Consider the following 225673-nt stretch of genomic DNA (forward strand, 5'->3'; position numbering starts at 1 on the left):
GCATTGCAGCGCATGCTCGCGCGCAAAGGCCGTGCGCAGCTCGGCTGCGATCTCATCCTCATCCAGGCCTTCGATGGTCGTGACCGCAGCACCATCGCAGGCCACCGCGAGCGTGATGCAGGAGCGGGCCGGAGCGCCGTCGAGCAGCAGTGTGCAGGCGCCGCAGACGCCATGCTCGCAGCCGAGATGCGTCCCGGTCAGGTCGAGCCGATCACGCAGGACGTCGGCAAGATGGGTCCGCGGTTCGACCGTGGCCTCGGTCGCGCTGCCGTTGACGGTGAGCTGGAGCTTCATCACGCCGCGGCCTCCGCGATCGCCCGCGCGAGCACGCTCAGGTGGATGTGCCGGGCGGCCGGATCGGTCACGCCGGCCTGCATCAGCAGGCGGTCGGCGAGGTCGCGATCGAACTGCTGCCCGAGCCTGGTGTTCGCTCCGCCAAACAGCGATGAATCGTCGACGACGATCGGCGTCCTGTCGATGGCGCCGATCACAACCCGGCTGCAGGCCTTGTCCGGCTCGATCAGGACGGCGGCCATCGCATGCGCGAATTCGCCGGGCTTGCGGCAGGCCTTGGCGTAGCCGAAGCGCGTCGTGGGCGACAGGGAGGGAAGGCGGATCGCGGCGACGAACTCGCCGGGACGCAGCGCCGTCTGCAGCGCGCCCTGGATGAACTCCGTCACGGCGAGGTCGCGTCGGCCGGCGGAGCTCGCCAGCCGTACGCCGGCGCCGAGGGCTGCGAGCGTCGTCACCCAGTCGGCGGCCGGATCGGCATGACCTAGCGAGCCTCCGATCGTGCCGCGGTTGCGTACGGCGCGGTAGGCAATGCCGCGCGCGATCCGCCGCAGCACGCCATGAGTCACGTCAGGAAGCCGGCCGTCCTCGATGTCGGCATGGGTGACGCAGGCGCCGATGACAAGATCATCGCCGTCACGCTCGGCCGTACGAAGCTCGGCGAGCCCCGCGATGTCGACGATCAGTGGCGGCTGCACCAGGCGCAGATTGAGCATCGGCCCGAGCGACTGGCCACCGGCCATGATCCTTGCGCCGCCATTGGCGTCCGCGAGCAGGGCGAGCGCGGCGCCGACGCTGTTGGGACGCTCATAGGCGAAGGATGCAGCCTTCACGGCGAGCTCGCTTGCGCCTGTTTCGCTGCCAGCACTGTCGCGACGATGCGGCGTGGCGACAGCGGTGACTGCATCAGCTCCGCACCAAGCGGCCGCAGCGCGTCGTTGACGGCATTGGCGATCGCCGCCGGTGGCGCGATCGCACCGCCCTCACCGATGCCCTTGACGCCGAACATCGTGTAGGGCGACGGCGTCTCCATGTGGAACAGGCGGGGCTCGGGGACTTCGGTCGGACCCGGCAGCAGGTAGTCGGCCAGCGTCGTCGCCAGCGGCTGCGCGGCGTCGTCGAACGGCATCTCCTCGTACAACGCGGTGCCGATGCCCTGCGCCAGGCCACCGAGAATCTGGCCGTCGACGATCATCGGATTGACGAGGACACCGCCATCCTCGACGATGACGTAGTCGAGCAGCTCGACCTCGCCGAGATCCGGATCGACCGCGACCGTGACGGCATGGGCCGCGTAGGAGAAGGTGCCGCTGTCGCGCACCGGCTTGTAGCCGCTGGTGACCTCGAGGCCGGCCGGGTCAACGTCGGCGGGAAGGTCCTGCGGCCGGCGGTACCAGGTGTGGGCGATCTCGGCGAGGCTGACGCTGCCGTTCGGTCCGCAGGCGCGTCCCTCGCGCCACACGATCGCCTCCGGCGCGAGCTGCAGCAGCTTGGCGCCGATGCGCGTGGCGCGCGCGACGAGCTGCGCGCAGGCGGTGCCTACGGCTCCGCCGGCCATCACCATCGAGCGCGAGCCCCAGGTGCCGGTGGAATAGGGCGTCATCGCGGTGTCGCCGAGCACGACGCGGATGTTGCCGGGATCGACGCCGAGCACTTCGGAGGCGACCTGAGCCAGCGTGGTCTCGAGTCCCTGGCCGTGCGAATGAACGCCGACGCGCAGCTCAAGCCCGCCGTCGGGCGTCAGGCGCGCCGTGGCCTGCTCATGGCCGGGTACCATCGGGATGCCCCAGCCGGCATAGACCGAGGTGCCATGCGCGGCCTGCTCGCAATAGATCGAGACGCCGGTCCCGATCAGCCGGCCGTCCGCCTCGCCGCGCTGTTGCCGGGCGCGGATCGCGGGGACGTCGATCGACGCCAGCGCCCGCTGCAACGCGCCGGGATAGTCGCCGCTATCGAAATGCTTGTTGGTGATGTTGTCGAACGGCATGTCCTGCGGTTGCACCAGATTGCGCAGCCGGACCTCGCCGGGCTCGAGCCCGGCTTCGGCCGCGACGGCATCGAGCAGCAGCTCGAGCGCGAAGCAGACGCCGGTGCGCGCCACGCCGCGATAGGGCAGGATCGGGCATTTGTTGGTTGCGACCGAGTAGGTGCGGCAGCGATAGGCCGGCATCCGATACGGCCCCGGCAGGATGCTCGCGATCTGCGCCGCTTCGAGGCAGGCCGAGAACGGATAGGACGAGTAGGCGCCGGAATCGACGATCGCCTCGCAGTCGATGCCGCGCAGGCGGCCGTCGCGATCGGCATAGACCGTGATGTGATAGGCGTGCTCGCGGCAATTCGCGCTCGCACTCAAATGCTCGCGCCGGTCCTCGAGCCAGCGCACCGTCCAGCCCTTTTCCATGGCGAGCCAGCTCAGGCACACTTCCTCGGGCAGCAGGATGCCCTTGTGGCCGAAGCCGCCGCCGATGTCGGGTGCGATGATGCGGATGCGGCCCTGGTCCATGCCGAGGCAGTCGGACAGGCCGTTGCGCACGATGTGTGGCATCTGCGAGCCCGTGTGCAGCGTGAGCTGATCGAGCCGGTGATCGAAGGTCGCGACGACGCCGCGGCCCTCCAGCGGCGCCATGCACTGGCGCGCCGTCGAGATCTCGCGCGTCACCTTGATCGGCGCGTCAAGCGCCGCAGTGATGTCGACCTCGAAATTCGTTTCCAGGAAGACGTTGTCGCCCCAATGCTCGTGCACGAGCGCGCCGCCGGCCGCGCGCGCCAGCCGCATGTCGTGCACCGCCGGCAGCGGCTCCAGGTCGAGCTCGACGGAAGCGGCGATGTCCTCGGCCTCGGCGCGGTTGCGCGCGACGCACATCGCCACGAGTTCGCCGACATGGCGCACCTTGCCCGTCGCCAGCACCGGCTGCTCGGAAATCTTGAAGCCGGGCAGGCCTGAGACGGCGCGGATCGGCTTGATGCCGGCGAGGTCGGCGGCCGTGAAGACGACGTCGCGGTACACCGTGGGAATATGGATCGCCTTGATTCTGGCGTGCGCCATCGGGCTGCGCACGAAGGCGACGTCCTTCATCCCCGGCAGCCTGATGTCGGCGACATATTGGCCGCGGCCGCGCAGGAAGCGATCGTCCTCCTTGCGCAGCAGCCGCGCGCCGACGCCGCGCGGCGCGCGCTTGTCCGAGACGGTCGGCGCCGCGCCGGCCACGTCAGGCCGCGACCGCTGCAGGCAGGATCGGCGCCGTTGCGTCGTGGCGGATGCCGGCGCGCAGGCAGAACACCGGCTGCAGCAGCCGATCGGCAATCACCTCGGTCTTCTCGTTGTCGCGCAGCACGAAGCGGCCCTGCTTCTCGCGGAGCACGCTGACATCGGCCGCCATGCCCGGACGCAGCGCGCCGATCCGATCGGACAGGCCGAGCATGGCAGCGGGATTCGACGTCACCATCGGCACGACCTGCTCCAGCGTCAGCCCGAGTGCGACCAGCGAGCTCATCGCCTGCACGAGGCTGAACTTGGCCTGGCCCGCGAACGGATGGTTCTCGTCGTCGGCATGTTCGTCCGGCGTGCCGGCCGGTGCTGGCACATGCGTGTTGTAGCCGTGGATGTCGGCGCCGAGCGTATGCGGCACGATGCCGGCGTCGATCGCCTTGCGCGCCAGCCGGTAGGAGAAATGGCTGCCATGGCCGACGTCGACCTTGAGCCCGCGGTCGAGCGCGGCCTGGATCACCGGATGTACATCGCCCTTGGTGTTGACGAAGCCGCCGGGATGCCGCGTGAACGGGTGCGCCAGCACGTCGCCCGGACGCAGCAGCGGGATCACCCGCTCCAGGATGGTGTCGACATCCTCGCCGTTGGTGCCGCTCGCCGGCAGGCCCCAGAGCTGGCCGAAATGGACATAGACGGGGAGCTCAGCGCGGCGGCCGATCTCCGCGGCCATCTCGATGACCCGGATGCCCCAGCGCGCGAAGCCGCCGATCTCGGCATGCGCCTTGATGCCGCGGACGAGGTCGCGGTTGGCGACAGCTGACTTCACCGTCGCGTCGATGTCGACGCAGTCGGGCCGATAGAGATCAGGGTAGTAATGGCCCTCGAGGCCGCCGACCAGATAGGCCGACAGGAACGCATAGACACGCGACTGCGCCTGCTCGGCGACGAAGTGCCGGAAGCCGGGCAGGGTCATGCAGGACGGACCGCCCTGGTCGATCAGGCTGGTGACGCCCGACTGTACGCCGACCATGTCCGCATTCATGCCGAAGCGGCCGGTGACGTACTGATAGACATGGGCGTGGGTGTCGATCAGTCCGGGAAGCACGAGCTGGCCGGTGACGTCGACGACATCCCTGGCGCTGGTCGGCAGGATATCGGACTGGACAGCGGCGATGCGGCTATTGCGGATGGCGACATCCTTCAGTCCATCGATGCCGGAGGCGGGGTCAATGACACGACCGCCGCGCAGCAGCAGGTCGAACGAGGCGCTCACGGACATGCAAGGTCTCCTTTCCGGGCAGCGTGCTCGTCCCGGTCAAAGCCTTCCTCGATGAGCCGGCACCGATGATGTGCCGACCGATTTACGAAGCATACTTCGCATTACATCAAGATCCGTGCCATAGACAGCTTCAAATTGATGCAGCGTGATCAGCGCTTATGCGGGAGCCGTTCGATGGCCGGAAGGACTAAGCCGAAAGCAGATCCGTCATGGCCGCTCGAGGCGCGCCCGGGCTATCTGATCCGGCGGCTGCACCAGATCCACGTCGCGCTGTTCCAGCAGAAATGCGCCGCCTATGAGATCACGCCGTTGCAGTACAGCCTGTTGACGGCGCTGGCGAAACGGGGGACGGCGGATCAGACGGCGCTGGCCCAGGACATCGCGCTCGACCGGACCACGACGACCGGCGCATTGAAGCGGCTGCAGGCGCGCGGCTTCGTCGATCGCAGCGTCGGACCGCACGACCGGCGGTCGCGGACCTGCCGCCTGACCCGTTCCGGCGCGGCATTGCTGCGCAAGATCGAGCGGCCGGCACGGGCGGCGCATCTCGCGACGGTCGCGGATCTCACCAAGGCCGATCAAAAACGGTTCATTGCCATGATGCAGGCGATCGTCAAGGCGCAGGGCGAACGGCTCGATGCGACACGATCGCCGGACTGAGCGCGCCCGACCGCGATGAGTTCCGATTAGATAATGGGCATGGTGCTGCCCGAAAAGCAGCGCGTCGCCGGAGTGCAGTATCCGGTCGGGGCGCCGTCGCCGCAAATACGAAGCATGCTCCGCATTCAGGTGTGCTGCGGCGTTTTGTCCGCAACCGGCGCATTTGGCTGCTCATTTCCGGTGAAGATCGTCGCAGGAGCGGTCGCGCTGCGCCAGGCCCCGCGACGTCTGGCATGTCCCTTGCTCACATCTCGAATAATAGCTGCGCGGAAGCTGCGGCGAAATCGATCCGGGGCGGCGACACCGATGTCGCAGCGCGTGGGGTGAGCAATGCGACGTCTGCCGCTGCGGGATCCGCCGATCATGGCTCAGGCCAATGGCGTTCGTTCGACCTGGCGCGTCGCGCGCGATGCGATAGGGGCGCTGTGATGTCCGAGCATGCCGATGCCCTCGCCACACGCTTCGGAGACGGCGGACCGGATGGCGGCGATGTCGAGGCCAATGCGTTCCTGCGCGGCGTGCTGTCGCGCAAGACGGTGCGCCGCTATAGCGACCGGATGCCGGAGGAGGGGCTGCTCGACCTGCTCGTCGCCTGCGCGCTGAGCGCCTCGGCCAAGTCGGATTTCCAGCAAGCCTCGGTCATGCGCGTGCGCAATGCCGACAAGCGGGTGGCGATCGGCCGGCTGTTTCCGAGCATGCCCTGGATCGGTGCGTCGCCGGTGTTCTTCGTTTTCCTCGGTGATGCGCGGCGGCTGCAGCGCATCGGCGAGCTGCGCGGCAAGCCGGTCAGGAACGGCACCCTGGAAGGCTTTTTCAACGCCTCGGTCGATGCGGCGCTGGCGCTGCAGACCATGATCCTGTGCGCGGAGTCCGCTGGCCTCGGCACCTGTCCGATCAGCGTCATCCGCAACGAGATCGACACGGTCTCCAATGTGCTGGAACTGCCCGACATGGTGTTTCCCGTCGCTGGGCTGTGTCTCGGCTATCCCGCCGCAGAAGGCCATGTCAGCCTGCGGCTGCCGCGCAGCATTACCACGCATGTCGACCGCTACGGCGACGATGCGCTGCCCGTGACGCTCGACGATTACGACCGGCGACGCCATGCGCGGCACGCGATTCCGAAAGAGCAGCAGCGCGGCAACGCCGAGTTCGGCGAGGCCGATTTCTACGGCTGGTCGGAGGATAAGGCGCGGCAGGCCGCCAAGGCCGAGGGGGCTTCCTTCCCACCTTATCTGCGCGCGCACGGCTTCAGCTTCGACTGATCAGTTCATGTAAGGAGATACGAGATGACCAAGCCTTCGTTTCCCCGCCTGTCGGCACCGTCGCGGCGAGCAGCGCTTGCGCTGCTGGCCGCCGCGCTGACGCTGCCGGCCGCGTTCAGCGCCAAGGCCGGCAGCCTCGACGAGATCAAGAAGCGCGGTCTCATCGTCGCGACCGAGGACGATTTCCGTCCCTTCGAGTTCGTCAAGGACGGCAAGCCGACCGGCTTCGACAACGAACTGATCGAGGATCTGCGCAAATACGCGCCGTTCGAGATCAAGCAGCAGATCCTGCCGTGGACAGGCATCCTGGCCGGCGTCTCCACCGGCAAGTACGATGTCGCCATCACCGCGGCGATCATCACCAAGGAGCGCAAGAAGTCGCTCGACTTCACCAGCCCGATCGCCGACGCGACGCACTATTACGTGAAGCGCAAGGACGACAAGAGCATCTCCGCGATCAAGGATCTCAGCGGCAAGACCGTCGGCGTGCAGGCCGGCAGCGCGCTGCTGGGGCGGCTGCCAGAGCTCCAGGCTATGCTGGAAAAGGAGGGCGGCAAGCTCGGCAAGGTGGTCGAATACACCTCTTATCCCGAAGCCTATCAGGATCTCGCGCTCGGCCGCGTCGACTACGTGGTCAACACGATCATCAACATCAAGGCGCTGATCGCCGAGAAGCCGAACGTGTTCGCGGTCGGCCAGCCCGTCTCCGGCAAATCCTATCCGGCCTGGGCGGTCGCCAAGGGAAACACGGAGCTGGTCGAATTCCTGAACGGCTTCATCGCCAAGGAGAAGGAAAGCGGCCGGTTCGCCGAATTGCAAAAGAAGTGGTTCGGCGAGGCCTTCCCGGATCTGCCGGTCACGTTCGAGCCGGAATTCTGACGCCGCGGTTGGGGTGCAGCTGATGTGCGGGTGGCGATCGCTGCGCGCCGGTCCGCTCGACGGCGAGTTGACCCTCGACGGGACGCGGCTGCTCGGCGACGCCACGGGTGGACGGCGATGAGCGCGGCCGACGTGCTGGCCATCCTGCAGGGCGCGGTGGTCACGGTGACGCTGTCCTTGGTCGGCATCCTGATCGGGCTGCCGATCGGCCTTGGCCTGGCGCTGCTGCGCTGGGCCAACGTTCCGATCGTCGCCCGCGTGGTCGCGGTCTATGTCTCGGTGCTGCGCGCGACCCCGCTCGTGACGTTGCTGCTGCTGCTGTTCTTCGCGCTGCCCAATGTCGGGATCGCAATCGGGCCGGTGTCGGCGGCGATCCTGGCGCTGGTGATGAACACCTCGGCGTTCAATTGCGAGGTCTGGCGCGCCGCGCTGATGAACTTCCCGAAGGAGCAGTACGAGGCCGCGCAGTCGGTCGGCATGCATGCGAGCCTGCGCTTCCGCCGCATCGTCCTGCCGCAGATCGTGCGGGTCAGTCTGCCCGGGCTCGTCAACGAGATGTCGCTGCTGATCAAGGTCACGCCCGTGCTGGCGGTCGTTGGCGTCGTCGACATCACCCGCGCGGCGGTGCGCATCGGCGCCGAGACCTATGAGCCGCTGCCGCCGTTCCTGGTCGCCATCGCGATGTATGCGCCGATCGTGTTCGCGCTGGTCTCGCTGCAGCGCTTCATCGAGCGGCGCCAGCTCGCAGCCGAGGCCGCATGATCCGGGATTTCGCCATCGTCTGGAGCGAGCGGGGTCTGCTGCTGAGCGGTCTCGGCAACACCACGATCCTCTCGGTGCTGTCGGCGATCGCCGGGCTCGTGATCGCCTTCGTGCTGACGCCGGCCCTGATGTCGAAGCGGCGCTGGCTGGCGCTCACCGTGCGCGTGTTCGTCGACGGCATGCGCTGCGTGCCGTTCCTGCTGTTCGCCTACATCGTCTACTACGGTTTGCCCTCGTTTGGCATTAGGCTCGACAATTGGAGCTCGGGGCTGGTGGCGCTGACCGTCTATCACGCCGCCTATCTCGCCGAGATCCTGCGCGGCGCCTGGGCGGCGCAGCCGCGCGAGCCGATCGAAGCCGGCGTCGCCTTCGGCTTCTCCGGGGCGCGATTGTTCCGCCGCATCATCCTGCCGCCGCTGCTGCTCGCCGCAGGTCCTGTCATCGGCAACCAGATGATCCAGATCGTCAAGGACAGCGCTTTTCTAACTATCATCGCACTGCCCGAGCTGACGCATGCCGCGAGCTCGATCCAGTCGCGCCACTACGTGCCGTTCGCCGCCTTCATCACCGCCGTGATCCTGTATTGGGGGCTCTGCCTCGTGATCGAGGCGGGTGTCAGCGGCATCGACCGGCTGGCCGCGGCGCGGCGCTGAGAAGGAGCCCGGGATGACCGACGACATGGCCGTGCTCGACGTCGCCGGCATTTCCAAGCGGTTCGGCGAGCTCGAGGTGCTCTCCGATATCAGCTTCACGGTGACGCGCGGCGAGACGGTCTGCGTGCTCGGCCCGTCCGGCTCCGGCAAGTCGACCCTCCTTCGCTGCATCAACTGGCTGGAGCGGCCGGATGCCGGCCAGATCTATCTCAACGGAGACCGCATCGGCATCAACAATGGTGGCGTCGTTATGTCCGACCGTGAGCTGTCGCGGGTCCGCACGCGGATCGGCATGGTGTTCCAGCATTTCGCGCTGTGGCCACATCTGACGGTCCTTCAGAATCTCATGGAGGCGCCGGTGCAAGTGCAGAAGCGTCCCGTGGCCGAGGTGCGCGAGGAGGCGATGGCGCTCCTCGCCAAGGTCGGGCTCTCCGACAAATGCGATGTGTTCCCGGCGCGGCTGTCCGGTGGGCAGAAGCAGCGCGTCGGCATTGCGCGTGCGCTGGCGATGAAGCCGGACGTCCTCTTGTTCGACGAGCCGACCAGCGCGCTCGATCCGGAGCTGGTCGGCGAGGTGCTGGTGGTGATGCGCGAGCTTGCGCGTGAGGGCCGCACGATGGTGATCGTGACCCACGAGATGGGCTTTGCTCGCGAAGCCGCCACCCGCATTCTGTTTCTCGATCGCGGCCGCGTAGTCGAGACCGGGCCTCCGGAGCGCTTCTTCGTCAACCCGGAAACCGAACGCGCGCGCCAGTTCATCCAGCGCTACGCCGCCGGATGAATCAGAACGCAGCGAGGGAACACGCCATGGATCCGATCTATCATCTTCTTCCCGATGCGCCGAAGCCGGTCACGCCCTACAGCCATGCGGTGCAGGCCGGTCCGTTCCTGTTCGTCACCGGCCAGCTCGCGACCGATCCCGATGACGACGCGCTGCCGCTTCCCGACGGCATCGAGGCGCAAACCCGCAAGGTGATGGACAATCTCGCGCGTGTGCTGAAGGGCTGCGGCATGAGCTTCGCGAACGTCGTGTTCGCCCGCATCTACCTGACCGATTTCAAGCGCGACTACGCCGCGATGAACGCGATCTTCTCCAGCCATTTCGACGATGCGCAGCGGCCTGGCCGGACCACGATCGGCGTCTGCGATCTGGCGCGCGGCGGCATCGTCGAGATCGACATGATCGCCTACAAGCCCTGAAGGAGAGAGCGATGGATCCGATCGAGATTCCGGCGCGGCGCGGCAAGGCGGCGCTCGTCACGGCCGGCCAGGTGGTCACCGTGATCAATACCCATGGCGAGCAGGTGGTCGACACCTGGGCGTTCAATCGCGCTGACCTCTCCGAGTTCATGTCGAACGAGCACACGCGGGCGCATTCGCTGCATCTGGTGCCGCGGCGGGGCGACGTGCTCCGGACCAACAGGCGCCGGCCGATCCTGACCCTGATCGAGGACACCTCGGGCGGCATCCACGATACGCTGATCGCGGCGTGCGACCGCTACCGCTATACGTTTCTCGGACACGAGGGCCATCACGACAATTGCGCGGATAACCTGTTCGCCGGCATGGCCGAACTCGGCCTGACGCCGCCGGAGGTGCCAAGCCCGCTCAACCTGTTCATGAACATTCCCTGGGAGGCCGACGGCACGCTCGGCTTTGCCGCGCCGCCGCGCCCCGTTCCCGGCGGCCAAGTGCGCTTGCGCGCGGAGATGGATCTGGTGATCGCGTTCTCCGCCTGTCCGCAGGATATCCTGCCGATCAACGGCAAGGCCGGACGGCCGGTCGAGGCGCATTTCACGGTGACGGACGCATGAGCGGAGAGACCAAGGCGGAGCGGGCCGCCGCCAACCGCCGCCGCTACGAGGAGCTGCGCGCGGCGGGGCAGGAGTTGAAGCAGCTGCCGCCGCCGACCGCGCGCGACGGTGCGCCGATCACAGCGAACGCGATCATCCAGACCGAGCAGGTGCCGCCCGGCTGGCACGCGACGATGCGGCTGTCGCGCGGCGAGGCGCTGCGCATCAGCGATGATCTTGGCCGCTCCAGCGTCTCGCTGCTGGCGTGGCGCAGCGAGGATCCGTGCGAGCGGATCAACTGCGCCGACACCGTGAAGGTGCAATGGAGCGCGGCGCTGTCGAAGGGCCGGATGATCCTGTCGGACATGGGACGGGTGCTGCTCTCGGTGATCGAGGATACCTCCGGCGCGCATGATCTGCTGGTCGGCGGCTCGACCGCGGACTCGACGTTGGCGGCCTATGGCGAGGTGACGCGCAACACGCAGGCGAACTTCATCTCGGCCGCCGCCAAGATCGGACTGGGCCTGCGCGACATCCCGCCTTGCGTGACCTTCTTTGCGCCGGTGACGACGGACGCAAACGGGCGCTTCGTCTGGCAAGCTGCGCGCAAGCGCGCCGGCGACTTCGTCGATCTGCGCGCCGAGATGAACCTGATCGTCGCAGTCTCCAACTGCGCCCATCCGCTCGATCCGGCGCGGCCGGCAGCGACCACGCCGATCACGCTGATCCGGCGCCGGCTGCCGCCGCCTGCTGATGACGATGTCTGCCGCAGGGCCTCGCCAGAAGCCGTGCGCGCCTACGCCTTCACCGATCAGCTGTTCGCCTGAGGAGCGTGATCATGTCATCGACCGATCCCGGCCATCTCGTCTACAGCTTCGACATTCCCGCCGAGCAGCCCTGGTCGCGGGTGCTGAAGAGGGGCCAGACGCTGCGCATCATCGACAGCGAGGGCGAGCAGGCGGTGGACGCGCTGATCTACGTCGCCGCTGACACCGCCGAGCGCTACAGCGCGCAGGACACCTTGCGCGTCCAGGGCTCGGCCTATCTCGAGCTTGGGACGCGGCTGATCTCCAACCGCGGACGGGGGATGGCGCGGATCACCGCCGACACCTGCGGCCGCCACGATACCTCGGCCGGCTGCTGCTCCTGCGAGAGCAATGCCGTGCGCTTCGGCGAGGCGACGCGCTACCTGCATGCCTGCCGGGAGAATTTCATCCTGGAGCTGTCGCGCTACGGCCTGACCAAGCGCGACATCGTCTCCAACCTGAACTTCTTCATGAACGTGCCGATCGAGCCCTCCGGCAATTTCACCGTGCTCGACGGCCCGTCCGCGCCGGGCAACTACGTCGACGTGACCGCGGAGATGGACGTGCTGTTCGTGATCTCGAACTGTCCGCAGGTGAACAATCCATGCAACGGTTTCGATCCGACTCCGATCCGTGTGGAGATCAGGGAAGCGACGGCATGAACCCCTGCTGCTGCAGGCGCACGCTCGTCGGACCGACCTGCGGCGAGAGGCGCCTCAACTCGCCTCGTCGCGCAAGTGATACCAGCGATAGAGCAGGCGCTGGCCGATGCGGCGGAACGGCGCGAAGGGCTGCGTCGGCAGCGCCGAGGTGAAGATCGGCAGATCCTGCCCCTTGAAGGCTTGGCCCGCGAGCATCTGCGCCATCCGGCGGCCGGCCTGCGCCGAATAGGAGACGCCGTCGCCGCCATAGCCGAGCGCATAGACCAGCTTCGCCTGGGCATCGGGACGCACGATGCGCGGCATCATGTCGTGGCTGACATCGACCCAGCCCCACCACGAATAATCGATCTCGATGCCTGTGAGCGCGGGAAACTTGCGATGCAGGCCGTCGATCAGGAGCTGGAGGTGCCGGTCATGCGTAGCGTCGGCGCCGGTGGTGGCGCTCCGGCTGTCGATCTGGACGCGGTCGTCCGGCAGCAGCCGGTAGTAGAAGCGCAAGGTGCGCGTGTCGGAGATCACCTGCCGGGTCTTGAAGCCGGTCGCCGCGAGCTCGGCCGCAGTGAGCGGGCGCGTCACCAGCGAGTTCGACAGGATCGGCATGCAGCGGCCGGACAATTCCGGGCGTCAGCCCCAGCGAGGTATAGGCGCCTGTGGCGATGCCGACGCCGTTCGCGGTCACATTGCCGCCGGGGGGACTGTAGACCCGATATTTGTGATCAAGCTATGCGATCTTGGGCCAAGTGAGGTCGAGGCAGAGGCGATTGCCGGCAGACATCTCGTTATGCCTGCCCAGAGACATGAATCGAGCCGTAGCGGGTCGAAGAGGCGCAGGAAATGCGGAAATGGAGCGCGAGGCCGAAGCCCTGCCTGGGCTGACCTCAACGCTGGCTGTGCAACCAATTCCCGCCAATTGGCTAAGTGGCTACCAGCTTCCTTGCGGTGCTCCAAAGACTCTCAGCGGCATGGATCATCCGCGCCCGTGCGCGGATGAGGCATATGTTGATCTTGATGTCCCAGTCCTTCGGGCCGGCTCTCACCAATCGGCCGCTCTGGAGATCGAGCTCGACCAGGCTGCGTGGAGCCCAGGTGATCCCGCGGCCTTCCCGGGCCATGTTGATGAGCAGCATCACCGGTGCTGAGAAGCTGGGGAGCAGCATGGCGCTCGGCTGCTTCGTCGCGAGGAAGGCGGTCACGATGCGGCCCACGCCGGAACCTGGATGATAGGCGAGATAGGGCAGCGGCTTGTCCGCAGAGCCAGGCAGCGCAAACCGCGGCATCGATTGCCGCCGGCGACCGCTGCGCGTGACGGCCCTGTAACCGGTCGCGCTGATCGGGACCAGGACGTCGTCGGCGAGATCGATGCGCTGAAAGCGATCGTTGTCCAGGCGGCTGGCGAGCGATGGATGGTAATGCGCCAGCATGAAATGCGCATGGGCCTCGAGCAGGAGCTTCTCACACCCGGCGAAGTTCGACGCCACGAGCTGAACGGCGGAACCGGACCGCGCGCGGTCGACCCGGCGGATCCAGTCCGGAAAGAACGTCTGCGACAGTGCGTGGGTGGCGACGAATTGAACGGTCTCGGCCTTGAGGCGAGCCGCTTCCAGGGCCTCCTCGCGGCCGTTTGACAGCCTGCGAATGACGTCCTCCGCCACCGGACGAAAACTCTCCCCTGCCGGCGTCAGCTTCACGACATGGGTGCTGCGCTCGAACAGAGGCGCTCCAAGCCACGCTTCCAGCGACTTGATCCGCCGGCTCAAGGCCGGCTGCGTCACGTGCCGGCGCAGCGCTGCGCGGGAGAAGCCGCCGTCCTCCGCAATAGCGAGGAAATCCTCGATCCAGCTCAGGTCCATGATGCCAATTCGTTATTGAATTATTCCAATCTGGCATTAGCACCGCGGCACCGGCTGGTCCAATGTCAGGCCAAAGATAAGGGCCGCGGAGACGCTGTTTGCAGCGCCGAAGAGCACGAGGCGGGAGGACACGGAATTGACGATCACAACGACTCCTTTGTCCGAGGCGCTCCCGACGCAGGCTGCTGCGCCTCGTGCCGGCTCGCTTTGGCGGGAGCCTTATGTCCTGATCGTGGCGGGCGCCGTGCTCGGCGCACTCGTCGGCGCGCTGTTTCCCGCTGCGGCACTCGAATTCAAACCGCTCGCCGACGGCTTCATCTCGCTCATCAAGGTCACGATCGCGCCGCTGGTATTCCTGGTTGTGGTGACGGGCATCGCGCAGGTCGGCGACATGAAGGCGGTCGGACGCATCGGACTCAAGGCCTTCCTGTATTTCGAAATCGTCACGACGCTCTGCCTGATGTTCAGCTTCGTCGTGGTGCGATGGGTCCAGCCCGGCGCGGGGGTGGCGCACGCCACCCCGCAACAGGCCGAAGCCGTTGCCCGCTATGCGCAGACCCATGTCGGCTCGTTGTCGGCCTATATCCAGCACATGATCCCCGAAAGCTTCTTCGGCGCGTTTGCCAGCGGCGACGTGCTTCAGGTTCTCGTGCTCGCGCTGCTGTGCGGTATCGGCCTCTTGATGCTCGGCGAAAAGGCGCTGCCGCTGCGCTCGGGCATGGAGCGGTTGACCGAGCTCGTGTTCAGCGTGGTCCATGTCGTCGTCATGCTGGCACCGATCGGGGCCTTCGGCGCCATGGCTTTCACGGTCGGCAAGTTCGGCGCCGCCACATTGTACGCCCTCGCGCTCCTGGTCGGGACGGCCTGGGGGATGATGGCGTTCTTCATCTTCGTCGTCCTGGGAATGATCTGCCGTCTGGTCGGCATCCGGCTGATGGACCTACTCCGGCTGTTGCGCCCCGAGCTTCTCGTCGTGCTCGGAACGTCGTCGTCGGAGACGGCGATTCCCGGAATGATGGAGAAGCTGCCAAGGGCGGGGGTGGGACGTGCCGTGACCGGTCTCGTCATTCCGTCCGGCTACTCCTTCAATCTCGACGGCGTGGCGCTGACATTGCCGCTGAGCACGATCTTCGTGGCGCAGGTCTACGGCATCGAGCTGAGCACGGCGCAGCAGTTGAGCCTGTTTGTCGTGATGCTGTTCACCAGCAAGGGCGCAGCCGGTGTCACGGGCGGGGCGTTCGCCGCGTTGGCGGCGACCATCGTTGCGGCCGGGCTGCCTGTCGAAGGCCTCGCGCTATTGCTCGGAGTAGACCGCTTCATGTCGCTGGCGCGCGCCATCACCAACACGATCGGCAACGCAGTGGCCGCGATCGTGGTGGCGAAATGGGATGGTGAATTCGACCGCGACGATTGGGGGCGGGTCGTCCAGATGAAAGCAGCAAAGTAGGATCCATGGTTCTCTGTGAAGACTTGCCGATCGTGGCGCTGGTTCCCGGTGATTGCACCGGTATCGGTCCTGAGCAGACGGCGCGAATCCTCTCCGATCACCGGCTGGCCGATGCGGCGCGCCTCGTCGTGGTGGGCGATGCCCGCGTGCTGGAGATGGGAATGGCGCATGCCGGCGTGAGCTTCGATATCGAGCGGATCGGCTCCCCCAGCGAGGCTTCCTGGGCTTCTGGCAAGATACAGCTAATCGATCTCGGCAACACCGACCCGTCGAGGCACCCGATCGGAAAGGCCAGCGCCGAGTCCGGGCGGCTCACCGGAGAGACGCTGTCGCGGGCGATCGATCTTGCCAAGGACGGCGCGATCAATGCCATCACCTTCGCGCCCTTGAACAAGCGGGCGATGTTCGACGGCGGCTGGAGGTACCCGGACGAGCACAAGATGTTCGCGGACCTGCTCGGGCACCGTACCTATTTTTCTGAAATGAATGTGCTGGATGGTCAATGGATGTCGCGCGTCACCGGGCACCAGTCCCTGCGCGAGGCGCTGAACGACATCAGCCCGGCGCGGATCGCCGATGCGGTGGTCCTCGTCGACAGGATGATGCGGAGATCCGGAGTCGCCGCGCCGCGGATCGCCGTGGCCGCGCTGAATCCGCATGCCGGCGAGGGCGGCTTGTTCGGTCGCGACGAGATCGAGATGATCAAGCCGACGGTCGAGGCGATTGCGAAAAAGGGCATTGTCTGCAGCGGTCCGTATCCAGCGGATACGGTTTACATTCGCGCCTTTGCCGGCGAGTTCGACAGCGTCGTCGCGATGTATCATGACCAGGGGCAGATCGCGACGAAGCTGCGCGGCTTCAATCGCGGAGTGACCGTGACGGCCGGCCTCGAGACGGTCTTCACCACGCCCTCGCACGGCACGGCGTTCGACATCGTCGGCAAGGGCGTCGCAAACACCGGCGCGCTCGAAAGCGCGGTCCGGCTCGCCGCGCAATTGGCCTCGTTCAAAGCCCGGGAGACGTTACATGCACACTGATCGCAGGACCCTGCTTCAGGCCGCCGCCGCTCTTCCCTTGTACGCGGTCGGCGCGAATGCGGCTTTTGCACAGGCTGAGGCACCGGCGGCGCCCGCCGCGGCGCCGCCCAAGGAGGTCACGCGTACGCTTGCGCGGTACATCGTCTCGGCGGGATACGATGATCTGCCGGTCAAGGTCCGCAAGGAAGGCGTGAGGACGCTGCTGAACTGGGTCGGCGTCGCGATCGGCGGGTCGCGACATGAAACGGTTGATATTGCGGTCGCGGCGCTGGCGCCGTTCTCCGGCCCGCAGCAGGCGTCGCTGTTCGGCCGGCGCGAGCGGTTCGACATCATGAACGCCGCCTTCATCAACGGCGTGTCCAGCCACATCTTCGATTTCGACGACACCCATCTGAAGACGATCATCCATCCGGCCGGCCCGGTGGTTTCGGCGATCATTGCGCTCTCGGAAATGCAGCCGGTCTCCGGAAAGGAGTTCTTGAATGCGCTCGTCCTCGGTGTCGAGACCGAGTGCAGGATCGGGAACGCCGTCTATCCGAACCACTACGATGTCGGCTGGCACATCACCGGGACCGCAGGGGTGTTCGGCTCGGCGGCAGCTGCAGGCAAGCTGTTGAAGCTCAACGAGCAGCAAATGACCTGGGCGCTGGGCCTCGCCGCGTCGCAGCCGGTCGGCCTGCGCGAATCGTTCGGGTCCATGAACAAGAGCTTCAACCCCGGCCGTGCGGCGTCAAACGGCATATTTGCCGCCCTTCTGGCGTCGAAGAATTTCACGTCGTCGGACGGGATGATCGAGGCGAAGCGCGGCTGGGCCAATACGATCAGCACCAAGCAGGACTATGGCGAGATCGTCGGCGATCTCGGCAAGCGTTACGAAGCCGCGCTCAACACCTACAAGCCGTTCGCCTGCGGCATCGTGCTGCATCCAGCAATCGACGCCGCGGTCCAGCTGCGCAACGAGAACAGGCTGACGGCCGATCAGATCGACCATGTCGATCTCAAGGTCAACCCGCTCGTGCTCGAGCTGACGGGCAAGAAGACGCCGCAGCAGGGGCTCGAGGGCAAGTTCAGCATCTATCACGCGGTGGCCGTGGCGATCGTGGAAGGCGCGGGCGGAGAGAAGCAGTTCAGCGATCGCGCGGTAACCGATCCGACGGTGCTGTCGCTGCGTAGCAAGGTCATTCCGGTCATCGCGCCCGAGATCAAGCCGGAGCAGGTCGAGATGACGATCGTGCTGAAGGATGGGCGGAAGCTCAGCCGCCGCATCGAGCACGCCGTCGGCAGCGTTGAAGTGCCGATGACCGACCAGCAGCTCGAGGCGAAGTTCTCCGATCTCGCCGACGGCATCGTTCCTGCCGCATCGATCCGGCGGATCATGGACGCCTGCTGGAATGTCGAGGGCCTGTCGAGCGCAGCCGACATCGCGAAGATGTCGGCGTCGGCGTGACCATGGAGAACGGGGCCCAGCTGTCACGTCGCCGGCTCCTGCAATCGGCGGGGGCGTTTGCTGCGATCTCGGCGATGCCGATCCGTTTCTCCCGTGCCGCCGGCTCGGGCGTAACCGAACGCTTGGCGCGCTACATGGTCGCGGCGCGCGACCAGGAGCTGCCGGAGCAGGTGGTGCTCGCATGCAAGCACCGCATGTTCGACACGCTCGGCGCCATGGTGTCCGGCGCTCGGATGCATCCGGGCGAGATGGCGCTGAAATACGTGCGCAGCCTCGGCGGCGCGCCGCAGGCGTCCGTCGTCGGCTCCGACTTCCGGACGACGGCCGTCAATGCGGCGATGGCAAACGCCATGTGCGCCCACGCCGACGAGACCGACGATTTCGAGCCAGTCACCAAGGCACACCCGGGCTGCGCCGTCCTTCCCGCCGCGCTTGCGATGGCTGAACGGGAGCATCGCAGCGGGCGCGACGTGATCCGCGCCGTTGCGCTCGGCTATGACCTGACCTGCCGCCTTCTGATGGCGCTCGGGCCGGACCTGGTGCGCGGCTCGCATCGCAGCGCCGAGGGCACGTCCTCGACATTCGGTGCGCTCGGCGCGGCGGCCTCGCTGGCCCGGCTGGACGAGCGGGGCATGCGTCACGCCATTTCCTATTCGGCGCAGCAGGTCTCAGGGCTGTGGAGTTGGGTGAAGGACAAGGACCACATCGAGAAGGCATTCGATTTCGCCGGCATGGGCGCGCGCAACGGCGTCATGGCCGTCGACATGGTGATGGCGGGGCTCACCGGCGTCGATGACGTGCTCGATGGCACCCACAACCTGTTCATCGCGCTGTCGAGCGATCCGAAGCCGGAGGAGATGGTCAAGGATCTCGGCAGCCGCTTCTACGTCACGGAAACCGCCATCAAGACCTTTTCGGTCGGCTATCCGATCCAGTCGCCGCTGGATGCGCTGCTCACGCTGCGCCGACAGCACGGGCTCACTCCAGACAACGTCCGCAGCATCCTGGTCAAGCTTCCGACCGACGCGATGGGCATCGTCGGCGACAGCGCCATGCCCGACGTGAACTGTCAGCATCTCGTCGCACTCGCCTTGGTCAAGGGGGCCGTCTCATTCGCCGACAGCCATGATGTCGCGCTGATGCGCGACCCGATGATCCTGGAGCAGCGTGGGAAGGTGACGCTTGTAGGCGACAAGAGTCTGATGGATCCGGCCGCGCCACGCGGTGCGATCGTCGAGGTGACTCTGGTCGATGGCCGCAAGGTCGATCATTTCACTAGGCATCCGCCGGGCACCAGGGAGAATCCGCTGAGCACGGAGGCCGTCAACGCCAAGACCAGGGATCTGATGACGCCCGTTCTGGGGCGTGAGAAGACGGAGAAGCTGATCGACATGGTCGGGCGGCTCGAAGAAATCGACGACATCGGCCGGTTGCGCGCACTATTCGCGGCGTGATCGGCTGTCATGGCGATGAGAAGCGATATCGACGATCCCGACACCGGCTGGAAGGGACGAGGTCTGTGGACCACGACCGGCACGCACGCGAGCTTTCACGGCGAGGGCGGCAAGGAGGCGTCGCCGAAGGTCTACAAGGTGCAGATGAGGCCTGATCCGCTGGCCCACTGAAGCAAAACGCCACGGGGAGCCTTCACGGGTCGTCCCGTTCTGGGACTGAGAGACATGAAGACGACATCACGACGCGAACGGACGTGTCGATCAGGATCGTCTGAGGTCCCGCGCCGCGTTCAATTTCATCGTCGTTGGATCGACCAGAAGGAGGGGCACGTGATCAATCTCAACCGTCGTCAGTTGTTGGCCGGCGCAGCCTTGGCAGGGACTGCGGCCGCTACTCGCCTCGGCACGGCGCCCGCCGGAGCGGCTATGAATCCGGCCGGCGCGCAGGCAGCCGGCTTCTACCGCTACAAGGTGGGATCGTTCGAGTGCATGTCCATCAATGACGGTGCGCGCACGTTTCCGGTTCCGGACAAGTTCGTCACCAACGCGTCCAGGGAGGAGGCGGTCGCCGCCGCCGACGCCGCCTACATGCCAAAAGGGATGGTGACCATCCCCTTCAACCCCCAAATCATCAATACCGGCAGCAAGCTCGTGCTGATCGACACCGGGAACGGTGTGGCCAATCTCGAGCCCAGCAAGGGCGCGGTCGGCCGAACCCTGCAGAACCTTGCTGCGGCAGGCGTCGATCTGAAGGCCATCGATGTCGTGCTGCTGTCGCATCTGCACCCCGACCATACCAACGGCATCCGCGCAGCCGACGGATCGATAGCGTTCCCGAATGCCGAGATCATGGTGCCTGCGAAGGACTGGGACTTCTGGACCAGCGAGGACAACGCGGCCAAGGCGCAGTCCAGCGAGATGATGAAGAACTACTTCGCCAATGTGAGGAAAACCTTCGCCGGTATCGAGTCGAAGGTGACGAAATATGACTGGGACAAGGAGGTCGCTCCGGGGATCACGTCGATCGCGACCCCCGGCCACACGCCAGGTCACACCTCGTTCGCGGTCGCGTCGGGCAACGCGAAGGTTCTGATCCAATCCGATGTCACCAACATCCCGGAATTCTTCCTGCGACATCCGGATTGGCACGTCGTCTTCGACACCGACCCCGATCTTGCGCAGCAGACCCGCCACAAGTTCTACGACATGGCGGCGGCGGAGAAGGCGATCGTGATCGGATTCCACTTCGCGTTCCCGTCGGTCGGACACGTCGAGAAAGACGGCGCCGGCTATCGGCTGATCCCATCATCGTGGAATCCGACGCTATGAAAGACCGGCACATTGTCAGCACGGCGGTACCCATGTCGGATCGCGCCAGACCACGCATGAAATCGACCGGTCCGCTTGCATCGCTTGGCTTTGCCATCGCAAGCCTTTGCTTGGGCTTCTCGGCCATGATGGCGGGAGCAGCTGCGCAGGATGCGCGCGAGATCGCTCCGACCGGCGTGTTGCGCGTCGCTGTTGCGGTCGGGCCGGCCGCCTCGGCGTTCTGGACGACACGCGATCCGGCGACAGGCAGGCCTGTCGGCGTGACAGTCGAACTTGCCCAAGCGGCCGCAGGCAAGCTCAATGTGCCACTCGAGCTCGTAGAATATCAGAGCTCGGACGAAATCGCGGCCGCCGGCAGCAAAGGCGCGTGGGATCTGTCCTTCATGCCTGCGGATCGGAAGCGAGAGCAGTTCGTCGATCAGGGACCCGCTTATGTCGCCTACATGAGCGGGTATCTCATTCGCGCCGGCTCAGACATCACCTCCGTTGCCGAGATCGACCGTCCGGGAATCCGGGTTGGCTGCATCGAAGGCACCTCGACGTCCAGAACGGTCGAGGCGAGCATGAAAAGTGCCAGCGTGACGAAATTCGTCAAACCCGAAGAGGCCGCTGACTTGATCGGTCAGAGTCGGCTCGACGCCCTCGCCATGGGCATGGAAGCATTGGAGGAGCTATCGCGGCGCCTGCCGGGCAGCCGGGTCTTGAACGAGGTCATCCAATCAACGGGCGTCGTCGTGGTCGTCCCGAAGGGCAAAGTGACGGCGCGGGAGTGGGCGGCCGGATTTCTTGCAGATGCCAAGGCGAATGGCACAGTACGCCGAGCGCTCAATCAAAGTGGATATGTCACCGCCAAGGTCGCCCCGTGATGCCGCGGTGAGCTCCGGCCAAGCCATATCTTTCGCTTATGAGCGCCAACGCCAAATCGTATTTTGGCTGTCCTGGAATTCCGTCTATCTCCAATCGGCGGGCGATGAAGCTGTCGGCAATCATAATGGACACGACCGGCAGGCACGCGCAGAAAGTGCGCCTGCAGGGTCCATGCGGCCACCCGATTGTACTGCACTCGCGCTTGTTCTCCCGGCCAACGAAGAAGCGCATCTGGTTCGAGTCCTGGCCTGAAAGTGAACGATCATGAAACTGGGCTGGTATTCCGAACTCGACGAGGTCGAACGCCGGACGTATTGGGCTTGCTTCGCGGGCTTTGGTCTCGATTCGTTGGATTCGACGATCTATGCGCTGGTCATCCCGGCGCTGATTGCAACAATCGGACTGACGCGCCCTGAAGCCGGCTATCTCGCGACCGCAGCCCTCGTCGGTGCAGCCGTCGGTGGCTGGGGCGGAGGGATCCTTGCCGATCGCATCGGCCGCATCAAAGTCCTGCAACTGACGATCCTCTGGGTTGCCCTGTTCACGCTCGCATCGGCTTTCGCGACCGGCTTCAACTTCTTGCTGATCGTGCGTTTTCTCCAGGGCCTTGGCTACGGCGGTGAGGCGGCCGTGGGTGGCGTCCTGATCAGCGAGGTCGTCAGGCCCGCGCTGCGCGGCCGGGTGGCCGCGTCGGTGCAGAGCAGCTACGCGGTGGGTTATGCGATTTCCGTCGCGCTGCTCCCCGTCATTTCATCGCTGTTTCCTGAAGAGCTCGGCTGGCGCGTGTTCTTTGCGGTCGGGATCGCGCCGGCCTTTCTCGTGTTCTTCATTCGCCGCCTTGTGCCGGAGTCCGGGCTTTATCGTCAAAGCCGCGCGGACAAGACAGCCGGACTGCCCGCCTGGACGATCTTCACCAGGGCCCATGTGCGGCGTACCGTGGCGGCGGTCACGATGGCCACCGGCATTTTCGGCGGTGCCTATGTGATGATCACGTGGCTGCCGACCTATCTGCGCACCGTCCTCAACCTGACGGTGGGGAGCAGTGCAGGTTATCTTGCCATGAACATCCTGGGTTCGTTGGTCGGACCGTTGCTCTATGGCTGGCTTTCGGATCGCACGGGCCGACGTCCCGCGTTCATGATCTTCCTGCTATGCCAGGCCGTGAACGCGAGCATCTACCTGCTTGCTCCGATCGGCGCCAACACGACGATCTTGCTCAGCTTCTTTCTGGGCGCGTTCCAGGGTGGGTTGGCATCAGGAATGTTGCCGACCTTTGCCGAATTGTTTCCGACCGAGATTCGTGCGAGCGGGCAGGGCTTCTGCCTCGGCGGCGGGCGTGGGTTTGGCTCGGTCGTGCCTGCGACCGTGGGCGTGCTTGCTGCGTCGCATCCTCTTGGCTTGTCGATGGGCCTTTGCGCGCTCGCCGCCTATGGACTTGCTTTCATCGCCGCGATGGCTTTGCCCGAGACCAGCGGCGCTGACCTGCAGCGTATGACTCCGTTGGGGATGCAAACAGGGCACCCCGAAGATCTCGGCAGCTTGGAAGCGCGGCGGTCGGAATGAAGCGTGGAGACGCGCCGGGTGCCGCCGGCGCGGAGCGCGCGCCAACGGAGGCAGAGAACGACACGCCTCGTCGAGTGAAACAAGGCGGCCAGGCTGGCCGACGAGCACGAGAAGGCAACAGGGTCGGGAGGAAGACATGCACTATCGGGCCATTTTGAGCATCATCGCATGCGTCGCAGCTTTGCACTTATCGAGCAGCCTCGCCCAGACATCGAACACCGACAACCCCAACGACGCGGTCGCGGATGCACTGAATCCGCCGCCTTATGGCGAGCCGATCAGCCTGGAGATGGCCAAGAAGGTGGCTGCTGCGGCCGTTGCCGAGACGACGAAGCGCAACTGGAACGCCTTCTGCATCTCCGTGGTCAATCCGAGCGGCGATCTGGTCTATTTCGAAAAGCAGGACAATTGCCAATATGCGTCGGTCGGCCTGTCTCAGCACAAGGCGCGCACGGCGGCACGTTATCGACGCCCCACGCTGGTGTTCGAGACGCTGCTCGGCAAAGGCGCGTATTTCGCCTATCTCGCCACGCTCGATGACGTGATCGCATCGCGGGGCGGCAATCTGCTGATGGTGGACGGCAAGATCATCGGTGCCGTCGGTGTGAGTGGTGGGTCGGGCGCCCAGGACAACGTCGTATCTCTGGCCGGGCAGGCGGCGCTGAAGTAGACGAGACCGGGCCGGGGGCGGATCGCGATGCCGTCGCGATCCGCCGGTCAGACGGTCGGCGCGTGCGCTAGGCCGCCGGCGGGATCGCGGAAGACATGGAGTCGTCGACCAGGCTGACGCCGCGCCATTGTCCGGATGTGACGAGCGTTCGCGCCGTATCCTGGAGCTCCTTGGCGACGGCGAGGGCTGCAGGCGCCAGCAGGTCTGGCTTGATTGAATAGACATAGTTGCGTCGCGTGATCCGGGCGTCCGAGATGGGCAGGGCGCGCCAGTCCTCGCTGCTTCGTCCTCCTGCCTGCAGCGCCGACATCGGCTTGATGGTGACTCCGATGCCCTCACCGACGCAGCTCATCACCAGCGAGAGCGAATCGATCTCGGCGACCACATTCGGCGTGATGTTGCGCCGCTCGAACTCTGCAGCTACACGCCGGCGCAGGCCATGAGTTCCCGTCGGCAGGATCAGGGGCAACTTTGCAACTTCTGCAACTGTGATGCTGCAACGGTGGCGCGGCACCAGCGGGCTGTCGGCAGGGAGAAGCACGAACAGTTCCTCGTCGAGCAGCGGAATCGCGTCGAGCTTGGACGACACGTCGTTGTTGAACAGGATGGCCAGGTCGAGCTGGCCAAGCCGCATCATGTGAGCGATGTGGCCGCTCATTCCCTCGACGACATTGAGCAGGATACCGGGATATTTGGCGCGGATGCACTTGGTGAGTGGCAGCCCGATCGCGAGCACGGTCGTTGCGGGTAAGCCGACCGACACCATGCCGCTCACCTCTGCCGAATCCTGGCGGGCAATCGACAGCGCATGGTCGAGCTGCCGCAGCATGAAACGGGCGTGATGGTAGAGCGCAAGGCCGTTCTCGGTCGGGATCACGCCGCGCGAGGAGCGCTGCAGCAAGGGCCTGCCCACTTCCTCCTCGAGCTTTGCGATCTGCTGGCTCAAGGCGGGCTGCGCAACGAACAGGCAGCGCGACGCCTTCGACAAACTGCCGCTCTCGACGATCTGGGCGAAATAGCGCAACTGACGCAAATCCATGGGCGGGCACCGCACTGCCGGGGAAGAACGAGACGTTTCCGCCGAGCTATATGCTCAGCTTATAGCAACTAATCCAAAACAGTATTTTTGCTAATGTCAATTTCTCTCTAAGGACGAGGGTAACAGGCGTAAGACCCCTTTGGGAGGAACCAGACGATGGCGGACGCTGCGGTTCAGAGACAGGCGTCGGCCGAACTGCCATCGTGCCGCCTCTTGATCGCCGGGGAATGGGTGAAGGGTACGCACACCGTAGCCGTGCTCGACAAATATCGCCTACAGCCAGCCATGTCCGCGCATCTGCCGTCGCGCGAGCAGGTCCGCAGCTGCATGATCGCCGCGGAGCGGGCGTTCCAAGCCAATGTGCTGACGCCCTATGATCGCGGCCTCATCCTCGATCGCGCTGCGGTCGAACTAGAGAAGCGTGCGTCGGAACTGGTGGAGGTGCTGCGCCAGGAGGCGGGCTTTCCACGCCGCGATGCAATGGGCGAACTCCAGCGCTGTGCGACGACATTCAGGCTCTCCGCCGAAGAGGCGCGGCGGCTTGCCGGCGAGATGGTGCCGATGGAGGGAGCAGCTGGCCAGAAAGGCCGTATCGGTTTCACCATCCGTGTGCCGCTCGGCGTCGTAGCCGCGATTACGCCGTTCAATGCTCCGCTCAATACGGTGGCGCACAAGGTTGCGCCTGCACTGGCGGCTGGTAACGCCGTGGTGCTGAAACCGTCGCTGCATACGCCGATGACGTCCTGCATCATGGCCGAGTGCCTGATCGCAGCCGGTCTGCCATCGGGCCTGATGTCGGTAGTCCATGGCGATAGCGAGGTTGCCGATTGGATGATGAGCGAAGCTGCCGTGAAGTTCTTCGCTTTCACCGGCAGCACAGAAATTGGCCGCATCATCCAAAGCAAGGCGGGACTACGCCGAACCCAGATGGAGCTCGGCTCGATCTCGCACTGCCTGATCTGCGAGGACGCCGACCTCGATATTGCACTGCCGAAGGTCGTCAACGCCGGCTTCCGCAAGGCCGGCCAGGTCTGCACATCGATCCAGGTGCTGCTGGTGCAGCGTTCGCTGATAGGGCAGGTCGAGCAGAGACTTTCAGAACTCGTCGCCGGGCTACCCTACGGCGATCCCGGAGAGGACGACACCGTGGTGGGTCCCGTCGTCAGCGAGGCCGCGGCTCAGCGCATCGAGGCCTGGATCGCGCTGGCTGAGCAGAACGGCGCGCGGCGTCTGGTCGGTGGCGCGCGGGCGGGCGCCGTGGTTCCTCCAACGCTGCTCACGAATGTCGACAAGGCGACGCCGCTCGGCTGCCAAGAAGTGTTCGGACCCGTGATGTGCATCGCGCCCTTCGATGTGCTGGACGAGGCAATCGCGCGCGTCAACGATACACCCTATGGGCTTGCCACGGGCATTTTCACAAAGCGCTTGGACGAAGCTCTGCAGGCCGCGCGGCAATTGCAAGTCGGTGGCGTTCACATCAACGAGACGCCGAGCTCCCGCGTGGACCTCATGCCGTATGGCGGCTCCAAGGATTCCGGGTTCGGCCGCGAAGGGCCGCATTACGCCATCCGCGAAATGAGCGAAGAGCGCATCGTGACGATCCTCGCATGACGCGGACCGCTACCTGACAAGGATCTGACCATGACCAAGATGAAGGGCGGCGAAGTCATCGCCGAATATCTCGTCAAGCAGAAGGTGCCTTTCGTGATCGGCATCTGCGGCCACGGCAACGTCGGCATCCTTGACGCGCTCTACCAGGTCCGTGATCGCGTCAAGCTGGTGTCGCCCCGCCACGAGCAATGCGCCGGTCACATGGCCGACGCCTATTTCCGCGTCAAGCACAGTCCGGTCGCGACCCTGACGTCGACCGGGCCGGGCTCGGCCAACATGGTGATGTCGCTCGCGACTGCGTTGTCGGACTCCTCGAGCTTCCTCGCTATCACCGCCAATGTTCCGACGTCGCAGGCCAATCGCGCACCGTTCCAGGAATTGTACGCGCACAACCAGGCTGATTTTGCCCAGGTGCTGCGCCCGGTGGTGAAGCGTTCGTTCCAGCCAAGCCGCGTCGACATGCTGCCGCTGGCGCTGCGCCAAGCCTTCGACACCATGGTCACGGGACGTCCCGGCCCGGTCAATCTCGATATTCCGTACAATGTTTTTCAGGAGGAGGCCGACGTCGTGCTGCCGCCGCTGTCGCATGTTCACGGCAGTCACCGGCCGAGCGCGAGCGAGGCCGACGTCACCAAGGCGCTCGATCTGATCGAAGCCGCCAGGCGGCCGGTGTTCTTCATCGGGCAGGGCACGACCCTCTCGGAAGCCGGCCCTGAGATCAGTGCGTTGCAGAGCCGCTACGGCATTCCGGTCATCACCTCGCCCAATGGCATGGGCTGCGTGCCGTCGGATGATCCACTGACGCTCGGCTTCATCGGCCGCAACGGCGCTTATCCCGCCAACCAGGCCGGCCGTCATGCCGATCTCGTGCTCTGCATCGGAACGCGTTTCGACGATCGCTCGTCGTCGAGCTGGCACCAGGGCTATTCCTGGAATTTCCCGTCGACCAGGCTGCTGCAGGTCGACATCGATCCGGCGGAGCTCGGCCGCAACTATCCGCCGACGCTCGGCATCATCGCCGACGCCAAGACCTTCGCCGGGCAACTGCTCGCGGCGCTGGAGCGTCGCCCCGCGATCCGCCGCGAAAATTTCGCGGCGTGGCGCGACCAGATCGGGACCTGGAAGGCGGAGTGGGAGGCGTTCGTGCGGCCGCACTTCAGCGCCGACACCACGCCGATCCGGCCGGAATATGTCGTCGGCGCGCTGCAGGACGTGCTGCCGGACGACGTCATCCTGTCGCTCGACTCCGGCGTGCATCACAACTGGTTCATGCAGTTCTGGCAGCCGAAGCGGCCGCAGAGCATGATGAACAGCTGGGGTTTTTCGTCGATGGGGTTCGGCGTCTGCGGCGTGCTCGGCGCGCAGCTGGCCGCGCCCGACCGTCCATGCGTCGCGGTGGTCGGCGACGGCGGCTTCATGATGGCGCCATATGTCGTCGCCACTGCCGTCGAATATGACCTGCCGTGCGTCTGGATCGTCTGGAACAACTTCGCCTGGAGCGCGATCCGCGATTTGCAGTATGGCCTGTTCGAGGGCCGCGAGCTCGGCACCGCGTTCTATCGTGGCAATCAGGGGCCCGGCGGGGATCGCTACAACCCCGACTTTGCCGCCTGGGCGCGCGCCTGCGGCGCTGACGGCGTGACGGTGACCCGCAGCGCCGACCTGCGCGGTGCAGTCGAGACCGCGATCAAGAACCGCCGCCCCTGCGTGATCGATCTGCATGTCGACGCCGAGGTGCGCCCGCCATCGACGGGCACCTGGGAGCTGCCGCCGATCCCATTCAAGGAGCCGGTGTTCGGCAAGCCTTACAAACGCGACTGACGATACAAAACAAAGATAACAACATCGAGAGGGAGGAGCACCATGTTGAAGCGTGATCTGAACCGGCGATCTTTCATGCGCGCGTCGGCCGGCGTGGCTGCCGCATCCGTGCTCGGCGTCGGCGGTCCCGCGCGAGCCCAGTCCGATGGGCCCGTCCGCATCGGCATGATCTATGCCAAGCAGGGGCCGGGCGCCTCGATCGGTGAGTACCTGCAACGCGGCAGCGCGCTTGCGGTCGAGCAGGCCGGCGGCAAGGTGCTGGGCCGCCCGATCGAGCTGGTCTGGCTCGACGAGCCCAATCCCCAGGTGTCGCAGCAGAACATGCAGCGGCTTGTCGACGAGAGCAAGGTGGTCGCCGTGGTCGGCGGCAACTACTCGTCCTCGGCGCTCGCCATGATGAGCGTTGCCAATCGCGAGAAGGTGCCGCTGATCCTGACCGGCGCCGCGGCCAGCGAGATCACCGGCAAGAGCTGCAGCAAGTACACGTTCCGCACCCAGGCGACCGTGCCGGTTCAGATGGCCGGCCTGATGCCCTACGTCTCCAGCATCGGCAAGAAGGTCTATTTCATCACGGCGTCATATGCCTTCGGCCAGGACATCCTGCGCGCCTCGCGCGCGATGCTGAAGCAGGTCGGCGCCACCGAGGTCGGGGTCGACGAGGTGCCGATCAACACCGCGGACTACAGCTCCTACATCCTCAAGATCCGCCAGGCCAAACCGGACGTGATCGTCGGCGGCCTGGTGGGCGGCGACTTCTCCAACTTCCTGAAGCAGTGGAACGAGATGGGGATGAAGGACAAGATCCCCTATGCGGCGGTCGCCGTCACGGACACCGACTTCTGGGACGTCGGGCCGCAGGCCTCGACCGGCATCTACATCAAGCCGTGGTACTACAACAATCCGAAGAATACCGCCGCCGAGCAGAAGCTGATCGAGGATTTCAAGAAGAAGTACAATCAGCCACCATCGGACAAGACGTGGTCGGGCTGGATCGGCATGCGGGCGCTGTTGGAATCGATCGAGGCGGCGAGATCGACCGAGGCCGCTCAGCTCGTGGCGCATCTCGAGCAGTGGAAGAACACCGAAGGCGAGTTTCCATTCTTCTTCCGCGACTGGGATCACCAGCTGGTGCGCCCGGCCGTCATCGTCCAGATCAAGAAGCAGATCACCGACAAGTTCGACTATTTCGAGGTGCTGAAGAACACCTCGGCGACCGCCGAGGAGACGGCGAAGGCGTTCGGTACCAAGGAGGATATCGGCTGTAGCCTGCCGTCGCTGTGAGGCGGGGCGACCCCGGTTCCTGCAGCGCACCGACAGGCTCGAACGATGCTCGACACTCTCGTCTCCCAGGCGGCCAATGGACTCGTGCTCGGCTTCATCTACGTGCTGATCGCCGTAGGTCTGTCGATCACCTTCGGCCTGCTCGGCGTCATCAACTTCGCGCATGGCGCCTTCTTCGCGCTGGGGGCCTACGTGGCCTGGCAGCTGTTCCAGCTATTTGGCTGGAGCGCCGTGATCCTGGCGCCTCCGGTGGTCGGGCTGATCGGCATGGCTGTGGAGGTGACGATCATCCGCCGCCTCTACGGCAAGGAGCCGTTGCTCAGCCTGATCGTGACCTTTGCGCTGGCGCTGCTGATCGAAGCGGTGATCCGCTATGCATGGGGCGCCGACGGCAAGCCGTTCAATCCGCCGCCGGCCTTTGCAGGGATCGTTGAAGTTGGTCCTCTCCTGATCACCAAATATCGCGTGGCCGTGCTCGGCGCGACAACCGCGACCTTGCTCGGCCTATGGGGCTTCCTGGCGTTCACACCCTATGGCCGGATCCTGCGTGCCGGCAGCCGGGACCCGGAGATGGTGGAGTTGCTCGGCATCAATCTGCCGCGGGTGCTCACCGCGGTGTTCGGGCTCGGCTGCATGCTGGCGGCGATCGCTGGGGTGCTGGCCGCGCCGCTGTGGACGGTGTCGCCGTCTATGGCTGCCAATGCGGTGATGCCCGCGTTCGTGATCGTGGCTATCGGCGGCCTTGGCTCCTTTCGGGGCGCAGTGGTCGCCGGACTCGCGGTTGGAATCGTCACCTCGCTGACCATTCAGTTCTGGCCAGAGGCGGCCGCCGCATCGATGTATGCCTTGATGTTCGCGATCATGCTGCTGCGGCCGCGCGGACTATTCGGCGAGCGCTGGGAGCGTTTCGAATGACGACGGCCAAGCCCGTGCTGCAGCGGCTCGCAAGTCACCCGGTGCTCGTGGCGGTCGCGATACTGGCGCTCGCCTCCGGCATCGCGCTCGCTGTGGGCATGCCGATCCATCGCGTGACCCAGATCGCGATCTACACGCTCTACGGCGCGGAGGTAAACTTTCTGATCGGCTATCTCGGCCTGGTGCCGTTCGGCGCCTCGTTTTTCTTCGGCTGTGCGAGCTATGCGCTGGCAATCGGCCTGGGCTTCATGCCGGCCGCCAATGAAATCACCGGCCTGGCGATCGCGGTGGCATTTTCGCTGCTGCTGGCGCTGATCGTCGGCGCCATCATCCTTCGCCGGCGCGGACTCTACTTTTCGCTGCTGACGCTGGCGTGCTCCCAGATCGCGTTCGAGATTGCGTTCAAATGGACCTCGGTGACCGGAGGCGAGAACGGCCTGCAGAACGTCGCGCGTCCGCTGTTTCGCTCCGCGCTTGCCTTCCACGGGTTCACGCTCGTCGTGGTGATCGGGTCGTTGTGGATGATGTGGCGGCTGGCGCATGCGCCGTTCGGCCGACTGATGCAGGCGTTGCGCGACAATGAGCAGCGGGTCGCAAGCCTGGGTTTCGACACCTACCGCACCAAGCTGATTGCGCTCGTCATTGCCGGCGGCGGCATCGGCGTCGCCGGAGGTTTGATGGCGCTGCTGCTGCAGGGCGTCTACGCCAACAATCTGAACTGGGAGCATGCCGGCGATCCGGTGCTGATGGCGGCGCTGGGCGGCGTACATCATTTCCTGGGGCCGTTGTGGGGCGCCATCGTCTTCATCGTTTTGGAGGACCGGCTCAGCGCCATCACGGAGAATTGGTGGCTGGTCTTCGCCCCCATCATCATCGCCTTCGCGCTGCTGTCAGATGAGGGCATTCACGGCATCTTCCAGCGTATCGCCGGCCGCAGCCGCTGGACCCTGACGCGCAATGTCATTCCATCGCGGCCGCGCGACATCGTTCCTTACGCGCCGGATCGTGCACGCCAGGCTGCGGCGACGGCCTCAGAGGTGCCAATTCTTGCGATCCGCAACCTGTCCAAGCATTTCGGCTCGATCGTGACCCAGAACGACGTGTCCTTCGAGATGAGCCGGACCGGACTGCACAGCCTGATCGGCCCCAACGGCGCCGGCAAGACCACGTTGTTCAATCTGCTGACCGGTGTGCTCCGGGCCAACGCCGGCACCATCCTGTTCGAGGGCATGCCCATCGATCAGCTGTCGCCGTACAAGCGCGCGCGGCTCGGCATCGCCCGCTCGTTCCAGATCCTGAGCGTCTTTCCCAACCTCACCGCGTTCGAGAACGTGCGTATCGCGGTGCAGGCTGCCAACCGGCAATGGACGGGTCTTTGGCGCGATGCCTATGACGATGCGGCTGCAAACGCGAAGGTGTGGTCGCTGCTCGATGCCGTAGGCCTCGCCGATCGAGCCGCCGAGCTTTGCTCCGCGCTGGCGCATGGTGAGAAGCGGCTCTTGGAGATCGCGGTGTCGCTCGCGATCGACGCCAAGCTCCTTCTGCTCGACGAGCCGCTGGCTGGTCTGGCGGAGTCGGACCGCAAGATCGTAGGCGAGTTGATCATGCGGCTGGCGAAGTCCCACGCCGTGCTGCTGATCGAGCATGACATCGACCGCGTGCTGGCCATGTCCGACCGCATCACGGTGTTGCATCAGGGGCGGCTGATCGCCGACGGCGAGCCGGCGGAGGTGGCTGCCCATCCCGAAGTTGTCACGGCCTATCTCGGCACCGCCCATGGCCAAGTCGCGGCGGCTCCGTCGCGGGCGACCAATGTGACGCCGCTTCCGGGCAGCGCCGCCGCCGAGCCGCTGCTCAGGCTCGAGGGCGTGCGCGCCGGCTACGGCGGTGGCACCGTGCTCGACGGGCTCGACCTGGCCGTGCGGCCTGGCGAAGTGGTGGCGCTGCTAGGGCGCAACGGCGTCGGCAAGACCACCGCGCTGCGGGCCATCACAGGCACGGTGCCGGCGAGCGGCGGTCGCATCACGTTCGACGGCAGGCAGCTCAACCGGCTACGGCCGGACGAGATCAACCGGCTTGGCATCTCGCTGGTGCCGGAAGGACGCCGGCTGTTTCCGAACCTGACCGTGCAGGAGAATCTCAAGCTCGCGAGCCGCGCCGGCGGCGCGTCGCTCGACGACGTGTTCGATCTGTTCCCGAAGCTGCGCATCCTGCACAAGGCGCGTGCCGAAAATCTCTCCGGCGGCGAGCGGCAGATGGTGGCGATCGCGCGCGCGTTGATGGTGCCGAGCCGGTTGATTCTGCTCGACGAGCCGTTCGAGGGCTTGGCGCCCGCCGTGGTGCAGGAGGTCCGCGACGCCGTGTCCAAATTGAGGTCGCGCGCGAGCCTCGTCATCGTGGAGCATCATGCCGAGAGCGTGCTGGCGATGGCGGACCGCGCCTATGTGCTGGTGAATGGGCGCGTGGCCCATGTCGGCGATGCTGCCGCGCTCGCGGCCGATCACGAGCTGCAAGGGCGTTTGCTTGGCATCACTCAGACCGCTGATGCAGTGCAACGCGCGGCAAACGGGTCATGAGCAGCTGCGAGTTCGTGACCATCGGCATCTGCTGGCCGGCCCAATCTGAACCTTCCTGAGGAGATGAGACATGACCATCGTCGTTCCCGGACCGAACGCCTACGCGAATGCGGCGACAGAGAAGAAGGCGGTGACGCGCAATCTCGCCGAGATCTTCTGGACCCAGTATCCAGGCCACTACAATCAGGCGCTGTCCAAGGCGATCGTGACACCGGATACCACAGGCAGCCGCTTCTTCGACTATCGCATCTCCTCCTACGAACCCGGCGCGCATGTCGAGAGCCATTCCCACAAGGTGCAGGAGCAGATCTATCACGTGCTGTCGGGCGAGGGCATCCTGATCCTCGATGGCGAGCGCCGGCTGGTCCGTGCCAACGACGTCACCTACATTCCGCCGGGCGTGGTGCACGAATTCCACTGCACCGGCAACGACCCGCTGCTGTTCCTCGTGATCACCAGCCCGCCGACCGACGAGGAGCCGGCGCCGCGGTGAGGGGCCGGGCATGACCACGAGCAAGACCATTCTGGTCACCGGCGCCTGCGGCTGGCTCGGCGCGGCCATCGCGCAGGCGCTGCTCGCGCGCGGCGATCGCGTCGTCGCCATCGACCTGGTGGTCTCGCCGGCCATGGCCGCACTCGCCTCGCAACAACAGCTACTCGTCAACGCTGCGATCGATCTCGGCGAATGGCATGAAGTGCTGCGAGCGTTCCAGACATTCCGTCCCGATGCAGTCATTCATGCCGCTGCGGTGGTCGGTGTGGTTCAGGCCGCTGACATTCCGTTGAAGGCGCTGCGGGTCAATGTCGAGGGCGCGATCAACCTGTTCGAGGCGATGCGGCTCTCCGGCGTCAGGCGCGTCGTGCAGATCTCGACCGAGGAGACCTATGGCGACTTCCAATCCGCCGTGATCGACGAGGAGCACCCGCAGAAGCCGGCCAGCGTCTACGGCGTGACCAAGCTCGCAGCCGAGCACTATGGTCGCGTCTATTCGCGCGATCACGGTCTCGAATGCATCAATGTGCGGACCTGCTGGGTCTACGGACCGCATCTGCCGCGCCTGCGCATGCCTCGCACCTTCATCGAAGCCGCATTGCGCGGCGAGCCATTCCATCAGGAGGACGGCGGCAATCTCGCGGTTGATCAGGTTTATATCGACGATACCGTGGCTGGCGTGCTGCTCGCGCTCGACAAGCCGCATCACAGCTTCGACGCCTATAATGTCGCGACCGGTGTGGCACCGACGCTGCGCGACACGGCCGACGCCGTCAATCGCGCCATTCCCGGTGCGAGAATCACGGTCGGCGACACCGGTTCCTATCATCATGGCGGCCGCGTGCTGAGCGCCGTCAAGGGCGCGCTCGATATCGGCCGCGCCAAAGCGGAGCTCGGCTACCAGCCGCGCTACGATCTGCAAAAAGGCATCGAGGCGACGATCGAAGCGACGCGGGCCGCGATGGCGAAGACACCATCTCCATCAAGGAATCGAAAATGACCACTTCTTCTCCGATCGTTCTCATCTTCGGCGGCTCCCGCGGCATCGGCGCCGCCTGCGCGCGGGCGTTTGCCGTCGCCGGCTGGCAGGTGGCCTCGACCTACGCCACCCATCACCCGTCGGACGGAGGGTCCGGCAGACAATACAAGGTCGACATTCGCGATGCCGCGTCGGTCGCGCAGGTCTTCGCTCAAGTTGCCGCCGACCTCGGTGCTGCGCCGCAGGCCGTCATTGCCAACGCCGGCATCAACGTGCCGGCAGGCCCGCTCGCGAGCTTCAGGCCGGAGGACTTTCGGCTGCTGATGGAGGTCAACGTCCTGGGTGCCTTCAACGTGCTGGCGGAGGCAGCGCGGCGCGTGCGCGACGGCGGCGCCATCGTCGCGATCACGACATCGCTGGTCCGCCACGCGGTGCCGGGCACCGGGCCCTATGCGGCGACCAAGGCAGCGGTCGAAAGCCTGGTGCGGTCGATGGCGAAGGAGCTCTCGGCGCGCGGTGTTCGCGTCAATGCGGTGGCGCCCGGTCCCGTCGACACCGATCTTTTCAATGCCGGCAAGACCGAGGAGGCCAAGCAGCGCATGGCGGCGTTGAGCCCGTTCAATCGCATCGGCAAGCCGGGCGAGATTGCGGAGGTGGTGCGCTTCCTGGCCTCCGGCGAGGCCTCCTGGATCCAGGGCCAGATCGTGCAGCCCAATGGCGGCATGGTGTGAGCATGACGGCGGCGCTGCACGCCGGCGAGACGTTCGATGTCGTCGTCGTCGGAGCCGGCGCGGGCGGCATGACGGCGGCAACCATCGCCGCGGCTGACGGCTGCTCGGTGCTGCTGCTGGAGCAGGCCGAATTCGTCGGCGGCACCACCGCCATCTCCGGCGGCATGGTCTGGATTCCTGCCAATCACAAGGCGGCCGCGGAGGGGCGGGCGGATACGCTGGAGGCGGCGCGCACGTATTTGGACCGGACCGTGCCGGGGCAGGACCGCACGCGGCTCGAGACATTCCTTGCATTTGGCGACGAAGCCTTGCGCGATCTCGAGGTCCGCACTGCGCTGCGGCTGCAGCCGGTGCCGACCTATCCGGATTATTATCCCGACCTGCCCGGTGCCACCGCGGGAGGCAGGGTGCTGGAGCCGCTGCCATTCGATGCGCGCGGCCTCGGCGACGCCTTTGCGCTGCTGCGCGATCCGCTGCCGGAGTTCATGCTGTTCGGCGGCATGATGATCAGCCGCCAGGATATCCCGCATCTGCGCCGTGCCGGCCGATCGTTGCGCTCGACCCTGCATGCGGCCAGGTTGATCGTGCGCTATGGCCTGCAGCGGCTCACGGCGCGGCGCGGCACGACGCTTTATCTCGGCAACGCGCTGGCGGCGCGGTTACTGCGCTCGGCACTCGATCGTGGCGTCGTGATACGCACCGGCACCTCCGTCCAGCAGCTTGAGGCCGACGCGCAGGGCAGGGTCTCGAGGCTCGAAATTATCGATCGCTCCGGCCGCTCCTGGATCACCGCAAGGCGCGGCGTGGTGCTCGCGACCGGCGGGCTGTCGCATGATGCCGAGCTGCGCCGCTGCTATGTGCCTGAGGCCGCCGGCCTGCTGTCGGCCACCGTCGACCCCGGCGCCGCACCACGCGGTGCGCGGCTGGCCATGGCCCTGGGCGCGTGCCTGTCGGCGCCGACGAAAGCGGGCGCGTTCTGGGTGCCGGCGTCGACCTTCACACGGGCCGACGGCAGCCGTGGCGTCTTCCCGCACACGGTCACCGACCGCGCCAAGCCCGGCCTGATCGCGGTCGATGGCACCGGCCGCCGCTTCGTCAACGAGGCGGTGTCCTACCACGAGTTCGTGCGCGCGCAGCTCAGGCACGCGACGGCTGTTCCTGCCTGGCTGATCTGCGATCGCCGCTTCCTGTGGAGATACGGCCTCGGCAAGATCAAGCCGTTCACGCGCTCTGTCGCGCGTGATGTCGCTGCCGGCTATCTCAAGCGTGCCGACAGTCTGGACGCGCTCGCGGAGACGATCGGCGTCCCGGCGCAGGCGCTGACTGCAACCGTCTACCAGTTCAACGCCGGTGCGGTGCGCGGCGAGGATCCCGCCTTCGGCCGCGGCGGCAACATCTATCAGCGTGCGCTCGGCGACGCCGATCAGCATCCCAATCCCTGCGTCGCGCCGATCCTGGAGCCGCCTTTCCATGCCGTCGCGGTTTATCCGGCCGATCTCGGCATGTCTGCGGGCCTCGTCACCGATGCGCGCGGGCGGGTGTTGCGCGCGGATGGCTCATCCATTCCTGGCCTGTTCGCCTGTGGCAACGACATGGCCTCGATCATGGAAGGGGCCTATCCCGGGCCCGGAATCACGTTGGGTCCGGCGCTGGTCTTCGGCTGGCTCGTGGGCAGGAATGTCGCCGGCGGGAATGTTTGAGGGCTCTCATGCTCTTGAGCTCGCTCCAGGCATGGCTCGATGTGACCTCTCGAAGCCTGGAGGCATGAGAACGACTTGGTCACACTTCGCGGCTTGTGAAAGTCGGCCACGGGTTGTTGCCTGAAGTGGGGACGCGGCAGTGGTTAGGAGGACTGTTGTCGTTGTCCAGGGTGGGGTGGCCTTCCCCACCCGCCGCCCGGCCAACGCACGTAACTGGCTCGCTGGCGTAGTCGCGCCGCTTCGGATCCCCGCCGGCTCGCTGCTATATCGCGTGCAACACGGGATCAACTTGGGAAGTTTGCAATTGACGAACGACTCGGGGCTGCTCGAGTAGTGGACAGTGCTCGTATTTGGGCAACTCGAGATGATATGGTTGCACGTCCCCGTAACGAGGCGACTTGAGCATCATGCGCCTCTGCAGCCTTTTCCTGATATCGCCTGGCCGACGCGCTGCTTTCGGAGTTGAATTGTCGTTCCCGCTCAGCTCTCATTCATGAGCGGCTGGCACCAAGGTTAGAAGTTGCTCATTGCCGTGTAGGCAATAGCAGCCGATAGTTGCCGAACGGGCGCTCGGCATGAGCGCACAAGATATTCCTGTGGAATCAAGATCAAACCAAATCGTCGGTCTCGCGATCGGCACCCTGAAACGATGCCTGCGCAAAAGCCTTCAAGATCAATGCCTTAATCTAGCGCGAGACAATCGAGTGGGAGTAGGGGGCGGCAGCGGGTCGTTAGACCCGCCAGAATGTGTCGGCTCCGGCGTTGATGGATTCCCATTCGCTGCCGTCGGGAACAGCTTTCGTCATCTGCCATAGTGTCACCAGCCGCGGCCCGTCCTGGTCTTCAATATGCTGCCCGACCCACGACGTGATCGAGTCTAGTCCGTTCCAATTCACGGAGAAGGCCACAAGCTTGCCGCTCACCCAGCCGACCAAGGGACCTTCCGCCGCAATCTGGCCGGCGTCGTTCTTATAACTCTTGTAGTGCCCCGTGAGAGTTGCCCCATTCTGATCTAGGTGCATCTCTGACCGGAGCTCATTTTTCCAGTCGCCGCCGATGTTCAGTGGTTCTGTTGCGGGCATTGAACGCGAGAGTGCTGGCTCAAGGCGCATAGAGTGTGTCCTCCTGGTTGTTTTATGCTAACTTGGCACGTCTTGGGTCACTTGGGAAGACTGATCGAGCGCCGAGCAGCAGCCGAACGTGTGACCACTGCGTTGGCCCACGCGCAGCGACCCCCGACCGATAGCACGACCGTGGACTTCTATCCGTTCGACATGACGTTTCTGGGTAGCGTCGCGACGCGCATCATCAATGAGGTGAAGGGCATGAACCCGGTGGTTTATGACGTGACGAGCAAGCCGCCGGGAACGATCGGGTAGGAGTGAGGGCGTAGGCAGCCTTGAGATCATGGGTCTCGAGAAGCGCAAGTATTTCGCGCCCTCACTGAAGTTGGCTGCGGCCTGATCAAAGCTGGCGCCAATCTAGACCTGCACTCAAACAAAATGGGAATAGCTCCGCGCTAAAGAAAGCAGAACGACCAGACGTATCGTCAGCATAGGCTCCACTTCAGCCTAAAATAACGCGGATAGGCCGCAATCAGACGATTGGTGCTCCGTCGATGATTTCGTACCAGATCAATCTTCAGCCCGGCGTCCTGCTCAGCGCGCGCCGACAGCTTGGTCGGATCGCGCCGCTTGGCCTCATGGGCGTGGTAGGTCGAAGGGGCGATCGGCAAGACCTTGCAGATCGGCTCGACCCCATATGTCCCACGGTGATCGTCGATGAAGGCGATCATGGCTTGGACCGGCGGTCGAGCTCCGCCGTCGCAAAATAGGCGCTTGCCTTGCGCAGGATCTCATTGGCCTGCCGAAGCTCACGGTTCTCCCGTTCCAGGGCCTTCAGCCTCTCGGCCATGTCGGTCGGAACGGTTCAGTGGCGCGATCAGGGTGCAGGCTCTCAATGAAATTGCCAATGCCGCGCCAAAAAATGGGCACGGGACTTCGGCCGATGTCGCACGCCGAGATTTGGACGAGCTCTTGCGTTGTCTGCCTGACTTGCGCCCAGTTTCTCGGCTGTCAAAGCAGGCATTCCTCATCGTCCCAAGTGGTTAGGGTGAGGCGATCAATCGTTCAATCCGGCCCGGAGAGCCGTCGTCATGAAGAAGTTCATAATGTTCATCTGTCTCGCTCTGCCGAGTGTGTCCGCCGCCGCTGAAGTCGGATCGAAGGATCTGATCGTCGCAAGCATCAACGACTGCCTGAAAGAAGCCGTGAGCGCCGGGGGCCTGGAAGACGGCGGTGACGCCATCATTCTTGCCTGCAAAGGCGATAAGGCACACGTCCTGTTCAACATGCTGGGCGGGAAGATCCGAGCCGAGATCGTGCAGGACAAGAATGGTAAATTTGAGAACAGGCCGTTCGGCAACAACACCTGCTACCACCGGATTGAAGATGCAGGCGGCAAGACCTCTGACGAGTTCCGATGTGATCTGGTCCTCGTCACAGGGGATGTCTTCAAGAATTAGCGAGATCAGCCGAGCGATCTGGGCTTGATCAACCCGGGTGGATTACGGTGACACCCATTAGCCGGCCGTTCGTCAAGTGCCGCAGAGCTTTTTTTGGCAGTGCCATCTGCCAATCCATTCTCGTCGTCGCATCCAGCTGCGTCGTTTTGAACCGCGCCCGTTTCTTCGGTCGATGGCTGCGCCCGCATCGCGGATCGCGCCAGACACCCATGAGGATCAAGCATCGGCCCAATCGAGGCCTTGCCCTGGCGGCATAGCCGCCCCAGAAGAACGTTGGTGCCGTCCCGCATCCAAAAGAGTTTCACAGAACCATGGCTGTCGGCGTGCCGGCGCCAATCTCCGGATGGCTTGCAGTTCGGGCGATCCGCTATCGTGCAGTTGGTGACGGCGATCCGGCGTCCAATTCAGTGCAGCTGGTTGCAGCTCCAGTCACCGTACGCGGCTCACCGGATCGTCGTCGTCCTTCAGGCAAAGCAGCGCGTTATATCGAACGGCTTGCCCTCCTTCAGGATGTGGTAGCAGGCCCGGGCCAGCTTATGCGCCAGCGCTTTGGTCGCAACGATGTTGTTGGTCCTGGCCTTCTTGCGTTCATGGAATCGGCTGGCCTCGGGGCAAAAGCGCCTGGCGAAGTTCGCCGCCTCGACGAATGCCCAGGCAAGATATTTGTTGCCGTTCTTGACGTTGCCTTCGCCTTTCTTCTTGCGATTGCTGGTGTGCACACTGTCGACGCAGCGCGCGTATGATGCAAAATGCCGACGTCAGCGAACCGTTCGATTGGACCGGTTTCCAGGAGAATGACGGTCGCTAGCGTCTGACCGATCCCTGGCACACTGGTTAGCAGGCGATATTGCGGTTGGCGTTTGACGCATTCCTGCAGGCGTATCTCGAGAACCTCGATTTGCGCCTGCAGTGTCGCAATGACGGCGACGTTCGCCTTGATTGCCAAGCCCACATCGGCGACCAACGGCAAGCTGTCGATCGTGTCGTTGGTCAGTCGCTTGATCTGGTTGCTGGTCATTCGTCTGCCCAACTGTCGGGTCAGGATGTTTTCCACCGCGAGGACATGCGCCGTGCACGAATGCACCAGCTGCATGCGCTTGCGCTCCAGATCTCGCACGACGCGGTGCTCCTTCGGCAGGATCGTTCCCGTCGGCAGGATAGCCAGCCGAAGCAAGTGAGCGAGATGTTGCGCGTCGGCCTCGTCGCCGCTGTGCTTCAGTCCTTCATATTGTTTGATAGCGGATGTGTTGGCGAGATGCACGTGGAAGCCAGCTTCCTGCAGGCCATCGACCAGCCAATACCAGTTGTAGGTCGACTCGACGACGACACCCTTCATCTCGCTTTGCCAGGGCTTCAGAAAGAGGATGATCTTGGATATCTCATTCGGCAAGCGCTTCTGTCCCACGAACGCGATCCGCCTCGTCGATCACCACGATCACGCTGTTGTTGGAATGCAGATCGATCCCGCCGTACATCATCTTCGCCTCCTCGTGGTCAAAAGTGATTCGATCATTACGAACTCACTCTAGCTCCACCACCCCCGCGGTTGCGGAGGCCGGCTAGATGATCTTCAGTGCACAAAACTCGTGAGCTTCGCTCGCTATCGAGACCGCCCTCGCTGCCCCGTTCAGCGCGGGGCCCGCGACGAAGGCCCGGGCATCCACGTCTTTCTTCGTGATGACCACGACGTGGATGGCTGTGACCGAGCATGGCCATGACGATGGGGGAGGGGCGAGGCGACTCACGGACGCCCGGTCGTCGTGCGATGGATCATCTGCCCGACGAGCAATCCACGCATGCCCTACATGCGCCAACTGCCCGTCGTGCCAGTTTGTCGCGGACTCCTCACTTGCGTTGTCGGGCAAATCACCTCCACATTCTCGCGCATCCCGGCTCGCTGAAGAGGGACGTTTCGCGATCGTCACGAGCGTCGAGCTGGGGAGGCGATGGGCGCGTTGCTCCGCAGCCGGGTGTCAAAGCCCGCGCCGACGAACGGAGCGATGCGACGGCGAAGTGGTGTGGTCCTGGCATCGCGGTGCTGATGCCAAGCCGGCGGTGATGATGATCCGCCGGCGACGGGGGCAAGACAGCCGATCCCCGGGGAGAGCGCCTATAACCCGTTCAAACCGTCGCGCAGGGAAGGCCGGATATTGGGCTGAACCTGTGGTTCTGCCGCGTGCTTTTCTGCTGCACGCGGACCGCGGGTATCAGCCGATACCCGGTCTTCCCTGCGCCTCTTCTTCAAAGGAGAGGTCGAACGAATGCAAAGCTCGGGCGCATGCGGCCGCGAGATCCCCGAGCCATGCCTGCTGTTTGAAACGTGGAGAAAGCTTTTGTCGTACGATGTCCCACGCCGCGTCATCTGCAAGTCCGTCTCAATCCCAGCTTCCGGATAAGCGAGCGACTATTTGCGTCGAGATGTGTCGTTCTGAAATAAACGATGCGCTGGTTTGCAATCTTTGAAGTTCCATTTCATTGACCGCATAGCGCCTCGCGCCGATATTCCCTGTCGTCATCGCTCAACCACGGAACGCCAGATGAGAACCCGAACCGCAGCCGATCGCCTGGTGCGCAAGCGCCTTGCCGGCCGCTGTTTCTCCGCGGCGACCGGGGCCTGTTGCTGATCGCTGCAGCCGAATTCAACGCCTTCAACCATCTGCAGATCAGACAGGAGCGCCGCACGCACGCGGCGAACGACCGGTCATGTCCAAAGCCTATGTCATCGAGGTTCTCAACCGCACCGCCGGCATCGTCACGGCCGACGAGCGCGGCTTCAGCTTTTTCTCATCCGAACGCGCATTCGACAGCCTGGAGGGACAGCACTTTGCCTCCGCGCGCGAGGCCGAACGCGCGGCCCGTGCGCTCGTCGCGACCGGCGGAGGACGCCTGCGCCGCGCGGTCATCTGATCTCCCACATCGCAACTTTCGAGAAGGACAAGTCATGAGCTTCTACAGGGACTTCAACGACAAGCTGGCCATCCAGGCATGGAACAGCGCCCGGCGCGAGCCGTATCGCACGATTAAGGTGCGGCAGCTCAGTCCGACGGTCGGCGCCGAGATCGGCGGCGTCGATCTCACCAAGGATCTGCCGGACGAGCAGTTCGCGGAAATCCACCGCGCGCTCGATGAGAATCTTGCGATCGTGTTCCGCGATCAGGAGATCTCGAAAGACGACCACAAGCGCTTTGCGCGCCGCTTCGGCAAGTCGCTGCACCGGCACGAGCTGGCCGCGACCCGCTTCCGGCACGACGGGCCGTTCGATCCGGAATTCCTGTCGTGGAAGACCGATGCGAATTCGCGCTTCACCGCCGGTGACGGCTGGCATCCGGACGTGTCCTGCGATCCCAGCCCGATTGCGGTCTCGCTGCTTCGTGTGACCAAGACGCCGCCGCTCGGCGGCGACACGGCCTTCGCCAACATGTATCTGGCCCATGAATTCCTGTCGGATCCGATCAAGCAGCTGCTGGATGGCCTCACGGCCATCCATGATGGATCATTGGCCTGGACCGCCGGCTATGGCGCCAAGCCCGATCCCGGCAAGACCTATCCGCTATCCGAGCATCCGGTGGTCGTGACTCATCCGCGTACCGGCCGCAAGTTCCTGTACGTCAATGCGTCCTTTACCTCGCACATCGTGCAGCTGACCCGGCGCGAGAGCGATGCGCTGCTGCAGCTCCTGTTCCGTCACATCGAAGGCCGGCTTGCATTGCAGACGCGGGTGCAGTGGCGGCCGAACTCGCTGCTGGTTTGGGACAATTGGGCGAGCCAGCATCATGCGGTGTGGGACTACTATCCCGAAGAGCGCTGGGGCGAGCGTGTGTCGGTGGTGACCGGCGAGGTGCCGCGGGCGCGGCTTGGGCTCAGCGAGGCCGCGGAGTAGGTCGGTCGCGCTGCACAGGCGCGGGCCCGAACGGGCCTGCGCTCCCTGCGGTGTCAGTCCGGACTGATATGAACCAAGAGAAGGCGGGAGATCGCCGCGTCGGCAAGCTCGTCGGCGCGGTCGCGATAGACGGCGGCCTCGTCGTCGGTTGCTCCGCGGAGCGCAAGCCGTTCGGCCTGGGCAGGACGCCTCAGCCGGCAGAAAGCGTCGATCGCGTGGAGCAATCGCGGTGACCGCACCAGGCTCTGCGCCATGTCGTGATCATTCGCGGCGAACACGAAGGCCGGGCGCCGGCCAAGATCGATGGCGAAGACCTGCGGAGGTGCGGCTGACATGCGGTGGCGTCGGATCGTGTCTGTTCGGCGCGGGGCGCGTTGGTGCTCTGATGCTGAGTGTAGAAGGACGCCGCATGCCGTCAATAAAATGGGTCGCGCGATTTTCAGGCTGATCGAGCAAGAATTGTTCTGCGCGGGCGGCGTGACCCGAATGCAAGGGACCCGATGGCGCCGAGTCTGGCTGCGGTGATGTCATGCCAGCCATGTCCTGGCGCAGGACGCGACACACAGAAGAAAACTTCGGTCTAGCACTGTGTTCGACGAGCAATTCCTTGCTACGCCGGGCCGCAGCGAAAGCAGGAGCGTTGCTATTTCGGGCGCCGGCTTGTTCTGACCGCCGGCACCGATCAAGCTACATGCAATCGCATGAAACTGCCCGGAGACATCCATGAGCCTGGTCGAGAGAAAGATCGAAGCGTTGCCCTTCGTTCTCGCCGAGCTGAACTATCTGGCGCCCACCGCGGGCAAGCCGCGCACCTATGCGTTCGACCCGCCGCCGGGCGAGCCGAAATCGACCGCGCTGCCGGAGCCCCGTCAGGTGCCGGTGTTCAACGGCCGCCCGATCGCGCAATCATTCTCGCTCGACCGTGAGGGCTTTGCGCTGGTGCGACACCCCACATTCGTGCGTGACTTCACCAACGAGAAGGAAATCCGTAGCATCTATTATCCGGCGGCGGAGGCCTTCATTCGTGCGACCTTGCGCGCCGATCGCGTCGTGATCTTCGACCACACCCTGCGCAAGCGTGTGGCCGGTGCTCCCGACGTCCGTGACGGCGGGCCGCGCCAGCCGGCGACGCGCGTGCATGTGGACCAGACCGCGACGTCGGGTGCCAACCGGGTGCGTGAGCATCTCGGCGCCGAGGCGGAGGACCTGCTGCGCGGGCGGGTTCAGGTGATCAACCTGTGGCGGCCAATCATCGGGCCGTTGCGCGACACGCCGCTGGCGATGTGCGACGGGACCACGGTCGCGCCGGATGATCTGGTCGCGTCCGACCTGATCTATCCCAACCGCAACGGCGAGATCTACTCCGTCACGTACAATCCCGCTCATCGCTGGTTCTATTTCCCGGACATGACACCCGACGAGGCGCTGCTGCTGAAGTGCTACGATTCGGCGACCGACGGGCGCACGCGGTTCGGACCGCATACCGCCTTCGTCGACCCGACGACGCCGACCGATGCGCCACCGCGCGAGAGCATCGAATTGCGGATGCTGGTGTTCCACTTCGATTGAACGTGAGCAGGAGGATGACGTTTCACGGACGGTGACGCCGTGAGAACCTTCGTCCAACTTGGGGGCATTTTCTGAAATTGCCTCTGGACTGATCGCAGGCGATGGTGAGCGCAATTCGAGTGCGCTGCAGCATCTGAAGCCAAGGTCAGTCCAAGGTCAGTCCATGAATGCCCACCCAACCCTGGGGATCGCCGAGCCGGTCGTGCCGGCCTGTCTCGTCCCTTCGTCTCTCGTCGCCGAGCCGATGGTTCGCTTCGAGGGACTGTCGAAGATCTATCCCGCCTATCGCGACAAGCCGGATGTCGAGGCGCTCAAGGATATTGACTTCGCGATCGCGCGGGGCTCCATCACCGGCGTGATCGGACGGTCCGGCGCCGGCAAGTCGAGCCTCGTCAGGCTGATCAACGGGCTGGAGAAGCCGACGGCGGGACGGGTGGTCGTCGATGGACGCGACATCTCGGCTCTGCGCGGCCAGGCGCTCCGGCTGGCGCAGCGTTCGATCGGCATGATCTTCCAGCACTTCAACCTGCTGTCGTCGCGCACGGCCTCCGACAACATCGCACTCCCGCTCGAGATCGCCGGCTGGTCGAAGGCCGACATCAGGACGCGGGTCGCCGAGCTGCTGGAGCTGGTCGACATCGCCGACAAGCATGATCGCTACCCGGCGGAGCTGTCCGGCGGTCAGAAGCAGCGCATCGGCATTGCGCGCGCGCTGGCGACGCGGCCGAACGTGCTGCTGTCCGATGAGGCGACGTCGGCGCTCGATCCGCAGACGACGCGGGCGATTCTCGACCTGCTCGCCAACATCAATCGCGAGCTCGGCGTCACCATCATCCTGATCACCCACGAGATGTCCGTGGTCCGCCAGCTCGCCAAGGAAGTCGTCGTGATCGATGATGGGCGTGTCGTCGAGCGCGGCCATGTCGCCGACATCTTCACCCATCCGAAGCATCCGACCACGCAGACCTTCCTGGCCGAGGTGCTCGGCGATGCCGTGCCGGTGTCGCTGGCGAGCCGGCTCGTGCAGGAGCTTGTGCCGATCGGACAGACGGTGCTCCGCGTCCAGGTGCGCGGCTCGGATGCCGGCGACACGCTGGTGGCGCGGCTGGCACGCGAGCTGTCGATCGACGTCGCGCTGCTGTCGGCGCGGATCGACGAGATCGGCGGCCAGCATGTCGGCTCGCTGATCCTCGGCATTCCCGGCGGGGAAGCGGCGGCACGGCAGACGCTGGCCTATCTCTCACAGCATCGCTTCGCAGCGGAGCGTCTCGGCTATGTCTCCTGAGCTCATCAACCTGATCATCCAGGCCACCGGCGAGAGCCTGTTCATGGTCTCGACCGCGGCGTTGGTCGCGACCTCGCTCGGGTTGCCGCTCGGCGTCTTCCTTGCGACGAGCCGCGCGGGGGAGTTGTTCGCAGCGCCCGCGGCCAACGCGATCCTTGGCGTCGTCGTCAACGCCACGCGCTCGACGCCCTTCATCATCCTGGTCGTCGCCATCATCCCGTTCACGCGCCTCGTCGCCGGCACGTCGATCGGCTCGGGGGCTGCGATCGTGCCGCTGACGGTGGCGGCGACGCCGTTCATCGCGCGGCTGGTCGAGGCGGCGATCCGCGAGGTCGATGGCGGCCTGATCGAGACCGCGTCCTCGTTCGGCGCGACGCCGCTGCAGATCGTGTTCAAGGTGCTGATCCCGGAAGCCCTGCCGGGCCTCGTGCTGGCGCTGACGCTCGCTGTGGTCAGCCTGCTCGGCTATTCCGCGATGGTCGGCGCGGTCGGCGGCGGCGGTCTCGGCGACCTCGGCATTCGCTACGGCTATCAGCGCTTCATGCCGGAGATGATGCTGGCCGTGGTCGTCGTCCTGATCGCGCTGGTGCAGACGGTGCAGACCGTCGGTGATCATCTCGCGCGCCGGCTCAATCGGAGGCTGCGGCAGCGCTGAGCAGAGATTGCGCTGCGACGGCGCGGCGGAGATGTTTTCGGTTGACGTGGGAAACGAGGGCTCGCCGGCATTTCCGGTGAACCGCGATCTTTGAAAAGATCGTCTCGCGCGGTTCGTTCTACCATCAGCCTAACGAGTTGACCGCGCGATGGACGCGCGCGCTCGAGGCAAGAGGTCAACGGACATGAATACGCTCGTCGAAAAACCCAGGAAGTTTGCGCTCGTCGAGCGCCAGCCCGCCGCCACGTTCGCGGAGGAGCGGCTTCATCGCAAGCAGCGCCTTGCGGCGACCTTCCGCCTGTTTGCCCGCTACGGTTTCGACCAGGGCCTGGCCGGCCACGTGACCGTGCGCGATCCGGAATTCCCCGACCGGTTCTGGATCAATCCGCTGTCGGCGCATTTCAGCCAGATCAAGGTGTCCGACCTGCAACTCGTCGATCACGATGGCAACATCCTGATCGGCGACAGGCCGATCAACCAGGCCGGCTTCGTCATTCACTCCGCGATCCATGCGGCGCATCCGCATGTGATCGCCGCCGCGCATACGCATTCGACCTATGGCAAGGCGTGGTCCACGCTCGGCCGACTGCTCGATCCCCTGACGCAGGATTCCTGCGCCTTCTACGGGGATCACGTGCTGTTCGACCCGTTCACCGGCGTCGTGCTCGATGCCGATGAGGGCAGAAAAATCGCCCAGGCGTTGGGGACGAAGAAGGCCGCGATCCTGCAAAATCACGGGTTGCTGACTGTCGGCCCGACCATCGAGGCTGTAGCGTGGTGGTACATCGCGATGGACAATGCCGCGCGCACGCAATTGTTGGCCGAGGCCGCCGGTCCCACCAAGCCGATCCCGCACGAGATCGCCAAGCTGACGGCGGGGCAGGTCGGCACCCACAAGGGTGGCTATTTCAGCTTCCAGCCGCTGTGGGACTGGATCACGGCGCAGGAGCCGGATCTGTTCAACTGAAGAACATCAGTAGCCCGCATGAGCGCCAGCGACATGCGGGTTCTTCTCCACGCCTCGTGTGAGCCCGGATGTCGCTTCGCTCATCCGGGCTACAGGTTGAGAGAATGAATCGATCAGAATGGCTGAGAAGAAAGAACATTTGCACGCAATGATCAGCCGCGAGAGCGCGTCCATTGCTTTGTTCGCACCTGCGATTGCGGCCCGGCTGTTGCGGCGCTAGTGAGCAACGAAACTAGGTTGTTTCGTTGGAGACTTGAATGCGCCTTCCCATTGTTGCCATTGCCGCCCTTGTGTCGTTGATCCTTCCCGCACAAGCGGAAGCCATCCGCGTCGGCGTGACCGCCGGGCCGCATGCCGAAATCATCGACGTCGTGAAGAAGGTCGCTGCCGAGCGCGGGCTCGACATCAAGGTCGTCGAGTTCACCGACTACGTGATTCCAAACCAGGCGCTGGCGTTGAAGGATCTCGAGGCGAACTCGTTCCAGCACGAGCCCTATCTGAAGAACCAGATCTCCAAGACCGGATGGAAGATCGTCAAGGTCGCGACCACCATCGCCTCGCCGCAGGGCGTGTATTCGCAGAAATACAAGACGCTGGCCGAGCTTCCGGAAGGCGCCAAGGTCGCGATCGCCAATGATCCGTCGAACGGCGCGCGCGGGTTGATGATCCTTGCGCTGCACGGTGTCATCAAGCTGAAGGATCCGAGCAATGTCGCCTCGACAGTGGTCGACATCACCGACAATCCGAAGAAGCTGAAATTCGTCGAGCTCGACGCGGCGCAGCTGCCGCGCGCGCTGGCCGATGTCGATCTCGTCTCGATCAACAACAACTACGCCGTCCAGGCCGGGCTCAATCCCGCCAAAGATGCGATCGCGCGCGAGAATGCCGAGGGGCCCTGGGTCAACATCCTCGCGGTGCGCGAGGAGGACAAGGACAAGCCCTGGGTCAAGCAGCTGATCGAGGCCTACCACTCCGAGCCGGTCAAGGCGTTCCTGGAGACGCGCTTCAAGGGCACCTACATCGCGACCTGGTGATCGGCAACCGCCGCCAACGCCGGCGCATCGCGCGGCGACCCGACGATCGGGCGGGCCTGCAATAGCCGGTCCGCCAGATCGGCGCACTGGCTTCGGATGTCCGGGATCGCGATGATCTCCCAGAAGGCGGCGCGAGTCAGCGGGCCGATCGCGAACAGGCGCTGTGACGGCGTGCCATCGGCACCGACGATGGCGCAATCCGCCGTGACCTCGATGCCGATCCGCAGCGGATCGCAACGCGCCAGCCCCTGATCGAACAGGCTGCGGACCGCAGGATTGGCGGTGGCGCGGGGGTCCCTGACGATCCCCGTGCAGTCGATCACGGCACCGACCTCGAGCGTCTCGATCTCGCTGCGGCCACGCCGGCGATAATGCGCGCGGGCGCCTTGCGTCCCACCGTCGATCTTGACGAGCTTGGCGGCGGCGACCCGAAGCTGGCCGTCCGCGATCGCCTGCGCGATGCGCTTCTCCACCTCGGGCGCCATGCGGTGCCGATGCACATCCCACCATGCCCGCGCATGCTCCAGGAAGCTGCGCTTGGACGCCAGCGGCAAGTCCTGCCACAGCCGATGGCTGAACGGCCTGACGGCGTCGATGACGCCGCGCCAGTCGCCACCCTCGGCGATGTGGGCGGCGATCCGCTGCCGGAACCAGCGCAGCAGAACGCTGCCGCGCGCACCGAACGGAACCTCATCCTCGCTGATCTTGCAGGGAGTGATACGCCGATGTCCCTTGGCCATCAGGCCGCGGCGCGAGATCGCGAGGATCGGGCCGCGATGGCCCTCGCGCAGCAGCGACAGCACGTAGTCCGTCATGGTCAGGCCAGCGCCGAGGATGAGCACCGGCGAATCCTGGCTGAAGCCGGGAACGGACGGCGAGATCCAGGGATCGGCATGCCAGGCCGAGCGCGGGATGGCGGCGTCATGGCCGGTGGCGAACACCGCGACGTCGCCGACTTGTCGCGTTCCGTCGGCGAGGCTCACGGTGACGGTGTGGGCGCCCTCGCTCACCGCGGTGCATTCGCCACGGATAATGCTGAGACGCCGGGCGCCGTCCTCGGTCTCCAGGAACGGCGCGATCAGGCTGGCGATGTAGTCGCCATAAAGGCGGCGAGGCACGAAGCAGAACGGATCGGGACAAAGCCGCAGGCCATGCTCGTGCGCCGACAGCCAGCGCCAGAAATGGTCGGGATCATCGGGCAGCGCACTCATGTTGGCAGCGCGCACGTTGAGCAGGTGATCAGCATTGCCGGTGTGATAGGCCAGCCCGCGACCGACCTCCGAACGCTTCTCGATCAAGGTGACCCGGATATCGGACTTCGGGCGTTGCAGCAGCTGATAGGCCAGAAGGACGCCGGATGCGCCGCCGCCGACGATGATCACGTGTCGTTCTGGAAAACGGCCCATGCAAAGATGCCTTTTCTCTCGCGCGCGGACGATGTGCTACGTTTGTAGTCTAGCACGTAAAACATCGGCCGGATTCGGAAAGACGAATATTCTACTTGTTGGCGCGTTCCGATCGATGGTGTTCCAAGAACATACAGATTGTTGTCGCAGGTGTGTCGTCATGAGCGACGCTGCGATAGAAATATTATTTGCAGCCGGCTGGCGCGCCGGGCGGCGATGGAAGCCTGGAACACTCGACCGAAATCTTCTCCGATCATGGATCGCGGCGAGAACAGAGCGTTTGAAAATCGCGCAACTCTGAAATTGCCAGCGACGCCGCACTGGATGACCATGACGGCGCGCGTGCGTCGTTTGCGCACGGCTGCGGAGTTCGGAACATGGTTGCGCAGGCCACGCCGGCAGAACGAACGAGGGCGCGCGCCTTGCGGATGACACATCCGGTGTCGCCGTGACTGCTTCAGGGCCAGATCCACTATCGCTCACCGCCGACGTGCTCGTCATCGGCGGCGGCATGGCCGGTGCCTGGGCTGCGGTCTCGGCCGCGCGCGCCGGTGCGCGGGTGATCCTCGTCGACAAGGGCTATTGCGGCACCAGCGGCGTCACGGCCGCGACCGGCCCCGGTCACTGGTGGGTGCCGCCGCAGGCGCGCGAGCAGGCCGTCAGCCAGCGTGTCATCGCGGGTCTCGGTCTCGGCGAAGCCGCATGGATGCATGGGATCATCGCGGAGACTTGGCGGACATTGCCAACGCTCGCGAGCCACTACGCGTTCGGCATCGACGATGACGGGCAGACCAATTATCGCGCGGTTCGCGGTCCCGAATACATGCGGGCGCTGCGTGCCTTTGCGCGTGATCATGGCGTCACGATCCTTGACCATTCGCCAGTGCTGGAACTGCTGGCGCGCAGTGACGGCACGATCGGCGGTGCACGAGGCCTTCGCCGTCAGGATGGGGCGCGGCCTTACCAGATCGCCGCAGGTGCGACTGTGCTCGCTGCCGGCGGCACCAGCTTCCTGTCGCATCTCTTGGGATCGCGCACCAATACCGGCGATGGCTATCTGCTGGCGGCGGAAGCCGGCGCCGATCTCTCAGGGATGGAATTCACCGCGGCCTACACGATCGCGCCGGCGCATTCGACGATGACGCGCAGCATGGCCTATGCGTTCGCGACTTATTACGACGCCGACGGGCGCGAACTCGATCCGCCGTTCGGGCCGCAGCAGACGGTCGGGTTGGCCAAGGCTATGCTTGCTGGACCGGTGTTTTGCTCGCTCCATCTTCTGCCCGACGACATCAAGGCCCGCCTGCATACGATCTCGCCGAACGTGCCGCTGGTGTTCGATCGCTGGGGCGTCGATCCCTGGCGCGATCGCTTCGAGGTCACGCTGCACAATGACGGTACCATCCGTGGTCTCGGCGGCGTCAGGGTCGACGATCTCGACGGGCGTACTGCCGTGCCGGGGCTGTTCGTCGCCGGCGACAACGCCTCGCGCGAGAAGGTTGCCGGTGCGATCTCCGGCGGCGGCAGCATCAATTCGGCCTGGGCGCTGTCGTCGGGCGTCCGTGCCGGGCAGGCCGCCGCGCGACTGGCGCGCAGCATCGGGTCGAAAGCCTCGTCCTTGATTCCGCTCGGACAGGCCGGCCTGCGGCCGAGGGTGCGGAGCAGAGCGGGCGATCTCGACGCGATCAGGGCCGGCGTCCGCGCCGAGATGCATCCATTCGACAAGAACCTGTTCCGCAAGGAATCGACGCTGGCTGCGTCGCTCCGGTCGCTCGACGGGCTCTGGCGCGAGATCGCCGACCATGCGGGCGGCGATCCGCTGCGGTCGCGCGAGACGGCGGCGCTGGTCGCAACGGCGCGCTGGTCGGTCGCGACCGCGCGACAGCGGACCGAAAGCAGGGGGATGCATCGCAGGCTCGATCATCCCGGCGTCGATCCGGACCTCGCAGTGCGCCTGGTGAGCCGCGGCCTCGATCGCGTCGACATCGCAGCCGACACGCGCCGTGTGCCGGCAGCTCCAATCGCCCTGGAAGCCGCGTCATGATCGAGCTCATCGTTGCCGATCGCTGCACGGACTGTGGCGCCTGCGTCGAGGCGTGCCCGACCAACGTGCTCGACCGCGCGTCGTCGGGGCCGCCGCTGCTGGCGCGGGTCGAGGATTGCCAGACCTGCTTCATGTGCGAGCTGTATTGCCGCGCGGATGCGATCTACGTCGCGCCCGATTGCGACCGCCGCGTCACGATCACGCCGGGCGAGGCGGTGGCCTCGGGACGCCTCGGTCAATATCGCAAGCATTCCGGCTGGGACGAATGGGCCCGGCAGTTTCCTAACGAGCAATGGCTGATGGAAACGGTGTTTCGCCGCGCCGGCGAAACCGTGCGTGCAGCCGCCGCAGACGACAGGAGGACGGCATGACCATCATCACCCACCGGCCAGGAGCCCTTGTCGGCCTCGACGGCTTTCCGGGACCGGCCGACCGGCCGGACAGCCCGTTGTCGCAGGCGCTGCAGCAGCCGCTGCTGCTCGGCCTGTTCCTGCCGATCCAGGCCGGCGGCTGGAGCGCGTCGACCTTGCCGCGGACGACGTCCTGGCATTTCGACTACAACCGCGACCTGGTGCTGGCTGCGGAGAATCTCGGCTTCGATCTGGTGTTCGCGCTGTCGCAATGGCTGCCCAAGGGCGGCTATGGCGGCGTCTTCACCGGCGAGGCGCTCGACTCGTTTATGACCACGGCGGCGCTGACCAGCGTGACCCGGCGCATCATCCTGGTCTCGACCATCCACGTGCTCTACGGTCCCTTGCATCCGCTGCATCTCGCCAAATATGGCGCCACGCTCGATCACATCTCCAACGGGCGCTGGGGCATCAATGTCGTGACCGGCCATCGCGCCGCCGAGCACGAGGCGTTCGGCTGGAGCCGGATCGATCACGACCGCCGCTACGAACTCGCCGCCGAGTTTCTTGAAGTGCTGCAGCGGCTGTGGGGCGACACTGAGAACTACTCATTCTCCGGCCAGTCGTCCTGGAAGCTCAACGGCGCCTTCGTGACGCCGAAGCCGCGCTACGGCCGGCCGGTGCTGGTCAACGCCACCGGCTCGGACGCCGGCATCGCCTTTGCCGCGCGCTATTCCGACATCGTCTTCATCACCAGCCCGACAGGCTCGAGCTTCGAGAGCGCCATTCCTGCGCTGCCGGCGCATACGGCGAGGGTCAAGCAGGCGGCGCGCGATCTCGGCCGCGAGGTGCGGACGCTGCTCAATCCGATGGTGATCTGCCGCGAGACCGAGCGCGAGACCTGGACCTATCACGATGCCATCGTCGCCCATGCCGATCCGGTCGGCGACTTCAACCGGCTCGACAGCGACGCTCATGCCTGGCGCGGCCGTGTCGGCGTCGATGCGCCCAAGCGCCGGGCGATCGGCGGCAACATCGAGGTGATCGGCACCCCCGAGCAGGTGGTCGAGCAGTTCGTCCAGCTCAAGAAGGCCGGCGTCGATGGCCTGCAGCTGTCGTTGTACGATTTCAAGCCCGACCTCGACTTCTTCGGCCGCCGCGTGCTGCCGCTGATGGAGCAGGCGGGCTTGCGTAAACCCGTGATTGAGACAGTGGCTCATCCTGCTGCTGCGGAGGCCGCCGAGTAGCCGTGAGCGCCGACCGACGCGGGCGATATGGGGATTGCCGTCGTCCGCGAGGTCGGCTTTGCTGCGGATCGAAGTGCGAGCTGGACGAGATGACTGCCGGCGCGAAAAGCGCACGGCATGACGTGAGGGACTGGAATGACGATTGTTGAAACGAGGACATCGCGCGCGGCGGAAGACGATGTCACGGCGGCGCTGCGCAAGCGTTATGGCGCGCATATCCCTGCGGTCGCCGCCGGCGCCGAGGACATCCTCGGCCAGTTGCTGGCGCATCGCTCGATCCGCAGCTATCGGCCTGATCCGGTGCCGCCGCACACCGTGGAGACGTTGGTAGCCGCCGCGCAGTCGGCCGCGTCGTCCTCTAACCTGCAGACCTGGAGCGTCGTCGCGGTCGAGGATCCCGCGCGCAAGCAGCGGCTGTCGGAGTTCGCCGGCAACCAGAAGCATATCCGCGAGGCGCCGTTGTTCCTGGTCTGGCTTGCCGACCTGTCGCGGGCCGAACGGCTGGCACGGCGCGAAGGGCGCTCCGACGACGGCATCCATTTCCTGGAGACGCTGTTCGTCGCGATCATCGATGCCGCGCTCGCAGCCCAGAACGCCGTGGTGGCGCTGGAGGCGCTCGGGCTCGGCTCGGTCTATATCGGCGCGATCCGCAACCGCCCGCAGGCGGTGGCCGAGGAGCTCGGCCTGCCGCCGAACGTGCTTGCCGTGTTCGGCCTGTGTGTCGGCTATGCGGATCGGGCCGCCGGCGAGGACGTCAAGCCGCGGCTGCGCCAGAGCGTGATCCTGCATCGCGAGCGCTACGCGCCGACGGACGAGATCCACGGCATCGCCGCCTATGACGAGACGCTGCGGGACTTCCAGACCAGCCAGGGCGTGGCACCAGTCGGCTGGCGTGAAACGGTGCTCAACCGGCTGGGCTCGGCGAAGGCGCTCAACGGCCGCGACAAGCTGACCGAGGCGCTGCGCGCGCTGGGCTTCGGATTGAAGTAGAGCTGGCGTCGACCGAGATCAACGGCGGCCCGTGACGAGCGCGGGCCGCCGCCGTTGGTCACTTCATGTAATCGGGCAGCGTGAAGCCGTCATAGAAGCGATCGGCGAGGATCGCGGCCTTGAAGCCTGGCGACTTGTAGCCCGCCACGATGTCCTTCGCCCAGGCGGTCTCGGCGTTGTCGCGCTTGACCGCGACCACGTTGATGTAGGGCGTCGTCATCTTTTCCAGCGCGAAGGCGTTGGTCAGCTTCAGGCCGCTGAAGATCGCGAAGTTGCCCTGGACGGCGGCGAAGTCGACGTCGTCGAGCGCGCGCGGCGCCTGCGCGGCCTCCAGCGGGACGATCTTGATGCCGCCGGGATTCTTGATGACGTCGAGCTCGGTGACGTCGACCGGCTTGGAGTCGCGGATCTCGATCAGGCCGAGATCGCGCAGGATCCACAGCGCGCGCTGCAGGTTGACCGGATCGTTCGGCACCGCGATCTTGGCGCCGGCGCCGATCTTGGTGCCGAGCGGGTGCTTCTTGGAATAGATCCCCATCGGCGGCGTCGGCACGTGCACGATGCCGGTGAGATCGGTCTTCTGCCGCTCATTGTAGGAGTTCAGGAACACCGTGTGCTGCATGACATTGGCGTCGATCTCGCTCTTGAACACGGAATTGTTGGCCTCGAGGCCGGTCGAGAACTCGACATAGCGGATCTGATAGCCTTTCTTCGCAAGCTCGGGCGCAACGCCGATCTTGAACTCGTCGATATAGGGGCCGGGCACGAAGCCGACCTTGAGCTCCTTCTTCTCGGCCGACTGCGCCGACGCGCTGGTGACGGTGAACAGGGAGAGCGTCGAGGCGGCGAGCAGGCGGAGGACTTGCGATCGTGTCAATGCAGGCATGGGACTTCCAAAGCTTCGACAAACGAAGAGCGGCGCGGATGCCTTGCAAGGCGTCCGCGCCGCTCGGGAACGGATCTCAGGCAATCGCCTGGACCTGGTGACTGAAGGCGCTGTCCGGACGGTCGAGCCCGTAATGCTCGCGCAGGGTCTTGCCGGTGTAGTCCTCGCGGAACAGGCCGCGCTTGCGCAGGATCGGAACGACGTGCTCGGCGAACAGGTCGAAGCCGCCGGGCAGCCAGGGCGGCATCACGTTGAAGCCGTCGGCGGCGCCGTTCTCGAACCAGGTCTGGATGTTGTCGGCGATCTTTTCCGGCGTGCCGGCGATCACCCAATGGCCGCGTGCGCCGGCGAGGCGCTGGATCAGCTGCCGGATCGTCGGCTTCTCGCGGTCGACGATGTCGACCACGAGCTTGAAGCGGCTGGCGACGCCGCGCGCGCCGTCGGTCTCGATCAGATGACGCGGGAACGGGCCGTCGAGATCGAAGCCCTGGAGGTCGAGACCGAGCATCTGGCGCAGCTGCACCAGCGAATAGTCCGGCTGGATCAGGTCGTTGAATTCCTCCTGCAGGCGGTCGGCTTCGGCCTGCGTCGAGCCGACGAACGGGCTGATGCCGGGCAGGATCTTGACGTGATCCGGATTGCGATCGAGCGAGCGCGCCTGGCGCTTGATGTCGGCATAGAACTCCTGCGCGCTCCCAAGCGTCTGGTGCGCGGTGAAGATGGCTTCCGCGAAGCGCGCGGCGAAGGCGCGGCCATCCTCGGACGAGCCGGCCTGGACGTAGACCGGCCGCCCCTGCGGCGAGCGCGGCACGTTGAGCGGACCGCGCACGCGAAAATACTTGCCGACATGGTTCAGCGCATGGACCTTGTCGGTGTCGGCGAAGATGCCGGAGGCGGGATCGTTGACGACCGCGTCGTCCTCCCAGCTGTCCCACAGCGCGGTCACGACATCGAGGAATTCCTTGGCGCGCTCGTAGCGTTCATGATGCGGCGGATGCTCCGGCAGGCCGAAGTTCTGCGCCGCCTGTGGCGCGCTTGTGGTGACGATGTTCCAGCCGGCGCGGCCGCCGCTGAGATGATCGAGCGAGGCGTACAGGCGCGCCAGATTATACGGCTCGTGATAGGTGGTCGAAGCCGTGCCGATCAGGCCGATGCGGCTGGTCGCGGCGGCGATCGCCGACAGCCAGGTGATCGGCTCGAAGCGGAAGCGTTGCGCGTAGCGGACGTTGTCGGCGAGCGCCGGACCGTCAGCGAAGAAGATCGCATCGAACTTGGAGTGCTCCGCCGTCCTTGCCAGCTGCTGATAGTAGGTGATGTCGAGCGCGCGGCTGGTCGCCGAGCCCTTGTAGCGCCAGGCCGCCTCGTGATGGCCGCCGGGATAGATGAAGAGGTTGAGGTTCAGTTGGCGACGCTGGCTCATGGGGCGCTCGTGTTGTGGCGTGCTGATGTGCGTGTATCGGCAACCGACCGATATCGGCTAGTGCGGATCGCGGGCGGATGCGTAGCTCAAGTCGTGAGCCGATCGCAGGCGCCGGGCGATTTGATCGGCCAGCCAGTTGATGCCGGCGCGGAGGTCGAGACCTGCTTTGTGGCCCTCCAGGCAGCGCTTGCCGGAATGGTCCTGGATGCCGCCGGGCGGCTCACCGGTACCGGCAAGCCCGGGCGTATTCTGCTGAAGACTGATCACGGCGAGAGGGTCGAACATCGCAGCTTCCGTTGAAACGCTGCAGCCATCGGAGCGACTGGCGCCGGCTGCGGGAGGTCAAAATCTAGTGGCCCTGTCCCGATGCTGTCGATGAAATGGATTTGCATTGTTGATCGGGGCACGAGCATGAATGCGTCGTCCTCATCAGGAACGGGGGAGCGACATTTCGAGCGGCTGCCTTCCTGCACAGCGGATCGTCGATCGACCGTGTGCTCGGTCGCGGCGACTGTCGCCGTCACCGCAAAATGAGTCGATCATGACTTCTGCAGCGCAGGTCCACCGACCTTGTTGCGCAGGGAGGCCTGGGTCACGACGCTGTTCGCGGGCACGTCGTGGGTCAGCCAGACGTTGCCGCCGATCGTCGAGCCCCGTCCGATCGTGATGCGGCCGAGGATCGTGGCGCCGGCATAGATGACGACGTCGTCCTCGACGATCGGATGGCGGGCGTCACCCTTGATCAGCGTGCCGTCCTCCTCGGTCGGGAAGTGGCGCGCGCCGAGCGTCACGGCCTGGTAGATCCGGACGTGGTCGCCGATCACGGCGGTCTCGCCGATCACCACTCCGGTGCCGTGATCGATGAAGAAACCGGAGCCGATCTGGGCGCCCGGATGAATGTCGATGCCGGTGCTGTTATGGGCGATCTCGGCGATCAGCCGCGACACGAGGCGAGCGTCGAGGCCATAGAGCAGATGGGCGAGCCGGTGATGGATGATCGCCGTCATCCCGGGATAGCCGATCAGGATCTCCGGGAAGCTCTTGGCGGCGGGGTCACCGACGAAGGCGGCGCGCAGATCGCTGATCAGGACACCGCGCAGGGTTGGCAGCCCAGCCGCGAAGCGGCGGGTCAGCTCCACAGCCTCGGGCTGGCGGAAGCCGGGGATCAGCTCATCGCCGACGAACAAAGCGGAGCGGTGGATCTGATCCGACAGCAGATCGAGCCCGATGCTGAGCCGGTGGCCGACGAAATAGTCGATGTTCTCGCCGTCGAGATCGTATTGGCCATAGTGGCGCGGGAACATCGCTTCGGTGAGCGCGGAGACGATCTGCGCCAGCTTGTCGCGCGATGGCGGCCGGTGGATGACGCCGTCCTTGCGGATGCTGTGCGTCTCCTCGCGTGACACGCGCAGCTCCGCAACGAGCCGGTCGAGACCCCAGCGTTCGCCTGCAGAGGTGGCGTTGTCCGGACCCGATCCCGTGGTGGGGCGAGAGCTCATGCCGTTTCCTCCGTGCGCATGCGCGTCATCACCGGACATGGGTCAAGGGCACGCTGACCTCGGCGAGCAGGTCGAGATCCGCATTGCGGTCGACCTCGACATACTGGTCGTTCCAATACAGCAGGCTCGACAATTTGGGCGCAAGCTCGACGCTGTCGGGGCGACCGACGATGATCGCATGCGCGTAGCGCTCGATGATCTCGTCGACCTCGCACGCGATCGCGGCCTGGGCGTGCTGCAGCAGCGGGACGCCGGCCGGGCCGCGCGACCAGTCGATGCCCTCGAACTTCTGCTGTCCCGACAGATGCGGCGTGCTGAAGCGATCAGCGAGCGCGAGCTGGTCCGAGCTGAGGATGTTGATGCCGAACCAGCCGTCGCGAGCGATCAGCGGGAACGCTGACGACCGGCTGCCGAGACTGATCATGAGCCGCGGCGGCTCTGATGACAGCGAGATCAGCGAGGCGATCGTCACCCCGGTGATCTCCTCGCCGCGGCCCGCGGTCACGACGCTGACGCCGGCCGCGACACGGCGCAGGGCCGAGTGGAAGTGCTGGGGATCGAACGCGGTCTCAGATACGAGATGAAGGTCACGCTTGCTCATCCGTCGCCTCCCTCGGGCACGCGCCGTATTGGCCGTGTCCCTCGTCGCGGCAGCGCCGTCGGTCAGAAGAAGCCCTTGGCCGGAAGCGGCGTGCCGTTGATCAGATACTGCCCGATCGCCCGCTCCTTGTAGGTGACCGGGTTGTGCGACGACAGGGTGCGGGCGTTGCGCCAGTGCCGGTCGAAATTGGTGGCCTTCTTGGTCGACGAGGCGCCGCCGACGTCGAAGATGTGTCCGCCATTTTTGATGGCCGCATCATCCGCGATGATCTTGGCCTGCGCCGACAGCAGTGCAGCCCGGTGGGCCAGCTCCTCGGCATCGGCGCGTCCGGCATCGAACGCCTCCGTGGCCGCGTCGAGCGCTTCGGCCGCGACAAGGACGACCGTCTCCGCGGCATGCGCCGCGCTCGCGATCTTGCCGATGGTCTCCTGCAGCAGCGGGTCCTCGGTCGGCTTTTCATGCGGCGCATAATAGAACGTGCGCTTGCGCGAGCGGACCAGCGCGATTGCGTCGCGCAGGGCGGCGCGGCTGATGCCGGCGACGGCGGCGGTCAGGAACAGCTGCGCGAACGTGTTCGAATAGGGCACGCCGTAGCCGATGTCCGGAGCGTCGAACACGATCTCCTGCTGCTTGACCCTGACGTTGCGGAAATGGGTGGTGCCGGTCGCCGTCAGCCGTTGCCCCATGCCGTCCCAGTCGTCGATCAGCTCGATGCCGTCGCGGTTGACCGGGATGATCGTGGCGCCGGGACGCCCGCTCGGATCGGCCGCACGCACCAGTACGAGGTCGGAATACAGGGTGCCGGTGCTGTAATATTTGGTGCCGTTCAGCAGATAGTCGTCGCGGTCGGGCGTGAAGGTCGTGTTCGGCGTGATGTTGCCGACCTGGGGACTGTCGAGCTCGGTGGTGGCAAGCCCGATGATCGCGCCGCCGGCCACCGACTTCTGCCATTCGCGCGCCTGGTCGTCGCGGGGATTGCGGACCAGCCGCTCGACGACGCTGAAATGATTGCGCAGGATGTGCGCCACATTGGCATCGGCCTCGGCGAGCCGGATCACGATCTGGAACAGATCGCGGATCGAGCCGCCGGCGCCGCCTGCGGCGACAGGCAGCCGCAGCGCGCCAAGCCGCGCCTGCTTGATCAGCGCAATCTGCTGGTGCGGCAGGATGCGCTCGCGCTCGCGGTCCGACTCGCCTTCGGCGATTGCGGCCAGCAGGGTCTCGAGTGCGCCAGGAGCGAGCGGAAGGGGCGGCTCGGTGGTGAAGGATTTGGTGGGCAGCGGCTTGTTCATGACGGATCCGGACGATAGCGAGACAAGAGGAAGCGAGCTGCTCAGCGTTGCGGCGTCGGCTCGTCGATCTGGGCGAGGTGGTCGGCGACATTGACGGGCTCCGGCAGCACCTTGCGCTCGACCAGCCAATCGGCGGCCTTCTGCAGGTCAGTGACGAACTGCTTGTCGTTGACGGAGAAATAGCGGTATTTGCGGTTCAGCGCGATGAACTGGTCGCGGATCTGATCGCTGTATTTGCCGGCCTTCTGCGCGATGTATTCGGCGTCCTTGCTGTTCTCCGAGATCCATTTGCCCTCGGCGCGAAACGCCTCGTTGACGGCGCGTACCAGGGCCGGATTCTCGGTCGCGAACTTGCGGGTGGTCAGATAGGACGTGTAGTCGATCTGGAACTCGAGATCGCGGCCTTCCAGGAAGATGTCGTGCGCCTTGTAGTCGAGCCGGGCGATATCGACGCCCGGGCTCCACATCGACCAGGCGTCGACCTTGCCCGAAGCCAGCGCCGGCGCCGCGTCCGGCGGATTGAGGTAGACGAACTTGACCTTGGAGCGGTCGACCTTGTGCTTCTCCAGCGCGGCGACCAGTAGGAATTCGCCGAGGCCGGAGCGGTTGACGGCGACCGACTTGCCGACGAGATCCTCGACCTTGTTGATGCCGGAATCGTCGCGGGCGATGATCGCTGTCGTGCGGGGCTCGTAGACGACGAATTGCGTGAACACCAGTGGCGAGCCGGCAATGATCGCGGCCAGCGCCGGCGTGGTCGAGCCGCCGAAGCTGAAATCCGCGGTGCCGCCGGTGACGGCCTGCAAGGTCGGGGCGTGGTTCGGGAACGGGCCGAGCCATTCGACCTTGATGCCGTCCTTGGCGAGCAGCTTCTCGAACTCGCCGCGCTCCTTGGCGATCAGGTTGAGGCCCGAGAGACCCCAGGTGAGACGCACCGTGTCCGTGACGCGGCCGGGCGCGGACCATGCGTCATCCGTCAGGGTGAAGCCGGCGAGCGCGCCGATGCCGAAGGCGGCGGTGCCGAGGAACTGGCGGCGGGAGAAGTCATCCGAAGACATGTCGATCCTTCCGAAAATCAATCGTGAGCGTGTGAACCGAGCACACCGAGTTCAGCCAGCAGGTCGCCGCGGGCGACCGTGCCGCTGCGATCCGCGCGGTGCTCGAAGGCGATCCGGCCGTCGCGCATCACCAGGATGCGATCGGCGAGCGCGATCGCTTCGTCGACGTCGTGCGTGACGAGCAGCACGCCGGGACGATGGTTGGCGACGAGCTCGCGTACCAGCGCGTGCATGCGGATGCGGGTCAGCGCGTCGAGCGCGGCGAACGGTTCGTCGAGCAGCAGCAGCTCCGGCTGCTGCACCAGCGCACGAGCGAGCGCGACGCGCTGCGCCTGGCCGCCCGAGAGATTGCGCGGCCAGTCGTCGAGGCGGTCGCCCAAGCCGACCTCTGCCAGCGCCGCGGCGGCGCGGGCGCGCGCGTCGGGCACATCGAGACCGAGCGCGACGTTGCGCCACAGGCTGTCCCAGGGCAACAGGCGATGTTCCTGGAACACGACGGCGGGCCGGCGCGGCCCGATGATGCGGCCAGCCTGGATCGGATCGAGCCCGGCCAGCGCGCGCAGCAAGGTCGTCTTGCCGCAGCCGCTCTCGCCGAGCAGCGCCACGAACTCACCGCGTTCGATGCGAAGATCGAGGCCTTCGATGACGGTACGCTCGCCATAGGCGCGGCGCAGACCATTGACGATCACCGCAGGCGCGGTGGCGCCCTGCAGCGGCGGCGCGAACTGGACCGTCATCGCGCCGCTCCGTAGTTCGGGTGCCATGCGAGCAGCCGCCGTTCCAGCCAGCGCGCGATCAGGTCGGCGCCGACGCCGATCAGGGCGTAGATCACGATGGTCAGCACGATGACATCGGTGCGCAGGAATTCGCGGGCGTCCATCGCGAGGAAGCCGAGGCCGGACTGCGCGCCGATCGTCTCAGCGACGACCAGCGCGAGCCACGCGGTCGCCAACGCATAGCGGACGCCGGTGAGAATGGAGGGCAGGGCGCCGGGCAGGATGATGCGGCGGATCAGCTGCAGCGTCGACAGCGCCTGGACCCGGCCGAGCTCGAGCAGTTTCGGATCCACCTGGCGGATGCCGAGCGTGGTGTTGATGTAGATCGGGAAGGTCACGCCGAGTGCGACCAGAAACACCTTCTCGGCCTCGCCGACGCCGAGCCAGACGATCACGAGCGGCAGCATGGCGAGGAAAGGGATCGCGCGGATCATCTGGACGCTGCGGTCGATCAGCGCTTCGGCGATCCGCGAGAAGCCGACGAGAATGCCGAGCACAAAGCCGATGGCACCGCCGATCGCAAAGCCGGCAGCAGCGCGCAGCAGGCTGACGCCGAGATCGTTCAGCAGGGTGCCCTGCGTCGTCAGCTTGAAGGCCGTGCGCATGATCTTGCTTGGCGCCGGCAGGACTTGCGGCGACAGATAGCCGCCCTGCGCCGCCGCTTCCCAGATCACGATGAGGAGGGCGGGCGCGAGCCAAGACAGGGCCTGCAGCGTCGCCGGGCTCAGCGCGCGACGCCTGTCCGCGCTGGGGCGCGCGGCGTCACGATTGGTCTGCGGCAGCTCGATCGTCCCGGCAGCTTGTTCGAGATTGCTCAAGAGTGCGTCGTCCTCGCGATGTCATGCCTCTGCCGATAGAGATCACTCGACAGATCTGTAGATCGGATGCGCGCAGGCAGCCGTGTCGTGCCGCCTCGTTGCGCGCCGGCAAACTGTCCCACGAAACTTGGCTGATCGAAATAGAGCCGTTTTCCAATTGTCGTCAGGCCTGGAGGTTTTCGATTTCCCGCGCGGGCCAAAAGCGGCAAGAACTTCTTTTCCGAATTTGTTAGTACCGGTGAAGAGGATCGCGCTTCGTCGAGATGACGATGCGAGAGACGTGCAGATCGTGAGGGTCGACCATGACAAGTCCGCTTCGTTTCGGCATTTGGGCCTCGGTACATGGCCCGCGCGCGGCGCATCAGGATCCGGAAGAGCCTTATGATGCCTCCTGGGAGCGCAATCGCGATCTCGTGCTGAAGGCCGAGGCGCTGGGGTATGATTCGACGCTGGTGGCCCAGCACACGATCAATCCGCACCAGGAGGATCTCGATCAGCTCGAGGCCTGGAGCGCAGCAGCGGCGCTCGCAGCGCTCACCAGCCGGATCGAGATCATCACCGCGATCAAGCCGTATCTGTATCATCCCGTGGTGCTCGCCAAGATGGCGCTCGGCATCGAGAACATCAGCCGCGGGCGTTTCGCCATCAATCTCGTGAATGCCTGGAACAAGCCCGAATTGGAGCGCGCCGGCATCGGCTTCGCCGAGCATGACGAGCGCTACGCCTATGGACGAGAATGGATCTCGGTGGTGTCGCGGCTGCTGCAGGGCGAGCGCCTCACGCACAAGGGCCGCTATTTCGACGTGCAGGACTACGCGCTGCGGCCGAAGGATCTCTACCAGGTCCGGCCGCGGATCTATGTCGGCGGCGAATCCGAGCCGGCGCGGTCGTTGGTCGCCGATCACGGTGACGTCTGGTTCATCAACGGCCAGCCGCTCGCCGACGTCTCCGGCCTGATCCGCGACGTTGCGGCGCGGCCGAGAGGTGCGGCGCCGCCGCTTCGCTTTGGCCTATCGGCCTTTGTGATCGCACGTCCGACCGCGGCGGAGGCGGAAGCTGCGCATCAGCGGCTGCTGCTTCTCGCCGAGAAGGACGCGCCGATGAAGGCGATCCAGAAGCAGAACACCGACCCCAAGGTGGTGATGATGCAGACCATGCAAAAGAGCGCGCGCGTCGGCAGCAATGGCGGTACGGCCGCCGGGCTGGTCGGCAGCTATGAGGAGGTCGCCGACCGCGCCATCGACTTCCACGCCGCCGGCATCGAGCTGTTCATGCTGCAGTTCCAGCCGTTCGAGTCCGAGATGAAGCACTTCGCGGACGAGATCATTCCGCGCGTGCGGCAGCGACAGCGCGATCTTGGTCTCGCGACGGCCGATTCCGGCCGACGTGTGGGGTGATCTCGCCTGCGAAGCGCGCGGAAGAACTGATTGCTTTGTGAAGTTCGTTGCGCGGGGAGATATTCGCTCACCGTCGCGCCACATTCGAAAATCCATTTCATTGACGATGTGGACGGGCGAACGCATCATCCATTCATCATTGGGGCGCTGACGACAGCGCACGGTCAACGAGACATCGAGGCATTCCGCGGATGGAGTGCGGGCGCCATGCGCCTGCGCATAGGCGGAGCGTTGTCGGCAGGAGAGGGTGATGGATAACACGGAGACGACAAGCGCTTTGAGCCGGCGTCGGCTGCTGCAGGCAGGCGCCGGAGCCGCGTTGGTGGCGCCGTTCGGCGGCCTTGCCGCGCAGGCTCTGTCCTTGCGAGCAGCGCCGGAGATCGACTTTCAGCAGTTTCCGATCTGCCGGACGGCGGCTGAAGTGCCAGCTCTCACCGGCGCGCCGCGCAAGCTGAAACTGTCGTGGAATGCCGGCGCAGTGTGCCTGACGCCGGTTCCGGTGGCGATCGACCAGGGCCTCTTCAAGAAGTACAATCTCGATGTCGAGCTGATCAACTACTCGGGCTCGACCGATCAGCTGCTGGAAGCCATCGCGACCGGCAAGAGCGATGCGGGCCTCGGCATGGCGCTGCGTTGGCTGAAGCCGCTGGAGCAGGGGTTCGACGTGAAGATCGCCGCCGGCACCCATGGCGGCTGCATGCGGGTGCTGGCGCGCAGCGATTCCGGCATCACCAAGCTGGCGGACCTCAAGGGCAAGGCGGTCGCCGTCGGCGATCTCGGTGGTCCCGACAAGAACTTCTTCTCGATCCAGCTCGCGCGGCTCGGCATCGATCCGGTGAAGGATGTCGATTGGCGCGTCTATCCAGGCGCCGTCGTCAACGTCGCCGCCGACAAGGGCGAGACGCAGGCGTTCCTGGCGTCCGATCCGCTCGCTTATCTCTGGCTGAAGGACCCGGCCTACAAGGAGGTCGCCTCCAATCTCGACGGCGAGTATCAGAACCGCGTCTGCTGCATCCTCGGCCTGCGTGGCAGCCTCGTGCGCGAGGAGCCGCAGGTTGGCCGCGCTATCACGCAAGCGCTGCTCGATGCCGCGATGTTCACGGCGCAGAACCCGGTCGAGGCGGCGAAGTCGTTCCAGCCTTACGCGCCGAAGCAGGCGACGCTCGCCGATCTCGAAGGCATGGTGCGCTATCACACCCATCATCATCATCCGCATGGTGCTCCGCTGAAGCAGGAGCTGAAGGCCTATGCCGACGACCTGAAGGTCGTCTCCGTCTTCAAGCCCAGCACCGACACCAGCAAATTCGCCGAGCGCATCTATGTCGACATTTTCTCTGTCTGACGTCGCCGCCGGCGAGCTCGCGCGGAGCAGCTTGCTTTCCGACAAGCTCCGCGAGGTGGCGCCCGGCATTGCCGCGGCGCTCGCTTGGGCCGCCTTCGGCGCATCCTGCCTCGTCCGCGAGGACATCGGTGACTGGTCGCGCACGACCGATCTCGCGGGCGCCGGATTTGTCATCGCGGCAATCCTATTGTTGGCCAGTCTTGCCGCGCACCTGCTCGGACGTGCGGGTGTCGGCGTGCGCAAGCGAAGTCCCTGGTTCATCGCGCTCGGCGTGTTCCTGACGCTGTGGGAGCTTGGCACCGCGAAATACGCCTGGCTGCCGCTGCCGTTCTTTCCGCCGCCGCAGGCCATCATCGAGGTCTACACCGACGATCTGCCGAAGCTGCTCGACAGCGTCTTCGCGTCGATCAAGCTGCAGCTCGGCGGCTACCTCATCGGTGCCACCATCGGCTTCGTCACGGGTGTCTCGATCGGCTGGTCGACGCGGATCGGCTACTGGGTGCATCCGGTGCTGCGCTTCATCGGACCGCTGCCGGCCACGGCATGGCTGCCGATCGCCTTCTTCAGCTTCCCGACCAGCTGGAGCGCGTCGACGTTCCTGATCGCACTCGCCACCGGCTTCCCCGTAACAGTGCTGACATGGTCCGGCGTCGCCAGCGTGCCAACCGCGTACTACGACGTCGCGCGGACGCTCGGCGCCAAGCCGTCGTTCCTGGTGCTGAAGGTCGCAATCCCTGCGGCGCTGCCGCATGTGTTCGTCGGCCTGTTCATGGGCCTCGGGGCCTCCTTTGCGGTGCTGGTCGTCGCGGAGATGATCGGCGTCAAGGCCGGTCTCGGCTGGTACCTGCAATGGGCGCAGGGCTGGGCGGCGTACGCCAACATGTATGCAGCGCTGCTGGTGATGTCGCTGCTCTGCTCTGGCGCGATCACGCTGCTGTTCAAGACCCGTGACCGCGTGCTGGTCTGGCAGAAGGGTGTCGTGAAATGGTAGCCGTTTCGGAAGCTCGACGGGCGGCGTTCCCGGGTGCCGCGATCGACATCGCCCATGTCGACCATGCCTTCGACATCGACGGCGCCGAGCTGAAGGTGCTCGACGATGTCAGCCTGATCGTCGAGCCCGGCGAGTTCGTCGCGTTGCTCGGGCCCTCGGGCTGCGGCAAGTCGACCTTGTTGCGTCTCATCGCCGGCCTCGACAAGCCGCGCAGCGGCGTGCTGCGCGAGGACGAGATCAGCATCAGGGGACCGCATCCCTCGCGCGTCGTCGTGTTCCAGGACCCGACGCTGTTTCCATGGCGCACGGTGCGGGACAACGTTGCGCTGGGACTGGAGGCGCAGGGCATCCTCAAGAAGCAGCGCCATCGTGTCGATGCGGCGCTCGACCTGGTCGGGCTGTCCGACTTCCGCAACGCCTTTCCGCATCAGCTCTCCGGCGGCATGGCGCAGCGCGTCGCGCTGGCGCGGGCGCTGGTCAACGATCCCAAGGTGCTGGTGCTGGACGAGCCGCTCGGCAAGCTCGATTCGCTAACCCGCATCGCGATGCAGGCGGAGCTCGTGGCGCTGTGGCAGCGCAAGGGTTTCACGACGCTGCTGGTCACCCACGACGTCGAGGAGGCGCTGGTGCTCGCCAATCGCGTCATCGTGCTCAGCGACCGCCCCGCGCGCATCAAGGCCGACATCGTCGTGGACAGACCCTATCCGCGGCATCGCGGTGATCCGCATCTTGCCGATCTGCGCCGGCAGATCCTTGGGCTCCTCGGCTTGGAGGCAACATGGTAGCCGCCATCGAAAGCATCGCGCCGCGCCCGGCCGGTGCAGTGGACGACGAAGAGCTGATCGCACGAGCCCTGCGGCTCGTGCCTGTCTTCGCCGAGCGTGCGCCGGCGCATGACCGTGACCGCAGCTTCCCGTTCCAGAATTTTCAAGACCTGTTCGACGCGGGCCTGCTGTCGCTGACCGTGCCGACCGCGCTTGGCGGGCAGGGCGCCGGCGCACGTCTCACCGCGCGCGTGCTCGGGATCATTGCCGAAGCCGATCCGTCGACGGCACTGGTGCTGGCGATGCACTATATCCAGCATTTCGTGATGGCGCGGCACCAGGAGTATCCGCCGCGGCTTGCGCGCAAGCTCGCGCGGGATTCGGTCGAGCGGGGCGCGCTGATCAACACGTTCCGCGTCGAACCCGCGCTGGGCTCGCCGTCGCGCGGCGGCCTGCCGGAAACGATTGCGCGGCGCACCGACACCGGCTGGCGGCTGAGCGGCCGCAAGATCTACTCGACGGGTGCGCCGATCCTGAGCTGGTACTCGGTGTGGGCCAAGACCGACGAGGCCGAGCCCCGGCTTGGACTCTTCCTGGTCCAGGCCGGACTGCCCGGCATCAGCATTTTGGAGACCTGGGATCATCTCGGCCTGCGCGCGAGCGGCAGCCATGACGTCGTGTTCGATGACGTCGTGATCCCGCTGGACCATGAGATCGAGCTGCGCAAGCCGGAGGGCTGGCGGGTGCAGAACCCGACGCAGGCGCTGGTTCATGCCGCTTTCGTCGGCGCGATCTATGACGGCGTCGCGCGCGCCGCACGTAACTGGATCGTCGACTTCCTGAGGACGCGGACGCCGTCGAGCCTCGGCGCACCGCTCGCGACCTTGCCCCGGGCGCAGGAGGTGCTCGGCGCGATCGAGGCGCGGCTACAGGTCAATGCGCGGCTGATCGATAGCGTGGCGCGCGATTTCGACGAGGGCAGGGTCGTCAGCCCGGTCGAAGGCAACGTCATCAAGCTGACCGTCACCAACAATGCGGTGGCGGCCGTCGAGGACGCGCTGTCGCTGTCGAGCAATCACGGCCTCAGCCGCGCCAACCCGCTCGAGCGGCACTATCGCGACGTGCTGTGCGGCCGCGTGCATACCCCGCAGGACGACGCCACGCGGATCGCCGCCGGCCGTCTGGCGCTTGGACTCTGAGAACCTGAGGAGAGAGGACACATGTCCGAGATCGAATTCATCGGCTTCATTTCCAACAACAACTCGTCCGAGACCATCGTCCGCAAGGGACCGGTGCTCGACCCCGTCCACATCGAGACGGTGGCGAAGGCGCATGAGAATGCCGGCTTCGACCGCGCGCTGCTCGCGTTCCACTCGACCTCGCCGGACAGCCTGCAGGTCGCCCAGCATGTGCTCGGCGTCACCTCGAGGCTCAACGTGCTGATCGCGCAGCGACCGGGGTTCACGTCACCGACCCTGCTGGCGCGGCAGTTCGCGGTGCTCGACCAGTTCTCCAGGGGCCGCGTTGCGCTGCATGTGATCACCGGCGGCAATTCAACCGAGTTGCGACAGGACGGCAACACGCTCGACGACAAGGAGGCGCGCTATGCGCGGACAGCTGAGTTCCTCGACATCGTCCGCGCCGAGTGGACCAGCGAGAAGCCGTTCAGCTATGCCGGCAAGCACTATCAGGTCGAGAATGCATTCGCGCAGGTGAAGCCGTATCGGAAAGAGGGCATCCGGATCTATTTCGGCGGCGCCTCCGATGCCGCGATCGATGTTGCGGGCCGTCACGCCGACACCTATGCGCTGTGGGGCGAGTCCTATGCGCAGGTGCGTGAGCAGGTCGCCCGCGTCAGCGCGGCCGCCGCCAGGCACGGCCGGCCGGCGCCGCGCTTCTCGCTGTCGGTTCGGCCGATCCTCGCCGAGACCGAGGAGAAGGCCTGGGCCAAGGCGCAGGAGATTTTGGAGCGCGCCACCGCGCTGCAGGATCAGACCGGCTACCGCAAGCCGGCCGACGGACATGCCACGGATGGCGCCAAGCGGCTGCTGGCGATCGCCGAGCAGGGCAAGCGGGTCGACAAGCGGCTGTGGACCGAGATTGCCAAGCTTACCGGCGCCAACAGCAACACCACCGCGCTGGTCGGCACGCCGGAGCAGGTCGCCGACGTATTCGGCGATTACTACGATCTCGGCATCAGCCATTTCCTGATCCGTGGCTTCGATCCGCTGATCGATGCCATCGAGTACGGCCGCGAGCTGATCCCCGCGACGCGCGAGCTGATCGCGCGGCGGCAGGGCGCGAAGGGAGTGGCCGCGGAATGAAGCGCGTTCTGCTTGCCGCGGGTGTTCTGCTCGCGTTCACGGCTTCCGCCTTCGCGCAGGCGACCCTGCGCGTCGGCGACCAGAAGGGTAATGCGCGCGCCGTCATGGAGGCAGCGGGCGTGCTCAAGGACGTGCCCTACAGCATCGAGTGGAAGGAGTTCGTCGCCGCTGCGCCCTTGCTGGAAGCGCTGAGCGCGGGCGCCATCGAGACCGGGCTCGTCGGCGACGCGCCCTTTACCTTCGCTGCCGCCTCGGGCGTGCCGGTCAAGGCGATCGCCGCCATTCGCCAGACCCAGGAGGGTCTTGCGATGCTTGTGCCCGAAAGCTCGGCCATCAAGAGCTTCGACGACCTCAAGGGCAAGAAGATCGCAACCGGCCGCGGCTCGATCGGACATCAACTGGTGCTGGCGGCACTGGAGTCACGCGGCTGGACCACCAGCGACATCCAGCTCGTGTTCCTGCCGCCCTCCGATGCCAAGGTCGCCTATACGCAGGGCTCGGTCGATGCGTGGTCGACCTGGGAGCCGTATGTGAGCCAGGAGGAGGTGCTGTTCAAGTCGCGCCGCATCATCACCGGCGAAGGACTGACGCCCGGCCTGAGCTTCCAGGTCGCGACCCCCACCGCCATCAGGGACAAGCGCGCGGCGCTCGAGGACTTCGTCCAACGGCTTGCGGCGGCGCGTGCGTGGTCGCTCGGCAATGTCGAGAGCTATGCCGAGACCTGGGGCCGGCTGATGAACATTCCGTCCTCCGTACCACTGAACTGGCTCAAGCGTGCGAAGGTGCGCATCGTGCCGGTCGACGATGCCGTCGTCGCCGACGAGCAGAAGACGATCGACCTCTACAGGCGCACCGGCCTGATCAAGGAGCGGCTCGACGCGGCCGGCATCCTCGACCGTTCGTTCACTGCGGCGATCGCGAAGGGGGCGGGGCTTTGAGCTGTCAGCGCGTCACGTGATCTCACCGAACACACGTGACTCTCGGCGGCGTCGGCCGCTGAAAACCATAGCACCCTTCAGCGGTGATCCCACCGTCAGCCTCCACGCTATCAGGCTGACCTTCCCGTAACCGTCCCGGCCCGCGCCGGTGAACTTGGTGCCACACCAGCTACGCCACGTCACGCGGCACGATCGCGGCGCCTCCGCGAACCCGGGAGAAAAGGAGCCCGCTCCGATCCTCGAATGTGCCTCCCCTCTCAGCCTCTTCGCTGCGTTTGACTGGCGGGCGTCTTGCTTGCAAGTGTGCTTCAGGATCGCCGAGACGTAGTTGCGGCGCGAATCTCAGTTGCGCTGCCAACCGATCAGGACATGAGGCTGACCATCGTCTGGCGATTTTCCATCGCCGTCCTGGCGATAGCAGGCGATGGATGATGAAGGGCGCTCGGCGCGCCCGGCTTGTCTGGGCGTTCAAGTGTCCCAGAGGTTGCTGTGATTGAGCGAGAAGCCGCAGCGTACCGGATCACCGCATTCGCCGGCGATGACGCGCGAGTGCCTATGAGTACCGCAGGTTCCTGTGAGCGAACCTAATATATAAGGTCGCATCGCGATCTGAGGTATTAATACCTTCTAGTAGGTGGGTTGTGAATTGGGCGTCGTTGACCTCTCTGATTGGGCTTCATGGCTTCAGTGTGTGACGACGAGGCGCTCCAGCACCGGACGGATGACGACGCCGAACATCCAGCCGCCCGCGGTCTTCTATTCATGGCAATCGGGCCTTCCGTCGAGGGGAAATCGCGGCTTCATCAGCGATGCGCTCGAACGAGCTATTTGATCTGTCCCGCTGACCAAGGTCGATGCCTCACGGCTGCAAACCATCTCTTGGATTGTCCAGTCATTGGCCGTACGTTGGTGGGCGGTGACGGAATAATGCCCAAAGCAAACACCATGGAGAACAGTTGGTCTGATGGATGAAGACGACCCGAGCGATCAAATCTCCCGGATCGAGGCGCGGATCGAAGAGCTTGCCGAGATGGCCGAGCGGTGTCGAAAGATCATCCTGGCCTCGAGGGTCGTGATCTATGTCGGTGCAGGATTGCTGCTCGGCGCGGTGCTGGGCCTGCTGGGATCCAATGCGGTCGTCGCCCTCGGGGCGATTGCTGCGGTGCTGGGCGGCATCGTGTCGCTCGGATCGAACGTCAGCACATTGCGACAGACCATGGCGGCAATGGCCGCCGCCGAGACGTTTCGCGCCGACCTGATCGGCAGGATCGATCTTCGTCTGGTTGGTGACGCGCGCCGAAGCGGATTGCAGCCTCGGTGACTCGCGCCGCCGGGTGGTTGAAATCATCCGCGTCATCGACGGCGACGACGTCTGACCGACGGCAAATCCGCCCTCATGGCTTTGCGGGTTCGAGTCCTGCATCACCCATCATCCGGCCGCGGCCGGCCCCATGACGTCTGGGCGATGGGCAACATAGCCGCCGCCTGAAGGCTCAGCCAGCGCTGTGGTGTCGGCTTTTCGATCGATGTTGATATGGCCGTAGAAGGGCACTGGCGAGTATCGAGCAGATATTGACGGTCTGCGCGCCATCGCAGTCGCCGTCGTCGTCTTGCTTCATCTCAGGGTGAGTGGCTTCAGTGGCGCGGCGTTGCCGCCTCTATTTGCTCTCGGATGGCGTCCGGCTGTAGACCGTCTTGGCCGGATAGGTCGAGTTCGTGATCGTCAGCGTACTACCATCGAGATTATAGATGCTGGCGCCGTCGCGCGCCTTGTTCTTGACGAATGCCGACTTGCTGACGCCGACGACTGTCGCTTCCAATTGCGAGGCCCGGCTGATCTCATAGATGGCGCCGCCCTGATGGCGCGCGCTATTGGCCGTAAACCGGGCTTGCTCATAGCTCACATGCGAGCCGTAATCCTCGTAGGTTGCGCCGCCATCCTGCGATGCCCGATTGCCGGTGAACGAGCACTTCTGACATGTGACGACGACGCCCTCGCGGTTGACGTTGGCGCCGCCATAGACGGCCCGATTGCCTTCAAAGACGGTATCGGAGATCGTGAGATTGGCCTTGCCGTAGGCATAAATCGCTCCGCCTTCGAGTGCTTCGTTGTGCTCGAAGCGGCAATTGTGCAGCGTCATCTTGAATCCGATCGCGGCCTCGCGCGGCAGAAATTTCTTGCCGGCATGATAGGCAAGCAACCCGCCGCCCTTGCCGTTGTAAGTCCGGCCGACCGCGCGACCGTCACGCAGCGTCAATCCGTCGAGCAGCGCGTCATCGGCGCCATAGAGGACGTGCGCATATCGATAGCCGCCTTTGGCGGCCCTCGCGCTCAGAATTGTCCGCGCGCCGGCGGCGCGACGCTGCTCTAAGGCAGTTTCAGTGCCGGCAAACCCGCCGTACAGCTTCACGCCGTCGTAGAGAATGAAGGCCGCGATACGGCCGTCCTTCTTGGCAGGCCTGTACGTGCCGGCTTTGATCCAAACCGCCGCCTTCGAGGCCGAGGCGAGGTCGATGGCCGCCTGTAAGTCGGAGAACCCGGTTGCCCAGGAAAGTCCGTCCTGTGCCTTGGCCGGGTTGTCCGGGACGACATAGATGACCGGCGCGGATACGGCCTTGGCGCTGACCGCTGGCCGGATGTACTCGCCCTGATATTCGACCGCGCCGCTGTTCTTCACGTAAATCTGGACGAGTTTCTCGACCAAGCCGTTCTTCAGCAGGAGCGCGCCGTCCAAGCCGGGCTGGTAACCGCGCGCATAAGCGGGCGCGGATTTAAGGGCAACGGGTTCCAACTCCCCCTTGAGGTTGCTGATGGGGATGAAGTCGGCCAGCGGCAGCGTGCTTCCCGCAGGAGCGAGCGAGCCGACCTCCGACACAATGTCCTCATGCCAATTATAGACCTTACCGACAACGCTGCGGATGAGGATCGGATTGCTGTTCGCACCTGTCCCCTGATAAAGGTCCGGGCCCAACGCGCTGCTGGCCTTGTTGCCCACGATTGTCACGTTGACGAGCAGTGGTGCCGAGCCGCCGTCGTTGCCGACGCCGCCGGCGCTCACGGCCGAGTTGCCTGTGAACAGCGTGTTGAAGACAAGCGGCGACGCGGCAAAGTCGTTGTAAAGGCCACCGCCTTTGTCGTTGCTGCGGTTGCCGATGAAGCGGCAGTTGATGAAGCGCGGCATAGCGCCGAGATCGTTGCTTACGCCGCCGCCGCGCAGCTCGGCTACATTGTCGATGAAATCGACATTGATGAAGGCGGCCTGGTCCGCGCCCGCCTTGTGCACATTGTAAACGGCGCCGCCCTTGGGCGAGTAGTTGTTCTTGAAGACGACGTTGCGCACAATGGGGCTGGTCATGAAGTTTCTCATGCCGCCGCCAACGACCATGTCGTTCTTGAGAATGTCGGCCGGCACGAGATGCATGCGGGGCTTGTCCGTCCCGTAAGAATCCGAGACCGTGAAGCCATCCAGAATGGCTCGGTTAGCGCCCATAATAATGGTCTTTGTGTTTTTCGTCTTGTCGCCCTTGCCGATATTGCCGCTGAGTATGGTTACATTCCTTCGAAAATCCCTTTGCTGCCGCGCCGTTTCGTTGCCTGAGAAGCCCCCATAGACGGCGATGTCCTCCTTGAGGACAAATGACTTGGTCTGATCGGTCGCATCGGGATAATACGTGCCACGCGCCACCCAGATTTCGTCGTTCTTAGAGGCCGCTGATAGTGCATCCTGCAGGGATTGGAACGGGGCATTCCAGGCGTGCCCGTCCCCCGCACTCTTACTTGCCTGATTCACGTACCAAGTTTTTCCGGAATCGGCTTGCGAGACGCCCGAAGCTAAGGTGACGATTGCAGCCGCAAAAAGTGCCGTGAAAAGGTGCTTCATCTTCATTCCTAATCGGGGATTGATCCGCGGCGCGTCGGCTGGCTCCGTAGGCGTTCCAGCGAGCAGGGGTCTCTATCGAGCAGAGCGCAGTTCTATGGTGGGTCACAACAGCATGCTCTCGACGTCAATCGTTTGTGTTGATCTGAGTCAATCCGGCGCGAGCTCGGGGCCTTCGCTGCGATTTGGCTCTTTCTGACCTCTATGGGTTGGCTCGCCAGCCTGCGTTGCCATCAGCAGCGAACGGTTCTCGTTGTGGTGAATATGAAGCGGTACGCTGTCGCCAAATATCCGCGGTAAGGCATCTCAAAAATGCCGAGAACATCGCCGGACTGTTAGCAGGTCCGCTTACGCAAATGATGGTCAAAGCCATGATGTGCCTGTCCTCCGCTCGACTCAGGGTAGATCGTAGCAGAAATGAGGCGCGGCGAGATTGCGGGTGACAGTGCACTAAATCGTGCTGGGCCATCCGATGAAGTTGTTTCGTTCGATGGCCGATATTCGTCGTCTGTTCGATGAAGGATGACCAGCTCGCTCTCGGTGCGTTCGCGCCAGCGATTGCGGGATTGCGCTGACAGTGCACTTGACTATCTCGCTGACCAAGGTCGATGCCTCACGGCTGCAAACCATCTCTTGGATTGTCCAGTCATTGGCCGTACGTTGGCTGGCGGAGAGGGAATAGTGCTCAAAGCAAACACCATGGAGAACAGCTGGTCTGATGAACGAGGACGACCCGAGCGATCAAATCTCCCGGATCGAGGCGCAGATCGAGGAGCTTGCCGAGATGGCCGAGCGGTGTCGCAAGATCATCCTGGCCTCGAGGGTCGTGATCTATGTCGGTGCAGGATTGCTGCTCGGCGCGGTGCTGGGCCTGCTGGGATCCAATGCGGTCGTCGCCCTCGGGGCGATTGCTGCGGTGCTGGGCGGCATCGTGTCGCTCGGATCGAACGTCAGCACATTGCGACAGACCATGGCGGCAATGGCCGCCGCCGAGACGTTTCGCGCCGACCTGATCGGCAGGATCGATCTTCATCTGGTGGGTGACGCGCGCTGAAGCGGATGGCAGCTTCGGTCGCTCGCGCCGCTGGGTGTCGCCCTTCGAGCGATCCGTTTGCGGGGGGTGACAGCGCGCGAAACTGACTTCGCCGGCTCAACGCGACGAGGCTCAACGGGCTTCGGGGAAGCGACGCCGGGGAGAGACCTGTCCCGCATGTCGCTGCGCTCGTGGCGGGCTACGGGACTGGTCACGGGGCAGAGAAGGGAGTCCAGCGCCGGGCGAGCGCCGCGAGACCTCGCCCGGTGCCACGCCGCGGTTTCAATCAGAAGCGGCTCAGCGGCAATTCCAGGTCGTTCCTTGCGCGCAAACCGCGTTCGGGCTGTCGCCACCATAGATCTGATAGGGGTATTCGCCTTTGCGGTAATAGCCATAGGCGTGGGGGTTCACTCCGTAGTAGGCGGGCGCCTCGTAATACGCCGGGCCGCCGTAGACCGGACCATCATAGTAATCATAGGCGTCGCGGCTCGCGGCGATCGCAAGACCGGTGCCGATGGCACCCGCCGCAAGCGCCGCGCCGACCGCAGCGCCGCCGCCGCCGTGCCAGCGCCCATTTCGCGCGTCGGCACTGGTCGGGGCCAGGGCGCCGATCGCGAGTACAGTCAATGAAGCAATTGCGGCCGTGCGGCCGAGCAGAGCTGTTTTGGTCGACATATCAGGTCTCCAGTGAAGTGCGCCGTGATCGGCGGATGTCTCCGGTGTCCGGCTCTGCCAAGAACGGTTGACGAATGTCAGAGCCGAACAAGGCCGGCAAACGGATGATCGATTGCGGTTCTTGATCCGACCTCGCTCGAGGAGCTGGCGACAGTCCAAAGCGAATGTCAGGTCCACCACACTAGAACCGCTGCTGCGCTTCGGAGTTCCGGCCCCGCCCGAACTTCCATGCGATCGGACCGATGCCGCTGGGCACGCGGAGGAGGGGAATGGCTCGTGCTTTGCCGACCCGGCAGCCCGGAGCCAACTCATCACCGTGACGGTGCATTCCAACAACTGAAGACGTTTGAAGGGCGTCGATGATGCTGGCCGCTATGACCCGATGAGCTCACGCCATCCCGAGTTGCACGACGGGCAATCTCTGCATGGCGCGCATGCGCCAACTGCCCGTCGAGCCAGTTTGTCGCGGACTCGTCACTTGCCACGTCGGGCAAATCACCTCCACATTTCCGCGCATCCCGGCTCGCTGAAGAGGGACGTTTCGCGATCGTCACGAGCGTCGAGCCGGAAGATGCGATGGGCGCGTTGCTCTGCAGCCGGGTGTCACAGCCGGGCCGACGAACGGAGCGATGCGACGGCGAAATGGTGTGGTCCTGGCATCGCGGTGCTGATGCCAAGTCGGCGGTGATGATGATCCGCCGGCGACGGGGGCAAGACAGCCGATCCCCGGGGAGAGCGCCTATAACCCGTTCAAACCGTCGCGCAGGGAAGGCCGGATATTGGGCTGAACCTGTGGTTCTGCCGCGTGCTTTCTGCTGCACGCGGACCGCGGGTATCAGCCGATACCCGGTCTTCCCTGCGCCTCTTCTTCGAGGAGAAGAGGACCAAAGGACGCAAAGCCCGGGTGCCATCCGCCGCGGGAGCGCGACGTCATGGCCTCGCTGTTCGACCTGTTCGGAACATGCGCGTTTGCCGGCAAGCCCGTCATCACGACGCCGCGCGGGAGCAAGGAGGTTGCAGCCATTCCGCTTGGGTGTTCGGACGGCGTCGTCTCACCCCATCGTGGCCAGCCGAACCGCCAGCGCACACGCCCGGTCGTATTCGTCCAGGTTGATCCATTCGTCGATCGTGTGCGGCTCGTTCTGGCCGGTGCCGAAGGTCACGGTGGGGATGCCGTGGCGGACCATCCAGTTGGCGTCGAGGCCGCCATTGCCGGCGCGCAGGGTCGGCGCGGCGCCGATGTCGGAGACGGCAGCCGTGGCGCGCTTGACGACGGGAAGGGTCTCCTTCATCCGGAACGGATGATAGTCGGTCTCGGCCTTGAACTTGACGCGGCCGGATTTGCCGTCGCTGTTGGTGACGCGCTTGGCGGCGGTCTCGAAAGCGGTCCTGTAGGCCTTGGTGATCTCGCGGACGAACTTGGCATCGTGGCTGCGGCATTCGCCGCGGACATGGATGTAGTCGGTGACGACGTTGGTGGCGTCGCCCGCGGGGCGGCCTTCGCCGCCGGTGACCGGGCCGACATTGCTGGTGCCCTGTTTGGCGTCCTTGCCCTTGCCTTTCACCACCTTGCCGAACCAGCCGCCGGCTTTGACCTCGGCGAGCGCGAGCGCCAGGATCATGGTGGCGCTGATGCCGCGCTCCGGCGCGACGCCGGCATGCGAGGCACGGCCGAAGATCTCGACCTCCCAGCGGTCGGCGCCGACGGCACCGATGGTGACGCTGGAGGCCGAGCTGCCGTCGAAATTGAAGGCCATCTCGGGCGCGCCGAGGTCATCCGTGTTGACGTGGCGCGCGCCATGGAGCCCGCTCTCCTCGCGCACGCAGAACAGCAGGGTTATCGGCGGATGATCGAGCTTTTGCCTGACAAGCTCGGCGGCGAGCGTGACGAGGATGCCGCAGCCGCAGCGATTGTCGCCGCCGAGCGCGGTCTTGGCCTGATTGACGATCTTGCGACCAGCGATCTTCGGCTGCGCGCCGGCGCACAGCGGCACCGTGTCCATATGGGTCATGAACATGATCCGCGGCTGATTGTGCTGGCTGCCGCGGCCGGGCAGCTCGACAATCAGGTTGCCGGTCTCGGTCGGCAGCGGAATGCGCGTATTGGCATCGTCGAGCCGCATCGCCTTGGCCGGCACGCCGGCCTGCTTCAGCGCCGCCATGATCTCGCGCCCGATCGCCTTCTCCTGTCCGGTCACGCCCTGGACGGCCAGAAAACGCATCAGACGATCGGTGGCGGCGGCGGTGTCGACGGACATGAAGCGATTCCCATGATGAACGATGTGCCCGGAGCATCCAGCCCAGCGCTCCGTTGCGCAAGGGGGGCACCGGTGGTTTCGCCGCCTGACTCTTTTCCGATGCCTCGATCGTCTTCATGTCATCTCGACATTGGAGCATCATCATGAGCCTGAAAGACAAGACGATCGTCGTGACCGGCGGAAGCCGCGGCCTTGGCCTGGGAGTCGTGGAGGCCCTCGTCGATCGCGGCGCCAAGGTGACCGTCGTCGCGCGCGGAACCGAGGCGCTGAACGCGATTGCTGCGCGCCTGGGTGTGGCCACGATCGCGGCCGACGTCACCGACGAGGCCGCTGCGCATCGCATCGTCGGCGATATCAGCCCCGACATCCTGATCTTGAACGCCGGCACAACGCCGCTCATGGGCCGGCTGGATCGGCTGGACCTGGAGGGATTTCTCGGCTGCCTGGGAAACGGACGTCAAGGCGGGCTTGTACTGGATCCAGGCGGCGCTCAAGCTCCCGCTCAAGCCAGGAAGCCGCGTGCTGGTCGGATCGAGCGGCGCGGCGGTGGGTGGTTCACAGATGTCAGGCGGCTACGGCGGCGCCAAGCGCATGCTCTGGTTCATGGCGAAATATGCCAACGGCGTGTCGCAGGACGACAGACTCGGCATCCGCTTCCAGGCGATCGTGCCGCGCATGATGATCCTCGGCACGGGAGTGGGGGATACGGCCGCGGGCGCTTATGCCGGGTCCATGGGCATCACGCCGGAAGCGTTCGTCGCCCGTTTCGGTGCGCCGATGCCGCCGCGCGCGTTCGGCGATCGCGTCGTCTCCGTGCTGGAGGACCCGCGATTCGCCGATGGTGTCGTGTTCGGTCTGAATGGCGACGACGGTGTGACGGTGATGGAAGGAGCGGCAGCTTGAGTGACGGACCACAGGATCAGCAAGACGCGCGCAGGGCCGAGCTCATGGCCCTGGCAGAGAAGTTGCGGCCCGAGCTGCATCGCTATTGCGCGCGGCTGATGGGGTCGGTGATCGACGGCGAGGACGTCGTGCAGGACACCCTGACGAAGGCGCTCGTCGCCGTGGGCGAGATGCGGGACCTCGCGATGCTGCGCGCCTGGCTGTTCCGGGTCGCGCATAACCGGGCGCTGGACCTGCTGCGCAGCCGTGCGATCCGGGCGGTCGAACCGATCGAGGCCGCTGACGACGTCGCCGATGACGCCGCACCGGATGCCGTGGAGGTGATGATGCGCGACGAGGCGATCAGGACGGCGGTGTCGCGCTTCACGGAGCTTCCGATCCCTCAGCGCAGCGTCCTCGTTCTGAAGGACGTGCTCGACGAGCCGCTCGCCGACATCGCGGCTCTGCTCGGCCTGACGGTGGACTCGGTGAAGGCGCATCTCGCCCGCGCCCGGGCGCGGCTCTCCGAGATCAACGCCGTGGCCGAGGCGCGGCCGGCGGCGAGACCGGCCTCCGATGCGGTGGCGCGCTATGTGAGCCTGTTCAACCGGCGTGATTGGGACGGCCTGCGCGCGCTGCTGGCGCACGACGTCAAACTGCACCAGTCCACTCATCCCATCCGTGTCGGCCCGGCCGATGTCGGGATGTTCTTCAGCATCTACGCCGGGATGGACGGCGTCTGGCTGGCGCCCGCCTGGCTCGAGGGCCGGGAAGTGATCGCCGTGTTCGAACGCCACGGCGATCCGCAGCCCAGCTACTTCATGTGGCTGAGCTGGCGCGACGGCAAGATCAGCTTCATCCGCGACTACCGCTACGTCCGCTATGTCATCGCCGATGCAGAGCTGGCACTCGTTCCGCCAGTCTGAGCACCCAGGCCGGCAAGGGCTTGATCCACGTCAACGAGGGACGGTCGCGCCAGGACCATATTCTGGCGAGAGAGGTCCGAGATGCAGCTCTTCAACTCGACGCGAAGCTACGGCGCAATTCCGCAGACGTTGCATTGGCTGACGGTCGTGCTCGTGGCCGTCGCCTGGGCGCTTGGTGTCTTCGGTGACGTGCTGCCCAAGGGCGCACCGCGCGAATCCGGCCTGTTCATCCACGTGACGGCTGGGATCGCGATCCTCGCGCTTCTGGCCGTGCGTCTGGCCTGGCGGCTGGCCGATCCATCTCCGCCGCCCGAGACGACCGAATTCGCCACATGGATGGGAAAGTGGCAGGATCCGGCCGCGCGTTTCGCGCACTACGCCCTCTATGCGCTGCTCCTTGCCGTGCCTGTCGTTGGAATCGTGTTGCAGTTTGCACGCGGTGATGCCTTGCCGCTGTTTGGCATCGCCGAGATCGCGTCGCCCTGGCCCAAGGACCGCGCGTTTGCTCACAACGTCAAGGAAGTGCACGAAATTCTCGCCCACGCCCTCGTCATCGTGGCCGCAATGCATGCGGCCGCCGCGCTGATCCATCACTGGATCTTCCGGGATCGGACGCTCCTGCGCATGCTGCCTCATTCGGACGACTAGGGGAGGCGACAGGCCTGTCGGGAATGACGGATTGCGTCGTCGCTTCAGGCGCCGTGACCGAACGGTCGCGATCCGATCGATCACTCCGCTCATGGTTCGGATTGCCAATCCCCCAGGAAACACGGCCGGGAGACTCGCCAATGCTGGAGTATCGCGTCAACGCCCGACGGATCGATGCGCATGAAAGCGTCGCAGACTGCAAGGATGCGACCGTGGTGCTCGATACCGACGTCAAGGGACGGCGGGATGCATTCAACCCGGCCGAGCTTCTTCTCGCCGCGGTTGCCGCCTGCATGATCAAGGGAATCGAACGCGTGACGCCGATGCTCAAGTTCCATGTTCGTGGCGTCGAGGTGCGACTGATCGGCGTCCGTCAGGACAGCCCGCCGATGATGGCGTCGATCGATTACGAGCTGATCGTCGACACCGATGAAGATGACCGCCGGCTCGAGCTGCTTCATCAGAATGTCAGGAAGTATGGAACGATTTCCAACACCGTGGCCGCCGCGACGAGGTTGCAAGGCGTGATCAGGAGAAAGACATGAGCCGTCTTCACGTCCACCCTGAAAGCCACCTGGTGGCGCGGATCGGATGGCTCAGGGCGGCCGTTCTGGGAGCCAATGACGGCATCATTTCGACTGCAAGTCTGATCGTCGGTGTTGCTGCGGCAGCAGCGACACGAAACGACGTCCTGATCGCGGGTGTCGCGGGATTGGTCGCGGGAGCGATGTCGATGGCCGCCGGTGAATATGTCTCCGTCAGTTCGCAGTCGGATACGGAGCAGGCCGACCTTGCACGGGAGCGCAAGGAGCTGAGCGACAACCCCGCATTTGAACGCGACGAGCTTGCCGATATCTACGTCAAGCGAGGTGTGGATCAATCCCTTGCGCGGCAGGTGGCCGAGCAGTTGATGGCGAAAGACGCGTTGACGGCTCATGCGCGCGACGAATTGGGAATCTCGGAGATCACCGCAGCGCGGCCCATCCAGGCCGCCGTGACCTCGGCCATGATGTTTTCGGTCGGAGCCGCCATGCCCTTGCTGATGGTCGTCGTGTCGCCCGCCAACTTGCTGGTCCCGATCGTCTCCGCGGCTTCTCTCGCCTTTCTCGCGGTGCTGGGAGCGATCGGCGCAAAGGCAGGCGGGGCCAACATTCCGCGTGCCACCTTTCGCGTGACGTTCTGGGGGGCCTTCGCCCTGGGTCTCACCGCAGGCATCGGAAAGTTGTTTGGGGCCGTCGTTTGAAGCGCGGGCAAAGCTTGCGTGACGATCAACGGCGTTACCGCCGTCTCGTGTCGAGGTTGCGGCGGTGTCGCGCTGTCGTCGACGCCGGCATTGTTTCGAGAAATTGAAGACCCAATTCGGTCCAGGCGCCATTATCAACCGGCCCGCGAGCCGCCACATCGGCGTCACGAGCATTCGATGGGCGCGACCCTCACGTCACGAGGACGCCGCCGAGGCGGCAATGCGCCCGATGCCGTGGTCGTGAGGAGCGAGCGGTGGACGGACAGCAAGCGCCGGGCGGATCCCGGCTGACGATTCTGCATGAGGAGCGTCCCCCGGCGGACCCGCGCGCCACATCCAGGGCGTCCGTGGGACGTGCGCTGTGGTCGCTCGTCGCGCTCAGCCTGATGTTCGGAATGCTGGTCGCGGTGCCGTGGATGGTCGAGTATGTGACCGTCGGCCAATATCTGGTTCACACCGATGACGCCTATGTCAGGATGAACGAAGTCCCAGTCAGGTCGGCGGTGTCCGGCCTGGTCAGGGACCTGCTCGTGACCGACAATCAGGAGATTGTTGCGGGACAGGTTCTGGCGCGGATCGAGCACCGGGACGAGCGCGCCGCGACGGTCGCGCTGAACGACGTCATTGCTCCCGTCGCCGGCGTCGTGGCCGCAAGCGGTCTCCATGTCGGGGACGCCGTGACGGCAGATCGGTCGTTGATGGCGGTGGTCACGCCGGGCGAGCCCCACGTCATCGCAGCCCTCGCGGTTTCCGAGATCACCTATGTCGCGATCGGACAGGCGGTCACGATCGACGTGCCGGGCCTGCCCGTCCGGCTCTATGGACATGTCGCGGATGCTGAGTGGATCGGCGCGGCGTCCGGCTCGCCAACCGGCGAAAGCCGGATTGCGCTGAAGATCAGCCTGCTGAAGGCGGCCATGCCCGCCGGATTGCGATCCGGCATGGCTGTCGGCGCGACGATCCTGACCGGCCTGACCGGGACGGAGCGGATGGTCTCGCAGATCCTGCAGAAGAGAGCGCAGAGGACCTGCCGCTGCGAGCAGGATCTCCAACCCGCGTCGGTGCAGCGGCGCATCTGACCACGGCATCCCCACGCGACGCGCGGCGGCTGCGATCAGCCGCGGCTGAGCTCCTGCACGCCGTCGTGAACCTGGTAGACGACCTTGCCCTCGCGCCAGGCGAACGCGCCGCCGGGCTCGCGGCAGACGATGCCGGCTTCCGGAATCAGCTTGTCGCAGAGCATGACGATGATGTCCTCCAGCGGTGCGCTGGTGTCGTTCTCCTCGGTCATCCGGTCGATCGAGATCTCGCCGCCCTCGACGCCGTCGTCGATGTGGACGATGAAGATCTCCTCATGGCCATGGATGCCATGCGCCGTCACCCGAAACACTTCCCCCTTGTACTCGAATTCCCGAACCATCGCGTCCGCCCATATGAGTTTGTTGATTGCCGTTTCAAGCGGGGACGGAAACTAAGAGCGCGCCGCGCGAGGGTCAAGAAAAGTCGGTGTCGGGAATCCGACAAAATTCAACGGGTGCGAACGCATGCCACGGGTGTGCGCGCATGTTCGCTGCACGACGGGCAATCCGTGCATGCCGCTCATGCACGAACTGCCCGTGGAGCCGGTTTGTCGTAAACTAATCAATTGCACTCGGGCAAATCACCGTCACATTTCCGCGCATCCGGCTTCGCCGAAGAGGGACGTTTCGCGATCGTCACGAGCGTCCGGCCGGGATCGCGAGCCCATGTGTGAGGCCATGTGTGCCGTCTGATAGTCGAGCGAAGGAGTCGCGGTGCTGCGGGACGATGCGGGCTCAGGCGCCCGCATCATGCGCTTTGATGACCGCCACGAATGCCTCGCCGTAGCGCGCGAGCTTGACCGTACCGGCGCCGGGGATGCTCGCAAGCTCCGCGACGGAGCGCGGATGGCGGGCCGCCATTTCGGCCAGCGTCTTGTCGTGGAAGATGACGTAGGGCGGCACGTTCTGGGCCTTGGCGAGCTCCATCCGCCGGACGCGCAGCTTCTCGAACAAGTCGCGGTCGAGGTCAGGAAATGTCGTCGTGGTCTGCCGCTCCCGAGCCTTGCGGTCGCGCCTGGTCTTCTTCAGCACGCGCAGGCTGAGTTGCGGCTTGTCGCGCAGGAACTGGCGGCCCTCGGGCGAGATCGACAGGCCGCCATGGCCGGCGACGTCGACGCTGATCAGCCCATGCGCGACGAGCTGGCGGACGATGGAGCGCCAGGCGTTGCGGTCGTGCTCCTTGCCGATGCCGAAGGTGGAGAGCTTGTCATGGCCGAGCCGTTCGATGCGCTCGTCCGTCTCGCCGAGCAGCACCGCGACGACGTGGGCCTGGCCGAAGCGCTCGCCGGTGCGGTGGATGCAGGACAGCAGCTTCTGCGCCGCGATGGTGCCGTCGAAGGTCTCGGGCGGGTCGAGGCAGATGTCGCAATTGCCGCACGGCGCGCAATCGTCGCCGAAATAGCGCAGCAGCACCTGGCGCCGGCATTGGCAGGTCTCGGCGAAGCCGAGCAGCGCATCGAGCTTGCGGCGCTCGGTGCGCTTGCGCGCATCGGGCGCGTCCGACTCATCGATGAAGCGGCGGCGCAGCGCGATGTCCTCGGCGCCGTACAGCATCAGGGTTTCCGATGGCAGGCCGTCGCGGCCGGCGCGGCCGGTCTCCTGATAGTAGGCCTCGATGCTGGACGGCAGATCGGCATGCAGCACGAAGCGCACGTCGGGCTTGTCGATGCCCATGCCGAAAGCGATGGTGGCGACCATGATCAGCCCCTGCTCGAGCTGGAAGCGACGCTGGTTCTTCTCCCGCGCCTTCATCTCCATGCCGGCATGATAGGGCAGCGCCGGAAAGCCGTGGTCGCTGAGCGAGGCGGCGACCTCCTCGGTCTTGCGCTTGGACAGGCAATAGACGATGCCGCTCTCGCCCTCGCGGGATTTCAGGAAGGCTAGCATCTGCTGCATCGTGCTGGTCTTCTCCGCCGCGCCGTAGCGGATGTTCGGCCGGTCGAAGCCGGCGATGAAGCTGTTGCCGTCGCCGATCGAGAGATGCTCGACGATCTCGGCCCGCGTCGGCGCATCGGCGGTGGCGGTGAGCGCGATGCGCGGGATCGTCGGGAACAGCCCGGCGAGACAGTCGAGGGCGCGGTATTCGGGCCGGAAATCATGGCCCCATTGCGAGACGCAGTGCGCCTCGTCGATGGCGATCAGCGACAGTTGCGCGGCCTTGAGACGCTCCAGGTTCTCCGGCCTGAGCAGCGTCTCGGGCGCCATGTAGAGCAGGTCGAGCTCGCCGCGTTCGATGTCCTGCCACAGCAGGTCCTTCTCGGCGCCCCAGAGCCGCGAGTTCAGCGCCGCGGCCTTCACGCCGGCCTGCCGGAGCGCGGTGACCTGGTCCTCCATCAGCGCGATCAGCGGCGAGATGATCAGCCCGAGGCCGGGACGCGCCAGCGCCGGGATCTGGTAGCACAGCGATTTGCCGCCGCCGGTCGGCATCAGCACGAAGGCATTGTGTCCGGCGATCACGTGCTCGACGATGTCGCGCTGCCGCCCGCGAAAGCTGTCATAGCCGAACACGGCCTTGAGGATCGAGAGCGGATCGGCGGTCATGGGAACGCACTTCTTCGGCAGACGGAGGGACTGGATAAGTCCCGTTGCGGGACGCCGCCGTCAAGCGAAAGCTGCCCGGTGACGCGCATTTCAGCGGCGCGGAGAAGCATGGCGGGGACAGTGGCAGGGGCGCGTTGGACAAGCCGACGAGTTATGGCAGAATCGACTTGCATCGCATTATGTTCCGATCCTGATACGAGCATGGGCTGCCGGGGCGAGCTGGGTGCCTTGGCACCTCGCCGGGCGCAAGGTGGTGCTGGTCGATGCCGATCCGCAGTGGTCGGTGGTGCGGCTCGCCGAGCGGCAGCGTGCGCTCGCCATGCAAAGCTCGGGCGCGTGGCGCCGCGAGATCGCGAAACATGTTGAACCGTTGGAATTCGCTTCGACGTCGCCGTGTCGTATACGGTGGCGGTCGGTCGAGGCCGGTCCGCAAAGAGACGCGCGCGCAGAGTTGGTGACGAGGGTGCTTGCAGATCTGTTTGAAGGCCCGGTCGTGGTCGTGGCCTCCAGCCTCTCGCTGGCGGACGACGAGCTGTTTGCCGAGGAGCGCGCTCATATTCAAGCCGCGGTCGCCAAGCGGCGGGCCGAGTTCGCGACCGCGCGGGTCCTGGCGCGCAGGGCGCTGGCCGCGCTCGGAGCTCCGCCGGTGGCGCTCGTCCCGGCGCCGGATCGCGCGCCGGTGTGGCCGCCGGGCTATGTGGGAAGCATCTCACATTGTGCCGATCATTGCGCCGTGGCCGTAGCCCGAAGCAGGGATGTCTCGTCGCTCGGACTGGATGTCGAGGACCTGCGCGAGCTCGATCCGTCGATGCGCGACCTGGTGCTCACGCCGGCCGAGCGGCGATGGCTTCGCGCGCAGCCGGACGCCTTGCAGCCGATGCTGCCGATCGTGATCTTCAGCGCGAAGGAAGCCTACTACAAATGCCAATATCCGATCACGCACGGCTTCCTGGATTTCCAGGACGTCGAGCTCACGATCGCATGGGCGGCAGGCACGTTCGAGGCGCGCGTCGTGAGAGAGGGATGGCCGGCTGCCATTGCTCGCCTCGCCGGACGCTTCCTCATCGCTGACGGCCGGGTCAGTTGCGGCGTGACGTTGGCGAAGGGCTGATCGCGCGGATGCAGCCTGGAGCTGGGCCGAGCCTGCGTCCTGGCGGCTGCGCCGGAGAGCCGCGCCATCGCCATCCCGGCAAACCTCCGGACGACGAGCAGCTTACCGCAGTCGCTAAACATGATGCGCTGCAAACGTCGCGAAAACGCGCTTGACATGTTTAGTCATTCACAATCTACTAAACAAAATACTTAACTCGGACGGATGATCCGGGGCCATGGGGAAACGCTTGCGGCTCGCGCTGTCGTTGTGACGGCGCCGCTCGCCGCAGGCCATGCATCGCCGTCACCCACGCGAAGCGGGGACGGCGCCAACAGGGAGGGAGTGCCAGATGAAGTTGCTGCAGACATTTGCACTGACGGCGACGGTCGCCGCTGCGACCGTGCTCGGCGCATCCGCGCCGGCACGCGCCGAAGGAAAGACCATCACCTTGTGCTGGGCCGCCTGGGACCCGGCCAATGCGCTGGTCGAGCTGTCCAAGGACTTCACCGCCAAGACCGGCGTCAGCATGAAGTTCGAGTTCGTGCCGTGGCCGAACTTCGCCGACCGCATGCTCAACGAGCTGAACTCCAAGGGCAAGCTGTGCGACCTGATGATCGGCGACTCCCAGTGGATCGGCGGCGCCGCCGAGAACGGTCAATATGTCAAGCTCAACGAGTTCTTCGATAAGGAAGGCATCAAGATCTCCGACTTCATGCCCGCCACCGTGGCCGGCTACGCCGAATGGCCGAAGGGCACGCCGAACTACTGGGCGCTGCCGGCGATGGGCGACGCCAACGGCTGGACCTATCGCAAGGACTGGTTCTCACGGTCCGAAATCCGCGAGGAGTTCAAGAAGAAGTTCGGCCGCGAGCTCGACGTGCCCAAGACGCAAGCCGAGCTGAAGGACATCGCCGAGTTCTTCCAGAAGCGGGTGATCGACGGCAAGACCGTCTACGGCGCGGCGATCTTCACCGAGCGCGGCTCGGAAGGCATCACCATGGGCGTCACCAACGCGCTCTATCCGTTCGGCTTCAAGTATCAGAACCCGAAGAAGCCGTATGACATGCAGGGCTTTGTCAATTCCGACGACGCCGTGAAGGGCCTCGAATTCTACAAGGCGCTGTACAAGTGCTGCACGCCGCCCGGCTATTCGAATGGCTACATGCAGGAAGGGCTCGACGCCTTCAAGTCCGGCCAGGTCGCGCTGCAGATGAACTGGTTCGCCTTTTTCCCGGGCCTCTACAAGGACCCCAATGTCGGCGGCGACAAGATCGGCTTCTTCGTCAACCCGGCGCAGAAGGAGAAGGGCTCGCAGCTCGGCGGGCAGGGCATCTCGGTGGTGGCCTATTCGCCGAACCGTGCCGAGGCGCTGGCCTACATCAAATGGTTTGCCTCGCTCGACACCCAGAAGAAATGGTGGGCGCTCGGCGGCTATAGCTGCCACAAGGGCGTGCTCAACGACCCCAACTTCAAGAACACCGCGCCGTTCGCCGCCGACTTTCTGGTGGCGATGGACCAGGTGGTCGATTTCTGGGCCGAGCCGTCCTACGCGCAGCTCCTGCTCGCCATGCAGAAGCGCGTCCACGACTATGTCGTCGCCGACCAGGGCACCGCCAAGGGCGCGCTCGACGGGCTGATCGTCGACTGGACCAAGGTCTTCAAGGAGGACGGCAAGCTCTGACGGCCGCGGCACCTCGCGCACACGCGGGCTGTGCCACGACAATCCCTCCGGCGAGCTTCGGCTTGCCGGGCGGACCAACCAGTCTCACCGCCAGCCAGAAGCAGCCAGTGAAGCAGTCCCTCGCATGACCGACCAAACCGGACTGAGCAGCCTCGTCGACCGCGCCGCCCTCGTGACGCCGCCGGTCGTGGCGGGGCGCGTGCGCGGCCTGTCCGAGCGCGCCATCGCCTGGCTGTTCATCACGCCGACCATGCTGCTGCTGCTCGCGATCAACATCTTCCCGTTGATCTGGACCATCCGGCTGTCCTTCACCAATTATCGCGCGAACCGTCCGAACGCCACCGTGCTCGATGTCGGGCTCGCCAACTACCAGTCGATCCTGACCGATCCGGACGTCTGGGCGGCGATGACGGTGACCGCGCGCTTCGTGTTCTGGACCATCCTGATCCAGACCGTGCTGGGCTTCACCCTGGCCTGGCTGATCGACAAGAAATTCCGTGGCCACGGCCTTTGGACCACGTTGATCCTGCTGCCGATGATGCTGTCGCCAGCCGTGGTCGGCAATTTCTGGACCTTCCTGTACCAGCCGCAGATCGGCCTGTTCAATTACGTCATCGCCGCCGTGACCGGCATGCCGGCGTCGTCGTTCCAGATGCTGGCGCAGGTGCCGCTGGCGCCTTGGGCCATCGTCGTCGTCGACACCTGGATGTGGACGCCCTATGTGATGCTGATCTGCCTCGCAGGCCTGCGCTCGATTCCCGACTACATCTATGAGGCGGCCGAGGTCGACCGCGCCTCGCCGTGGCGGCAGTTCTGGTCGATCACGCTGCCGATGGCGCTGCCCTTCATCATGCTCGCGGTGTTGTTCCGCGGCATCGAGAACTTCAAGATGTTCGACATGGTCAACCTGCTGACCGGCGGCGGTCCAGGCTCGACGACCGAGGTCGCCTCGATCACCTTGAAGCGCGAGGCGTTCGAAAAGTGGCGGACCGGCTATTCCTCGGCGTTCGCCATCATCCTGTTCGTCACCGTGTTCGGTCTCGCCAACATCTACGTCAAGGCGCTCAACCGGGTGAAAAGCCGATGACCGGTCTCGCAACCGCTCATTCCGTCGTCGATCCGTCGCCGCTGACCAAGCGGATCGCGGCAACCGTGGTGATCGCCTATGCCCTGATCACTTTGGTGCCGCTGCTGTGGATCTTCATGACCGGATTCAAGTCGCCATCGGACGCGATCGCCTATCCGCCGAAGCTCGTCGCCGAGCCGAGCCTGGAGGGCTACTGCAATCTGTTCACGACCCGGACCCGGCAGGCCCCGGATTACATGGCCAAGCTGCCGCCGGCTGCCAGTCTGTGCGACCGCATCTCGCGCGGCCGCAACATGGTGGTCGCGGGTCCATCGAACTACATCCCACGCTACGTGAATTCGCTGGTGATCGCGTTCGGCTCGACCGCGCTGTCGGTCGTGCTCGGCACGCTTGCGGCCTACGCCTTCTCGCGCTTCAAGGTGCCGCTGAAGGATGACCTCTTGTTCTTCATCCTGTCGACGCGGATGATGCCGCCGATCGCGGTCGCGATCCCGATCTACCTGATGTATCGCGAGCTCGGCCTGTCCGACACGCGGCTCGGCATGATCCTGCTCTATACGTCCGTCAACATCTCGCTCGCGGTCTGGCTGCTCAAGGGCTTCATGGACGAAATCCCGCGCGAATACGAGGAGGCGGCGATGGTCGACGGCTACACCCGCCTGCAAGCCTTCTTCAAGGTCGTGTTGCCGCAGGCCACCACCGGCATCGTCGCCACCGCGATCTTCTGCCTGATCTTCGCCTGGAACGAATATGCCTTCGCGGTGCTTCTGACCTCGGGCACGGCGCAGACTGCGCCGCCCTTCATTCCGATTATCATCGGCGAGGGCGGCCAGGACTGGCCGGCGGTTGCGGCGGGCACCACGCTGTTCCTGATCCCGATCGTCGTGTTCACCGTGCTGCTGAGGAAACACCTGTTGCGCGGCATCACCTTCGGAGCGGTGCGCAAATGAGCGAGTCGATCCGGAACATGCCTGCCGATGTGGCCACCACGCGCTGGCCACGGGCGCTGCGGCGCGGCCCGATGGAGACGCTGGCGACGATCCTCATTGCGGCGGGCGTGCTGATGCTGCTGCAGCCGTTCGCGCTGGTGCTCTACACCTATTCCTTCATCACCACGCTCGCTGGTGTCGTGATGTTCACCATCGTCTCCAAGTTCCCGGACTGACGCCATGGCCGAGATCCGGATCGAGAACCTGTTCAAGGAGTTCGGCGGCTTTGCCGCCGTGCGCGGCCCAAGCTTCACGATCGCCGACGGCGAGTTCTTCTGCCTGCTCGGTCCGTCCGGCTGCGGCAAGACCACCACGTTGCGCATGATTGCAGGCCTGGAGCTGCCGACGTCGGGGACGATCAACCTCGGCGGCGAGGACGTCACCGTCCGGCGCGCGCGTGAGCGCGACATCGCCATGGTGTTCCAGCTGTTCGCGCTCTACCCGCACATGAACGTGCGCAGGAATATCGCCTTTCCGCTGGTCTCGATGGGGGTGCCCAAGGCGGAGATCAGGCGGCGGGTCGAGGAGGCGGCGCGCATCCTGCGCATCGACCATCTGATCGACCGTCCGGTGAGCGGGCTCTCAAGCGGCGATCGCCAGCGCGTCGCGCTCGGCCGCGCCATTGTCCGCGAGCCCAAAGCGTTCTTGATGGACGAGCCGCTCGGCGCGCTCGATGCCGAGTTCCGTCACATCATGTGCGGCGAGCTGCGCGCGCTACACGACCGGCTCAAGGCGACCACTGTGTTCGTGACTCACGACCAGCTCGAGGCGATGTCGATGGCCGACACGATCGCGGTGATGAATCGCGGCGTCGTGGAGCAGCTCGGAACGCCCCAGGAGATCTACGACCGTCCCGCCACCATGTTCGTCGCGGACTTCATCGGCTCGCCGGCGATGAACTTCATCCGCTTCGAGGGCAGGCTAGGCGCCGGCACGAACTGCGTGCGCATCGACGACGCCGAGATCGGCGTGCCCGAGCTGCGCGAGGATGCCGGGAGCGACGAGCTGGTTCTCGGCGTGCGGCCGGAGCAGGTGGCGCTCAGCGCGGAAGGCGGGCTGCGCGGCGAGGTGTTTGGCACCGAATATCTCGGCACCACCCAGATCATCACCGTCATGACGGCTCGCGGCACCGTCAAGGCGCGCGCGCCCGCGGCGGTCCGGATTGAGCGCGCCGAGCCGGTCGGACTCAGCTTCCGCGCCGACCGGCTATCGCTGTTCAACGCCGCCACGGGCCGTGCAATCCGCACGGCGCTGTATGAGCAGCCGGTGAGAGGAGGGCGCCATCATGGCTGAGACGCGTCTCAACGCCGTCAGCAAGTCGTTCGGTTCCAAGCCGGCGGTTCGGGATTTGTCGCTGATCATCCGCGATGGCGAGCTCGTGGTGCTGCTCGGGCCGACCGGCGCCGGCAAGACCACGACCTTGCGCCTGGTGGCAGGCCTCGACATGCCGGATGGCGGCAGCATCACCATCGGCGGCGTCGATCAGACGAAAGCGACGCCGGCCGCGCGTGACGTCACGTTCGTGTTTCAGCAATATTCGCTCTATCCGCATCTTTCGGTGTACGACAATCTCGCCTTTCCGCTGCGCTCGCCGGTGCGCAAGATTCCTGAGGCTGAGATCAAGCGCATCGTCGGAGACGTCGCGGGGATGCTGCGAATCGAGGACAAGCTCGGCAACCGCGCTACTCAGCTCTCGGGCGGTCAGATGCAGCGCGTGGCGATCGGCCGCGCGCTGGTGCGCAGGCCTGCGATCGCATTGCTCGACGAGCCCCTGTCCTCGCTCGACGCCAAGCTGCGTTCCGAGCTGCGCATCGAGCTCAAGCGCATCCAGCAGGATCTCGGCGCCACCATGCTCTACGTCACCCACGACCAGATCGAGGCGATGACGCTTGCCAACCGCATCGGCGTGATCGAGCAGGGCCGGCTGGTGCAGGTCGGCAGCCCGCGGGAGGTCTATGAGGATCCGGCCAATACCTATGTGGCGACCCGGCTCGGCAGTCCCGGCATCAATCTGCTGCCGCGTGGGCTGTTCCCGGATCTCGCAGTGCCGGGCGACGTCGCGACGATCGGCGCGCGCACCGAGCACATGACGGTCCGGCGCGCCGAGACCCGTGCGGACGCACGGGTGAAATGGATAGAGCATCTCGGCGATCAGAATCATCTGCATATCACGCTGCAGGACCAGACCATCGTCAGCCTGGTCGAGCCGGATACGGAATTGAAAGTCGGCGACGCCGTCGCTATCGAGTTCACCCGGCCGCTGCTGTTCGACCGGGCGGGCCAGCGGGTGAGATAGACAATGGACCAGGCGTTCAAGCGCAGGCTGATCATGGCGATGGCCGATGCCATCATCGCGCATGCCGAGGAACTGACCGCGCTCGATTCGGCGATCGGCGACGGCGATCACGGACTCAACATGAAGCGCGGCTTCGAGGCCGTTCTCGCCGATGTCGAGAACATTTCAGCCAAGCCTCTTCCCGAGGCGCTGAAGGCGGTCGGCATGGCGCTGGTGATGAAGGTCGGCGGTGCGTCCGGTCCGCTCTACGGCACGCTGGCGATGGGACTTGGCAAGGTGCTGCCATCAGCGCCATCTGCCGCTGAAGCGGCGGCGGCGCTGGGGCGTGCCATTGCGGACGTGAAAGCCCGCGGCAAGTCGGAAGCAGGCCAGAAGACCATGCTCGACGTCTTGATCCCGGTGCAGGCAGCTTTTGCGGCCGGTGGCGACGATCTCGCCGCCCGGCTGCCCGCGATCGCTGGCGAAGCTGCCGACGCGACCGTGCCGATGCTGGCGATCCGCGGCCGTGCTTCGTTTCTCGGCGAGCGTTCGATCGGACACATGGATCCCGGCGCGCGCTCCTCCAGCCTGCTCGTGCAGGCGATCTGCAGCGTATTCAATGAGGCCTGATCATGAGTGAGCAGAAGAATGTCGGCATCGTCATCGTGTCGCATTCCGCCAAGGTGGCGGAAGGCGCGGCCGACATGGTCAGGCAGATGGTCGGCGACAGCGTGCCGCTCGCGGCGGTCGGCGGCAATGCCGATGGCGGACTCGGCACCGACGTTGGCGCCATCATGGGCGCGATCGACAAGGCATGGTCGGAGTCAGGTGTTGCGATCCTGGTCGATCTCGGCGGCGCTGAGACCAACAGCGAGATGGCGGTGGAGATGATGCCGGAGGAGCGGCGCGAGCGCATCGTGATCTGTAACGCGCCGCTGGTCGAAGGCGCGGTGATGGCGGCGACGGAAGCCTCCGGCGGCTCGCCGCTCGATGCGGTGCGCGCAACCGCCGAAGAGCTGATGGGCGGATGAGCAGGAACGAGAATGGCTGACGGTGGAGAGATCGGCATGCAGGAAGCGAAGGCGCATGCGCTGCTGACCAACGAGGTCGGGCTGCATGCGCGGCCCTCGGTCAAGCTGACCCAGCTCGCCAAGCGCTTTGCGTCGACCATCGAAGTCGCGATCGCGGCCGACGGGCCCTGGACCGATGCCAAGAGCCCGGTGAAGATCATGCGCGTCAAGGCCGCCAAGGGCGAGACGCTGTTTCTGCGCGCCAATGGAACCGATGCCGAGGCCGCCATCGCCGCGCTGGTCGATCTGGTGAACCGCAAGTTCGACGAGGAGTGACGATGGAGCGGCGTATCTTCGGGCGGGCGGCGTCGGACGGGCTGGCCATCGGGCCCGCGGCGATCCTGCATGCGCTGGAGGGCGCCAGCCGGAGGAAAGGGGCGATCGCCGAGGAGCATGAAGCGCTCGCCGTAGCGGTCGCGCATGCGCGCGAGGCCGTGGCCGAGCTGATCGGCAGGCTCGAGGGAGACGCCGCCGAACTGATCGGCTTTCAGCTCGCGCTGCTCGAAGACGATGCGCTGACGGAGGCGGCTTACGTCCAGATCGAGGGCGGCGTCGCTGCGGATGCGGCCTGGCGCGCGGCGATGGCGGAGGAGATGGCGGGGTATGAGTCCGCCGAGGACGAATATTTCCGCGCCCGCGCCGGCGACCTCGCCGACATCCGGGATCGCGTGCTGCGACACTTGTTCGGCTTGCAGCAGAACGGCAAGTTGCCGAAGGGGGCGATCGTCGTTGCGCGTGATCTGGCGCCATCCGCTTTCCTCGCCATCGAGTGGACGAATGGAGGGGGTATCGCGCTCGGCGAGGGCAGCCCGACCAGCCATGTCGCGATGTTGGCGCGCAGCCGCGGCGTGCCGATGGTGGTTGGGCTCGGTCACGATTGGGACAAGCTGACAGGGGATTTGCTGGTCGATGGCGGTCGCGGTGTCGTCATCGCCGATCCCAGCGCGCACTCTGTCGCCGCCGCGCGGGCGGAGGACGAGACGGTCTCGCGCCGCAGGGCGGAGGCAAGGGCGCGGCAGCACGAACCGGCACTGACGCGCGACGGCACCTTCGTTTCCGTGCTCGTCAACATCTCCGGTCCTGGTGATATGACGGCGCTGCCAGCCGCAGCGTGCGATGGCGTCGGTCTGGCGCGCACGGAGTTTCTCACCGGCAACCTGCTTCACGACGAGGAGGCGCAATATCACGCCTATGCCGAGCTCGTGCGCTGGGCCGAAGGCCGGCCGGTCACGATCCGCACGCTCGACGCGGGCGGCGACAAGCCGATTCCGGGCTACACGATCGACGGTGAGAGTAACCCGTTTCTTGGCCTGCGTGGCCTCCGTCTGTCGTTGCGTCATCCCGAGATCTTCCGTGTTCAACTGCGCGCGCTGGCGCGCGCGGCTGCGCTCGGACCGCTCAAGGTGATGCTGCCGATGGTGACCAATGCAGCGGAGCTGGACGTCGCGCGTCGTCATCTCCGCGCCGTGCTCGCCGAATTGGCCGCCGGCAACGTCGCGTTCGCCGCGCCGGCCTTCGGAATGATGGTCGAGGTGCCGGCTGCTGCGTTGGCAGCGCATGACTTCGCTGCGGACTTCTTCTCGATCGGCACCAACGACCTGACCCAATACGCGACCGCTGCTTCGCGTGACGGCGCCGAGGTCGCCGACTATGCCGACGTGCTGCATCCCGGGGTGTTGGCGATGATTGCCCATGTGGTGCGCGCTGGTCGTGCGCGGGGCGTGGAAGTCTCGATCTGCGGCGACGCCGCCGGGGATGTCAGAGCCATTCCGGCGCTGCTTGGGGTCGGCGTGCGCGCGCTGTCAGTTGCGCCAGGCCTGCTGCCGCTGGTGAAGTCGGCGATCCGCGAGCTTGACCTCGCCAAGGGCACGGAAAAGGCCGCGGGAGAGGGCGCATGAGTGACCAGGATGCATCGGGGGGCGCAAGCCCGCTCGCCGAATACAAGGCGATCCTGCGCGCGGTGATCGACAGCCGTCCCTCCGGCACACGGCAGCGGTTGGCGGAGGCGATCGGCAAGAATCGCAGCTTCATCTCGCAGATCGTCAATCCGGCCTATGCGACGCCGATCCCGCTGCAGCATCTCGAGACCATCTTCCACATCTGTCACTTCTCGCCGCATGAGCAGCAGGCGTTTCTGACCGCCTACCGCGCCGCGCATCCGGGCCGGCTGGACGAGGCCGAGGCGCAGCGGCCGATGCGGCGCCTCGTGGTCGAGCTGCCGGACTTCGGCGACCCCGCGCTCAACGCCCATGCCGACCGCATCATCACCGGCGTCGCGCGCGGCATCACCGCGCTGATCTCAGCCAACGAAAACAACGACGACGCCGAACCGGGAGGGAAGCCATGAAGAAGCTGATCAACGCCGTTTCCGACGTCCTGACCGAGAGCCTGCAGGGTTTTGCCGCCGTGCATGGCGACATCGTCACGCTGGGCGAGGACAACAAGTTCGTTCGCCGCAAGAGCCCCAAACCGGGCAAGGTCGCGCTGATCTCCGGCGGCGGCTCCGGCCATGAGCCGCTCCATGCCGGCTTCGTCGGGCCGGGCATGCTCGATGCCGCCTGTCCGGGCCAGGTGTTTACATCGCCAACGCCGGACCAGATGCTCGCGGCCGCGCAGGCCGTGGACACAGGCGCGGGCGCGCTGCTCATCGTCAAGAACTACGAAGGCGACGTGATGAATTTCGCGATGGCCGCGGAGATGATGGAGGGCAAGGTCGCGACCGTCATCACCGACGACGACGTCGCCGTCGAGACCTCGACCTATTCGACCGGCCGCCGCGGCGTTGCCGGCACGCTGGTCGTGGAGAAGATGCTGGGTGCTGCGGCCGAGCAGGGCCGCGATCTCGACGCGCTGAAGGCGCTTGGTGACGACGTCAACAGGCGCACGCGGTCGATGGGCGTGGCGCTGACCTCTTGCACCGTGCCGGCCGCCGGCAAGCCGACCTTCACGCTCGGTGACGACGAGATGGAGATGGGCGTCGGCATCCATGGCGAGCCCGGCCGCCGCCGGGTCAAGCTGGCCTCGGCCGATGCGATCGCCGAGGAGATGATGGGCGCGATCCTGGCCGATCTCGCGCCCAAGTCCGGCACGCCGTGCTTGCTGCTGGTCAACGGCTTCGGCGCAACGCCGGCGATGGAATTGTACGTGATGGCCAATGCGGCGCGGCGCATCCTGGAAGGCCGCGGGCTCGCCATCGCGCGCGGGCTGGTCGGCTCCTACGTCACCTCGCTCGACATGGCCGGCTGCTCGCTCACGGTCACCGCGCTCGATGAGTCGACGATGGCGCTGTGGGACGCGCCGGTGCACACGGCCGCCCTGCGCTGGGGCTGCTGAACCGAGGTCCGCTCAGCGGATCTCGTTGGAGTAGTAGTGCTGCGCCGTCGTGGCGCGGTGCTGGCTGAGGATCGCCAGCGCGCCGGTCTGGTCATAGGCTTCCTCGTCGATGACGAGCACGGCGGCCGGCGCGGAGAGGCCGAGCAGCTTGCGGTCCTCCTTGGTGGCGACCTCGGCCGTCACCTTCTCGCGCACCGCGGCGATCCGGAGGCCATAGGCCTCGAGCAGATGGCGGTAGATCAGGGCAGGGACCTTCTTCGGCTCGCGCGGAAATCCCGCCACGCGGCTCGCGACCATCGAGATCCGCGAATGCAGCACCGGCGCGCCGGCGACGCGGCGGATGCGATGAAGATGCAGCAGCGGCTCGCCGTCGGCCACGCCGAACAGCGCCGCTTCGGCCGGCTCGGCGGTGCGGGTCGTCACCGACAGCACCTCGGCTTGCGACTGCAGCAGGCAGCCGTCGGCGCCGAGCAGGCGGAAGTACTGGAAGAAGAAGCTGAGCCCATGCTGCGACGCGCGGCCCGTCACCACCGTGCCGGTCTTGCGCCGCCGCATCAGCATGCCGCCCGCAGTGAGGTCGGCCAGCGCCCGGCGGATGGTGCCGACGGCGACGCCATATTGATTGGCGAGCGCGACCTCGCCGGGCAGCACCGTCCCCGGCGGCATGTCGCCGATCAGGATCGCCTCGGCGATCTGGCGCTTGACATGCTCGTAGAGCGGCACCGGCAGCGCGCCTGGACCCGCACCCACTCCGTCTGCCGCTTTGCTGGCCACAGCTGCCTTTTTCATGGAATTGACAAATGCCGCGTCGTGAATTCTATTTCTATATAGAATATAGGATTGAGCAGACGGCAAATGATTTCTCAGGGCATTCCAGTAGATCGGAGCCAGCCCGGCCTGGCCGGCGCCTTCGCTGCGATCGACGGCATGGCCGAGACTGCCGTCGAGGAACTGCGGAAGCTGGTGGCGGTCGATACCAGCTTTCCGCCGGGCGCCGGCTACGATGCCTTTGCCGGTGTGATGGAGCAGCTCGCTAGGCCGCTGGCGCTGGATTGCGAGCGCGTGATTGTCCCGGAGGATCTATGGCGCGCACCGGGGGCGCGCGGACCGCGTACGAATCTGATCGCACGGCGCCGCTCCGGCAGACCGGTGCTCGGGCTCTATTTCCATGTGGACACAGTACCGGCGGCGCCCGGCTGGGCGACCGATCCGCTGCAACTGAGCCGCGACGGTGACCGTCTGACCGGACTCGGCGCAGCCGACATGAAGGGATCCGTCGCGGCAGCGCTGCTCGCGCTCCGCGCCGCGCAGCAGACTGGATTGTCGCTGGCCTATGATCCGATGCTGCTGCTGTGCACGGACGAGGAGGCGGGGCTTTATCCCGGCGTGCGCTACCTTGCCGAACAGGGGCGCCTCGAAGGGCATATTCTGAATTTCAACGGCAGCGCCATGCCGCGGATCTGGGCCGGCTGCTTCGGCCTGTTCACGCTCACGGTGCGCGTTCGCGGCACGGCGGCCCATGCCGGCGAGCAGCGCCGTGCCGGCGCCAACGCGATCGAGGCGGCCCTGCCGATCCTCAATGCGCTCTCCGCTTTGAAGCCGCTCGTCGCGCAGCGGACATCGGCGTTGCCGCCACCGCCGCAGGCGGCTGGACCGCTCACCGCGAGCCTCGACATCTCGGCTATTCATGGCGGCCAATGTGGCGGACAGATCCCCTCGCTGGTCGAGATTCTCCTGTGCCGCCGCTATGCGCCCGAGGAGGACTTCGCCGCCGCGCGCCGCGAGATCGAAACGGCGATCCGGCAGGCGGCCGGCATGCTCGACGTCGAGATCATCCTCACCGGTCATCTGATGCCGACATCCGATCCCGGCGGGCCGCATTGGCCGCGCTGGCAGCAGGCGCTGTCGGCCGGTTTCGGCTACGCGGCCGAGGACTTCGCCCGATGGGGGGCGTCCGGCTGCTCCGATTTCGGCTGGGTGCAGCAGGCCACGGGCCTGCAGGAGGTGCTGCTCACGGGTCTCGGCAGGCCCGATAGCCGCATCCATGCGCCGGGCGAATCGACGACGCTCACCGACATCGTCGCATTGGCGAAGTCGGTGCTGGCCTATCTTGCAGCCGAGTTCTGTCCCGAGCTCTCTCCCGAAGCCATCACGCCCGAAAAGGACTTCGCCCGATGCCGTCCGTGACTCGTCGTCATTTCCTTGCCGGCTCCGCGCTCGCGCTTGGTGCCCTGCCGCAAGTCTCTCTCTCCGCCGAGGCGCCCAAGCGCGGCGGCGTTTTGCGGATCTCGGTCGATCAGGGCGCGGCCGTCATTCACCCGCTGCTCGCGCGCGTCAATCCGGAATACCTTATCACCGAGCTGCTCTATTCCAACTTGACCCGGTTGAAGCCGGACATGTCGGTCGAGCCGGACCTCGCGTTGTCGTGGCAGGCCGGCGCGGGGCTCACCGAGTGGACGTTCAAGCTGCGGCCCAATCTCAGCTTCCACGACGGCTCGCCGCTGACGGCGGAGGATGTCGTCGCGACCTTCAAGGCGATCCTCGATCCGAAGACCGCGTCACCGGCGCGTACCAATGTCGGCCCGATCAAGGATGTCGCCGCCGTAGATGCGTCGACCGTGCGGTTCACGTTATCGGTTGCCTTCGCCGATTTTCCGGTCGCGCTCGCCTACAACAATGCGCGCATCGTGCCTGCGAAAGTCGTTGCCGCCGATCTCGCCAGCCTCGCCACAAAGGCGAATGGTTCAGGGCCGTTCAAGCTCGTGTCCTATGAGCCGGACCGCAAGATCGTCGTCGAGCGCAACCCGGTCTATTACGATCCCGCGCGGCCTTCACTCGATCGCGTCGAGATCCTCGTCTATCCCGACCGCACCGCCGAGGCATCGGCTCTGATTTCGGGCGACATCGATCTCATGTTGTCGACCACGCCCGGCGAATATGAGCGGCTCGGCAAGGCCAGCGGCGTCAAGGCGGTGCGGATCCCCTCGGGGCAGTTTCTGAACGTCAACATGGGCTGCGACCAGAAGCCGTTCAACGACGTTCGCGTGCGCCAGGCGCTGGCGCTGACCATCGATCGCGAGGCCATGGCCGGCTTCGTGGCCGGCGGCTATGGCACGCCCGGCAACGACACGCCGCTGAGCCCCGCCTACCGGTTCTATCAGGACAGCAAACTGAAGAAGCCCGACATCGCCAGAGCCGGGCAATTGCTCGCCGATGCCGGCTATCCCTCCGGCATCGACCTGACGATGGTGGCATCCGACAAGCCGGACACGCGCACGCAGCTCGGCGTTGCGATCCGTGAGATGGCGGCGCCCGCCGGCTTCCGCATCAACGTTCAGACGATGCCGCACGCAACCTATCTCGATCAGGTCTGGAAGAAAGGCAATTTCTACGTCGGCTTCTACAACATGCAGTCGACCGCCGACGCGATCTTCAAGCTGCTCTATACCTCGGATGCGGCCTGGAACGAGACGCGCTGGAACAATGCGCGCTTCGACGAGATCGTCAATGCGGCGCGTAGCGAGACCGACGATGCCAATCGTGCCGCGCTCTATGCGCGGGCCCAGACGATGATGAGCGAGGAGGTGCCGTCGGTCATTCCGGTCTTCTTCGACATCCTGGCGGCGCAGCGCGCCTATGTGGAAGGCTACCAGCTGCATCCGCGTGGGTCGGTGTTCCGGCTCGATCTCGTCTCGCTCGGCGCCGGCGCGCCCAAGCGCAGCTGAGGCAGGATCCGAGCGGTGTCATTCGCTTGGCTGCTACGGCGGCTGCTCCTGATGGTCTACACGGTCGTCATCGTCAGCGTGCTGGTGTTCGCCATCACGCAGGCGCTGCCGGCTGATGCCGCGCAAACGCTGCTTGGCGAGAACGCCTCGCCAGAGGCGCTGGCAGCCGTTCGCAGCCGGCTCGGGCTCGACGATCCGGTCTGGCTGCAATTCGCGCATTGGGTCGCGCACGCGGCCACGGGCAATTTCGGCGTCTCCATGCGCACCGGCCTGTCGGTCGCGCCGGAGATGCTGACGGCGCTGTCGCGCTCTCTGCTGCTGGCAGCTGGCGCGCTCGTCGTCACTCTTCTGATCGCAGTCCCGCTCGGAATCTTCGCGGCGCTCCGCAAGGGCCGGCCGACGGATACGACGACCAGCGTGATCGCATATCTCGGGGTCTCGCTGCCGGAATTCGTCACCGCAACCGTGCTGGCGCTGCTGCTGACCGACATCCTGCCATGGCTGCCGGCGACCGGCTACGTGTCGCCGCTGGAGGATGCCGGGCTGGCGCTACGCCATCTGATCCTTCCGGTCCTGACGGTCTCGGTGATTCTCGTCGCGCATGTCATGCGCATGATGCGCTCGGAGACGCTGGACGTGCTGCAGTCCGACTACGTTCGCGCGGCGCGGCTGAAGGGCCTGCCCGAGCGGACGGTGCTGGTGCGGCACGTGATGCGCAACGCGCTGCTGCCGGTCATCACCATCGTCGCGCTCGACGTCGGCTATCTCCTGGGGGGCATCATCGTCATCGAGGAGATTTTCGCCATCCCCGGCATCGGCCGCGCATTGATGATCGCCATCACCACCCGCGATCTGCCGTCGATCCAGGCCGGCGCGATGATCATGGCGGTCACCTACGCGATCACCAACACGCTGGCGGATGTCGTCTACGCGCTGCTCGATAAACGGATCAGCTATGACTGAGCTGTTCGGCAGGATGATCCGCAAGCCGCAGGGGGCGATCAGCGTGATGCTGCTCGTTGCCCTCGCCATCGTCTGCATCCTCGGCCCGTGGCTCGCGCCCTATGGGCCGGAGAAGATGGATTTTCTCGGCCGTTTCCGCCCGCCGGGATGGCAGAACTGGCTGGGCGCCGACCAGTTCGGCCGCGACGTGCTGAGCCGCCTGCTGTCCGGCGCGCGCGCCACCGTTCCGATGGCGCTCGCGGCGACGCTCGCCGGCAGCGCGATGGGCGCGGTGATAGGCGTCGCATCGGCCTATCTCGGCGGCAAGGCCGACGAATTCATCATGCGCACCAACGATGCTGTGATGGCCATTCCCGGTCTCCTCACGGCGCTGCTGCTGGTCAGCACGCTCGGCAATGGGGCTGTCAACGCGGTGATCGCGATTGGCTTTGCGTTTGCGCCTGGCATGGCGCGGGTCACGCGCTCCGTAGCCCTTGCGGTGCGCAATCAGGACTACGTCAAGGCCGCCATCGCGCGCGGCGAGGCGGCATCGCAGATCATCTTTCGCGAAATGCTTCCCAACGTGATGGGCCCGATCATCATCGAGGCCACGATCCGGGTGTCGTTTGCGGTGATGCTGTTCGCTACGCTGAGCTTCCTTGGCCTGGGAGCGCAGCCGCCGGCATCCGAATGGGGGCTGATGGTGGCCGATGCGCGGCAATACATGCACCAGGCGCCGTGGATCCTGATCGCGCCCTCGGCGGCGATCGCGCTGTCGGCGATCGCCTTCAATCTCGTCGGCGATGCGCTGCGCGACGCGCTGCATCCGCGGGACGATCGATGAAGCCGGCGCTCGCCATCACCAATTACGGGCTGGACTACGTCACATCGGCGGGCGCCGTCGAGGTGCTGCGCGACGTGTCACTCGAGATCGCGCCGGGCGAGGTGCTCGGCCTCGTCGGCGAATCCGGCTCCGGCAAGAGTTCGCTGGCCTGGGCGCTGATGCGGCATCTGCCGGCCAATGCCCGCGAGATCTCGGGATCGCTGCGCCTCGGCGATATCGACCTGCGGTCTCTGAGCCCGAAGCAACTCACCGAGGTGCGGGGCCGCCGGATCGGCATGGTGTTCCAGGACCCGTCGACCGCGTTGAATCCGACACTGACCATCGGCCATCAGATCACCGAGACGCTGATGCGTCATCGCGGTCTGAACGCGCGGGCCGCCAGGGATCTCGCGATCGAGCTGCTCGGCCATGTCGAGCTGCGTGACCCCGCGGCGGTGCTGCGGCGCTATCCGCACGAGATCTCCGGCGGCGAGAAGCAGCGGGTGATCATCGCGACGGCCTTCGGCTGCCGGCCCGATGTCATCCTGTTCGATGAGCCCACGACAGCGCTCGATGTCATCACCGGTGCCCGTATCATCGAGCTGTTCGCGCGCCTGCGCGCGGAAACGGGCGTCGCTGCGCTCTACATCTCGCACGATCTCGCGATGATGACCCGCGTCGCCGATCGTGTCGCGGTGATCCGGCACGGCCGCGTCGTCGAGCAGGCGGGGGCATCTGATATATTTCGGACGCCGCAGCACGACTATACCAAGGCACTCATCGCCGCGGTGCCGCGTCCGGAGCGGCGGCTCGTGAATGATCAGCCGGGCGCTGCCGTGGTGCTTGAGGCGCGTGGCATCGAGGTGCATTACGGCCGGGCCAGCCTGTTCCGCGCGTCGCCGCCACCGGCAACCAAGGCCGTCGATGTCGACATCCGCGCAGGCGAAATCGTCGGCCTCGTCGGCGAATCCGGCTCGGGGAAATCGTCCATGGCGCGCGCCCTGACCGGGCTCGCCCGCTTCGACGGTACCATCAGTTTCGACGGCCGGATGCTGCGCGGGGCCCGCGACATGAATTCCGCCTATCGTCGCGATGTTCAGATCGTGTTCCAGCACCCGGATTCCTCGCTCAATCCGCGTCACCGCATCGGCGAGATCCTGTCGCGTCCCTTGAGGCTCTACGGCGGTGATGTCGCCTCAGTGCCGCGCCTTCTCGATCAGGTCCGGCTGCCAGCGTCCTATGCGATGCGCTGGCCGCACCAGCTATCCGGCGGCGAGAAGCAGCGCGTCGCGATCGCGCGGGCTTTTGCGGCGCGACCGCGCCTGGTGATCTGCGACGAGATCACGGCGCCTCTCGATGTCTCCGTCCAGGCCCAGATCATCGAGCTGCTGCTGGCTTTGCGCGCCGAGACCGGCGCGGCCTATCTCTTCATCACCCACGATCTCAACCTCATCAGGCAGATCGCGCACCGCATCGTCGTGATGCGCCACGGCCGGCTGGTCGACAGCCGTGCCGTCGATGCCTTCGGCGCAGACGACGTTCACCCTTACACCCGCGAGCTGATGGCGGCCTCGCCAGCGCCCGTTGGCTGACCGCAAGGATTGCCCCCATGGATCGCAACGACCTGCTCGCCCGTATCTCCGTCCCGGAGTCGCTCGCGCTGCTGTCGCGCATGGTACAGCATAAGAGCTATTCGAAGACCGAAGGCGAGAGGCAGCTCGCGACGTTCATGGCCGAGCAGATGAGCGAGATCGGCCTGGATGCGGCCGTCGCGCCGTTCGGTGCCGAAGGCCGCGTCAACGCCGTCGGCCGCTGGAACGGCACCGGCGGCGGCAAGAGCCTGCTGTTCAACGGCCATGTCGATACCAATCCGGTGACGGAAGGCTGGACCGTCGACCCCTGGGCAGGGAAGGTGGACGACGACTTCGTCTACGGAATCGGCGTGTCAAACATGAAGGCCGGCGACGCCGCCTATTTCTGTGCGGTCAAGACGCTGATCGAGGCCGGCGTCAAGCTGAGGGGCGACGTCATCCTGACCTATGTGGTCGGCGAGCTGCAGGGTGGGGTCGGCACCTACTCGTTGCTGAAGCAGGGGCTGCGCGCGGACTATTTCATCAATTCTGAGCCAACCGACCTCAAGGCGATGACGATGCATGCCGCGGCATTCATGTTCATCATCGAGCTCGTCGGCAACACGCGGCATCTGTCGAAGCGGGAGGAGGCGGTTGACGCCATCACTGCCGCCTGCGATCTCATTCCGCGTCTCAATGCGATGCGATTCTCCGGCGCGCGTTCGCCGGCACATGAGGCTATCAACCGCGTTCATGTCGGCGTCGTGCACGGCGCGCTCGGTCGCGAGCTGCACGAGTGGCGGACGCCGCAGGTCGCGGATTTCGTCCGCATCAAGGGTTCCGGCCGTTATGCACCAGGGCAGACCGAGCAAGGCGCGCTGGCGGACATGCGGCGCGAGCTCGATGCGCTGGAGGCGCGTTTTCCCGGCCTGAAGGCTCATCTGATGTCGGAGGATCGCGCCGGCGTACCGACCATGCCGCCGTTCGAGGTCGCGCCCGAGAGCGCGATCGTCCGTGCCGTCAACAATGCCTATCGCGTCGTGCGCGGCGCCGCCCAGCCGACGGGCCCGGTGGCGCCCAGCTGCTTCTATGGCACCGATGCCGGCCATCTTTATACCTATGGCGGTATGGAGGGCATCGTCTGCGGGCCGGGCGGCCGCTACAACACGATGCCTGACGAGCGCGTCGACATTCTCGACTATCTCGACATGATCCGCATCTACATGCTGGCGATTCTCGACATCTGCGGCTGATGCCGCGTCAGGCGGCGGCTGTCGCTTGTTCCTGGAACTGTTCGAAGGCCGCGATCGCATCGGCGGCATACATGAGCGACGGTCCGCCGCCCATGTAGATGGCCATGCCGAGCGTTTCCTCGACCTCCTGGCGGGTCGCGCCGAGACGCACAAGCGCGTCGGCATGGAAGCCGATGCAGCCGTCGCAGCGGACGGCAACGCCGATCGCCAGCGCGATCAGCTCCTTGGTCTTCTTGTCGAGGGCGCCGTCGCGACTCGCGGCCTGAGCCAGTGCAGAGAAGCCCTGCATGACCTCAGGGATGTCCTTGCGCAGCGTTCGCAGATTGCCGGAAATGTCCTTGCAGAGCTCGGGGTAGTTCTTGTCCATCATCATCTCCTAGGACATCTTCGTGGTGGGTTTGCCGGGCTCGCGCAGCGCGATGTAGATCGCGGGGATCACGAGCACGGTGAGCAGGGTGGATGAGGCCAGGCCGAACAGCAGCGAGATCGCCAGCCCCTGGAAGATCGGGTCGAGCAGGATCGTCGCCGCACCGATCATCGCCGCGAGCGCCGTCAGCAGGATCGGCTTGAAGCGCACGGCGCCGGCCTCCAGCACGACGTCGCGCAACGTCTTGCCCTCGCCGCCGCTGTGCCGGATGAAGTCGACCAGCAGGATCGAGTTGCGGACGATGATGCCGGCCAGCGCGATGAAGCCGATCATCGACGTCGCCGTGAACGGCGCGCCCAGTAACCAGTGGCCGAGCAGGATGCCGATCAGGGTCAGCGGGATCGGCGTCAGGATCACCAGCGGCAGCCGGAAGCTCTTGAACTGCGCCACGACCAGAACGTAGATGCCGAGGATGGCGGCGCCGAATGCGGCGCCCATGTCGCGGAAGGTCACGTAGGTGATCTCCCATTCGCCATCCCACAGCAGCGTCGGACGGGACTCGTCCTTGGGCTGGCCGTGGAAGCCGATCACGGGCTTCGGCAGCTTGCCCCAGTCATGGGCGTCGATCCGGTCGGCGACCGCGAGCATGCCGTAGAGCGGAGCCTCGAAGCGGCCGGCGAGTTCGGCCATCACCATGTCGGCAAAGCGGCCGTCACGGCGGAAGATCGTCGGCGACCCCTCTTCCATGGTGGCCTTCACGACCTGGCCGAGTTCGACGACGGTCTTGCTGCCAGGCACCGTGTTGGCGGGCACCGGCGTCGATGCCAGGGCCTGGCTCCAGCTCTTGTCGTGCTTCGGCAGACGCACGGCGATCTCGATCGGATTGCGGTCTTCGCCGCGATGCGAGTAGCCGACCGAGACGCCGCCGAACAGCGTCTGGATCGTGTCGTAGACGTCGCGCTGCTCGACACCGAAGAACTCGAGACTGTCCTGGTCGATCGACAGTCGCAGCCGCGGTCGTCGCTGACCGATGGAATCGTCGATGTCGACGATGAAGGGAAGGTCGGCGAAGACCTTCTTGAGTTCGGTGGTGACGGCGCGCCGGGTCGCCGCGTCCGGACCGTAGATCTCCGCCAGCAGGGTGGCGAGCACCGGAGGCCCGGGCGGCACTTCGACCACCTTGATGCTGGTGCCGGCCGGCACAGGGATGCTCTTCAGCCGCTGGCGCAGCTCGAGCGCGATGTCGTGGCTCGCGCGCTTGCGGTCGCCGCGCGCGGCGAGATTGACCTGGAGCTCGCCGAGCTCGGGCCGCTCCCGCAGATAATAGTGCCTCACGAGACCGTTGAAGTTGAACGGCGCCGCCGTGCCGGCATAGCTCTGCACGGTCGTGATCTCCGGCAGCCCATGCGCGATGTCGGCGGCCGCGAACAGCGTGCGCTCGGTATCCTCCAGGCTCGCGCCTTCGGGCAGATCGACCATCACGGCGATCTCCGACTTGTTGTCGAACGGCAGCAGCTTGACGGTGACGGACTTGGTGGCGAACAGGGTCATCGACAGCAAGGTGGCGATACCGACGCCGAGCAGGAAGATCCAGGCGGAGCGCTTGCTGGCGACGATCGGGCGCGCGACGCTTCGGTAGATGCGTCCGAGACGGCCTTCGCCATGCGCGTCATGAGAGCCTGCCGAGGCGCTGGTCGACCTCGGAGCCAGCCGCAGCATCAGCCACGGCGCCACCACCATGGCGACGAAGAACGAGAACAGCATCGCCGCCGAGGCGTTGGCCGGGATCGGCGCCATGTAGGGGCCCATCAGTCCCGACACGAACAGCATCGGCAGCAGGGCGGCGACCACGGTCAAGGTCGCGACAACGGTGGGGTTGCCGACTTCGGCGACCGCCTCGATGGTGGCCTGCAGGCGCGGCCGGCCGTCATGCATGCCCCAATGGCGCGCGATATTCTCGACCACGACGATGGCGTCGTCGACCAGGATGCCGATCGAGAAGATCAGGGCAAACAGGCTGACCCGGTTGATCGTGTAGCCCATCAGATTGGCGGCGAACATCGTCAGCAGGATCGTGGTCGGAATCACCACGAAGGTGACGAGGGCTTCGCGCCAGCCAATGGCGACCGCAATCAGCACGACGATCGAGATCGTGGCGAGGCCGAGATGGAACAGCAGCTCGTTGGCCTTCTCGTTGGCGGTCTCGCCGTAGTCGCGCGTCACCGTGACTGCGACGTCGCTCGGAATGAGACTGGCCTTCAGCCCTTCGAGGCGCTGCGCGATGTCGTGAGACACCACCACGGCATTGGCGCCGGCGCGCTTGGCGAGCGCGAGGCTCACCGCCGGCACCCGGTGCCAGTCGCCCTTGTCGGTGCGGGCGTCATCCCAGACGCGATGCTCTGCGAGGTTGGGGCCGATGACGACGGTGGCGACGTCGCGCACATAGACGGGACGGCCGTCGCGCGTCGAGATCAGCAGCAGGCCGATGTCCGGGATGCCCGTGAGCGTCTGGCCCGCGGCGACGTTGCGCACGACACCGCCGTCGCGAACGTCTCCGGCCAGGAACGAGCGGTTCGCGTCCTTCACCTTGGCGACGAGCTGCTGCAGAGTCACGCCGAACAGCGACAGCTTTTCCGGATCGGGCTCGACCCGGATCTGCTGGGCGCCGCCGCCGGAGATATAGGTCAGGCCGATATTGTCGACCTTGGTCAGCTCCGCACGCAGCTTGTCGGCGAGCTCGTAGAGGTCCTTGTCCGACCAGCGCCCGGCGGCTTCCGGCTTCGGCGACAGCGTCAGCACGGTGACGGCGACGTCGTTGATGCCGCGGCCGACGATCAGCGGCTCGGGAATGCCGACGGGGATGCGGTCGAGGTTGGCGCGTAGCTTCTCGTGGACGCGCAGGATCGCGTCCTCGAACTTGGTCCCCACCAGGAACCGCGCGGTGACCATGACACGGTCGTCCTCGGTCTGGCTGTAGACGTGTTCGACGCCATCGATCGCCTTGACGATGGTCTCCAGCGGCTTGGTCACGAGCTCGACGCCGTCAGGCGCACGCAGGCCGTCGGCGTTGACGCGGATGTCGACCATCGGCACGCTGATCTGCGGCTCTTCCTCGCGCGGGATCACGACGACGGCGATGAGGCCGACCACGAGCGCCGCGAGCAGAAACAGCGGCGTCAGCGGCGAGGCGATGGTCGCCTGGGTAAGCTTGCCTGAGAGTCCGAGTTTCACGGCTGCACCAACTGGTCGCCAGCGCGCAGGCCGGACAGGATTTCAAGTCCATCGGGGAGATCGGCGCTCGGCAGAGCGCGGCCGCGCTGCACCGGAACGCTCACCTTCTGCGTCCCTTGCTGCAACTGGACATAATCGATGCCGAACCGTGTTGTGACGTAGCGCTGCGGGATCACGTAGGCATCGCGTTGGCCGCCGGAGATCCAGACCCGGAGCCGGTCGCCGACGAAATACTGGCCGAGACCGGAGACGATCGCGTCGGCCACGACACGGCCTTCCTCGATCTGCGGATAGACCAGGTCGATCACACCCCATTTGTCGGCGCTGTCACCGAACTCGGCGCCGTCGACCCGCACCCTGTCGCCCGCCTTGAGAAAGAGAGCGTGCCGCTCGGGCACGCGCAGTCGCAGCTTGAAGTTCTGCTGCGCCACGGTCACCACGGGATCGCCCGGCAGAACGACCGATCCGACGGCAACGAGCTTTTTCAGCACGCGGCCGTCGTCGGGCGCCAGCACTTGGCCTTCGCTCATCTGCTGGTTGACCACGGCACGCTCGGCGGTCTTGGCCCGCAGCCCGTTCTCGGCGACGTTGAGCGCCGTGCGCGTCTCGTCGAGCTTGATGCGGGGCAGGGTGCCGCGCTCGACGAGGCCCTCGGTGCGCGTGAAGTCGATCTGCGCCTGGTTGGCTTGCGCCTGCAGCGCTTCGATCTGGGCGTCGAGCGATTTGATCTGCAGGGCCAGCTTTTCATCGCCGATCAAGGCGATGGGCTGGCCGCGCTTGACCGGGTCGCCTTCGCGCACCGAAAGCTGCACGATGGTGCCGCCGATGCGGCCGCGGGCAGGGACCACGCTGATGCTCTCCACCGTCGCGAACACCGCCTTCTCGTCGGCGACCTGCCGTGGCGCCACCGTCAGCGTCTCCGCAAGGGCCGGCGCCGCCTGCCACGCCATCGCGGCGACCAAGCTCAGGACCGATAATCTGCGCATCAGCCTATTCCTGTCTCTTCTATTGACCTAAATCGGGTAAAGCGAAACATCCGTGGGCGGTACAGACATCCCACCGGGATGCGGGTTCCCACTTGATGCTAGTCAAGTCGGCGGGATCGCGCCGTCATAGTCTCGGCGCAGGTTTCGGCGGCCGCGTTGCGCAATAGACCTGATAGAGGGTCTTCAGGACCTCGCGAGCCGGCTCGCTGGTGATCGAATAGTAGATCGTCTGCCCCTCGCGCCGCGCTGTGACCAGGCCGTCCTTGCGCAGCAGTGCGAGGTGCTGCGAGACGGTCGAGTCACGCAGGCCGAGGAATGCAGCAAGCTCGCCGACAGACCGTTCGTTGTCGACCAGCTGGCAGATGATCAGGAGCCGGTGCCGGTTCGACAGCGCCTTCAAGAGGTCACTGGCCTGGTCGGCCGCCGCTTCCATGATGTCAGCATTAAATTTCATAGTTGCGTATATACAGATATTCGAATATATAGTCAAGGCCAGCTCGTAAGGTCGCTGCTGGCGAAACAATAACGAAGCAAGGCGATGGAGGACCCAATGGCGGATGTTGTCGTGATCGGAGCGGGGCTGAGCGGCTCCCTGATGGCTTATGAATTGTTGCCCCAGCTGAGAAAGGAGGATCGCGTGACCGTCATCTCGCAGGGGTCCTCCTATCATTTCGTGCCGTCCAACCCGTGGGTCGCCGTCGGTTGGCGCAAGCGCGACGAGATCGAGATCGATCTGGTCGACGTCATGCAGCGCAAGGGCATCCGGCTGTTGACGCAGGGCGCCAAGAGGGTGCACGCCGCCGAGAACCAGGTCGAGCTCACGGACGGCGCCATGGTGGCTTACGACTATCTCGTCGTCGCGACCGGTCCCGAACTCGCCTTCGATGAGATTCCAGGGCTCGGACCGGATGGACATACGCAGTCCGTGTGCCATGTCGACCACGCCGCCCATGCGAAGGCGGCATTCGACAGGCTGGCCGAGAAGCCTGGCCCGGTGATCGTCGGCGCGGTGCAGGGCGCGTCCTGCTTCGGACCGGCCTACGAATTCCTGTTCATCTTGGAGACCGAGCTGCGCCGCCGCAAGCTGCGCGACCAGGTGCCGATGACCTTCGTGACATCCGAACCCTATATCGGTCATCTCGGCCTTGACGGTGTCGGTGACACCAAAGGCTTGCTGGAGAGCGAGATGCGCGAGAAGCACATCAAGTGGATCACCAGCGCGCGCGTCACCAAGGTCGAGGACGGCCGCATGTTCGTGGAGGAGATCGCCGACGACGGCTCCGTCCGCAAGATGCATGAGCTGCCGTTCGCCTATTCGATGATGCTGCCGGCATTCCGCGGCGTCGGAGCCGTCAGAGGCATCGACAAGCTGACCAATCCGCGCGGCTTCGTCGTCGTCGACAAGCATCAGCGCAATCCGACCTTCCCCAACGTGTTTGCCATCGGCGTCTGCGTTGCGATCCCGCCGATCGGGCCGACGCCGGTGCCGGTCGGGGTGCCCAAGACCGGTTTCATGATCGAATCGATGGTGACGGCGACGGCCTTGAACATCGGGGCGCTGCTGCGCGGCCAGGAGCCAAAAGCCGAGCCGACCTGGAACGCGATCTGTCTTGCCGATTTCGGCGATTCCGGCGTGGCCTTCCTGGCTCAGCCGCAGATCCCGCCGCGCAACGTCAACTGGTCGTCGAAGGGGGAGTGGGTGCACTACGCCAAGGTCGCCTTCGAGAAGTACTTCCTGCGCAAGATGAGGCGCGGGACGCCCGAGCCGTTCTACGAGAAGTTCCTGCTCGACCGGCTCAACATCGCCAAGATCAAGGAAGTCAGGACCGGGACATGAGCAACGGCTTGCAGATCGTGTGCGGCCATTGCGGGCAGATCAACCGTCTGCCCGCGGACCGGGCGCCGGCGCAGGGGAAATGCGGCAAGTGTCATACGCCGCTGTTCAGCGGCCATCCGATCGAGGTCGACCAGCCCGCGTTCGAGCGTCATGTCGCGCATAGCAGTTTGCCGCTGCTCGTCGACGTCTGGGCGCCGTGGTGCGGCCCATGCCGTGCGATGGCGCCAATGTTCGCACGTGCGGCCCAGGAGCTGGAGCCGCGTGTGCAACTCCTTAAGCTGAACTCGGACGAGGCGCCGGAAGTTTCGGCACGGCTCGGCATCTCCGGAATTCCGACCATGCTGCTGCTGCAGCAGGGTCGGGAGCTGGCGCGGATTTCGGGTGCGATGGACTCGCAACGAATCGTCGCCTGGACACTGTCCGGCCTGCGGCAATAGCCGTACGGCCGGACCGACACTTGCTTGATTACGCTCAAATGCAACCATGAGGGAGTATGTCATGAACGTCGACAAAGCAGTTCTCACCTTCGCAGGGATCGTCGTCCTGCTCAGTCTGGCCCTGGGCTGGTACGTCAGTCCCTATTGGTTCTTGCTGGCGGCCTTTGCTGGCGTGAACATGATCCAGGCCTCGTTCACGGGCTTCTGTCCGGCAGCGATCGTCTTCAAGAAGCTGGGGCTCAAGAGCGGCAACGCGTTCTCCTGAATCGGTCGGAAGGACGGCAAGATGAAGCGAGGATATCATGGCTGACTCGGACGAAACCTATATCGTCGGGCCGCTCTACAAGGCGCGCGAAAAGGTCTATCCGGCGGCCGTGCACGGCCGCTTCCGTCGCATCAAGTGGACGATCCTGTGCATCACGCTCGGCATCTACTACCTGCTGCCCTTCGTCCGCTGGGATCGCGGTCCCGGCATGCCGAACCAGGCGGTGCTGGTCGACTTCCCGCATCGCCGGTTCTACTTCTTCTTCATCGAGTTGTGGCCGCAGGAGGTCTACTACTTCACGGGGCTGTTGATCATCGCGGCGGTCGCCCTGTTCCTGATGAATGCAGTGGCCGGCCGGTTGTGGTGCGGCTACCTCTGTCCGCAGACGGTGTGGACCGACCTGTTCTACGCCGTCGAGCGCTGGGCCGAGGGCGACCGCCGTGAGCGCATGCTCAGCGACAAGCGCGGCTGGACCTTCACCCATATTCGCCAGGCCGCGCTCAAGCACTTCCTCTGGATCATGATCGGCTGGTGGACCGGCGGCGCCTGGGTGCTGTATTTCGACGATGCGCCGACGCTAGTGAAGGATCTGGCCACCCTCCAGGCGCCGTTCATCGCCTATCTCTGGATCGGCATCCTGACGGCGACGACCTACGTGTTCGCTGGCCACGCCCGCGAGCAGGTCTGCATCTACATGTGCCCGTGGCCGCGCATCCAGGCCGCGCTGACCGACGAATGGGCGCTCAACGTCACCTACAAGGGCGACCGCGGCGAGCCGCGCATGTCGGTCAAGAAGGCGGAAGCCGCACGGCTGCAGGGCGCACCCGCCGGCGACTGCATCGACTGCCACCAATGCGTCAACGTCTGCCCGACCGGCGTCGACATCCGCCACGGCATCCAGCTCGGCTGCATCCAGTGCAGCCTATGCATCGACGCCTGCGACAGCGTGATGACCCAGATCGGCCGTCCGACCGGCCTGATTGGTTACGACACCGACATCAACGTGCAGCGCCGCAAGGAAGGCAAGCCCGAGATCTACCGGATCATCCGGCCGCGCACGGTCATCTATGCGAGCTTCATCGCGATCGTCGGCGGGATCATGCTGTACTCGCTGGCGACGCGCGGCACGATGGGCATCAACGTGCTGCATGAACGTAACCCGCTGTTCGTGCAGTTGTCGGATGGCGGCGTCCGTAACGACTACACAGTCCGTCTGCTCAACAAGCGCGGCGCGCGCGACTTCGTGCTGGACGTCGTGGGGCTTCCGAACGCCAAGGTGACGGTGGCCGGCGAGACGCGCGAGCAGGACGGTCGCATGGTGATCGATGTCGGCCAGGACCAGACCCGCGAGATCCGCATGTCGATCGAGGCCAAGGGAGCCGACCTTCCCTCCGCGCCGGTGGACATCGAGATCAAGATCACGGATCCGGCGACTGGTACTTCGGTCAGCAAGCGAGATCACTTCGTTCCAGCGACACGATAGAGCAGTGTCGTTCGATCGCCGATCATGAGGCGTCCGCGGCATTCCGTGGGCTTATCGGGACTGATCGAGGGAGGAGCAGTCGCTCCTCCCTCGATTGCTGAGTCCGGTTGTTCCAAATCAATGCCGGCTCGAAGTCGCAAGCAGAGCATTCTCGCGTCAAGGGATCGAAAGCTTTCCTACTGGCGGAGAAAGACAGATGTTCAAGGTCGCAATTCTCATCTGGGTCATGCTGGGCACCGTGCTTGCAGGCAGTGCGGTTACGGCATTGTTGACGGTGCAGGGGCTGGTTGCGAGCCCGATGAAGGACCTCCCGTTGGCGGCGTTGGTCGGATTCGTCGTCGCCATGCCGCTATCCTATCTCGTCGCCGCGAAGATCAGCCGCAATGGTGGGCGTAGCCGAACGGCGTGAGGGCCGCAGCCGGCAGGCATGTGCAGTATCCTCGGAGAGCCTGCTCAAGATCGCCGCCGACGACGGGCCGGATCATCGTGCTGTTCCGGCCTGATCGTCGTGCACGAGCCGCGGGAGCGCCAGTCTGGCGCCGTCCATGAAGAGGTCGATCGCATCACGCACGGTTTGCTCGAGGTCGGATGGAACGGGTGTCTCGTAGATGAACTTTCGGATCGCGAGATAGAAGATGCGTCCGTGCAGTCCCCAGAACATCTCCGTCTCGCGGCTGCCGAGAGGGCAGGTGGCGGCGTCTGGGAGCTGCAATTCATGCCGCAGCTCGATCGCGGCAGGCTCGATGATCTCGCGTCGGACGAGGTCGAGATAGCGACCGGTGATGCCGAACGACTTCATGCCCGAGAACACGAAGATCCGCACCCAATTATATTCGAACACGCGCGCCACATAGTCGAGATAGAATCCGGTTAGCCGTGCCTTCAGCGGATGGCTGCGATCGCGGATCAGCGGGCCCCAATCCTGCGACCAGCGGCTCAGATAGACCTCCTGATAGACGCGCTCGATGAGGGCTTCCTTGCTGGGGAAGTGCCGGTAGATCACCGAATGCGCGATACCCATGCGCTTCGCGAGTTCCCGCGTCTGGCCTTCGAAGCCGCGCTCGGCGAAAAAGCGGATGGCTTCATCCACGATCACGCGCTCGCGGTCGGCGGCGCGCATGTTGCGGCGCCTCGCGCGAGGGCGGCCGTCGGTTCTTCGCGGGCCTCCACCAACGCGGCCGTTTGTCTCAGCGTTCGCTGTCTTTGAGGTCTTAGCCATGGTCTCATCGATTGCGGCGACAGCCTGCTTGATACCCGAAAGCAGATTTGTGACCAATCGTTCGTTTCTGGTTGACCGCGCTGCCGCCGCGTGCAACTCTTTTAAGACCAGATGGTCACAAATCTGGGACTCCGGGCTGGCGAGCCCTGGCGGCGAGGAACGGATGAAAGCGAGGGCTTTCAGCTATTTTCGTGCATACACGATCGGCGAGGCGCTCGAAGCTCATGCGGGCGCCGGCGACGATGCACGCTTCATTGCCGGTGGCCAGAGTCTGGTTCCGGCGCTGGCGTTGCGTCTTCAGGCGCCGCGTATTCTGATCGATATCAATCACATTGCAGAGCTGCGCGGCGTCACGCGGGACGGCGAGTGGTTGCGGATCGGCGCCTTGACCCGGCACTGCGAGATGCTGACCGATCCGCTGATCGCTGAGTTTGCGCCGCTGTTGCGCGCCGCAGCGCCGTTTGTTGCGCACCCTGCCATCCGCAATCGCGGGACCTTGGGCGGCAGTGTCGCGCTGGCCGACCCGGCCTCCGAATTTCCGGCGATGGTGTTGGCGCTCGACGCCGAGATCGAGATTGCCGGTGCGTCCGGCCGGCGCCGCGTCAAAGCCGATGACTTCTTCATCGACCTTTTTGAGACGGCGATCGCGTCAGGCGAGCTCCTCGTCGCAGTTCATGTTCCTCTCTTCAAAGCCGGCCAGCGCATTGCGTTCGATGAGCTGGCCCGCCGGCGCGGCGACTATGCATTGGTCGGTTGCGGCCTGCTCGCGACCTGTCAGAGCGATCTGATCGAGCGCATCCGCATTGCGTTCTTCTCGGTCGGCAATGTCCCGACCCGTGCTAGACATGCGGAGGAAGCGCTGACGGGCGGCCGGATCGATGCCGGACGGATTGCGGCTGCCCAGGCTGCGCTTGATGACGATCTCGCGCCTGCTGACAGCGACGATGTTCCGGCGGCGATGCGCCTGCATCTCGCACGCGTTCTGCTCGGCCGGCTGCTGGGACGGATCGGAGATGCCGCATGAGCGCGCCGGTCGACATCGAGGCCGACGAGCAGGTCCGCATTCGCCTCATCGTCAACGGCCGCAAGGTGGCTTGTGACGTCGCGCCTCGCGACACGCTGGTGGATTGTCTTCGCCAGCAGCTCGAATTGACCGGCACGCATGCCGGTTGCGAAATGGGCGCCTGCGGCGCCTGTCTGGTTCAGCTCGACGGCGCTGCTGTGCATGGCTGCCTGATGTTTGCCGTGCAGGCCGATGGCGCGCGGATCGATACGATCGAGGGGCTCTCGGAGAGCGGCGTGATCGCCGACCTGCAGGCCGAGTTTCATCGGCGCAATGCGCTGCAATGCGGGTTCTGCACGCCGGGCATGCTGATCACCGCTCATGAGCTGCTGACCCGTGCTGCACGGCCGAGTCGCGAGACCATCCGCGACGCGCTCTCGGGCAATTTCTGCCGCTGCACCGGATATGAAGCGATCGTTGACGCCATCGCCGCGGTGGCTGCGGCGCGGTCGGCAACGGCATCGCAGGACGCGGAGGGCTCGTCGCGATGAGCGCGCCGCTGACCTCGCTGGACCGTCCGAATTCCTATATCGGCCGCTCCGTGCCGCGACCGAATGCGAAGCGGCTGCTCGCCGGACGCGGGCGCTACGTGACCGACATTCGCCTGCCTCGCATGCTGTACGCAGCCTTCCTGCGCAGCCCGTATGCTCATGCACGGATCATCCGCATCGAGGTCGATGCAGCGCGGGCGCTTTCGGGCGTGCATCTGGTCGCGACCGGCGCTGATCTTGCGAAGATCTGCACGCCTTGGACCGGGACGCTCGATCATTTCAAGGGCATGACGTCCGAGCCGCAGCTGCCGTTGCCGGTGGATCGCGTCGTCTGGGCCGGACAGGCCGTGATTGCCGTCGTCGCCGAGAGCAGGGCGATCGCGGAGGATGCGCTGGAGCTGATCTCGGTCGACTACGAGGAGCTGCCGGCGGTGGTCGATCTCGACGCCGCGCGCCGGCCGGGGATGCCGCTGGTCAATCCGGTTGCGGCGTCCAACATCTGTTTCCGCACGCAGCTCGACAGCGGCGGCGTCGATGAGGCCTTCGCGTCGGCCGCGCATGTGATCGAGGAAGAATTCAGCTTCGGCCGTCATACCCCGGTCACGCTGGAGCCGCGGGCCATCGTCGCGGATTATGATCCCGAGAGCGGCGCGCTGACGGTGCACCACGCCACGCAGACGCCCTACCAGTTCCAGGATCTGTACGCTCGCCACTACGGCATCCCGGAAGCCGGCGTGCGCGTGATCGCGCCCGATATCGGCGGCTCGTTCGGCATGAAGCTGCATGTCTACCACGAGGACATGGCGGTTGTCGGGCTGTCGATCCTACTTGGGCGCCCGGTCAAATACGTCGCCGACCGCATCGAGTCCTTCGTGTCGGATATTCATGCCCGCGATCACCATGTCCGCGCGCGCATGGCCGTCGACGCCGAGGGCAAGATCCTTGCCATGGACGTCCACGATGCCACGGCGATCGGCGCGTTCTCGACCTATCCGCGCACCAGCGTCGTCGAAGGCAATCAGGTCATCCGCCTGATCGGTGCGCCGTATGACTTCAAGTCCTATCGTGCCGCGCTCGAGGTCGTGTTCCAGAACAAGGTGCAGACCAGCCAGTATCGCGCGGTCGGACATCCCATCGCCTGCGCGGTCACCGAGCGCATGGTGGATCTCGCCGCAAGCCGCGTCGGGATCGACCCGTTTTGCATGCGCGCCAGGAACGTGATCGCCGACAATGCCTATCCGACGGCCTCGCCGAGCGGCTACAGGTTCGAGGCGCTGTCGCACGAGGTCTGCCTGCGGCGGCTGCGCGAGATCATGGACTACGACGCGCTGCGCGCCGAGCAGACCGAGCTGCATCGGCGCGGCATCTATCGCGGCATCGGCATTGCGACCTTCGTCGAGATCACCAACCCGAGCCCGGCGTTCTACGGCGTCGGCGGCGCGCGCATCTCCTCGCAGGATGGCGCGACCGTCAGCCTGACGCCGTCGGGCGAGGTGCGCTGCGCGATCTCCGTGACGGAGCAGGGCCAGGGCACCGAGGCGATCATCAGCCAGATCGTCGCCGACCAGCTCGGCCTCGCCCAGGAGCACGTCAAGATCGTCACCGGCGATACCGAGGTCACGCCGCATGGTGGTGCGACCTGGGCCTGCCGCGGCGCGGGCATTGGTGGCGAGACGGCACTGCAGGCCGCGCGAAAGCTCAAGGCGAACATTCTGGAGATTGCCGCGCTGGTGCTGCAGGAGCAGCCCGCCGCGCTCGACGTCGTCGACGGCCAGATCGTCAGTGTCGCGACGGGGCAGACGCGTCTGCCGGTCGCCGAGATCGCGCGCATCGCCTATTTCCGGTCCGACACCTTGCCACCGGGCACTCAGGCGCAACTGACGGTCAGCCATCATTTCGCGCCGCAGGGCTATCCCTTTGCCTTCACCAACGGCATTCAGGGCAGCTACCTTGAAGTCGATGTCGAAACCGGCTTCATCAGGCTGCTGAAGCACTATGTCGTCGAGGATTGCGGCCGGATCATCAACCCGATGCTGGTCGACGAGCAGTTGCGCGGTGGTGTCGTGCAGGGTCTTGGCGCTGCGCTGTTCGAGGAGTGCCGTTACGGTGAGACCGGCCAGTTGCTCAACGGGTCGATGGCCGACTATCTGGTGCCGATGGCGATGGAGATGCCGGACATTACCATCGATCACGTCGAGACGCCGACGGCGGACACCATTCTCGGCGCAAAGGGCTGCGGCGAGGCCGGCACCGCGGCCGCGTCGGCCTGTGTGCTGAATGCGGTCAACGATGCGCTGATGCCCTTCGGCGCCTCCATCAACACCATTCCCATCACGCCTGCGCGCGTGCTCAAGGCGCTCAACCGGTTCTAAGAAATACGAATGAGGGAGGAGATCATGCCAAACTACGAGACGAGGCTGCGACGCACAGGAATATCCCGCCGTACGGCGCTGATGGGGATGTCGGCAGGTGTCGCCACGCTCGCGATGCCGCGCCTGGGACGCGCCGCCGATGACACCATCCGCATCGGCTTTCCGACGCCGCTGACCGGCCCGTTCGCAGCCGAGGCCCGCGACCAGGTCAAATGCGCCGAGCTTGCGGTCAAGCTGGTCAACGACAAGGGCGGGATCGCCGGCCGCAAGGTCGAGCTCCTGGTGCGTGACGACAAGCTCAATGCCGGCGAAGCGGCGACGCGGACGCTCGAGCTGATCGAGAAGGACAAGGTCCACGCCATCGTCGGGGCGCTCTCCAGCGCCGTCCAGCTCGCCGTCAACGAGGTGACGCGGGCGCGCGGCGTGATCTACGTGTCGATCAGCCAGTCCGACACCATCAACGAAGCCAAGGATTTCAGCAAATACACCTTCCACGAGGCGCTGAACCCGCACATGACCACGGCGGCCGTGGCCCGCCAGACCATCAAGAAGGGCATGAAGGTCGCCCATCTCGTGGCCGACTATGCCTATGGCCATGAGATGCTGCGCGGCTTCAAGCGGGCGCAGACCGCGATCGGTGCCGAGAGCGTCGGCGAGATCCTGCATCCGTTCGGTGCGGCCGACTATTCGACCTTCATGCCGCGGCTGATGTCGCTGCGCCCGGACGTGCTGTGCATCAGCAATTTCGGTCGTGACCAGGCCAATGCCATCAAGCAGGCGGTGGATTTCGGCATCAAGCAGCAGATGAAGATCGTGGTGCCCGTGATCCTGCACAACCAGCGCCTCGCCGTCGGTCCCGACGTGTTCGAGGGCGTCGTCGGCGGCGCCAACTATTGTTGGGGTCTCGAGACACAGAACAAGACCGCGGCCGAGTTCAACAAGGCGTTCCGGGCCGCCAATGGCGGTGCGATCCCGACCGACTACGGCGCCTATGGCTACTCCGGCGTCGGCTCGCTGTTGCAGGCGATGCAGGCCGCCGGCGGCACCGAGACCGATAAGGTCGTCGCGGCGCTGGAGGGACTGCAATACGATCTGACCAAGGGCCCGCAGCATTACCGCAAATGCGACCACCAGTCGGTGCAGTCGGTGCTGGTGCTGGAATCCAAGAAGAAGTCGGCGATGGCGAACGAGAACGACCTGTTCGCGATCGTGGCCAGCGATCCAGGGGCGGACGAGATGCTGCGAAGCTGCAGCGAACTCGGCCACCCGACTTGATCCTGATCGCATGGACCTCTCGCTGATCATCATGCAGCTGTTTTCCGGCATCGCCCTTGGGGCGGTGCTGGTGATCACTGCGCTCGGCCTCACCATCGTGTTCGGCATGCTCGGCGTGGTCAATTTCGCCCATGGGGCGCTGTTCATGATCGGGGCCTATGCCGGTCTGTATCTGGCATCGCTGACCGGTAGCTTCTGGTGGGGCTTGCTACTCGCGCCAATTCTGGTCGGCGCGTTCGGCATGCTGATCGAATTCGTCCTGGTCCGACGTCTGTATGGCCGCTCGATCGATGATCCATTGCTGCTCACCTTCGGCCTCAGCTACATCCTGGTCGAGGGCGTGCGCATCGTGTTCGGCAGCGACGGCATTCCGTTTCCAACGCCGTCCCAATTGATCGGCGTCGTCGATCTCGGCGTCGGCTTCTTTCCCAAATATCGTCTGTTCGTGATCGCGCTGGTCGCCGTCGTGCTGCTGGTGCTCTGGATGATCCTGGAGAAGACCCGGGTCGGCCTGATCGTGCGGGCCGGCGCCCGTGATCCCCTGATCATGCGGGTGCTCGGGGTCGACATCAGCAAGGTGTGGCTCGCGATCTTCGGCCTCGGCGTCGGCCTTGCCGCGCTCGGCGGGGTGCTGGCGGGACCCATGCGCAGCGTCAATCCCGAGATGGGAACGCTGGTGCTGGCGGAAGCCTTCGTCGTCACCGTGATCGGCGGCCTCGGCTCGATCGTGGGTGCCGTGGTCGCGGGGCTGATGGTGGGGATCTGCATCAGCATGGTCGCGCTGTTCGCGCCCGAGATGGCGACGATCGTGATGTTCGCGCTCATGGCCGCGGTCCTGCTGATCCGGCCGCAGGGCCTGTTCGGCCTCAGGGGGAGAGCGTGATGACGGTGCAGTCGACCGGCGAGGCACCGCCGCTCCATCAGGCGCAGCGCCTCTTCGCGCTTCTCGCGGATCACCGCGTGCTGGTCTCGCTGGTCGCGCTGGCGCTGCTGCCCTGGCTGCTGCCGTCGAAGGCGCTCGCCGTGAACGTCCTGATCTATGGTGTCGTGGTGATGGGCTACAATCTGCTGTTCGGTTACACCGGGCTGCTGTCGTTCGGCCACGCCGCCTTCTTCGGCACCGGCGCGTATCTGACCGGCATCGCCATCGGCCGCTGGGGCCTGCCGTGGTTTGCCGCAGTGCCGCTGGCGATCGCGGCGAGCATGGCGCTCGCCGCATTGATCGGAACCATCTCAACGCGCACCCGCGGCATCTATTTCTCCATGGTCACGCTCGCGCTGGCGCAACTCGTCTATTACGTGGCGCTGCAGGCCTCCTCCTTCACCGGCGGCGAGAACGGGCTGCGTGGCTTCACCGTCGACCACATCGGTCTGTTCGGCGCGCAGATCAACTTCCTCGATCCCGTGAACAAATATTACGTGCTGATGGTGCTCGCGGCGATCGCGATCTGGGTTCAGTCGCGCATCCTCAACTCGCCGTTCGGCGCGGTCATCGAGGCGATCAGGGAGAACGAGCAGCGCGCGCGGGCGTGCGGCTACGACGTCGAGCGCTGCAAGCTGATCGTGTTCATGCTGTCGGGCGCCATCTCCGCCGTCGGCGGCTGCATGTCGGCCCTGCATTTGTCCATCGTTCCGCTCGACATCCTGCACTACCAGACCTCCGGCATGATCGTGATGATGGTGCTGCTTGGTGGCGCACGCAGCTTCTTCGGGCCGTTCGTCGGCGCCGCGGTCTTCCTGATCCTGGAGGACGTCGTGTCGTTGTGGACGCCGCACTGGCAGATCGTGGTCGGCGCCATCTTTGTCGTGTTCGTGCTGTTCCTGCCCAAGGGCATCTGGGGCACGTTCCTCGATGTGCTGCCGATCGCGAGGCAACGCCGATGAGCACCGAGTTGTTGCGCGCGGACGGGATCGGCCGTCGCTTCGGCGGCTTCGTCGCGCTCGAAGGCATCTCCGTCGCGTTCGCGGCCGGCGAGCTGACCTCGATCATCGGCCCGAACGGGGCCGGCAAGAGCACCTTCTTCAACATTCTCTCGGGCACGCTGTCGCCGAGCAGTGGCACCTTGCGCTTCAAGGGCCGCGAGCTGAACGGTCTGCCACAGCATCGCTTCGTACATCAGGGCATCTCGCGGTCGTACCAGATCACCAACATCTTTCCCGACCTGTCGGTCCACGAGAATGTCCGGGTCGCCGCCCAGGCGATGCGGGTGAGCTACGACATCTGGCGCAAGCGCGCGGATCTTGCCGAGCTCGGCGAACGCGCTGATGCGGCGCTCTCTGCCGTCGGCCTGATCGGCAGGCGCGGCGAGCTTGCGAAGTATCTGGCCCACGGCCAGCAGCGCGCGCTGGAAATCGCGATTGCGCTGGTGTCCGAGCCGGAGCTGCTGCTGCTGGACGAGCCGACGGCGGGCATGGGTCCGGAAGAGACCAAGGAGATGGTGGCGCTGCTGGAGCGGCTGGCGGAGAAGCGCACGGTGCTGCTGGTCGAGCACAAGATGAAGATGGTGCTGGGCCTGAGCCAGCGAGTGCTGGTGCTGCATCACGGCCGGTTGCTCGCCGATGGCAAGCCAGAGGACATCCGATCCAACCCCGACGTGCGCCGGGTCTATCTGGGACAGAGTGAAGGCTATGGCTGAGACCGCGTTGCTCGAGCTCGACGGCGTTCAGGCCTGGTATGGCGCCAGCCACGTCCTGCACGGCATCTCGCTGCGCGTGAACGAGGGCGAGGTGGTCGCGCTGGTCGGCCGCAACGGCGCCGGCAAGACCACGACGTTGCGCACCGTCATGGGGCTGATGCCCCGGGCCGCGGGGCGCGTGCGCTTTGCCGGCCATGATCTGCTGCCGCTTGCGGCCCACAAGCGCTTTCATCTCGGGCTCGCTTATGTGCCGGAGGAGCGCCGCATCGTGCCGGGCTTGTCGGTTCGCGAGAACCTGCGGCTCGGGCTCGTCGCGGCCAAGGCCGACATCGAGGAGCGCGCGGCGTTCGCCGAGATTGCGGAGACCTTTCCGCGATTGAACGAGCGGCTGGACCAGGAAGGCGTCACGCTGTCGGGCGGCGAGCAGCAGATGCTGGCGATCGCCCGCGCCTTGATCGCGCGGCCGCGGATGGTGCTGCTCGACGAGCCCTCCGAAGGCATCATGCCGGTGCTGGTCGAGGAGATGGGCGTGCTGTTCCGGCGGCTGCGCGACCAGGGCAAGACGCTGCTGTTGGTGGAGCAGAACGTCGAATGGGCGCTGCGGCTCGCCGATCGCGCCGTCATCATCGACCAGGGCGAGGTCGTGCATGAGAGCAGCGCCGCGGCGCTGCTGGCCGACAAGGATATCCAGGACCGCTATTGCGCGGTGTGATGCTTCGGACTGCGCCGGCATCATGACGCGCCATCTCCATCCGGCGCCGGCAGCTGCGGCAGCCGGGCGAGGCTGACGCCGGCAGCCTGGTGACGGAACATGCGTTCGAGCAGCTCGGCGGCTTGTCTCGCCGCATCCGCCGGCGCGAGCCCGCTTTGGCGGACATTGGAGATGCAGTTGCGCTCGGAATCGACGCGGCCGCGGCGTGGCATCCAGGTCAGATAGAGGCCGAGCGAGTCGGCGGCGCTCAGACCCGGGCGCTCGCCGATCAGGATGATCGAGGCCGACGCGCCGAACAGCTCGCCAACATGATCGGCGAGCGCGACGCGGCCCTGCGAAGCAACGATCACCGGCGACAGCCGTCGGCCGGTTGCAACCAGGCGCGGCATCAGCGCATCGAGCACGGGCAGGGCGTTGACCTGCACCGCGCGGCTGCTCAGGCCATCGGCGACCACCAGCACGATGTCGGCCGGCGCGCGCGGCTCCGACAGCAGCGCTTCCGACGTGGGCGAGAGCAGGCGGCCTGCGTCGGGGCGCTGCAGATAGGTCGCGCGATCGGCGGTGCGGCTGTGCACGGCAAGCGCCGGCCAGCCATGCGCGGTGACCTCGGCCGCAAAGCGCTCGGCATCGAATGGCTTCAGCACGGCATCGCGCGCTTCGGCATGGGCTGCCTGGAAGCCGAGATGTGCCGACGTCGGCAGGCCAGGACCGCAGCGTCCCAACGCGATCCGTGCCTCGGTGTAGCGTGACAGCCAGCGCCAATCGTCCGATGACGAAGTTGCCGGCGAGTTGCTCTCGTCGGAGCCGCTCATCACTTGGCCTCCAGCAGCGGCAGCGCCGGCATCAGCCGCGCCGGCTCGAAGCGCAGCTCGCCTTTGGCATCGCTGAGGCCGGTGGCCGCGAGCCAGGCCTCGAACTCCGGCGCCGCGCGCTTGCCAAGCACCTTGCGCACATAGAGCGCGTCATGGAACGAGGTGCTTTGATAGTTCAGCATGATGTCGTCAGCGCCCGGCACACCCATGATGTAGGTGCAGCCGGCGACGCCCAGCAGGGTCAGCAGCGCATCCATGTCGTCCTGGTCGGCTTCTGCGTGGTTGGTGTAGCAGACGTCGCAGCCCATCGGCAGCCCCAGCAGCTTGCCGCAGAAATGATCCTCCAGGCCCGCGCGCATGATCTGCTTCCCGTCGTAGAGATATTCCGGACCGATGAAGCCGACCACGGTGTTCACGAGCAGCGGCCGATAGCGCCGCGCGACCGCGTAGCAGCGAGCTTCCAAGGTCTGCTGGTCGACGCCGCAATGGCCGCCGGAGGAGAGCTCGCTGCCCTGTCCGGTCTCGAAATACATCACGTTGCCACCGACGGGACAGCGCTGCAGGCCTTCGGCCGCGGCGAGCGCCTCGTCGAGCAGCGACAGCGTGATGCCGAAGCCGCGATTGGCCTCCTCGCTGCCGGCCAGCGACTGGAACACGAGATCGACCGGCGCGCGGCGCTCGATCGCCTTCAGCGCGGTCGTAACATGGGCCAGCACGCAGGACTGGATCGGTGCATGCGAGGCAAGCCGCAAGGTCTCGATCAAGTCGAGCAGCCGTACCATCGTGTCGACGTCGTCGCTTGCCGGGTTGATGCCGATCGTTGCATCGCCGACCCCGTACATCAGCCCGTCGAGGATCGAGGCCGCGACGCCCTTGAGATCGTCGAGCGGGTGGTTGGGCTGCAGCCGCGTCGACATCCGGCCCGGCAGGCCGATGGTGCAGCGGAAGCGCGTCACGACCTCGCATTTCGCCGCGACCGTCACCAGGTCCTGCAGCCGCATGATCTTGCAGACCGCAGCAACCATCTCCGGCGTCAGCCCTGGCGATACGCCGCTGAGTGCATCTGCGTCGGCCGCATCCGATAGCAGCCATTCGCGGAAGTCGCCGACCGTGAGGCTTGCGACGGGGGCGAACGCCTTGCCGTCATGCTGGTCGACGATCAGCCGCGTGACCTCGTCGCTCTCGTAGGGAATGACGGCTTCGTTGAGGAAATGGCGCAGCGGCAGCTCGGCGAGCGCCATCCGTGCCGCGACGCGTTCGGCGGCATCCTGCGCGGCGAGGCCTGCCAGGACGTCGCCCGAGCGCAACGGCGTTGCCTTCGCAAGCAAGGTTCTGAGGTCGTCGAACCGATAGCGCGTGCCGCCCAGCGTGTGTGAAAAACCCATTGGTGCTCTCCTCAGCGGCTGCCGCGATCAGTCTCGGCGGCCCGGTCGATCACGGCGGATCGTCGGGACGGGAGAGCGGAAGAGGACGTCATATCGAGGACCTTTCTCAGCACCGCGCAGAGCGACATCATGCACGATATGTGTCCGCATCCGATGACCATTTTGCCGCGCGTCGCCGTCGATTTCGTGCGGGTTGCGTCGGCGGCGGCGTCGGCTAAGGTCGCGCGCCAAGCGACAACGCAACCCGAGAGGAACCTGACATGACGCGGATCCGCTGCGTCACCGAGATGGGCATGGGCGTCGACGTCCATGGCCGCGACGCCACCAAGGCCGCCAGGCGCGCGGTGTCGGACGCGATCCGCCATTCCAGCCTCGGCTTCTTCCGAATGGTCGGCAAGACGCCGCAGGACATGCTCGTCGACGTCACCATCGGCGTTCCCGATCCGGAGGCTGTCGACACCGCCGCGGTCGCCAAGGAGCTGCCCTATGGCACGGTGACCGTGACCGCCGTCAAAGGTGGGCTGGAGATTCCGGCCGAGGCCGGCAGCGACGCCATCATCATCGCCAACGCGGCGGTGCTGGTCCATCTCGACGACGGCAAGTGACGCTCTCGCGCAGGGGTCATGCGCGTGGCGTTCTGATATGAATGTCAAACAGCATGTCATCGCGATCCCGCGGCGCGTTGCGCGCCCGGGTGATGATCGTACGGTGTCCCTCTTTGAACAGAGGGCGCAGGGAAGGCCGGGTATCCGCTGATACCCGCGGCCCCCGTGCGTGAAGAAGTGCACGGGGCAGGAACCACAGGCTCAGCCGGACGATCCCGGCCTTCCCTGCGCAACGGTTTTCCGGCTTATACGCGCTCTCCTCGGGGACCGGGCTTTGTTGCCCCCGTCGCCTGCTGATCATCTCAGCCGGCTTGACCTCAGCATCGGGAGGCCAGGACCACACGATTTCGCCGGCGCATCCTGCCGTTCGTCCGCACGGCAACACCATGCTGCGGCAGAGCTGCGCCCATCGCATCCCGCCTCCACGTTCGTGACGATCGCGAAGCGCCCCTCATGGCGAGGCGGGATGGGCGCAGTGTTTCATAGATTCCGAAAAAGCGAAAGGGAAATCTGGCCTGCGTTTGACTGACACCGGCGAACGCATTGAGAGCGTTGCCGGAAAAAATCTCCGGCGTGAGTCCGCGAGAGGCTGATCCGATGTCGCGGCTGCGACTCGCCGCGCGAATCCACGCCCTTTGAGTCGCCCGACGGGCAAGTTCCGTTGCTCGGGAGATCGTTCCGGGCATGGCGACACGACAGTTGCGTCCGTCCTTCGAACGCCACGGAACGGCCCGTGCGCGCAGGGTCAGCTCGAAATGAGTTCGCCGGATCGCGCCGGTCCAGCTCGTCAGGGCAGGCGGATCTCGGTTTTGCCATCGGGCCCGATGAGCGTCAGAACACCGGACGCGCCCTCGCCATTGGCGAGATATCGATAGCTGTCGAGGGCATTTGCGTGGGGAATGCCGAGGAGTCCGGCAAGCTCCGACAATCGGTCTTCGGCGAACATGAATGGCTTGGCGGCGGACAACGCAACGACGCCTGCAGCAGCCAGCCGAAGTTCGGCGACGACCGTTCTGATGCAGGCTCGCGATCGGCGTGCCGGATGCAAGAATGCGTGATCCCCGCGGGAGAGCTTTTGCACCCACGAGGGTTGGACGCAATTCGGCTCGAATCGTCACGGAATTGGCGGGGTATGAGCAGATTCTGGAAATGCGCCGGCGTGACGGCATTGCTGTGCGTCGGCTTCATGTTCGTCAACAACACCGGCTTGCTGGTGTCGAAGACTGCTGGACAGGCGATCGTTCTGGCTCATCGCGGTTTGTCGCAGCAATTCGATCGCACCGGCCTGGCTTCTGACACCTGCACCGCGGCGCGCATGCTGCCGCCGACGCATGACTATCTCGAGAACACCATCGCCTCCATGCGCGCGAGCTTCCTGGCCGGCGCCGATATCGTGGAATTCGACGTGCACCCAACCACCGATGGCCAGTTCGCGGTGTTCCATGACTGGACGCTCGACTGTCGCACCGATGGCAAGGGCGTCACGCGCGAGCATGCGATGACGGCGTTGCGGCAGCTCGACATCGGTTATGGCTACACCGCCGATGGCGGCCGCACCTATCCATTCCGCGGCAAGGGCGTCGGCCTGATGCCGTCGCTGGACGACGTGCTCGCGACCTTTCCGGACAAGTCGTTCCTGATCAACGTCAAGAGCAACGATCCGGCGGAGGGCCGGCTGCTTGCCGCGGCACTTGCACCGATCGACGGTGCGCAACGCGGGCGGCTGATGGTGTATGGTGGCGATGCGCCGATCGCGGCGCTCGGGGCGGCGCAGCCGGAGCTGAAGGTGATGTCGCGCGGCATGCTGAAGAGCTGCCTGCTGCGATATATCGGATATGGCTGGACGGGGCTGGTGCCGTCCGCATGCCGGAACATGATGGTGCTGGTCCCGGTCAATGTCGCGCCGTGGCTCTGGGGCTGGCCAGACCGTTTCCTCGAGCGCATGGCACAAGGAGGAAGCAGCGTCTTCGTGGTCGGTGCCTATCATGGCGAGACATTCTCCACCGGACTGGATTCGCCGGACGACATCGCCCGGTTGCCCAAGAACTTCGCTGGGGGCGTGATGACGGACGAGATCGAAACGGTGGCGCCGCTCCTGAAGCGCGCTCCGCAAGGAGATCAATCGAGCCGGCCGTAACCGCGCAGCATGGGAAGGAGACCCGGGCGCGTCTGTGACGCGTCCGGGTCCGTTGTCGTCAGTGCAGGGTGGCGCCTCGCAGCGTCTCCTCCTGCGCCGCGATCCAGGCGATCACGGCCTCGGAGAAGCCGTCGACCCGCGTCCAGGGTCCGTAACCGACCCCGTGCTGGTACGACGCCACGTTGACCATGGTCCCGCGCGCCTTGGGCGACGGCACCGCATCGTGGCTCTGCTCGTCGGTGAAGACGATCAGGCGGTCTCCCTTGCGGTCGATCTCGCCGACCGCACGGCCGAGATAGGTCCCGGAATGCGGCTGCGACCCGAGGATCGCATCGCGCAGCGCAAAGCCACGGCGCGGCGGCACCTTCACGACCTTGTCGCTGAACGTGAAGATTTCCACCTCGTCGCAGACCTCGCGGGCGAGGATCGCGAGCCCGCACGCAGCCTCCGCGCGCGTCATCTCTGACTGCGCGGACAGCTTCGCGAACATCGATCCCGAGACGTCGATCAGGAGCCGCGTGCGACCTGGCAGCCGCGCGTAGCCCTTGATCGCGCCCAGCATCGCCTGCTCGAGCTCGGGCTCGAAGTCCGGCGCATGCCGCGCCGCCGTGATGAACCGATACGGCAGGATCCTGTCCGTCCGCATCGTCTCGATCGCGGCTGCGATGGTTGCCCGCGGCACCCCGACCTCTCGCATCAGGCGCAGGTTGCGCAACAGCGCCAGCGCTCCGAGCCGCTTCTCGGCGAGCAGCCGCTCGAAGCTTGCGCGCTTGTCCGCGCCCTTCGACAGCGCGACCTCCCAGGTGTCGGGCGAGGGCAGCTCGCTTGCGGCGAGCTGCTTCCACACCGCCTCCTGGGCGGCATCCCTGGGCTTGGCGTGCACCAGGAACAGGACGTCGCGGAGCCGCACCGGTCCTTCGCGGTCATACTTCGCGAGCTGATAGGCGTCGAACTTCGTGAACGCCTTCGCCAGCCCCTTCTTGACCTGCGCCGACACCGGCTGCCGCCTGCGCTGCTGCTGCGGACCCAGCGAGTCCGCCCAGTAGATCGCGAGCAGCTCGGTCATCTCGTCCGGCCGCTGGATGATGCGCGCCAGCGTCTCGGCGACCAGCGCACGGTGCTCCGGCAGCCGCGCCATCTCGCGGGCGACGAGCAGCGGCGCGTGCCGCAGCTTCATCTCCTCGCGCGCGCGCACCGCGAGCTGCGCCGCCTCGCGCGGCGCGACCTGCGGCACCAGCGCCTTGATGCGCTCGGCGACCGACACACCGTCCTCGTAGAACTGGTCCTCCCACAGCAGGCAGCTCAGCAGCGTACGCTGCAGTGCCTGCTCGGGCGCGAGCTGCCGGGACGGCGCACCCTCATGGGTGAAGGCGCGCAGGAACTTGTTGAGCCTGACCATGATGGCCTCCTCTCTGGGGTGATCTTGGTTGATGACGGGTGGAAGGGACGTCACGCGTGATCTCGTGCGGAGACCACGCGTCACAGATGACCACGCGCCGGGAACGGGCGAATGCTGAGCTCCGCTCCACCGGCGTGGAGCGGATAGTGCTCTGCCACTGAGCTACCGGCGCATGGAACGCCGGATGGGACTCGAACCCACGACCTCTCGATCCGCAATCGAAGTATCAGCACTCTTCACCACGGCGCGTGGAAGAAGGTGGCGCAGCAGACGTCTGCGCCGCAACGATCTGACCGCCTGTTCGAAGACGATCAGTTGAGATGGATCACGAGCCGGGAACAGGCGACGGCTGAGACCCGGTCGCTGATGGACCGGACAGCGCTCTGACCTCTGAGCTACCGGCATGGCGCCGGGCGGGAGTCGAACCCGCGACCTCTGGCGTGGAAGGCGAAGTAACAGTCGTCTTCACCACGGCTCGTGGATACGTTCGGCGGGGAAGGGGCGATGCTGTTGCTGCCCGCTTGGGCGCTCGGTTTCAACGAAGTAACAGACATCTTCACCACCGCCTTGGCCGCCCGGCGGTTGCCGGGCGACGATGGATGGCATGCTGGGGAACAGCCGATCACGGAGATACGACGATCGAAACGCAGGCTTGGCATCAGCCTCACCGCAACCCGCGACTCACCCATCTCGCTAGACGGATTCCACGGTACGATCGATCGAAGGCGGCGCGTGGCCGCATTGGCGCGAAGGACCCGCGATCTTCACCACCAGCAGCTCCCGGCCGCGAACGACCGGGAATTCAAATAGCTTGTCTGCGGCGCGCGTTGGCGCCGCATGTTGCGAGCTCCAAGGAAGCTCGCTCTGTCATCGGTGTCCGGCGTTGCCGCCTCGTTCCCTCCGACAGGCCCCGCGCGCTCGGGCACGCGCATCACCTGCGCGAGCCCCGGGATCCGGGTCTCCCGTTCCGGCTGACAGCCGGGACTTCCGTTGGTTTCGCCGTGCAGGCCGCTCGCGTGAGGGCAACAAAAAACCCTCCGGAGCGGCTGGCTCGGGAGGGTCCGTGTGATGCGGACTGTTGATCTTGCCTCAAGCAAGACCGCTCCCCCGAGCATGGCGTGCGCCATCCACCGGCATGACGCCGTTGGACGTGCGGATGAAGTGTTCGTAGCCGAAGGACATCGTCTCGCTCATGTTTGTCGCGGGCGCAGTCGCTCGCGAGGCCGCGGGACATACGCCGCTTTGTTGGGGCTGTCAACAGCGTGTCTTCGAACTTCTTTGCCGGCTGCGGCGGCCTTGATCTGCAACAACGCGCCGATGCGATGCCGGCGTATTGTCATCCTTGGCTCGATTGCAGCGGAAAATGCAGGCGTGTTTGCTATGAACCGGCGGACGGTATTGTTAGGAACGGGGAGCGCGATTGCTGCCGCCTCGCTCGGCGCGGCATCCTGGCGCGCGATCACGGGGACGATGCACGACTATGAGACGTATAGCGCCCGACTGCGCGCGCCGCTGTCGCCCGATATCACTTCGGTGATCCGCTACGCGACGCTTGCAGCCAACAGCCACAACACGCAGCCCTGGCGCTTTCGCGTAGCGCAGGATGCGATCGAGATCATGCCCGATCCGTCACGCCGCACGCCGGTGGTCGATCCGGACGACCATCATCTGTTCGTCAGCCTGGGCTGCGCGGCCGCCAATCTCGCGATCGCCGCGGATGCGAGCGGCCGTCCGGGCGAGCTCAGCAGCGACGGCCGGACGGTGCGGTACAGCTTCACGAACGGCACGGCGCATGACGACGCGCGGCTTGCGGCAATCGTCCGCAGACAGTCGACGCGCGCGGAGTATGACGGACGACCGGTGCCGTCAGGCGATCTCGCCGCACTGCAGGCCGCGTCAACCATGCCAGGCGTCGATCTCGCGATCATCACGGCTCCCACCGCGATCGCCGCCATCCGCGATCTCGTCGTCGCCGGCAATGATGCGCAGATGCGCGATGCGGCGTTCATGCGCGAACTGAAGAGCTGGCTGCGGTTCAATCCGCGCAGCGCGATCGAGACCGGCGACGGGCTGTTCGCGGCTGCTAGCGGCAACCCGTCATTGCCGACCGCGCTCGGTGGCCTCGCCTTCGATCGGCTCTTCAATGCAGCATCGGAGAACGACAAATACGCGCGGCAGATTCGCTCATCGGCCGGTGTCGCCGTATTCACCGCCGAGCAGGCCGATGCCTCGCATTGGATCAGGGCCGGGCAGGCGTGCCAGCGCTTCGCGCTCGAAGCAACGCGGCTGGGCCTGAAGCTCGCCTTTATCAACCAGCCGGTCGAAGTGGCCGCGTTGCGGCCAGAGCTGGCGCGCGTGGTCGGAACGACACGGCGGCCGGATCTCGTGCTGCGCTTCGGCTACGGGCCGGCGCTGCCCTTCTCGCCGCGGCGACGCGTTGCCGATGTGCTGAGTTCATGAGTCGTTCCTGTCAATCTTGACGGATTTGCGACTCGGTGCATTGCTTCGGCGCATGTTCGAGAACACCCGATTTGCACGCATGAGCGACGGGCATTATTGCCTGGTGCGCGATCTTGGCCTGGTCAAGGGCGGCAAGGGCATGCGCCATCATGAGGTGGTGGTCGATTTCAGCTATCGCGGCATGAAGGTGTTTGCCAAGCAGGGCGCGTCGTCGCTGATGCGCCGGGTCGCGGCGAAGCTCGCGCAGCATGACGCCACGTCGAAGCTGCCGGCGCTGCTGCGCGTGCGTCTGCGCGAGCCGCAGTAGCGTCAGCGCTTCCGCCGAAGCTTACCGCTCTGCGGCGTCGCGATCGGTCGTTTCGGGTCGTAGGGGCTGTTCGGATTGACGTCGAGCTCGACGTCGGTGACGCAGTATTGCGGCTGGCGGTGGCTGCGCCCCGAATGCCAGCGCCCCTGGCGCAGCTCGACCTCGCTGATGTCAGCGACATCGAAGCACTTCCATTGGCCGCCCGGCGGCAGGCCGCTGCTCGCGCCGCCCGCGAACTGGAACGCGAGCACGCGCTCGCGGCCGGCGGTGTGGCCGAGGATGATCGGGCAGATCGCGCGGGCGAAGCCGCCATACATGCACAGCACCTGCTGGCGTGTGATCATCGCCTGCATGATCAACTGGTAGGTCGGGCTCGGCATGCTGGCTTTCTGCACGATGCAGCAACATAAGACCGTCGGCCGCATGCGGTTCCGCATCGAACCTTGCAGCGGCGGCTCACGGGGTTAGATTGAGGCCTCAGCGACAAAGCGAGCAAGAGCCACGATGTCCGATCTCTCCAGCTTCCCGATCACCACGCGCTGGCCGGCGCAGCATCCCGACCGCATCCAGCTCTATTCGCTGCCGACGCCGAACGGGGTGAAGGTCTCGATCATGCTGGAGGAGACCGGCCTGGCCTACGAGCCGCACACGATCGATTTCGGCAAGGACGACCAGAAGACCCCGGAATTCCTCTCGCTCAATCCGAACGGCAAGATTCCCGCGATCATCGATCCCGACGGTCCCGGCGGCCAGCCGCTCGGCCTGTTCGAATCCGGCGCAATCCTGCAGTACCTTGCCGAGAAGACCGGACAATTCCTGCCGAACGATCCGGCGCGGCGCTGGCAGACGATCCAGTGGGTGCATTTCCAGATGGGCGGCATCGGTCCGATGTTCGGGCAGCTCGGCTTCTTCCACAAATTCGTCGGCCGCGAGTACGAGGACAAGCGGCCGTTGCAGCGCTATGTCGCGGAGAGCAGGCGGCTGCTCGGCGTACTCGACGACAGGCTCGATGGCCGGCAGTGGATCATGGACGCCGACTACACCATCGCCGACATCGCGACGCTCGGCTGGGTGCGCAACCTGATCGGCTTCTACGGCGCGCGCGAGCTCACTGCCTTCGATGAGCTCGCGCATGTTCCGGCCTGGCTCGAGCGCGGGCTGGCGCGGCCGGCGGTACAGCGCGGGCTGGAGATCCCGCAGCGGCCGTGATCGTCAGCGAGGCCGATTTCGAACGTTGCATGGCCGAGCTGCTGTCCGCGCCGGCCACGCCGGGCGACGCCGTGCTGCCGTCCGACAGCGTGATGTGGCGCGTGCATCGCGAGGCCGCGCTGTTTCTCGGCGCAGGCCGCGCGCTGCTGTTGCAGCTCGCCCATCCCTGGGTGGCGGCGGGCGTTGCCGAGCAGTCGAAGGTGTTCGCCGATCCGCTCGGCCGTTTCCACCGCACCTTCGGCATCGTCTACACCATGGTGTTCGGCACGCGCGCGCAGGCGGTTGCCGTGGCGCGGCGGTTGTATCGGCGTCACGCCGCGGTCGACGGCGTCATGCCTGAGACGGTCGGACCCTTCGCCGCCGGCTCGCACTATCGCGCCAACGACGTCGACGCGCTGCGCTGGGTCCATGCCACCCTGGTCGAGACTGCGATGATGTCCTACGGCCTGTTGTGTCCGCCGCTCGGCGATGACGAGCGCGAGCAATATTGGCGTGAGGCGATGCGCTTCGCCGGTCTGTTCGGGATTCCGCATGAGGTGCTGCCGCCGGACTGGGGGGGGTTCAAGGCCTATGCGGCCGACATGATGGAATCGGAGACGCTGACGGTCAGCACGGCCGCGCGCGACATCGCGCAGCGCATCTTCTCGGGCGAGGCGACCTGGATCGCACCGCCGCGCTGGTTCGCGGCGCTGACGGCCGAGATGTTGCCGGAGCGGCTGCGGCTCGCCTTCGCGCTGCCCTATGGCGAGCGCGAACGCCGCAGCGCCGCGCGAGCTCGAGTCTGGTTGCCGCGCGCCTATGCGGTGCTGCCGGAGAGATTGCGCACCGTCGGCCCTTATCAGGAGGCGATGGCGCGCATCGAGGGGACGACGTGTCCGCCGTTCACGCGGCTGCTCAACCGCGTCTGGATCGGACAGCCCAGCATGGCGAGCCCGTTCGAACAGCGCGCAGAACGTGCGCGGAGCGGGACGGTCTGAGCCCGGCGCGCTTGCGGCGCAGACGACGGATCATGGCCGTGGAGCGAGCTTGAGCGTGACGCCGCGAACCTCCTGCGGCGTCGGCGCGCGGCTGCCGCCGGGTTGGCTGATGCTGAGACGGATCGACAGCCGCCCGCCCTTGATCGCCTCCTTCGGCACCGGAAGCGCGTAGGTCCCGGCCTCCGCACCAGTGCGAAGGCCGAATGGCGAGATGGTCCCGAGCGGCATCCCAGACGCCGTCGTCACCGTCACCTCCTGGCCTCGCCCCAGTGCGCCCAGGCTGATCTCGACGACTGGAGCGTCGCTCGCATCCAATGGCCGCGGCAGGACCAGATCGATGGCTCTGAACGGCTCCGCCGCCAAGGACGAGGCCGGCCGCAGCACGGCACATAACAGCACGGCGCAGGCCCGCAGCGCGGCGCGCCTCCCGTTCATGGGCGCAGCGGTCCGACCGAGAGCGCTTTCAGCGTCGGCGCAGTGCCGACGCCGCCCGAGGGCACGACGCGGATGCTCAGGGGCTGGTTGGGCGCGGCCCGCAGGGCGGAGAAGGCCTCCCGCTCGGTCGGCAGCGGCACCGCGAAGGTCGCATCCATGGTCATGGCCATGCCCGGCATCATCGACCCGAAGAAGGCGATGGTGCCTGCATAATACGGGCTGTCAGCCGTGACCTTGGTGACGTTGGCGGGCGCGTTGACCAGGACGTCGAATTCGCGCACGGTCGAATAGCCGCTCGGGCGGGGCAGCGTGATCTGCGCCATCAGCGGCTGCGGCCGCGCTGCCGCCAGATGCGCGTCGAGCCTATCCCCGGGGATCCTCACCGTGCCCACATTGGCCTTGACCGAGCCCTGCTGCGGCTTGGCCTGCGGCGCCGAGGCGACCGCGGGCGGATTGACGATGTCCTCACCGAAGCCCGGCGCATAGTCGTAGTCGAAGCGATCGGTCGATATGTAGTCGCCCGCTTTGCTCGGTCCGACATAGCCGCCTTTGCCATCGGCGTAGAACAGGAACGGTTCGTCGGAGAACGTCTTCAGGTCGGCGCCCTGCGGCAGGTAGGGAAGCTTGAGCCGCTGCTGCTTGCGCGTCCAGACATCCCAGAGCCGGTCCAATGCTCATCTGAAATGAATCCTGGTTGGAAAGATCTCATGATGCGGTCCCACGATTGCAATCTCAAGTGGCAATTCCGTTTGGCGGCCGTATGATGCCACCTGAGAGGTTGCCGATGAACGCGCTGACGCTGCTGATCATCCGTCATGCCGAGAAGCCTGACGGCGACGCGACAGGTCCGGGCCTGACCTACGAGGGCAAGCCGGATTCGAAGTCGCTGGTCATCTTCGGCTGGGAGCGGGCAGGGGCCTGGACGGCGCTGTTCGGCAGCGGCTTGGGCGGCGCGTCCTATCCGACGCCGCAGGCGATCTACGCCGCCGATCCCGACAGCGCCGAGGACGGCTCCGACCCGAGCCGCCGGCCCTATGAGACGGTACTCGAATTGGCTGCGCGCGTCGGTCTCGCCAAGCCGGATACGTCGTTCGCGAAGGGAGAGGAGGCTGGGCTGGTCGAAGCCTTGCTGGCGCTGTCCGGCACCGCGCTGGTGGCGTGGGAGCACAAGGCAATCATCTCCGATATCCTGCCGCGTCTGCCGGTGAGCAACGCCGGGCAATTGCCGCCCCATTGGTCGGGCAAGCGGTTCGACGTCGTGCTGCGCTTCGATCGCGCCGCCGGCGAGGCAGATTTCAAGTTCACGGAATTGTACCCCTGCCTGATGCTAGGCGATTCCAACAAGCCGCTGCAGAGCGACCCGAAGGACGAGTGAGCCACTGAGCGCCTCGCCGGAGATATCCCCAGGCTAGAAGGGGCGGCGCGATGCTGCCGCCCGGATCATGGTACATCGATCCGTGGGACGCGCGATCGCGTGCGTCAGGTCTCCATGCAATGCCGCTTCCTTTCAAAAAGCCCCAGGCCATCCGCTCCTTCTTCAGCCATGCTGCCTTTCAGAAGGCGGAGCACCTGCAGCTTCGCGGAGGCGTTCTCGATCTCGAGATCAGCGAGGACGGCCGGGAGCTGGCGGCGTCGGTGCAGGGATCGCAATCCTGGCCGTACGAGGTCGAGATCGAGCTGGCCCGGGATAAGCACGGTCGTTTGGATGTCTCCGGGAGATGTACCTGCCCGATGCAGCACAACTGCAAGCACGTCGCGGCGGTGCTGCTGGAAGCGATCGAGCCGTCCCTCGAGGACGACGTGGACCTGAGGACACCGGCAAAGACGGCGAGGAAGGCGAGCCCGCTGGTGCTGCCGCCGGAGATCGCCGCCTGGCTGGACAAGATCGGCACGGTCAGCCGTGGCGACACCTATCCTCCCGAGGTGAGGCAGAGGTTGATCTATGGCGTGCAGCCCCATTCCGAGTCCGGAGGCGCTGCCTATCCGGTCGTCCGGCTGTGGTCGGTCCGGCTGCGCAAGGACGACAGCTTCGCCGACGTGTTCTCGAAAGTCGATCAAGTGCGGGGAGGCGCCGGGCGGGCGCCGGCATTCTACCGCGACAGCGATATCGACATCACAGCGCGGCTCGGACATCAAGTCTTTCTCGACGGAGCGTCGGCCTTCCGGATCGGCTCTGCCGCGCTGCTGAAGCGCATCGTCGAGACCGGGCGGGCGTATTGGCGCGATCATGCCGGGCCGCTGCTGCGCTGGGGCGACAAGCGCGATGGCCGCATCGAATGGCAGCCGGTCGGCCTGAAAGGCATCGGCGCAAGGCTCGTGGTCGACGGCGTGCTTGCTCTGCATGCCGAGCCGCCTGTCTATGCCGAGGAGACACGCGGCATCGTCGGGGAGGTCGATCCGGGGATCGAGCCGCGAACGGCGTACCAATTGCTGAGTGCGCCAACGCTGCCGAAGGCACTGATCGGCGAGGTCTCCCGACATCTCAGCCAGCGGCTGCCCTCGCTGGATAGCGCCCTTCTGCCGTCGCGGCCGACCGAGGTCGTCGAGATCGAGGCCAAGCCGACGCCCATCCTGCATCTGCGCCGCGGACCCTATCCGGGCTATGGCTTTCGCGGCGTCCACACCAGCGGGCTTCCACTCGGCGTGGTCCGCGCGGGCTTCCGTTACGGTCCGATCGAGATCGAGCCCGACAGCGGTGGCAACGAGGTGGAGGCGTTCCAAGACGGCCGGGTGCATCTCGTCACCCGCGCCAAGGCGGACGAACGAAAGTCGTCCAAACGGCTGAGCGAGCTCGGCCTGGTTCCACTCAGAAAGGTCCAGACCTACAGCTTCGGCGGTCACGCGGACGATCTGACCTTCGAGGACGAAGGCCGCTGGCTGCAATTCGTGCATCTCGAGCTCGATGCGTTGCGCGAGCAGGGGTTCGAGATCCGCATCGATGACGACTTTCCGTACCGGCTGGCGGAGTCCTCCGGTCTCGTCGACATGGAGATCGAGGGCTCCGGAATCGACTGGTTCGAGTTTGGCTTCAAGATCGACATCGATGGCCGGCCGCATGACTTGGCCGAGCTGCTGGCGCGGCTGCTCGCGCAGCCCGGCATTCTCGATGCGCTGTCCGAAGCCGATGCCGAAGCCAAGCACATGTATGTGCCGCTGCCCGACGGACGGCACCTGGCGCTGGCGGCCGGCCGCTTCCTGCCGGTTCTGCTGGCGCTGCAGACGATGCGGCTGAGCGGCGGCGGCTTGGATGCGTCGGGCAAGCTCAAGCTGTCTCGTGCGCAGCTCGTGCCGCTGCTGGCGCACGATCCGGGCGCATTCAAGGGCCCCGATGATCTGCGCCGGCTCGCGGATCTGGTGCGGCAGCATCGGCCGGATGAATTGAAGCTGCCGGCCGGCTTCACCGCCACGTTGCGCCCCTATCAGCGGCAGGGCGTCGCCTGGCTCGATCTCCTGCGGCAGGCCAACCTCGGCGGCGTGCTGGCCGATGACATGGGCCTCGGCAAGACCGTCCAGGTGCTGGCCCTGCTCGCGCTCGAGAAGGCGCGCGGCGCGCTGGCGAGGCCCGTGCTCATCGTCGCGCCGACCAGCCTGATGACGAACTGGTTCAACGAGGCAAGCAAGTTCGTTCCTGACCTGAAGGTCCTGGTGTTCCACGGCGCCGCTCGCAAGGAGCTGATCGCGCAGATTTCGGAGCACGACGTCGTGCTCACCACCTATCCGCTGATCGCGCGCGACCATGAGCTCATCCTGGGACGGGACTGGCACATGGCCATTCTCGACGAGGCGCAGACCATCAAGAATCCCAATGCCGCCACGACGCGCTGGCTCAATGCGATCAAGGCCAGCCACCGCTTCTGCCTGACGGGCACTCCGATGGAGAACCATCTCGGCGAGCTCTGGTCGATCATGAGCTTCGTCAACCCCGGCTATCTCGGCGACAAGACCGCGTTCACGCGCAACTGGCGCACGCCCATCGAGAAAGAAGGCAATGCGATGCGGGCGGCGGCGCTGACCCGCCGCGTCAAGCCGTTCCTGCTGCGGCGGACCAAGGAGGAGGTTGCGTCCGAGCTGCCGGCCAAGGTCGACATCGTGGAGACCGTCGCGATCGACGGCAAGCAGCGCGATCTCTATGATTCGATCCGCGCGGCGATGGCGAAGAAGGTGCGCAAAGCCCTTGACGAACGTGGTCTCGCGCGCAGCCACATCGTCGTGCTCGAAGCGCTGCTGCGGCTGCGCCAGGTCTGCTGCGACCCGCGGCTGGTGAAGCTCGACGACAAGGTCGAGCGCCCCTCGGCCAAGTTGGACCGGCTGATTGAGATGGTCGAGGAACTGCTCAGCGAGGGGCGCAAGATCATCATCTTCTCGCAGTTCACCTCGATGCTCTCCCTGATCGAGGAGCGTTTCGAGGCGGCTGACATCGCCTACGAGCTGCTCACGGGCGACACCCGCGATCGCAAGCGGCCGATCGAGGCGTTTCAGAGGGGAGACAGCCCGGTGTTCCTGATCAGCCTGAAGGCCGGCGGAGTCGGCCTCAACCTGACGGCAGCCGATACCGTCATCATCTACGATCCCTGGTGGAATCCTGCCGTCGAGGCGCAGGCGATCGACCGGGCGCATCGCATCGGCCAGGACAAGAAGGTCTTCGTCTATCGCCTGGTGACGGCCGGGACGATCGAGGAGAAGATCGGTGAGCTCAAGCTGCGCAAGCAGGCGCTGGCTGATTCACTGTTCGATCGCGAGGGCAATATCGGCAAGGCGCTGACGGAGGAGGATATCGCTGCTCTGCTGTCTTGATGTCGGGTGGAGATGCGTGGCGGCCAGCATCCGTCAACTTGAGTGCGGTCAAGCCAGCGCGATACGCTCGCGCGTCTCCTCGACCCAGGCATGGGCAGCGAACCATTCATGGTAGATGCGGCAGTGCGGGCAGTAGGCACGCGAGAAGAACACGGGCATGCGCTGAAAGCGCGCGGCGTCCATTTCCATCCCTGTCTCGATGCTGCGGCCGGTCTGCGGACAACGTACCATGATCTTGCCCATTCGCGGTCTCCTGTTCGTGGGCCAGATACGCCGGGGATGCGAAGAAAATGTAATGCTCAGCCGACAGTTTCGTGGCAAAGGTCGGAGTGAATTCCGACCGCGGAACGAGTGGCGTCCGCCGCATCAAAAGCGGGTGAATCGCACGGCAAAATGCACGGCCGATTGTCGCAACGTGGGACATCCGCCGCGGTCGGATACGATTGTTTGAGGACGCGTGGCATGAGCATCACGATCTACGGAATCAAGAACTGCGACACGATGAAGAAGGCGCGCGCCTGGCTCGACGATCACGGCGTCGCTTACCAATTCCACGACTACAAGACCGCCGGAATCGACAAGGCTAAACTCAAGGCATGGAGCGACGAGCTCGGCTGGGAGGTGCTGCTCAATCGCGCCGGCACGACGTTCAAGAAATTGCCCGACGCGGACAAGGACGGACTCACCGAGAGCAAGGCGATCGCGCTCATGCTGGCGCAGCCTTCGATGATCAAACGCCCGGTGCTCGATCTCGGCGGCCGCCGCGTGGTGGGCTTCAAGCCGGATCTCTATGCAAAGGACCTGAAGGCCGCGAAGTAGTTGGAGACGATCATCGCTGCGCCGTCTCGCGGGCCGCGCCCGCCGCCTTTGCAGCGCGCGCGTGCAGGAAAATGCTGGCGGTATGATTTTCTATGTCAGCGGGAAATCGCAGGTGATTTCAACGCAAGGTGCGTCGGCCGCCTTGCGACGCCGTTGCCCAGCTTTCCGCCTTGCCTAACTCCCTCGATTGACGGCATATTCCGGCGCGAAGCGGTCGCGGGTGGCGGCGAGGAATCGTCCAGTCGTCCGGCAGAGCCGCCGTACAGGAAGAAGCGAGGGCCAGGCGCTGAAGGCGCCGGCTTGGGGGGAATCTTTGGCTGACGAGTTCATTCTCGAGACCCACGGATTGACGAAGGAATTCGCGGGATTTTTTGCCGTTCGCGATGTTTCGCTCAAGATCCGCCGGGGCACCATTCATGCGCTGATTGGCCCGAACGGGGCCGGCAAGACGACGTGCTTCAACCTTCTGACCAAGTTCCTGCGGCCGTCGGCCGGCAAGATTCTCTATAAGGGTCAGGATATTACGGCGACGGCGCCGGCCGACGTGGCGCGTCTTGGCCTGGTCCGCTCGTTCCAGATCTCGGCGGTGTTTCCGCATATGACCGCGCTGGAGAACGTCCGCGTCGCCCTGCAGCGCCAGCATGGCTCGTCGTTCGATTTCTGGCGCTCCAAGAGCGTTCTGAACCGCTTCAACAACCGGGCGCTGGAGCTTCTCAACGACGTGGGCTTGAGCGAATTCGCCAACATTCCGGCGGTCGAGATGCCGTATGGGCGCAAGCGTGCGTTGGAGATCGCGACCACGCTGGCGCTCGATCCGGAGATGATGCTGCTGGACGAGCCGATGGCCGGCATGGGCCACGAGGACATCGACAAGATCGCCGCGCTGATCAAGCGCATCTCCGCCAAATACACGATCCTGATGGTCGAGCATAATCTCAGCGTCGTCGCCAACCTCTCCGACACCATCACCGTGCTGACGCGCGGCCAGGTGCTGACGGAAGGGCCGTATTCGGAGCTCGCCAAGGACGAGCGCGTCAAGGAAGCCTATCTGGGGGCCGGACATGCCTGAGGTGATGACGGCCAAGACGCCCACCGCTGGCGCTGTGACCAGCACCATTCTCGACGTCAAGAATCTCGAGAGCTGGTACGGCGAATCCCACATTCTCCACGGCATGAACTTCAACGTGAATGCCGGCGAGGTCGTCACCCTGCTCGGGCGCAACGGTGCCGGCAAGACCACGACCCTGAAGTCGATCATGGGAATCATCGGCAAGCGCACCGGCTCGGTCCAGTTCAACGGGCGCGAGCTGATCCGCATGACCTCCGACAAGATCGCGCGGCTCGGCATCGCGCTGTGTCCGGAGGAGCGCGGCATCTTCGCCAGCCTGGACGTGCGCGAGAACCTGCTGCTGCCGCCGGTGGTGCGGCCGGGCGGGCTCATGCTCGACCAGATCTTCGAGCTGTTCCCGAACCTGAAGGAGCGGCTGAAGAGCCAGGGCACCAAGCTGTCGGGCGGCGAGCAGCAGATGCTGGCGATCGCGCGCATTCTGCGCACCGGCGCCAGCTTCCTGATGCTGGACGAGCCGACCGAGGGTCTCGCGCCAGTCATCATCCAGCAGATCGGCCACACCATCGCGCGGCTGAAGAAGGAAGGCTTCACGATCCTCCTGGTCGAGCAGAACTTCCGTTTCGCCTCGACTGTCGCCGACCGCTACTACGTGGTCGAGCACGGCAAGGTCATCGACGGTTTCGCCAATGCCGATCTGTCGGCCAACATGGATAAGCTGCATACTTATCTCGGCGTCTGACCGGCGCCGGCGACGTTGACTTGGCGGTTTCCTCCCGCGGTCTTCTCTATGGTCTTCTCTACGGTCTTCTTGGCAGTTTTGTTGGAAAGTTCTGGAAGTTGGAAATGAAGAGCAAATTCATCGCGTCATTGCTGCTGGGAACGGCGCTCACTCTCGCCGCTGGCAGCGTCGCTTCGGCCGGCGACAAGACCGTCAAGATCGGCGCGCTGTCCGATCAGTCGGGCCTATATGCCGATCTCGGCGGTCCCGGCTCGACGCTCGCGGCGCAGATGGCGATCGAGGATTCCGGCCTCACCGCGAAGGGCTGGAAGATCGACGTCATCTCCGGCGATCACCAGAACAAGCCGGATATCGGCACCGCGATCGCGCGGCAGTGGTTCGACGTCGACAAGGTCGACGCCATCGTCGACGTGCCGAACTCGGGCGTGGCGCTCGCCGTCAACAACGTCGTCAAGGAAAAGAACGGCGTCTACATCAATTCGGGCGCTGCGACCTCGGATCTCACCAACGCGCAGTGCTCGCCCAACACGGTGCACTGGACCTACGACACCTACATGCTGGCGCACACCACCGGCCAGGCGCTGGTCAAGGCGGGCGGCTCGACCTGGTTCTTCCTGACGGCGGACTACGCCTTCGGCGCCGCGCTGGAGCGCGATACCACGGCGGTCGTCACCGCCAATGGCGGCAAGGTGATCGGCGGCGTCAAGCATCCGCTCAACACCTCCGACTTCTCGTCCTTCCTGCTGCAGGCCCAGTCGTCGAACGCCAAGGTCATCGGCCTCGCCAATGCCGGCGGCGATACCACCAATACGATCAAGCAGGCGGCCGAGTTCGGCATCAATAAGGGCGGCCAGAAGCTTGCCGCGCTGTTGCTGTTCCTGACCGACGTCAAGTCGATCGGGCTCGACATCGCGCAGGGCCTCAACTTCACCGAGACTTTCTACTGGGACATGAACGACCAGACCCGCGCCTTCTCCGAGCGGTTCGCCAAGCGGATGAAGAACGGCGCGCCGCCGACCATGGTCCAGGCCGGCGTCTATGCCGGTCTCGCGCATTACTTCAAGGCGCTGGACGCGCTGGGCGAGAACCCGCACGACGGCACCAAGATCGTCGACAAGATGAAGTCGATCCCGACCGAGGATACGCTGTTCGGCAAGGGCGAGATCCAGCCCAACGGCCGCACCATCCACACCGCCTATCTGTTCGAGGTCAAGAAGCCCTCGGAGTCCAAGGGCCCGTGGGATCTCTACAAGCTGGTCGGCTCGGTACCGGGCGACCAGGCCTTCACGCCGCTCGACAAGAGCGCGTGCGCCTTGTTGAAGAAATGAACCGCTGTGGCTCCGGCGGCTGACGTCGCCGGGGCCGCCATCTTCTGGGAAACGCCGAGAGAAAACAGAACAAGACGATGCAGGCCCTCTACGCACAGCTCCTGGTCGGACTGATCAACGGCTCGTTCTACGCGCTGCTCAGTCTCGGGCTTGCCGTCATCTTCGGCATGCTCAACATCATCAATTTCGCCCATGGCGCGCTCTACATGATGGGCGCGTTCTGCGCCTATTTCCTGCTCAACCTCGGCGGCATCAATTACTGGTGGGCGCTGCTGCTGGCGCCGATCATCGTCGGCGTCTTCGGCATGATCCTCGAGCGCACCATGCTGCAATGGATCGCCGGGCTCGACCATCTCTACGGACTGCTTCTGACGTTCGGACTGGCGCTGATCATCCAGGGCGTGTTCCAGAACTTCTTCGGCTCGTCCGGCCTGCCTTATGCGATCCCGGATCAGCTCCGTGGCGGCATGAATCTCGGCTTCATGTATCTGCCGGTCTATCGCGGCTGGGTCGTCATATTCTCCCTGGTCGTCTGTCTGGCGACCTGGTTCCTGATCGAGCGGACCCGGCTCGGCGCCTACCTGCGCGCCGCCACCGAGAATCCGACATTGGTGCGGGCGTTCGGCATCAACGTGCCGCGCATGATCACGCTGACCTACGGCCTCGGCGTCGGGCTCGCGGCCCTCGCCGGCGTGCTGTCGGCGCCGATCAACCAGGTGCGGCCCCTGATGGGCGAGCACATCATCATCGTGGTGTTCGCGGTGGTCGTGATCGGCGGCATGGGCTCGATCATGGGCTCGATCATCACCGGCTTCCTGCTCGGTGTGATCGAGGGACTGACCAAATATTTCTATCCCGAGGCTTCCAACACCGTGGTCTTCGTTCTGATGGTCCTGGTGCTGCTGGTGAAGCCGACGGGTCTGACCGGACGGGCGGCCTGACATGACATCCATCACCGACACGACCCTGCCGATCACCCCGCGCGCGATGCGCGACGAGATGATCGTGTTCGTCATCATGGCGGCGCTGCTGGCGATCGTACCGTGGACCGGGCTGTACCCGTTCTTCGTCATGCAGGCGCTGTGCTTCGCGCTGCTCGCCTGCGCCTTCAACCTCTTGATCGGCTATGGCGGCCTGCTGTCGTTCGGCCACGCGATGTTCCTGGGAACGGCCGGCTACTGCAGCGCCCACGCGCTGAAGGTGTGGGGGCTGCCGCCCGAGCTCGGCATCCTCACAGGCGTCGCCGGATCGTTCGTCCTGTCGGTGATCACCGGCTACATCTCGATCCGCCGCCAGGGCATCTATTTCGCGATGATCACGCTGGCGCTGTCGCAGCTGCTGTACTTCATCTATCTGCAGGCGCCGTTCACCCATGGCGAGGACGGCATCCAGGGCATTCCGCAGGGGCGGATGTTCGGCATCCTCGACCTGTCCAGGCCGACGGTGCTCTATTACGTCGTGCTGGTCGGCTTCCTCGCCGGTTTCCTGCTGATCTTCCGCACCATCAACTCGCCGTTCGGCGAAGTGCTGAAATCGATCCGTGAGAACGAGCAGCGGGCGATCTCGCTGGGTTACAAGACCGACCATTACAAGCTGCTCGCCTTCATTCTGTCCGGGACGCTGGCCGGCTTGGCTGGCGCGTTGAAGGTGTTCGTCGCCCAGAACGCCTCGCTGACCGACGTCGAGGTGGCGATGTCGGGGCAGATCGTGCTCATGACCCTGGTCGGAGGGCTCGGCACCGTATTCGGCCCCGTCGTCGGCGCGTTCGTGATCGTCGGCATGCAGCAATATCTGTCCGGCTTCGGCCAGTGGGTGACGGTGATCCAGGGCGTGATCTTCGTCGCCTGCGTGCTCACCTTCCGCCGCGGCGTGGTCGGCGAAATCGCCCATCTGTTCAAACGATCCCTTTAAGCCGTTGATCTGAAAAGAGATCGTCGAAAGGGCAGAAAGCGGTGGATGAACCGGCCACCGCTTCTGCTGGTGCGCGATCCGGAGTATGACAGTTCTGTGACGGGCCGGCCCTGGCCCGTTTCGGAATGGATGGATCTCGTCCCATGCTGCACTGGTTTCGCGCCGTCCTCCCGCGGGAGGAGCGGTTTTTCGATTTGTTCGCCCGCCACAACAAGGTGGTGATTCAGGGCGCCCATGCGCTGCAGGACATGTTGCAGGGCGGTGACGACATCCTCGCCCACTGCCAGCGCGTCAGCCAGTTCGAGAACGAGGCCGACAACATCACCCGCGAAGTGCTGACCGCGGTCCGCCGCACCTTCATCACCCCGTTCGACCGCGGCGACATCAAGAACCTGATCACCTCGATGGACGATGCCATCGACCAGATGCAGCAGACCGCCAAGGCCGTGGTGCTGTTCGAGGTCAAAGAGTTCGAGCCGACCATGCGCGAGATGGGCACCTTGCTGGTCGATTGCGCCAATCTGATCGGCCGCGCGCTGCCGTTGCTGCAGGCGATCGGCCAGAACGTGCCGATGATCACCGCGATCACCGAGGAGATGACCAAGCTCGAGGGCCGGGTCGACGACCTCCACGACATCGGGCTGAAGGAGCTGTTCCTCAAGCACCGCAAGGCCAATACTATGGACTTCATCGTCGGCGCCGAGATCTACGACCATCTGGAGAAGGTCGCCGACCGCTTCGACGACGTCGCCAACGAGATCAATTCGATCATGATCGAACAGGTCTAGGGTAGGGCCGCGCCGTGGACGCTCAACTCGGCCTTCCGATCCTGGTCGGCCTCATCGCCGTTGCGCTCGCCTTCGATTTCCTGAACGGCCTGCACGACGCCGCCAACTCGATCGCGACCATCGTTTCGACCCGCGTGCTCCGGCCGCAATATGCGGTGTTCTGGGCCGCATTCTTTAATTTCGTCGCGTTCGCGGTGTTCGGCCTCCACGTCGCGCAGACCATCGGTACAGGGATCATCGATCCCGCCATCGTCGACGCCCAGGTGATCTTCGCGGCCCTGGTCGGCGCCATCGTCTGGAACCTCGTCACCTGGGCGGCCGGCATTCCCTCGTCGAGCTCACACGCGCTGATCGGCGGCCTGGTCGGGGCAGGGGTCGCCAAGGCCGGCATCTCGGCCGCCGTCTGGAGCGGCCTGTCGAAGACCGTGCTCGCGATCGTGCTGTCGCCGCTGGTCGGGCTGGTGTTGGCGATGGTCCTGGTCGCGATCGTGTCCTGGGCCTCGGTGCGCTCGACGCCGTTCGCGGTCGACCGCGCCTTCCGCATCCTGCAATTCGCCTCGGCCTCGCTGTATTCGCTCGGCCATGGCGGCAACGACGCGCAGAAGACGATGGGCATCATCGCCGTGCTGCTGTATTCGCAGGGCCATCTCGGCAACGAGTTCACGGTGCCGTTCTGGGTCGTGCTGTCGTGCCAGGCGGCGATGGCGCTGGGCACCCTGATGGGCGGCTGGCGCATCGTCCGCACCATGGGCCTGCGCATCACCAAGCTGAACCCGATGCAGGGTTTCTGCGCCGAGACCGGCGGCGCGATCACGCTGTTCCTGGCGACCTTCCTCGGCGTGCCCGTCTCGACCACCCACACCATCACCGGGGCCATCGTCGGCGTCGGCGCCGCCCGCCGTGCCTCCGCGGTGCGCTGGAACGTGGCCGGATCGATCGTCTATGCCTGGGTCTTCACGATTCCGGCCTCGGCGATCGTCGCGGCGCTGACGTTCTGGCTGGTGTCGGTGCTCCGGCACTGATCCGGATCGGCCCGGCCGGGCTCAACTCGCCGGTTGGAGTTGCGGTGCAAAACGCCTATATGGAGGGCGCGCGGCGGCCGAGATCCCGCGCCTTTCCCGTAAATCGCCCGCTCTCTGGCCTGAAACGACGCCTGCCGCCTCATGTCCGATACTGCCGTCACGACCGAACAGCCCGCCCGCACCGCCTTGTCCGACGAGGTGGCGCGCCGGCGCACCTTTGCCATCATCTCGCATCCGGACGCCGGCAAGACGACGCTGACGGAAAAGTTGCTGCTGTTCGGTGGCGCCATCAATCTCGCGGGCCAGGTCAAGGCCAAGGGCGAGCGCCGCAACACCCGCTCGGACTGGATGAAGATCGAGCGCGAGCGCGGCATCTCCGTCGTCACCTCGGTCATGACCTTCGAGTTCGAGGGGCTGGTCTTCAACCTCCTGGACACGCCGGGCCACGAGGACTTTTCCGAGGACACCTACCGCACGCTGACCGCGGTCGACTCCGCGGTGATGGTGATCGACGCCGCCAAGGGCATCGAGGCGCGCACGCGAAAACTGTTCGAGGTCTGCCGCCTGCGCGACATCCCGATCATCACCTTCATCAACAAGATGGACCGCGAGAGCCGCGACACCTTCGATCTGCTGGACGAGATCGAGAAGACGCTGGCGCTCGACACCACGCCGATGACCTGGCCCGTGGGCCGCGGCCGCGACTTCATCGGCACCTATGACATCCGCGACGGCGGCGTGCGCCTGCTCGAAGGCGGCGGTGCCAAGACCGGCGCCGCGCAGCAGATCGCGATTTCGGAGCTCGGCAAGTTCAACGCCAATCTCGACATGAGCCAGATCACCGACGAGCTCGAGCTGGTCAAGGAAGCTTGCAAGCCGTTCGACCTGGAGGCATTCCGCGAGGGCCATCTGACCCCGGTCTATTTCGGCAGCGCCTTGCGCAATTTCGGCGTCGGCGACCTCCTGGAGGGCCTCGGCCGCTACGCGCCGTCGCCGCGCGCGCAGGAGTCGAACCTGCGCAAGGTCGATGCCGCCGAGCCGCGCATGAGCGCGTTCGTGTTCAAGATCCAGGCGAACATGGACCCGAACCACCGCGACCGCATCGCGTTCGCGCGGCTGTGCTCGGGCAAGCTCAACCGCGGCATGAAGGCGAAGCTGGTACGCACCGGCAAGACCATGCCGCTGTCGAGCCCGCAATTCTTCTTCGCCCAGGACCGCTCGGTCGCGGACGAAGCCTTTGCGGGTGACGTCGTCGGCATTCCCAACCATGGCTCGCTTCGCATCGGCGACACCCTGACCGAGGGCGAGGACCTGACCTTCGTCGGCGTGCCGAGCTTCGCGCCGGAAATCGTCCGTCGCGTCCGCCTCACCGACGCGATGAAGGCGAAGAAGCTGAAGGAAGCCTTGCAGCAGATGTCGGAGGAGGGCGTCGTGCAGGTGTTCCGTCCGCGCGACGGCGCGCCGGCGCTGGTCGGCGTGGTCGGCCCGCTGCAGCTCGACGTGCTCAAGGCGCGGCTCGATGCCGAGTATTCGCTGCCCGTCGAATTCGAGATCTCCGAGTTCTCGCTGGCACGCTGGATCTCCTGCGACGACAAGAAGAAGCTGGAGGCGTTCATCGCGTCCAACAATTCCGGCGTCGCCGACGACGTCGACGGCGATCCGGTGTTCCTGGCCAAGAACGAGTTCTATCTCGGCTACACCAAGGAGCGCGCCGAAGGCATCGTGTTCTCCAACGTCAAGGACGTGAAGAAGAAGGCGTAGCCGCCCGACACTCTCTCGTCATTCCGGGGCATCGCGCAGCGATGAGTCCGCAATCCATTTCGCCTCTTGTTCCGCCGCCCGATGGAATCTCGGCTCGCCCTGCGGGCGCCAGGAATGACGAAAAGACATGCGCTCCCTCACCGCGAGCCTCGCCGTTGCTGTGGGATGATACCCGGTAACGCCGCGCGCTTTTCGTCAGGTCATCGGCGCGCTAGTCTTCCTCTCATCAACAGGCGAGGGAGATGGACATGCCGGCGGGATCGATTGGCCGTCTTATGCGGCGGCAGATGATTGCACTGTTCGCTGTGTGTGGACTTGCGTCGGCGACGATCGCAACGGCTGATGCGGCCGAGGTCGTCGCGCTCGGCGCCAGCAACACCTACGGCAAGGGCGTCAATCGCGGCGAGGACTTTCCGGCCCAGCTCGAGGCCATGCTCCACGGCAAGGGCGTTCGGGTCAGCGTCGCCAACGCCGGCATCAACGGTGATACCACCGCCGGGATGCTGTCCCGCTTCGACAGCGCGGTCGATGGATCAACCCGCGTGCTGGTGCTGCAGCCCGGCGGCAACGACGCCCGCAAAGGGGTCGGCGACCAGCGCGCCAGCGGCATCAGCGCCATGTTGGCCAAGGCCGCGCAGCGCCGGATCAAGGTCGTGATGGTCGAGAACGGCATGTTCCGTGGCCTGCCGCATCAGGTCGATGGCCAGCACCTCACGCCGGACGGCTATCGCATGCTGGCCGCAGCCCTGTTGCCGCGGGTGTTGAGCGGCTTGCGGAAGTAGCTCGCCGCGAGGTCGCGAAGCGCGCCGCGCCGGCCTGCGGTCTCACAGCTCGATGATCCCCCGCCTTGCCGCATGCGCGACCGCATCGGTGCGGCCGGTGGCGTCGAGCTTGTCGAGCAGCGAGCCGACGTGGAATTTGGCGGTGTGCACGGAGATGCCGAGGCTGCGCGCGATCTCCTTGTTGGAGCAACCCTCGGCCATCAGCGCCAGCACGTCGCGCTCGCGCGCGGTGAGCTGAAAATCATCGGTCGCGGCGCCGTCGATCCTGTCGTCGCCGCTGCGAGCCTCATCACTGCCACGCAACGGCGCGACGGCGACGTCGGCGCTCTCGCCGGGCGCGACCAGCGTCAGGCCCGTGACATTGCCGAGCAGCGCCGCCAGCCGGTCGGCCAGTTCGGCATCGTCGACCGCGATCGCGATCCTGATCGGCGCGCGCGCCTCCTCGCTCACGCCGGCCTCTCGCCGATGGTCAGGGCGAACTGCACCGGCTCGCCGGCACGCAGCGCTGCGACCTCGACGACGGCGCCGACGCTGTCCGGACCGAGTTCGCGCATCATCGCGCGCATGCCCCTGAACGGCTCCTTGTTGAGAGCGGTGATGACGTCACCCTGGCGCAGGCCGGCGGCCGCGGCCGGGCCGCTCTTGTCGAGGCTCATGATCATCGCGCCGATGCCGTCATCGAGCCGGACCGGCTGCAGGCCGGCGCCGAGATAGCCGCGAGCGATGCGACCATGCGTCTCGAGCTTCGCGGCGACCCGTTCGATCGTGGCCGCGGGAATGACGAGCGTGCGGCGCGGGCCGCGCACCGCCATGCCGATCGCATGACCGTCGGCGTTGATCACCAGGCCGCCTTCGGCGCTGTGCCGCAGCCTGGTGTCGAGCTCGATGCGCGCATCGATGTCGCCGCCGCGCAGGCTGCGCCAGGGACCGGCGGATTTCGACACCATCGCGAGCGCGGCCGTTGGCGTGCCGTGCTCGGCAGCGGCGATGACCGCGAGCGAGCCGAGCGCGGGCATCTCGCCGGAGAGTTGGGCCGGTCCCGCAGTGCCGCCATCGAAGCGGAGCAGGGCGATGTCGGTGGTGTGGTCGCGGCCCGCCACCGTGGCCGGCCTTTGCGTGCCATCGGCAAAGACGAGCACGATTTCGCCTTCGTCCGCCAGCGCCTCGTCGGCGGTGACGACAAGGCCCGGCTTCCAGACGAAGCCCGTGGCGCGGCTGCGGTGCGAGGAGACGGTGAGGACCACAGGCGCGGCTTGCGCGACGGCGGTCGTCAATGCCGACGATAGCGAGACGAGGGCGGACGGATCGGACATGGGACGCTCCAGAATGGGTCTGGTCCCAATTTGGCGTCTCCGAAGCGGTTTCGAAACTACCCGATCAGGTAGTCGACCGGCTTCAGAGCGTCGTCCGCGCTTTCGGCAGTGGGAAGGCGAGATCGCCGTGCTTCGAGGTCTTCAGCCCCAGCCCGACCAGCGCCTCGGCGAAGCGGACGGCGGCGGCGACGCCGTCGATCACGGGGATGCCGAGCTCGGTCGAGAGGTCGTGCGCGAGATCGGCCATGCCGGCGCAGCCGAGCACGATGGCGCCGATACCGTCCTCGCGCAGCGCCGCCCGGCATTCGCCCAGCAGCGTGCCGCGGACATTGGCCTCGGGCTTGTCGAGGTCGAGCACGGCGACGTCGACCGCGCGCACCCTGCGGCAATGCTGCTCCATGCCGTAATTGCGCACGAGGTGCTCGGCGATCACCTTGGTGCGCGACAGCGTGGTCACGATGCTGAAATGGGTGGCGACGAAGCTCGCCGCATGCATCGCAGCTTCAGCGATGCCGAGCACCGGCACAGCCGACAATTCGCGCGCGGCGAGCAGGCCGGGATCACCGAAGCAGGCGATCACATGGGCGTGGCAACCTTCTGCGTCTCCGGCCTCGACCTCCTTGAGCATGCCGACCGCGGCAATCGCCTCGTCGTAATGGCCCTCGATCGAGGCGGCACCGAACCGCGCGGTGCGGCCGACGATCCGCGTCGACGGGCTTGCGCTGCCCTGGGCCGCCTTGGCGATCAATTCGGTCATCGTCGCCGTCATGTTCGGGTTGATGACGTTGATCACGGTTTCGCTGTGGCGGCTCATCGTCGCGTCCGTCTGCTGTCGCATCCTGCCGTGTTCTAGCCGAGTTCCGCTGTTACGGTCGAGAGCCGTTCGCGGCGCAGAACGCGCAGACGTGAACGGGATTGAGCTTGCGAATTCTGCGATCGGATCCAGCTTGAAGTCCATCCCAGCCCGAGAGTCCCATGCTCCGTGTCGTCGTGCTCCTCCTGCTGATGGTGGCCGCTCCGGCCGCCGCCGACGCGCGCCGCCAGCAGATCAATCCGGTGCCGTTCGCGCACACGCCGTGCAGCGTGCTCGACGAGCAGCCGTGCACGCCGTCGTTCTGCAGCGTCTTCGGGCCGTGGCCCTGTATTCCCGAGATGAACTATCCCTATGGCCAGAACCTGCAACTCACGATCGAGAGCCGGCCCGCCAAGGATCAGGAAGCCAAATATCAGAAGCCGGATCACGATCTCGACACGATCGGCGATCTGTTCGCGGCGCTGCGCGCATGCTGGACGCCGCCGCCGGAGGACAGCGCCCGCGCGGGGATGCAGATGACGGTGCGCTTCAGCTTCAAGCGGACCGGCGAGATGATCTCGCCGCCGCGCGTGACCTTCGTGACCTCAGGCGCGCCGGCCGACACGCGCGCGACCTATTTGAAGGCCATCAATGCCTCGCTCGACGGCTGCCTGCCGCTGAAGTTCACAAAAGGCCTCGGCGGCGCGCTGGCGGGGCGGCCGATCGCGATCCGCTATGTCGACAACCGGGATTTGAAGAACACGTCGGAGCGGCAATAGCGCCCTGCCGCGCCGTCTCGCACGGCGCGAACCCCACCCACCGATCATTCGGGACGGACGCAACGCGTGCGAACCTCAGCTGGGCGATTGCGCAGCGGGGAATCTCGATATGGTTGCGAAGAACGCAAACCAATCTCGGGATTCCGGGTTCGACGCTGACGCGTCGCCCCGGAATGACGATGTGTGATGGCGAATCGGCAGCGTGCGGCTTGCAGGCGGTCTCCGCGCCACGTTGCGAGGCCGCCCCCGGAAATGATACCGATGCCCACGCACAGGTCGTGTGCATGCGAAGGGGGACGCCGTGGGACTTCTGGTGATGGTGGTGGGGCTGGTGCTGTTTCTCGGCGCCCATGTGTTCACGACCCGGCGCGGGGCGCGCGCGCAGGTCATCGCGCGGCTGGGTGAGAGCACCTACAAGCTCGTCTATACGGTCGTGGCCCTTGCCGGCCTCGCCCTGATCGTCTGGGGTTTTGCCGAGTACCGCCATGGCGGCGGCTGGATCCAGGTCTGGACGCCGCCGAAGGCGCTCAAGCACATCAATCTCGCCCTGATGCTGCCGGCGATGATCATGATCGTCGCCGCCTATATCCGCGGCCGCATCTACACCGTGCTGAAGCACCCGATGCTGGCGGGCGTGAAGCTGTGGGCGTTCGGCCACCTGCTCAGCAATGGCGACCTCGGCGGCATCATCCTGTTCGGCTCGATCCTGGCCTGGGCCGTGTTCGACCGCATCTCGCTGAAGCGCCGCGCTGATGCCGGCGGACCGCCGATTCCGGTCGGCGGCATCGGCAACGACGTCATCGCGGTGGTGGTCGGCATCATCGTCTATGCCGCGCTGGCCTTCGCGTTCCATCCTGTCGTGCTCGGCATTCCTGTCATCGGAGGTTAGCGATGTCGGTGCAGTCGACCGTCCGGCGCAAGACGGCTCCCGAGATCCGCGCCCGCAAGGGCGGCGAGCCGATCGTGATGCTGACGTCCTACCACGCCCATACCGCGGCGCTGGTGGATCGCCATTGCGATGTGATCCTGGTCGGCGATTCCCTCGGGAATGTGATGCACGGTTTCGAGACCACTGTGCCGGTGACGCTGGAAATGATGATCCTGCAGGGCTGCGCCGTGATGCGCGGCTCGCGCCAGGCGCTGGTGGTGGTCGACATGCCGTTCGGCTCCTACGAGGCGTCGAAGGAGCAGGCGTTTCATGCGGCGGTGCGGATCCTGAAGGAGACGCAATGCGGCGCGGTCAAGCTCGAGGGCGGGGCGCGGATGGCCGAGACGGTGGCCTTCCTCAGCGAGCGCGGCATTCCGGTGATGGGCCATATCGGCCTGACGCCGCAATCGATCAATACGCTCGGCTCGTTCCGTGCCCAGGGCCGCGATGAGGCGGATTGGGCTGCGATCGAGAACGACGCTGCGGCGATCGCACAAGCCGGCGCGTTCTCGGTGGTGATCGAGGCCGTGGCCGAGCCGCTGGCGCGCAAGATCACGCAGCAGATCGCGATCCCCACCATCGGCATCGGCGCCAGCGTCGCCTGCGACGGCCAGGTGCTGGTTTTGGAGGACATGCTCGGCCTGTCGCCGCGGGCGCCGAAATTCGTCCGCCGCTACGGCAATCTCGGTCCGGCGATCGACGAGGCGATCGAACGCTACGCGGCCGACGTGCGTACCCGTGCGTTTCCGGCGGCGGAACATGTCTACGGAATGAGGTCAAAGACCTGATGGGCGCCTCTCGCTTGGTCGTCCCGTTGGCGCGGTGGTGCGCGCGGCGTCACGGGATGAATCTCCGGCGCTGGCGGAGATAGCCAAGCGCGTCATCCCTTGGTTATGTTTCAGGCTGGTCCGCATCGCGGCGAACAACGACAAGAAGCCAAGCTCGGGGAAACTCCATGGACTGGTCGACCTATGTAACGCCGCCGATGCGGCGCGAAGCCCGTTTCGGCGATCGCGTGGTTCCGTTGTTCACGGAGCGGCCCGCGAACATCTGGGCCATGGTCGAAGAAGCGGTGGAGCGCAACGGCAACGGCGAGGCGCTGGTCTACGGGGCCGTGCGGCTGTCGTGGCGCGAGGTGATGGCGACTGCGGCGCGGATCGCGGGCGGGCTGCAGGCGAGGGGATTGCAGAAGGGCGACCGGCTCGCGGTGCTGCTCGGCAATCGCATGGAATTCGTGCTCACGCTGTTTGCTGCGGCCAAGCTCGGGCTGATCACGGTGCTGCTGTCGACCCGGCAGCAGACGCCGGAAATCGCCTATGTGCTGAACGATTGCGGCGCCCGGCTGCTGCTGCACGAGGCGGCGTTGGCCGACCGGTTGCCGGCCGCCACCGAGACGCCAGAGTTGGCGGCTCGCATTGCCGTCGACGATCGTCCGGCGCGGTCGGATTTTGCAGCGCTGGCCGATCATGCCGCGCACGAAAATCACGTCGAGGTGACTGAAGAGGACACTGCGATGATCCTCTACACCTCCGGCACCACTGGCCGGCCGAAAGGCGCGATGCTCGCCCATTGCAACATCGTGCACTCCTCGATGATCTACGAGGCGTGCCTGGGGCTGACGCCCGCCGACCGCTCGATCGCCGCCGTGCCGCTCGGCCATGTCACCGGTGTCGTCGCCAACATCACCAGCATGGCGCGCTGCGCCGGCACCTTGATCATCATGCCGGAGTTCAAGGCCGGCGAGTATCTGAAGCTCGCGGCGCGCGAGCGCGTGACCTACACGGTCATGGTCCCGGCGATGTACAATCTCTGCCTGCTGCAGCGCGACTTCGACAGTCATGATCTGTCGTCGTGGCGGATCGGCGGCTTCGGCGGCGCGCCGATGCCGGTCGCGACCATCGAGAAGCTCGCAGCCAAGATCCCCGGCCTGCGGCTGGTCAACGCCTATGGCTCGACCGAGACTACCTCGCCGGCGACCCTGATGCCGTCTGATCTCACCGCCCGTCAGATCGACAGCGTCGGGCTACCGTGTCCGGGCGCCAGCATCCTGGTGATGGACGGGCAGGGGCGGGAGCTGCCGCGCGGCGAGATCGGCGAGATCTGGATCGGCGGCGGCCAGGTCATCAAGGGCTATTGGAACCGGCCCGAGGCCACTGCCGAGAGCTTTACCGCCGGCTATTGGCACTCCGGCGACCTCGGCTCGATCGATGCCGACAATTTCGTCCGGGTGTTCGACCGGCAGAAGGACATGATCAACCGCGGCGGGTTGAAGATCTACTCGGCCGAGGTCGAATCGGTGCTGGCGAGCCACCCGGCGGTGGTCGAGAGCGCGATCATCGCCCGGCCATGTCCGGTGCTCGGCGAGCGGGTGCACGCGGTGGTCGTGACCCGCGAGCCGATGAGCGCCGAAGCCCTGCGCAGCTGGTGCGCCGAGCGGGTCTCGGATTACAAGGTCCCGGAAACCCTGACCGTGACCGTGGACCCTTTGCCGCGCAACGCCAACGGCAAGGTGATGAAACGGCAGTTGCGCGAGGCCTTGACGGCGTGATAGCCGCGTTCGGACCTTGTGGCAGAACCGGGGAGTAACGCCTTGATTCGGCTGGACTCGCCTTGCCACCGCCATGCCGATGCGGTATCGGCGCCGGCGCGCGGGCAACGGGCCGCTCGCGCGGCACTTCAAACCCATGCGCGCGCGCTCGCAGCGAACCTGACGGGATGTCCTTAGGTGTCTGAATTCATTGATGAAGTAGACGAGGAGGTCCGTCGGGAACAGCTCAAGAAGCTGTGGGACCGCTACTCGATCTTGATCATCGCCATTGCCGTGCTGATCATCGCCGGCGTCGGCGGCTGGCGCGGCTACCAGTATCTCGAGGGTCAGAAGGCGGCCGAAGCCGGCTCGGCCTTCAACAAGGCCCTCGAACTCTCCGAGCAGAACAAGCATGCCGAGGCGGAGAAGGCCTTTGCGGATGTCGCGGCCACGGCCCCATCGGGATACCGCATGCTGGCCCGCTTCCACCAGGCCGCCGAGGCCGCGATGCGCGACAAGGCGGCTGCCGTGAAGCTCTATGACGAACTCGCCGCCGACCGCAGCATCGGGGCCGAGCAGCAGTCGATGGCGCGGCTGCGCGCGGCCGGCCTGCTGGCCGATACGGCGCCTTACGCCGACCTCAAGCAGCGCCTCGAAGGCGAAACTGCGCCCGGCGCGCCGTTCCGCCACGCCGCCCGCGAATTGCTGGCGCTGTCGGCGTGGAAGGCCAATGATGCCGCGGCGGCCCGCCAATGGCTCGACATGATTGCGCTGGATGGTGAGACCCCGCCGGGCCTGCGCTCGCGCGCTGAAGCGCTGCAGGCGCTGTTGCCTGCAGTCGCCAAGAGCTGATCGCGGACCTCGCGACGGCGAAACCGAGTTGATTGGAACGACGATCATGCGCCGCGCCCAACGTGCCATTGCCCTGACGGTCCTCATTGCGCTTTCCGGCGTGCTGGGCGGCTGCGCGAGTGGGGGAAGTTTCGACCCCTCGGACATGCTCGACTTCCTGGACACCAAGAAGAAGCTGCCGGGCGACCGCAAGCCGGTGTTCCCGGAGGGCGTGCCGGGTCTCGAGCAGGGCGTGCCGAAGGAACTCTACAAGGGTGCCCAGCAGCAGCCGATGACCGACCCGGGCGCTCAGGCGGCTACGCCGCCGGCGCCTCCGGTGGAGGAGCCCAAGGGTAGAAAGGGCCGGCGGCAGGCGGCCGTGAACAACCCGACGACGGCCGATCCGCAGGATGGCGAGGCTGCCGCGGTCGAGGAGGGCGCTGCCGCCGTTCCGCCGGCACCGAAGCCCAAGAAGATCGTGCGCCGCCGCACCACGGCACCACCGCCGGATGATGCTGCCCCGGCGCAGCAGCCGGCGGCCCAGCGATCCGGCGGCGGCTTCCCGGCGCCGATGCCGAGCGGCTCCTTCAGCCGTTAATCTCACCTGCGAATCGGCGGATCGCCCGTTCGGTTTTGCGGCCGAATGCGCTAAAGCTGCGCGCTCACGCGCACGGATCATCATGCCCTTCACCATCGCCATCATCGGCCGGCCCAACGTCGGCAAGTCGACCCTGTTCAACCGTCTGGTCGGGCAGAAGCTGGCGCTCGTCGACGACATGCCGGGCGTCACGCGCGACCGCCGCGAGGGCGAAGCTAAGCTGTTCGATCTCAACTTCACGATCATCGACACCGCCGGCCTCGACGAGGGGCCGAAGGGCTCGCTGACCGCGCGCATGCAGGAGCAGACGGAGACCGCGATCGCGCTCGCCGACGCGCTGTTCTTCGTGATCGATGCCCGCATCGGCCTGACGCCCGCCGACCGCGCCTTCGCCGATTTCGCCCGCCGCGCCGACAAGCCGGTGCTGTTGCTCGCCAACAAGAGCGAGGGCAAGCATGGCGAGCTCGGCGCCATGGAATCTTACGCGCTCGGCCTCGGTGATCCCATCCAGATCTCGGCCGAGCACGGCGAGGGCATGGGCGAGCTCTATGACGCCGTCAGCAAGCTCGTGCCGCCCACGGACGATGAGGAGGACGAGCACGAGGAGACCGACGAGGAGCGCGCCAACAGGCCGATCCGGGTCGCGATCGTCGGCCGTCCCAACGCCGGCAAGTCGACCCTGATCAACCATCTGCTCGGCGAGGAGCGGCTGCTCACGAGTCCCGAGGCCGGTACGACGCGCGATTCGATCGCGGTCGAAATCGAGTGGAAGGGCCGCGGCTTCCGCATCTTCGACACCGCAGGTCTGCGCCGGCGCTCGCGCATCGAGGAGAAGCTGGAGAAGCTGTCGGTGGCCGATGCGCTGCGCGCGGTGCGCTTCGCCGAGGTGGTCGTGCTGATGATGGATGCGCAGAACCGCTTCGAGGAGCAGGATCTGCGCATCGCCGATCTGATCGAGCGCGAGGGGCGTGCGCTGGTCATCGCCGTCAACAAATGGGACCTGATGGACGGCAACCCCGGCCAGATCTCGATGCTGCGCCGCGATGCCGACCACTGGCTGCCGCAGGTCGCGGGCGCGCCGATCGTGGCGGTGTCGGGCCTGATGGGCGAGGGCATCGACCGGCTGATGCAGGCGATCGTCGAAGCCTACGCGATCTGGAACCGGCGCGTGCCGACCGCGGCGCTGAACCGCTGGTTCGAGCAGGCGATCGCCGACAACCCGCCGCCGGCGGTGTCGGGCCGCCGGCTCAAGCTGAACTACATCACCCAGACCAAGGCGCGGCCGCCGAGCTTCGTGCTGTTCTGCTCGCGGGCCGACGCGATCCCGCAATCGTACCTGCGCTATCTCACCAACTCGATGCGCGAGACCTTCGAGCTGCCGGGCACGCCGGTGCGCATCACGCTGCGCGAGAAGGCCAACCCGTTCGCGCACAAGCGCAAGCGGCCGAACTGATCAGTTGCGTCAGCGGAAGCGGTCCGGCCATGGAAGCAAGCCCGCCGAGCGTCGCGACAGAAGATGCGACGGCCCCACGCCGCGGCGCCGTCGCCTTCATCTTCGTCACCATCCTGCTCGACATGCTCGCGCTCGGGCTGATCATGCCGATCCTGCCGAAGCTGATCGAGAGCTTCGTGGGCAACGACACTGCGCAGGCGGCCCGCATCTTCGGCCTGTTCGGCACCGCCTGGGCGCTGATGCAGTTCGTGTTCTCGCCGGTGCTCGGCAGCCTGTCCGACCGCTTCGGCCGGCGGCCGGTGATCCTGCTGTCGAACTTCGGCTTGGCCGCGGACTACGTGCTGATGGCGCTGGCGCCGTCGCTCGCGTGGCTGTTCGTGGGGCGCCTGATCTCCGGAGTCACCTCGGCCAGCATCTCGACGGCTTTCGCCTACATCTCCGACCTGACGCCGCCCGACCGGCGTGCGGCGATCTTCGGGCGCATCGGCGCGGCGTTCGGCGCGGGCTTCGTGCTCGGTCCTGCCACCGGCGGCCTGCTCGGCGACATCGACCCGCGGCTGCCGTTCTGGGCTGCAGCCGCGCTCGGCTTCGCCAACGCGCTGTACGGACTTCTGGTGCTACCGGAATCGCTGCCGTCAAAGCGGCGCAGTCCGTTCCGATGGCGAGCCGCGAGCCCGCTCGGCGCGCTGCAATTGCTGCGCTCGGATCGCATCCTCGGCGGACTGTCGGTCGTCAACTTCATCACCCAGCTCGCTCATGTCGTGCTGCCGTCGACCTTCGTGCTCTACGCGACCTATCGCTATGGCTGGGATACGCGCACGGTCGGGCTGACGCTGGCGATGGTCGGCATCTGCGCCATGGTGGTGCAGGGCGGGGCGGTGGGGCTGATCGTCCGCCTGCTCGGCGAGCGCGGCGCGCTGATGCTCGGCCTGTCCGCGGGGACGGTGGGCTTCCTGATCTTCGGCCTTGCGCCGACCGGGCCGTTGAGCTGGCTCGGCATTCCCGTGATGGCGCTGTGGGGCGTCTCGGGCGCGGCCATGCAGGCTTTGATGACCCGCCTCGTCCCACCGGACAGACAGGGCCAGCTACAGGGCGCGACGTCGAGCGTGCAGAGCGTGGCCCAGCTCGCAGGTCCCTTCCTGTTCACGCTGACCTTTGCCTATTTCATCGGAGCGGCCGCGCCGGCGCATCTACCCGGCGCGCCGTTCCTGCTGGCGTCGGCGTTGCTGATCGTCGCTCTCCTGATTGCGGTGCGGACGCTGTCCTCGGCAAAGAGCAGCTAGACTAGCGCGCCGGCCTGAAGGTTCTCATCCGGTGACTCCACCGATGCAGCTCTCGCGCCCTCGCGGGACGGGGATTGCACACGCTTTAAAATAGGTCAATAATGCTGACATAAATAGCCGGATCAGGGGAGGAATATTGGTGAGCTGGAAGCCCGTCTACGCGCGCCGCGCGGATCGCATGAAGGCATCGGAGATCCGCGAGCTGCTCAAGGTGCTGGAGCGGCCCGGCATGATTTCGTTCGCCGGCGGCATCCCCGATCCCGCGCTGTTTCCTGCAGCAGCGGCGGCGCAGGTCTATGCCGATGCGCTGGCGTCGCCCGACGTGGCTTCCGCTGCTCTGCAATATGCGGTCAGCGAGGGCTACGGTCCGCTTCGCCAGTGGATCGCCGAGCACATGACCACGCAGGGCATAGCGGCCTCGCCAGACAACATCCTCGTCACCGCGGGATCGCAACAGGCACTCGATTTTCTCGGCAAGCTGCTGCTCACGCCCGCGGATACGGCGCTCGTCACCGTTCCCACCTATCTTGGCGCGCTGCAGGCCTTTTCGGCCTACGAGCCGCGTTACGATTCGATCGGTCCACGCGCTGCGAACCGCACCCCGGCCTCCTACGCGGACGAAGCCGCGAAAGAAGCTGCGGGGGCGCGCGTGAAGTTCGTCTATGTCGTGCCGGACTTTGCCAATCCGACCGGTGAGACGCTGTCGCGTTCGGCGCGCGCCGATGTCCTGGATCTCGCCGGCGAGCTGGACGTGCCGGTGTTGGAGGACAGCGCCTATTCTGCCTTGCGTTTCGACGGCGACGAGATGCCGTCGCTGCAGTCGTTGGACGTCCGTCGCCGCGGCTCGCTCGATGCTTCCCGCGTCATCCATCTCGGAACGTTCTCGAAGACGGTCGCGCCGGGCCTGCGCATCGGCTGGGTTTGTGCATCGCGCGCCATCATCAGCCGTCTCGTCCTCATCAAGCAGGCGAGCGACCTCAACGTGTCAGCGATCAATCAGATCGTGATGCACAGGCTCGTGAAAGACGGAGGGCATGCCGGGCTGATCGCACGGGCGCGCGCGCATTATCGGCTCAAGCGCGATGCGATGCTGAGGGCACTCGAGGCACAGATGCCGTCAGAAGCGAGGTGGACGCGCCCCGACGGCGGGTTCTTCGTCTGGCTCACCCTGCCGGACGGCGTGTCCGGTGCCGCCTTGCTCGACCGGGCCGTGAATCAGGCCCAGGTGGCGTTCGTTCCCGGGGCTGCCTTCTTCCACGACGGCAGCGGCACCAACACGATCCGCCTGTCCTATTCGCTGCCCGAGGAAGCCGTGATCGAGGAAGGCATCGGCCGCCTCGCGAGTCTGCTGCGCTGACGATGACGTGATTCTGCGCAGCGAATGTCGTATCGTCTGCGCAGCGGCACTGGCGGGACGCGATGCTAATCCACCGCATCCCGCATCGGAGCTATCGGCTTACTTCTTCACCAGCGGGCACTCGCTGGCCTCGAGCGGCTTGGCGGCATCCTCAGGCGCGATCTTGGCGATCAGCTTGTAGTAGTCCCACGGATATTTGGACTCTTCGGGCTTCTTGACCTCGAACAGATAGGCCGGGATCAGGCGGCGGCCGTCGGCGCGCAGCGGGCCCTTGCCGAACAGCGGATCGTCGGTCGGAATCTCCTTCATCTTGGCCACGACCTTGGCGCCGTCATGCGGATTGCCGCCGAGTGCCTCGAGCGTCTTCAGGTAGTGCAGCGCGCCGGCGTAGACGCCGGCCACCGTCATCGACGGCATCGTGCCCTTCGGTGACAGCTTCTGGAAGCGGTTGGACCAGGTGCGGGTCTGCTCGTTCAGGTCCCAGTAGAACGACTCGGTGAAGGTCAGGCCCTGCGCGACCTTGAGCCCGAGCGCATGCACGTCGTTGACGAACAACAACAGTGCGGCGAGCTTCTGGCCGCCCTGGACGATGCCGAATTCCGAGGCCTGCTTGATCGAGTTGGTGGTGTCGCCGCCGGCATTGGCAAGCCCGATGACCTTCGCCTTCGACGATTGCGCCTGCAGCAGGAAGGACGAGAAGTCGGCGGTGTTGAGCGGGTGCTTCACCGAGCCCAGCACCTTGCCGCCACTGCTGGTCACGACTGCGGAGGTGTCGCGCTCCAGCGCATGGCCGAAGGCGTAGTCGGCGGTGAGGAAGAACCAGGTGTCGCCGCCGGCCTTGGTCAGCGCCTTGCCGGTGCCATTGGCGAGCATGTAGGTGTCGTAGGTGAACGAGATCGTGTTGGCGTTGCAGGCCTTGCCGGTGAGGTCGGCAGTGGCCGCGCCGGAGTTCAGGAGGATCGAGTTCTTCTCCTTGACCAGATTGGAGACGGCCAGCGCCACGCCGGAGTTCGGCGTGTCCATGATCACGTCGACCTTCTGGGTGTCGATCCACTGCCGGCCGATGTTGACGCCGACGTCGGGCTTGTTCTGGTGGTCGCCGCTGATGACCTCGATGGTCCAGCCCTTGGCCTTCAGGCCTGAATCCTCGACCGCCATGTTGACGGCTGCGACCGAGTTGGGCCCGCCGATGTCGGCATACAGGCTGGACATGTCGTTGAGCACGCCGATCTTGACGACCTTGTCGTCGGCGAAGGCGGAGCCGGCAAAGCTGAGCGTGGTGGCAGCAAGCAACGCGGCCATCCGCCGCGTATGAGACGTTGTCATCGAAGTCCTCCCTGGTGTCGTGTCACGGCGGGGCTTCTTGGGCGCCCTTTGCCGTCGATCTCCCTGGATAGCCGGTCTTGTGAGTTGCGGCAATGCGCCAAAAGGCGCGAGACGCGCGCAAGGTTTGTGCGTTTCGCTTGAGCGTTAACGCAGGGCGTCCGAGGTCAGCCGGAATTTCTGGATGCGCTTACCGGTGTCGACCTCGGCGGTATAAACGTTGCCCTGCCGGTCGACAGCCATCGCGTGCACCCAATGGAATTGGCCGGCATTGCGGCCATTGTGGCCGAAGCTGCCAACCACGCTGCCGTCATCCCGCCTGATGATGCGGATCTCGTTGTTCTCGCCATCGGCAGACAGCAGGTAGGTCTGCTTCGGATCCGGCCAGATCGCGATGTCCCACACCGCGCCATTGCCGAGCGTGTTCTTTTCGAAGAACCATTCGGTCACGAATGTCCCGTCCTTCCTGAACACCTGGATGCGGTCGTTGATGCGGTCGCAGACATAGACGAGACCATCGTCGGCGATCTTCACGCAGTGCACGGGATTGCCGAACTGCTGGGCGACCGGTGCCTTGGGATCATACGGTGGCTGCTTGGCATCATCAGGGACATGGCCGTAGGCTCCCCAATGCCGCTTGTAGGCGAGGGTGGTGGCATCGAACACGATGACGCGGCGGTTGCCGTAGCCGTCGGCGACGTAGATCTCGTTCGCCTCCTTGTCGATCGCTGTCTCCGCGGGCTTGCCGAGCTGGGTGGTGTCGTTGGAGCCCTTGCTCGGCGCCATCGTTCCGATCTGAGCGACGAACTTGCCATCGAGCGTGAACTTCAGGATGGCGTTGTCATTGTCGGCATTGCCGCCGATCCAGACGAAGCCGCGTTCGTCGACCTCGATGCCATGCTCGCGGCCGACCCATTCATAGCCCGGGCCCGGGCCGCCCCAGGCGCGCAAGAGATTGCCGTCGGTATCGAATTCGAGCACCGGGGGCGCCGGCATGCAGCATTTCGATCGCGGCGGATTGAGCGTGGCGCCTTTCTCGTCGTCGGTCAGCGAGCGCGGCCGGTGAATGACCCAGATGTGGCCCTGGTGATCAACCGTGATGCCGCCGACCTGGCCGAGGATCCAGTTGTTGGGGAGCTGCTTCGGCCAGGACGGCTCGACCGCGAACGCGGGCACCTCCGCTGCGGCGCTGGTGCTGCGAGAGAAGAGGACGTTGCCGGCCGCAACGGCGAACAGCAGAATGACCAGGGCAGGCCTTGTCGCGCGTCCGCGTCGTGCTCGCGTCATACCGTCCTCCCCGATATGTGCTGCCGTCATCCGCTTATGAGCGCAGTCAATCGCGAGCATGGCGGAGTGTCAATCGCGCGGGGGGACGCCGATCGGCAGGCTCAGACGGGCGCCTGCTCCACAGCTTCCTTTTTCGGCGGCGTCGGCAACGTGGGCGGCCGCAGAAAGCGCGTCAGCATGAGCCGCAGATGCTCACTGCTCTGCTTGATATCGACCGCCGGATTGCGGATCGGCAGCGCACGTGCACCGTCGACGATCACGAACAGGATGTTCGCGGTCGCCTCGGGATCGAGGCGGGGATCGACCTCGCCGCGGCCCTGTGCCTTGGTGAGGAAGTCGACCAGCAGCGCCCGCATCGCGCGCGCATGCGCGTGGACGATGGCGGCAAAGTCGGCATTGCGACAGGCCTCGGCCAAGGCCTCGGCGCTGAGGACCTGGGCCTGCGGCTGGTGAATGCTGGCGCTCTCGAGCTCTTGCACCAGGGCGTCGATCACGTCGGGCGAGGCCAGGATTGCCTGGAGGCGCGATGCAGCGTGGCTCAGATTCTGCTCGACCAGCGCCTGGATCATCGCCTCCTTGCTGGGAAAGTAATGATAGAGGTGGCCCGGGCTGATCTTCGCCGCAGCGCAGATGTCGGTGGTGCTGGCGCCGTGGAATCCGTTCCTGACGAAGCACGACAGGGCGGCCTGGAGAATCCCCTGGCGCTTCTGCTCGTGCTTGACCGGATCGACCTTTCTCATCGCGCTTCCCGTCGGGCCAACTCTCGCCACATTCGTCGTTTCCGCCAACTGCTTGTAATATAAAATAATATTTCTCGCCGCTCTAATCTAGAGAATTTGATCTAGTTTAGTTGGACAAGCGCTGCTGCTTGTGAGACTTAATTAGAGTGAGCTATCTATCAATGGGTCTCCCCGCTACGATGCGTCTCGCTCCGCTGAAGTCGACGGCCCTGATTTCCCTGGCGCTGGCAACGGCCGGCTGCGCCACTGCTCCGCTCGAGCGGGCCGGCTCGCTCAAGAATTACGATCGCCTCGCCGATGCCAACGGCCTGGTGACGCGCGCGCAGATCAAGGCCAACAAGAAGGAGCTGCTCGAGGCCAAGACGATCCGGATCGAGCCGACCGCGTTTCCGCCGCGTCCCGACATCGCCCTCGACGAGAACGAGCGCAAGCTGGTGGCCAACGTCATCAGCCGCGAAATGTGCCTGCGTCTCAGCGAGCGATTCCAGATCGTCGGACCCCGCGAGGAGGCGGATCTGACGGTCAAGGCGACCGTCACCCATGCCACGGCGACCAACGCGACCGCATCGGCAGCCTCGCAGGCGGCGTCCATCGCCAAGAGCGTCGCGCTGCCGGGCGTTCCCGTGCCGGTGCCCCGGCTGCCGGTCGGGCTCGGCACGCTGTCCGTCGAGGCCGAGGCGCGCGACTTTGCCGGCTTCCAGAAGGCCGCGATGGTGTGGGCGCGCGGCGCCAACTCGGTCTCCAATGCGCGGATGGCCAATGACGGCGACGCCTACGACCTCGCTTCCGAGTTCGGCGCCGACTTCGCCAAGCTGGTGTCGACCGGCGAGTCGCCGTTCTCAGGCGTCCCGTCGCTGGCCTCGCTGCCTTCGGTGTCGAGCGTGCCGGCCAAGCTGGGTGGCGCTCCCAAATATGCCGCATGTGAGCAGTACGGACGCTTCCCCGGCCTGAAGGGCTTTGTCGGTGCCGGTCTGGGCCTGCCGCCGGGCTGGACTGACAAGGGCGCTGACGAGGCCAGGCCCGACGCGCCGCAGCCGTCGCCGGAGATCGCAAGCGTGGAGCAGCAAGCGTCGCGATGAAGTCTGCCGCCTCGTTCCGCGCGCTTGTCCCGCGCATCCTGCTCGCGTTCGCCGCGTCGCTGCTGCTGGCGGCCTGCGCAGCCATCATGCCGCGCAACGCGCTGCCGGAAGCGGCTGCCGTCAGCGCCGACCCGGTCGGCTTCCGCAACGTCCGCTACTGGGGTGATGAGCCGGCGCCGCGCTTTGCCGAGGCCGCGATGTCGCGCGCGTCGGCCGAAATCCCGATCTCGCGTCCGCTGAATTTCCTCGCGATCTCCGGTGGCGCCGAGAACGGTGCGTTCGGCGCCGGGCTTCTGGCCGGCTGGGGCGAGGCCGGGAACCGGCCGTCGTTCGACATGGTGACGGGCGTCAGCTCCGGCGCGCTGATCGCGCCGTTCGTCTTCCTGGGGCGCGAGCACGATGACAAGCTGCGCGAAATCTTCACCGCCTATGAGCGCAAGGACATTTTCACGGTCAACATTCCCGGCCTGCTCCAGGGCTCGGCGCTGGCCGACAACACGCCGCTGTCGCGGCTGATCGAGAAATATGTCGATCGCGAGTTTCTCCGCGACGTCGCGCGCGAGAGCAGCAAGGGCCGGGTGCTGCTGGTCGGCACCACCAATCTCGATGCGCAGCGTCCGGTGCTGTGGGACATGGGCCGCATCGCAGCAGCCGATACGCCAGAGGCGATCGCCCTGTTCCGTCAGGTGCTGCTGGCCTCCGCGACCGTGCCGGGCGCCTTCGCCCCGGTTCGCATCAAGGTGCGGATCGGCGACAAGGACTACGACGAGCTGCATGTCGACGGCGGTGTCACCCGGCAGGTGTTCATCGGTCCCTCGGTGCTGCGCCTCGTCTCCGGCCGCGGCCCGCGCAGGAGCGTGAGCGGCGCACATCTCTACGTCATCCGTAACGCCCGCATCGATCCGCAATGGGACAGCGTCGGCGCCGACGTGCTCTCGGTGACGCAGCGCTCGCTGTCGACCCTGATCAAGAACCAGGGCATCGGCGACATCTACCGCATCTACTCGGTGGCGAAGTTCAACGGCATCGACTTCAACCTCGCCAGCGTGCCGGCCGATTTCCAGGTCAAGGCCGACGGCCCGTTCGATCGCACCTACATGACTGCGCTGTTCGATCGCGGCCACGACATGGGCCAGCGCGGCTATCCCTGGGTGAAGAGCCTGCCGGGGCTGCAGTCCAACGAGCACGGCATCACGGCGCAGGGGGCCACGCGCACGATGGCGGCGGCCGCGCGATGAACTTCCGTCAGACCTGCTTGCCATTTGCGCGACACGTGACCTTGCGTTCGGCGCTGGGGAGTGCGGCGCTGTTGACGTCCGTGCTGCTCGGCGGCTGCGCGACCTCGGGCACGACGCCATCGTCCGACACGGCGCAGTACGGCAATACGTACAACTATCTCCCGGTGAACGACGTGCCGCATGACGACCAGCGCCCGGTGCTGACGCCGGAGCAGCAGGAGAAGCTGCGCAAGGAGCTGACGGCAGTGCGCGATCGTCAGGCGCCGGCTGCGGCGAAGGCGTCTGCGGACAAGGCTGCGGCGGCCAAGCCTTCCGCGGCGAACTCTGCTGCCGCCAATCCGACCGCAAGATAACAACGAGATTCCGGATTCAAGGCCTGCGGCCTTGCCCCGGAATGACGGTGGTTGCGCAGGGCTACGCCGGCGGCTGGAAGCTCTTCAGGGTGCGCGTCTTGTACTCGTAGAGCTTGCCGGTCTCGGTCCACGACGGCAGGCACATCGGCACGATGAACTCGGCGACCTGCTCGGGCGTTTCGAGCGTCATCGGATCTTCGCCGGGGAACACCGTGGCGCGCATGCGGGTCCGGATCGGGCCCGGGCTGAACAGGTTCACGCGCAGCGGCGTCCGCTCGGTCTCGTGCGCCCACACCCGTGCCAGCGTCTCCAGCGCGGCCTTGGTGACGGCGTAGGGGCCGAGATAGGCCTGGGCCTTGTGGGCGGCACCTGACGTGAGAAACACCGCGCGGCCGGCGTCGGAGGCCTTCAGCAGCGGCTCCATGCAGCGGATCAGCTGGAAGTTGGCGGAGAGGTTGACGGCGACGACGTCGTTCCAGGGCTTCAGGTCGATATGGCCGAGCGGCGACGACGGGCCGGGCACGGCGGCATTGCCGACGAGAATGTCGAGCTTGCCGTGACGCTCGTGCAGCGCGGCGCCGAGCCGGGCGATGCCGTCGTTGTCGGTCATGCTGAGCGGCACCAAGGTGGCGCCGTTGCCGGTCTCTTTCCGGATCTCGTCGTCGAGCTCCTCCAGCCCGCCCTGGGTGCGGGCGACGGCCACGACATGGGCGCCGGCGCGGGCGAGCGCGCGGGCGGTCGCATGGCCGATGCCGCGCGAGGCGCCGGTGACGAGGGCAATACGGTTGGCGAGGGGAAGGGTCATGGTCGCAAATCTCTGACGTCGTCGTCCCGGCGAAAGCCGGGACCCATACTCCGCGGCGGTTATGAGGGAGTTGGCTGTCTGTGGCTAGTCCTGCCCGCCAAGGACGGCTGGCGATGATGGGTCCCGGTTTTGGCCGGGACGACAGCTCACGACGCATCGTCATTCCGGGGCGAGGCCGCAGGCCTCGAACCCGGAATCTGGAGATGATACGGGGATCAGCAAGCTCGGGATTCCGGGTTCGATGCTGCGCATCGCCCCGGAATGACTGCGTGTGGAAAGAACCTCAGCTCGCCTCGGCCAACAGCGACAGCTGATGCTGGGTCGACTCGACCATCGCCTGGTCCGTGAGGTGGGTGGGATAGCTGCCGGTGAAGCAGTGGTCGGAGTATTTCGGTGCGGCCGGATCACGGGCCGGCTCGCCCATGGCGCGGTACATGCCGTCGATCGACAGGAACGCCAGCGAATCCGCGCCGATCAGCTCGCGCATCTCCTCGAGCGAATGCGTCGCCGCCAAGAGGCCGCCACGGTCCGGCAGGTCGATGCCGTAATAGTCGGGGTAGAGGATCGGCGGCGAGGCGAGGCGGAAATGCACCTCCGTGGCGCCGGCGTCGCGCATCATGCGCACGATCTTGCGCGAAGTGGTGCCGCGCACCAGCGAATCGTCGATCAGGATGATGCGCTTGCCCTCGATCGCGGCGCGGTTGGCCGAGTGCTTCATGCGCACGCCGGATTCGCGGATCGCCTGGGTCGGCTGGATGAAGGTGCGGCCGACATAGTGATTGCGGATGATGCCGAGCTCGAACGGCACGCCGGAATGCTGGCTGTAGCCGATCGCCGCCGGCACGCCGGAGTCCGGCACCGGCACCACGACGTCGACGTCGGGATGGCTCTCGCGCGCGAGCTGCGCGCCGAACGCCTTGCGCACCTCGTAGACCGAGCGGCCGCCGACCACGGAATCGGGGCGGGCGAAGTAGATGTATTCGAACACGCACGGACGCGCCGGCTTCGGCGGGAACGGCTTGTGGCTGTGGGCGCCGGTCTCGTCGAAGATCACGACCTCGCCCGGCTCGATGTCGCGGATGTAGCGCGCGCCGATCATGTCGAGCGCGCAGGTCTCGGACGCCAGGATCGGGCAGCCTTCGAGCTCGCCATAGACCAGCGGACGGATGCCGAGGGGATCGCGGGCGCCGATCAGCTTCTTGTTGGTCATGCAGACCAGCGAGTAGGCGCCTTCGAGCGCGCGCAGCGCCTCGATGAAGCGATCGATGAAATTGGTGCGGCGGGAGTGCGCGACGAGATGCAGGATCACCTCGGTGTCGGTGGTCGACTGCATGATGGCGCCGGCGCGCACCAGCTCGCGGCGCAGGGTGAGGCCGTTGGTGAGGTTGCCGTTGTGGCCGACCGCGAAGCCGCCGGCATTGAGCTCGGCGAACAGCGGCTGCACGTTGCGCAGGATGGTCGCGCCGGTCGTGGCGTAGCGAACGTGGCCGATCGCGGCATTGCCGGGCAGGCGCTCGATCACCTCGCGGCGGGAGAAGGTGTCGCCGACGAGGCCCAAGCGGCGCTCGCTGTGGAAGCGTGCGCCATCGTAGGAGACGATGCCAGCTGCCTCCTGGCCGCGATGCTGGAGCGCATGCAGGCCGAGCGCGGTGATCGCGGCGGCGTCATTGTGCCCATAAATGCCGAACACGCCGCACTCTTCGCGCAGCGTGTCTCCGTCAAGGTCTGGGTCTCTGAGGTAGGCTTGAGGTCCGAAGTCCAGATCCGCGTGGGAGTCCATTTGGGCTTCGCCGGAAGAATCGTGGTGCTGGTCCATCGCGCCTCTCTTCTGGGCTAGGCTCACTTGGCCGCGGGTTTCTCGATCAGCTTCTTCAAGCTGTCGCGGGCAGGCTTGCTGTACCCATCGCCGCCCACTCCGGGCGACTCGGTGTCAGTCTGGTCGTCGTCCGGCTTGTTCTTCTTGAATTTCTTTAAAATGGTGTTCTCGGGATCATCAGGCAAGAGCGACATCAGCCAATCCCCGGTTCCCTGCAGGACCACGCGGGACTTGGCGCCGGTGACCCAGTCCGGACGCTGCTTGTCCGGTACCAGCCAGCTGAAGAACAGGAAGGCGACGACGACGATCAGGAGGCCACGGCCCAGTCCGAACAGGAATCCCAGGGTGCGGTCGAGCGCGCCGATGCGCGAATCGAGGATCATGTCGGAGATCTTGACCGTGATCACCGAGACGATGAGCAGGGTGCCCACGAAAGTACCGGCAACGACCACGACGCTGGCGACGGTATCGTTGTTGAAATAGGTCTTGGCGGTCGGCAGCAGCTTCGAGAATGAATAAAGCGTGACCAGGGCCGCCGCGCCCCACGCGGCGATCGACAGTATCTCGCGCATGAAGCCGCGGACCATCGCGAGCAGCCCCGACACCAGCATCACGCCGAGCAGGATGAGATCGAGGATCGTTATCGGCATCGGCTGCTCAGGTCCGCTTGTCAGGTCCAAGGTTCGCTTCGAATTGACGGAGGACCGCCCCTCCAGGCGGAGGAGAGCAGGGTTCCCCGGCAAGTCCGGACGCTGCACCATCCCGCGTGGGCGCCCGGTTGCGGCGTTGTATAGCGGCGAGTCACGCGAACGTCACGGTCCGGCTAGCCGTCCTGGCGGCGGAATCTCGCTGGTGTGGCATTTTTTTCGGCATGGCTGGGGCCACGGCGGCCCTGCTCACCCTCGTCGTGGCGGGCGCGGGGCGTGCCGCGCGCGGCGATGTCGGCGACCAGGCTGGTCAAGCCGCCGACGGTATTGAGGCTGAGCCCGGCATCGCCGCCGGCCTCGCCGCGGGCGCGCTCCGGCAGCACGACGCGGCCGAAGCCGAGCTTGGCGGCCTCCTTCAGCCGCGCCGAGGTCTGCGCCACCGGGCGGACCGCGCCCGACAGCGAAATCTCGCCGAAATAGACCGCATCGGGCGGCAGCGGCGCGTTGACCAGCGAGGAGACCAGAGCTGCGGCCGCGGCGAGATCCGCCGCCGGCTCGTTGATGCGCAGGCCGCCGGCGACGTTGAGATAGACGTCGTGGCCCGACAGCTTGACGCCGCAATGCGCCTCCAGCACGGCCAGCACCATTGACAGCCGGCTCGGATCCCAGCCGACGACGGCGCGGCGCGGCGTGCCGAGCGAGGTCGGCGCCACCAGGGCCTGGATTTCGACCAGCACGGGGCGGGTGCCCTCGATCCCGGCAAAGACCGCCGTGCCGGGGCTGCCGAGATCGCGCTCGGACAGAAACAGCTCGGAGGGGTTGGTGACCTCGCGCAGACCCAATCCGGTCATTTCGAACACGCCGATCTCGTCGGTCGGGCCGAACCGGTTCTTGACGGCGCGCAGGATGCGGAACTGCTGCGAGCCCTCGCCCTCGAACGACAGCACCGCGTCCACCATGTGCTCGACGACGCGGGGGCCGGCGATCTGGCCGTCCTTGGTGACGTGGCCGACCAGGATGATGGCGGCGCCGGATTTCTTGGCGAAGCGAATGAGCTTCTGCGCCGAGGCGCGCACCTGGGTCACCGTGCCCGGCGCCGATTCGACGGTGTCGGTCCACATCGTCTGGATCGAATCGATCACGATCAGTCGCGGCACGCCGCCTTCCGACAGGGTCGCGATGATGTCCTCGACCGAGGTCTCGGCCGCCAGTTGTACCGGCGCATCCGCAAGCCCGAGGCGCTCGGCGCGCAGCCGCACCTGGGCGACAGCTTCCTCGCCGGAAATGTAGACCGCGCGATGGCCGGCGCGCGCCAGCATCGAGGTCGCCTGGGTCAGAAGCGTTGATTTGCCGATGCCGGGATCGCCGCCGACCAAGAGCACCGAGCCGCGCACGAAGCCGCCGCCGGTGACGCGGTCGAGCTCGGTCATGCCCGACGACAGCCGCGGCGCGTCGATGGTCTTGCCGGTCAGCGATTCCAGCTGGAACGTGCGGCCCTTGCGCTTCGAGCGCAGCGAGACCGGCGCGGAGGTCGCGCCCGTCGTGTCTTCCTCCGCCAGCGTGTTCCACTCGCCGCAGGCCTCGCATTTGCCCTGCCAGCGCGAATAGGCCGCGCCGCAGTTCTGGCAGACGAAGGAGAGCGTGGTCTTGGCCATGGAGGGAGAATCGATGTGCTCAGGAGTGGGTGGCGTTCCATAGCATAGTTAGGCCTGCGGCCAGCATGATGCCATCCATCACCAGCCGGAACATGTCGGGCTTCATGTGCAGCACGAAGCGCTTGGCGACGAAGGCGCCGGCCATCAGCGAGCCGCCGGCGATCAGGCCCTTGAGCAGAATGTCCGGCGTCAGCGCGCCGAAGCGCTGGAAGGTGATGGATTTCGAGACATAGAGCCCGAGCGAGCTGGCAGCCTCGGTGGCGAGGAAGGCGCCCTTCGACAGCCCATAGAACAGGAACAGCGGCACGCTGAGCGGCCCGGTCGAGACCACGATGCCGGTCAGAAATCCGATCACCGCACCGCCGAGCGCGAGGTGCCAGAGGTTGGCCTTGAGGTCGTGCCGCGTCAGCCAATGCCGTACCGGCACCATCGCCATCAGGAACAGGCCGATCGTGATATCGACCGCCTGCGACGGCAGGATCAGCAAGGTGCGCGCGCCGAGTGCGGCGGCCGGAATGCCGGTGACCGAATAGGCCGCGCAGGCGCGCCAGTCGACCTCGCGCCACCACGCCAGGATGCGCGACAGGTTCGCCATGACGGCGGCCACCGCCATGATCGGCACGGCCTCCTTCGGGCCGTACTCGTAGGCCAGCACCGGCATCAGCATGATCGACGAGCCGGTGCCGACGATGCCGGACAACGTGCCGGCAACGAGGCCTATCGCGAGGACGAACAGGAAGCCCAAGATTTTCGCGCCTTCGTGATGGCGGGCAAGATCTCTCTCCCGTCATTGCGAGCGAAGCGAAGCAATCCAGAGTCGCGCGCATGACTCTGGATTGCTTCGTCGCTTCGCTCCTCGCAATGACGGATGAGAGAAGCAGGGCCCAGGTGGTTAACGGGTGGTTCGAGTCGACTCGAAATCGTCGATGATTGTGCGTCCGCATCATTAAAAGTTGAAGCGTATTCCTCGCACGTCCGCTCATGTTCTCGGACGATGACGATGAGCAAAACCCCGATGTCCTTGCAGATGCGGCCGTCCCTGACGGCAACCGCCGATGCGAAGTTCCCCTGGTTCACGGCCGCGATGCTGGCCATGGAAGCCGGCGAGGTCATCCGGCTCCGGCTGGAAAAGTTCGCGCGCGGCGAAGCCGACGCGGGCCAGGAAGCGGAGCTGATGGTCAGCGAAAAGATCGCCGCAGCCCTGGAGGCGACGGCGAAGCTGATGGCCGGCGCGAGCCCGGCCGCGGTCGTCGATCTCTATCGGGATTATGTCGCGGCCAACGCCGAGCGGCTGTCGGCGTAAGCACGCGCAGTCCGGCTGTCTTTGGGCTGGCTCGGGGCTGCGTGCCGCCGCAGACGAATGTCGAGCAACCCAGGGCGGACAACCTCGTCATAGCGCCGGCGACCGGGCGGCCTCGTGCCTTCACGTGCGGTGTTGCCAACGAAGAGAAGATCGGACACCCTACCGAAAACGCGAATGCTGATCACCTCGTTTTCACCGGACCGATCCAGTGCGACTGCTCTTACGCCTCATGCAACGCGTGCTGGTCGCCGGGCTCGGGATCTTCACGGTCTGGCTGATCGTGTTCGTGGTGTTCGAGACGGCGGATCGCAGGCTGCCCTGGATTGCCGCCGTCGGCGTCAGCTACGCAATCGCGGCCTATGTCATTCTGCCACGCGTGATCAGATTGAGTCTCAGGATCCTCCAGAGTCGGCGGGTGCCCAGCTACACGATCACCAGCGATGGATTGCCTGGCGACCCCGTCAATCTCGCCCTGATCGGCACGCTTCGACAGCTCCGCGCGAGCTTTGCTGCGATCGGTTGGTGCGAGGCGGACCGATTGGGGCTGGCAAGCTCGTGGGCCATGGTCCGCGCCTTCGTCCTCGCCTGGCCGTACCCCACCGCTCCTTTCAGCACCCTCTATCTGTTCGGTCGCGGCCAGGATATCGGCTTTCAGAAAGCCATCGGCAACAGTCCGCGAAAGCGTCATCACGTCCGGTTCTGGGCCGTTGACCTCGCCCACGCCGAGAAGAGCTGGAACGCTGGCGATTTCTGGTCAGCGACCGACACGCCTGCGGCCGATGAGTCCGTCCTCTGGGTCGGTGCCGGCACGAAGGACACGGGCCTGTCGCTCACCCGACTGACCTTTCAGATCACGCACGCCACCGATCCGGATGCCAATGCGGAGCGGGACTACATCATGGCCGAATTGATCAGGACACGATCGATCGAGACCGTCGAGCTGTACAAGGCCGGCCGGAACCTGCCCGAGCGGGTCAATCACTATGTGACGGACGGCGACATCGCGTTGGCGAGCGTGGTGATCGCCGCCAATGCCGACGCGCATGAGGGGTCTTCGTCGCCGGCCTAGTGGACATGCTGACGAGCCGCGTTCGAGGTCGTTCGCCCTGCTCGGGGCCGGACCAGGAAGGCGGTGCCGAGCAGGACGACCATCGCAACGCAGACGACGGTCAGGAACGCCTGATCGAAGGCGCGATGAGCGTGCGAGGTGACGAGGGCAGCGAGCCCGGTCGGCAGCCGCTCGGCGGCGATCAGCGCCTCGTCGATGCTGTCGCGCGCAGCGGCGGGAATGCCGAGGCCATCGGGCAGAACCATGAACGCCGTATAGACTCCGGACAGGATGCTTCCGAAAATGCTGATGCCGATTGTGCCGCCGAGCTCGAACGACACCTCCTCGATCGACGCGGCCATGCCTTCGCGGCCTTCAGGCGCGTGATTCATCACAGCGTTGGAGGCGGCGGCGATGGATGCTCCCAGCCCTAGACCATTGACCGCGATGCAGATCAGTTGCAGCGCCAGGCTGGCGTTGTAGCAGAGCAGGTAGCCGGCCGCGCCGATGCCTGCGATTAACAACGCGCCGGACATCGTGGTGGCGGCTCGGACGCGACGGAGCATCAGGCTCGCGAGCGGCCCGCCGATGAAGGCACCGAGCGGGGCCGGAAGGATGTACAATGCCGCCTGCAGCGGCGAATAGCCGAGGACGAGTTGCAGGCGTTGGCTGATCGCGAGCTCCGTCCCCGCAATGGCGAGTGAAGCCACGATCGCGGTGATCACGCTGAGCGTGAACTCGACGTTTCGGAACAGGGTGAAGTCGAGCAAAGGATCCTCGAGACGCAATTGACGGCGTACGAACACCGTCAACATGATGACCGTCGCGACAGCCGTGCCGGCAAGGACGACATAGGAAGACTGGCGACTGCCGAGCTCCTCGACGACGTAGGCGAAGCCGATCAGCCCGGCCATCACCTGCACTGAACCGAGGAGGTCCCAGTCGCGCTCAGCACGATCGGCCGGTGCAGGAATCAGCAGCAGGCCGGCGACCAGCGCCAGCACGACGAGCGGCACGTTGATCAGAAAGACCGAGCCCCACCAGAAATATTCCAGCAGGACACCGCCGACCAAGGGGCCGACTGCCGCCCCGCTGGACGCAACGGCTCCCCAGATCGCGATGGCGAGCGCCCGTTCGTGATCATCGGAGAAGGTGACGCGAATGATCGACAGCGTCGCCGGCATCATCAGTGCAGCGCCGATTGCGAGCAGGACGCGCCCGCCGATCAGGACCATGGCGGTCGGCGAATAGGCGGCGACGACCGAGGCTAGTCCGAAGACGATGAGGCCGGCTATGAACGTCCTCTTGTGCCCGACGCGATCGCCGAGCGAGCCGAAGCCGGGAAGCAGGCCGGCGACGACGAGCCCGTAGGCCATGACGATCCACAATTTCTCCGAGGCGGTTGCGCCGAGCTCATGGGTCAGGCTGGGCAGCGCCGTATAGAGCACCGTCATGTCGATCACGACGAGCGCGAGCGCGCTGGAGACGGTCAGGAGAACCATCCAGCGATTGCGTTTCGACATTGGCGCGCTCGCTTGCGCAAGCCGTGGTTCATTCGGCGCGCTCGTCGTCTCCAGCACGTTCACCGCTCCCGCTCAGATTCCACGACGATGCGTGATCCGGCCGTTCATCATCGTCAGCTGAATATTGACCTTGCCGATGTCGTGTGGCCCGACATCGAACAGATTGTTCTCGAGCACGATCAGATCGGCCAGCTTGCCGACCTTGATGGAGCCGATCTTGTCCTCCATGCGAAGCTGGTAGGCTCCGTTGATGGTGTAGCCTCGGATGAGGTCCGGCAGGCCCAGGCGTTCGGTCGCGGGCGGATGGACCAGGCCGTCGGGCTTGCCCGGCTCCTGACGTGTATGGCCGGCCTGCAACGCCTCGAGTGGCTTGACGACGACCTTCGAGCCGGTCGCCAGCGCATCCATGCCGAACGACACCGTGACGCCTTCGTCGATGAACGTCTTGAAGGTGTACATGCGGCTCCAGCGCTCGTCGCCGTAGATCTCGCAGACGCGACGCTGGCTGGCATCCGGCACGCCCCATTGGATCTGCGTATTCGCGATCACGCCGAGCTTTCTGAAGCGCGCAATGTCCGATGGCGCGGTGAGGAATGCGTGGCAGATGGTATGACGGCGGTTGCCGGGGCCGTTCTTGCCAAAGGCGGCTTCGTATCCATCCAGGCTCATGCGGACGGCGGCATCGCCGACGGCGTGAAGGTGCGTATCGATTCCCTCGGCATGGGCTTCGCGCAGTATCCGATTCAACACGGGCGATGGCAACAATGGTTCGCCGCGCCAATCCGGGCTTCCGGCATAGGGATCCAGCAGATAGGCGGTGCGGCTCAGCTCGGTGCCATCGACGATCAGCTTGAGCACCTCGGCCTTGACCAGCGGAGTGCGATAGCGCTTCCGGTAGGCCCGAATGATCGGCAGCGGATCGACGCTGGGATCATTGTGATACAGGCTGCCGATCACGCGCTGCAGCAGCTTGCCGCGCTTCTCGAGCTCGACCAGCATGTCGAAACCGTGATGCTGCTCGGTCGGCCAGGCGCTGAAGCCGGCATCGAAGAAGGTGGTGATGCCGGCGGCTGCGAGCCTGGGCTGCCATTCCTCGATCGCGGCGGCGGTCGACTTCAGGCCGAATGGTTCGATGCCGTGCTTTTCGAGCGCCTTGAGCACCGCGAACAGCGCAGGCACTTCTGAAATGAAGCCGGTCGGCAGGCCATTGGGATCCTTTTCGTACCAGGAGGAGCCGGGCACGACGTCGCGCGGGGTATCCTTCGTAATGCCGGCCATCTCCAGCAGCTTGGAATTGACCCAGTAGCCGTGCAGATCGCAACTGACGAGCAGGACCGGTCGATCGGGGAAGATCTCGTCCAGCGGCTCCTTGCGCGGACCCGAGGCGGGAAACGCGCTAGCGATCCAGCCGAAGCCCAGAATGAACTTTTCGTCGGAATGCGTCTTCGCGTAATCGCGCAGGATCGCGTAGATGCGCTCCGGATCCTCCTCGTTGACCCAGGCGCCGCGGGCGAAGGCCAGCGTGCAAAGATGCCAATGCGCCTCGACGAAGCCCGGCATGAGCATCCGCCCCTTGAGGTCGATGACGTCAGCCCCGCGTCCGGCAAATTTCATCGCGCCTGCGTCGTCGCCGACGTAGACGATCGTGTCTCCCTTGACGACGACGGCCTGGGCCCAGGGCAGGGAGTCGTCCACCGTGTAGACGCGCCCGCCGCGAAAGATGGTCGTGCTGCTGGAGGCGGCCCAGGCCGGAGCCGAGGCAGCGGCGAACGCTGCGGCCGCAGCCGAGGTCGCGACCATCTGGCGACGGGTCAGTCCGCCGCGCTCCGACTTAGATGCCGCAAACAGCGAACCGATGGCGGAACCGCATGCAATGCACATTGTCCTGCTCCGAAGTCCTGCTCCGAAAATTCCGCGCTCCGGGTGAGCTGCACGATTGCCGAGTCAGACGCTGAAACTACTTCACTCAGCACCCGCCAAGATTGACAACGATCAAGTCAATCTCGGCGGCGTCGAGCGCCAGCACGCATACTGAAGTCTTCGTTTCCTGTTGATGGATAAACTTCAAATCGAATGCTTTCAGACAGAGAAAAGGAGGACCGCCGCAACGACTCATCGTCTATGCGTCGCCCGAGCGCGAGGGTGTCATTCATGCCGTGGAGGTCATCGATCCCACCGATGCCTGGTCCCGAGCACCGTCACTTCGGGAACAGGAAAGCCAGGCTGGCGCGAAACTGCCACCGCGATGCCAGGTCCGGCCTCAGCACATTGTAGTAGACACCGATCTCGGCGTTGACCGGCTGCTTGTCGACCATGAAGAGCTTGCCTATTCCCGCGCCGACCGGAACGTCAGCCGTCTGCCGGTACGCACCCGTGTTCGGCATGGCGATATTCTCCAGCCCGACGCTGATCGTATCCGCGATCGGGTTTTGCGCCGCCTTGGCGAGATCTTCGAGCGATGGCGTCCTCTGCTGTGCCGAGGCGCCGGCGCCTGGGTACAGCGCTGAGATCAGGAACAGGAGAACCGCTCGTCGAAAAATTCTCGGAGTCATGGCCGACCTCACTGTCGAAGCGCTGCTCTCGCATCCGTTGTCGCGCATCTGCACCGTTCCGGCCGCTATGGAGTCAGGCGAAGGTCGGAAATTGCCCGCCGGCGAACAGTGACGGCCGCAGGCGAGACCAGTTCGACGCGAACTGGAACGTGTCGAGATCGGTGTAGGTCTGGCCGATCACCTGCATGCCCGAGGGAATGCGGTCCTCGACCACGCCGAGCGGGACATCGACGACCGGATAGCGGTTGAGCAGATTCCAGTGCCACGTCAGCGCCAAGCCCAGACCGGTGCCCACCCACGGGTCGACCTTGTTTTCCTTGCTCTTGAACATGTCGGCCCCGACCAGAGGCGTTGCCATGGTCGGCATGAGCAGGATGCGGTAGCCCTTGCCGAACACGCGCTGCTGCACCTGGCGGTGCAGCCGCTGCAGCAGCTCTTCGGCTTCTTCGGCCTGGCGCGGTCCGACCGCGCCGACCTGGTCGAGCATTTCGGTCATGTAGGGCGAGAGCTGATCGCGATGCGCATTCGAGATCTCGATCGCAGTGCCGATGGACGTCGACATCAGCCCACGGATGAAGACCATCTTGTGGGCCTTCGTGAAGCCGCAGTCGACCTCGTCCACAGTGCACCCCGCGGCGCGCAGCGCCTCGATTCCTCTCAGCATCGCAGCCTTCACGGACGGTATGACGTCCGCAATGCCGGCGCCCCAATCCACGGCGATGCGCCACCCGGAAAGGCGCGGATAACGGGTGGGATAGTCGAGGCGAGGGCGCATCGCGGCCATCACCCGCTCGGACGGACCGACGATCGCGTTCTGGAGGCGGACGAGGTCGTCGAAGCGCCGCGCCATCGGGCCCGAGGTCGAGAACGGGATTTCCCCGCCAGCCACGCGTCCGAACGGCGGCCTGAAGCCATAGAGACCACATTGTGAGGCGGGAATTCGGATCGAGCCGCCCATGTCCGAGCCCATGGCGAGCGTCGTGAAGCCTGCGGCCAACGCCGCGCCCGATCCCGCCGACGACCCGCCCGGAGAATATTCGAGATTCCACGGATTGCGTGTCGTGCCCCAGGCGCGGGTGGACGCGCCGAGGAAGAGGTAGAATTCCGGCACGGTCGTCTGGAACGGCATGACGGCGCCGGCGGCCTCGAGCGCGTCGGTGATGGCCGAGTTTTCCGTTGCGGGCGGCGAGTCCTTGAAGAGGAGCGAGCCCTGCGTCGTCCGCCAGCCCGGCCTGGAGAATTCGTCCTTGATGGCCACCGTGATCCCTTCGAGCGGCCGCGGATTGCCGCGCCGATACCGGTCTTCGGACTGCTTGGCCTCCTTCATCGCCTGGTCGAAGTGCGCGTAGGTGATACAATTGACCTTCGGGTTGTAGGCTTCGATCCGCTTGATCTGCGCCTTCAAGAGATCGACCGGCGACGCCTTGCGGGCCCGGAACATGGCGATGAGATCGGCGACCGACGCATAGCAGAGCGGATCGGCGGACTCGGCGCGCGCGGCCGGCAAATCGAGTCCGGACGCGACCAACGCCGCTCCCGCGCCTTTGATGAGCGTTCTTCTGTCAATCATATACGCCTCCGTATTTCCGGGAATCGGTCTGAGTTTGTCGATGTGGCCCTGAAGGTGACGGTCCGAGAAGTCGCTGGATTCAGCTTCGCTGTTCGTGCCTGACCTGACCGTTCATGACGGTCATCAGCACCTTTGTGTTGTGGATGTCGTGCGGGGCGACTTCGAACAGGTTTCTTTCAAGCACGATCAGATCGGCGAGCTTGCCGACCTCGATCGAACCGATCTTCTGGTCGAGTCCGAGCTGATAGGCCGGTCCCGTGGTGGCGGCGCGGATCGCCTCTTCGAGGCTGATCCGCTCGTCGAGCGGCACCAAGGCCGGCTGACCCGGCTTGTTCAACTCCCGCCGCGTGGTCGCGATCTCGATCGCATCCAGCGGCTTGTAGGTGCTGTAATAGCCGGCGGCCGGCCAATCGGTGCCGAGCGAGATGTTGGCGCCATGACGCAGGATCGAGCCGGTGCGAAACGCCTGCTCGGCGCGCGCGCCGACGCGGGGCCGCATCACGCCCTGCCAATAGGCATCCGCCACCGACCATTGGGCGGAGAACTGCGCGGTGACGCCGAGCTTGGCGAAGCGCGGCAGATCGTCAGGCGAAACAAATATGAGATGCGCCAGCGTGTGCCGGCGATCGCGCGGCGGATTGACCTTGATCGCGGCTTCGAACGCGTCCAGCGACAGGCGGTTGGCGCGATCACCGTAGGAATGGATGTGAATATTGAGGCCCGCCCTGTCGGCGCGGCGGATGATGTCCTTGAACTGATCCGGCGGGACCAGCGTCTCGCCGCTCGTGCTCGGATCGTCGCTATAGGGGGCCAGCAATGCGGCGGTCCGTTGGGCTTCGCCGCCGTCGATGTTGAGCTTGAGAACGGGGGCCTGCACCAGTTCGGAATTGAAGCGTCGACGCAGGGCCTTCGCGATCGGCACGGGGTCGATCGCCGGATTGTTGTGGTAGGTCGATCCGACCACACGGAACGGCAGTTTTCCTTTGCGCTCCAGATCCTGATAGAGCTCGTAGCCGGTCTCCTCGGGGAGAACGAGCAGTCCGGCATCGAACACGCTGGTGATGCCGGCCGCCGACGCCTTCGGCAGCCACTGTGCGAGCGAGTCCGCAATATAGCCGGGCGTGAACGGCGAGACCGCGTTGAGGACCGGAAACATCGCCGGTGGCTCGACCAGATAGCCGGTCGGCTCTCCCGAGGCCGGGTCCCGCTCGAAGTAGCTGTAGCCGGGCAACGGATCCTTGGTCGCCTTGGTCACCTTGGCAATCGCCAGCGTCTTGGAATTGACCCAGGCTGAATGGCCATCGATCCCGACGAGAAAGACGGGCGTGTCCGGCCAGATCTGATCGAGATCCTCCTTGCGCGGGCCGGTCGGCGGAAAGGCGTTATAGCGCCAGCCGAAGCCGCGGACGATGCCGGCCTGGCCCAGCTTGGCGCGATAGGCCTTCAGGGCGTCGAGCATCTCCTCCCTTGTGTCGTATTGAAGATCGACACCCCGAGTCACGACAGCGCCCGCTATCGGATGGATGTGTCCTTCCACGAAACCGGGCAGCAGCATCCTGCCGGCGAGATCGACGACGCGGGTCTTTGGGCCGATGAAGGACCGGACGCCCGCGTCATCGCCGACATAGACGATGTGTTGTTGCTTGACGGCGACCGCGCGGGCCCATTCCCGGCCGCCGTTCACGGTGTAGACCGGGCCGTTGCGAAACACGATGTCGGCCTTGCCGCCGCCGGTTCGCGCCTCGGCGTTCGTCGGAGCGGACACCGAGGCAACGCCGGCCGCAGCGAACGCCGCGCCTGTCTGCAGGAGCTGGCGTCGTGACGGCTCGGCCTCGTTGACGGAGTCAAAATCAAGCTTGAGCAAACCATGGAATCTTGCCCAGTTGCATGCGATGCACATGCATTCACCTTTGCACGCTCTGCGGGAACCGCATTCTTCCCGATTCCGAGGATTGTATGAACTCGGGGGAACTACGTAGCCCTTTGCGTGCGAAGCGTTCGCATGAGCTGCTCGTGTTCGAGACGATTAGATTCGAATGACTGTCATTTCGGTGGACGCCGGCCTGAGCATCGACCAGTTTGCGATTGGGTCACGAACTCATCCGAGCTGCAGAGTTCAGTTGATGGCAGCGAAATCGATGTAACCTGCAAGTGCACGATTCTGGCCGTAATGCTCCAACCGAGGGGTAACGGCAGACCGACGGAGTGAAGAATGTTCACACTGGTACATGCAGGGACTTGGCTCGTCGTCGGCTTGATTGGTGGCGGCCTTGCCGGAATCCTGGTGAAGCGCCGCCGAGCAGGTTTCGGGCTTTTGACCAACATCGGATTGGGATGCGTCGGCGCCCTCATCGGTGGTGTCCTGTTCAACCTGTTTGGGCTGTTTCCAGGCATGGGCAGCATCGTCATTTCGCTGCGCGACGTCGTCGCGGCGTTCGTCGGCTCGCTCGTCCTGCTGGCGGCAATCTGGTTGTGGGGCGCGGCCCGCGAACGGAGTCCGCGCTGACCGCAGGCGGTCGACAGCCGGAGTGACGCGCGGTCTCCGCCCGCCAGTCGCGCGGGCGGACGCCGAAGCCCATGAGCTGTGCTTCTCCGATCCGGCGCGGCTCGCGCACGCGATCATGGATGCGGGACGGGACTGACGGTGTGCGGCGTAACGCTCCCATTCGACGTCACATTCACCGGGAGGCGCGATCGGCCAGAGTGATCTCCGATGAACGCAGCTCGCGGGGCATCCTTCTCGACCTTCGGACTATTTCAGCACGATCCAGGCCGGCGCGTGATCGCTGGCGCCGTCCTCGCCGCGGATGGCGCGGTCGACGCCGGCCTTGCTAAGGCGCGGCGCGAGTTGCGGGCTGAGCAGCAGGTGATCGAGCCGCAGGCCGGCATCGCGCGGCCAGCGGTTGCGCTTGTAGTCCCAGAAGGTGAACATCGGCGCGTCCGGATGCAGCGCGCGGATCGCATCGCACCAGCCTTGATCGACCAGCGCCTTGTAGGCGGCGCGGCTCTTCGGCTGGACCAGCGCATCCTTGTCCCAGGACTTCGTCGGATAGATGTCGAGCGCATCAGGCGCGACATTGTAGTCGCCGGCGAGCACGATCGGCCGGTCGTCCTTGATGAAATCAGCCGCGTGCTTGTGCAGCCGCTCGAACCAGGCGAGCTTGTAGTCGAATTTCGGTCCCGGCTGCGGATTGCCGTTCGGCAAGTAGATGCAGCCGACGACGATGCCGCGCACGGCGGCCTCGATGTAGCGCGCCTCGCGATCCCTGATATCGCCGGGCAGGGTGGTGCGCGTCAGCACCGGCTCAGCCTTGCGCGCGAGGATCGCGACCCCGTTCCAGGTCTTCTGGCCCTGCCACACAGCGCCATAGCCGGCCTTGGCGATCTCATCGACGGGGAAGTCGGCCTGGGCGCATTTCAACTCCTGCAGGCAGACGATGTCGGGCTTGGCCGCGCCCAGCCAGCGCAGCAGGTTGGGGAGCCGCCGCCGGACATTGTTGATGTTGAAGGTCGCGATCTTCATGATGCCCGTTGCATTGAGGGGAAGGCCCGATGTCCAAGCTCGCCATCGCCTTTTTGTTCACGCTGTCGCTGGGCCTTGCGGATGCGGCCCGCGCGCCGCTGCTGCCGACCGACGAGCAGCGCGCCGCCTGTCAGGCCGACTACCCAAGGTTCTGCAGCGATGTGCTTCCCGGCGGCGGCCGCATCGTCGCCGGCCTGACGCGCAACTATGCCCAGCTCGCCGACGCCTGCAAGAAGGTGCTGGACGCCGCGAAGACGGAATAGCCGCAGGGACGTCGCGCTTCCGCGCCCCCCTGGCCGACGCTGGCGAGCGAGGCGCGCGAGCCGAGTGCGGTTGTGTGGCTATTTCGGTCGCGACGTCACCAGCGCGCGGATCTTGTCCGCATCCGCCGGCGTCGCGGGATTGTAGATCACCATGGTGAGGTCGGGCCGGCCATCGACGGCGAAGCCCGAAAATTCCAGCGAGAGCGATCCGGCGATGGGATGCTGCAGGACCTTCACGCCATCGCCATGCCGTCCCTGCACGTCGTTGTCGCGCCACATCGCCGCAAATTCCGGGCTCGTCGCGCAGAGCTCATCGACCAGCGACTGGACATTGCGGGCCGCACCGGCGCGCGCCACGTCGGCGCGGAAGGACGCGACCACATAGCGCGCCACGGCCTGCCAGTTGGGCTGTGCTGCGCGGACACGGCTGTCGTGGAACATCATGCGCAGAACATTGCGCTGGCCCTCCGGCAGGGTGCTGTAGTCGGTGAGGACAGCCGCAGCCGCCCTGTTCCAGGCGAGGATGTCCCATGTCGCCGTGCGAACGAAGGCGGGACTGTATTCCAGCGTGTCGAGCACGCGTTGGAGACGGGGTGAGATGCCGTCGATCGCGTGATAGCGGGCTTCGGGTGGCCGGCCGAGACCGAGCAGGAACAGATGCTCGCGCTCGGCGTCGGTCAGCATCATGGCGCGAGCGATGCGGTCCAGCACGTCGGCGGAGGGCGCGCCGCCGCGCCCTTGCTCGAGCCAAGTGTACCAGGTGGCGCTCACATTGGCGCGTTGCGCCACCTCTTCGCGCCGAAGCCCCGGCGTTCGCCGCCGCTGCAGCGGCAGGCCGAAGGCGGTCGGATCGAGCTTGGCGCGGCGATCCCTGAGATAGGTCCCGAGAGGGTTAGCGTCCGTCATCCTGTTAGCGATTATACCCGTATAAAGTCACGACTTTACCAGCATGAGCAGCCTAGCAATATCCCGGCGGTCTGAACAGGGAGTGTGTCTCATGCGCGTATTCGTCACCGGCGCCGCCGGATTCATCGGCTCCGAAACCACCAGGAAGCTGATCGCCGCCGGGCATCAGGTCATCGGCCTCGCGCGCTCCGCCGAGAACGTCCGCACGCTCGAGCAACTGGGCGCGCAGGTTCATCGCGGCTCGCTGCAGGACCTCGACAGCCTGAAGCGCGGCGCGAGGGATGCCGACGGCGTGATCCATCTCGCCTTCATCCACGACTTCGCGAAATTCGCGGAGAACGGCGCCATCGACAAGGCCGCCATCGAAGCTATGGGCGACGTGCTGGCCGGAACGAACAAGCCGTTCATCGTCACCTCCGGAACGGGGCTCGTTGCACCAAACGTGGTGGTCACCGAAGACATGCGGCGCGAGTCGTCAGCGCATGCTCCGCGCGTGTCCGAACGGTCCGGTCTGGCCTATGCATCGCGTGGCGTGCGCGCGATGGCGATCCGCCTGCCGCAGGTGCACGGCGCGCCGGGCAAGGCGGGGCTGATCTCCTATCTGGTGGAGCTCGCGCGGCAGAAGGGCCGCGCAGCCTATGTCGGCGAAGGCACCGAGCGCTGGGCGGCGGCGCATCGATCGGACGTCGCCCGCCTCTACCGGCTTGCCCTTGAGAAGGGCGTGGCAGACGCGATCTACCACGCCGTCGGCGAGGAAGGCGTCCCGATGCGCGAGGTCATCGAGGTGATCGGCCGCGCGCTGAACGTGGCGGTCGTTTCGATCAGGCAGGACGAGGCGGGCGATTATTACGGACCGCTGGCGATGTTCGCGGGCCTGGACATGCCGGCCTCCAGCATCCTGACGCAGCAGCGCCTGGGCTGGAGACCGGACGGGATCGGTTTGATCGCCGACATCGGCCAGCCGGATTACTTCAAGGCATGAGCGTCGGCCGCGAACGTGGGAAGTGCACGAGCCAAGCGCAGGGTCGCGCGAGTCTTGTGCACTGCCACCGGCCTCATGCGATCGGCACGACGCCGGCACCGTGTCGTCCGCGCGCCCCGCAATGACGGCGACGCGGAGATTGGGGCCTTCGGGCGAGAGGCGACTGAACGTAGCGCTCCTGCCGTCATCGCTGCTAGTCTGGTTCATCCCTGCATGAGCCCGCCATGGCAAGACAGCCCATCCCGCACCCGATCCTCTCGACCGCCCGCCTGCGCCTACGACAGTTCGATCCCGCTGACACCGAAGCGATGCACCGGTGCTTCAGCGATCCGGATGCGATGCGCTTCTGGAATCATCCGGTTCACACCAAACGGATCGAGAGCGAACGTGCCGTCCGCCGGTTCATCGATTGTACGCCGTCCTACTACCGGTTCTGGGCGGTGGCAGAAGCCGAGACCGACCGCTGCATCGGCATGGTGAACTATCACGACGGTCACATGCGTGCGAAGCGCGTCACGATCGGCTACATCGTCGATCCTGCCCGGCAGCGCGATGGCATCGCCACCGAGGCGGTCGGTGCGATGCTCGATTTCTGCTTCGGCGAGCTCGGCCTGCACCGCGCGCAGGCGCTGATCCATCCAGACAATGCCGCGTCGCGCAAGCTGGCCGAAAAGCTCGGCTTCCGCTGCGAGGGCCAGTTGCGCGACCACCTGCGCGTCGGCGGCGAATGGCGCGACGACATGCTGTATGCGTTGCTGAAGACGGATCCGCGCGGGTGGGGATGAGGGTGGCCCGCCGGTGAAGCTTAGCTGTGCTCAATCAACGCGTGGCATCATTCCGCGGATGGCGGCCGATGGCTCGATGGAAGCTCCGACTTTGGGACGTCGCCGTCTTCCGATGCTGTTGAGACATGCGACATGTCAGCCTCCTCCTCATCCGCAAGCGGGGAGGTCGGTTGGGGTTGATCTTCGTCGCGATGGCCGCGAATACGCCGGTGCAGTTTTCCGCCCTGGTCGAAGATGATGTTGAGCAGCCAGCCTGCGATGGGGCGCGCGATTGCACGGAACGATCTGGCGATGATGAAGCCGCCTTTGACGTTCTCGATCGGGAAGGCCAGCGCGTTGATCAGCGTGTCGGCGGTCACGTGCCGGTAGTTGTCCGCGAGATGATCGGAGTTGATCAGCATCTGGATGGCGGGCTTGTCGTCCTCACCGTTGAACAGGATCTTCGAAAAGAACTTGCCGTCCGAGCCGGTCAGCTCATTGGCGTCCGCCGCTGCGACCGGATGCAGGCGCACCAAACTCGCCTCAGTTTCCTTGCGGTAGTGGACAGCCAGCGTGAGCTCGCCCATCTGCACCGCAGCCAGCAGCGTGTCGAGATAGTCGGCATCGACCTCGGGCCGGTCGAAACTGACGCCCGGAACCTTTTCAATGATATCGAGGATGCGACCGAGATCCGCCGCCGCTGCGGCGCGGGTCGCAAGACTGGCGGCGAGATCGGCAATCGCCCTGGAGGCGTTCGCGAACTGTCCGCCGACGCTTTTCACGGCACCCGAGGCGATGTCTTTGAGTTTCGAGAACACGAATGTCCACTCGGCTCAAGCAAGCCGTGCGGCTTTTTGAGCCTCTTGTTCAGATCTATGTTGTGAAAGAGGAAACTTGCATGTGACGGTAGTGCCGATACCGACCACCGTGTCTATTTGGACCCTCCCGCCATGTAGCTCGACAAATGAGCGCACAAGCGACAAGCCGAGCCCGGCACCGCGATGGCGCGAGCCCTGGGAATTGCTCTCGAACCATTCGAACACTTTATCCTTCATCCCGGGTGGAATGCCGGGGCCCGAATCGGTAACCGAGAATGCGACATTGTGATCCGTCTGGCGAGCGCTGACCACGACGGTAGAATTTTGCGGCGAGAAGCCTATGGCATTGACCAACAGATTGTAGAGCACCTGTACGATGCGGCGCTCGTCGCCGAGGAAGATACCAACATTGTTATCGACCTCGATCTTCAGTCGGATGCGGTCGGTAGCAAGCCGGTCCTGCACGCCCTCGGTCGCGGCCTCGATCACCTTAACTGCATCCACCGGGCCCAGTTCCAACCTCATCGCGCCTGCATCAATGGTGGCGAGATCGAGAATGTTGTTGGTCAATGCAAGCAGCGCGTTGGACGATTTGGTGACGTAGTCGAGATATTCAGCCTGTTTGGGCGTCAGCGGGCCGTTGGCCGGATCGCTTAGGAAATGTGTGAAGCCCACGATCGTAGTGAGTGGTGCGCGCAGTTCGTAGGACACATGGTGGACGAAATCGATCTTCATCTGTCCAGCGGCCTCGAGCGCTTCATTACTTTCGCGTAACGCCTGCTCAACTTGCTCGGTATCAGTGATGTCTTGGAAGGTGAGCATTGTTGCATCCTCAGGCAGCGGCCGACTGATGCAGTCGAGCACAGTGCCGTCCTTGCGCTTGAGCTTTAGAGCCATGTTGCTCCGGCTTTCGAACGAGGTAATGGTTTCGCTGATTGTGCGCCAGGCCTCAGGCTCGTCGTAGAGGTTCCGGCACCAAGATACGAGGGTGTCGATGTGCGGGTGTCCGCGCAATGCGTCAGGCGTCAGCCTCCACATTGTTGCGAAGGCCGGGTTAAATAACTCGACACGGCCATTGCTGCCGAACACGACGACACCCTCGGCGAGGCTATCTAGCGTCTCGCGCTGCACCCGAATCAGGCCATCGAAGCGGCGGGCGAGGGCGAAGCTCTCGGTGACGTCATCGAAAAGGTAGGTGATGCCGCCCTCGGGATTGGGCGTGGTGACGACTGACAACGTGCGGTCGTCGGGTAGGAACCAGGTATCCTTGGCGACCTCGACTGCGCGATAGGCATGGTGCAGCTTGGCTTTCCAGGCGCTGAAGTCGGCCTGCTCGGGCAATTTGCGCGCTGCGCGCAGACGATCGAGCACGGAGGAATCATCCGGCTGGCTGTTGAGGAATGCCGCGTCGAGATCCCACAGGCGTCGATACGATTCGTTATAGAACACCAGGCGGCGCTGGTTATCAAAAACGGCGACACCCGATGACAAATGATCAAGCGTGTGGCGGAAGAACTGCTTCAGCCCCCCTTCAGAAACATGGCTGAGTCCGTCAGGTTTTAAGGTCTCATAACCTTTCGCGCCGGTTAGAATCGCACCTTCAATGTTTGTTGTTGTGTCCCATCGTGCTTCGTTCCAGTGCGTGTATGACAGGTTTGCTCCAAAAAAGTTGTAACCACGCAGATCTGAACCCCGAAAGTCGACGCCCACGAGGTTGGCGAACCGAAAATCCACGTTCGGGTTCAATCCCGAGATTTCTACCAAGTCAGAAAAGCAGGCAGAACTAGATTGGTAGACGGCTGCAATATTGCGCTTCTCAGCGTCTTTAAGCCAATCAGAATCTGACGGAACAAGGGGATGTTGATCGCCGCTAGTCATGTTTGCCTTTCTGCGTATCATGCAGTTCAGCCACAAGAGTCTGCTTCGCAAGAATTAGATCGCCTTCGGTGTATCCAAAGTCATTGGATTTCGCCGTTCGGCTAAGCGCAATTGCAGCAATTATGCCGACCACGGCGGCTCGGTTCTGTTCAGCCTGCTTTTGGCTGAATCGTTGATCTGTGTTGATCGGGATTGTATTGGTCCGATGAAACCACAGGTCCGTCATGGAACATCGGAAGGTGACTGAGACTTCGATCGTGTCGCTGCCAAGATCAGGCAGGATATGGCAAAGTGGTTCATCGCCAATTATCTTGTGTTCCAACACTCCATCATCGTTCAGTCCCTCTCCGTAAACTCGCCAGAAGTTATGTCCTGCATCGGCTACGCGCCAGACTCGCTGGACGTACTCGTGATCTTTTTGTTCTGATTGAGAGTTGCTGCGCTCTAATTTTCCTCCGACGTCGACTTCGGCTTTTCCGAGGTTTCCTATTAATTTGGAAAGGCCGAAACCGATGCGTCCGCCGACCATGCCCTCTTTTTTTGAGTGGTCGATCTCCGAGTGCTTGACCTTGATCAGTCCGACCGTGGTCTGCAGACGTCCTCGATTACTTATTTGTCCACCTTTGGGCTCGACCACAACGTCACCCGCCAGAAAACCAATTGTAAACTGGAGTGGACTTTGGTCGGTCCTAATCTCGCCGCGCAGTTTGCCGCACCATAGCCCGACTAGCAGTCCGAGGCCCTCTTTCGTATGGAGGTTAGTTGGACTCTCGACGGAGAGAGAGGCTAGCCTGTCATCGGCAAATTGAGTTCGCGCGATCGAAATGCTCCACATCGATGGCCTCGTTTTGAGGGTGGTGATCGCATAATGACACAACCCGATAAAGACTGCCAAGTTGTGGTGTTGCCTTAGAAGAGCGGGGGCTGGCTGCGTCCGTACGAGAGTTGAAAACCTAGACGAGAGCCTGCGTCAAATGATCGATTTCCTCAATGATCTCAACGCGACTCACCCTGTCCAGCCCTCCCGCGAAAAATATTTACATTTCGTTTTTCCGAAAATCATGCTTCACTCCCTCCGTCCCGCCTCGGCACGAGGGGCGTATCGCGATCGTCATGACACGCGGGGCGGGATGCGGTGGGCGCTTCGGGTCGCAGCATGGCTTGACGTCATGCGGACGAACGGCACGAGGCGCACGTCGAAAACGTATGGTCCTGGCATCTCGACGCTGATGCTACGCCGGCGGTGATGATCCGCCGGTCACGGGGGCAAGACAGCCGATCCCCGGGGAGAGTACGTATAAGACGTAAAGCCATCGCGCAGGGAATGCCGGTTGACCGGCTGGACCTGTGGTGACTGCCGCCTGCTTTTTTTCTGCAGGCGGGCCATGGGTTGCGGCCAGCACCCGGCATTCCCTGCGCCCTCGTCTTTCGAAGAGGGTGAAATGAGATGCAAGCCTCGGGCGTTACATGCCGCGAGAACGATGGCTCATGTCAGTTCACCGTCATTGCGAGCGCAGCGAAGCAATCCAGGGTGGTGTGCGGGACTCTGGATTGCTTCGCTGCGCTCGCAATGACGATGTGGCAGCAGCTGTGTGCACGTCAGACAGAGAGCGTTGCTGCGCGCGATCAGCTTTCCGCTGTCGCCGCGCCGCCCTTGTAGATGCGATGATAGCGCCGGCCGAGATTGGTCAGGACTTCGTAGCCGATGGTGCCGAAATGATGCGCGAGCTCGTCGACCGTGATGCCCTCGCCGAGCAGCGTGGCGAAGTGGCCGCGGCGGGCGGCCTTCGGCGGCAGGTCGGTGACATCCACCGCGATCAGGTCCATCGAGATGCGCCCTGCGATCGGGCAGCGTTGGCCGGCAATGATGACGTCGGCGCCGCGGGTGCCGTCGTTGGAGCTCGCCGCGCGGAAATAGCCGTCGGCATAGCCGGCGGAGAGGATCGCGATCTTTGTCGGGCGGCGCGCCGTCCAGGTGCCGCCATACCCGACCGTGTCGCCACGGGCGAGGTCGCGCAACTGCACGATGCGCGCTCTTATCTCGGCCACCGGCTGCATCGGATTGTCGGCCTCCGGCGTCGGGTTGACGCCGTAGAGCGCTGCACCCGGGCGGACCATGTCGAACTGGAACGAGGCGCCGAGGAAGATGCCGGAGGAGGCGGCAAGCGCGGCGGGCACGCCGGTGAAGACGCTGGCGACCTCGCGGAATGTCGCGAGCTGGCGCGCGTTCGACGGGCTGTTGATCTGCTCGGCGGAGGCCAGATGGCTCATGACCAGCGTGATGCCGTGGTCGCCGCTCTGGATGCGCGGGATCATGCCCTGCGCATCGATCGGGGTGAGGCCGAGCCGGTTCATGCCGGTGTCGACATGGACGGCGGCGCCGCCCTTCCAGCCAGTGCGGCGGCAGAAGATGTCCCATTCGGCGAGCTCGTTGAGCTCGCCGATGACCGGGCGGCAGTTGATCGCAGCGTAGTCGTCGCCGGTGTTCTGGAAGAAGCCGTCGAGCACGTAGAGCGCGGCAGTGTCGGGCAGGGCCGCGCGGGCGACCTTGGCCTCGGCGAGCGTCGCGACGAAGAAGGTCTTGCAGCCGGCGGCCGCGAGCGTGCGCGCCACCTGCGGGATGCCGCAGCCATAGGCGTCGGCCTTGATCACGCCGGCGCATTCGGCCGGCACCGCGGTCTTTTCCAGCTTGCGCCAATTGGCGGCGAGCGCGTCGACATCGATCGTCAGCACGCCGGTGGCGCTGGCGGGCACCTGGACCTCCTCAGGACCGGGGGCGGGCTGATCAGCGGCGGGTTTCAGATCGGGAACGCTCATGTCGCGCTTTTACGCGGTGCAGCGTCCCGGTTCAACAGCACACGGTCAATAGTCGTGATGCTGCGGCGGCAGGCCGTCATGGGCGAGGTCGCCGAAGCGCGTGACCGAGGCGTCGAAGTGCAATTCAACCGTGCCGGTCGGACCGTGGCGCTGCTTGCCGATGATCACCTCGGCCTTGCCGAGCGCCAGATCCATTTCCATCTGCCACTTCTGGTGCTCCTCGGTGCCGGGGCGCGGCTCCTTGGCGGCGAGGTAGTACTCGCCGCGATACACGAACAGCACCACGTCGGCGTCCTGCTCGATCGAGCCGGATTCACGCAGGTCCGACAGCTGCGGCCGCTTGTCCTCGCGATTCTCGACCTGACGCGACAGCTGCGACAGCGCGATGATGGGAACGCTGAGCTCCTTGGCCAGCGCCTTCAGGCTGGTGGTGATCTCGGTGATTTCCTGCACGCGGTTGTCGTTGCCGCGCTTGCCCGAGCCCGACAGTAGCTGGATGTAGTCGATCACCAGGAGGTCGAGGCCCTTCTGGCGCTTCAGACGGCGGGCGCGCGCCATCACCTGGGCGATCGAGATGCCGCCGGTCTCGTCGACATAGAACGGCAGCGACTGCAGCTCGATCGAGCATTCGCGCAGCTTCTCGAAATCGGCCTCGGTGATGCCGCCGCGGCGGATGTGGCTCGACGGAATGCCGCTGCGCTCGGCGATGATACGGGTGGCGAGCTGCTCGCCGCTCATTTCGCACGAGAAGAACCCGACCACGCCGCCCTGGGCGGCCCGATAGGTGCCGTCGGGCTGCAATTCGGGCACATAGGCCTGGGCGACGTTGTAGGCGATGTTGGTCGCGAGCGAGGTCTTGCCCATGCCGGGACGGCCGGCGAGGATGATCAAGTCGGAGTGCTGCAGGCCGCCCATCTTGGCGTCGAGATCGCGCAGGCCCGTCGAGATGCCGGACAGCTTGCCGTCGCGCTGGAACGCCTTGGCGGCCATGTCGAGCGCGGTCGTCAGGGCTTGCGAGAATTTCTGGAACCCGCCGTCGTAGCGGCCGGACTCCGCGAGCTCGTACAGCCGGCGCTCGGCGTCCTCGATCTGGTTGCGCGGCGCGAAGTCGACCGGCGCGTCATAGGCGACGTTGACCATGTCCTCGCCGATGCCGATCAGATCGCGGCGCAACGACAGGTCGTAGATGGTGCGGCCATAGTCCTGGGCGTTGATGATCGTGGTCGCTTCGGCCGCGAGCCGCGCCAGATACTGCCCGACGGTCATGCCGCCGATGTCGACGTCGGCGGGCAGGAACGTCTTCAAGGTCACCGGCGTCGCGACCTTGCCCATCCGGATCAGGCTGGACGCGGTCTCGAACACGGTCTGGTGCAGCGGCTCGAAGAAATGCTTCGGCTCGAGGAAGTCCGACACGCGATAGAACGCGTCGTTGTTGACCAGGATCGCGCCGAGCAGACCCTGTTCCGCCTCGATGTTGTGAGGAGCGCTGCGATAGGCCGGCGTTGCTGCGTCAGTCGGCGCCAGCTTGTGAACGTTCGAATCGGTGAGTGCCATGACCGCGTGTTTAGCAGCTTTGAAGGGGAGGGGATAAAGCGCCAGTCGCGCGCGAAGCGGAAGCGAAAGCTGAGCGCTATTCACCGTCCGGTAAATCTGGTGGATGAATCCGGACTCGCCAGATGTCGCGCTTGACGGAACCGGCGGGACTCAACGCCGCGCAGGCGGGAGTGACGCGCCGCTGCAATCAGGGAACGCGATCGTTCGACAGTTCTGCGATATGGGAACGGGAGCCGGCACGCCCATGCGCGCCACGGCCGCCAGCGGATCCGCGCGGGACGTCAGACCAGCAGCAGATAGAGGAGGGCGAGGAGGGAGGCACCCACGCCGGCGGCAATCAGCGCGTAGTCGGTGCTGAAGTCGGTCTGCGGTTCCAACATGGCTCTGGTGGGGCTCTGGGACATGCGGGGACACTACGGCCAGGCTTTCCCGGGGTCTGTGAGCCAGTTCACAGACCGCACGATTTGTTTGAAAATTTGAGTCGGATGGGCGTGATCTCGCGCGCGAGACGCAACCTGTCCACCGCGCGTCTCAAAATTGAACCCGAGCCCGGCGGGGCGCTGCCGAGCGAATGCGGGCATCCGTCTCTGCAAGACCATCGCACTGACGCCGCCCTCCGCTGTCGTCCCGGGCCGCGCGCGCTACTCCCCTGCCATCCGCAGCGCCGGACGGCTGCCGCGCTCGCGCGCCCGCAGCCGCGTCTCCTCACGGGGAATGTAGTCGCGCGTCATCGGCACGATGCCCTGGCGCTTCGTCAGCTGGATCTGGACATTCATCAGGTTCTGCTTGCGGAACGCCATCTCCGATATCGCCAGGTAGAACTCCCACATCCGCGCGAAGCGCTCGTCATAGAGCTGCACGGCCTCGTCGCGCCGGGCCATGAAGCGTTCGCGCCACGCCTTCAGGGTCTCCGCGTAGTGCAGCCGCAGGATCTCGATGTCGCAGACGAGCAGCCCGGCGCGCTCGATCGCCGGCAGCACCTCCGAGAGGGCTGGGATGTAACCGCCGGGGAAGATGTATTTGGCGATCCATGGATTGGTCGCATCCGGCCCCCCGGAGCGTCCGATCGAATGCAGCAGCATGACGCCGTCGTCCGCGAGCAGCTCGGCGCAGCGGCGAAAGAAGGTGTCGTAGAAGGCGACCCCGACATGCTCGAACATGCCGACCGAGACGATGCGGTCGAAGGTGCCGGGCACGTCGCGATAATCCTGCAGCAGGAAGCGGGCGGAGGCGGAGAGGCTACGTTCGGCCGCGCGGGCTTCGGCGACCTGCAACTGCTCGGCCGACAACGTCACGCCGGTCACGTCGGCATCACACATCTCAGCCAGGTAAAGTCCAAGCCCGCCCCAGCCGCAGCCGATGTCGAGGATGCGATGGCGGCGGCCGATCAGCAGCTTGGCTGCGAGATGACGTTTCTTGGCGAGCTGGGCGTCGTCCAGCGTCGCGTCCGGCGTCTCGAAATAGGCGCAGGAATATTGCCGGTCGGCATCGAGGAACAGCGAATACAGCCGGCCGTCGAGATCGTAATGATGGGCGACGTTGCGGCGCGCGCGTCCCCTGACGTTGAGCTGGCGCAGATGGCGGGCCAGGTAGCGCAGCCACCATTGCGGTTTTGCCCAGTCGGGCACCACGGCCGGCTGGCTCATCACGATCGACAGCAGATCCGCGATCGATCCCCGTTCGACCACGAACGAGCCGTCCATATAGATCTCGCCGAGCGCGAGCTCGGGATTGGCCAGAAGCCGGCGCTCGGCTTCATGGGTCAGGAATCGTGCCGCCACGGGAACACCGGTTCCATCCCCGCAGCTGAACGTCGTGCCGCTGGCGGTCGTAAAGCTGATCGACCCACGGCAAATGAAGCTACTCAACAGACTTCGCAGCAAACGGTCCATCCACACCACCCAACGAGCCATCCCGTGAGTTGTTGACTTTCCCGGCCGTCGCACTCGACGCATCGAGAACCGATTGGTTCCCTGTCATCACCTTGTTATGTTACTCAGCGGGCACAAGCCGACGCCACTGCCATGAACACAACGCCGATATTCCGTCATGTCATTGATCGATGGACATCTCAGCGCAGGAACATCTGTGCGCTTTCATTCGCTCCGCAATCCGTTAAAAAGGCCGCGGCCGCCGGCCTTTTGGCCGGTGTCCGGCATCTGACCGCCGGACGAGGTCTGAAGGAATCGCCATCGAGGGCGTGGAGCGACCGCAATGTCCGCTGTCACGTTCGGCTGATCGCGAGAGGAAACACGGCAGCGGATGTCGCGCGGGGGCGGCGCCGTGTGGGCGAAACCATAGCTGGAGAATGAGAATGGTGGGCCGAGCGCTCAATTTGGCGACGGTGGTGGCGGTGTTCTGCATGGGCTTTGCGGGGGCCGCCGTTGCGCAGGAAAATCTCGATGCGGGCAAGAGTCCTGCGCAGATCTACAACGGGACCTGCGTGGTCTGCCACAAGTCGCCGCGCGGCCTGGTCAAGAACACCTCGGCCGGCTCGCTGCCCGGGTTTCTGCGCCAGCATTATACGACGAGCCCCGAGATGGCCGGCGTGCTCGCCAACTACCTGATTGCGAACGGCGCTGCGGATGCGCGCTACACGGGCCATTCGGCCAAGGACGGCAAGGAGACGCGGTCCGAGCGCCGCGCTCGGTCGGCCGCCACCGAGCCGTCGGAGGCGAAGCCAGCCGCCGCGGATGCTGCTGCCAGCCCAGGCGAGCCGCGCCGCCGTTCGGGTCATCACTCCAAGCGCTCCGCGCCGGCCGAGGCGAAGCCCGACGCGGCAGCGGATCCAACCGCTGCGCCGGCCGATGGCGAGGGCAGCGCGCCCGCGAAGAAGGGCAGGCTCGGCAAGCGCAAGAAGCCGGCCCAGGAGGGCTCGGCTGCGGAGGAGACGCGCGGCGAGCCGACCGGTGCGACCCGGCCGTCGCCGTCGCGCGAGGACAGCGCCGCCGGCTCCGAGCCGCCGCGGGTCGAGCCGGCGAGATCGAGCGACGCCGCCCCGGCGCTGCGGGCCGATCCGGTCCCGCCGGTGACGCCGGCGCCGGCCACGACCCAGTCGGTGCCGTCGGATCCCTCGGTTCCGTCCTCGCCCTCGCGGTGAGACGACAATGAAAAAGCCCGGCTCGTTGAGCCGGGCTTTTCCGCAAATGGGCTGAGCGCGCTTACTGCTGCGCGGGCTCGCCGGCAGCGCCCTCGTCCTGGGCCTCCGGATCGAAGAACTCGCCGGCGGCGGCAATCGCTTCGGCGGCGGCGTCGCGGTCCTCCTGGCGGGTCGAGATGTCCTCGCCGCGCTTGATGCGCTCGGCCTCGTCGGCGCTGCGGGCGACCGTCACGGTCACCGAGGTCTCGACCTCCGGGTGGATCGCGATGGTGATCGTCTGCTTGCCGATCGTCTTGATCGGGGCGTCGAGCCAGACCTGCGGCCGGCTGACGGTGATGCCGTCGGCGGCCAGCGCGGCGACGATGTCACGCACCGAGACCGAGCCGAACAGCTGGCCGGATTCGGAGGCTTGGCGGATGATGACGATGTCGCGGCCGTCGATCTTCTCGGCGACCTTGGCCGCCTCGCCCTTGGCCTTGATATTGTTGGCCTCGAGATCGGCCTTCATGCCCTCGTACTTGGCCTTGTTCTCGGCCGTCGCCCGCAGCGCCTTCTTGCGCTTCAGCAGGAAGTTGCGGGCGAACCCGTCCTTGACCTTCACGATCTCGCCCATCTGGCCGAGCTTGGCGACACGTTCCAGCAGAATGACTTCCATCGATGTTCTCCTTGTGATGTTCGGAAGCGGTTGGTGTGAGGTTGAGCCTTTACGGCACCGGCAAAGGCGGCGGCTGCCGCGGGCCGAAACGGTGGCGGAGGTCGAAGGCGGCGTCGGCGAGGCCGAGGACGATCATCGCCAGCATGGGGATCGGCCAGATGAAGGTCAGCATCAGCGCGTAGGCGAGGCCGAGCCAGAGCGGCCGGGTGCGCAGCGGCAAGGTCAGCGTATGCAGGACCGCGAAGCCGGTCAGCGCATAGGCGGTCAGCAGCGCTGCGGCGGCGATCCGCGCCAACATGCCGATCAGTCCGCCTGGGAAGCAGAAGGCGATGATCGCAAACAGCGCCGGAAGCGTCATCAGCGGCAGCTTGGTGTCACGCAGGCGAGGCCATGGGCGCATCAGCCGGCCGGAGATCGCCGTGATCTTTGCGGCTGCCAGAACGTTGAGCGACAGGATCGTGGTCATGATCACCGCGGCCATGGGCGGCGCCATGAAGACCAAGAGCTCGATCAGCCGGGGAATGTCGACCGCGTCGGTCGACGTGACGGTATTGCCGAGCACGCGCGACAGCAGCCGCCTGAGACCCTGATTGGTGGCCGTCATGTCGGTGCCGAAGGAGAACGCGGCGATCAGCGCCGCGATCACCGCGATCCACAGCAGGATATGGCCGGGCGGATACCATTCGATGCCATCCTGGCCGGACGGGCTGGTCGTCGGACGGCCGAGCAGGACGAGGTGGCCGAGCCACCAGGCCGGCAGCGTCACGGAGACGGCAAAGGCGAGAGCGCGATCGAAGCCGAAGATGGCCAGCACGCAAGCGGTTGCCACGAGACCGCCGATGACAGCGCAAGGCCGGCCCCAGGCGATCGCGGCGACCAGCAGCGGCACGGGCGCGAGCAGCGCAAGCACGAGCGCCGTCATCACGCCCGACCCGGTCGAGGCGAACATGACCGCGGAGGCAGCGCCTGCCGCGAGCGCGATGAGAAGCGTTCCGATCATCAGCTGTCCCGCTCCCTTCGAGCGGTTAGAGGCGTGATGGCCCCAACCATCGGCGACCGGACGACCCGGAAGCCTTATGAGAATTCAACGAGAGGAGCCGGCGGCGCGGGGCCGCCGGTCCGAGGTCCGCAATCAGCGGATGACGTAGGGCAGCAGGCCGAGGAAGCGGGCGCGCTTGATGGCGCGCGCGAGCTCGCGCTGCTTCTTTGCCGAGACGGCCGTAATGCGGCTCGGCACGATCTTGCCGCGCTCGGACACGTAGCGCATCAGCAGCTTGGAGTCCTTGTAGTCGATCTTCGGCGCGTTCGGCCCGGAGAACGGGCAGGTCTTGCGGCGGCGGAAGAACGGGCGACGTGCGGGGGCTTCAGCCATTGATCTTACTCCTCGTCCGCAGTTTCTTCGTCACGGGGACGGCGCGGGGGACCGCGATCACCACGGTCGCCACGATCACCGCGGAAACCGCCGCCATCGCGCTCACCACGGAAGCCGCCGCCACGGTCGTCGCGCTCACGGTCGCGATCGGCCTTGCGCATCATCGCCGACGGACCTTCCTCGAGCTCGTCGACGCGGACGCTCAGGTAACGAATCACGTCCTCGCTGATCCGCTCCTGACGCTCGATCTCGGCGATCGCCGCCGAAGGCGCGTCGATGTTGAGCAGCACGAAGTGCGCCTTGCGGTTCTTGTTCATGCGGTAGGTGAGGGAGCGAACGCCCCAATTCTCGGTCTTGGTGATCTTGCCGCCGAGACCTTCGACGATGCCGGTCATCTGGGCCGTCAGTTCTTCCACCTGCTGGGTGCTCGCGTCCTGACGCGCGAGAAAAACATGCTCATAAAGAGGCATGGCTGTCCTTTCCATGTTGCGCAGATCCCGGCGTCAAGCCCTTCGAGCCCTTGTGGAAAGGACTCGCAGACGTCAGCTCAGAAGGCGGGAACACGGGACGACGGGCCGACTGGCCCTGCCCCACCAAAGTCGCCTGGACATCCTGGAGGAGATACATCCCCAGGATCGAGCAAGGTTAATTTGCTGGGACCGTCCGTTCAGCTCCCGGCTCGGGATCCACGGATGGCGGGCCTTATACCGATTTTCGGCGCCAAGGCAAGGGAAAGTGGTCGAATTGCGCCCGTCACGCGCTTGACATCCCAGCCTTTGCCAGTGTCTTTCCGGCCAAAGCTACTCAATTCCAGGGATTTTGGAACGTTCAGGGGGCGGCCATGACGGCAGCATTCACTTTTCCGGGGCAGGGGTCCCAGGCCGTCGGCATGGGCAAGGCGCTCGCGGACGCCTTCCCGGTCGCCCGCTCCGTGTTCGAGGAGGTCGACGCCGCCCTCAGCGAGAAGCTGACCGCCCTCATCTGGGAAGGCCCGGCCGAAACCCTGCAATTGACCGAGAACGCCCAGCCCGCCCTGATGGCGGTTTCGATGGCAACCTTGCGGGTGCTGGAGGCCGAGGCGGGGTTCTCGGTCGGGCGTGATGCGGCCTTCGTCGCCGGCCACTCCCTCGGCGAATATTCGGCACTCGCGGCTGCCGGCAGCCTGACCATCGCCGACACCGCCCGCCTGCTGCGGACGCGCGGTCTCGCCATGCAGAAGGCCGTTCCGGTGGGCGTCGGCGCCATGGCCGCGCTGCTCGGGATGGATTACGAGGCCGCCGTGGCTGTTGCCGACGAGGCGGCCCAGGGCGAGGTCTGCCAGGCCGCCAACGACAATGGCGGAGGGCAGGTGGTGGTGTCCGGCAACAGGGCCGCCGTCGACCGCGCGGTCGAGATCGCGCGCGGCAAGGGCGCCAAGCGCGCCATGCTGCTGCCGGTCTCCGCGCCGTTCCATTGCAAGCTCATGCAGCCGGCGGCGGACGTCATGGCGGAGGCGCTGTCCAAGGTCACCATCAAGGCGCCAGCCGCGCCGCTGGTCTCGAACGTGCTCGCGGCGCCGATCAGTGATCCCGACGAGATTCGCCGTCGCCTGGTCGAGCAGGTCACGGGTACGGTGCGCTGGCGCGAATCGATCGCCTACATGGCGAGCCAGGGCGTGACGCGGTTTTTCGAAATCGGCGCCGGCAAGGTGCTGAGCGGCCTGGTCAAGCGGATCGCGGACGGTGCGGTCGGTGTCGCCGTCGGCGGGCCGGCGGACATCGCGGCCGCCAAGGATGCGCTGGCCGCGGCCAAAACGTCGTAAAGGGCTGCGTGCAGCGGCATTGAGGAGAGTTTGATGTTCGATCTGAGTGGCAGGACCGCGCTGGTCACCGGCGCGACCGGCGGCATCGGCAATGCGATCGCCAAGGCATTGCATGCCCAGGGAGCGACCGTGGCCGTTTCCGGCACCCGGCGCGAGGTGCTCGAGACCCTCGCGGGCGAGCTGGGCAGCCGCGTGCACGTGCTGCCCTGCAATCTGTCGGATACGGCCGAGGTCGAGGCGCTGGTACCGGCCGCCGAACAGGCCATGGGGCAGGTCGACATTCTCGTCGCCAACGCCGGCATCACCCGCGACAACCTGTTCGTGCAGCTGCGCGACGAGGATTGGGACGAAGTGATCAAGGTCAACCTGACCGCGACATTCCGCCTCTCGCGTGCCGCCACCAAGCTGATGATGCGCAAGCGCTTCGGCCGCATCATCGCGATCACCTCGATCGTCGGCGTCACCGGCAATCCGGGGCAGGGCAATTACACGGCGTCCAAGGCCGGCATCATCGGCATGATCAAGACGCTCGGTGCCGAATATGCCAAGCGCGGCGTGACCGCCAACTGCATCGCCCCGGGCTTCATCAAGACACCGATGACCGACGCGTTGAACGAGAAGCAGCGCGAGTCGATCCTCGCCAAGGTGCCGGCGGCGCGGTTGGGCACGCCCGAGGACATTGCTGCAGCTGCGGTGTACCTCGCCTCAAACGAGGCGGCCTATGTCACGGGCCAGACCATCCACGTCAATGGCGGCATGGCCATGATCTAGGCTCTGCCGCGGCTCGGAATGCGGCGAAAAGACGTCGCGACCACCATACCGGGCCGTGTGGTCAATGATTCGCGTGTATGGTAACCGGGCGGCTGATGGGGGCACGAAGAACGCCATTGCAGGATTTCCAAACCCTGTATATTGGCGGGGCGAGCTACCATCGTTCGCCGGGCCTCCGTCGACTGGTGCTGCTGATCCGGGTTTCTGTTTGAGCGCTCTGGATCGGAGGCGTACCGGCCTCATGGAGAGTGTGGATTGGAGTTTGTGAGTGGCCCCGTTTCCGAAGTTTTCGGACCGCAAGTCGTCCGCCAAATTTCGGTAAAGGGGCGCTGCGGGGCAAATCTGGTTTTGCGCGATCGCGAAGGAAGTTTAGCGGCCGGGGTGATGCGGATCATCCGGGGGTCGGGTCTTAAAGGAACAAGCACGAGGTTGAACGATGAGTGAGATTGGCGAGCGGGTTAAGAAGATCGTGGTCGAACACCTTGGTGTCGAGCCCGAGAAAGTGGTCGACAACGCGAGCTTCATTGACGACCTCGGTGCTGACAGCCTCGACACGGTCGAGCTCGTCATGGCCTTCGAGGAAGAGTTCGGTTGCGAGATTCCGGACGACGCCGCGGAGACGATCCTGACTGTCGGCGACGCCACCAAGTTCCTCGAGAAGAACGCCAAGAGCTGACGCTCTAGCGAAGTTGCGCGAAACCGGCCGATCCGTCTTGTGCGGTCGACCGGTTTCTTGCTGTTGGCGGCGTCGCGATGAGCCGTCATCTGGCGGCCGGCGACGGACGATTCGGACGCGCTGCCTGGCCAGAACGTGTTACTCGAACAATTGACCCGAGGTGCGGCGACGGCAGTCAGCCGATCCACAAGCGCTCAAGGTCGGGTCTGGAGAAACGAACATGAGGCGGGTTGTCGTCACTGGCCTTGGCATGGTTTCGCCGCTTGGCTGTGGTGTGGAAACGACCTGGCAGCGCATCCTTCAGGGCAAGAGCGGTGCGCGCTTGATCGAGTCGTTCGATGTCTCCGATCTTCCCGCCAAGGTGGCCTGTCAGGTGCCGCGCGGCGATGGCTCCGACGGCACCTTCAATGCCGACCAGTGGATGGAGCCGAAGGACCAGCGCAAGGTCGACGATTTCATCATTTTCGCGATGGCTGCGGCGCGTCAGGCGCTCGATGACGCCAACTGGCATCCGGCAACGGAAGAGGACCGCTGCGCCACCGGCACGTTGATCGGGTCCGGCATCGGTGGCCTCTCGGGCATTGCCGACACTGCGATCCTCCTGAAGGAGCGTGGTCCGCGCAAAGTGTCGCCCTTCTTCATTCCCGGACGTCTGATCAACCTCGCCTCGGGCTATGTCTCGATCGAGCACGGGCTCAAGGGCCCCAATCATTCGGTAGTCACCGCCTGCTCGACCGGCGCGCATGCGATCGGCGACGCCAGCCGACTGATCGCGCTCGGCGATGCCGATGTCATGGTCGCCGGCGGCACCGAATCGCCGATTTGCCGAATCGGCATGGCCGGGTTCTGCGCGGCGCGCACGCTGTCGACCGGATTCAACGAGACGCCCGAGCGGGCATCGCGCCCTTACGACAAGGACCGCGACGGCTTCGTGATGGGCGAGGGCGCCGGTGTGGTCGTGCTCGAGGAGTATGAGCACGCCAAGGCACGCGGCGCGCGGATCTACGCCGAAGTCTCCGGCTACGGACTGTCCGGAGATGCCTATCACATCACCTCGCCATCTCCGGACGGCGACGGCGGCTTTCGCAGCATGAGTGCCGCCTTGAAGCGTGCCGGCATCACGGCAGCCGATCTCGACTACATCAACGCCCACGGCACCTCGACGCAGGTCGGCGACGAGATCGAGCTCGGCGCCGTCGAGCGTCTGCTCGGCAATTCCGCGTCGAAGATCTCGATGTCCTCGACCAAATCGTCGATCGGTCATCTCCTGGGAGCTGCGGGCGCCGTCGAAGCGATCTTCAGCATTCTCGCGATTCGGGATAACATCGCTCCGCCGACGATCAACCTGGAGAACCCGTCGGTGGAGACCGCGATCGACCTCGTGCCGCATGCGCCTCGCAAACGCGAGATCAACGTGGCGCTGTCGAACTCGTTTGGTTTCGGCGGCACCAACGCGTCGGTGGTTTTGCGGCGCGTGGCGAACTAGTGCGGAAGGACGGATGCCGCTCGGGCCGATTGTCGCTTGGTCACGTGGATATCCGACTGCAGCCACACTAGAACCCAAGACTTCGCGTGTCCTTCGCAGGTCGGCCTTCGGCGCCGATGCGGTAAGTGGATGCGCATGGCGGTGAGGCCCGGCGAAAACACCTTTTCGCCGTATTCGATGACGACATGACGAATCGTTAAATTGGGCGTGGACTTCAGGTCGCTTGCGTTGGGGAGCGCACGGCCACGACGAGAGCGACAGGACTGAAGGTTGCATCGATGAGTGAACGGCCGCCCATCTCACCCCGCAGCCCGCGCGCAGCGCTGGAGCCGGAACGCGTGCCGCCGCCGCCGCGCCGCTCCGACCGCGCCCGCAATCCGTTCGTGGTGGTCGGCAATGCGATCATCACCTTGCTCATCCTGGCCATGCTCGGCGTGGGCGCGGCCTACTATTATGGACGGCAGATCCTCGAAGCGGCAGGACCGCTGCAGGAGGACAAGATCGTCAATATCCCGCAGCGCGCGGGTAAACGCGATATTGCCGACGTACTCGCGCGTGAAGGCGTGATCGACGTCAATCCGTGGATCTTCATTGGTGGGGTCTATGCCCTGAAGGCCAGTTCCGACCTCAAGCCGGGCGAGTATGCGTTCCAGAAGAATGCGTCGTTGCGCGACGTGATCGGCGTCATCGTCGAAGGCAAGGTCGTGCAGCATTCGGTGACCGTGCCCGAGGGCCTGACGTCAGAGCAGATCGTGGCCCGCCTGTCCGAAAACGAGATCTTCACCGGCAGCGTCCGCGAGATTCCGCGCGAAGGCACGTTGTTGCCGGAGACCTACAAGTTCCCGCGCGGCACCAGCCGCGATCAGGTCGTGCAACGCATGCAGCAGGCGCAGAAGCGGGTGTTGGCCGAGATCTGGGAACGGCGTAGTCCGGATCTGCCGGTCAGGACGCCGGAGCAGCTGGTGACGCTGGCTTCGATCGTCGAAAAGGAGACCGGCAAGCCCGACGAGCGCAGCCGGGTGGCCGCCGTATTCGTCAACCGGCTGAAGCAGAGGATCAAGCTGCAGTCCGATCCGACCATCATCTATGGTCTGGTTGGCGGCAAGGGCACGCTGGGCCGTCCGATCAAGCGCAGCGAGATCACCCAACCGTCGCCCTACAACACCTACGTGATCGAGGGCCTGCCGCCGGGACCGATCTCCAACCCCGGCCGCGCCTCGCTGGAGGCGACGGCCAATCCGGCGCGCACGCGCGATCTCTATTTCGTCGCCGACGGCACCGGCGGCCATGCGTTCACTGAAACCTACGACCTGCACCAGAAGAACGTCGCCAAGCTCAGGGCGATGGAGCGGCAGACCCAGAACGACACCGTCGAGCCCGACGAGGCGCCGCCTGCCGTCGTGGGCGGCGCGGCCGATCCGGCGGCCGGAGCGGCGGCCCCACGGACTCCCGCAGCGGCAAAGAAGCCGCCGGCCAACCGCGCCACCGGCGGAGTTGCACCGGGGGCCGCACCTGGCAATGGCGCCCGTCAGGGGGCGGCGCAGCCGAGCCCGCCGGTCGTTCAGCAATAATTTCCCACGCATGTCGGCCGCGCAGAACCGGGCTTAACATTTGCCCAAAAGGCCGTAAGGTTCGCGCACTTTTGGCGGGGGCTGAGTCTGTCCTCGTTCCCAATGTGCCGGAGACATGGACGAAATGGCGCTGTCGAGCATGACCGGCTTTGCCCGTAGCCACGGAGCAAGCGGTCCCTACTCGTTCGAGTGGGAGTTGAAGTCGGTCAACGCCAAGGGATTGGACATCCGGGTGCGGTTGCCGCAGGGCTGGGACGAGGTCGAGGCCTTCGCCAAGAAGCGCGCAACGGAAGTCCTGTCGCGCGGCACCGTCTATGCGAATCTCACCGTCAAGCGCACCGAGACCGGGTCGACGGTGCGAATCAACGAGGACGTGTTGGCTGCGGTGGTGAAGATGGCGAGCTCGCTTGCGGGCCGGATCGACGCGGTCGCACCGAGCATCGATGGGCTGTTGTCGATCAAGGGCGTGATCGAGGTGGCGGAGCCGGAGAGTGACGAGGCCGAGGACAAGGCCGCCAAGGAGGCGGCGATCGCGGCGTTCGAGACCGCGCTGAAGCATCTCGTCGAGATGCGCCGGCGCGAGGGCGACACACTCGGACAAATCCTCAATCAGCGCGTCGACGAGATCGAGGCGCTGGCGAAAAAGGCGGAGGCATCGCCGGGCCGCAAGCCCGAGGCGATCAAGGCGCGGCTGGCCGAGCAGGTGGCAGCCTTACTCGAGACCTCCGATCGTTTCGATCCCGATCGCCTGGCGCAGGAGGCGCTGCTGATCGCGGCCAAGGCCGACGTGCGCGAGGAGCTCGATCGCATTACCTCGCACATCGCGCAGGCGCGCGAGATGCTCGGCAAGGGCGGGCCTGTCGGCCGCCGGCTCGACTTCCTCGCCCAGGAATTCCATCGCGAGGTCAACACCACCTGCTCGAAGTCGAACGATATCGAGCTGACGAACATCGGCCTCGAGATGAAGACCGTGGTCGAGCAGTTCCGCGAACAGGTTCAGAATCTGGAGTGATCCATGGCGGCTCACGACGGAAGCTTCGATGGGGTCGAGCGGCGCGGCCTGATGTTCGTGCTGTCATCGCCTTCGGGGGCGGGCAAGACGACGCTGTCGCGCCTGCTGATCGAGCGCATGCCGGGCCTGCGGATGTCGGTTTCGGCGACGACGCGTCCGATGCGCCCCGGTGAGATCGACGGCCGCGACTATCACTTCGTCGACCGGGCGCGCTTCGAGGACATGGCCAAGCGCAACGAGCTGCTCGAATGGGCCACCGTGTTCGACAACCGCTATGGCACGCCACGCGCGCCGGTCGAAGCGGCGCTCTCCGGCGGCCAGGATGTGCTGTTCGACATCGACTGGCAGGGCACGCAGCAACTGCGCGAGAAGGCGCGGCAGGACGTCGTCAGCGTGTTCATCCTGCCGCCGTCCGCCGCCGATCTCGAGAAGCGGCTGCATACGCGTGCGCAGGACTCCGATGAGGTCATACGCGGGCGCATGAGCCGCGCCAGTCACGAGATGAGCCACTGGGCGGAGTACGACTACATCGTCATCAACCGCAACGTCGACGATGCGTTTGCCGAGGTGCAGTCGATCCTCAAGGCAGAGCGCCTGAAGCGCGAGCGCCGGACCGGATTGACGACCTTCGTCCGCGAGTTGCAGCGCCAGCTCGAAAGCTGAGGCGCCTGTCACGCCCGTCGGCCGAGGCGCGCCAGGATGTCCTGGATGCCGTCGAGCGACTCATCCTGCTGAATGTTGCGCGGCCGCGGCCGCAGCGCGGGCGGCCGCGGAATGAAGTCGAGCGGCGGGGTCGCCGGGTCCTCGAACGGCGTCGGCACGAACAGGGGGCGCTGCTGCTGCGGCCGCTGCGCCTGCGGTCTGTCGATGGGGAGCGCGGCGGGGATCGACGACCGCGATTCCAGGAGACTCATCAGTCGGGCCGCGGGATCATCATGCATGTGCGCGACGTTCTGCTGAGCCTCGACGGAGAACTCCTCGTGCTCCTCCTGCTGCGGCTCTGCCTCCAGCTCGTCCTCGGGCAATGAAAAGCGCGACTGCAGAAGGTTGATCAGCGCCGCCGCGGGATCGTCGAGCTCATCGTCTTCGGCGGCAGGGGCCTCCGACATCATCGCGGGTCCGGCCATGGCGATGTCATCGTCAGGCTGAGGGGCCGGTTGTCGTGCCGCATGCGCGCGAAGCGTCTCGATCAGTGCGGCCGCTGGATCGGCTGGTGCCGTCGACGGCGCGCGCGTGGGTTGATCGGGCATCGCGGGAACGGGCTGAGCGGCCGGCTGGCCGCCACGCAGACGATCCGTCAGATGTTGCGATGCCGGCGTGGTCTGGGGGGCCGCGTCCTCACGCGCTGGCGGAGCCGTCTCAGCGAGGACCGCTGCAGCCGGAGCATCGCCAGCCTCGCCGGGTTGCGTGGTACGCCGCTTGGCCGCGCGCGATACCAGCAGCGCGGCAATCACCTTGGCGGCGTCGACCGGGGCGCCGGCAGAGGGGGACGCGGCTTCGCTGCTGCGGGCCTTGCGCAGCGCCGACACGATTTCGCTGACGTCGACAGGGGCGGGTGGGGCGGCGCTTGTGCCAGCCTGCGTCGGTGGCGGGGCGGGTGGCGGCATCGGTGCGGCCGCCTGGACGCGGGTGGGATTCGCAGGTTCAACTCGCTGCGCAGCCGGCCAGGGCTCGGCGGGTGCGGTCGGCGCCGCATAGGTCGGCGAGCGTTGCGAGGCGGCTGCGGCACTCGCCTGGGCTGCTGCAATCTTGGTGGCAGCGGCCTGCGCCGCGGCCATCTGGGCAGCCGTCAGTTGTGCTTGCGCCGGAGCAGCAGGCGATGGAGCAATTGCGGCAGCCGGCGATGGCTGCACGTTGGCCGCAGCGGCCTGTGCCCCGGAAGGCTCAGCCCGGCGCACCGCTGCGCGATCCACCAGCTCATCGACCGCCTGCCACACTGCGTCGGTGGACTGCGACCGTTGCATCTCCGCAGCCGCGTCCCGGTCGCGTCGGCGAGCGGCCACGGCCGGGTGATCCTGATGCTGGGGAGACGGCGCCGGTCGCTGTGCACGGGGGTCGATCTGGTCCGTTGAAGCGGACAGCCGCGCGCTGGCGAGGTCGAGCGCCGAAGCCGGCTGAGAGCCGCGGCTGCTGCCTGGATGGGATGGTGCCGCCGGCATGCTGCCGCGGTTCGCACGCATCCCGCCCTGCGGCGCCTTGGACCGTGGTTTGATGCGACTACGGCGCATCCGTACTGCGTCCGCGTGCCAGCTGCCGTTGCGCCGTTGCCGCCGTCCCATCCGGCTGAGCCGATAGAGCGCGCTCGCCAGCAGTCCTGAAATCGCGAGTGCGCCGATGACCACGAGCATGAGCACGTGGATGGGCGCTTCGGGCTTGCTCGGCTTGGGTGCGATGATCGGCCCGTCGGCAGCCGGCGCCGCATTCGCGTCCGGCTCCACATTGCCGTCGTCGGCCATTGCCGGCGGTGGCGCATCGGCCGCAATCGGGTCAGCCTGTTGCGGCGGGGCGGAGGGCCAGGGCGAGGTATCGAGGCTGCGCGGCAGGCTGGCGTCCGACGCCGTCAGCGTCGTCCGTGTGGCGAGGGTCTGCGGCTTCGGCGTGCCTCGCACGGCGAGATCGGTACGCAGCCGCGGCTGCGGCGCTTCTGCGAGGGCGTCGCTGGTGCGAACGACCGGGCCATCGGTGCGTCTTGGCGTCAGTTTGGGTGGAGCGGGCTGTGCGAAGTCCCAGGGAGCCGGCTGCTGCGTCGCCCGTATCGGTGCCGCGGCGTCACGGGGGTTGCCGTTGGCGTCTTTCAGATACCAGCAGCGCCGATTGGTGCCACGATCGAAACGATAGTACCAGCGTTGCGCGTCGGACTTCTCTCCCGTCGGCTCGGTCAGACATTCCTCCGCCGCGAAGACGACGCGCGGCAGCACGAGCACGACGGTGCCAGCGATTCCGGCAGCAATGGCAAATGCAACTCCTGCCGTTCGGCTTGCCATTGAAGACTCCGGATACGCTTACGCAACGGCGCGTTCTCGGAGACAAGTTGGGTGGCAATGAGCCGCAATTCCGGATTAATTCTGTCTCGATCCTTTCGTGTCCGAGTGCGGCTTTTTTCCCACAAGAGGGTTTGCATCGCGCCGCGATTTTGGCCGCGCTATCGCGCCAAATCGGTCACATCGGTGAAGATGGACCTGGTTTTTCACCCTCAGGGATAAAGGGCGTCACACCGACAACCTCTGCGTTTGTGGACAAATGATTGGCAGCAGCGGCGGCGGTGCAGCACCGCCGCCGCGTCCGATGTCGCAACAGGCGACGGATCAGTTCGTCAGCACCACACGTCCGACCACATGGCCGGCGCGCAGTGCATCGATCCACTTCTGTACGTCAGCCATCGGCTCCTCGCGCATCGGCGGCGGCTTGATCTTGCCGGCGCGCGCGAGCGCCATCAACTCGTGCGCCTCAGCCAGCGTGCCGACCATGAAGCCCTCGATGGTCATGCGCTTGTACACCCATTGAACCATCGGCAGGGTGAACTGGCCGCCCATCAGTCCGGAGACGACGATCTTGCCGCCGCGTGCGACGACGGACACCGCAAAGGCCATCGACTTCTCGTTGCCGGCGAAATCGACGACCTCGTCGAAGCCGCCCTCGGTCTCCTTGAGGATGCGCTTGATCACATCCGGCTCGGCCGGATCGTAGGCCGTCGCGGCGCCATTCTTCAGCGCGGTCTCGCGCGCGGCCGCCGAGAGGTCGGCCACCGAGATCGGTTGCTTGAACATCGCCTGCGCGAACGACAGGCCCATCATGCCGACGCCGCCGAGTCCGATCAGCAGCAAATTGCGCTGGCGCGGCCGATCCACGAGGCGCTTGAGCGCGCCATAGGCCGTTACGCCGGAGCACATCAGGGTCGCGGCCTGGTTGACCGGCAGCGGATCATACTCCAGCAGATATTTCGCGTCGGGCACCAGCACGTGGGTGGCGAAGCCGCCGTCGATGGAGACGCCGAGGAAGCGCTGCTTGGCGCACAAATTCTCGTCGCCATTGGCGCAATCGCGGCATTGGCCGCAGCCGATCCACGGAAAGACTGCGCGGCGCGCGCCGATCAGCTCCTTCGGCACATCGGGTCCGACCTCGTCGACGACGCCGGCAATCTCGTGTCCGAGCGTGAAGGGCAGGGTCATGCCGCGTGTGGTGTCGAGTCGCTTGCCATTGCCGAGATCGGCATAGCCGTCCTGGATGTGCAGGTCGGAATGGCACAGGCCGCAACGCTCGATGCGAACCAGAACTTCCCGGCCTTGCGGCTTCGGCGTCTCGGCGATCGTCTCGCACAGCGGTGCATCGAATTTGACGAGCGACTGACGGCGCATCAACGCCATGATGAAACTCCCTGAAATGCTTGTTGATTAAGACTTGTTCTCGTTGCGACTATTGGTCAATTCGCGGGCCATGGCAACAAAGCCGGAAACCGGGATGGTCTCGGCGCGGCGCGTGGAATCGACCCCGGCCGCGGCAGCCAGACGCGCGGGATCGGCGGGCAGCGACTTCAGGCTCTGCCGCAGCATCTTGCGGCGCTGGCCGAAGGCGGCTGCGGCAACCTGTTCGAGCGCGCGGCGGTCGCACGGTTCGGGTGAAAGGCGCGGCACCAGCCGCACCACCGACGAGGTGACCTTCGGCGGCGGTACGAAGGCCGAGGGCGAGATGTCGAACAGGATCTTGGTCTCGCAGCGCCAGTTGGCGAACACGCCGAGCCGGCCATAGGCGTCCTCGTTCTCGCGCGCGACGATCCGCTCGGCGACCTCGCGCTGAAACATCAGCACCATCATGTCGTACCAGGGCGGCCACGGCTCTACGGAAAGCCAGCCGATCAAGAGATGCGTGGCGATGTTGTACGGCAGGTTGGCGACGATCTTCGCCTTGGTGCTGCCGAGATAGGGCCGGACGTCGAAGGTGCGGGCGTCGGTGCAGACGATTTCGAGCCGGCCGGGGTAACGGTCGGCGATCGCCTGCAGCGCCGGGATCGCGCGCTCGTCGTGCTCGACCGCGATCACGTGGCGCGCGCCGAGCGCGAGCAGCGCCCGCGTCAGGCCTCCCGGGCCGGGGCCGATCTCCACCACGGTGGCGTCCTCCAGCGGACCCGCGGCCCGCGCGATCCGGGCGGTGAGATTGAGATCGAGCAGGAAGTTCTGGCCGAGCGCCTTGCGCGCCGACAGCTGATGATCGCGAATGACCTCGCGCAGCGGCGGGAGGTCGTCGATCGCGCTCATGACGACTGGCTGGCCATGCGTGCCGCGAGCTCGAGCGCCGCGATCAGGCTCGCCGGATTGGCGGTGCCCTTGCCGGCAATGTCGAAGGCCGTGCCGTGGTCGGGCGAGGTGCGGATGAAGGGCAGGCCGAGCGTCACGTTGACGCCCTCGTCGAACGCCAGCGTCTTGATCGGGATCAGCGCCTGATCGTGGTACATGCAGATCGCGCAGTCGTAGGACTTGCGCGCGGCTTGATGAAACATGGTGTCGGCCGGCAGCGGCCCCTGCACGTCCAGGCCCGCGTTGCGCAAGGTGGCGATCGCCGGAGCGATGATCGTGTCCTCCTCGGTGCCCAGCGTGCCGTCCTCGCCGGCATGCGGATTGAGCCCCGACATGGCGATGCGCGGCCGCGACACGCCGAAATAGCGGCGCAGGCTGGCGGCGACGATGCGCGTCGTCGACGTGATCAGCGGGCTGGTCAGCTGCTCGATCGCATCGCGCAACGCGACGTGGATCGTCACCGGCACCACGGCGAGAACAGGCGACCACAGCATCATGACCGGCTGTGGCGTGGCTCCGCCATCCGCGGCGAGCTCGGCGAGAAATTCGGTATGGCCGGGATGCGAGAAGCCGGCGCGGTAGAGGACGGCCTTGGCGATCGGGTTGGTCACGACGGCGCTGGCGCGTCCGGCCCTCACGTCGGCCACGGCCTCCCGGATCGAGCCGATGGCCGCCTCGGCACTCGTCATGTCCGGGCGGCCCGGCAGGGCCGTCACGGCGTGCCCGGTGGAGACCACGGGCAGCGCGGTCGCAAACGCCTGCGCCGCTTGTTCGGGACGAACCTCGTCCACAGTGACGGGGAGGTCGAGCAGCTTGGCGCGCTGAGCCAGGAAGGCCGGATCACCGCGCACGTAGAAGGCGGGGAGTCCGAGCTCGGTGCGGCGCAGCCACGCCTGCAGGGTGATGTCGGGGCCGATGCCTGCCGGTTCCCCCAGGGTCAGCGCGAGCGGCTTCGTCATCAGCGATATTCGATCATCGCCGCCTTGCGGACTTCCTGCAGATAGGCCTTGGAGGTGGCCTCGTATTTCTTGGTATACATCTGCTCCTTGATCTCGCGCTTCTTCGGCGTGTCGATCGTGGTCGGAGTCCGCGAGCAGAGCGCCACCATCTGAATGCCCTGCCGTGTCGCTTCCGGCGGAGTCAGGTGGCCGATCGGCGTGTCATCGAGCAGCTTGCGCAGATTCGGCGGAATGTCGGCGGACGTCTTGACGACGATCTCCTTGATGACCGCATTCGCCGTCGTCTTGAAGATGTTGTTGGCTTCGGCGCAGGTCTGCACCCGTGAGCGCAGCGCCTCCGCCTCCTTGTGACGTGCTTCCATCAAGCCCTGGTTCGAGGAGTTCGACACGATCAGCACGATCGGCTGCATCTTGTACTCGAACGCTTGGCCCTGCTGATCGCCGTCGCCGCCGGCGGCGGCGACAGCCGCGGCGACGTCCTTGTCGGAGACGAGCAGCCGCTCCTTGTAGCGGCCGCGCACCAGGCTGCTCCAGACGATCTCGGCCTTGATGCGGGCCTTCAGCGTCTCCGGCCGCACGCCCTGGCTCTCCAGCGATTTGGTCAACTGTTCCGGGTTGAGCCGCATGCGAGAGCCCATGCCGGCAAACGACTGGTCGACGTCGGAGGCAGTCGGCTCGACGCCGTACTTCTTGCCCTCCTTGATCTTCACCTTGTCGTCGATCAGCTCGTCGATGATCTCCTGGCGGGACTGATGCTTGCGAGTGCTCAGGAAGTTCAGCTTGGTGCGCTGCTCGATGTCATAGTCGGTGATGGGATCGCCATTGACCATGACGACGATGCTCTGAGCGCGAGCCGACATCGTTCCGATGCCGCAGACGAGTGCGGCAAGAGTGCAGATGGCCAGGGCCCGAAGGCGAGGAGAGAACGCGATCGTCATGACCAAGCTTCGCTGTCGCTATTGATCCAACTGGAAACCGCGCCACGGCTCCCGACGAGGGACTTTCGAACCCCACGGAGCGGCCCGTCGGAGACTGGCGCGCGCTACTGAAGGCCCCCAGCCCCGGTTCCCGTGGACGAGGAATTGGCCAGCGTCCGGAGTCCGATCTGGAGCATATAGGCATGGCTCAGAACGGGGGGAGTGGTGCCTGCCGTATAATTATACGACGTTACATAGTTGGCGGCCAGCACGAAACAATCATCCACATAGCCGGCGCCGATCACATACTGGTTGATCTTGTTGGCTGCCAGATCCCAGCGCGCTGCACCCGTGACGACCCAGTTCGGCGCCACCTTGACCGAGCCGCTGCCGAGGATGCCCTCACGCCGGTCGAGATAGCCGAGCGCCGGATCGGCGGCATAGTTGCCGTAGGTCAGGGCCACCGACCAGCGGTCGAAGTTCGCCTTGGCTTCCGCCTCGAAGCGCTGGATGTTCAGGGTCTGCTGGTCGAACCGGCTGCGCATGCTGAACGTGTAGGTGCGGTTCGGCGAGTAATCGACACGCGCCACGTAGTCCGAGACGTTCTTGTCTAGGCCGGAGCCGATGGCGGTGTTGTTGGCATCCTGCACCGCGAACGAGTTCATCCCGAACAAATGGTAGGACTGGCCGAACAGCACGTTGATGGTGCCGCCGCGGTCGAACTGCGTCGTCGCCTGGACGCCGACATTGGCGCGGCCGCCGCCTTCGACGCGGTCGTAGCCGGAGAACTTGTCGACGCTGAACAGGTTGCTGGCGTCGAACACCATGCTCTGGGCGTCCTCGTTCGGCAGCCGGCCGGCATAGGTTTCGTTCGGCCGGATGATCACTTGCGCGATCGGCTCGATCGTCGTCGTGCCCCATGGCTGCACGTTGATGAACGGATAGCGATATTCCAGGCCGACCGTCGGCATCAGCCGCAGCGCCTGGGTGTCGCCGGTCTGCAGGAAATTACCGACGCCCGGCTGGTTCGAGACGTTGGCGTTGATCGCATCCGCGCGCAGGATCGCGAACGGCGTCCAGATCTGGCCGTAGGGATCCGTGAACGACCGCCGCCACTCCGCCTGCGCGGTCAGGCGGGTGTAGGTGCCGGGCGTGGCGCGCAGCAGGCACTGGTTGGGCAGACGCGCCCGCGGATCGGCAGACACCGTCGTACACAGCCCGGCGGTGTTGGCGGTGGTCGTGATCGGATCGAACACCGCCGTCTGGCGGCTCAGATTGACGAAGTTGGTCTTGTAGCTGAACTCGCCGCCGAACACGGGGTAGTTCAGCACGTTCGAGTAATCCAGCACCGGATAGACCACCGGCACGGTCTGCTGGTTGCCCGAGAAGCTTAGATAGTGGATCGCCCTGACGTCAAAGAAGCTGCGACTGCCAACGCCGGTCAAATACAGCTGCGAGATCGCCTCGGTCGGCAGGCTCATGAACGAGTTGAACGGGTCGCGGTACTGCGCCAGCCGGTAATCCGACAGGAACATGTAGTCGGACAGCAGGATGCCGTCCCAGCCCCAGACCCACTTGTCGTTGAGCGCGAACTGGCCCTTGGTGTCGACGCCGCCGCGGAACTGGCGATCGCCCGGCTGGCCGGCGAAGGCGTTGCGGTCGAGCTGATCGATGCCGTACAGGCGCACCTGATAGCCGCCATTGCTGAGGCGCTGGCGGAACTCGGTCTGCAGCAGCACGCCCTGCTTGGAGGTGATGCGCGGCGTGAAGGTCGCGTCGTAATCCGGCGCGATCGCCCAGTAATAGGGGATGTCGACGCCGAAGCCGTAGCCGCCGGTCTGGGTGACGCCGGGCATCAGGAAGCCGCTCTTGCGCTTCACGGTCGGATCGGGCGTCGAGAAGTAGGGGATGTAGGCCAGGGGAACGCCGAAGAACTCGAGCTGGGCGTTCTCGAAATACAGCATCTTCTCGGTCTGGTCGTGGATGATGCGCGCACCCTTGACCTGCCACAGCGGCGGCTTCTTCGGATCGTCCTTGCAAGGCGCGCAGGCGGTGTACACGCCGTTCTCGAAGACGGTGTAATTCCCCTTGGAGCGGTCGGCGCGGGTCGCCGCCATCCGCGTCTGGTCCTCGGTCTCGACGCGCAGCGAATCGACGAAGCCGTCACGATAATCGTCGGACAGGTCGAGGCTGTTGGCGTAGGTGATCTTGCCGTCGGCGTCGGTCATGCGGATGTTGCCTTCCGCATGCAGACGCTTGGTCTTCTGGTCGTAGATCACCCGGTCGGCCTCGACCGAGGTGCCATTGTAGAACAGCTGCACGTTGCCGACCGCCGACACGCGCGAGTTGTTGTAGTCGTAATCGACCTCGGTCGCCTGCACCAGCATCTGGTTGTCGTTGGCGACGCGCGGCGGCGGCGCCTTGGGCGGGCGCGGATTGTAGGTGAAGCCCTGCGCGGCGGCAGGACTCGGCGCCACGACCCCGGTCGCAGCCGCAACCATCAGGCCGAGCCCGCAGGCCAAAACGAATCCAAGCACGCCAGACCCGGCGCGACGCACGCGCACGCAACCGCGGCGCGCAACGGCATGCTGCCGAAGCGCGGCGAGCGCTGTCTGACGGACGGCAACGAACGACACTAGCCGTCCTCCTGGTAGAGCAAAGCCATGAAACCGGTGAGGCCGCCGACGAACACCGGCAGCCACGCCGCAGCGATCGGATTCATCAACTCAGCCTTGCTCAAATCTTCAGTTACTTTCGACAGAACGTAGAGCAGAAACCCGGCGCCCACGCCACTCAAAACCATTTTCTGTACGCCACCCATTCGGAAGAACCTGAGCGACACGGACGCAGCCAGCATGACCATCGCAGCCAGCAAAAACGGCTGCGCGATCAGCTTATGATACTGCAGTCGGTACCCCGCGGTCGCGAAGCCTGAGCTCTCCGACGAACGGATGTATGTCGGCAGTTGCCAAAACGACACAGTTTCGGGGGTGGAGAAGCTGTTTCGGACCTGCGCCGGCGTCAGGCTGGTCGGAAGAATGAACGTCGGTTCGTCGACAGGGGGCGCATCGAGGGAGAATCGGCGCACCGAGCGGAAGACCCACCGGCCTTCTTCGAGGGTCGCCTCGCGGGCTTCGATTCGCTCCTTGAAGTGCTTGTCCGTATCAAAACGGAACAGGGTCAGTCCGGTCAGGCGGACGCCCTGCTGCTCGCTGCGGGCGGCATTGATGATCACGGAGCCGTCCGGGTTGATCTGGTTGAGCCAGAAGCCGGCCGCATCCTGCACGCCGCCGCCGGGGGCCGCGCCGAACAGCTCGGCCTCCATGCGCTTGGAGAGCTCGCGCAGATTGGCCGACATCGGGTTGTAGAGGGTCGTGGCCATCAGCCCGAGCACGATGGCGCTTGCCAGCGCCGGCGCGATGAACTGCCAGGCGGAGACCCCGGCTGCGCGCGCCACCACGAGTTCGAGCCGGCGCGACAGCGCGAGATAGCAGGTCATGGCGCCGATCAGGACGCAGAACGGCATCATCTTCTCGAGCAATTGCGGCACCCGGAACAGCGACGTTTCCGCCACCATCAGCGCCGAAGCGGAGGCGAGCCCGGAGGTCTTGCGCACCATCTCGATGTAGTCGACGAGCACGAGCAGGATGAAGATGCTCGCGAACACGCCGACCGCCGAGACCAGGAAACGGCCGGCGAAATAGCGCCCGAGCGTGTTGGTGACCATGCTCATGCGGTGGCCGGCCTTCCGAACAGGCGTGCGATCCGCGCGTTCGAGCGGTTGATGGCTTCCATCAGCCGCGCCGGCGGCTCGACCACCACGCCGCCGATGATGATCCAGATGCTGAGGCCGAGCACGCCGAACAGCATGAGGTACTGCACCAGCGCCGCCATCGGCGTCTTCACCGTCATGACCGAGCAGGCGAAGCCCGCCATGCGCACGCCGAAGACGGCGAGGATCGCGCTGCCGAACGAGAAGTTGCGGCTCTGGCGTGTCGTCCGCGGCGCGCCCAGGAATGCGAAGGTGAGGGCTGCGAAGGCGAACGGATAGATCGGTGCCAGGAAGCGGTCGTGCAATTCCTGCCGGAATTGTCCCGGGATCTGCTTGTAGATCGGATCGTTCTCGGCGGGGGCCATCAGCTCCCAGAGATAGCGCTCGCGGATGCCGAGCGTGACGTCGCGGCCCTGATTCGAAAACTTCGACATGTCGAAGGCGTAGCGGGCGAACGCGACCATCGCCGGCTCGCGCTTGCCGAGCTCGAAGCGTTCCAGATTGCCGTCCTCGAGCACCAGGAACGAGCCGTCGGCATTCTTCACGACGGTGCCCTTCTCGGCGATGATCGTGATTCGCTCCTTGGGGTCGCGGCGGTCGTCGATCAGGATGCCGGACAGCTCGCCGCCGGGTTGGCGCTCGCGGATCCGGATGGTCAGGTTCTGGTCGAGCTGCGCGAACCGTCCGGGCTGCAGGATGTTGGCGAGCACGTCGGCGGTGATCTCGGCATCCCACTGCTTGATCCGGCGCAGGCCGTCGGGGGCGAAGAAGGCGGCGATCACCGTCACCAGCACGGCCACCGCGCAGGTGGCATAGGCGAACGGCACGAACAGCCGGATCGGCGACATGCCGGCCGCGTTCATGACGATGATCTCCGAATCGGTCGCGAGCTTGTTCAGCGTGTGCGAGACCGCGATCATCAGCGCAATTGGCGCGATGACGCCGAGCAGGGAAGGAATCACGAGCCCGGTGATGCCGAGGAAGGTCAGGATCGTCTGGCCCTGGCTGGTCATCAGGTCGATGCCGCGCAGCGCCTGCGTAATCCAGATCACGCCGGTGAGGCTGATCAGGACCAACGCGAACGACGCCAGCGTCGTGCGAAAGATGTACCTGTCGATGGACCCCATCGTCTGCGCTCGATCCCCAATCAGCAGTCCCGGAACGAGCGCTGCAGCCCCCCTTGAAACGGGTCCCCCAAGGCCGCTGTCGCCGTGACGTTCCAAGAGCAGTGAATATCATTACCATCTCGTTGATCCGTCGACAAAATGGCTGTGGCGTGGCGCCCCGAAAATACGGTCAAAATTTCATGATTGTGACTGGCCCGCCACGCGGCGCTTGGCAGCCGCGGCCCGGGCAGGTCATACTGCTCCCAAGTTGGGTTCCGAACTGCCGCCATCCGCGTCTGGTCCTTGAGGTTTTCGGCCGGGCGTGGCGGCTCATCACGTCGAAATTTGGAGGATTGCTTGATGTCCGACGCCGTCAAGGTCGGCTTCGTCCCGCTGTCGACCGCCCCGCGCGGCATCGTGGTGGCGTTCTGCGATGACACCCTGCGACTCGGAGTCGCGACCGAGAAGGCCCTTGGGGGAGCCTCGGACCTGATCAAGCGCGCGGCCGCCACAGCCCGGTTCAAGGGCAAGGACGGCGCGGTGCTGGACCTGCTGGCTCCTGAGGGAATCAAGATTCAGCGCTTGATCGTCATTGGCACCGGCAAGGGCTCAGATCTCAAGGACAAGGATTTTCTTAAATACGGCGGTACTTTAGCCGGAAAGTTGAACTCCGGAACTGAAGCGGTCGCGGTGCTGGCCGAGTTGCCTTCGGGACCGCTGTTGCCGGATCAGGTCAGCTCGCTGGCCACCGGGATCCGGCTGCGGGCCTATCGGTTCGATCGCTACAAGACCAAGAAGAAGGACGAAGAGGGCGCCGTCAGCGCCAATGTCTCGATCGCCGTGGCGGATGCCGCGGCGGCCAAGAAGGCGTTCGCGCCGCGGTCCCACGTCACTGACGGGGTGATACTGGCGCGCGATCTCGTCAACGAGCCGCCGAACGTGCTCTACCCGGAGGAGTTCGCCAAGCGCGCCGCCGCCTTGCGCAAGCTCGGCGTCACCGTCGAGATCCTCGACGTGCCTGCGATGAAGAAGCTCGGCATGGGCGCGCTGCTCGGCGTCGGCCAGGGCTCGGCACGGCCGAGCCGCACCGTCGTGATGCACTATAATGGCGGCAAGCGCGGCGAGCAGCCGGTCGCCTTCATCGGCAAGGGCGTGTGCTTCGACACCGGCGGCATCTCGATCAAGCCGGCCGGCTCGATGGAGGACATGAAGGGCGACATGGGCGGCGCGGCCTGCGTGGTCGGCCTGATGCATGCGCTCGCCGCGCGCAAGGCCAAGGCCAACGTGATCGGTGCCATCGGCCTGGTCGAGAACATGCCGGACGGCAATGCGCAGCGTCCAGGCGACATCGTCACCTCGATGTCGGGCCAGACCATCGAGATCATCAATACCGATGCCGAGGGCCGGCTCGTGCTCGCCGACGTGCTCTGGTACGTCGCGACCAAGTTCAAGCCGAAGTTCATGATCGACCTGGCAACCTTGACCGGCGCGATCATGGTCGCGCTCGGCACCGATCATGCCGGCCTCTTCACCAACAATGATGATCTCGCCGACAAGCTGTTCAAGGCGGGGCAGGAGACGGGTGAGAAGGTCTGGCGCATGCCGCTCGGCCACGAATACGACAAGCTGATCGATTCGCAGTTCGCGGACATGAAGAATACCGGCGGACGCCATGGCGGCTCGATCACTGCTGCGCAATTCCTGCAGCGCTTCGTCAACGACACGCCGTGGGCGCATCTCGACATCGCCGGCACCGCGATGGGCGCGCCGAAATCGGAGATCAACCAGAGCTGGGGATCGGGCTATGGCGTCCGGCTGCTCGACCGGCTGGTGTGGGATTCCTACGAATCCAAATCCGACGCCAAAGCTGAAGCCAAGTCCGGCGCCAAGGCGTGATGCGGGACGATGACAGAAGTCCTGTTCTACCATCTGCAGAACATGACCATTGAAGGCGTGCTGCCGCCGCTGCTCGAGAAGTCGCTCGAGCGCGGTTGGCGCGTCGTGGTGCAGTCGACGTCGGAGGAGCGCGCGGATGCGCTCGATGCGCATCTGTGGACCTATCGCGACGATTCGTTTCTGCCGCATGCCACCTGGCGGGTGGCCGATGTGGCCGACCAGCCGATCGTGCTCGCGGTGGAAGAGAGCAATCCCAACGGCGCAAACGTCCGTTTCCTGGTGGACAACGCGCCGCTGCCATCGGACTCGCACAGCTACGAGCGCATGGTGCTCGTATTCAACGGCGATGATGCGGACGCGCTCGCGGCTGCGAGATCGGCGTGGACCGATTGCAAATCGCGAGGATTCGAGGTCACCTACTGGCAGGCGGATGAGCGGGGGCGTTGGCAGCGCCGGCAATGATGCGGAAGTCCGTGAAGCGCCAATGATGGCAGCGCGGCGCGATTCATGATAAACTGCCGATTTACCGGCAGAGCGTTGGCAAAGTCACGAACGTGCCGCAAAGTGATGTTGGGACAACACGTTAGAGTGTCCACAGGTTGCAATTCAGCAAGGTTCATCGTGCGAGACCACAACAAACAGCTGACGCGCGCTCTGGCGTTCCTTGTGCTTGCCCCGGTCGTCGCCGGATGCTCGAGCACGCCCGATTTCCTGTCCAAGGACGCCGAGTGGTTCAACCGGCCGCAGCGCCTGTTCATCAGGAACATCTCGATCGACGCGCCGCCGCTGACGCCGGATAAGCCGGTCACGGCTGAGGACCTTGTGAGCGCCGAAGGCGCATGCCCGGGCATGGCGCCTGCGGCCGGTGCTGCGGGCGCGAACGCGCTGGCGAATGATCCCGCCGCCGCAACGCCAGCCGTCGGCGGCACCGTCGCACTCGGCCATACCGAATGCGACGTGGTGCGCGGCATCGGTGCACCCGACAACGTCAACATCTCGAGCAATGGCGGTGAGCGCGTGGCCACGGTGACCTGGCTGCGCGGCGCGCGCTCCGGCGTCTACACGTTCAGCTCCGGCCGCCTGACCTCGGTCGAGCGAGCGCCCGATCCGGGACCCGCGCCGAAGACGGTCAAGCCGAAGGCGAAGAAGCGCGCGACCTGAGTGTGCGCTGAAGTTGCCGAGAGAGTAGTTCGTCGGACGAACGTTGGTTCGTCGCGGATTGCTCGATCAGCCGGTTGCCTCGTCATACAACGTGCTCGCTTCCAGCCATTGCTCCTCGGCGCGCGCCAGCGCGTCGGCGGCATTGGCCCGTGCCTTCGACAATTGCGCCGCCTGTTTCGGGTCGCGTGTGAAGATGTCGGGCAGCGACAGCGCGCCGTCGATCTTGGCGATGATCTCGGTGATGCGGGCGATCTCGGCTTCGACCGCCGTGATCTTCTGCTTCAGCCCGCTCCGCCTGTTGTCGCCGCGCGGCCGCTCTGCTTTCTCGGTCACCTGCGGACGTTCGGTCTCTCGGGTGCCGGCGCCGCTGCGTGACGACAGGACCATGCGCCGGTAGTCATCGAGATCGCCATCGTAGGTCTTCACCGTGCGGTCGGCGACGACCCAGAGGCGGTCGGCGCAGGCCTCGATCAGATAGCGGTCGTGCGAGACCATGATCACGGCGCCGGGAAATTCGTTGATCGCTTCGGCGAGCGCGGCGCGGCTGTCGATGTCGAGATGGTTGGTCGGCTCGTCCAGGATGATCATGTTGGGGCCGAAGAAGGTCGCGAGCCCGAGCAGCAGCCGCGCCTTCTCGCCGCCCGACAGGCTCTTCACCAGCGTGTCGGCGGCCTTGCCGGAAAACCCGATCGCGCCGGCGCGCGCGCGCACTTTCGACTCCGGCGCGTCACCCATCAGCTTGCGCACGTGACTATACGGCGATCCGGTCTCGTCCAGCTCATCGAGCTGGTGCTGGGCGAAATAGGCGATCGACAGCTTGTCGGCGCGCGTGACCTTGCCGGAGAACGGCGCGAGCCGGCCGGCCAGCAGCTTCACCAGCGTGGACTTGCCATTGCCGTTGGCGCCGAGCAATGCGACGCGGTCGTCATTGTCGATGCGTAAGGTGACGCGGTTGAGCACCGGTTGCGCGGGGTCGTAGCCGACCGAGGCGTTGTCGACCGCGATGATCGGCGGCGACAACAGTCGCTCCGGTGCGGGGAACGTGATCTCGTGCACGTCCTGGGTGACGAGCGCGGTGATCGGCTTCATCCGCTCCAGCATCTTGACGCGGGACTGCGCCTGGCGCGCCTTCGAGGCCTTGGCCTTGAAGCGCTCGACGAAGGCCTGCAGCCGCGCGCGCTCCGCTTCCTGGCGCTTGACCGCCTTGGCATCGAGCATCTCGCGGGTGGCGCGCTGCTCCTCGTAGGAGGAGTAGCTGCCGCGGTACAGCGTGAGCTTGCAACGGTCGAGATGCAGGATCTGGTCGACGGAGGTTTCCAGCAGATCGCGGTCATGGCTGATCACGATCACCGTGCGCGGATAGTGCGCCAGATGATCCTCGAGCCACAGCGTGCCCTCGAGGTCGAGATAGTTGGTCGGCTCGTCCAGCAGGAGCAGGTCGGGTGCGGCGAACAGCGTGGCCGCGAGGGCGACCCGCATGCGCCAGCCGCCGGAGAATTCGGCGCAGGCTCGCGCCTGATCCGCGGCGGAAAATCCGAGGCCGCTGAGAATCGCGGCCGCGCGCGCCGGGGCGGAATGCGCGTCGATGTCGACGAGGCGGGTCTGGATCTCGGCGATACGGTCTGCGTCATGGGCGGTCTCGGCCTCGTGCAGCAGCGCGTGCCGCTCGAGGTCGGCCCGGAGAACCACCTCGATCAGGCTTTCGGGCCCGCTCGGGGCTTCCTGGGCCAGGCTGCCGATGCGCCACCGCGGCGGCACGCTGATGCTGCCGGTCTCCAGCGACAGTTCGCCGCGGATCGCTTTGAACAGGGTGGACTTGCCGGTGCCGTTGCGGCCGACCAGCCCGACGCGCGCGCCCGGCGGAATCTGCACCGAGCTCTGGTCGATGAGAAGCCGTCCGGCGAGGCGGATGGAGATGTCGGTGATGGAAAGCATGCGCGCCTTGTCACCGCGCGCGCGGCCAAAGGCAACCGCTTTGTCGCGGTCTCAGCGGCCGGATAGGCTCGTCCCGGCCTCGTCGCGCTTGCGCAACTCGTTCATCAGGTCCGCAAGGGAAGCTGGCAGGTGAGAGCCGTCCGGCGGCAGGCTGCGTTGCAGGCGCTCGCCGACGGCCTCGCAGATCGATCGGCTGGTCTTGCGATCGAGAGCCTCGCTGAAATTGGCGGTGCGGCCAGACATGACGGAATTCCACGAGCAGTTGCAGGACGATGCCGTAACAAGTCGTGGCCGCTCGATTTGTTTCCGGCTCCTGACCGGAATACCCCGAAATGAGGTTGAAACTGCACAAAAAAAGCCCCGGCGTGGGGGAGACGCCGGGGCGATGCGAGTTCGGTGCGGCGGGGGGCGGGTGCCGCGCCGAGGCTCGTATCAATAGCAGCGGTTGATCAGGCGCCAGCGCGGTCCCCACGGGGTCGGAACCACGCGGCGCACATAGCAGCCTCCATAGCCGTAGCTGTAGGCCGGGCCGCCGACGAAGAAGCGGGGGCCGTAGAACGGACGGTGCCAACCGCCATGCCAGCCGCCTCCGTGCCAACCACCGCCATGCCAGCCACCGTGCCAGTGAGCCGAGGCGGCGGTCGGG

210 protein-coding genes, 2 tRNA genes, 7 pseudogenes and 1 other annotated feature (2 of these 220 only partly in view) are annotated in these 225673 nt (G+C 65.5%); of the genes and pseudogenes, 136 read left to right on the forward strand and 83 right to left on the reverse strand.

Features of this window, described 5'->3' with window-relative positions; translation table 11 throughout:
- The 4 genes in view from QX070_RS22060 to QX070_RS22075 are tightly spaced (at most 1 nt apart) and all read right to left on the reverse strand, a layout consistent with a single transcriptional unit that may run on beyond the window.
- A protein-coding gene (locus QX070_RS22060) for a 2Fe-2S iron-sulfur cluster-binding protein (RefSeq protein WP_409999180.1) crosses the window boundary here: on the reverse strand, positions 1-297 show its beginning. Its footprint begins 903 nt before the window's first position; the window shows 297 of its 1200 coding nt (coding positions 1-297); the start codon lies at positions 295-297; its stop codon lies beyond the left edge, outside the window.
- On the reverse strand, positions 294-1124 hold the full coding sequence (locus QX070_RS22065) for an FAD binding domain-containing protein (protein ID WP_315739198.1): 831 nt from the start codon (positions 1122-1124) through the stop codon (positions 294-296). The genes QX070_RS22060 and QX070_RS22065 overlap by 4 nt, the downstream gene beginning before the upstream one ends.
- Positions 1121-3499: a xanthine dehydrogenase family protein molybdopterin-binding subunit gene (locus tag QX070_RS22070; RefSeq protein ID WP_315739199.1), complete on the reverse strand. Its 2379-nt coding sequence runs from the start codon at positions 3497-3499 to the stop codon at positions 1121-1123. The genes QX070_RS22065 and QX070_RS22070 overlap by 4 nt, the downstream gene beginning before the upstream one ends.
- A gap of 1 nt (position 3500) precedes the next feature.
- Entirely contained in the window at positions 3501-4778 is a 1278-nt protein-coding gene (locus QX070_RS22075; protein ID WP_315739200.1) for an amidohydrolase/deacetylase family metallohydrolase, read from the reverse strand.
- Positions 4779-4952: 174 nt separating this feature from the next.
- Here QX070_RS22075 and QX070_RS22080 point away from each other — a divergent pair, with 174 nt between their 5' ends.
- From QX070_RS22080 to QX070_RS22125, 10 genes are all read left to right on the forward strand, one after another.
- Positions 4953-5438, forward strand: coding sequence for a MarR family winged helix-turn-helix transcriptional regulator (locus QX070_RS22080; RefSeq protein WP_315739202.1), 486 nt, complete (start codon positions 4953-4955; stop codon positions 5436-5438).
- A gap of 428 nt (positions 5439-5866) precedes the next feature.
- Positions 5867-6700 (forward strand): nitroreductase family protein, encoded by an 834-nt coding sequence (locus tag QX070_RS22085; protein WP_315739203.1) that lies wholly within the window; start codon positions 5867-5869, stop codon positions 6698-6700.
- Between the two features lie 24 nt (positions 6701-6724).
- Positions 6725-7579 carry a transporter substrate-binding domain-containing protein gene (locus tag QX070_RS22090; protein WP_315739205.1) on the forward strand — a complete coding sequence of 285 codons (855 nt, stop codon included), beginning with the start codon at positions 6725-6727 and terminating at the stop codon, positions 7577-7579.
- 117 nt (positions 7580-7696) lie between these two features.
- Entirely contained in the window at positions 7697-8341 is a 645-nt protein-coding gene (locus tag QX070_RS22095) for an amino acid ABC transporter permease (RefSeq protein ID WP_315739206.1), read from the forward strand.
- Positions 8338-8994 carry an amino acid ABC transporter permease gene (locus tag QX070_RS22100; protein WP_315705368.1) on the forward strand — a complete coding sequence of 219 codons (657 nt, stop codon included), beginning with the start codon at positions 8338-8340 and terminating at the stop codon, positions 8992-8994. The genes QX070_RS22095 and QX070_RS22100 overlap by 4 nt, the downstream gene beginning before the upstream one ends.
- A 13-nt stretch (positions 8995-9007) precedes the next feature.
- Positions 9008-9775 carry an amino acid ABC transporter ATP-binding protein gene (locus QX070_RS22105; protein WP_315739207.1) on the forward strand — a complete coding sequence of 256 codons (768 nt, stop codon included), beginning with the start codon at positions 9008-9010 and terminating at the stop codon, positions 9773-9775.
- Between the two features lie 26 nt (positions 9776-9801).
- Entirely contained in the window at positions 9802-10194 is a 393-nt protein-coding gene (locus QX070_RS22110) for a RidA family protein (protein ID WP_315739208.1), read from the forward strand.
- An 11-nt stretch (positions 10195-10205) separates the two neighbouring features.
- Entirely contained in the window at positions 10206-10808 is a 603-nt protein-coding gene (locus QX070_RS22115) for an urea carboxylase-associated family protein (protein ID WP_315739210.1), read from the forward strand.
- Positions 10805-11614, forward strand: a complete 810-nt coding sequence (locus QX070_RS22120; protein ID WP_315739212.1) for an urea amidolyase associated protein UAAP1 — start codon at positions 10805-10807, stop codon at positions 11612-11614. Before QX070_RS22115 ends, QX070_RS22120 begins: the two co-directional genes overlap by 4 nt.
- Before the next feature lie 11 nt (positions 11615-11625).
- Complete coding sequence (locus QX070_RS22125; RefSeq protein WP_315739213.1) at positions 11626-12255, forward strand: urea amidolyase associated protein UAAP2; 630 nt, start codon at positions 11626-11628, stop codon at positions 12253-12255.
- 54 nt (positions 12256-12309) lie between these two features.
- Here QX070_RS22125 and QX070_RS22130 read toward each other — a convergent pair.
- Positions 12310-12946: pseudogene (locus tag QX070_RS22130) on the reverse strand (NAD(P)/FAD-dependent oxidoreductase); the annotation flags it as partial.
- A gap of 223 nt (positions 12947-13169) precedes the next feature.
- Positions 13170-14105: a LysR family transcriptional regulator gene (locus QX070_RS22135; RefSeq protein ID WP_315739214.1), complete on the reverse strand. Its 936-nt coding sequence runs from the start codon at positions 14103-14105 to the stop codon at positions 13170-13172.
- Between the two features lie 136 nt (positions 14106-14241).
- Between QX070_RS22135 and QX070_RS22140 the strand changes: the two genes are divergently transcribed.
- The 9 genes from QX070_RS22140 (at position 14242) to QX070_RS22180 (ending at position 23919) form a co-directional block, all read left to right on the forward strand.
- Entirely contained in the window at positions 14242-15552 is a 1311-nt protein-coding gene (locus tag QX070_RS22140; protein ID WP_315739215.1) for a cation:dicarboxylate symporter family transporter, read from the forward strand.
- A 5-nt stretch (positions 15553-15557) separates the two neighbouring features.
- Positions 15558-16589, forward strand: a complete 1032-nt coding sequence (locus QX070_RS22145) for a PdxA family protein (RefSeq protein ID WP_315739447.1) — start codon at positions 15558-15560, stop codon at positions 16587-16589.
- Positions 16579-18036 (forward strand): MmgE/PrpD family protein, encoded by a 1458-nt coding sequence (locus tag QX070_RS22150; protein ID WP_315739216.1) that lies wholly within the window; start codon positions 16579-16581, stop codon positions 18034-18036. Before QX070_RS22145 ends, QX070_RS22150 begins: the two co-directional genes overlap by 11 nt.
- A 2-nt stretch (positions 18037-18038) precedes the next feature.
- Positions 18039-19490, forward strand: a complete 1452-nt coding sequence (locus QX070_RS22155; RefSeq protein WP_315739448.1) for an MmgE/PrpD family protein — start codon at positions 18039-18041, stop codon at positions 19488-19490.
- A gap of 9 nt (positions 19491-19499) precedes the next feature.
- The gene (locus tag QX070_RS22160) at positions 19500-19661 is read left to right on the forward strand and encodes a hypothetical protein (RefSeq protein ID WP_315739217.1); all 162 of its coding nucleotides are present in this window, start codon (positions 19500-19502) and stop codon (positions 19659-19661) included.
- A 159-nt stretch (positions 19662-19820) separates the two neighbouring features.
- Positions 19821-20819 carry an MBL fold metallo-hydrolase gene (locus QX070_RS22165; protein WP_315739218.1) on the forward strand — a complete coding sequence of 333 codons (999 nt, stop codon included), beginning with the start codon at positions 19821-19823 and terminating at the stop codon, positions 20817-20819.
- Positions 20820-20875: 56 nt separating this feature from the next.
- A complete protein-coding gene (locus tag QX070_RS22170) occupies positions 20876-21685 on the forward strand; it encodes a transporter substrate-binding domain-containing protein (protein ID WP_315739219.1) in 810 nt (269 codons plus the stop codon).
- A gap of 265 nt (positions 21686-21950) precedes the next feature.
- Entirely contained in the window at positions 21951-23249 is a 1299-nt protein-coding gene (locus tag QX070_RS22175; protein ID WP_315739220.1) for an MFS transporter, read from the forward strand.
- A gap of 136 nt (positions 23250-23385) precedes the next feature.
- Positions 23386-23919: a GlcG/HbpS family heme-binding protein gene (locus QX070_RS22180; protein ID WP_315739221.1), complete on the forward strand. Its 534-nt coding sequence runs from the start codon at positions 23386-23388 to the stop codon at positions 23917-23919.
- Positions 23920-23986: 67 nt separating this feature from the next.
- On the opposite strand, the gene QX070_RS22185 is transcribed toward QX070_RS22180, so the two are convergent.
- Positions 23987-24958: a LysR substrate-binding domain-containing protein gene (locus tag QX070_RS22185; protein WP_315739223.1), complete on the reverse strand. Its 972-nt coding sequence runs from the start codon at positions 24956-24958 to the stop codon at positions 23987-23989.
- A 156-nt stretch (positions 24959-25114) separates the two neighbouring features.
- Here QX070_RS22185 and QX070_RS22190 point away from each other — a divergent pair, with 156 nt between their 5' ends.
- The 9 genes from QX070_RS22190 to QX070_RS22230 all read left to right on the forward strand — a co-directional run bounded on the left by QX070_RS22190 (position 25115) and on the right by QX070_RS22230 (position 37065).
- On the forward strand, positions 25115-26569 hold the full coding sequence (locus QX070_RS22190) for an aldehyde dehydrogenase family protein (RefSeq protein WP_315739224.1): 1455 nt from the start codon (positions 25115-25117) through the stop codon (positions 26567-26569).
- 30 nt (positions 26570-26599) lie between these two features.
- The gene (locus QX070_RS22195) at positions 26600-28390 is read left to right on the forward strand and encodes a thiamine pyrophosphate-binding protein (RefSeq protein ID WP_315739225.1); all 1791 of its coding nucleotides are present in this window, start codon (positions 26600-26602) and stop codon (positions 28388-28390) included.
- Positions 28391-28432: 42 nt separating this feature from the next.
- Positions 28433-29671 carry an ABC transporter substrate-binding protein gene (locus QX070_RS22200; protein ID WP_315739226.1) on the forward strand — a complete coding sequence of 413 codons (1239 nt, stop codon included), beginning with the start codon at positions 28433-28435 and terminating at the stop codon, positions 29669-29671.
- Between the two features lie 45 nt (positions 29672-29716).
- Positions 29717-30586, forward strand: coding sequence for a branched-chain amino acid ABC transporter permease (locus QX070_RS22205; RefSeq protein WP_315739227.1), 870 nt, complete (start codon positions 29717-29719; stop codon positions 30584-30586).
- The gene (locus QX070_RS22210) at positions 30583-33162 is read left to right on the forward strand and encodes a branched-chain amino acid ABC transporter ATP-binding protein/permease (protein WP_315739228.1); all 2580 of its coding nucleotides are present in this window, start codon (positions 30583-30585) and stop codon (positions 33160-33162) included. The genes QX070_RS22205 and QX070_RS22210 overlap by 4 nt, the downstream gene beginning before the upstream one ends.
- Before the next feature lie 70 nt (positions 33163-33232).
- Positions 33233-33655, forward strand: a complete 423-nt coding sequence (locus tag QX070_RS22215) for a cupin domain-containing protein (RefSeq protein ID WP_315739229.1) — start codon at positions 33233-33235, stop codon at positions 33653-33655.
- 10 nt (positions 33656-33665) lie between these two features.
- Positions 33666-34655: an NAD(P)-dependent oxidoreductase gene (locus QX070_RS22220; protein WP_315739230.1), complete on the forward strand. Its 990-nt coding sequence runs from the start codon at positions 33666-33668 to the stop codon at positions 34653-34655.
- The gene (locus QX070_RS22225) at positions 34652-35365 is read left to right on the forward strand and encodes an SDR family oxidoreductase (protein WP_315739232.1); all 714 of its coding nucleotides are present in this window, start codon (positions 34652-34654) and stop codon (positions 35363-35365) included. Before QX070_RS22220 ends, QX070_RS22225 begins: the two co-directional genes overlap by 4 nt.
- Positions 35366-35367: 2 nt before the next feature.
- Entirely contained in the window at positions 35368-37065 is a 1698-nt protein-coding gene (locus QX070_RS22230) for an FAD-dependent oxidoreductase (RefSeq protein ID WP_315739450.1), read from the forward strand.
- Positions 37066-37796: 731 nt separating this feature from the next.
- Here the strand turns inward: QX070_RS22230 and QX070_RS22235 are convergent.
- A complete protein-coding gene (locus QX070_RS22235) occupies positions 37797-38177 on the reverse strand; it encodes an avidin/streptavidin family protein (RefSeq protein ID WP_315739233.1) in 381 nt (126 codons plus the stop codon).
- Between the two features lie 101 nt (positions 38178-38278).
- Between QX070_RS22235 and QX070_RS22240 the strand changes: the two are divergent.
- Positions 38279-38444: pseudogene (locus tag QX070_RS22240) on the forward strand (GMP synthase (glutamine-hydrolyzing)); the annotation flags it as partial.
- Between the two features lie 245 nt (positions 38445-38689).
- Here the strand turns inward: QX070_RS22240 and QX070_RS22245 are convergent.
- Positions 38690-38985 (reverse strand): annotated as a pseudogene (locus QX070_RS22245) (IS3 family transposase); the annotation flags it as partial.
- Positions 38786-38902: a sequence feature (AL1L pseudoknot), on the reverse strand. (Overlaps the previous pseudogene by 117 nt.)
- 235 nt (positions 38986-39220) lie before the next feature.
- Here QX070_RS22245 and QX070_RS22250 point away from each other — a divergent pair.
- Positions 39221-39589: a hypothetical protein gene (locus tag QX070_RS22250; protein WP_315739234.1), complete on the forward strand. Its 369-nt coding sequence runs from the start codon at positions 39221-39223 to the stop codon at positions 39587-39589.
- A 464-nt stretch (positions 39590-40053) separates the two neighbouring features.
- Here the strand turns inward: QX070_RS22250 and QX070_RS33060 are convergent, their stop codons facing one another.
- Positions 40054-40308, reverse strand: coding sequence for a hypothetical protein (locus QX070_RS33060; protein WP_409998836.1), 255 nt, complete (start codon positions 40306-40308; stop codon positions 40054-40056).
- A gap of 329 nt (positions 40309-40637) precedes the next feature.
- Positions 40638-40925, reverse strand: a pseudogene (locus tag QX070_RS33065) (transposase); the annotation flags it as partial.
- Positions 40926-42292: 1367 nt separating this feature from the next.
- Here QX070_RS33065 and QX070_RS22260 point away from each other — a divergent pair.
- Positions 42293-42496 carry a hypothetical protein gene (locus QX070_RS22260; protein ID WP_315739236.1) on the forward strand — a complete coding sequence of 68 codons (204 nt, stop codon included), beginning with the start codon at positions 42293-42295 and terminating at the stop codon, positions 42494-42496.
- 34 nt (positions 42497-42530) lie between these two features.
- Positions 42531-43469 (forward strand): TauD/TfdA family dioxygenase, encoded by a 939-nt coding sequence (locus QX070_RS22265; RefSeq protein WP_315739237.1) that lies wholly within the window; start codon positions 42531-42533, stop codon positions 43467-43469.
- Positions 43470-43522: 53 nt separating this feature from the next.
- Here QX070_RS22265 and QX070_RS22270 read toward each other — a convergent pair whose 3' ends face one another.
- On the reverse strand, positions 43523-43804 hold the full coding sequence (locus tag QX070_RS22270) for a hypothetical protein (protein WP_315739238.1): 282 nt from the start codon (positions 43802-43804) through the stop codon (positions 43523-43525).
- Between the two features lie 388 nt (positions 43805-44192).
- Between QX070_RS22270 and QX070_RS22275 the strand changes: the two genes are divergently transcribed.
- From QX070_RS22275 to QX070_RS22295, 5 genes are all read left to right on the forward strand, one after another.
- The gene (locus QX070_RS22275; protein ID WP_315739239.1) at positions 44193-45038 is read left to right on the forward strand and encodes a CmcJ/NvfI family oxidoreductase; all 846 of its coding nucleotides are present in this window, start codon (positions 44193-44195) and stop codon (positions 45036-45038) included.
- A 163-nt stretch (positions 45039-45201) separates the two neighbouring features.
- Positions 45202-46323, forward strand: coding sequence for a methionine ABC transporter ATP-binding protein (locus QX070_RS22280; RefSeq protein WP_315739240.1), 1122 nt, complete (start codon positions 45202-45204; stop codon positions 46321-46323).
- Positions 46313-46978, forward strand: a complete 666-nt coding sequence (locus tag QX070_RS22285; protein WP_315739241.1) for a methionine ABC transporter permease — start codon at positions 46313-46315, stop codon at positions 46976-46978. The genes QX070_RS22280 and QX070_RS22285 overlap by 11 nt, the downstream gene beginning before the upstream one ends.
- A gap of 184 nt (positions 46979-47162) precedes the next feature.
- A complete protein-coding gene (locus QX070_RS22290) occupies positions 47163-47945 on the forward strand; it encodes a class II aldolase/adducin family protein (protein WP_315739243.1) in 783 nt (260 codons plus the stop codon).
- A 257-nt stretch (positions 47946-48202) separates the two neighbouring features.
- Positions 48203-48979, forward strand: a complete 777-nt coding sequence (locus QX070_RS22295) for a MetQ/NlpA family ABC transporter substrate-binding protein (RefSeq protein ID WP_315739244.1) — start codon at positions 48203-48205, stop codon at positions 48977-48979.
- Here QX070_RS22295 and QX070_RS22300 read toward each other — a convergent pair.
- A complete protein-coding gene (locus QX070_RS22300) occupies positions 48961-50385 on the reverse strand; it encodes an FAD/NAD(P)-binding protein (RefSeq protein ID WP_315739245.1) in 1425 nt (474 codons plus the stop codon). The two genes, QX070_RS22295 and QX070_RS22300, sit on opposite strands and share 19 nt — an antisense overlap.
- A gap of 448 nt (positions 50386-50833) precedes the next feature.
- On the opposite strand from QX070_RS22300, the gene QX070_RS22305 reads away from it, so the two are divergent.
- From QX070_RS22305 to QX070_RS22320, 4 genes are all read left to right on the forward strand, one after another.
- On the forward strand, positions 50834-52429 hold the full coding sequence (locus QX070_RS22305) for an FAD-binding protein (RefSeq protein WP_315739246.1): 1596 nt from the start codon (positions 50834-50836) through the stop codon (positions 52427-52429).
- Positions 52426-52800 (forward strand): ferredoxin family protein, encoded by a 375-nt coding sequence (locus tag QX070_RS22310; RefSeq protein ID WP_315739247.1) that lies wholly within the window; start codon positions 52426-52428, stop codon positions 52798-52800. Before QX070_RS22305 ends, QX070_RS22310 begins: the two co-directional genes overlap by 4 nt.
- Positions 52797-54026, forward strand: coding sequence for an LLM class flavin-dependent oxidoreductase (locus tag QX070_RS22315; RefSeq protein ID WP_315739248.1), 1230 nt, complete (start codon positions 52797-52799; stop codon positions 54024-54026). Before QX070_RS22310 ends, QX070_RS22315 begins: the two co-directional genes overlap by 4 nt.
- 135 nt (positions 54027-54161) lie before the next feature.
- Positions 54162-55016, forward strand: coding sequence for an NADPH-dependent oxidoreductase (locus QX070_RS22320; protein WP_315739249.1), 855 nt, complete (start codon positions 54162-54164; stop codon positions 55014-55016).
- Positions 55017-55074: 58 nt separating this feature from the next.
- On the opposite strand, the gene QX070_RS22325 is transcribed toward QX070_RS22320, so the two are convergent.
- The 9 genes from QX070_RS22325 to QX070_RS22365 form a co-directional block, all read right to left on the reverse strand.
- Entirely contained in the window at positions 55075-55902 is an 828-nt protein-coding gene (locus tag QX070_RS22325) for a MetQ/NlpA family ABC transporter substrate-binding protein (RefSeq protein WP_315739251.1), read from the reverse strand.
- A 76-nt stretch (positions 55903-55978) separates the two neighbouring features.
- Complete coding sequence (locus tag QX070_RS22330; RefSeq protein ID WP_315739252.1) at positions 55979-57322, reverse strand: LLM class flavin-dependent oxidoreductase; 1344 nt, start codon at positions 57320-57322, stop codon at positions 55979-55981.
- Positions 57323-57379: 57 nt separating this feature from the next.
- The gene (locus QX070_RS22335; RefSeq protein ID WP_315739253.1) at positions 57380-57607 is read right to left on the reverse strand and encodes a hypothetical protein; all 228 of its coding nucleotides are present in this window, start codon (positions 57605-57607) and stop codon (positions 57380-57382) included.
- 254 nt (positions 57608-57861) lie between these two features.
- Positions 57862-58821 (reverse strand): serine O-acetyltransferase EpsC, encoded by a 960-nt coding sequence (gene epsC, locus QX070_RS22340; protein ID WP_315739254.1) that lies wholly within the window; start codon positions 58819-58821, stop codon positions 57862-57864.
- A gap of 28 nt (positions 58822-58849) precedes the next feature.
- On the reverse strand, positions 58850-59422 hold the full coding sequence (locus tag QX070_RS22345; RefSeq protein WP_315739255.1) for a flavin reductase family protein: 573 nt from the start codon (positions 59420-59422) through the stop codon (positions 58850-58852).
- Between the two features lie 62 nt (positions 59423-59484).
- Positions 59485-60714 (reverse strand): acyl-CoA dehydrogenase family protein, encoded by a 1230-nt coding sequence (locus QX070_RS22350; protein WP_315739256.1) that lies wholly within the window; start codon positions 60712-60714, stop codon positions 59485-59487.
- Positions 60715-60755: 41 nt separating this feature from the next.
- Positions 60756-61772, reverse strand: a complete 1017-nt coding sequence (locus tag QX070_RS22355) for an NrtA/SsuA/CpmA family ABC transporter substrate-binding protein (RefSeq protein ID WP_315739257.1) — start codon at positions 61770-61772, stop codon at positions 60756-60758.
- A 17-nt stretch (positions 61773-61789) separates the two neighbouring features.
- On the reverse strand, positions 61790-62509 hold the full coding sequence (locus tag QX070_RS22360) for an ABC transporter ATP-binding protein (protein ID WP_315739258.1): 720 nt from the start codon (positions 62507-62509) through the stop codon (positions 61790-61792).
- Positions 62506-63366: an ABC transporter permease subunit gene (locus tag QX070_RS22365; protein WP_315739259.1), complete on the reverse strand. Its 861-nt coding sequence runs from the start codon at positions 63364-63366 to the stop codon at positions 62506-62508. Before QX070_RS22365 ends, QX070_RS22360 begins: the two co-directional genes overlap by 4 nt.
- A gap of 302 nt (positions 63367-63668) precedes the next feature.
- Between QX070_RS22365 and QX070_RS22370 the strand changes: the two genes are divergently transcribed.
- The 8 genes from QX070_RS22370 (at position 63669) to QX070_RS22405 (ending at position 72443) form a co-directional block, all read left to right on the forward strand.
- Positions 63669-64763, forward strand: a complete 1095-nt coding sequence (locus QX070_RS22370; RefSeq protein WP_315739260.1) for an LLM class flavin-dependent oxidoreductase — start codon at positions 63669-63671, stop codon at positions 64761-64763.
- Between the two features lie 250 nt (positions 64764-65013).
- Positions 65014-66105, forward strand: a complete 1092-nt coding sequence (locus QX070_RS22375; RefSeq protein ID WP_315739261.1) for an ABC transporter substrate-binding protein — start codon at positions 65014-65016, stop codon at positions 66103-66105.
- Positions 66083-67096: an ABC transporter permease gene (locus QX070_RS22380; protein WP_315739262.1), complete on the forward strand. Its 1014-nt coding sequence runs from the start codon at positions 66083-66085 to the stop codon at positions 67094-67096. The genes QX070_RS22375 and QX070_RS22380 overlap by 23 nt, the downstream gene beginning before the upstream one ends.
- Positions 67090-67881 (forward strand): ABC transporter ATP-binding protein, encoded by a 792-nt coding sequence (locus tag QX070_RS22385; protein ID WP_315739263.1) that lies wholly within the window; start codon positions 67090-67092, stop codon positions 67879-67881. The genes QX070_RS22380 and QX070_RS22385 overlap by 7 nt, the downstream gene beginning before the upstream one ends.
- A complete protein-coding gene (locus QX070_RS22390; protein WP_315739264.1) occupies positions 67875-69059 on the forward strand; it encodes an acyl-CoA dehydrogenase family protein in 1185 nt (394 codons plus the stop codon). Before QX070_RS22385 ends, QX070_RS22390 begins: the two co-directional genes overlap by 7 nt.
- 21 nt (positions 69060-69080) lie before the next feature.
- Positions 69081-70184: an LLM class flavin-dependent oxidoreductase gene (locus QX070_RS22395; RefSeq protein WP_315739265.1), complete on the forward strand. Its 1104-nt coding sequence runs from the start codon at positions 69081-69083 to the stop codon at positions 70182-70184.
- Complete coding sequence (locus QX070_RS22400) at positions 70181-71122, forward strand: ABC transporter substrate-binding protein (protein ID WP_315739266.1); 942 nt, start codon at positions 70181-70183, stop codon at positions 71120-71122. The genes QX070_RS22395 and QX070_RS22400 overlap by 4 nt, the downstream gene beginning before the upstream one ends.
- Positions 71123-72086: 964 nt before the next feature.
- Complete coding sequence (locus QX070_RS22405; protein WP_315739267.1) at positions 72087-72443, forward strand: hypothetical protein; 357 nt, start codon at positions 72087-72089, stop codon at positions 72441-72443.
- 337 nt (positions 72444-72780) lie between these two features.
- Here the strand turns inward: QX070_RS22405 and QX070_RS22410 are convergent, their stop codons facing one another.
- A complete protein-coding gene (locus tag QX070_RS22410; RefSeq protein WP_315739268.1) occupies positions 72781-75003 on the reverse strand; it encodes a right-handed parallel beta-helix repeat-containing protein in 2223 nt (740 codons plus the stop codon).
- 715 nt (positions 75004-75718) lie between these two features.
- On the opposite strand from QX070_RS22410, the gene QX070_RS22415 reads away from it, so the two are divergent.
- A complete protein-coding gene (locus tag QX070_RS22415; RefSeq protein ID WP_315739269.1) occupies positions 75719-76054 on the forward strand; it encodes a hypothetical protein in 336 nt (111 codons plus the stop codon).
- Between the two features lie 276 nt (positions 76055-76330).
- Here QX070_RS22415 and QX070_RS22420 read toward each other — a convergent pair whose 3' ends face one another.
- The gene (locus QX070_RS22420; RefSeq protein ID WP_315739270.1) at positions 76331-76708 is read right to left on the reverse strand and encodes a hypothetical protein; all 378 of its coding nucleotides are present in this window, start codon (positions 76706-76708) and stop codon (positions 76331-76333) included.
- 1052 nt (positions 76709-77760) lie between these two features.
- Positions 77761-78966, reverse strand: a complete 1206-nt coding sequence (locus QX070_RS22425) for a M20/M25/M40 family metallo-hydrolase (protein ID WP_315739271.1) — start codon at positions 78964-78966, stop codon at positions 77761-77763.
- A gap of 143 nt (positions 78967-79109) precedes the next feature.
- Here QX070_RS22425 and QX070_RS22430 point away from each other — a divergent pair.
- The 6 genes and pseudogenes from QX070_RS22430 (at position 79110) to QX070_RS22455 (ending at position 83744) form a co-directional block, all read left to right on the forward strand.
- Positions 79110-79869, forward strand: a pseudogene (locus QX070_RS22430) (SDR family oxidoreductase).
- A complete protein-coding gene (locus QX070_RS22435; RefSeq protein WP_315739272.1) occupies positions 79866-80774 on the forward strand; it encodes a sigma-70 family RNA polymerase sigma factor in 909 nt (302 codons plus the stop codon). Before QX070_RS22430 ends, QX070_RS22435 begins: the two are co-directional and overlap by 4 nt.
- Before the next feature lie 81 nt (positions 80775-80855).
- Entirely contained in the window at positions 80856-81422 is a 567-nt protein-coding gene (locus QX070_RS22440) for a cytochrome b (RefSeq protein ID WP_315739273.1), read from the forward strand.
- Between the two features lie 140 nt (positions 81423-81562).
- Positions 81563-81967, forward strand: a complete 405-nt coding sequence (locus QX070_RS22445) for an OsmC family protein (RefSeq protein ID WP_315739451.1) — start codon at positions 81563-81565, stop codon at positions 81965-81967.
- On the forward strand, positions 81964-82665 hold the full coding sequence (locus QX070_RS22450; RefSeq protein ID WP_315739274.1) for a VIT family protein: 702 nt from the start codon (positions 81964-81966) through the stop codon (positions 82663-82665). Before QX070_RS22445 ends, QX070_RS22450 begins: the two co-directional genes overlap by 4 nt.
- Positions 82666-83012: 347 nt before the next feature.
- On the forward strand, positions 83013-83744 hold the full coding sequence (locus QX070_RS22455) for an HlyD family efflux transporter periplasmic adaptor subunit (RefSeq protein WP_315739275.1): 732 nt from the start codon (positions 83013-83015) through the stop codon (positions 83742-83744).
- Between the two features lie 35 nt (positions 83745-83779).
- Here the strand turns inward: QX070_RS22455 and QX070_RS22460 are convergent, their stop codons facing one another.
- Together QX070_RS22460 and recQ are read right to left on the reverse strand one after the other, a co-directional pair.
- A complete protein-coding gene (locus QX070_RS22460; protein WP_315739276.1) occupies positions 83780-84085 on the reverse strand; it encodes a hypothetical protein in 306 nt (101 codons plus the stop codon).
- A 394-nt stretch (positions 84086-84479) separates the two neighbouring features.
- Positions 84480-86285: a DNA helicase RecQ gene (gene recQ / locus QX070_RS22465; RefSeq protein WP_315739277.1), complete on the reverse strand. Its 1806-nt coding sequence runs from the start codon at positions 86283-86285 to the stop codon at positions 84480-84482.
- A 223-nt stretch (positions 86286-86508) separates the two neighbouring features.
- Here recQ and QX070_RS22470 point away from each other — a divergent pair, with 223 nt between their 5' ends.
- The 13 genes from QX070_RS22470 to dhaK all read left to right on the forward strand — a co-directional run bounded on the left by QX070_RS22470 (position 86509) and on the right by dhaK (position 97813).
- Entirely contained in the window at positions 86509-87396 is an 888-nt protein-coding gene (locus QX070_RS22470; protein WP_315739278.1) for a 4'-phosphopantetheinyl transferase, read from the forward strand.
- A 331-nt stretch (positions 87397-87727) separates the two neighbouring features.
- A complete protein-coding gene (locus QX070_RS22475; protein WP_315739279.1) occupies positions 87728-89059 on the forward strand; it encodes an ABC transporter substrate-binding protein in 1332 nt (443 codons plus the stop codon).
- A 124-nt stretch (positions 89060-89183) separates the two neighbouring features.
- Positions 89184-90146 (forward strand): sugar ABC transporter permease, encoded by a 963-nt coding sequence (locus QX070_RS22480; RefSeq protein ID WP_315739280.1) that lies wholly within the window; start codon positions 89184-89186, stop codon positions 90144-90146.
- Positions 90143-91096 (forward strand): carbohydrate ABC transporter permease, encoded by a 954-nt coding sequence (locus tag QX070_RS22485; protein WP_315739281.1) that lies wholly within the window; start codon positions 90143-90145, stop codon positions 91094-91096. Before QX070_RS22480 ends, QX070_RS22485 begins: the two co-directional genes overlap by 4 nt.
- A gap of 17 nt (positions 91097-91113) precedes the next feature.
- Entirely contained in the window at positions 91114-91311 is a 198-nt protein-coding gene (locus QX070_RS22490; RefSeq protein ID WP_315739282.1) for a hypothetical protein, read from the forward strand.
- Positions 91312-91315: 4 nt separating this feature from the next.
- The gene (locus QX070_RS22495) at positions 91316-92428 is read left to right on the forward strand and encodes an ABC transporter ATP-binding protein (protein WP_315739283.1); all 1113 of its coding nucleotides are present in this window, start codon (positions 91316-91318) and stop codon (positions 92426-92428) included.
- On the forward strand, positions 92421-93431 hold the full coding sequence (locus QX070_RS22500; RefSeq protein ID WP_315739284.1) for an ABC transporter ATP-binding protein: 1011 nt from the start codon (positions 92421-92423) through the stop codon (positions 93429-93431). Before QX070_RS22495 ends, QX070_RS22500 begins: the two co-directional genes overlap by 8 nt.
- A gap of 3 nt (positions 93432-93434) precedes the next feature.
- On the forward strand, positions 93435-94040 hold the full coding sequence (gene dhaL / locus QX070_RS22505; RefSeq protein WP_315739285.1) for a dihydroxyacetone kinase subunit DhaL: 606 nt from the start codon (positions 93435-93437) through the stop codon (positions 94038-94040).
- Positions 94041-94042: 2 nt separating this feature from the next.
- Complete coding sequence (gene dhaM, locus QX070_RS22510) at positions 94043-94441, forward strand: dihydroxyacetone kinase phosphoryl donor subunit DhaM (protein WP_284416623.1); 399 nt, start codon at positions 94043-94045, stop codon at positions 94439-94441.
- 12 nt (positions 94442-94453) lie between these two features.
- Positions 94454-94756 carry an HPr family phosphocarrier protein gene (locus tag QX070_RS22515; protein ID WP_315739286.1) on the forward strand — a complete coding sequence of 101 codons (303 nt, stop codon included), beginning with the start codon at positions 94454-94456 and terminating at the stop codon, positions 94754-94756.
- Positions 94757-94758: 2 nt separating this feature from the next.
- Positions 94759-96378 carry a phosphoenolpyruvate--protein phosphotransferase gene (gene ptsP, locus QX070_RS22520; RefSeq protein ID WP_315739287.1) on the forward strand — a complete coding sequence of 540 codons (1620 nt, stop codon included), beginning with the start codon at positions 94759-94761 and terminating at the stop codon, positions 96376-96378.
- Positions 96375-96827: a hypothetical protein gene (locus QX070_RS22525; RefSeq protein WP_315739288.1), complete on the forward strand. Its 453-nt coding sequence runs from the start codon at positions 96375-96377 to the stop codon at positions 96825-96827. The genes ptsP and QX070_RS22525 overlap by 4 nt, the downstream gene beginning before the upstream one ends.
- On the forward strand, positions 96824-97813 hold the full coding sequence (gene dhaK, locus QX070_RS22530) for a dihydroxyacetone kinase subunit DhaK (RefSeq protein WP_315739289.1): 990 nt from the start codon (positions 96824-96826) through the stop codon (positions 97811-97813). The genes QX070_RS22525 and dhaK overlap by 4 nt, the downstream gene beginning before the upstream one ends.
- Positions 97814-97825: 12 nt before the next feature.
- On the opposite strand, the gene QX070_RS22535 is transcribed toward dhaK, so the two are convergent.
- The gene (locus tag QX070_RS22535) at positions 97826-98602 is read right to left on the reverse strand and encodes a GntR family transcriptional regulator (RefSeq protein WP_315739290.1); all 777 of its coding nucleotides are present in this window, start codon (positions 98600-98602) and stop codon (positions 97826-97828) included.
- A gap of 66 nt (positions 98603-98668) precedes the next feature.
- Between QX070_RS22535 and QX070_RS22540 the strand changes: the two genes are divergently transcribed.
- Genes QX070_RS22540 through QX070_RS22565 form a run of 6 tightly spaced genes read left to right on the forward strand, consistent with a single transcriptional unit; the run spans position 98669 to position 106127 of the window.
- On the forward strand, positions 98669-100000 hold the full coding sequence (locus QX070_RS22540; RefSeq protein ID WP_315739291.1) for a M20 family metallopeptidase: 1332 nt from the start codon (positions 98669-98671) through the stop codon (positions 99998-100000).
- Positions 99988-101538, forward strand: coding sequence for an ABC transporter substrate-binding protein (locus tag QX070_RS22545; protein WP_315739292.1), 1551 nt, complete (start codon positions 99988-99990; stop codon positions 101536-101538). Before QX070_RS22540 ends, QX070_RS22545 begins: the two co-directional genes overlap by 13 nt.
- Before the next feature lie 15 nt (positions 101539-101553).
- On the forward strand, positions 101554-102501 hold the full coding sequence (locus QX070_RS22550) for an ABC transporter permease (protein WP_315739294.1): 948 nt from the start codon (positions 101554-101556) through the stop codon (positions 102499-102501).
- Positions 102494-103324 (forward strand): ABC transporter permease, encoded by an 831-nt coding sequence (locus QX070_RS22555; protein WP_315739295.1) that lies wholly within the window; start codon positions 102494-102496, stop codon positions 103322-103324. Before QX070_RS22550 ends, QX070_RS22555 begins: the two co-directional genes overlap by 8 nt.
- Positions 103321-104895: an ABC transporter ATP-binding protein gene (gene nikE, locus QX070_RS22560; protein ID WP_315739296.1), complete on the forward strand. Its 1575-nt coding sequence runs from the start codon at positions 103321-103323 to the stop codon at positions 104893-104895. Before QX070_RS22555 ends, nikE begins: the two co-directional genes overlap by 4 nt.
- Positions 104896-104912: 17 nt before the next feature.
- Positions 104913-106127: a M20 family metallopeptidase gene (locus tag QX070_RS22565; RefSeq protein ID WP_315739297.1), complete on the forward strand. Its 1215-nt coding sequence runs from the start codon at positions 104913-104915 to the stop codon at positions 106125-106127.
- A gap of 7 nt (positions 106128-106134) precedes the next feature.
- On the opposite strand, the gene QX070_RS22570 is transcribed toward QX070_RS22565, so the two are convergent.
- The 4 genes from QX070_RS22570 to QX070_RS22585 all read right to left on the reverse strand — a co-directional run bounded on the left by QX070_RS22570 (position 106135) and on the right by QX070_RS22585 (position 111165).
- Entirely contained in the window at positions 106135-106494 is a 360-nt protein-coding gene (locus QX070_RS22570) for a carboxymuconolactone decarboxylase family protein (protein ID WP_315739298.1), read from the reverse strand.
- A gap of 9 nt (positions 106495-106503) precedes the next feature.
- Positions 106504-109725 (reverse strand): efflux RND transporter permease subunit, encoded by a 3222-nt coding sequence (locus tag QX070_RS22575; protein ID WP_315739299.1) that lies wholly within the window; start codon positions 109723-109725, stop codon positions 106504-106506.
- Positions 109722-110711: an efflux RND transporter periplasmic adaptor subunit gene (locus QX070_RS22580; RefSeq protein ID WP_315739300.1), complete on the reverse strand. Its 990-nt coding sequence runs from the start codon at positions 110709-110711 to the stop codon at positions 109722-109724. The genes QX070_RS22575 and QX070_RS22580 overlap by 4 nt, the downstream gene beginning before the upstream one ends.
- A gap of 124 nt (positions 110712-110835) precedes the next feature.
- Entirely contained in the window at positions 110836-111165 is a 330-nt protein-coding gene (locus QX070_RS22585; protein ID WP_315739301.1) for a metalloregulator ArsR/SmtB family transcription factor, read from the reverse strand.
- Between the two features lie 96 nt (positions 111166-111261).
- Between QX070_RS22585 and QX070_RS22590 the strand changes: the two genes are divergently transcribed.
- The 5 genes from QX070_RS22590 to QX070_RS22610 all read left to right on the forward strand — a co-directional run bounded on the left by QX070_RS22590 (position 111262) and on the right by QX070_RS22610 (position 115142).
- Positions 111262-112548, forward strand: coding sequence for an FAD/NAD(P)-binding oxidoreductase (locus QX070_RS22590; RefSeq protein WP_315739303.1), 1287 nt, complete (start codon positions 111262-111264; stop codon positions 112546-112548).
- The gene (trxC, locus tag QX070_RS22595; protein WP_315739304.1) at positions 112545-112985 is read left to right on the forward strand and encodes a thioredoxin TrxC; all 441 of its coding nucleotides are present in this window, start codon (positions 112545-112547) and stop codon (positions 112983-112985) included. Before QX070_RS22590 ends, trxC begins: the two co-directional genes overlap by 4 nt.
- 61 nt (positions 112986-113046) lie before the next feature.
- A complete protein-coding gene (locus tag QX070_RS22600; RefSeq protein WP_315739305.1) occupies positions 113047-113250 on the forward strand; it encodes a DUF2892 domain-containing protein in 204 nt (67 codons plus the stop codon).
- Between the two features lie 37 nt (positions 113251-113287).
- Entirely contained in the window at positions 113288-114733 is a 1446-nt protein-coding gene (gene ccoG, locus QX070_RS22605) for a cytochrome c oxidase accessory protein CcoG (protein ID WP_315739306.1), read from the forward strand.
- A gap of 196 nt (positions 114734-114929) precedes the next feature.
- Positions 114930-115142 carry a hypothetical protein gene (locus QX070_RS22610; RefSeq protein ID WP_315739307.1) on the forward strand — a complete coding sequence of 71 codons (213 nt, stop codon included), beginning with the start codon at positions 114930-114932 and terminating at the stop codon, positions 115140-115142.
- 72 nt (positions 115143-115214) lie between these two features.
- On the opposite strand, the gene QX070_RS22615 is transcribed toward QX070_RS22610, so the two are convergent.
- A complete protein-coding gene (locus QX070_RS22615; protein ID WP_315739308.1) occupies positions 115215-115853 on the reverse strand; it encodes a TetR/AcrR family transcriptional regulator in 639 nt (212 codons plus the stop codon).
- A gap of 262 nt (positions 115854-116115) precedes the next feature.
- Here QX070_RS22615 and QX070_RS22620 point away from each other — a divergent pair, with 262 nt between their 5' ends.
- Genes QX070_RS22620 through QX070_RS22655 form a run of 8 tightly spaced genes read left to right on the forward strand, consistent with a single transcriptional unit; the run spans position 116116 to position 124501 of the window.
- Positions 116116-116976 carry a xanthine dehydrogenase family protein subunit M gene (locus QX070_RS22620; RefSeq protein ID WP_315739452.1) on the forward strand — a complete coding sequence of 287 codons (861 nt, stop codon included), beginning with the start codon at positions 116116-116118 and terminating at the stop codon, positions 116974-116976.
- Positions 116973-117506: a (2Fe-2S)-binding protein gene (locus tag QX070_RS22625; protein WP_315739309.1), complete on the forward strand. Its 534-nt coding sequence runs from the start codon at positions 116973-116975 to the stop codon at positions 117504-117506. Before QX070_RS22620 ends, QX070_RS22625 begins: the two co-directional genes overlap by 4 nt.
- A complete protein-coding gene (locus QX070_RS22630) occupies positions 117503-119878 on the forward strand; it encodes a xanthine dehydrogenase family protein molybdopterin-binding subunit (protein ID WP_315739310.1) in 2376 nt (791 codons plus the stop codon). Before QX070_RS22625 ends, QX070_RS22630 begins: the two co-directional genes overlap by 4 nt.
- 24 nt (positions 119879-119902) lie before the next feature.
- The gene (locus QX070_RS22635; RefSeq protein WP_315739312.1) at positions 119903-121153 is read left to right on the forward strand and encodes an ABC transporter substrate-binding protein; all 1251 of its coding nucleotides are present in this window, start codon (positions 119903-119905) and stop codon (positions 121151-121153) included.
- A 10-nt stretch (positions 121154-121163) separates the two neighbouring features.
- Positions 121164-122036: a branched-chain amino acid ABC transporter permease gene (locus QX070_RS22640; RefSeq protein WP_315739313.1), complete on the forward strand. Its 873-nt coding sequence runs from the start codon at positions 121164-121166 to the stop codon at positions 122034-122036.
- Positions 122036-123037: a branched-chain amino acid ABC transporter permease gene (locus tag QX070_RS22645; protein WP_315739315.1), complete on the forward strand. Its 1002-nt coding sequence runs from the start codon at positions 122036-122038 to the stop codon at positions 123035-123037. The genes QX070_RS22640 and QX070_RS22645 overlap by 1 nt, the downstream gene beginning before the upstream one ends.
- A complete protein-coding gene (locus tag QX070_RS22650) occupies positions 123034-123789 on the forward strand; it encodes an ABC transporter ATP-binding protein (RefSeq protein ID WP_315739316.1) in 756 nt (251 codons plus the stop codon). Before QX070_RS22645 ends, QX070_RS22650 begins: the two co-directional genes overlap by 4 nt.
- Positions 123782-124501 carry an ABC transporter ATP-binding protein gene (locus QX070_RS22655; protein WP_315739317.1) on the forward strand — a complete coding sequence of 240 codons (720 nt, stop codon included), beginning with the start codon at positions 123782-123784 and terminating at the stop codon, positions 124499-124501. Before QX070_RS22650 ends, QX070_RS22655 begins: the two co-directional genes overlap by 8 nt.
- Before the next feature lie 20 nt (positions 124502-124521).
- Here QX070_RS22655 and eutC read toward each other — a convergent pair whose 3' ends face one another.
- Both eutC and QX070_RS22665 read right to left on the reverse strand, forming a co-directional pair.
- Positions 124522-125313 carry an ethanolamine ammonia-lyase subunit EutC gene (eutC, locus tag QX070_RS22660; RefSeq protein ID WP_315739318.1) on the reverse strand — a complete coding sequence of 264 codons (792 nt, stop codon included), beginning with the start codon at positions 125311-125313 and terminating at the stop codon, positions 124522-124524.
- Complete coding sequence (locus tag QX070_RS22665) at positions 125313-126698, reverse strand: ethanolamine ammonia-lyase subunit EutB (protein ID WP_315739319.1); 1386 nt, start codon at positions 126696-126698, stop codon at positions 125313-125315. Before QX070_RS22665 ends, eutC begins: the two co-directional genes overlap by 1 nt.
- Before the next feature lie 260 nt (positions 126699-126958).
- Here QX070_RS22665 and QX070_RS22670 point away from each other — a divergent pair, with 260 nt between their 5' ends.
- On the forward strand, positions 126959-127303 hold the full coding sequence (locus QX070_RS22670) for a Lin0512 family protein (RefSeq protein WP_315739320.1): 345 nt from the start codon (positions 126959-126961) through the stop codon (positions 127301-127303).
- Positions 127304-128090: 787 nt separating this feature from the next.
- On the opposite strand, the gene QX070_RS22675 is transcribed toward QX070_RS22670, so the two are convergent.
- A complete protein-coding gene (locus QX070_RS22675; RefSeq protein ID WP_315739321.1) occupies positions 128091-128270 on the reverse strand; it encodes a hypothetical protein in 180 nt (59 codons plus the stop codon).
- A 165-nt stretch (positions 128271-128435) separates the two neighbouring features.
- Between QX070_RS22675 and QX070_RS22680 the strand changes: the two genes are divergently transcribed.
- Complete coding sequence (locus QX070_RS22680) at positions 128436-129440, forward strand: glycerophosphodiester phosphodiesterase family protein (protein ID WP_315739322.1); 1005 nt, start codon at positions 128436-128438, stop codon at positions 129438-129440.
- A 58-nt stretch (positions 129441-129498) separates the two neighbouring features.
- On the opposite strand, the gene QX070_RS22685 is transcribed toward QX070_RS22680, so the two are convergent.
- The 3 genes from QX070_RS22685 to QX070_RS22695 form a co-directional block, all read right to left on the reverse strand.
- The gene (locus QX070_RS22685) at positions 129499-130839 is read right to left on the reverse strand and encodes a TROVE domain-containing protein (protein ID WP_315739323.1); all 1341 of its coding nucleotides are present in this window, start codon (positions 130837-130839) and stop codon (positions 129499-129501) included.
- A 93-nt stretch (positions 130840-130932) separates the two neighbouring features.
- A tRNA-Trp gene (locus QX070_RS22690) sits at positions 130933-131011 on the reverse strand.
- Between the two features lies 1 nt (position 131012).
- Positions 131013-131087: transfer RNA gene (locus tag QX070_RS22695), tRNA-OTHER, on the reverse strand.
- Between the two features lie 256 nt (positions 131088-131343).
- Here QX070_RS22695 and QX070_RS22700 point away from each other — a divergent pair.
- The 3 genes from QX070_RS22700 (at position 131344) to QX070_RS22710 (ending at position 133606) form a co-directional block, all read left to right on the forward strand.
- Positions 131344-131649, forward strand: coding sequence for a hypothetical protein (locus QX070_RS22700; protein WP_315739324.1), 306 nt, complete (start codon positions 131344-131346; stop codon positions 131647-131649).
- A gap of 570 nt (positions 131650-132219) precedes the next feature.
- Positions 132220-133299: an Acg family FMN-binding oxidoreductase gene (locus tag QX070_RS22705; RefSeq protein ID WP_315739325.1), complete on the forward strand. Its 1080-nt coding sequence runs from the start codon at positions 132220-132222 to the stop codon at positions 133297-133299.
- Between the two features lie 79 nt (positions 133300-133378).
- Positions 133379-133606, forward strand: a complete 228-nt coding sequence (locus QX070_RS22710) for a hypothetical protein (protein ID WP_315739326.1) — start codon at positions 133379-133381, stop codon at positions 133604-133606.
- Positions 133607-133608: 2 nt separating this feature from the next.
- On the opposite strand, the gene QX070_RS22715 is transcribed toward QX070_RS22710, so the two are convergent.
- Positions 133609-133986: a hypothetical protein gene (locus QX070_RS22715; protein WP_315739327.1), complete on the reverse strand. Its 378-nt coding sequence runs from the start codon at positions 133984-133986 to the stop codon at positions 133609-133611.
- Positions 133987-134110: 124 nt separating this feature from the next.
- Here QX070_RS22715 and QX070_RS22720 point away from each other — a divergent pair, with 124 nt between their 5' ends.
- Positions 134111-134815, forward strand: a complete 705-nt coding sequence (locus tag QX070_RS22720; protein WP_315739328.1) for a glutathione S-transferase N-terminal domain-containing protein — start codon at positions 134111-134113, stop codon at positions 134813-134815.
- Positions 134812-135792, forward strand: a complete 981-nt coding sequence (locus tag QX070_RS22725) for an oxygenase MpaB family protein (RefSeq protein ID WP_315739329.1) — start codon at positions 134812-134814, stop codon at positions 135790-135792. The genes QX070_RS22720 and QX070_RS22725 overlap by 4 nt, the downstream gene beginning before the upstream one ends.
- Before the next feature lie 30 nt (positions 135793-135822).
- On the opposite strand, the gene QX070_RS22730 is transcribed toward QX070_RS22725, so the two are convergent.
- Both QX070_RS22730 and QX070_RS22735 read right to left on the reverse strand, forming a co-directional pair.
- The gene (locus QX070_RS22730; protein WP_315739330.1) at positions 135823-136227 is read right to left on the reverse strand and encodes a hypothetical protein; all 405 of its coding nucleotides are present in this window, start codon (positions 136225-136227) and stop codon (positions 135823-135825) included.
- A complete protein-coding gene (locus QX070_RS22735; RefSeq protein ID WP_315739331.1) occupies positions 136224-136898 on the reverse strand; it encodes a hypothetical protein in 675 nt (224 codons plus the stop codon). The genes QX070_RS22730 and QX070_RS22735 overlap by 4 nt, the downstream gene beginning before the upstream one ends.
- Before the next feature lie 113 nt (positions 136899-137011).
- Here QX070_RS22735 and QX070_RS22740 point away from each other — a divergent pair, with 113 nt between their 5' ends.
- Together QX070_RS22740 and QX070_RS22745 are read left to right on the forward strand one after the other, a co-directional pair.
- The gene (locus QX070_RS22740) at positions 137012-137602 is read left to right on the forward strand and encodes a histidine phosphatase family protein (protein ID WP_315739332.1); all 591 of its coding nucleotides are present in this window, start codon (positions 137012-137014) and stop codon (positions 137600-137602) included.
- A 119-nt stretch (positions 137603-137721) separates the two neighbouring features.
- The gene (locus tag QX070_RS22745; protein WP_315739333.1) at positions 137722-141021 is read left to right on the forward strand and encodes a DEAD/DEAH box helicase; all 3300 of its coding nucleotides are present in this window, start codon (positions 137722-137724) and stop codon (positions 141019-141021) included.
- A gap of 48 nt (positions 141022-141069) precedes the next feature.
- Here the strand turns inward: QX070_RS22745 and QX070_RS22750 are convergent, their stop codons facing one another.
- The gene (locus tag QX070_RS22750) at positions 141070-141264 is read right to left on the reverse strand and encodes a hypothetical protein (RefSeq protein ID WP_315712501.1); all 195 of its coding nucleotides are present in this window, start codon (positions 141262-141264) and stop codon (positions 141070-141072) included.
- A 219-nt stretch (positions 141265-141483) separates the two neighbouring features.
- On the opposite strand from QX070_RS22750, the gene QX070_RS22755 reads away from it, so the two are divergent.
- From QX070_RS22755 to QX070_RS22800, 10 genes are all read left to right on the forward strand, one after another.
- Positions 141484-141840, forward strand: a complete 357-nt coding sequence (locus QX070_RS22755; protein ID WP_315739334.1) for an ArsC family reductase — start codon at positions 141484-141486, stop codon at positions 141838-141840.
- A 313-nt stretch (positions 141841-142153) separates the two neighbouring features.
- The gene (locus QX070_RS22760; protein ID WP_315739336.1) at positions 142154-142909 is read left to right on the forward strand and encodes an ABC transporter ATP-binding protein; all 756 of its coding nucleotides are present in this window, start codon (positions 142154-142156) and stop codon (positions 142907-142909) included.
- Positions 142902-143648, forward strand: a complete 747-nt coding sequence (locus tag QX070_RS22765; protein WP_315739337.1) for an ABC transporter ATP-binding protein — start codon at positions 142902-142904, stop codon at positions 143646-143648. Before QX070_RS22760 ends, QX070_RS22765 begins: the two co-directional genes overlap by 8 nt.
- 104 nt (positions 143649-143752) lie before the next feature.
- Positions 143753-144976, forward strand: a complete 1224-nt coding sequence (locus tag QX070_RS22770; RefSeq protein WP_315739339.1) for an ABC transporter substrate-binding protein — start codon at positions 143753-143755, stop codon at positions 144974-144976.
- A 77-nt stretch (positions 144977-145053) separates the two neighbouring features.
- Positions 145054-145917 (forward strand): branched-chain amino acid ABC transporter permease, encoded by an 864-nt coding sequence (locus tag QX070_RS22775; protein ID WP_315739340.1) that lies wholly within the window; start codon positions 145054-145056, stop codon positions 145915-145917.
- A gap of 1 nt (position 145918) precedes the next feature.
- Positions 145919-146887: a branched-chain amino acid ABC transporter permease gene (locus QX070_RS22780; protein ID WP_315739341.1), complete on the forward strand. Its 969-nt coding sequence runs from the start codon at positions 145919-145921 to the stop codon at positions 146885-146887.
- 143 nt (positions 146888-147030) lie between these two features.
- Positions 147031-147675 (forward strand): DUF47 domain-containing protein, encoded by a 645-nt coding sequence (locus QX070_RS22785; RefSeq protein WP_315739342.1) that lies wholly within the window; start codon positions 147031-147033, stop codon positions 147673-147675.
- Positions 147676-147689: 14 nt separating this feature from the next.
- Positions 147690-148697, forward strand: a complete 1008-nt coding sequence (locus QX070_RS22790) for an anion permease (protein ID WP_315739343.1) — start codon at positions 147690-147692, stop codon at positions 148695-148697.
- A gap of 141 nt (positions 148698-148838) precedes the next feature.
- Positions 148839-150458 carry a peptide chain release factor 3 gene (locus QX070_RS22795; protein ID WP_315739344.1) on the forward strand — a complete coding sequence of 540 codons (1620 nt, stop codon included), beginning with the start codon at positions 148839-148841 and terminating at the stop codon, positions 150456-150458.
- 248 nt (positions 150459-150706) lie between these two features.
- A complete protein-coding gene (locus tag QX070_RS22800; protein WP_315739346.1) occupies positions 150707-151240 on the forward strand; it encodes a GDSL-type esterase/lipase family protein in 534 nt (177 codons plus the stop codon).
- Positions 151241-151282: 42 nt separating this feature from the next.
- On the opposite strand, the gene QX070_RS22805 is transcribed toward QX070_RS22800, so the two are convergent.
- From QX070_RS22805 to QX070_RS22815, 3 genes are all read right to left on the reverse strand, one after another.
- Positions 151283-151690, reverse strand: coding sequence for a response regulator transcription factor (locus tag QX070_RS22805; protein ID WP_315739348.1), 408 nt, complete (start codon positions 151688-151690; stop codon positions 151283-151285).
- Positions 151687-152553, reverse strand: a complete 867-nt coding sequence (locus QX070_RS22810) for a S1C family serine protease (protein WP_315739349.1) — start codon at positions 152551-152553, stop codon at positions 151687-151689. Before QX070_RS22810 ends, QX070_RS22805 begins: the two co-directional genes overlap by 4 nt.
- Positions 152554-152635: 82 nt before the next feature.
- On the reverse strand, positions 152636-153367 hold the full coding sequence (locus QX070_RS22815; protein WP_315739351.1) for an aspartate/glutamate racemase family protein: 732 nt from the start codon (positions 153365-153367) through the stop codon (positions 152636-152638).
- A gap of 161 nt (positions 153368-153528) precedes the next feature.
- On the opposite strand from QX070_RS22815, the gene QX070_RS22820 reads away from it, so the two are divergent.
- The 9 genes from QX070_RS22820 to QX070_RS22860 all read left to right on the forward strand — a co-directional run bounded on the left by QX070_RS22820 (position 153529) and on the right by QX070_RS22860 (position 163102).
- Complete coding sequence (locus tag QX070_RS22820) at positions 153529-154125, forward strand: hypothetical protein (RefSeq protein WP_315739352.1); 597 nt, start codon at positions 153529-153531, stop codon at positions 154123-154125.
- Between the two features lie 301 nt (positions 154126-154426).
- Positions 154427-155014, forward strand: a complete 588-nt coding sequence (locus QX070_RS22825) for an NnrU family protein (protein WP_315739353.1) — start codon at positions 154427-154429, stop codon at positions 155012-155014.
- Between the two features lie 2 nt (positions 155015-155016).
- On the forward strand, positions 155017-155841 hold the full coding sequence (panB, locus tag QX070_RS22830) for a 3-methyl-2-oxobutanoate hydroxymethyltransferase (RefSeq protein ID WP_315739354.1): 825 nt from the start codon (positions 155017-155019) through the stop codon (positions 155839-155841).
- A 167-nt stretch (positions 155842-156008) separates the two neighbouring features.
- Positions 156009-157601 (forward strand): class I adenylate-forming enzyme family protein, encoded by a 1593-nt coding sequence (locus tag QX070_RS22835; RefSeq protein WP_315739355.1) that lies wholly within the window; start codon positions 156009-156011, stop codon positions 157599-157601.
- A 177-nt stretch (positions 157602-157778) separates the two neighbouring features.
- On the forward strand, positions 157779-158432 hold the full coding sequence (locus QX070_RS22840; protein ID WP_315739356.1) for a tetratricopeptide repeat protein: 654 nt from the start codon (positions 157779-157781) through the stop codon (positions 158430-158432).
- Positions 158433-158478: 46 nt separating this feature from the next.
- On the forward strand, positions 158479-159009 hold the full coding sequence (locus QX070_RS22845; protein ID WP_315739357.1) for a hypothetical protein: 531 nt from the start codon (positions 158479-158481) through the stop codon (positions 159007-159009).
- A gap of 82 nt (positions 159010-159091) precedes the next feature.
- Positions 159092-160462 carry a ribosome biogenesis GTPase Der gene (gene der / locus QX070_RS22850; protein ID WP_315739359.1) on the forward strand — a complete coding sequence of 457 codons (1371 nt, stop codon included), beginning with the start codon at positions 159092-159094 and terminating at the stop codon, positions 160460-160462.
- 29 nt (positions 160463-160491) lie between these two features.
- Positions 160492-161745 (forward strand): TCR/Tet family MFS transporter, encoded by a 1254-nt coding sequence (locus QX070_RS22855; RefSeq protein WP_315739361.1) that lies wholly within the window; start codon positions 160492-160494, stop codon positions 161743-161745.
- Between the two features lie 136 nt (positions 161746-161881).
- Entirely contained in the window at positions 161882-163102 is a 1221-nt protein-coding gene (locus QX070_RS22860; protein ID WP_315739362.1) for a PLP-dependent aminotransferase family protein, read from the forward strand.
- 99 nt (positions 163103-163201) lie between these two features.
- Here QX070_RS22860 and QX070_RS22865 read toward each other — a convergent pair whose 3' ends face one another.
- From QX070_RS22865 to QX070_RS22875, 3 genes are all read right to left on the reverse strand, one after another.
- Positions 163202-164428 (reverse strand): ABC transporter substrate-binding protein, encoded by a 1227-nt coding sequence (locus QX070_RS22865; protein ID WP_315739363.1) that lies wholly within the window; start codon positions 164426-164428, stop codon positions 163202-163204.
- 144 nt (positions 164429-164572) lie between these two features.
- Positions 164573-165712: a hypothetical protein gene (locus tag QX070_RS22870; RefSeq protein ID WP_315739364.1), complete on the reverse strand. Its 1140-nt coding sequence runs from the start codon at positions 165710-165712 to the stop codon at positions 164573-164575.
- Between the two features lie 101 nt (positions 165713-165813).
- Positions 165814-166452: a TetR/AcrR family transcriptional regulator gene (locus tag QX070_RS22875; RefSeq protein WP_315739365.1), complete on the reverse strand. Its 639-nt coding sequence runs from the start codon at positions 166450-166452 to the stop codon at positions 165814-165816.
- Positions 166453-166613: 161 nt separating this feature from the next.
- Here QX070_RS22875 and QX070_RS22880 point away from each other — a divergent pair, with 161 nt between their 5' ends.
- Genes QX070_RS22880 through QX070_RS22890 form a run of 3 tightly spaced genes read left to right on the forward strand, consistent with a single transcriptional unit; the run spans position 166614 to position 169122 of the window.
- On the forward strand, positions 166614-167531 hold the full coding sequence (locus QX070_RS22880) for a DUF3313 family protein (protein ID WP_315739366.1): 918 nt from the start codon (positions 166614-166616) through the stop codon (positions 167529-167531).
- Positions 167528-168769, forward strand: a complete 1242-nt coding sequence (locus QX070_RS22885) for a patatin-like phospholipase family protein (protein ID WP_315739367.1) — start codon at positions 167528-167530, stop codon at positions 168767-168769. The genes QX070_RS22880 and QX070_RS22885 overlap by 4 nt, the downstream gene beginning before the upstream one ends.
- Before the next feature lie 35 nt (positions 168770-168804).
- On the forward strand, positions 168805-169122 hold the full coding sequence (locus QX070_RS22890; RefSeq protein ID WP_315739368.1) for a hypothetical protein: 318 nt from the start codon (positions 168805-168807) through the stop codon (positions 169120-169122).
- A gap of 61 nt (positions 169123-169183) precedes the next feature.
- Here QX070_RS22890 and QX070_RS22895 read toward each other — a convergent pair whose 3' ends face one another.
- The 5 genes from QX070_RS22895 to QX070_RS22915 form a co-directional block, all read right to left on the reverse strand.
- Complete coding sequence (locus tag QX070_RS22895; RefSeq protein WP_315739369.1) at positions 169184-169927, reverse strand: SDR family NAD(P)-dependent oxidoreductase; 744 nt, start codon at positions 169925-169927, stop codon at positions 169184-169186.
- Between the two features lie 283 nt (positions 169928-170210).
- Complete coding sequence (gene purF / locus QX070_RS22900) at positions 170211-171707, reverse strand: amidophosphoribosyltransferase (RefSeq protein WP_315739370.1); 1497 nt, start codon at positions 171705-171707, stop codon at positions 170211-170213.
- Positions 171708-171766: 59 nt separating this feature from the next.
- Entirely contained in the window at positions 171767-172393 is a 627-nt protein-coding gene (locus QX070_RS22905; RefSeq protein ID WP_315739453.1) for a CvpA family protein, read from the reverse strand.
- A 173-nt stretch (positions 172394-172566) separates the two neighbouring features.
- Positions 172567-174045: a DNA repair protein RadA gene (gene radA / locus QX070_RS22910; protein WP_315739371.1), complete on the reverse strand. Its 1479-nt coding sequence runs from the start codon at positions 174043-174045 to the stop codon at positions 172567-172569.
- 19 nt (positions 174046-174064) lie between these two features.
- Positions 174065-174790, reverse strand: coding sequence for a sulfite exporter TauE/SafE family protein (locus QX070_RS22915; RefSeq protein ID WP_315739372.1), 726 nt, complete (start codon positions 174788-174790; stop codon positions 174065-174067).
- A 255-nt stretch (positions 174791-175045) separates the two neighbouring features.
- Between QX070_RS22915 and QX070_RS22920 the strand changes: the two genes are divergently transcribed.
- Together QX070_RS22920 and QX070_RS22925 are read left to right on the forward strand one after the other, a co-directional pair.
- Positions 175046-175348, forward strand: coding sequence for a hypothetical protein (locus QX070_RS22920; RefSeq protein ID WP_315739373.1), 303 nt, complete (start codon positions 175046-175048; stop codon positions 175346-175348).
- Between the two features lie 208 nt (positions 175349-175556).
- Positions 175557-176417 carry an LssY C-terminal domain-containing protein gene (locus QX070_RS22925; RefSeq protein ID WP_315739374.1) on the forward strand — a complete coding sequence of 287 codons (861 nt, stop codon included), beginning with the start codon at positions 175557-175559 and terminating at the stop codon, positions 176415-176417.
- On the opposite strand, the gene QX070_RS22930 is transcribed toward QX070_RS22925, so the two are convergent.
- The 5 genes from QX070_RS22930 to QX070_RS22950 all read right to left on the reverse strand — a co-directional run bounded on the left by QX070_RS22930 (position 176414) and on the right by QX070_RS22950 (position 183905).
- Positions 176414-177919, reverse strand: a complete 1506-nt coding sequence (locus QX070_RS22930) for an MFS transporter (protein ID WP_315739375.1) — start codon at positions 177917-177919, stop codon at positions 176414-176416. The two genes, QX070_RS22925 and QX070_RS22930, sit on opposite strands and share 4 nt — an antisense overlap.
- A gap of 72 nt (positions 177920-177991) precedes the next feature.
- The gene (locus tag QX070_RS22935; protein WP_315739376.1) at positions 177992-179800 is read right to left on the reverse strand and encodes an amidohydrolase; all 1809 of its coding nucleotides are present in this window, start codon (positions 179798-179800) and stop codon (positions 177992-177994) included.
- A gap of 317 nt (positions 179801-180117) precedes the next feature.
- The gene (locus tag QX070_RS22940; protein WP_315739377.1) at positions 180118-180471 is read right to left on the reverse strand and encodes a hypothetical protein; all 354 of its coding nucleotides are present in this window, start codon (positions 180469-180471) and stop codon (positions 180118-180120) included.
- A 73-nt stretch (positions 180472-180544) separates the two neighbouring features.
- Entirely contained in the window at positions 180545-182041 is a 1497-nt protein-coding gene (locus QX070_RS22945; RefSeq protein WP_315739378.1) for an amidase, read from the reverse strand.
- A gap of 79 nt (positions 182042-182120) precedes the next feature.
- Entirely contained in the window at positions 182121-183905 is a 1785-nt protein-coding gene (locus QX070_RS22950; protein ID WP_315739379.1) for an amidohydrolase, read from the reverse strand.
- Between the two features lie 348 nt (positions 183906-184253).
- On the opposite strand from QX070_RS22950, the gene QX070_RS22955 reads away from it, so the two are divergent.
- Positions 184254-184547, forward strand: a complete 294-nt coding sequence (locus tag QX070_RS22955; protein WP_315739380.1) for a GlsB/YeaQ/YmgE family stress response membrane protein — start codon at positions 184254-184256, stop codon at positions 184545-184547.
- 246 nt (positions 184548-184793) lie between these two features.
- Here the strand turns inward: QX070_RS22955 and xth are convergent, their stop codons facing one another.
- Positions 184794-185564, reverse strand: coding sequence for an exodeoxyribonuclease III (xth, locus tag QX070_RS22960; RefSeq protein WP_315739381.1), 771 nt, complete (start codon positions 185562-185564; stop codon positions 184794-184796).
- 29 nt (positions 185565-185593) lie between these two features.
- On the opposite strand from xth, the gene QX070_RS22965 reads away from it, so the two are divergent.
- Positions 185594-185827, forward strand: coding sequence for a hypothetical protein (locus tag QX070_RS22965; RefSeq protein ID WP_315739382.1), 234 nt, complete (start codon positions 185594-185596; stop codon positions 185825-185827).
- 78 nt (positions 185828-185905) lie between these two features.
- Here QX070_RS22965 and QX070_RS22970 read toward each other — a convergent pair whose 3' ends face one another.
- Complete coding sequence (locus tag QX070_RS22970) at positions 185906-186733, reverse strand: helix-turn-helix transcriptional regulator (protein ID WP_315739383.1); 828 nt, start codon at positions 186731-186733, stop codon at positions 185906-185908.
- Positions 186734-186824: 91 nt separating this feature from the next.
- On the opposite strand from QX070_RS22970, the gene QX070_RS22975 reads away from it, so the two are divergent.
- Positions 186825-187715, forward strand: a complete 891-nt coding sequence (locus tag QX070_RS22975; protein WP_315739384.1) for an SDR family oxidoreductase — start codon at positions 186825-186827, stop codon at positions 187713-187715.
- 224 nt (positions 187716-187939) lie between these two features.
- Complete coding sequence (locus tag QX070_RS22980) at positions 187940-188500, forward strand: GNAT family protein (RefSeq protein WP_315739386.1); 561 nt, start codon at positions 187940-187942, stop codon at positions 188498-188500.
- A 47-nt stretch (positions 188501-188547) separates the two neighbouring features.
- Here QX070_RS22980 and QX070_RS22985 read toward each other — a convergent pair whose 3' ends face one another.
- From QX070_RS22985 to QX070_RS23015, 7 genes and pseudogenes are all read right to left on the reverse strand, one after another.
- The gene (locus QX070_RS22985; RefSeq protein WP_315739387.1) at positions 188548-189297 is read right to left on the reverse strand and encodes a hypothetical protein; all 750 of its coding nucleotides are present in this window, start codon (positions 189295-189297) and stop codon (positions 188548-188550) included.
- A gap of 15 nt (positions 189298-189312) precedes the next feature.
- Positions 189313-190806, reverse strand: a pseudogene (locus tag QX070_RS22990) (PAS-domain containing protein); the annotation flags it as partial.
- A 168-nt stretch (positions 190807-190974) separates the two neighbouring features.
- Positions 190975-191196 (reverse strand): annotated as a pseudogene (locus QX070_RS22995) (pentapeptide repeat-containing protein); the annotation flags it as partial.
- Complete coding sequence (locus QX070_RS23000; protein WP_315739388.1) at positions 191168-192010, reverse strand: hypothetical protein; 843 nt, start codon at positions 192008-192010, stop codon at positions 191168-191170. The gene QX070_RS23000 and the pseudogene QX070_RS22995, both read right to left, overlap by 29 nt.
- Positions 192011-192801: 791 nt before the next feature.
- Positions 192802-193992 carry an alanine racemase gene (gene alr / locus QX070_RS23005; RefSeq protein ID WP_315739389.1) on the reverse strand — a complete coding sequence of 397 codons (1191 nt, stop codon included), beginning with the start codon at positions 193990-193992 and terminating at the stop codon, positions 192802-192804.
- Positions 193993-194037: 45 nt separating this feature from the next.
- A complete protein-coding gene (locus QX070_RS23010) occupies positions 194038-195546 on the reverse strand; it encodes a replicative DNA helicase (RefSeq protein ID WP_315739390.1) in 1509 nt (502 codons plus the stop codon).
- Positions 195547-196187: 641 nt separating this feature from the next.
- Entirely contained in the window at positions 196188-197438 is a 1251-nt protein-coding gene (locus tag QX070_RS23015) for a cyclopropane-fatty-acyl-phospholipid synthase family protein (RefSeq protein ID WP_315739391.1), read from the reverse strand.
- Positions 197439-197860: 422 nt separating this feature from the next.
- Here QX070_RS23015 and QX070_RS23020 point away from each other — a divergent pair, with 422 nt between their 5' ends.
- Positions 197861-198646 carry a hypothetical protein gene (locus QX070_RS23020; protein WP_315739392.1) on the forward strand — a complete coding sequence of 262 codons (786 nt, stop codon included), beginning with the start codon at positions 197861-197863 and terminating at the stop codon, positions 198644-198646.
- Positions 198647-198707: 61 nt separating this feature from the next.
- On the opposite strand, the gene rplI is transcribed toward QX070_RS23020, so the two are convergent.
- From rplI to rpsF, 4 genes are all read right to left on the reverse strand, one after another.
- Positions 198708-199301, reverse strand: a complete 594-nt coding sequence (gene rplI, locus QX070_RS23025) for a 50S ribosomal protein L9 (protein ID WP_315739393.1) — start codon at positions 199299-199301, stop codon at positions 198708-198710.
- Between the two features lie 49 nt (positions 199302-199350).
- The gene (locus QX070_RS23030) at positions 199351-200301 is read right to left on the reverse strand and encodes a hypothetical protein (RefSeq protein ID WP_315739394.1); all 951 of its coding nucleotides are present in this window, start codon (positions 200299-200301) and stop codon (positions 199351-199353) included.
- A gap of 132 nt (positions 200302-200433) precedes the next feature.
- Positions 200434-200673, reverse strand: a complete 240-nt coding sequence (gene rpsR, locus QX070_RS23035; protein ID WP_008963441.1) for a 30S ribosomal protein S18 — start codon at positions 200671-200673, stop codon at positions 200434-200436.
- Positions 200674-200678: 5 nt separating this feature from the next.
- A complete protein-coding gene (rpsF, locus tag QX070_RS23040) occupies positions 200679-201143 on the reverse strand; it encodes a 30S ribosomal protein S6 (protein ID WP_315739396.1) in 465 nt (154 codons plus the stop codon).
- A gap of 371 nt (positions 201144-201514) precedes the next feature.
- Here rpsF and fabD point away from each other — a divergent pair, with 371 nt between their 5' ends.
- The 7 genes from fabD (at position 201515) to gmk (ending at position 208653) form a co-directional block, all read left to right on the forward strand.
- Complete coding sequence (gene fabD / locus QX070_RS23045; protein WP_315739397.1) at positions 201515-202474, forward strand: ACP S-malonyltransferase; 960 nt, start codon at positions 201515-201517, stop codon at positions 202472-202474.
- Positions 202475-202507: 33 nt separating this feature from the next.
- A complete protein-coding gene (gene fabG / locus QX070_RS23050; RefSeq protein ID WP_315739398.1) occupies positions 202508-203245 on the forward strand; it encodes a 3-oxoacyl-[acyl-carrier-protein] reductase in 738 nt (245 codons plus the stop codon).
- A 436-nt stretch (positions 203246-203681) separates the two neighbouring features.
- The gene (locus QX070_RS23055; RefSeq protein ID WP_006610957.1) at positions 203682-203921 is read left to right on the forward strand and encodes an acyl carrier protein; all 240 of its coding nucleotides are present in this window, start codon (positions 203682-203684) and stop codon (positions 203919-203921) included.
- A 220-nt stretch (positions 203922-204141) separates the two neighbouring features.
- Positions 204142-205407, forward strand: a complete 1266-nt coding sequence (gene fabF, locus QX070_RS23060) for a beta-ketoacyl-ACP synthase II (protein ID WP_315739400.1) — start codon at positions 204142-204144, stop codon at positions 205405-205407.
- Positions 205408-205685: 278 nt separating this feature from the next.
- Complete coding sequence (mltG, locus tag QX070_RS23065; protein WP_315739401.1) at positions 205686-206978, forward strand: endolytic transglycosylase MltG; 1293 nt, start codon at positions 205686-205688, stop codon at positions 206976-206978.
- A gap of 124 nt (positions 206979-207102) precedes the next feature.
- Positions 207103-207990 (forward strand): YicC/YloC family endoribonuclease, encoded by an 888-nt coding sequence (locus tag QX070_RS23070; protein ID WP_315739454.1) that lies wholly within the window; start codon positions 207103-207105, stop codon positions 207988-207990.
- 3 nt (positions 207991-207993) lie between these two features.
- On the forward strand, positions 207994-208653 hold the full coding sequence (gene gmk, locus QX070_RS23075) for a guanylate kinase (RefSeq protein WP_315739402.1): 660 nt from the start codon (positions 207994-207996) through the stop codon (positions 208651-208653).
- Between the two features lie 8 nt (positions 208654-208661).
- Here the strand turns inward: gmk and QX070_RS23080 are convergent, their stop codons facing one another.
- From QX070_RS23080 to lptF, 8 genes are all read right to left on the reverse strand, one after another.
- Entirely contained in the window at positions 208662-210914 is a 2253-nt protein-coding gene (locus tag QX070_RS23080) for a hypothetical protein (protein ID WP_315739403.1), read from the reverse strand.
- A gap of 381 nt (positions 210915-211295) precedes the next feature.
- Positions 211296-212354 carry an alcohol dehydrogenase gene (locus tag QX070_RS23085; protein ID WP_315739404.1) on the reverse strand — a complete coding sequence of 353 codons (1059 nt, stop codon included), beginning with the start codon at positions 212352-212354 and terminating at the stop codon, positions 211296-211298.
- A gap of 27 nt (positions 212355-212381) precedes the next feature.
- Positions 212382-213242, reverse strand: a complete 861-nt coding sequence (gene rsmA / locus QX070_RS23090) for a 16S rRNA (adenine(1518)-N(6)/adenine(1519)-N(6))-dimethyltransferase RsmA (protein WP_315739405.1) — start codon at positions 213240-213242, stop codon at positions 212382-212384.
- Positions 213239-214240, reverse strand: a complete 1002-nt coding sequence (pdxA, locus tag QX070_RS23095; RefSeq protein ID WP_315739406.1) for a 4-hydroxythreonine-4-phosphate dehydrogenase PdxA — start codon at positions 214238-214240, stop codon at positions 213239-213241. Before pdxA ends, rsmA begins: the two co-directional genes overlap by 4 nt.
- Positions 214240-215178, reverse strand: coding sequence for a SurA N-terminal domain-containing protein (locus QX070_RS23100; RefSeq protein WP_315739408.1), 939 nt, complete (start codon positions 215176-215178; stop codon positions 214240-214242). Before QX070_RS23100 ends, pdxA begins: the two co-directional genes overlap by 1 nt.
- A 104-nt stretch (positions 215179-215282) precedes the next feature.
- Complete coding sequence (locus tag QX070_RS23105) at positions 215283-217793, reverse strand: LPS-assembly protein LptD (RefSeq protein ID WP_315739409.1); 2511 nt, start codon at positions 217791-217793, stop codon at positions 215283-215285.
- Complete coding sequence (gene lptG, locus QX070_RS23110) at positions 217793-218890, reverse strand: LPS export ABC transporter permease LptG (RefSeq protein WP_315739410.1); 1098 nt, start codon at positions 218888-218890, stop codon at positions 217793-217795. Before lptG ends, QX070_RS23105 begins: the two co-directional genes overlap by 1 nt.
- Complete coding sequence (gene lptF / locus QX070_RS23115; RefSeq protein ID WP_315739411.1) at positions 218887-220056, reverse strand: LPS export ABC transporter permease LptF; 1170 nt, start codon at positions 220054-220056, stop codon at positions 218887-218889. Before lptF ends, lptG begins: the two co-directional genes overlap by 4 nt.
- A gap of 339 nt (positions 220057-220395) precedes the next feature.
- Between lptF and QX070_RS23120 the strand changes: the two genes are divergently transcribed.
- From QX070_RS23120 to QX070_RS23130, 3 genes are all read left to right on the forward strand, one after another.
- Positions 220396-221931, forward strand: a complete 1536-nt coding sequence (locus tag QX070_RS23120) for a leucyl aminopeptidase (protein ID WP_315739412.1) — start codon at positions 220396-220398, stop codon at positions 221929-221931.
- A 9-nt stretch (positions 221932-221940) separates the two neighbouring features.
- Positions 221941-222393 carry a DNA polymerase III subunit chi gene (locus tag QX070_RS23125; RefSeq protein ID WP_315739413.1) on the forward strand — a complete coding sequence of 151 codons (453 nt, stop codon included), beginning with the start codon at positions 221941-221943 and terminating at the stop codon, positions 222391-222393.
- 204 nt (positions 222394-222597) lie between these two features.
- On the forward strand, positions 222598-223092 hold the full coding sequence (locus QX070_RS23130; protein WP_315739456.1) for a hypothetical protein: 495 nt from the start codon (positions 222598-222600) through the stop codon (positions 223090-223092).
- 66 nt (positions 223093-223158) lie between these two features.
- Here the strand turns inward: QX070_RS23130 and QX070_RS23135 are convergent, their stop codons facing one another.
- The 3 genes from QX070_RS23135 to QX070_RS23145 form a co-directional block, all read right to left on the reverse strand.
- Entirely contained in the window at positions 223159-225027 is a 1869-nt protein-coding gene (locus QX070_RS23135; RefSeq protein WP_315739414.1) for an ABC-F family ATP-binding cassette domain-containing protein, read from the reverse strand.
- 51 nt (positions 225028-225078) lie between these two features.
- Complete coding sequence (locus tag QX070_RS23140; RefSeq protein ID WP_315739415.1) at positions 225079-225270, reverse strand: hypothetical protein; 192 nt, start codon at positions 225268-225270, stop codon at positions 225079-225081.
- A 189-nt stretch (positions 225271-225459) separates the two neighbouring features.
- A protein-coding gene (locus QX070_RS23145) for a sulfur globule protein precursor (RefSeq protein WP_315739457.1) crosses the window boundary here: on the reverse strand, positions 225460-225673 show its 3' portion. The gene runs 62 nt beyond the window's last position; only the last 214 of its 276 coding nucleotides appear in the window; the start codon falls outside the window, past its right edge; its stop codon occupies positions 225460-225462.

This window comes from Bradyrhizobium sp. SZCCHNR1093, assembly GCF_032381175.1.
Taxonomy (GTDB): Bacteria; Pseudomonadota; Alphaproteobacteria; order Rhizobiales; family Xanthobacteraceae; genus Bradyrhizobium.

What these genes read in the sequence shown, in the direction of transcription:
- QX070_RS22075 (WP_315739200.1), bottom strand. Translation starts at nt 4,778, where the DNA reads ATGTCCGTGAGCGCCTCGTTCGACCTGCTGCTGCGCGGCGGTCGTGTC.
- QX070_RS22080 (WP_315739202.1), top strand. Translation starts at nt 4,953, where the DNA reads ATGGCCGGAAGGACTAAGCCGAAAGCAGATCCGTCATGGCCGCTCGAG.
- QX070_RS22085 (WP_315739203.1), top strand. Translation starts at nt 5,867, where the DNA reads ATGTCCGAGCATGCCGATGCCCTCGCCACACGCTTCGGAGACGGCGGA.
- QX070_RS22090 (WP_315739205.1), top strand. Translation starts at nt 6,725, where the DNA reads ATGACCAAGCCTTCGTTTCCCCGCCTGTCGGCACCGTCGCGGCGAGCA.
- QX070_RS22095 (WP_315739206.1), top strand. Translation starts at nt 7,697, where the DNA reads ATGAGCGCGGCCGACGTGCTGGCCATCCTGCAGGGCGCGGTGGTCACG.
- QX070_RS22100 (WP_315705368.1), top strand. Translation starts at nt 8,338, where the DNA reads ATGATCCGGGATTTCGCCATCGTCTGGAGCGAGCGGGGTCTGCTGCTG.
- QX070_RS22105 (WP_315739207.1), top strand. Translation starts at nt 9,008, where the DNA reads ATGACCGACGACATGGCCGTGCTCGACGTCGCCGGCATTTCCAAGCGG.
- QX070_RS22110 (WP_315739208.1), top strand. Translation starts at nt 9,802, where the DNA reads ATGGATCCGATCTATCATCTTCTTCCCGATGCGCCGAAGCCGGTCACG.
- QX070_RS22115 (WP_315739210.1), top strand. Translation starts at nt 10,206, where the DNA reads ATGGATCCGATCGAGATTCCGGCGCGGCGCGGCAAGGCGGCGCTCGTC.
- QX070_RS22120 (WP_315739212.1), top strand. Translation starts at nt 10,805, where the DNA reads ATGAGCGGAGAGACCAAGGCGGAGCGGGCCGCCGCCAACCGCCGCCGC.
- QX070_RS22125 (WP_315739213.1), top strand. Translation starts at nt 11,626, where the DNA reads ATGTCATCGACCGATCCCGGCCATCTCGTCTACAGCTTCGACATTCCC.
- QX070_RS22135 (WP_315739214.1), bottom strand. Translation starts at nt 14,105, where the DNA reads ATGGACCTGAGCTGGATCGAGGATTTCCTCGCTATTGCGGAGGACGGC.
- QX070_RS22145 (WP_315739447.1), top strand. Translation starts at nt 15,558, where the DNA reads ATGGTTCTCTGTGAAGACTTGCCGATCGTGGCGCTGGTTCCCGGTGAT.
- QX070_RS22150 (WP_315739216.1), top strand. Translation starts at nt 16,579, where the DNA reads ATGCACACTGATCGCAGGACCCTGCTTCAGGCCGCCGCCGCTCTTCCC.
- QX070_RS22155 (WP_315739448.1), top strand. Translation starts at nt 18,039, where the DNA reads ATGGAGAACGGGGCCCAGCTGTCACGTCGCCGGCTCCTGCAATCGGCG.
- QX070_RS22160 (WP_315739217.1), top strand. Translation starts at nt 19,500, where the DNA reads ATGGCGATGAGAAGCGATATCGACGATCCCGACACCGGCTGGAAGGGA.
- QX070_RS22170 (WP_315739219.1), top strand. Translation starts at nt 20,876, where the DNA reads ATGAAATCGACCGGTCCGCTTGCATCGCTTGGCTTTGCCATCGCAAGC.
- QX070_RS22175 (WP_315739220.1), top strand. Translation starts at nt 21,951, where the DNA reads ATGAAACTGGGCTGGTATTCCGAACTCGACGAGGTCGAACGCCGGACG.
- QX070_RS22180 (WP_315739221.1), top strand. Translation starts at nt 23,386, where the DNA reads ATGCACTATCGGGCCATTTTGAGCATCATCGCATGCGTCGCAGCTTTG.
- QX070_RS22185 (WP_315739223.1), bottom strand. Translation starts at nt 24,958, where the DNA reads ATGGATTTGCGTCAGTTGCGCTATTTCGCCCAGATCGTCGAGAGCGGC.
- QX070_RS22190 (WP_315739224.1), top strand. Translation starts at nt 25,115, where the DNA reads ATGGCGGACGCTGCGGTTCAGAGACAGGCGTCGGCCGAACTGCCATCG.
- QX070_RS22195 (WP_315739225.1), top strand. Translation starts at nt 26,600, where the DNA reads ATGACCAAGATGAAGGGCGGCGAAGTCATCGCCGAATATCTCGTCAAG.
- QX070_RS22200 (WP_315739226.1), top strand. Translation starts at nt 28,433, where the DNA reads ATGTTGAAGCGTGATCTGAACCGGCGATCTTTCATGCGCGCGTCGGCC.
- QX070_RS22205 (WP_315739227.1), top strand. Translation starts at nt 29,717, where the DNA reads ATGCTCGACACTCTCGTCTCCCAGGCGGCCAATGGACTCGTGCTCGGC.
- QX070_RS22210 (WP_315739228.1), top strand. Translation starts at nt 30,583, where the DNA reads ATGACGACGGCCAAGCCCGTGCTGCAGCGGCTCGCAAGTCACCCGGTG.
- QX070_RS22215 (WP_315739229.1), top strand. Translation starts at nt 33,233, where the DNA reads ATGACCATCGTCGTTCCCGGACCGAACGCCTACGCGAATGCGGCGACA.
- QX070_RS22220 (WP_315739230.1), top strand. Translation starts at nt 33,666, where the DNA reads ATGACCACGAGCAAGACCATTCTGGTCACCGGCGCCTGCGGCTGGCTC.
- QX070_RS22225 (WP_315739232.1), top strand. Translation starts at nt 34,652, where the DNA reads ATGACCACTTCTTCTCCGATCGTTCTCATCTTCGGCGGCTCCCGCGGC.
- QX070_RS22230 (WP_315739450.1), top strand. Translation starts at nt 35,368, where the DNA reads ATGACGGCGGCGCTGCACGCCGGCGAGACGTTCGATGTCGTCGTCGTC.
- QX070_RS22235 (WP_315739233.1), bottom strand. Translation starts at nt 38,177, where the DNA reads ATGCGCCTTGAGCCAGCACTCTCGCGTTCAATGCCCGCAACAGAACCA.
- QX070_RS22250 (WP_315739234.1), top strand. Translation starts at nt 39,221, where the DNA reads ATGAAGAAGTTCATAATGTTCATCTGTCTCGCTCTGCCGAGTGTGTCC.
- QX070_RS22260 (WP_315739236.1), top strand. Translation starts at nt 42,293, where the DNA reads ATGTCCAAAGCCTATGTCATCGAGGTTCTCAACCGCACCGCCGGCATC.
- QX070_RS22265 (WP_315739237.1), top strand. Translation starts at nt 42,531, where the DNA reads ATGAGCTTCTACAGGGACTTCAACGACAAGCTGGCCATCCAGGCATGG.
- QX070_RS22270 (WP_315739238.1), bottom strand. Translation starts at nt 43,804, where the DNA reads ATGTCAGCCGCACCTCCGCAGGTCTTCGCCATCGATCTTGGCCGGCGC.
- QX070_RS22275 (WP_315739239.1), top strand. Translation starts at nt 44,193, where the DNA reads ATGAGCCTGGTCGAGAGAAAGATCGAAGCGTTGCCCTTCGTTCTCGCC.
- QX070_RS22280 (WP_315739240.1), top strand. Translation starts at nt 45,202, where the DNA reads ATGAATGCCCACCCAACCCTGGGGATCGCCGAGCCGGTCGTGCCGGCC.
- QX070_RS22285 (WP_315739241.1), top strand. Translation starts at nt 46,313, where the DNA reads ATGTCTCCTGAGCTCATCAACCTGATCATCCAGGCCACCGGCGAGAGC.
- QX070_RS22290 (WP_315739243.1), top strand. Translation starts at nt 47,163, where the DNA reads ATGAATACGCTCGTCGAAAAACCCAGGAAGTTTGCGCTCGTCGAGCGC.
- QX070_RS22295 (WP_315739244.1), top strand. Translation starts at nt 48,203, where the DNA reads ATGCGCCTTCCCATTGTTGCCATTGCCGCCCTTGTGTCGTTGATCCTT.
- QX070_RS22300 (WP_315739245.1), bottom strand. Translation starts at nt 50,385, where the DNA reads ATGGGCCGTTTTCCAGAACGACACGTGATCATCGTCGGCGGCGGCGCA.
- QX070_RS22310 (WP_315739247.1), top strand. Translation starts at nt 52,426, where the DNA reads ATGATCGAGCTCATCGTTGCCGATCGCTGCACGGACTGTGGCGCCTGC.
- QX070_RS22315 (WP_315739248.1), top strand. Translation starts at nt 52,797, where the DNA reads ATGACCATCATCACCCACCGGCCAGGAGCCCTTGTCGGCCTCGACGGC.
- QX070_RS22320 (WP_315739249.1), top strand. Translation starts at nt 54,162, where the DNA reads ATGACGATTGTTGAAACGAGGACATCGCGCGCGGCGGAAGACGATGTC.
- QX070_RS22325 (WP_315739251.1), bottom strand. Translation starts at nt 55,902, where the DNA reads ATGCCTGCATTGACACGATCGCAAGTCCTCCGCCTGCTCGCCGCCTCG.
- QX070_RS22330 (WP_315739252.1), bottom strand. Translation starts at nt 57,322, where the DNA reads ATGAGCCAGCGTCGCCAACTGAACCTCAACCTCTTCATCTATCCCGGC.
- QX070_RS22335 (WP_315739253.1), bottom strand. Translation starts at nt 57,607, where the DNA reads ATGTTCGACCCTCTCGCCGTGATCAGTCTTCAGCAGAATACGCCCGGG.
- epsC (WP_315739254.1), bottom strand. Translation starts at nt 58,821, where the DNA reads ATGAGCTCTCGCCCCACCACGGGATCGGGTCCGGACAACGCCACCTCT.
- QX070_RS22345 (WP_315739255.1), bottom strand. Translation starts at nt 59,422, where the DNA reads ATGAGCAAGCGTGACCTTCATCTCGTATCTGAGACCGCGTTCGATCCC.
- QX070_RS22350 (WP_315739256.1), bottom strand. Translation starts at nt 60,714, where the DNA reads ATGAACAAGCCGCTGCCCACCAAATCCTTCACCACCGAGCCGCCCCTT.
- QX070_RS22355 (WP_315739257.1), bottom strand. Translation starts at nt 61,772, where the DNA reads ATGTCTTCGGATGACTTCTCCCGCCGCCAGTTCCTCGGCACCGCCGCC.
- QX070_RS22360 (WP_315739258.1), bottom strand. Translation starts at nt 62,509, where the DNA reads ATGACGGTCCAGTTCGCGCCGCCGCTGCAGGGCGCCACCGCGCCTGCG.
- QX070_RS22370 (WP_315739260.1), top strand. Translation starts at nt 63,669, where the DNA reads ATGACAAGTCCGCTTCGTTTCGGCATTTGGGCCTCGGTACATGGCCCG.
- QX070_RS22375 (WP_315739261.1), top strand. Translation starts at nt 65,014, where the DNA reads ATGGATAACACGGAGACGACAAGCGCTTTGAGCCGGCGTCGGCTGCTG.
- QX070_RS22380 (WP_315739262.1), top strand. Translation starts at nt 66,083, where the DNA reads ATGTCGACATTTTCTCTGTCTGACGTCGCCGCCGGCGAGCTCGCGCGG.
- QX070_RS22385 (WP_315739263.1), top strand. Translation starts at nt 67,090, where the DNA reads ATGGTAGCCGTTTCGGAAGCTCGACGGGCGGCGTTCCCGGGTGCCGCG.
- QX070_RS22390 (WP_315739264.1), top strand. Translation starts at nt 67,875, where the DNA reads ATGGTAGCCGCCATCGAAAGCATCGCGCCGCGCCCGGCCGGTGCAGTG.
- QX070_RS22395 (WP_315739265.1), top strand. Translation starts at nt 69,081, where the DNA reads ATGTCCGAGATCGAATTCATCGGCTTCATTTCCAACAACAACTCGTCC.
- QX070_RS22400 (WP_315739266.1), top strand. Translation starts at nt 70,181, where the DNA reads ATGAAGCGCGTTCTGCTTGCCGCGGGTGTTCTGCTCGCGTTCACGGCT.
- QX070_RS22405 (WP_315739267.1), top strand. Translation starts at nt 72,087, where the DNA reads ATGGATGAAGACGACCCGAGCGATCAAATCTCCCGGATCGAGGCGCGG.
- QX070_RS22410 (WP_315739268.1), bottom strand. Translation starts at nt 75,003, where the DNA reads ATGAAGCACCTTTTCACGGCACTTTTTGCGGCTGCAATCGTCACCTTA.
- QX070_RS22415 (WP_315739269.1), top strand. Translation starts at nt 75,719, where the DNA reads ATGAACGAGGACGACCCGAGCGATCAAATCTCCCGGATCGAGGCGCAG.
- QX070_RS22420 (WP_315739270.1), bottom strand. Translation starts at nt 76,708, where the DNA reads ATGTCGACCAAAACAGCTCTGCTCGGCCGCACGGCCGCAATTGCTTCA.
- QX070_RS22425 (WP_315739271.1), bottom strand. Translation starts at nt 78,966, where the DNA reads ATGTCCGTCGACACCGCCGCCGCCACCGATCGTCTGATGCGTTTTCTG.
- QX070_RS22440 (WP_315739273.1), top strand. Translation starts at nt 80,856, where the DNA reads ATGCAGCTCTTCAACTCGACGCGAAGCTACGGCGCAATTCCGCAGACG.
- QX070_RS22445 (WP_315739451.1), top strand. Translation starts at nt 81,563, where the DNA reads ATGCTGGAGTATCGCGTCAACGCCCGACGGATCGATGCGCATGAAAGC.
- QX070_RS22450 (WP_315739274.1), top strand. Translation starts at nt 81,964, where the DNA reads ATGAGCCGTCTTCACGTCCACCCTGAAAGCCACCTGGTGGCGCGGATC.
- QX070_RS22460 (WP_315739276.1), bottom strand. Translation starts at nt 84,085, where the DNA reads ATGGTTCGGGAATTCGAGTACAAGGGGGAAGTGTTTCGGGTGACGGCG.
- recQ (WP_315739277.1), bottom strand. Translation starts at nt 86,285, where the DNA reads ATGACCGCCGATCCGCTCTCGATCCTCAAGGCCGTGTTCGGCTATGAC.
- QX070_RS22475 (WP_315739279.1), top strand. Translation starts at nt 87,728, where the DNA reads ATGAAGTTGCTGCAGACATTTGCACTGACGGCGACGGTCGCCGCTGCG.
- QX070_RS22480 (WP_315739280.1), top strand. Translation starts at nt 89,184, where the DNA reads ATGACCGACCAAACCGGACTGAGCAGCCTCGTCGACCGCGCCGCCCTC.
- QX070_RS22485 (WP_315739281.1), top strand. Translation starts at nt 90,143, where the DNA reads ATGACCGGTCTCGCAACCGCTCATTCCGTCGTCGATCCGTCGCCGCTG.
- QX070_RS22490 (WP_315739282.1), top strand. Translation starts at nt 91,114, where the DNA reads ATGCCTGCCGATGTGGCCACCACGCGCTGGCCACGGGCGCTGCGGCGC.
- QX070_RS22495 (WP_315739283.1), top strand. Translation starts at nt 91,316, where the DNA reads ATGGCCGAGATCCGGATCGAGAACCTGTTCAAGGAGTTCGGCGGCTTT.
- QX070_RS22500 (WP_315739284.1), top strand. Translation starts at nt 92,421, where the DNA reads ATGGCTGAGACGCGTCTCAACGCCGTCAGCAAGTCGTTCGGTTCCAAG.
- dhaL (WP_315739285.1), top strand. Translation starts at nt 93,435, where the DNA reads ATGGACCAGGCGTTCAAGCGCAGGCTGATCATGGCGATGGCCGATGCC.
- dhaM (WP_284416623.1), top strand. Translation starts at nt 94,043, where the DNA reads ATGAGTGAGCAGAAGAATGTCGGCATCGTCATCGTGTCGCATTCCGCC.
- QX070_RS22515 (WP_315739286.1), top strand. Translation starts at nt 94,454, where the DNA reads ATGGCTGACGGTGGAGAGATCGGCATGCAGGAAGCGAAGGCGCATGCG.
- ptsP (WP_315739287.1), top strand. Translation starts at nt 94,759, where the DNA reads ATGGAGCGGCGTATCTTCGGGCGGGCGGCGTCGGACGGGCTGGCCATC.
- QX070_RS22525 (WP_315739288.1), top strand. Translation starts at nt 96,375, where the DNA reads ATGAGTGACCAGGATGCATCGGGGGGCGCAAGCCCGCTCGCCGAATAC.
- dhaK (WP_315739289.1), top strand. Translation starts at nt 96,824, where the DNA reads ATGAAGAAGCTGATCAACGCCGTTTCCGACGTCCTGACCGAGAGCCTG.
- QX070_RS22535 (WP_315739290.1), bottom strand. Translation starts at nt 98,602, where the DNA reads ATGAAAAAGGCAGCTGTGGCCAGCAAAGCGGCAGACGGAGTGGGTGCG.
- QX070_RS22540 (WP_315739291.1), top strand. Translation starts at nt 98,669, where the DNA reads ATGATTTCTCAGGGCATTCCAGTAGATCGGAGCCAGCCCGGCCTGGCC.
- QX070_RS22545 (WP_315739292.1), top strand. Translation starts at nt 99,988, where the DNA reads ATGCCGTCCGTGACTCGTCGTCATTTCCTTGCCGGCTCCGCGCTCGCG.
- QX070_RS22555 (WP_315739295.1), top strand. Translation starts at nt 102,494, where the DNA reads ATGACTGAGCTGTTCGGCAGGATGATCCGCAAGCCGCAGGGGGCGATC.
- nikE (WP_315739296.1), top strand. Translation starts at nt 103,321, where the DNA reads ATGAAGCCGGCGCTCGCCATCACCAATTACGGGCTGGACTACGTCACA.
- QX070_RS22565 (WP_315739297.1), top strand. Translation starts at nt 104,913, where the DNA reads ATGGATCGCAACGACCTGCTCGCCCGTATCTCCGTCCCGGAGTCGCTC.
- QX070_RS22570 (WP_315739298.1), bottom strand. Translation starts at nt 106,494, where the DNA reads ATGGACAAGAACTACCCCGAGCTCTGCAAGGACATTTCCGGCAATCTG.
- QX070_RS22580 (WP_315739300.1), bottom strand. Translation starts at nt 110,711, where the DNA reads ATGCGCAGATTATCGGTCCTGAGCTTGGTCGCCGCGATGGCGTGGCAG.
- QX070_RS22585 (WP_315739301.1), bottom strand. Translation starts at nt 111,165, where the DNA reads ATGAAATTTAATGCTGACATCATGGAAGCGGCGGCCGACCAGGCCAGT.
- QX070_RS22590 (WP_315739303.1), top strand. Translation starts at nt 111,262, where the DNA reads ATGGCGGATGTTGTCGTGATCGGAGCGGGGCTGAGCGGCTCCCTGATG.
- trxC (WP_315739304.1), top strand. Translation starts at nt 112,545, where the DNA reads ATGAGCAACGGCTTGCAGATCGTGTGCGGCCATTGCGGGCAGATCAAC.
- QX070_RS22600 (WP_315739305.1), top strand. Translation starts at nt 113,047, where the DNA reads ATGAACGTCGACAAAGCAGTTCTCACCTTCGCAGGGATCGTCGTCCTG.
- ccoG (WP_315739306.1), top strand. Translation starts at nt 113,288, where the DNA reads ATGGCTGACTCGGACGAAACCTATATCGTCGGGCCGCTCTACAAGGCG.
- QX070_RS22610 (WP_315739307.1), top strand. Translation starts at nt 114,930, where the DNA reads ATGTTCAAGGTCGCAATTCTCATCTGGGTCATGCTGGGCACCGTGCTT.
- QX070_RS22615 (WP_315739308.1), bottom strand. Translation starts at nt 115,853, where the DNA reads ATGCGCGCCGCCGACCGCGAGCGCGTGATCGTGGATGAAGCCATCCGC.
- QX070_RS22620 (WP_315739452.1), top strand. Translation starts at nt 116,116, where the DNA reads ATGAAAGCGAGGGCTTTCAGCTATTTTCGTGCATACACGATCGGCGAG.
- QX070_RS22625 (WP_315739309.1), top strand. Translation starts at nt 116,973, where the DNA reads ATGAGCGCGCCGGTCGACATCGAGGCCGACGAGCAGGTCCGCATTCGC.
- QX070_RS22630 (WP_315739310.1), top strand. Translation starts at nt 117,503, where the DNA reads ATGAGCGCGCCGCTGACCTCGCTGGACCGTCCGAATTCCTATATCGGC.
- QX070_RS22635 (WP_315739312.1), top strand. Translation starts at nt 119,903, where the DNA reads ATGCCAAACTACGAGACGAGGCTGCGACGCACAGGAATATCCCGCCGT.
- QX070_RS22640 (WP_315739313.1), top strand. Translation starts at nt 121,164, where the DNA reads ATGGACCTCTCGCTGATCATCATGCAGCTGTTTTCCGGCATCGCCCTT.
- QX070_RS22645 (WP_315739315.1), top strand. Translation starts at nt 122,036, where the DNA reads ATGACGGTGCAGTCGACCGGCGAGGCACCGCCGCTCCATCAGGCGCAG.
- QX070_RS22650 (WP_315739316.1), top strand. Translation starts at nt 123,034, where the DNA reads ATGAGCACCGAGTTGTTGCGCGCGGACGGGATCGGCCGTCGCTTCGGC.
- QX070_RS22655 (WP_315739317.1), top strand. Translation starts at nt 123,782, where the DNA reads ATGGCTGAGACCGCGTTGCTCGAGCTCGACGGCGTTCAGGCCTGGTAT.
- eutC (WP_315739318.1), bottom strand. Translation starts at nt 125,313, where the DNA reads ATGAGCGGCTCCGACGAGAGCAACTCGCCGGCAACTTCGTCATCGGAC.
- QX070_RS22665 (WP_315739319.1), bottom strand. Translation starts at nt 126,698, where the DNA reads ATGGGTTTTTCACACACGCTGGGCGGCACGCGCTATCGGTTCGACGAC.
- QX070_RS22670 (WP_315739320.1), top strand. Translation starts at nt 126,959, where the DNA reads ATGACGCGGATCCGCTGCGTCACCGAGATGGGCATGGGCGTCGACGTC.
- QX070_RS22680 (WP_315739322.1), top strand. Translation starts at nt 128,436, where the DNA reads ATGAGCAGATTCTGGAAATGCGCCGGCGTGACGGCATTGCTGTGCGTC.
- QX070_RS22685 (WP_315739323.1), bottom strand. Translation starts at nt 130,839, where the DNA reads ATGGTCAGGCTCAACAAGTTCCTGCGCGCCTTCACCCATGAGGGTGCG.
- QX070_RS22700 (WP_315739324.1), top strand. Translation starts at nt 131,344, where the DNA reads ATGCTGTTGCTGCCCGCTTGGGCGCTCGGTTTCAACGAAGTAACAGAC.
- QX070_RS22705 (WP_315739325.1), top strand. Translation starts at nt 132,220, where the DNA reads ATGAACCGGCGGACGGTATTGTTAGGAACGGGGAGCGCGATTGCTGCC.
- QX070_RS22710 (WP_315739326.1), top strand. Translation starts at nt 133,379, where the DNA reads ATGAGCGACGGGCATTATTGCCTGGTGCGCGATCTTGGCCTGGTCAAG.
- QX070_RS22715 (WP_315739327.1), bottom strand. Translation starts at nt 133,986, where the DNA reads ATGCCGAGCCCGACCTACCAGTTGATCATGCAGGCGATGATCACACGC.
- QX070_RS22720 (WP_315739328.1), top strand. Translation starts at nt 134,111, where the DNA reads ATGTCCGATCTCTCCAGCTTCCCGATCACCACGCGCTGGCCGGCGCAG.
- QX070_RS22730 (WP_315739330.1), bottom strand. Translation starts at nt 136,227, where the DNA reads ATGAACGGGAGGCGCGCCGCGCTGCGGGCCTGCGCCGTGCTGTTATGT.
- QX070_RS22740 (WP_315739332.1), top strand. Translation starts at nt 137,012, where the DNA reads ATGAACGCGCTGACGCTGCTGATCATCCGTCATGCCGAGAAGCCTGAC.
- QX070_RS22745 (WP_315739333.1), top strand. Translation starts at nt 137,722, where the DNA reads ATGCCGCTTCCTTTCAAAAAGCCCCAGGCCATCCGCTCCTTCTTCAGC.
- QX070_RS22750 (WP_315712501.1), bottom strand. Translation starts at nt 141,264, where the DNA reads ATGGGCAAGATCATGGTACGTTGTCCGCAGACCGGCCGCAGCATCGAG.
- QX070_RS22755 (WP_315739334.1), top strand. Translation starts at nt 141,484, where the DNA reads ATGAGCATCACGATCTACGGAATCAAGAACTGCGACACGATGAAGAAG.
- QX070_RS22765 (WP_315739337.1), top strand. Translation starts at nt 142,902, where the DNA reads ATGCCTGAGGTGATGACGGCCAAGACGCCCACCGCTGGCGCTGTGACC.
- QX070_RS22770 (WP_315739339.1), top strand. Translation starts at nt 143,753, where the DNA reads ATGAAGAGCAAATTCATCGCGTCATTGCTGCTGGGAACGGCGCTCACT.
- QX070_RS22775 (WP_315739340.1), top strand. Translation starts at nt 145,054, where the DNA reads ATGCAGGCCCTCTACGCACAGCTCCTGGTCGGACTGATCAACGGCTCG.
- QX070_RS22780 (WP_315739341.1), top strand. Translation starts at nt 145,919, where the DNA reads ATGACATCCATCACCGACACGACCCTGCCGATCACCCCGCGCGCGATG.
- QX070_RS22785 (WP_315739342.1), top strand. Translation starts at nt 147,031, where the DNA reads ATGCTGCACTGGTTTCGCGCCGTCCTCCCGCGGGAGGAGCGGTTTTTC.
- QX070_RS22795 (WP_315739344.1), top strand. Translation starts at nt 148,839, where the DNA reads ATGTCCGATACTGCCGTCACGACCGAACAGCCCGCCCGCACCGCCTTG.
- QX070_RS22800 (WP_315739346.1), top strand. Translation starts at nt 150,707, where the DNA reads ATGCCGGCGGGATCGATTGGCCGTCTTATGCGGCGGCAGATGATTGCA.
- QX070_RS22810 (WP_315739349.1), bottom strand. Translation starts at nt 152,553, where the DNA reads ATGTCCGATCCGTCCGCCCTCGTCTCGCTATCGTCGGCATTGACGACC.
- QX070_RS22815 (WP_315739351.1), bottom strand. Translation starts at nt 153,367, where the DNA reads ATGAGCCGCCACAGCGAAACCGTGATCAACGTCATCAACCCGAACATG.
- QX070_RS22820 (WP_315739352.1), top strand. Translation starts at nt 153,529, where the DNA reads ATGCTCCGTGTCGTCGTGCTCCTCCTGCTGATGGTGGCCGCTCCGGCC.
- panB (WP_315739354.1), top strand. Translation starts at nt 155,017, where the DNA reads ATGTCGGTGCAGTCGACCGTCCGGCGCAAGACGGCTCCCGAGATCCGC.
- QX070_RS22835 (WP_315739355.1), top strand. Translation starts at nt 156,009, where the DNA reads ATGGACTGGTCGACCTATGTAACGCCGCCGATGCGGCGCGAAGCCCGT.
- QX070_RS22845 (WP_315739357.1), top strand. Translation starts at nt 158,479, where the DNA reads ATGCGCCGCGCCCAACGTGCCATTGCCCTGACGGTCCTCATTGCGCTT.
- der (WP_315739359.1), top strand. Translation starts at nt 159,092, where the DNA reads ATGCCCTTCACCATCGCCATCATCGGCCGGCCCAACGTCGGCAAGTCG.
- QX070_RS22855 (WP_315739361.1), top strand. Translation starts at nt 160,492, where the DNA reads ATGGAAGCAAGCCCGCCGAGCGTCGCGACAGAAGATGCGACGGCCCCA.
- QX070_RS22865 (WP_315739363.1), bottom strand. Translation starts at nt 164,428, where the DNA reads ATGACAACGTCTCATACGCGGCGGATGGCCGCGTTGCTTGCTGCCACC.
- QX070_RS22870 (WP_315739364.1), bottom strand. Translation starts at nt 165,712, where the DNA reads ATGACGCGAGCACGACGCGGACGCGCGACAAGGCCTGCCCTGGTCATT.
- QX070_RS22875 (WP_315739365.1), bottom strand. Translation starts at nt 166,452, where the DNA reads ATGAGAAAGGTCGATCCGGTCAAGCACGAGCAGAAGCGCCAGGGGATT.
- QX070_RS22880 (WP_315739366.1), top strand. Translation starts at nt 166,614, where the DNA reads ATGGGTCTCCCCGCTACGATGCGTCTCGCTCCGCTGAAGTCGACGGCC.
- QX070_RS22885 (WP_315739367.1), top strand. Translation starts at nt 167,528, where the DNA reads ATGAAGTCTGCCGCCTCGTTCCGCGCGCTTGTCCCGCGCATCCTGCTC.
- QX070_RS22895 (WP_315739369.1), bottom strand. Translation starts at nt 169,927, where the DNA reads ATGACCCTTCCCCTCGCCAACCGTATTGCCCTCGTCACCGGCGCCTCG.
- purF (WP_315739370.1), bottom strand. Translation starts at nt 171,707, where the DNA reads ATGGACTCCCACGCGGATCTGGACTTCGGACCTCAAGCCTACCTCAGA.
- QX070_RS22905 (WP_315739453.1), bottom strand. Translation starts at nt 172,393, where the DNA reads ATGCCGATAACGATCCTCGATCTCATCCTGCTCGGCGTGATGCTGGTG.
- radA (WP_315739371.1), bottom strand. Translation starts at nt 174,045, where the DNA reads ATGGCCAAGACCACGCTCTCCTTCGTCTGCCAGAACTGCGGCGCGGCC.
- QX070_RS22920 (WP_315739373.1), top strand. Translation starts at nt 175,046, where the DNA reads ATGAGCAAAACCCCGATGTCCTTGCAGATGCGGCCGTCCCTGACGGCA.
- QX070_RS22930 (WP_315739375.1), bottom strand. Translation starts at nt 177,919, where the DNA reads ATGTCGAAACGCAATCGCTGGATGGTTCTCCTGACCGTCTCCAGCGCG.
- QX070_RS22935 (WP_315739376.1), bottom strand. Translation starts at nt 179,800, where the DNA reads ATGTGCATTGCATGCGGTTCCGCCATCGGTTCGCTGTTTGCGGCATCT.
- QX070_RS22940 (WP_315739377.1), bottom strand. Translation starts at nt 180,471, where the DNA reads ATGACTCCGAGAATTTTTCGACGAGCGGTTCTCCTGTTCCTGATCTCA.
- QX070_RS22945 (WP_315739378.1), bottom strand. Translation starts at nt 182,041, where the DNA reads ATGATTGACAGAAGAACGCTCATCAAAGGCGCGGGAGCGGCGTTGGTC.
- QX070_RS22955 (WP_315739380.1), top strand. Translation starts at nt 184,254, where the DNA reads ATGTTCACACTGGTACATGCAGGGACTTGGCTCGTCGTCGGCTTGATT.
- xth (WP_315739381.1), bottom strand. Translation starts at nt 185,564, where the DNA reads ATGAAGATCGCGACCTTCAACATCAACAATGTCCGGCGGCGGCTCCCC.
- QX070_RS22965 (WP_315739382.1), top strand. Translation starts at nt 185,594, where the DNA reads ATGTCCAAGCTCGCCATCGCCTTTTTGTTCACGCTGTCGCTGGGCCTT.
- QX070_RS22970 (WP_315739383.1), bottom strand. Translation starts at nt 186,733, where the DNA reads ATGACGGACGCTAACCCTCTCGGGACCTATCTCAGGGATCGCCGCGCC.
- QX070_RS22975 (WP_315739384.1), top strand. Translation starts at nt 186,825, where the DNA reads ATGCGCGTATTCGTCACCGGCGCCGCCGGATTCATCGGCTCCGAAACC.
- QX070_RS22980 (WP_315739386.1), top strand. Translation starts at nt 187,940, where the DNA reads ATGGCAAGACAGCCCATCCCGCACCCGATCCTCTCGACCGCCCGCCTG.
- QX070_RS23000 (WP_315739388.1), bottom strand. Translation starts at nt 192,010, where the DNA reads ATGTGGAGCATTTCGATCGCGCGAACTCAATTTGCCGATGACAGGCTA.
- alr (WP_315739389.1), bottom strand. Translation starts at nt 193,992, where the DNA reads ATGAGCGTTCCCGATCTGAAACCCGCCGCTGATCAGCCCGCCCCCGGT.
- QX070_RS23010 (WP_315739390.1), bottom strand. Translation starts at nt 195,546, where the DNA reads ATGGCACTCACCGATTCGAACGTTCACAAGCTGGCGCCGACTGACGCA.
- QX070_RS23015 (WP_315739391.1), bottom strand. Translation starts at nt 197,438, where the DNA reads ATGGACCGTTTGCTGCGAAGTCTGTTGAGTAGCTTCATTTGCCGTGGG.
- QX070_RS23020 (WP_315739392.1), top strand. Translation starts at nt 197,861, where the DNA reads ATGGTGGGCCGAGCGCTCAATTTGGCGACGGTGGTGGCGGTGTTCTGC.
- rplI (WP_315739393.1), bottom strand. Translation starts at nt 199,301, where the DNA reads ATGGAAGTCATTCTGCTGGAACGTGTCGCCAAGCTCGGCCAGATGGGC.
- QX070_RS23030 (WP_315739394.1), bottom strand. Translation starts at nt 200,301, where the DNA reads ATGATCGGAACGCTTCTCATCGCGCTCGCGGCAGGCGCTGCCTCCGCG.
- rpsR (WP_008963441.1), bottom strand. Translation starts at nt 200,673, where the DNA reads ATGGCTGAAGCCCCCGCACGTCGCCCGTTCTTCCGCCGCCGCAAGACC.
- rpsF (WP_315739396.1), bottom strand. Translation starts at nt 201,143, where the DNA reads ATGCCTCTTTATGAGCATGTTTTTCTCGCGCGTCAGGACGCGAGCACC.
- fabD (WP_315739397.1), top strand. Translation starts at nt 201,515, where the DNA reads ATGACGGCAGCATTCACTTTTCCGGGGCAGGGGTCCCAGGCCGTCGGC.
- fabG (WP_315739398.1), top strand. Translation starts at nt 202,508, where the DNA reads ATGTTCGATCTGAGTGGCAGGACCGCGCTGGTCACCGGCGCGACCGGC.
- QX070_RS23055 (WP_006610957.1), top strand. Translation starts at nt 203,682, where the DNA reads ATGAGTGAGATTGGCGAGCGGGTTAAGAAGATCGTGGTCGAACACCTT.
- fabF (WP_315739400.1), top strand. Translation starts at nt 204,142, where the DNA reads ATGAGGCGGGTTGTCGTCACTGGCCTTGGCATGGTTTCGCCGCTTGGC.
- mltG (WP_315739401.1), top strand. Translation starts at nt 205,686, where the DNA reads ATGAGTGAACGGCCGCCCATCTCACCCCGCAGCCCGCGCGCAGCGCTG.
- QX070_RS23070 (WP_315739454.1), top strand. Translation starts at nt 207,103, where the DNA reads ATGGCGCTGTCGAGCATGACCGGCTTTGCCCGTAGCCACGGAGCAAGC.
- gmk (WP_315739402.1), top strand. Translation starts at nt 207,994, where the DNA reads ATGGCGGCTCACGACGGAAGCTTCGATGGGGTCGAGCGGCGCGGCCTG.
- QX070_RS23085 (WP_315739404.1), bottom strand. Translation starts at nt 212,354, where the DNA reads ATGGCGTTGATGCGCCGTCAGTCGCTCGTCAAATTCGATGCACCGCTG.
- rsmA (WP_315739405.1), bottom strand. Translation starts at nt 213,242, where the DNA reads ATGAGCGCGATCGACGACCTCCCGCCGCTGCGCGAGGTCATTCGCGAT.
- pdxA (WP_315739406.1), bottom strand. Translation starts at nt 214,240, where the DNA reads ATGACGAAGCCGCTCGCGCTGACCCTGGGGGAACCGGCAGGCATCGGC.
- QX070_RS23100 (WP_315739408.1), bottom strand. Translation starts at nt 215,178, where the DNA reads ATGACGATCGCGTTCTCTCCTCGCCTTCGGGCCCTGGCCATCTGCACT.
- lptG (WP_315739410.1), bottom strand. Translation starts at nt 218,890, where the DNA reads ATGAGCATGGTCACCAACACGCTCGGGCGCTATTTCGCCGGCCGTTTC.
- lptF (WP_315739411.1), bottom strand. Translation starts at nt 220,056, where the DNA reads ATGGGGTCCATCGACAGGTACATCTTTCGCACGACGCTGGCGTCGTTC.
- QX070_RS23120 (WP_315739412.1), top strand. Translation starts at nt 220,396, where the DNA reads ATGTCCGACGCCGTCAAGGTCGGCTTCGTCCCGCTGTCGACCGCCCCG.
- QX070_RS23125 (WP_315739413.1), top strand. Translation starts at nt 221,941, where the DNA reads ATGACAGAAGTCCTGTTCTACCATCTGCAGAACATGACCATTGAAGGC.
- QX070_RS23135 (WP_315739414.1), bottom strand. Translation starts at nt 225,027, where the DNA reads ATGCTTTCCATCACCGACATCTCCATCCGCCTCGCCGGACGGCTTCTC.
- QX070_RS23140 (WP_315739415.1), bottom strand. Translation starts at nt 225,270, where the DNA reads ATGTCTGGCCGCACCGCCAATTTCAGCGAGGCTCTCGATCGCAAGACC.